The organism is Terribacillus saccharophilus (assembly GCF_046592895.1).
GTDB classification, from domain to species: domain Bacteria; phylum Bacillota; class Bacilli; order Bacillales; family Amphibacillaceae; genus Terribacillus; species Terribacillus saccharophilus_D.
Genome location: NZ_JAWVPU010000001.1, coordinates 805,028 through 1,035,713 on the forward strand (window position 1 = coordinate 805,028; position 230,686 = coordinate 1,035,713).

223 protein-coding genes, 4 pseudogenes, 3 riboswitches and 1 other annotated feature (2 of these 231 cut by a window edge) are annotated in these 230,686 nt (G+C 41.5%); of the genes and pseudogenes, 90 read left to right on the forward strand and 137 right to left on the reverse strand.

The window, feature by feature from the left end:
- The 4 genes from SFC66_RS03830 to SFC66_RS03845 all read left to right on the forward strand — a co-directional run.
- Positions 1-619: the 3' portion of a DUF4084 domain-containing protein gene (locus SFC66_RS03830; protein WP_411217379.1), read on the forward strand. It extends 1,241 nt beyond the left edge of the window; only the last 619 of its 1,860 coding nucleotides appear in the window; the start codon falls outside the window, past its left edge; it ends in the stop codon at positions 617-619.
- Positions 620-730: 111 nt separating this feature from the next.
- Entirely contained in the window at positions 731-952 is a 222-nt protein-coding gene (locus tag SFC66_RS03835; protein ID WP_411217380.1) for a YuzF family protein, read from the forward strand.
- Between the two features lie 15 nt (positions 953-967).
- Positions 968-1,864 (forward strand): manganese catalase family protein, encoded by an 897-nt coding sequence (locus SFC66_RS03840; RefSeq protein WP_411217381.1) that lies wholly within the window; start codon positions 968-970, stop codon positions 1,862-1,864.
- Between the two features lie 216 nt (positions 1,865-2,080).
- Positions 2,081-3,088 (forward strand): quercetin 2,3-dioxygenase, encoded by a 1,008-nt coding sequence (locus SFC66_RS03845; RefSeq protein WP_411217382.1) that lies wholly within the window; start codon positions 2,081-2,083, stop codon positions 3,086-3,088.
- A gap of 218 nt (positions 3,089-3,306) precedes the next feature.
- Here SFC66_RS03845 and SFC66_RS03850 read toward each other — a convergent pair whose 3' ends face one another.
- A complete protein-coding gene (locus tag SFC66_RS03850; protein WP_411217383.1) occupies positions 3,307-3,942 on the reverse strand; it encodes a DUF2306 domain-containing protein in 636 nt (211 codons plus the stop codon).
- A gap of 152 nt (positions 3,943-4,094) precedes the next feature.
- On the opposite strand from SFC66_RS03850, the gene SFC66_RS03855 reads away from it, so the two are divergent.
- Positions 4,095-5,138, forward strand: coding sequence for a glycosyl hydrolase family 18 protein (locus tag SFC66_RS03855; protein ID WP_411217384.1), 1,044 nt, complete (start codon positions 4,095-4,097; stop codon positions 5,136-5,138).
- Between the two features lie 73 nt (positions 5,139-5,211).
- Here the strand turns inward: SFC66_RS03855 and SFC66_RS03860 are convergent, their stop codons facing one another.
- Together SFC66_RS03860 and SFC66_RS03865 are read right to left on the reverse strand one after the other, a co-directional pair.
- Positions 5,212-6,264: a hypothetical protein gene (locus SFC66_RS03860; RefSeq protein ID WP_411217385.1), complete on the reverse strand. Its 1,053-nt coding sequence runs from the start codon at positions 6,262-6,264 to the stop codon at positions 5,212-5,214.
- Positions 6,265-6,619: 355 nt separating this feature from the next.
- Positions 6,620-8,251, reverse strand: coding sequence for an alkaline phosphatase (locus SFC66_RS03865; protein WP_411217386.1), 1,632 nt, complete (start codon positions 8,249-8,251; stop codon positions 6,620-6,622).
- A gap of 993 nt (positions 8,252-9,244) precedes the next feature.
- On the opposite strand from SFC66_RS03865, the gene ahpC reads away from it, so the two are divergent.
- Entirely contained in the window at positions 9,245-9,808 is a 564-nt protein-coding gene (gene ahpC, locus SFC66_RS03870; protein ID WP_095221508.1) for an alkyl hydroperoxide reductase subunit C, read from the forward strand.
- Between the two features lie 14 nt (positions 9,809-9,822).
- Positions 9,823-11,352 carry an alkyl hydroperoxide reductase subunit F gene (ahpF, locus tag SFC66_RS03875; RefSeq protein ID WP_411217387.1) on the forward strand — a complete coding sequence of 510 codons (1,530 nt, stop codon included), beginning with the start codon at positions 9,823-9,825 and terminating at the stop codon, positions 11,350-11,352.
- A 45-nt stretch (positions 11,353-11,397) separates the two neighbouring features.
- Here ahpF and SFC66_RS03880 read toward each other — a convergent pair whose 3' ends face one another.
- The 10 genes from SFC66_RS03880 to SFC66_RS03925 all read right to left on the reverse strand — a co-directional run bounded on the left by SFC66_RS03880 (position 11,398) and on the right by SFC66_RS03925 (position 23,606).
- A complete protein-coding gene (locus tag SFC66_RS03880) occupies positions 11,398-12,180 on the reverse strand; it encodes a DUF6270 domain-containing protein (protein WP_411217388.1) in 783 nt (260 codons plus the stop codon).
- A 78-nt stretch (positions 12,181-12,258) separates the two neighbouring features.
- Positions 12,259-13,203: a 5-oxoprolinase subunit C family protein gene (locus tag SFC66_RS03885; RefSeq protein WP_411217389.1), complete on the reverse strand. Its 945-nt coding sequence runs from the start codon at positions 13,201-13,203 to the stop codon at positions 12,259-12,261.
- A complete protein-coding gene (locus SFC66_RS03890) occupies positions 13,196-13,969 on the reverse strand; it encodes a LamB/YcsF family protein (protein ID WP_411217390.1) in 774 nt (257 codons plus the stop codon). Before SFC66_RS03890 ends, SFC66_RS03885 begins: the two co-directional genes overlap by 8 nt.
- Positions 13,966-14,703: a 5-oxoprolinase subunit PxpB gene (pxpB, locus tag SFC66_RS03895; RefSeq protein ID WP_411217391.1), complete on the reverse strand. Its 738-nt coding sequence runs from the start codon at positions 14,701-14,703 to the stop codon at positions 13,966-13,968. Before pxpB ends, SFC66_RS03890 begins: the two co-directional genes overlap by 4 nt.
- A 21-nt stretch (positions 14,704-14,724) precedes the next feature.
- On the reverse strand, positions 14,725-15,948 hold the full coding sequence (locus tag SFC66_RS03900) for an NRAMP family divalent metal transporter (RefSeq protein WP_411217392.1): 1,224 nt from the start codon (positions 15,946-15,948) through the stop codon (positions 14,725-14,727).
- Positions 15,949-16,162: 214 nt separating this feature from the next.
- Positions 16,163-17,695, reverse strand: a complete 1,533-nt coding sequence (locus SFC66_RS03905; RefSeq protein WP_411217393.1) for a glycoside hydrolase family 32 protein — start codon at positions 17,693-17,695, stop codon at positions 16,163-16,165.
- 109 nt (positions 17,696-17,804) lie between these two features.
- Positions 17,805-19,274 (reverse strand): glycoside hydrolase family 68 protein, encoded by a 1,470-nt coding sequence (locus SFC66_RS03910; RefSeq protein ID WP_411217394.1) that lies wholly within the window; start codon positions 19,272-19,274, stop codon positions 17,805-17,807.
- A 176-nt stretch (positions 19,275-19,450) separates the two neighbouring features.
- A complete protein-coding gene (locus tag SFC66_RS03915; protein WP_411217395.1) occupies positions 19,451-20,719 on the reverse strand; it encodes an ABC transporter substrate-binding protein in 1,269 nt (422 codons plus the stop codon).
- Positions 20,716-21,882: a response regulator gene (locus tag SFC66_RS03920; protein WP_411217396.1), complete on the reverse strand. Its 1,167-nt coding sequence runs from the start codon at positions 21,880-21,882 to the stop codon at positions 20,716-20,718. The genes SFC66_RS03915 and SFC66_RS03920 overlap by 4 nt, the downstream gene beginning before the upstream one ends.
- Positions 21,879-23,606 (reverse strand): cache domain-containing sensor histidine kinase, encoded by a 1,728-nt coding sequence (locus tag SFC66_RS03925; protein WP_411217397.1) that lies wholly within the window; start codon positions 23,604-23,606, stop codon positions 21,879-21,881. Before SFC66_RS03925 ends, SFC66_RS03920 begins: the two co-directional genes overlap by 4 nt.
- Before the next feature lie 264 nt (positions 23,607-23,870).
- Between SFC66_RS03925 and SFC66_RS03930 the strand changes: the two genes are divergently transcribed.
- The 3 genes from SFC66_RS03930 to SFC66_RS03940 all read left to right on the forward strand — a co-directional run bounded on the left by SFC66_RS03930 (position 23,871) and on the right by SFC66_RS03940 (position 27,081).
- Positions 23,871-24,764 carry a fructose bisphosphate aldolase gene (locus tag SFC66_RS03930; RefSeq protein ID WP_411217398.1) on the forward strand — a complete coding sequence of 298 codons (894 nt, stop codon included), beginning with the start codon at positions 23,871-23,873 and terminating at the stop codon, positions 24,762-24,764.
- Between the two features lie 244 nt (positions 24,765-25,008).
- Entirely contained in the window at positions 25,009-25,935 is a 927-nt protein-coding gene (locus SFC66_RS03935; protein ID WP_411217399.1) for a hypothetical protein, read from the forward strand.
- Positions 25,936-26,082: 147 nt separating this feature from the next.
- Positions 26,083-27,081: a hypothetical protein gene (locus tag SFC66_RS03940; RefSeq protein ID WP_411217400.1), complete on the forward strand. Its 999-nt coding sequence runs from the start codon at positions 26,083-26,085 to the stop codon at positions 27,079-27,081.
- A gap of 23 nt (positions 27,082-27,104) precedes the next feature.
- Here SFC66_RS03940 and SFC66_RS03945 read toward each other — a convergent pair whose 3' ends face one another.
- Entirely contained in the window at positions 27,105-27,710 is a 606-nt protein-coding gene (locus tag SFC66_RS03945) for a Bax inhibitor-1/YccA family protein (protein ID WP_411217744.1), read from the reverse strand.
- A gap of 303 nt (positions 27,711-28,013) precedes the next feature.
- On the opposite strand from SFC66_RS03945, the gene SFC66_RS03950 reads away from it, so the two are divergent.
- Positions 28,014-28,328 (forward strand): DUF2628 domain-containing protein, encoded by a 315-nt coding sequence (locus SFC66_RS03950; protein ID WP_411217401.1) that lies wholly within the window; start codon positions 28,014-28,016, stop codon positions 28,326-28,328.
- A 32-nt stretch (positions 28,329-28,360) separates the two neighbouring features.
- Here the strand turns inward: SFC66_RS03950 and SFC66_RS03955 are convergent, their stop codons facing one another.
- From SFC66_RS03955 to SFC66_RS03965, 3 genes are all read right to left on the reverse strand, one after another.
- Complete coding sequence (locus SFC66_RS03955) at positions 28,361-28,645, reverse strand: YwqI/YxiC family protein (RefSeq protein WP_411217402.1); 285 nt, start codon at positions 28,643-28,645, stop codon at positions 28,361-28,363.
- Entirely contained in the window at positions 28,642-29,061 is a 420-nt protein-coding gene (locus SFC66_RS03960; protein ID WP_411217403.1) for a YwqH-like family protein, read from the reverse strand. Before SFC66_RS03960 ends, SFC66_RS03955 begins: the two co-directional genes overlap by 4 nt.
- A 154-nt stretch (positions 29,062-29,215) precedes the next feature.
- A complete protein-coding gene (locus SFC66_RS03965) occupies positions 29,216-29,494 on the reverse strand; it encodes a hypothetical protein (protein ID WP_411217404.1) in 279 nt (92 codons plus the stop codon).
- A 468-nt stretch (positions 29,495-29,962) separates the two neighbouring features.
- Here SFC66_RS03965 and SFC66_RS03970 point away from each other — a divergent pair, with 468 nt between their 5' ends.
- From SFC66_RS03970 to SFC66_RS03990, 5 genes are all read left to right on the forward strand, one after another.
- Positions 29,963-30,241, forward strand: a complete 279-nt coding sequence (locus SFC66_RS03970) for a YwqI/YxiC family protein (protein WP_411217405.1) — start codon at positions 29,963-29,965, stop codon at positions 30,239-30,241.
- A gap of 17 nt (positions 30,242-30,258) precedes the next feature.
- Positions 30,259-31,827 carry a ribonuclease YeeF family protein gene (locus SFC66_RS03975; RefSeq protein ID WP_411217406.1) on the forward strand — a complete coding sequence of 523 codons (1,569 nt, stop codon included), beginning with the start codon at positions 30,259-30,261 and terminating at the stop codon, positions 31,825-31,827.
- Positions 31,827-32,462: a DUF443 family protein gene (locus SFC66_RS03980; protein ID WP_411217407.1), complete on the forward strand. Its 636-nt coding sequence runs from the start codon at positions 31,827-31,829 to the stop codon at positions 32,460-32,462. Before SFC66_RS03975 ends, SFC66_RS03980 begins: the two co-directional genes overlap by 1 nt.
- 14 nt (positions 32,463-32,476) lie before the next feature.
- Positions 32,477-32,773 carry a DUF4176 domain-containing protein gene (locus SFC66_RS03985; RefSeq protein WP_411217408.1) on the forward strand — a complete coding sequence of 99 codons (297 nt, stop codon included), beginning with the start codon at positions 32,477-32,479 and terminating at the stop codon, positions 32,771-32,773.
- A 125-nt stretch (positions 32,774-32,898) separates the two neighbouring features.
- Entirely contained in the window at positions 32,899-33,549 is a 651-nt protein-coding gene (locus tag SFC66_RS03990) for a DUF443 family protein (RefSeq protein WP_411217409.1), read from the forward strand.
- Positions 33,550-33,687: 138 nt separating this feature from the next.
- On the opposite strand, the gene SFC66_RS03995 is transcribed toward SFC66_RS03990, so the two are convergent.
- The 12 genes from SFC66_RS03995 to SFC66_RS04050 all read right to left on the reverse strand — a co-directional run bounded on the left by SFC66_RS03995 (position 33,688) and on the right by SFC66_RS04050 (position 46,448).
- Positions 33,688-34,956, reverse strand: coding sequence for a cytosine deaminase (locus SFC66_RS03995; protein WP_411217410.1), 1,269 nt, complete (start codon positions 34,954-34,956; stop codon positions 33,688-33,690).
- Entirely contained in the window at positions 34,953-36,227 is a 1,275-nt protein-coding gene (gene codB / locus SFC66_RS04000; protein ID WP_411217411.1) for a cytosine permease, read from the reverse strand. The genes SFC66_RS03995 and codB overlap by 4 nt, the downstream gene beginning before the upstream one ends.
- Positions 36,228-36,559: 332 nt before the next feature.
- The gene (locus SFC66_RS04005) at positions 36,560-37,252 is read right to left on the reverse strand and encodes an ABC transporter permease (RefSeq protein ID WP_411217412.1); all 693 of its coding nucleotides are present in this window, start codon (positions 37,250-37,252) and stop codon (positions 36,560-36,562) included.
- Positions 37,245-38,171 (reverse strand): ABC transporter ATP-binding protein, encoded by a 927-nt coding sequence (locus tag SFC66_RS04010; RefSeq protein WP_411217413.1) that lies wholly within the window; start codon positions 38,169-38,171, stop codon positions 37,245-37,247. The genes SFC66_RS04005 and SFC66_RS04010 overlap by 8 nt, the downstream gene beginning before the upstream one ends.
- A 57-nt stretch (positions 38,172-38,228) precedes the next feature.
- Positions 38,229-39,203 carry a sensor histidine kinase gene (locus SFC66_RS04015; RefSeq protein WP_411217414.1) on the reverse strand — a complete coding sequence of 325 codons (975 nt, stop codon included), beginning with the start codon at positions 39,201-39,203 and terminating at the stop codon, positions 38,229-38,231.
- A complete protein-coding gene (locus SFC66_RS04020; protein ID WP_411217415.1) occupies positions 39,200-39,898 on the reverse strand; it encodes a response regulator transcription factor in 699 nt (232 codons plus the stop codon). Before SFC66_RS04020 ends, SFC66_RS04015 begins: the two co-directional genes overlap by 4 nt.
- 680 nt (positions 39,899-40,578) lie before the next feature.
- Positions 40,579-40,914 carry a tRNA-Val4 gene (locus tag SFC66_RS04025; RefSeq protein WP_411217416.1) on the reverse strand — a complete coding sequence of 112 codons (336 nt, stop codon included), beginning with the start codon at positions 40,912-40,914 and terminating at the stop codon, positions 40,579-40,581.
- A gap of 24 nt (positions 40,915-40,938) precedes the next feature.
- The gene (locus SFC66_RS04030; protein ID WP_411217417.1) at positions 40,939-42,558 is read right to left on the reverse strand and encodes an EndoU domain-containing protein; all 1,620 of its coding nucleotides are present in this window, start codon (positions 42,556-42,558) and stop codon (positions 40,939-40,941) included.
- Between the two features lie 5 nt (positions 42,559-42,563).
- Positions 42,564-42,872: a hypothetical protein gene (locus SFC66_RS04035; protein WP_411217418.1), complete on the reverse strand. Its 309-nt coding sequence runs from the start codon at positions 42,870-42,872 to the stop codon at positions 42,564-42,566.
- A gap of 194 nt (positions 42,873-43,066) precedes the next feature.
- On the reverse strand, positions 43,067-43,468 hold the full coding sequence (locus tag SFC66_RS04040; protein WP_411217419.1) for a hypothetical protein: 402 nt from the start codon (positions 43,466-43,468) through the stop codon (positions 43,067-43,069).
- Positions 43,469-43,815: 347 nt separating this feature from the next.
- Positions 43,816-45,513: a methyl-accepting chemotaxis protein gene (locus SFC66_RS04045; protein WP_411217420.1), complete on the reverse strand. Its 1,698-nt coding sequence runs from the start codon at positions 45,511-45,513 to the stop codon at positions 43,816-43,818.
- A gap of 278 nt (positions 45,514-45,791) precedes the next feature.
- Positions 45,792-46,448 carry a hypothetical protein gene (locus SFC66_RS04050; protein ID WP_411217745.1) on the reverse strand — a complete coding sequence of 219 codons (657 nt, stop codon included), beginning with the start codon at positions 46,446-46,448 and terminating at the stop codon, positions 45,792-45,794.
- 159 nt (positions 46,449-46,607) lie between these two features.
- Positions 46,608-46,823, forward strand: a binding site (T-box leader).
- A gap of 40 nt (positions 46,824-46,863) precedes the next feature.
- On the opposite strand from SFC66_RS04050, the gene proS reads away from it, so the two are divergent.
- The gene (gene proS / locus SFC66_RS04055) at positions 46,864-48,300 is read left to right on the forward strand and encodes a proline--tRNA ligase (RefSeq protein ID WP_411217421.1); all 1,437 of its coding nucleotides are present in this window, start codon (positions 46,864-46,866) and stop codon (positions 48,298-48,300) included.
- A gap of 49 nt (positions 48,301-48,349) precedes the next feature.
- Here proS and SFC66_RS04060 read toward each other — a convergent pair whose 3' ends face one another.
- Together SFC66_RS04060 and SFC66_RS04065 are read right to left on the reverse strand one after the other, a co-directional pair.
- Positions 48,350-48,613, reverse strand: coding sequence for a hypothetical protein (locus SFC66_RS04060; RefSeq protein WP_411217422.1), 264 nt, complete (start codon positions 48,611-48,613; stop codon positions 48,350-48,352).
- Between the two features lie 40 nt (positions 48,614-48,653).
- Complete coding sequence (locus SFC66_RS04065) at positions 48,654-49,121, reverse strand: GNAT family N-acetyltransferase (RefSeq protein WP_411217423.1); 468 nt, start codon at positions 49,119-49,121, stop codon at positions 48,654-48,656.
- Between the two features lie 367 nt (positions 49,122-49,488).
- Here SFC66_RS04065 and SFC66_RS04070 point away from each other — a divergent pair, with 367 nt between their 5' ends.
- A complete protein-coding gene (locus SFC66_RS04070; RefSeq protein ID WP_411217424.1) occupies positions 49,489-50,031 on the forward strand; it encodes a sigma-70 family RNA polymerase sigma factor in 543 nt (180 codons plus the stop codon).
- Complete coding sequence (locus SFC66_RS04075; protein ID WP_411217425.1) at positions 50,006-51,424, forward strand: DUF4179 domain-containing protein; 1,419 nt, start codon at positions 50,006-50,008, stop codon at positions 51,422-51,424. Before SFC66_RS04070 ends, SFC66_RS04075 begins: the two co-directional genes overlap by 26 nt.
- A gap of 58 nt (positions 51,425-51,482) precedes the next feature.
- Here SFC66_RS04075 and SFC66_RS04080 read toward each other — a convergent pair whose 3' ends face one another.
- Positions 51,483-52,823, reverse strand: coding sequence for an amino acid permease (locus tag SFC66_RS04080; RefSeq protein WP_411217426.1), 1,341 nt, complete (start codon positions 52,821-52,823; stop codon positions 51,483-51,485).
- A 120-nt stretch (positions 52,824-52,943) separates the two neighbouring features.
- A riboswitch (glycine riboswitch) is annotated at positions 52,944-53,022 on the reverse strand.
- A 226-nt stretch (positions 53,023-53,248) separates the two neighbouring features.
- Here SFC66_RS04080 and SFC66_RS04085 point away from each other — a divergent pair.
- On the forward strand, positions 53,249-53,530 hold the full coding sequence (locus tag SFC66_RS04085; protein ID WP_411217427.1) for a hypothetical protein: 282 nt from the start codon (positions 53,249-53,251) through the stop codon (positions 53,528-53,530).
- 92 nt (positions 53,531-53,622) lie between these two features.
- Here SFC66_RS04085 and SFC66_RS04090 read toward each other — a convergent pair whose 3' ends face one another.
- Positions 53,623-54,393, reverse strand: a complete 771-nt coding sequence (locus SFC66_RS04090; protein WP_411217428.1) for a DUF2268 domain-containing putative Zn-dependent protease — start codon at positions 54,391-54,393, stop codon at positions 53,623-53,625.
- Between the two features lie 129 nt (positions 54,394-54,522).
- On the opposite strand from SFC66_RS04090, the gene SFC66_RS04095 reads away from it, so the two are divergent.
- A complete protein-coding gene (locus SFC66_RS04095) occupies positions 54,523-55,233 on the forward strand; it encodes a class I SAM-dependent methyltransferase (protein WP_411217429.1) in 711 nt (236 codons plus the stop codon).
- Between the two features lie 28 nt (positions 55,234-55,261).
- Here the strand turns inward: SFC66_RS04095 and SFC66_RS04100 are convergent, their stop codons facing one another.
- The 4 genes from SFC66_RS04100 to SFC66_RS04115 form a co-directional block, all read right to left on the reverse strand.
- The gene (locus SFC66_RS04100; protein ID WP_411217430.1) at positions 55,262-56,128 is read right to left on the reverse strand and encodes a M23 family metallopeptidase; all 867 of its coding nucleotides are present in this window, start codon (positions 56,126-56,128) and stop codon (positions 55,262-55,264) included.
- A gap of 24 nt (positions 56,129-56,152) precedes the next feature.
- Positions 56,153-56,974 (reverse strand): YwqG family protein, encoded by an 822-nt coding sequence (locus SFC66_RS04105; protein WP_411217431.1) that lies wholly within the window; start codon positions 56,972-56,974, stop codon positions 56,153-56,155.
- A gap of 318 nt (positions 56,975-57,292) precedes the next feature.
- On the reverse strand, positions 57,293-58,726 hold the full coding sequence (locus SFC66_RS04110) for a sensor histidine kinase (RefSeq protein WP_411217432.1): 1,434 nt from the start codon (positions 58,724-58,726) through the stop codon (positions 57,293-57,295).
- A gap of 488 nt (positions 58,727-59,214) precedes the next feature.
- Complete coding sequence (locus tag SFC66_RS04115; RefSeq protein ID WP_411217433.1) at positions 59,215-60,465, reverse strand: hypothetical protein; 1,251 nt, start codon at positions 60,463-60,465, stop codon at positions 59,215-59,217.
- Positions 60,466-60,608: 143 nt separating this feature from the next.
- Between SFC66_RS04115 and SFC66_RS04120 the strand changes: the two genes are divergently transcribed.
- Positions 60,609-61,523, forward strand: a complete 915-nt coding sequence (locus SFC66_RS04120; protein WP_411217434.1) for a hypothetical protein — start codon at positions 60,609-60,611, stop codon at positions 61,521-61,523.
- A gap of 180 nt (positions 61,524-61,703) precedes the next feature.
- On the opposite strand, the gene SFC66_RS04125 is transcribed toward SFC66_RS04120, so the two are convergent.
- Both SFC66_RS04125 and SFC66_RS04130 read right to left on the reverse strand, forming a co-directional pair.
- Positions 61,704-63,155 (reverse strand): aldehyde dehydrogenase family protein, encoded by a 1,452-nt coding sequence (locus SFC66_RS04125; protein ID WP_411217435.1) that lies wholly within the window; start codon positions 63,153-63,155, stop codon positions 61,704-61,706.
- Positions 63,156-63,192: 37 nt separating this feature from the next.
- Entirely contained in the window at positions 63,193-64,299 is a 1,107-nt protein-coding gene (locus tag SFC66_RS04130) for an NAD(P)-dependent alcohol dehydrogenase (protein ID WP_411217436.1), read from the reverse strand.
- A gap of 210 nt (positions 64,300-64,509) precedes the next feature.
- On the opposite strand from SFC66_RS04130, the gene SFC66_RS04135 reads away from it, so the two are divergent.
- Entirely contained in the window at positions 64,510-65,100 is a 591-nt protein-coding gene (locus tag SFC66_RS04135; RefSeq protein WP_411217437.1) for a TetR/AcrR family transcriptional regulator, read from the forward strand.
- Between the two features lie 155 nt (positions 65,101-65,255).
- A complete protein-coding gene (locus SFC66_RS04140) occupies positions 65,256-66,221 on the forward strand; it encodes a bile acid:sodium symporter family protein (protein ID WP_411217746.1) in 966 nt (321 codons plus the stop codon).
- A 770-nt stretch (positions 66,222-66,991) separates the two neighbouring features.
- On the opposite strand, the gene SFC66_RS04145 is transcribed toward SFC66_RS04140, so the two are convergent.
- Entirely contained in the window at positions 66,992-67,465 is a 474-nt protein-coding gene (locus SFC66_RS04145; RefSeq protein ID WP_411217438.1) for a hypothetical protein, read from the reverse strand.
- A gap of 117 nt (positions 67,466-67,582) precedes the next feature.
- Between SFC66_RS04145 and SFC66_RS04150 the strand changes: the two genes are divergently transcribed.
- From SFC66_RS04150 to SFC66_RS04180, 7 genes are all read left to right on the forward strand, one after another.
- Positions 67,583-67,870 (forward strand): T7SS effector LXG polymorphic toxin, encoded by a 288-nt coding sequence (locus SFC66_RS04150; RefSeq protein ID WP_411217439.1) that lies wholly within the window; start codon positions 67,583-67,585, stop codon positions 67,868-67,870.
- Between the two features lie 373 nt (positions 67,871-68,243).
- Positions 68,244-69,728 carry a T7SS effector LXG polymorphic toxin gene (locus tag SFC66_RS04155; protein ID WP_411217747.1) on the forward strand — a complete coding sequence of 495 codons (1,485 nt, stop codon included), beginning with the start codon at positions 68,244-68,246 and terminating at the stop codon, positions 69,726-69,728.
- Positions 69,729-69,740: 12 nt separating this feature from the next.
- Complete coding sequence (locus SFC66_RS04160) at positions 69,741-70,100, forward strand: hypothetical protein (protein ID WP_411217440.1); 360 nt, start codon at positions 69,741-69,743, stop codon at positions 70,098-70,100.
- 635 nt (positions 70,101-70,735) lie between these two features.
- Positions 70,736-71,293 (forward strand): T7SS effector LXG polymorphic toxin, encoded by a 558-nt coding sequence (locus SFC66_RS04165; RefSeq protein WP_411217441.1) that lies wholly within the window; start codon positions 70,736-70,738, stop codon positions 71,291-71,293.
- The gene (locus SFC66_RS04170) at positions 71,290-72,279 is read left to right on the forward strand and encodes a hypothetical protein (protein ID WP_411217442.1); all 990 of its coding nucleotides are present in this window, start codon (positions 71,290-71,292) and stop codon (positions 72,277-72,279) included. The genes SFC66_RS04165 and SFC66_RS04170 overlap by 4 nt, the downstream gene beginning before the upstream one ends.
- A gap of 26 nt (positions 72,280-72,305) precedes the next feature.
- Positions 72,306-72,662 (forward strand): hypothetical protein, encoded by a 357-nt coding sequence (locus tag SFC66_RS04175; protein WP_411217443.1) that lies wholly within the window; start codon positions 72,306-72,308, stop codon positions 72,660-72,662.
- Positions 72,663-72,992: 330 nt separating this feature from the next.
- Positions 72,993-73,349, forward strand: coding sequence for a hypothetical protein (locus tag SFC66_RS04180; RefSeq protein ID WP_411217444.1), 357 nt, complete (start codon positions 72,993-72,995; stop codon positions 73,347-73,349).
- 699 nt (positions 73,350-74,048) lie between these two features.
- Here SFC66_RS04180 and SFC66_RS04185 read toward each other — a convergent pair.
- From SFC66_RS04185 to SFC66_RS04205, 5 genes are all read right to left on the reverse strand, one after another.
- Positions 74,049-74,708 (reverse strand): hypothetical protein, encoded by a 660-nt coding sequence (locus tag SFC66_RS04185; RefSeq protein WP_411217445.1) that lies wholly within the window; start codon positions 74,706-74,708, stop codon positions 74,049-74,051.
- A complete protein-coding gene (locus SFC66_RS04190) occupies positions 74,680-76,470 on the reverse strand; it encodes a PDDEXK-like family protein (protein WP_411217446.1) in 1,791 nt (596 codons plus the stop codon). The genes SFC66_RS04185 and SFC66_RS04190 overlap by 29 nt, the downstream gene beginning before the upstream one ends.
- Before the next feature lie 46 nt (positions 76,471-76,516).
- Positions 76,517-77,530 (reverse strand): phospholipase D family protein, encoded by a 1,014-nt coding sequence (locus tag SFC66_RS04195; protein WP_411217447.1) that lies wholly within the window; start codon positions 77,528-77,530, stop codon positions 76,517-76,519.
- A gap of 128 nt (positions 77,531-77,658) precedes the next feature.
- On the reverse strand, positions 77,659-80,544 hold the full coding sequence (locus SFC66_RS04200; protein ID WP_411217448.1) for a DEAD/DEAH box helicase: 2,886 nt from the start codon (positions 80,542-80,544) through the stop codon (positions 77,659-77,661).
- Positions 80,545-80,628: 84 nt separating this feature from the next.
- On the reverse strand, positions 80,629-81,021 hold the full coding sequence (locus SFC66_RS04205) for a (deoxy)nucleoside triphosphate pyrophosphohydrolase (RefSeq protein WP_411217449.1): 393 nt from the start codon (positions 81,019-81,021) through the stop codon (positions 80,629-80,631).
- A gap of 183 nt (positions 81,022-81,204) precedes the next feature.
- Between SFC66_RS04205 and SFC66_RS04210 the strand changes: the two genes are divergently transcribed.
- Positions 81,205-81,768, forward strand: coding sequence for a hypothetical protein (locus SFC66_RS04210; protein ID WP_411217450.1), 564 nt, complete (start codon positions 81,205-81,207; stop codon positions 81,766-81,768).
- Positions 81,769-81,942: 174 nt separating this feature from the next.
- On the opposite strand, the gene SFC66_RS04215 is transcribed toward SFC66_RS04210, so the two are convergent.
- From SFC66_RS04215 to SFC66_RS04245, 7 genes are all read right to left on the reverse strand, one after another.
- On the reverse strand, positions 81,943-83,370 hold the full coding sequence (locus SFC66_RS04215; protein ID WP_411217451.1) for an amino acid permease: 1,428 nt from the start codon (positions 83,368-83,370) through the stop codon (positions 81,943-81,945).
- A 190-nt stretch (positions 83,371-83,560) separates the two neighbouring features.
- Complete coding sequence (locus tag SFC66_RS04220; protein WP_411217452.1) at positions 83,561-84,520, reverse strand: hypothetical protein; 960 nt, start codon at positions 84,518-84,520, stop codon at positions 83,561-83,563.
- Positions 84,521-84,946: 426 nt separating this feature from the next.
- A complete protein-coding gene (locus SFC66_RS04225; RefSeq protein ID WP_411217453.1) occupies positions 84,947-85,963 on the reverse strand; it encodes an oxidoreductase in 1,017 nt (338 codons plus the stop codon).
- 92 nt (positions 85,964-86,055) lie between these two features.
- Complete coding sequence (locus tag SFC66_RS04230) at positions 86,056-86,967, reverse strand: PTS system mannose/fructose/sorbose family transporter subunit IID (RefSeq protein WP_411217454.1); 912 nt, start codon at positions 86,965-86,967, stop codon at positions 86,056-86,058.
- Positions 86,968-86,987: 20 nt separating this feature from the next.
- Positions 86,988-87,794: a PTS mannose/fructose/sorbose transporter subunit IIC gene (locus SFC66_RS04235; protein WP_411217455.1), complete on the reverse strand. Its 807-nt coding sequence runs from the start codon at positions 87,792-87,794 to the stop codon at positions 86,988-86,990.
- 35 nt (positions 87,795-87,829) lie between these two features.
- Complete coding sequence (locus SFC66_RS04240; RefSeq protein ID WP_411217456.1) at positions 87,830-88,801, reverse strand: mannose/fructose/sorbose PTS transporter subunit IIA; 972 nt, start codon at positions 88,799-88,801, stop codon at positions 87,830-87,832.
- 363 nt (positions 88,802-89,164) lie between these two features.
- Positions 89,165-89,536: a DUF956 family protein gene (locus SFC66_RS04245; protein WP_411217457.1), complete on the reverse strand. Its 372-nt coding sequence runs from the start codon at positions 89,534-89,536 to the stop codon at positions 89,165-89,167.
- A 159-nt stretch (positions 89,537-89,695) separates the two neighbouring features.
- Between SFC66_RS04245 and SFC66_RS04250 the strand changes: the two genes are divergently transcribed.
- From SFC66_RS04250 to SFC66_RS04260, 3 genes are all read left to right on the forward strand, one after another.
- Positions 89,696-91,762: a peptidoglycan D,D-transpeptidase FtsI family protein gene (locus SFC66_RS04250; protein ID WP_411217458.1), complete on the forward strand. Its 2,067-nt coding sequence runs from the start codon at positions 89,696-89,698 to the stop codon at positions 91,760-91,762.
- A 241-nt stretch (positions 91,763-92,003) separates the two neighbouring features.
- Positions 92,004-93,059, forward strand: coding sequence for a tetratricopeptide repeat protein (locus SFC66_RS04255; protein ID WP_411217459.1), 1,056 nt, complete (start codon positions 92,004-92,006; stop codon positions 93,057-93,059).
- A 12-nt stretch (positions 93,060-93,071) separates the two neighbouring features.
- Positions 93,072-93,215 carry a hypothetical protein gene (locus SFC66_RS04260; protein ID WP_411217460.1) on the forward strand — a complete coding sequence of 48 codons (144 nt, stop codon included), beginning with the start codon at positions 93,072-93,074 and terminating at the stop codon, positions 93,213-93,215.
- A gap of 95 nt (positions 93,216-93,310) precedes the next feature.
- Here the strand turns inward: SFC66_RS04260 and SFC66_RS04265 are convergent, their stop codons facing one another.
- Positions 93,311-94,150, reverse strand: coding sequence for an alpha/beta fold hydrolase (locus SFC66_RS04265; RefSeq protein ID WP_411217461.1), 840 nt, complete (start codon positions 94,148-94,150; stop codon positions 93,311-93,313).
- Between the two features lie 148 nt (positions 94,151-94,298).
- Positions 94,299-94,637, reverse strand: a complete 339-nt coding sequence (locus SFC66_RS04270) for a winged helix-turn-helix transcriptional regulator (RefSeq protein WP_411217462.1) — start codon at positions 94,635-94,637, stop codon at positions 94,299-94,301.
- A 105-nt stretch (positions 94,638-94,742) separates the two neighbouring features.
- Between SFC66_RS04270 and SFC66_RS04275 the strand changes: the two genes are divergently transcribed.
- A complete protein-coding gene (locus SFC66_RS04275; RefSeq protein WP_411217463.1) occupies positions 94,743-95,126 on the forward strand; it encodes a RidA family protein in 384 nt (127 codons plus the stop codon).
- 131 nt (positions 95,127-95,257) lie between these two features.
- On the opposite strand, the gene SFC66_RS04280 is transcribed toward SFC66_RS04275, so the two are convergent.
- The 9 genes from SFC66_RS04280 to SFC66_RS04320 all read right to left on the reverse strand — a co-directional run bounded on the left by SFC66_RS04280 (position 95,258) and on the right by SFC66_RS04320 (position 106,877).
- The gene (locus SFC66_RS04280; protein ID WP_411217464.1) at positions 95,258-96,820 is read right to left on the reverse strand and encodes a hypothetical protein; all 1,563 of its coding nucleotides are present in this window, start codon (positions 96,818-96,820) and stop codon (positions 95,258-95,260) included.
- 25 nt (positions 96,821-96,845) lie between these two features.
- A complete protein-coding gene (locus tag SFC66_RS04285) occupies positions 96,846-97,247 on the reverse strand; it encodes a GtrA family protein (protein WP_411217465.1) in 402 nt (133 codons plus the stop codon).
- Positions 97,234-98,193, reverse strand: coding sequence for a glycosyltransferase family 2 protein (locus SFC66_RS04290; RefSeq protein WP_411217466.1), 960 nt, complete (start codon positions 98,191-98,193; stop codon positions 97,234-97,236). The genes SFC66_RS04285 and SFC66_RS04290 overlap by 14 nt, the downstream gene beginning before the upstream one ends.
- Before the next feature lie 283 nt (positions 98,194-98,476).
- A complete protein-coding gene (locus SFC66_RS04295) occupies positions 98,477-99,109 on the reverse strand; it encodes a copper homeostasis protein CutC (RefSeq protein ID WP_411217467.1) in 633 nt (210 codons plus the stop codon).
- Positions 99,110-99,303: 194 nt separating this feature from the next.
- Positions 99,304-100,416 (reverse strand): hypothetical protein, encoded by a 1,113-nt coding sequence (locus SFC66_RS04300; RefSeq protein WP_411217468.1) that lies wholly within the window; start codon positions 100,414-100,416, stop codon positions 99,304-99,306.
- A gap of 245 nt (positions 100,417-100,661) precedes the next feature.
- Positions 100,662-101,810 carry a hypothetical protein gene (locus tag SFC66_RS04305; RefSeq protein WP_411217469.1) on the reverse strand — a complete coding sequence of 383 codons (1,149 nt, stop codon included), beginning with the start codon at positions 101,808-101,810 and terminating at the stop codon, positions 100,662-100,664.
- A 580-nt stretch (positions 101,811-102,390) separates the two neighbouring features.
- Entirely contained in the window at positions 102,391-103,053 is a 663-nt protein-coding gene (locus SFC66_RS04310) for a hypothetical protein (RefSeq protein ID WP_411217470.1), read from the reverse strand.
- Positions 103,043-103,510: a hypothetical protein gene (locus tag SFC66_RS04315; RefSeq protein WP_411217471.1), complete on the reverse strand. Its 468-nt coding sequence runs from the start codon at positions 103,508-103,510 to the stop codon at positions 103,043-103,045. The genes SFC66_RS04310 and SFC66_RS04315 overlap by 11 nt, the downstream gene beginning before the upstream one ends.
- A 4-nt stretch (positions 103,511-103,514) precedes the next feature.
- Complete coding sequence (locus SFC66_RS04320; protein WP_411217472.1) at positions 103,515-106,877, reverse strand: AAA family ATPase; 3,363 nt, start codon at positions 106,875-106,877, stop codon at positions 103,515-103,517.
- 752 nt (positions 106,878-107,629) lie between these two features.
- Here SFC66_RS04320 and SFC66_RS04325 point away from each other — a divergent pair.
- From SFC66_RS04325 to SFC66_RS04335, 3 genes are all read left to right on the forward strand, one after another.
- Positions 107,630-107,842, forward strand: coding sequence for a hypothetical protein (locus tag SFC66_RS04325; protein WP_411217473.1), 213 nt, complete (start codon positions 107,630-107,632; stop codon positions 107,840-107,842).
- A 693-nt stretch (positions 107,843-108,535) separates the two neighbouring features.
- Positions 108,536-108,988, forward strand: a complete 453-nt coding sequence (locus tag SFC66_RS04330; protein ID WP_411217474.1) for a hypothetical protein — start codon at positions 108,536-108,538, stop codon at positions 108,986-108,988.
- 260 nt (positions 108,989-109,248) lie between these two features.
- The gene (locus SFC66_RS04335) at positions 109,249-109,617 is read left to right on the forward strand and encodes a hypothetical protein (protein WP_411217475.1); all 369 of its coding nucleotides are present in this window, start codon (positions 109,249-109,251) and stop codon (positions 109,615-109,617) included.
- A 207-nt stretch (positions 109,618-109,824) separates the two neighbouring features.
- On the opposite strand, the gene SFC66_RS04340 is transcribed toward SFC66_RS04335, so the two are convergent.
- Entirely contained in the window at positions 109,825-111,729 is a 1,905-nt protein-coding gene (locus SFC66_RS04340; protein WP_411217476.1) for a hypothetical protein, read from the reverse strand.
- A 24-nt stretch (positions 111,730-111,753) separates the two neighbouring features.
- The gene (locus tag SFC66_RS04345; protein ID WP_411217477.1) at positions 111,754-112,935 is read right to left on the reverse strand and encodes a hypothetical protein; all 1,182 of its coding nucleotides are present in this window, start codon (positions 112,933-112,935) and stop codon (positions 111,754-111,756) included.
- A 411-nt stretch (positions 112,936-113,346) separates the two neighbouring features.
- Here SFC66_RS04345 and SFC66_RS04350 point away from each other — a divergent pair, with 411 nt between their 5' ends.
- Positions 113,347-113,919 (forward strand): hypothetical protein, encoded by a 573-nt coding sequence (locus SFC66_RS04350; protein WP_411217478.1) that lies wholly within the window; start codon positions 113,347-113,349, stop codon positions 113,917-113,919.
- 209 nt (positions 113,920-114,128) lie between these two features.
- Here SFC66_RS04350 and rlmH read toward each other — a convergent pair whose 3' ends face one another.
- The 4 genes from rlmH to SFC66_RS04370 all read right to left on the reverse strand — a co-directional run bounded on the left by rlmH (position 114,129) and on the right by SFC66_RS04370 (position 118,224).
- Positions 114,129-114,608: a 23S rRNA (pseudouridine(1915)-N(3))-methyltransferase RlmH gene (gene rlmH / locus SFC66_RS04355; protein ID WP_411217479.1), complete on the reverse strand. Its 480-nt coding sequence runs from the start codon at positions 114,606-114,608 to the stop codon at positions 114,129-114,131.
- A gap of 123 nt (positions 114,609-114,731) precedes the next feature.
- Positions 114,732-114,923, reverse strand: a complete 192-nt coding sequence (locus tag SFC66_RS04360; RefSeq protein ID WP_411217480.1) for a hypothetical protein — start codon at positions 114,921-114,923, stop codon at positions 114,732-114,734.
- Positions 114,924-115,034: 111 nt separating this feature from the next.
- Entirely contained in the window at positions 115,035-115,874 is an 840-nt protein-coding gene (locus SFC66_RS04365) for a sulfurtransferase (RefSeq protein ID WP_411217481.1), read from the reverse strand.
- Between the two features lie 1,099 nt (positions 115,875-116,973).
- On the reverse strand, positions 116,974-118,224 hold the full coding sequence (locus tag SFC66_RS04370; RefSeq protein WP_411217482.1) for a M20 family metallo-hydrolase: 1,251 nt from the start codon (positions 118,222-118,224) through the stop codon (positions 116,974-116,976).
- Positions 118,225-118,436: 212 nt separating this feature from the next.
- Here SFC66_RS04370 and SFC66_RS04375 point away from each other — a divergent pair, with 212 nt between their 5' ends.
- Positions 118,437-120,422, forward strand: a complete 1,986-nt coding sequence (locus SFC66_RS04375; protein WP_411217483.1) for a S9 family peptidase — start codon at positions 118,437-118,439, stop codon at positions 120,420-120,422.
- A gap of 48 nt (positions 120,423-120,470) precedes the next feature.
- Here SFC66_RS04375 and SFC66_RS04380 read toward each other — a convergent pair whose 3' ends face one another.
- Entirely contained in the window at positions 120,471-121,733 is a 1,263-nt protein-coding gene (locus SFC66_RS04380; RefSeq protein WP_411217484.1) for a glycosyltransferase family 2 protein, read from the reverse strand.
- Between the two features lie 667 nt (positions 121,734-122,400).
- A riboswitch (SAM riboswitch) is annotated at positions 122,401-122,504 on the forward strand.
- Positions 122,505-122,578: 74 nt separating this feature from the next.
- On the opposite strand from SFC66_RS04380, the gene SFC66_RS04385 reads away from it, so the two are divergent.
- The 5 genes from SFC66_RS04385 to SFC66_RS04405 all read left to right on the forward strand — a co-directional run bounded on the left by SFC66_RS04385 (position 122,579) and on the right by SFC66_RS04405 (position 126,775).
- Positions 122,579-123,613: a methionine ABC transporter ATP-binding protein gene (locus tag SFC66_RS04385; RefSeq protein WP_411217485.1), complete on the forward strand. Its 1,035-nt coding sequence runs from the start codon at positions 122,579-122,581 to the stop codon at positions 123,611-123,613.
- Positions 123,603-124,265, forward strand: a complete 663-nt coding sequence (locus tag SFC66_RS04390) for a methionine ABC transporter permease (RefSeq protein ID WP_411217486.1) — start codon at positions 123,603-123,605, stop codon at positions 124,263-124,265. Before SFC66_RS04385 ends, SFC66_RS04390 begins: the two co-directional genes overlap by 11 nt.
- 36 nt (positions 124,266-124,301) lie before the next feature.
- Positions 124,302-125,132 (forward strand): MetQ/NlpA family ABC transporter substrate-binding protein, encoded by an 831-nt coding sequence (locus SFC66_RS04395; RefSeq protein ID WP_411217487.1) that lies wholly within the window; start codon positions 124,302-124,304, stop codon positions 125,130-125,132.
- A gap of 70 nt (positions 125,133-125,202) precedes the next feature.
- A complete protein-coding gene (gene solA / locus SFC66_RS04400) occupies positions 125,203-126,345 on the forward strand; it encodes an N-methyl-L-tryptophan oxidase (protein ID WP_411217488.1) in 1,143 nt (380 codons plus the stop codon).
- A gap of 229 nt (positions 126,346-126,574) precedes the next feature.
- On the forward strand, positions 126,575-126,775 hold the full coding sequence (locus tag SFC66_RS04405; protein ID WP_038559445.1) for a cold-shock protein: 201 nt from the start codon (positions 126,575-126,577) through the stop codon (positions 126,773-126,775).
- A gap of 664 nt (positions 126,776-127,439) precedes the next feature.
- Here SFC66_RS04405 and SFC66_RS04410 read toward each other — a convergent pair.
- From SFC66_RS04410 to SFC66_RS04445, 8 genes and pseudogenes are all read right to left on the reverse strand, one after another.
- Positions 127,440-127,622 carry a hypothetical protein gene (locus SFC66_RS04410; protein WP_411217489.1) on the reverse strand — a complete coding sequence of 61 codons (183 nt, stop codon included), beginning with the start codon at positions 127,620-127,622 and terminating at the stop codon, positions 127,440-127,442.
- Between the two features lie 158 nt (positions 127,623-127,780).
- Positions 127,781-128,392: an NAD(P)H:quinone oxidoreductase gene (gene wrbA, locus SFC66_RS04415; protein ID WP_411217748.1), complete on the reverse strand. Its 612-nt coding sequence runs from the start codon at positions 128,390-128,392 to the stop codon at positions 127,781-127,783.
- Positions 128,393-128,589: 197 nt separating this feature from the next.
- Positions 128,590-129,525 carry a ring-cleaving dioxygenase gene (locus SFC66_RS04420; RefSeq protein WP_411217490.1) on the reverse strand — a complete coding sequence of 312 codons (936 nt, stop codon included), beginning with the start codon at positions 129,523-129,525 and terminating at the stop codon, positions 128,590-128,592.
- 19 nt (positions 129,526-129,544) lie between these two features.
- Positions 129,545-130,165, reverse strand: a pseudogene (locus SFC66_RS04425) (nitroreductase family protein).
- A 233-nt stretch (positions 130,166-130,398) separates the two neighbouring features.
- Positions 130,399-132,192, reverse strand: coding sequence for a carbon starvation protein CstA (gene cstA, locus SFC66_RS04430; RefSeq protein WP_411217491.1), 1,794 nt, complete (start codon positions 132,190-132,192; stop codon positions 130,399-130,401).
- A 220-nt stretch (positions 132,193-132,412) separates the two neighbouring features.
- Positions 132,413-133,132 carry a DUF2812 domain-containing protein gene (locus tag SFC66_RS04435; protein WP_411217492.1) on the reverse strand — a complete coding sequence of 240 codons (720 nt, stop codon included), beginning with the start codon at positions 133,130-133,132 and terminating at the stop codon, positions 132,413-132,415.
- Positions 133,129-133,446, reverse strand: a complete 318-nt coding sequence (locus SFC66_RS04440; protein WP_411217493.1) for a PadR family transcriptional regulator — start codon at positions 133,444-133,446, stop codon at positions 133,129-133,131. The genes SFC66_RS04435 and SFC66_RS04440 overlap by 4 nt, the downstream gene beginning before the upstream one ends.
- Positions 133,447-134,010: 564 nt before the next feature.
- Entirely contained in the window at positions 134,011-134,340 is a 330-nt protein-coding gene (locus tag SFC66_RS04445; RefSeq protein WP_411217494.1) for a hypothetical protein, read from the reverse strand.
- Positions 134,341-135,308: 968 nt separating this feature from the next.
- Here SFC66_RS04445 and SFC66_RS17215 point away from each other — a divergent pair.
- The 3 genes and pseudogenes from SFC66_RS17215 to SFC66_RS04460 all read left to right on the forward strand — a co-directional run.
- Positions 135,309-135,747, forward strand: a pseudogene (locus SFC66_RS17215) (thermonuclease family protein); the annotation flags it as partial.
- A 95-nt stretch (positions 135,748-135,842) separates the two neighbouring features.
- Positions 135,843-135,983 (forward strand): annotated as a pseudogene (locus tag SFC66_RS04455) (excalibur calcium-binding domain-containing protein); the annotation flags it as partial.
- A gap of 149 nt (positions 135,984-136,132) precedes the next feature.
- A complete protein-coding gene (locus SFC66_RS04460; RefSeq protein WP_411217495.1) occupies positions 136,133-136,516 on the forward strand; it encodes a VOC family protein in 384 nt (127 codons plus the stop codon).
- A 33-nt stretch (positions 136,517-136,549) separates the two neighbouring features.
- Here the strand turns inward: SFC66_RS04460 and SFC66_RS04465 are convergent, their stop codons facing one another.
- Together SFC66_RS04465 and SFC66_RS04470 are read right to left on the reverse strand one after the other, a co-directional pair.
- Complete coding sequence (locus SFC66_RS04465; RefSeq protein WP_411217496.1) at positions 136,550-136,963, reverse strand: YbaN family protein; 414 nt, start codon at positions 136,961-136,963, stop codon at positions 136,550-136,552.
- A 174-nt stretch (positions 136,964-137,137) separates the two neighbouring features.
- The gene (locus SFC66_RS04470; RefSeq protein WP_411217497.1) at positions 137,138-137,644 is read right to left on the reverse strand and encodes an STAS domain-containing protein; all 507 of its coding nucleotides are present in this window, start codon (positions 137,642-137,644) and stop codon (positions 137,138-137,140) included.
- A gap of 173 nt (positions 137,645-137,817) precedes the next feature.
- On the opposite strand from SFC66_RS04470, the gene SFC66_RS04475 reads away from it, so the two are divergent.
- Both SFC66_RS04475 and SFC66_RS04480 read left to right on the forward strand, forming a co-directional pair.
- Complete coding sequence (locus SFC66_RS04475; protein ID WP_411217498.1) at positions 137,818-138,882, forward strand: response regulator aspartate phosphatase; 1,065 nt, start codon at positions 137,818-137,820, stop codon at positions 138,880-138,882.
- A gap of 43 nt (positions 138,883-138,925) precedes the next feature.
- A complete protein-coding gene (locus SFC66_RS04480) occupies positions 138,926-139,444 on the forward strand; it encodes a GNAT family N-acetyltransferase (protein WP_411217499.1) in 519 nt (172 codons plus the stop codon).
- 95 nt (positions 139,445-139,539) lie between these two features.
- Here the strand turns inward: SFC66_RS04480 and SFC66_RS04485 are convergent, their stop codons facing one another.
- A complete protein-coding gene (locus tag SFC66_RS04485) occupies positions 139,540-139,965 on the reverse strand; it encodes a MaoC family dehydratase (protein WP_411217500.1) in 426 nt (141 codons plus the stop codon).
- 682 nt (positions 139,966-140,647) lie between these two features.
- Between SFC66_RS04485 and SFC66_RS04490 the strand changes: the two genes are divergently transcribed.
- Complete coding sequence (locus SFC66_RS04490) at positions 140,648-142,069, forward strand: MFS transporter (RefSeq protein WP_411217501.1); 1,422 nt, start codon at positions 140,648-140,650, stop codon at positions 142,067-142,069.
- 72 nt (positions 142,070-142,141) lie between these two features.
- Here SFC66_RS04490 and SFC66_RS04495 read toward each other — a convergent pair whose 3' ends face one another.
- Complete coding sequence (locus SFC66_RS04495) at positions 142,142-142,750, reverse strand: TetR/AcrR family transcriptional regulator (RefSeq protein ID WP_411217502.1); 609 nt, start codon at positions 142,748-142,750, stop codon at positions 142,142-142,144.
- A gap of 146 nt (positions 142,751-142,896) precedes the next feature.
- On the opposite strand from SFC66_RS04495, the gene SFC66_RS04500 reads away from it, so the two are divergent.
- A complete protein-coding gene (locus SFC66_RS04500) occupies positions 142,897-143,634 on the forward strand; it encodes an SDR family NAD(P)-dependent oxidoreductase (protein ID WP_411217503.1) in 738 nt (245 codons plus the stop codon).
- A 57-nt stretch (positions 143,635-143,691) separates the two neighbouring features.
- Here SFC66_RS04500 and SFC66_RS04505 read toward each other — a convergent pair whose 3' ends face one another.
- The 3 genes from SFC66_RS04505 to SFC66_RS04515 are packed head-to-tail and all read right to left on the reverse strand — an operon-like array spanning position 143,692 to position 146,631.
- Positions 143,692-144,168, reverse strand: coding sequence for a tetratricopeptide repeat protein (locus tag SFC66_RS04505; protein ID WP_411217504.1), 477 nt, complete (start codon positions 144,166-144,168; stop codon positions 143,692-143,694).
- A complete protein-coding gene (locus SFC66_RS04510; protein WP_411217505.1) occupies positions 144,165-144,878 on the reverse strand; it encodes a LytR/AlgR family response regulator transcription factor in 714 nt (237 codons plus the stop codon). Before SFC66_RS04510 ends, SFC66_RS04505 begins: the two co-directional genes overlap by 4 nt.
- Positions 144,850-146,631 (reverse strand): LytS/YhcK type 5TM receptor domain-containing protein, encoded by a 1,782-nt coding sequence (locus tag SFC66_RS04515; RefSeq protein WP_411217506.1) that lies wholly within the window; start codon positions 146,629-146,631, stop codon positions 144,850-144,852. The genes SFC66_RS04510 and SFC66_RS04515 overlap by 29 nt, the downstream gene beginning before the upstream one ends.
- A 134-nt stretch (positions 146,632-146,765) precedes the next feature.
- On the opposite strand from SFC66_RS04515, the gene SFC66_RS04520 reads away from it, so the two are divergent.
- From SFC66_RS04520 to SFC66_RS04555, 8 genes are all read left to right on the forward strand, one after another.
- Positions 146,766-146,966 (forward strand): TRADD-N-associated membrane domain-containing protein, encoded by a 201-nt coding sequence (locus tag SFC66_RS04520; RefSeq protein ID WP_411217507.1) that lies wholly within the window; start codon positions 146,766-146,768, stop codon positions 146,964-146,966.
- 270 nt (positions 146,967-147,236) lie between these two features.
- Entirely contained in the window at positions 147,237-148,919 is a 1,683-nt protein-coding gene (locus tag SFC66_RS04525; RefSeq protein ID WP_411217508.1) for a glycoside hydrolase family 13 protein, read from the forward strand.
- 131 nt (positions 148,920-149,050) lie between these two features.
- Positions 149,051-149,629, forward strand: a complete 579-nt coding sequence (locus SFC66_RS04530) for an SDR family NAD(P)-dependent oxidoreductase (RefSeq protein WP_411217509.1) — start codon at positions 149,051-149,053, stop codon at positions 149,627-149,629.
- 343 nt (positions 149,630-149,972) lie between these two features.
- Positions 149,973-150,746, forward strand: coding sequence for a hypothetical protein (locus SFC66_RS04535; protein WP_411217510.1), 774 nt, complete (start codon positions 149,973-149,975; stop codon positions 150,744-150,746).
- A gap of 276 nt (positions 150,747-151,022) precedes the next feature.
- Positions 151,023-152,309: a hypothetical protein gene (locus SFC66_RS04540; RefSeq protein WP_411217511.1), complete on the forward strand. Its 1,287-nt coding sequence runs from the start codon at positions 151,023-151,025 to the stop codon at positions 152,307-152,309.
- The gene (locus SFC66_RS04545; RefSeq protein ID WP_411217512.1) at positions 152,299-155,016 is read left to right on the forward strand and encodes a helix-turn-helix domain-containing protein; all 2,718 of its coding nucleotides are present in this window, start codon (positions 152,299-152,301) and stop codon (positions 155,014-155,016) included. Before SFC66_RS04540 ends, SFC66_RS04545 begins: the two co-directional genes overlap by 11 nt.
- Positions 155,017-155,024: 8 nt before the next feature.
- Positions 155,025-156,671, forward strand: a complete 1,647-nt coding sequence (locus SFC66_RS04550) for a site-specific integrase (protein WP_411217513.1) — start codon at positions 155,025-155,027, stop codon at positions 156,669-156,671.
- Positions 156,664-157,470, forward strand: a complete 807-nt coding sequence (locus SFC66_RS04555) for a hypothetical protein (protein WP_411217514.1) — start codon at positions 156,664-156,666, stop codon at positions 157,468-157,470. The genes SFC66_RS04550 and SFC66_RS04555 overlap by 8 nt, the downstream gene beginning before the upstream one ends.
- 52 nt (positions 157,471-157,522) lie before the next feature.
- On the opposite strand, the gene SFC66_RS04560 is transcribed toward SFC66_RS04555, so the two are convergent.
- Together SFC66_RS04560 and SFC66_RS04565 are read right to left on the reverse strand one after the other, a co-directional pair.
- Positions 157,523-157,915 (reverse strand): YhjD family protein, encoded by a 393-nt coding sequence (locus SFC66_RS04560; RefSeq protein ID WP_411217515.1) that lies wholly within the window; start codon positions 157,913-157,915, stop codon positions 157,523-157,525.
- Positions 157,916-158,171: 256 nt separating this feature from the next.
- A complete protein-coding gene (locus tag SFC66_RS04565; RefSeq protein ID WP_411217516.1) occupies positions 158,172-158,390 on the reverse strand; it encodes a hypothetical protein in 219 nt (72 codons plus the stop codon).
- 175 nt (positions 158,391-158,565) lie between these two features.
- Between SFC66_RS04565 and SFC66_RS04570 the strand changes: the two genes are divergently transcribed.
- Positions 158,566-159,423: a hypothetical protein gene (locus SFC66_RS04570; protein ID WP_411217517.1), complete on the forward strand. Its 858-nt coding sequence runs from the start codon at positions 158,566-158,568 to the stop codon at positions 159,421-159,423.
- 68 nt (positions 159,424-159,491) lie between these two features.
- On the opposite strand, the gene SFC66_RS04575 is transcribed toward SFC66_RS04570, so the two are convergent.
- A complete protein-coding gene (locus SFC66_RS04575; protein WP_411217518.1) occupies positions 159,492-160,136 on the reverse strand; it encodes a hypothetical protein in 645 nt (214 codons plus the stop codon).
- 744 nt (positions 160,137-160,880) lie between these two features.
- Here SFC66_RS04575 and SFC66_RS04580 point away from each other — a divergent pair.
- From SFC66_RS04580 to SFC66_RS04600, 5 genes and pseudogenes are all read left to right on the forward strand, one after another.
- A complete protein-coding gene (locus tag SFC66_RS04580; RefSeq protein ID WP_411217519.1) occupies positions 160,881-162,266 on the forward strand; it encodes a hypothetical protein in 1,386 nt (461 codons plus the stop codon).
- A gap of 322 nt (positions 162,267-162,588) precedes the next feature.
- Positions 162,589-163,023 carry a hypothetical protein gene (locus tag SFC66_RS04585; RefSeq protein ID WP_411217520.1) on the forward strand — a complete coding sequence of 145 codons (435 nt, stop codon included), beginning with the start codon at positions 162,589-162,591 and terminating at the stop codon, positions 163,021-163,023.
- Between the two features lie 137 nt (positions 163,024-163,160).
- Positions 163,161-163,970 (forward strand): DUF6414 family protein, encoded by an 810-nt coding sequence (locus tag SFC66_RS04590; RefSeq protein ID WP_411217521.1) that lies wholly within the window; start codon positions 163,161-163,163, stop codon positions 163,968-163,970.
- Positions 163,967-165,058 carry an AAA family ATPase gene (locus SFC66_RS04595; RefSeq protein WP_411217522.1) on the forward strand — a complete coding sequence of 364 codons (1,092 nt, stop codon included), beginning with the start codon at positions 163,967-163,969 and terminating at the stop codon, positions 165,056-165,058. Before SFC66_RS04590 ends, SFC66_RS04595 begins: the two co-directional genes overlap by 4 nt.
- A gap of 204 nt (positions 165,059-165,262) precedes the next feature.
- Positions 165,263-165,445, forward strand: a pseudogene (locus SFC66_RS04600) (SDR family oxidoreductase); the annotation flags it as partial.
- Positions 165,446-165,602: 157 nt separating this feature from the next.
- Here SFC66_RS04600 and SFC66_RS04605 read toward each other — a convergent pair.
- Positions 165,603-165,869, reverse strand: a complete 267-nt coding sequence (locus tag SFC66_RS04605; RefSeq protein WP_411217523.1) for a hypothetical protein — start codon at positions 165,867-165,869, stop codon at positions 165,603-165,605.
- Between the two features lie 223 nt (positions 165,870-166,092).
- Positions 166,093-167,424, reverse strand: a complete 1,332-nt coding sequence (locus tag SFC66_RS04610) for a hemolysin family protein (RefSeq protein WP_411217524.1) — start codon at positions 167,422-167,424, stop codon at positions 166,093-166,095.
- 303 nt (positions 167,425-167,727) lie between these two features.
- Here SFC66_RS04610 and SFC66_RS04615 point away from each other — a divergent pair, with 303 nt between their 5' ends.
- Together SFC66_RS04615 and SFC66_RS04620 are read left to right on the forward strand one after the other, a co-directional pair.
- Entirely contained in the window at positions 167,728-167,934 is a 207-nt protein-coding gene (locus tag SFC66_RS04615) for a DUF3951 domain-containing protein (RefSeq protein ID WP_411217525.1), read from the forward strand.
- Positions 167,931-168,995 carry a tartrate dehydrogenase gene (locus tag SFC66_RS04620; protein ID WP_411217526.1) on the forward strand — a complete coding sequence of 355 codons (1,065 nt, stop codon included), beginning with the start codon at positions 167,931-167,933 and terminating at the stop codon, positions 168,993-168,995. Before SFC66_RS04615 ends, SFC66_RS04620 begins: the two co-directional genes overlap by 4 nt.
- A 48-nt stretch (positions 168,996-169,043) precedes the next feature.
- Here the strand turns inward: SFC66_RS04620 and SFC66_RS04625 are convergent, their stop codons facing one another.
- Both SFC66_RS04625 and SFC66_RS04630 read right to left on the reverse strand, forming a co-directional pair.
- Entirely contained in the window at positions 169,044-169,841 is a 798-nt protein-coding gene (locus SFC66_RS04625; protein WP_411217527.1) for a hypothetical protein, read from the reverse strand.
- 184 nt (positions 169,842-170,025) lie between these two features.
- Positions 170,026-171,060, reverse strand: a complete 1,035-nt coding sequence (locus tag SFC66_RS04630; protein ID WP_411217749.1) for an NAD(P)/FAD-dependent oxidoreductase — start codon at positions 171,058-171,060, stop codon at positions 170,026-170,028.
- 221 nt (positions 171,061-171,281) lie between these two features.
- Here SFC66_RS04630 and SFC66_RS04635 point away from each other — a divergent pair, with 221 nt between their 5' ends.
- The 3 genes from SFC66_RS04635 to SFC66_RS04645 are packed head-to-tail and all read left to right on the forward strand — an operon-like array spanning position 171,282 to position 174,236.
- A complete protein-coding gene (locus SFC66_RS04635; RefSeq protein ID WP_411217528.1) occupies positions 171,282-172,202 on the forward strand; it encodes an iron-hydroxamate ABC transporter substrate-binding protein in 921 nt (306 codons plus the stop codon).
- A 37-nt stretch (positions 172,203-172,239) separates the two neighbouring features.
- On the forward strand, positions 172,240-173,235 hold the full coding sequence (locus tag SFC66_RS04640; protein ID WP_411217529.1) for a FecCD family ABC transporter permease: 996 nt from the start codon (positions 172,240-172,242) through the stop codon (positions 173,233-173,235).
- A complete protein-coding gene (locus SFC66_RS04645) occupies positions 173,232-174,236 on the forward strand; it encodes a FecCD family ABC transporter permease (protein WP_411217530.1) in 1,005 nt (334 codons plus the stop codon). The genes SFC66_RS04640 and SFC66_RS04645 overlap by 4 nt, the downstream gene beginning before the upstream one ends.
- Before the next feature lie 29 nt (positions 174,237-174,265).
- On the opposite strand, the gene SFC66_RS04650 is transcribed toward SFC66_RS04645, so the two are convergent.
- Genes SFC66_RS04650 through SFC66_RS04660 form a run of 3 tightly spaced genes read right to left on the reverse strand, consistent with a single transcriptional unit; the run spans position 174,266 to position 175,485 of the window.
- On the reverse strand, positions 174,266-174,616 hold the full coding sequence (locus SFC66_RS04650) for a DMT family transporter (RefSeq protein WP_411217531.1): 351 nt from the start codon (positions 174,614-174,616) through the stop codon (positions 174,266-174,268).
- Between the two features lie 13 nt (positions 174,617-174,629).
- Entirely contained in the window at positions 174,630-174,944 is a 315-nt protein-coding gene (locus SFC66_RS04655; protein WP_411217532.1) for a DMT family transporter, read from the reverse strand.
- 4 nt (positions 174,945-174,948) lie between these two features.
- Positions 174,949-175,485, reverse strand: a complete 537-nt coding sequence (locus SFC66_RS04660; RefSeq protein WP_411217533.1) for a TetR/AcrR family transcriptional regulator — start codon at positions 175,483-175,485, stop codon at positions 174,949-174,951.
- Positions 175,486-175,831: 346 nt separating this feature from the next.
- On the opposite strand from SFC66_RS04660, the gene SFC66_RS04665 reads away from it, so the two are divergent.
- The 3 genes from SFC66_RS04665 to licT all read left to right on the forward strand — a co-directional run bounded on the left by SFC66_RS04665 (position 175,832) and on the right by licT (position 177,822).
- The gene (locus tag SFC66_RS04665) at positions 175,832-176,035 is read left to right on the forward strand and encodes a spore coat protein (protein WP_411217534.1); all 204 of its coding nucleotides are present in this window, start codon (positions 175,832-175,834) and stop codon (positions 176,033-176,035) included.
- 13 nt (positions 176,036-176,048) lie between these two features.
- Positions 176,049-176,492, forward strand: coding sequence for a spore coat protein (locus tag SFC66_RS04670; RefSeq protein WP_411217535.1), 444 nt, complete (start codon positions 176,049-176,051; stop codon positions 176,490-176,492).
- Between the two features lie 484 nt (positions 176,493-176,976).
- On the forward strand, positions 176,977-177,822 hold the full coding sequence (gene licT / locus SFC66_RS04675; protein WP_411217536.1) for a BglG family transcription antiterminator LicT: 846 nt from the start codon (positions 176,977-176,979) through the stop codon (positions 177,820-177,822).
- A 33-nt stretch (positions 177,823-177,855) separates the two neighbouring features.
- On the opposite strand, the gene SFC66_RS04680 is transcribed toward licT, so the two are convergent.
- The 3 genes from SFC66_RS04680 to SFC66_RS04690 all read right to left on the reverse strand — a co-directional run bounded on the left by SFC66_RS04680 (position 177,856) and on the right by SFC66_RS04690 (position 180,190).
- Positions 177,856-178,893 (reverse strand): ribonucleotide-diphosphate reductase subunit beta, encoded by a 1,038-nt coding sequence (locus SFC66_RS04680; RefSeq protein ID WP_411217537.1) that lies wholly within the window; start codon positions 178,891-178,893, stop codon positions 177,856-177,858.
- Positions 178,881-179,330 (reverse strand): flavodoxin, encoded by a 450-nt coding sequence (locus SFC66_RS04685; protein ID WP_411217538.1) that lies wholly within the window; start codon positions 179,328-179,330, stop codon positions 178,881-178,883. Before SFC66_RS04685 ends, SFC66_RS04680 begins: the two co-directional genes overlap by 13 nt.
- Before the next feature lie 437 nt (positions 179,331-179,767).
- The gene (locus SFC66_RS04690) at positions 179,768-180,190 is read right to left on the reverse strand and encodes an NUDIX hydrolase (RefSeq protein WP_411217539.1); all 423 of its coding nucleotides are present in this window, start codon (positions 180,188-180,190) and stop codon (positions 179,768-179,770) included.
- Positions 180,191-180,300: 110 nt separating this feature from the next.
- On the opposite strand from SFC66_RS04690, the gene SFC66_RS04695 reads away from it, so the two are divergent.
- Complete coding sequence (locus SFC66_RS04695; RefSeq protein WP_411217540.1) at positions 180,301-181,509, forward strand: MFS transporter; 1,209 nt, start codon at positions 180,301-180,303, stop codon at positions 181,507-181,509.
- A gap of 27 nt (positions 181,510-181,536) precedes the next feature.
- Entirely contained in the window at positions 181,537-181,980 is a 444-nt protein-coding gene (locus SFC66_RS04700) for a MarR family winged helix-turn-helix transcriptional regulator (RefSeq protein ID WP_411217541.1), read from the forward strand.
- Between the two features lie 99 nt (positions 181,981-182,079).
- Here SFC66_RS04700 and kdpDN read toward each other — a convergent pair whose 3' ends face one another.
- The 5 genes from kdpDN to SFC66_RS04725 are packed head-to-tail and all read right to left on the reverse strand — an operon-like array spanning position 182,080 to position 187,606.
- Entirely contained in the window at positions 182,080-183,204 is a 1,125-nt protein-coding gene (gene kdpDN, locus SFC66_RS04705) for a KdpD-like non-kinase potassium sensor (protein ID WP_411217542.1), read from the reverse strand.
- Positions 183,201-183,773: a potassium-transporting ATPase subunit KdpC gene (gene kdpC, locus SFC66_RS04710; RefSeq protein ID WP_411217543.1), complete on the reverse strand. Its 573-nt coding sequence runs from the start codon at positions 183,771-183,773 to the stop codon at positions 183,201-183,203. Before kdpC ends, kdpDN begins: the two co-directional genes overlap by 4 nt.
- Before the next feature lie 12 nt (positions 183,774-183,785).
- Complete coding sequence (gene kdpB / locus SFC66_RS04715) at positions 183,786-185,840, reverse strand: potassium-transporting ATPase subunit KdpB (protein WP_411217544.1); 2,055 nt, start codon at positions 185,838-185,840, stop codon at positions 183,786-183,788.
- Between the two features lie 14 nt (positions 185,841-185,854).
- Entirely contained in the window at positions 185,855-187,501 is a 1,647-nt protein-coding gene (kdpA, locus tag SFC66_RS04720) for a potassium-transporting ATPase subunit KdpA (RefSeq protein ID WP_411217750.1), read from the reverse strand.
- Positions 187,502-187,519: 18 nt separating this feature from the next.
- Entirely contained in the window at positions 187,520-187,606 is an 87-nt protein-coding gene (locus tag SFC66_RS04725; protein WP_411217751.1) for a potassium-transporting ATPase subunit F, read from the reverse strand.
- A gap of 223 nt (positions 187,607-187,829) precedes the next feature.
- Positions 187,830-187,975: riboswitch (cyclic di-AMP (ydaO/yuaA leader) on the reverse strand.
- 333 nt (positions 187,976-188,308) lie between these two features.
- On the opposite strand from SFC66_RS04725, the gene thiW reads away from it, so the two are divergent.
- Both thiW and SFC66_RS04735 read left to right on the forward strand, forming a co-directional pair.
- Positions 188,309-188,791, forward strand: a complete 483-nt coding sequence (gene thiW / locus SFC66_RS04730; RefSeq protein WP_411217545.1) for an energy coupling factor transporter S component ThiW — start codon at positions 188,309-188,311, stop codon at positions 188,789-188,791.
- Positions 188,792-188,886: 95 nt separating this feature from the next.
- A complete protein-coding gene (locus SFC66_RS04735) occupies positions 188,887-189,936 on the forward strand; it encodes a hypothetical protein (protein WP_411217546.1) in 1,050 nt (349 codons plus the stop codon).
- 59 nt (positions 189,937-189,995) lie between these two features.
- On the opposite strand, the gene SFC66_RS04740 is transcribed toward SFC66_RS04735, so the two are convergent.
- Positions 189,996-190,211 (reverse strand): hypothetical protein, encoded by a 216-nt coding sequence (locus tag SFC66_RS04740; protein WP_411217547.1) that lies wholly within the window; start codon positions 190,209-190,211, stop codon positions 189,996-189,998.
- 56 nt (positions 190,212-190,267) lie between these two features.
- On the reverse strand, positions 190,268-190,927 hold the full coding sequence (locus tag SFC66_RS04745; RefSeq protein WP_411217548.1) for a bifunctional 4-hydroxy-2-oxoglutarate aldolase/2-dehydro-3-deoxy-phosphogluconate aldolase: 660 nt from the start codon (positions 190,925-190,927) through the stop codon (positions 190,268-190,270).
- A gap of 96 nt (positions 190,928-191,023) precedes the next feature.
- Here SFC66_RS04745 and SFC66_RS04750 point away from each other — a divergent pair, with 96 nt between their 5' ends.
- A complete protein-coding gene (locus SFC66_RS04750; RefSeq protein ID WP_411217549.1) occupies positions 191,024-191,785 on the forward strand; it encodes an IclR family transcriptional regulator in 762 nt (253 codons plus the stop codon).
- Between the two features lie 31 nt (positions 191,786-191,816).
- On the opposite strand, the gene SFC66_RS04755 is transcribed toward SFC66_RS04750, so the two are convergent.
- From SFC66_RS04755 to kduI, 4 genes are all read right to left on the reverse strand, one after another.
- Positions 191,817-192,767: a sugar kinase gene (locus SFC66_RS04755; RefSeq protein WP_411217550.1), complete on the reverse strand. Its 951-nt coding sequence runs from the start codon at positions 192,765-192,767 to the stop codon at positions 191,817-191,819.
- Between the two features lie 57 nt (positions 192,768-192,824).
- Positions 192,825-193,835, reverse strand: coding sequence for a 2-keto-3-deoxygluconate transporter (gene kdgT / locus SFC66_RS04760; protein ID WP_411217551.1), 1,011 nt, complete (start codon positions 193,833-193,835; stop codon positions 192,825-192,827).
- Positions 193,836-194,049: 214 nt separating this feature from the next.
- On the reverse strand, positions 194,050-194,826 hold the full coding sequence (gene kduD, locus SFC66_RS04765; RefSeq protein ID WP_411217552.1) for a 2-dehydro-3-deoxy-D-gluconate 5-dehydrogenase KduD: 777 nt from the start codon (positions 194,824-194,826) through the stop codon (positions 194,050-194,052).
- 13 nt (positions 194,827-194,839) lie between these two features.
- Complete coding sequence (kduI, locus tag SFC66_RS04770; protein WP_411217553.1) at positions 194,840-195,670, reverse strand: 5-dehydro-4-deoxy-D-glucuronate isomerase; 831 nt, start codon at positions 195,668-195,670, stop codon at positions 194,840-194,842.
- 313 nt (positions 195,671-195,983) lie between these two features.
- Between kduI and SFC66_RS04775 the strand changes: the two genes are divergently transcribed.
- The 3 genes from SFC66_RS04775 to SFC66_RS04785 all read left to right on the forward strand — a co-directional run bounded on the left by SFC66_RS04775 (position 195,984) and on the right by SFC66_RS04785 (position 199,722).
- Positions 195,984-197,648: a LytS/YhcK type 5TM receptor domain-containing protein gene (locus SFC66_RS04775; protein ID WP_411217554.1), complete on the forward strand. Its 1,665-nt coding sequence runs from the start codon at positions 195,984-195,986 to the stop codon at positions 197,646-197,648.
- Positions 197,645-198,382, forward strand: coding sequence for a LytR/AlgR family response regulator transcription factor (locus SFC66_RS04780; RefSeq protein WP_411217555.1), 738 nt, complete (start codon positions 197,645-197,647; stop codon positions 198,380-198,382). The genes SFC66_RS04775 and SFC66_RS04780 overlap by 4 nt, the downstream gene beginning before the upstream one ends.
- Positions 198,383-198,492: 110 nt before the next feature.
- The gene (locus SFC66_RS04785; RefSeq protein ID WP_411217556.1) at positions 198,493-199,722 is read left to right on the forward strand and encodes an L-lactate MFS transporter; all 1,230 of its coding nucleotides are present in this window, start codon (positions 198,493-198,495) and stop codon (positions 199,720-199,722) included.
- A gap of 90 nt (positions 199,723-199,812) precedes the next feature.
- On the opposite strand, the gene SFC66_RS04790 is transcribed toward SFC66_RS04785, so the two are convergent.
- Positions 199,813-201,009, reverse strand: coding sequence for an AGE family epimerase/isomerase (locus SFC66_RS04790; RefSeq protein ID WP_411217557.1), 1,197 nt, complete (start codon positions 201,007-201,009; stop codon positions 199,813-199,815).
- A 256-nt stretch (positions 201,010-201,265) separates the two neighbouring features.
- On the opposite strand from SFC66_RS04790, the gene SFC66_RS04795 reads away from it, so the two are divergent.
- Positions 201,266-202,432: a cation:proton antiporter gene (locus SFC66_RS04795; RefSeq protein WP_411217558.1), complete on the forward strand. Its 1,167-nt coding sequence runs from the start codon at positions 201,266-201,268 to the stop codon at positions 202,430-202,432.
- An 82-nt stretch (positions 202,433-202,514) separates the two neighbouring features.
- Here SFC66_RS04795 and SFC66_RS04800 read toward each other — a convergent pair whose 3' ends face one another.
- The 10 genes from SFC66_RS04800 to SFC66_RS04845 form a co-directional block, all read right to left on the reverse strand.
- Entirely contained in the window at positions 202,515-202,847 is a 333-nt protein-coding gene (locus SFC66_RS04800) for a CHY zinc finger protein (protein ID WP_411217559.1), read from the reverse strand.
- Between the two features lies 1 nt (position 202,848).
- On the reverse strand, positions 202,849-203,376 hold the full coding sequence (lepB, locus tag SFC66_RS04805) for a signal peptidase I (RefSeq protein ID WP_411217560.1): 528 nt from the start codon (positions 203,374-203,376) through the stop codon (positions 202,849-202,851).
- Positions 203,377-203,471: 95 nt separating this feature from the next.
- Positions 203,472-203,939, reverse strand: a complete 468-nt coding sequence (locus tag SFC66_RS04810; RefSeq protein WP_411217752.1) for a YbaK/EbsC family protein — start codon at positions 203,937-203,939, stop codon at positions 203,472-203,474.
- Entirely contained in the window at positions 203,930-204,085 is a 156-nt protein-coding gene (locus SFC66_RS04815) for a hypothetical protein (RefSeq protein ID WP_411217561.1), read from the reverse strand. The genes SFC66_RS04810 and SFC66_RS04815 overlap by 10 nt, the downstream gene beginning before the upstream one ends.
- On the reverse strand, positions 204,085-204,435 hold the full coding sequence (locus SFC66_RS04820; RefSeq protein WP_411217562.1) for a VOC family protein: 351 nt from the start codon (positions 204,433-204,435) through the stop codon (positions 204,085-204,087). Before SFC66_RS04820 ends, SFC66_RS04815 begins: the two co-directional genes overlap by 1 nt.
- 100 nt (positions 204,436-204,535) lie before the next feature.
- Complete coding sequence (locus SFC66_RS04825) at positions 204,536-204,856, reverse strand: hypothetical protein (protein WP_411217563.1); 321 nt, start codon at positions 204,854-204,856, stop codon at positions 204,536-204,538.
- Between the two features lie 262 nt (positions 204,857-205,118).
- On the reverse strand, positions 205,119-205,997 hold the full coding sequence (locus SFC66_RS04830; RefSeq protein ID WP_411217753.1) for a helix-turn-helix domain-containing protein: 879 nt from the start codon (positions 205,995-205,997) through the stop codon (positions 205,119-205,121).
- 108 nt (positions 205,998-206,105) lie between these two features.
- Positions 206,106-206,690, reverse strand: coding sequence for an LOG family protein (locus SFC66_RS04835; RefSeq protein WP_411217564.1), 585 nt, complete (start codon positions 206,688-206,690; stop codon positions 206,106-206,108).
- Between the two features lie 12 nt (positions 206,691-206,702).
- Complete coding sequence (locus SFC66_RS04840; protein ID WP_411217565.1) at positions 206,703-207,788, reverse strand: DNA alkylation repair protein; 1,086 nt, start codon at positions 207,786-207,788, stop codon at positions 206,703-206,705.
- Between the two features lie 70 nt (positions 207,789-207,858).
- A complete protein-coding gene (locus tag SFC66_RS04845) occupies positions 207,859-208,482 on the reverse strand; it encodes a LysE family translocator (protein WP_411217754.1) in 624 nt (207 codons plus the stop codon).
- A 78-nt stretch (positions 208,483-208,560) separates the two neighbouring features.
- Between SFC66_RS04845 and SFC66_RS04850 the strand changes: the two genes are divergently transcribed.
- Together SFC66_RS04850 and SFC66_RS04855 are read left to right on the forward strand one after the other, a co-directional pair.
- Positions 208,561-209,082 (forward strand): GNAT family N-acetyltransferase, encoded by a 522-nt coding sequence (locus SFC66_RS04850; protein WP_411217566.1) that lies wholly within the window; start codon positions 208,561-208,563, stop codon positions 209,080-209,082.
- A 58-nt stretch (positions 209,083-209,140) separates the two neighbouring features.
- The gene (locus tag SFC66_RS04855) at positions 209,141-209,617 is read left to right on the forward strand and encodes a YrvL family regulatory protein (protein WP_411217567.1); all 477 of its coding nucleotides are present in this window, start codon (positions 209,141-209,143) and stop codon (positions 209,615-209,617) included.
- A gap of 19 nt (positions 209,618-209,636) precedes the next feature.
- Here the strand turns inward: SFC66_RS04855 and SFC66_RS04860 are convergent, their stop codons facing one another.
- The 13 genes from SFC66_RS04860 to SFC66_RS04920 form a co-directional block, all read right to left on the reverse strand.
- On the reverse strand, positions 209,637-209,753 hold the full coding sequence (locus tag SFC66_RS04860; RefSeq protein ID WP_411213605.1) for a YjcZ family sporulation protein: 117 nt from the start codon (positions 209,751-209,753) through the stop codon (positions 209,637-209,639).
- Between the two features lie 147 nt (positions 209,754-209,900).
- On the reverse strand, positions 209,901-210,275 hold the full coding sequence (locus tag SFC66_RS04865; RefSeq protein ID WP_411217568.1) for a glucose starvation-inducible protein B: 375 nt from the start codon (positions 210,273-210,275) through the stop codon (positions 209,901-209,903).
- Between the two features lie 302 nt (positions 210,276-210,577).
- On the reverse strand, positions 210,578-212,854 hold the full coding sequence (locus SFC66_RS04870) for a DUF5689 domain-containing protein (RefSeq protein WP_411217569.1): 2,277 nt from the start codon (positions 212,852-212,854) through the stop codon (positions 210,578-210,580).
- A 197-nt stretch (positions 212,855-213,051) separates the two neighbouring features.
- On the reverse strand, positions 213,052-214,461 hold the full coding sequence (locus SFC66_RS04875) for a DUF1565 domain-containing protein (protein ID WP_411217570.1): 1,410 nt from the start codon (positions 214,459-214,461) through the stop codon (positions 213,052-213,054).
- Positions 214,462-214,574: 113 nt separating this feature from the next.
- Positions 214,575-214,970, reverse strand: a complete 396-nt coding sequence (locus tag SFC66_RS04880; protein ID WP_411217571.1) for a thiol-disulfide oxidoreductase DCC family protein — start codon at positions 214,968-214,970, stop codon at positions 214,575-214,577.
- Positions 214,971-214,974: 4 nt separating this feature from the next.
- Positions 214,975-215,748, reverse strand: a complete 774-nt coding sequence (locus SFC66_RS04885) for a hypothetical protein (protein ID WP_411217572.1) — start codon at positions 215,746-215,748, stop codon at positions 214,975-214,977.
- A gap of 250 nt (positions 215,749-215,998) precedes the next feature.
- A complete protein-coding gene (locus SFC66_RS04890; protein WP_411217573.1) occupies positions 215,999-216,898 on the reverse strand; it encodes a ketose-bisphosphate aldolase in 900 nt (299 codons plus the stop codon).
- 19 nt (positions 216,899-216,917) lie between these two features.
- On the reverse strand, positions 216,918-217,772 hold the full coding sequence (locus SFC66_RS04895; protein ID WP_411217574.1) for a class II fructose-bisphosphate aldolase: 855 nt from the start codon (positions 217,770-217,772) through the stop codon (positions 216,918-216,920).
- 19 nt (positions 217,773-217,791) lie between these two features.
- Complete coding sequence (locus tag SFC66_RS04900; RefSeq protein WP_411217575.1) at positions 217,792-218,880, reverse strand: PTS fructose transporter subunit IIC; 1,089 nt, start codon at positions 218,878-218,880, stop codon at positions 217,792-217,794.
- 12 nt (positions 218,881-218,892) lie between these two features.
- Positions 218,893-219,210 (reverse strand): PTS fructose transporter subunit IIB, encoded by a 318-nt coding sequence (locus SFC66_RS04905; protein WP_411217576.1) that lies wholly within the window; start codon positions 219,208-219,210, stop codon positions 218,893-218,895.
- An 11-nt stretch (positions 219,211-219,221) separates the two neighbouring features.
- Positions 219,222-219,692 carry a PTS sugar transporter subunit IIA gene (locus tag SFC66_RS04910; protein WP_411217755.1) on the reverse strand — a complete coding sequence of 157 codons (471 nt, stop codon included), beginning with the start codon at positions 219,690-219,692 and terminating at the stop codon, positions 219,222-219,224.
- A gap of 30 nt (positions 219,693-219,722) precedes the next feature.
- Complete coding sequence (locus tag SFC66_RS04915; protein WP_411217577.1) at positions 219,723-221,225, reverse strand: BglG family transcription antiterminator; 1,503 nt, start codon at positions 221,223-221,225, stop codon at positions 219,723-219,725.
- Between the two features lie 168 nt (positions 221,226-221,393).
- A complete protein-coding gene (locus SFC66_RS04920) occupies positions 221,394-221,537 on the reverse strand; it encodes a hypothetical protein (RefSeq protein ID WP_411217578.1) in 144 nt (47 codons plus the stop codon).
- 167 nt (positions 221,538-221,704) lie between these two features.
- On the opposite strand from SFC66_RS04920, the gene SFC66_RS04925 reads away from it, so the two are divergent.
- Positions 221,705-222,637: an LCP family glycopolymer transferase gene (locus SFC66_RS04925; protein WP_411217579.1), complete on the forward strand. Its 933-nt coding sequence runs from the start codon at positions 221,705-221,707 to the stop codon at positions 222,635-222,637.
- A gap of 34 nt (positions 222,638-222,671) precedes the next feature.
- Here SFC66_RS04925 and SFC66_RS04930 read toward each other — a convergent pair whose 3' ends face one another.
- A complete protein-coding gene (locus tag SFC66_RS04930) occupies positions 222,672-223,319 on the reverse strand; it encodes a YoaK family protein (RefSeq protein WP_411217580.1) in 648 nt (215 codons plus the stop codon).
- A 99-nt stretch (positions 223,320-223,418) separates the two neighbouring features.
- On the opposite strand from SFC66_RS04930, the gene SFC66_RS04935 reads away from it, so the two are divergent.
- The 3 genes from SFC66_RS04935 to SFC66_RS04945 are packed head-to-tail and all read left to right on the forward strand — an operon-like array spanning position 223,419 to position 225,519.
- Positions 223,419-224,021, forward strand: coding sequence for a DUF1232 domain-containing protein (locus SFC66_RS04935; RefSeq protein WP_411217581.1), 603 nt, complete (start codon positions 223,419-223,421; stop codon positions 224,019-224,021).
- Between the two features lie 15 nt (positions 224,022-224,036).
- Positions 224,037-224,681 (forward strand): DedA family protein, encoded by a 645-nt coding sequence (locus SFC66_RS04940; protein WP_411217582.1) that lies wholly within the window; start codon positions 224,037-224,039, stop codon positions 224,679-224,681.
- Positions 224,674-225,519, forward strand: a complete 846-nt coding sequence (locus SFC66_RS04945) for an undecaprenyl-diphosphate phosphatase (protein WP_411217583.1) — start codon at positions 224,674-224,676, stop codon at positions 225,517-225,519. The genes SFC66_RS04940 and SFC66_RS04945 overlap by 8 nt, the downstream gene beginning before the upstream one ends.
- A gap of 69 nt (positions 225,520-225,588) precedes the next feature.
- Here the strand turns inward: SFC66_RS04945 and SFC66_RS04950 are convergent, their stop codons facing one another.
- The 3 genes from SFC66_RS04950 to SFC66_RS04960 form a co-directional block, all read right to left on the reverse strand.
- Positions 225,589-226,338 carry an SDR family oxidoreductase gene (locus tag SFC66_RS04950; RefSeq protein ID WP_411217584.1) on the reverse strand — a complete coding sequence of 250 codons (750 nt, stop codon included), beginning with the start codon at positions 226,336-226,338 and terminating at the stop codon, positions 225,589-225,591.
- A 347-nt stretch (positions 226,339-226,685) separates the two neighbouring features.
- A complete protein-coding gene (gene ileS, locus SFC66_RS04955) occupies positions 226,686-229,736 on the reverse strand; it encodes an isoleucine--tRNA ligase (protein WP_411217585.1) in 3,051 nt (1,016 codons plus the stop codon).
- A gap of 374 nt (positions 229,737-230,110) precedes the next feature.
- A protein-coding gene (locus SFC66_RS04960) for an ABC transporter substrate-binding protein (protein WP_411217756.1) crosses the window boundary here: on the reverse strand, positions 230,111-230,686 show its 3' portion. 402 nt of this gene lie beyond the right edge of the window; 576 of the gene's 978 nt are visible here — the last part of the coding sequence; its start codon lies off the right edge, out of view — the gene reads right to left on this strand; its stop codon occupies positions 230,111-230,113.

Sequence of the window (230,686 nt, forward strand, 5' to 3'; positions counted from 1 at the left end):
TAAATTCGGTAGATTTCATTACATCAGCATGACGAATATCCCTATTATGATAAAGAATAAGCTGGTTGGGATATTTGGTATCGGGAAAGATATTACAGCGGCGAAGAAAAACGAGGAAAGAATCCATTTCCTCGCTTATCATGATCCGCTGACAGGTTTAGCCAATCGCATTCTTTTTGAGGAATCCCTTAAGAAAGCTATTTCGGGGAACAAGTCGAAGTTTGCTATTTTGTTCCTTGATTTAGATAATTTCAAAAAAGTCAATGATACATTAGGTCACGATATCGGAGATAAACTGCTGCATTCTGTAGCACAGAGAATAAAAGCTTGCATTAGAGGATCTGATATCGCAGCCCGGAATGGCGGTGATGAATTTACGATAATGCTTAACCCGCTCATCAATAAGGAAGAAACAGATAAACTAGCAAAAGATATCCTCCAGTCGCTTCGACAGACCCATCTGATCGATGGATATGAGATACAATCTCTTCCAAGTATAGGGATCTCGCTTTATCCCGAGCACGGCCGAACATGGACCGAACTTATGAAGTGCGCAGATAAAGCAATGTATGAAGTGAAATTGAACGGAAAAGGCAATTTGCGCTTCTATAACCAATAACTTAACCTGTGTCTCGTCGAGACACAGGTTATTTATCATCCTGAATAACGCATGAGGACATCCATTATGCGCATAAAGTATAGCGTTTCTACTTATAAAGGAGCGATCAGCATGAATCAACCTCAGCAGACAAACTATATGACCAGCGTCGATCCATATGTGTATCAGACGCTGCAAGGAGTCAGATCCAAGCAAATTGTTGTAGAAACAGTACGCGGATCTGTTACTGGAAAACTGACGACAGTTCGTCCGGATCATATTGTCGTCGAGTCGGGCGGGTCATCCTTTTTTATCCGTACTGCTCAAATTGTATGGGTGATTCCGAGAGGATAAGGAGGAGGTAAGACAATGTTCAAACGTGAAAACAGACTCGCTATCGATTTACCTATACCGGAACATGGCGACCCGAATGCAGCTGCTGCTGTCCAGGAACTGCTTGGCGGCAAGTTCGGCGAGATGTCGACTTTGAATAATTATATGTACCAATCCTTTAACTTTCGCGGCAAAAAGAAGCTAAAACCTTTTTATGACTTAGTCGCAAGCATCACCGCCGAAGAATTCGGTCACGTGGAGCTTGTTGCCAATACAATCAATCTCTTATCCCGCGGCAACACTTTCTATACTGGGGACCCTGATGTGACACCACTGCGAACCGGAAAGGACAGCCGCAATACATATCACTTCATCGCCACCGCACAGACTGCATTGGCCGGAGATTCGATGGGCCGTGCCTGGACTGGGGACAATGTCTTCTCCAGCGGAAACCTTGTATTGGATCTGCTTCATAACTTCTTCCTGGAATGCGGGGCACGGACACATAAGATGCGTGTGTATGAAATGACCGAACACGAAACGGCACGGGAGATGATCGGTTATTTACTTGTGCGCGGCGGCACGCATGTATTGGCATATGCCAAGGCGCTGGAGATAGCAACAGGAGTAGACGTTTCCAGAATGGTGCCGATACCTGACCTTTCCAACACAAAATTCGACCACGCCCGTAAATTTGAAAATCAAGGACTCGGCAACATCCTGTTCACGTGGAATGACATGGGTGAATACGCAGACATCCGCAAAATCTGGAAAGGTAAAAACCCAGAAAACGGTAATCAGCTCGTCGTCAAACAAGGTGCACCGGCTGGCGGTCCAATTCCGAACCTGGATGAGCTGCCGGAGGAATTCGCCCCAGGTATCGACCGGGATGATTATGAACGGATTGCCAAAAGACTGATGGAGAACTTATAAAAACAGTAAAACTAATTCCGGTCAATTGTAAATTTTGGATGCAAAATGGACTATCGCTTTCATGTCGGCCCTCAATTAAAAGTACAAGAAATTCCTCTATTTTTACCATTTCATAGTTCTAAATAAGGCTGCCTTTATCCTCTTGCTGTGATATTCTCTCTCTTTTATACTGAAAACCATATGTTTGCATTTTCCAATTAATTGGAGGTATAAAAGATGTCTGCGATACATCAGGAAACAACACCTAGACAGAAACAAGCCTATTTATTAAGAAATTCACATGGCGATTATTATCTGCTAAACAAGCAGGTGATCAAGATACTCGCAGATGCAAGCAGTACCGGAAACTTGTTTGGACTTGTCCAAATAACCGGCAGTAAAGGAGAGTCATCCCCTTCACATAAGCACGAGGATACACATGAGGCGATATTTGTAACGGAAGGTCTGCTGGAAGTGATCATAAACCAGAAAAAACACCTTCTCTCAACAGGAGATTACGCTCACATTCCCGCCGGTACTGTACATCAATACAAGATGCTCCGAAATCGGACACGATTCTATTCATTTACCACCGGAGGATCCATCCCGAATCTTTATCGCGATATAGCTGAGCCTTATGATTACTCAGAACCTACCAGCACAGGTAATCATACAGTTACAGCTGAAAAATTCGATCAGCTAAATTATGACATAAGCATCGTCAGTGATCAGCAGGGGCCAGATGCAGTACTATTATCTGAACCCGGAGTGCTGCCCGACTCCGCTATTCCCTATGTAGTCGAATCCGGCGCTGGTGAAGGCCTGCTGGCAGCTGATCAGCTATTCACGTTTCTCGCTACACAGGCAACAACCGATAAGCAGTTTCTGAGTTTAGTTACGGAAGGATATGCCGGGAAGCCTGTACCTGCACATTACCATGAACACCATACCGAATGCTTTCTCTGTCTCGAAGGCAAGATGACGATGTGGGCAGCAGGACAAAAGTTCCAGCTGGAGAAAGGCGATTTCCTCCATGTCCCAGCCAATACGGAACACTCCTTCCAGCTGGATAGTCCTTACACAAAGTTCATCGGCTTTCTGGCTTCTGGTTTATTTGAACAATTTTTCCGCCTGCTAGGAGAACCATATAAACATAGTGAACTTCCAGGGGAGCCAAGCGCATTCTCTTTCCATCGCGTTTTGGAGAATATCGAAGAACTTGATCTCAAATTCCCACAAAAATGATAAGAAGCTAATACGATAGTATTTTAACCAAACAAAAATCCGAACAAAGCAGATTCGTCAGCGAATTTGCTAAGGTTCGGATTTTTTATCTGTCTTGCGATCAAGATCACGCCCAGGCAAAAATCGCTTCACTTTTTGCGGGCACCGTTCTAAAAATGTTAGTCCGTAAATTGAACGGGAACTTGGCCGCATCTGGTTTTGTATTTCCCGCACGAGAATTATATCTTCTCCGTCCGTGAATATTTCACAAATCGGATAATGCTCTCCGCTATTACCAAGTTCACTGCAATCGACCCGTACACCCCGATGGTATAACTCAGCGGGTAGTTTAATCCTGCTTTAAACAGCACAAATGAAATCAAATGAATGAACATATTCGTAAAACAAAACAGATAACTGCGAATCATCCAGTTCTGATGCTTTTCCAGCCGCCCTTTTCTCGCATGGACGATGGCAACCACAATCATGATCGGCCAAAACAAATTCACCATATTGAATGGCACACTGACAAGCTTGCCGCCCGTTGCATAAGGAGCCAAATAACCTGACGTCAACGACACAAGCAACACCGCAGCTGCATACACATAGCCGTTGATTTTATGGAATTTCCGCTTATGCCACGCTAATCCACGCGAAAAATTCACCGCTCCGCTGACCGTTGCCAGACAAGCTACAAACACATGCACATACACAACGTTCAGCCATACAGGCAAGCGAAAAGAATCCCGCAGATTGATTTTTTGTTCCAAGAAAAAGGCAGCTCGATGATCGAGAATATAGTTATCCAGCAGTGTATAAAAGATATAGATGCTGATGAACACCAGCAGCATTTTGTATAAAGTACGCAGAGACATGAAGCTTCCCCTTTTTACCTGAGATGGTGATAAGGATACCATATGAATAGAAACTCCAGGCGATGGTTTTATGAACGAAACCAGAAAATGTACATACATTCCATAGAAACAATGGTAATATTATCTTCCATTTAAAATACGGAGGAACCAATGTGAAGAAATTTATCATCTTAGGACTAGTTCTGTTAGTTGCAGCAGCAGGACTCATTTACAGCCAATTAAAACCGAAGGCCCTGCATAACGAAAAAATGGTGCTCGGTTATACCACTTCGGAGGAATCTTCCTTTCAATCGTTAAAGAAATATCACGATCACCTGAGCGCAATCGCGATGGATACATATGCTTTTGATATCAATGGCAATCTTTCGGGCGAAGCACCAGGCAATCAGCTCGCATATGCCAAGCAGCATGATATCGATACATATGCTGTCATTTCCAATTTCGGAGAAACTGATTTCGACCCGGATTTGGCACATGCCGTCATGGCTGATAAAGATGCCAAAAGTAACTTCATTGCGCAGTTGGTACAAACTGCAGCAGAAAATGATTTTACCGGTATCAATATTGACTTTGAAGCTGTTTATCCAGAGGACCGGGATCTATACTCCGACCTTATCAAGGATACAGCCGAAGCTCTCCAAAATGATGACATCCAAACAATGGTGTCTGTACCCGCCAAAGCCACCGACGATGCAGCTAACGATTGGAGCTGGCCTTATGATTACGAGAAAATCGGTGAATATGCAGATTATGTTCAAGTGATGACATATGATGAGCATGGCTCCTGGAGCGAACCCGGATCATCAGCCAGTATGGATTGGGTCGAAAATATACTAACGTTCGCCACCGAAACGATCGATCCTGATAAAGTCATCATGGGAGCACCAGCATACGGCTACGATTGGAATCTATCTGACCCAGAACAAAATAGCATGATAGAATGGGACAACATCCAATCGACGATAGATTCTTCAGGTATTGAACCGCTATACGATGAAGAAACGGCATCCTCTCATTTCGATTATACGGAAGACGATCAAGTACATACCGTCTGGTTTGAGGATGAGCGTTCTTTAGAGGAGAAAAGTTCACTCACGAATAGATATGATATTGCTGGCGTATCTGTGTATGCACTAGGACATGAATCCGAGGCTTATTGGGAAGCAATTGAAGCAGGATTGAAATCTGTACGTTAAATGAATGGTCAGCAAATACCACTAAATACAAATGCACCCTGAAATATGACTTCAGGGTGCATTTGTATTTAGCTTAATTCTCCAGAAGAAAGGCAAACTTGCTATCTTCCACTTGTGCCATCAACTTATCCAAGCGCTTTTGCTCTTTTTCTACTTTGTCCAGGTATGTGTTGTAATCATCTTTATATTCTTTTAAGAAAGCTGCATCCATAGGTTCCTCGTCGAACATCTCACCTTTATACTCTGCATAAGCTTTATAGAAATCATAGATCTTTTCAAATGAATCGCGCTCATATAATGCGTTATTTTTGGCATCCTCCAACGCCTGTTTACGATCCTGTAAACCTGCGATGGCTTCCATTACATTGAGTTTGTCATAAGCATCATCATCCATACTGTCGAGGACAACTTGTCCTTCGATATTTTCGCGCTTCTTAAATATGTTATCAGCAAGAGCAATATCCAATGTGTCATCGACACCAGCACTAGGAACTATACTATTCTCCAAATCCATATACGAACTCATATATCCCTCATGCACGCTATGGTACTCTCCGATTACACTGCCATATAAGCTATTAAGCTTCTCGCGTTTCTCAAATCTTTCATCTGACTGAGCAAAGTCAGCATCAATATCGTCTGGATTACGTGCCCCATTCACTGGCTGACCAGATTGGATGTTCACGATGTTATCGGCAAATTCCATTTCCTCTTTCGTGACCTCATAAAAATTATCATCTTTCGCAGTGTCGTCGAAGTAGAAATCATTAAATCCATCGACGGCCATGCTATTACCTGTATCGTCCAGGCCTTCTTTATACTTTGTCATATTTCTCACTGTAAATTTTTCATCAGGATAATATGTCAGCTTTCCATAATAAGCGTAATCCAGCTGAGGTTCCTGCTGCAGCAGATCAAATTGCAGATTCTCATCTTTCACTGCTTGTTTAAAATCCTCATATTGCTGTTCGGTTTGGAAATACATTTTATATGTAGGCGGCGTTGCTTTTTCTTCTTCCTTCGGTACAGCATTTTCCTGCTCTGTTTTCGCACTGCTTGTCTGGCTGCCGCACCCAGCTATCAACAAGACTGCCAATAGCATGAACGGTAAAATAACTTTCTTCATCAATCAAACTCCTATTCTCATGTAAATAAACCTATAGTATTGTAACACATTACCAGCTTAATAGGATTTTTAACTTAGGAGATATGATTTATTTTCCGATCGATACAAAGACATTTCCATCCGGATTGCCATAACCGGAGGTACTCCGGAAGGGTTAGAACCTGTTGATGACGAGACATACAGCAAACTTTGATAGCTGCTTTTTTCTAAATTATTCATTTAACAAAGCTGTGACTGAACGAAAACACCAGTTGCTCTTTTGTATAGATAACAAAAAACCGAACCGAGGTAAATCTTTGCTATAAGATTTACATCTAGGTTCGGTTTTTTCCCTGTAATACAACTCGTAAAATAGTTACTTCGCTTTCTTAACTAGCTTAACAGCATCCTTCGATACGTAAAACTTACCGCCGCTTTGAACTGTTACACTATCCAGTTCATATTCACGGTCGTTGACAATCACGATATTCTTGTTCACCGGGAATTCTGCTTTTTTACGTCCTTTATCAATTACCAATACCGGGTTCGCTTCATCGGAAGAATCGATGCTCACTTCGCCCCACTTACCGAATGCTTCTTCTGCTTCGATGAACATATTTTTGCTCAGCTTATCCAGCTTGAAGCCCATTGCATCCGCTGCACTATGCGCAATATCCGTGTTTTCGATCATACCGGTCGGTTTACCAGGACCGTAGGAGTAAAGGAACAGATCCTCACCTGTATGTCCGCCAGTCGTGAAACCAAGGTTTGCTCGCTGCGCCAAAAGATCGACTAATGTGCCTTCCAAGTTCTCAGATTTGTTTATAGCTCTTTTTTCTTGTTTCGTCGGGTTCGTAATACCGTAAAGAGCTGCAACTTCCAACTTATTGGAGCCATCTTCTTTCAGTTGGGACATTGCGCCTTCCAATGTCATTGTTGCTTCTTTTAATGGATCCACATACGCGGAAACTGGTGTGGATGAATAAGTGCCATCTGTGTTTTCATTACCGATGGAGATTCCGCTATTGCCATGGTCCGAAACAGCGATGACCATTGTATGTTTATCTTTTTTGGCAAAATCAAGCGCTTCTTTTACTGCGTCATCAAACGATAGTGTATCGCTGACCATACCGACGGGGTCATTTGCATGTGCTGCCCAGTCCGGCTTGCTGCCTTCTACCATAAGGAAGAAGCCATCTTTATCTTTAGACAATGTCTGAATGCTTTTCTTTGTCATTTCGGCCAATGTTGGTTCTTCTGGCTTCAAAGCTTCCCGGTCTATATCATAAGCTAATTCAGCTTGGGCGAACGATCCCCATATTTTCTTCGACCTGGAATCCAGCAAGTCATTGCGGTTTTCAACGAAATCATAACCTTTATCGTTGATTACTCCCAGCAAGTCTTCCCCGTCATCACGGTTGCCGCTCTCAAAGGATTCTTTCCCTCCTCCAAGGACAACATCGATATTCTGATACACTTGCTGTTCGGCGATATTATCATATTGCTGGCGATGCTCTGCATGCGAAGAGAAAGCCGCAGGTGTCGCATGCTGGATTTCGGATGTGGAAATGAGACCAGTTGATTTACCACTCAGCTTAGCCCCTTCCAATATATTTGTCACTGGACGATACGGGTCATCCGCAAGATCTTCATCCACTCCTGGAGAAGTGATTTTCTCCGGCAGTACACCGACAAACTTGTCATTTGATTTATTGCCGGTAGCCATCGCCGTACCAGCAGGTGCAGAATCAGTGATGGCAGAATCTGCTGAATATGTACGTACACCGCCCGATGCCATTTGATCCATTGCCAAATCCTCGCCTTTGTACCATCGGGAAAGTGTTGTGGTAGACGAGCTGACCCCGTCTTTCACAAGGACAATGACATTCTTCACTTTAGGACCTTTCTTTGCCTCTGCTTCTTCACGATCGAGATTCGTCAAACCAAATGAACCAACTGCAAGTGTACCAGCCAATGTAACCCCGATTAATTTTTTGCTCAGCTTCATTTTGCATTCCACCCTTTCACCCTTTAATAAAAAACCTTCGTCAATCCATTGAAAAAGTTAATAGAATAATGCCCTGTACGAAGGTAATTCTATAGCGTGATTGTTAATAGGATGTTAACGATCCATGAAGCTATCGTTAATTAATATATTGGGATTTTTGGTATTAAAAGGATTATAGGAATTCGTAAAAGACTATATTACCAGGTATAATAGCACTATATTCAGTGGGTGATTTTTGCACTTTCAATAGGCATCCGCGGAAATGACAGCACTTAATCATCTAATTTATATATAGATATAATTACCCATTCACCTATATTAACTATCTTCTTTAGATCTATAGTACCTAGTTAATATCGTCACTATCCGGCGAAAGGTGTCTAAACTTTCTTTGAATATCTAATCCAATTATTCTAAAAAGTGTTTTTTGCCCCTCACAAAAAAGGCAACCCTTTTCCGAGCTGCCTTTCGATTTATAATTTGAACCTCATCTGCACTCAGTCAGCACGGATAACGTGATTTGCTTTTGGATTTTTGAATTGCTGATTGCTGCGATTCCTCCTTAAGACTCTTTATCTTATTTAAATCCTTCAATGCTTTTCATATTGGCTCTCACCAAAAATTCTGTACCCTAAAACTCTTGATACTATCTTTAGCGGTGAATCAGATATTCCAAAGAAGGATGATTGACAAAACTTTCAGAAGCATAGATTTCAGGCAGATAGATTCCTATCTTCTCAAAGAGACCCTTCAACTGAAAAAGAAAAAAATCAAAAGCGATTTTCAGCATTTATCTGTCACATAAATTTAACCATTGCTTAAAACAGTGAAAAAAACGCGTCACTTCGGCATTCCCTTCGTGATAACCTTCACATAGTCCTTGACACAAATGTCTATCTATTTTACCCTTACTAATAAATATAAATTTAGAATGATTATGTTTAAGTAATTCTAAGTTTCTAGTTATTAATATATTTTAGGAGGCTATCATCTATGTCACTTATCGGCAAAGAAGTACAACCATTCACGGCACAAGCATACAAAAACGGAGATTTCATCGAGGTAACAGAAGCAAGTCTTAAAGGGCAGTGGAGCGTCGTTTGCTTCTACCCTGCAGATTTCAGCTTCGTATGCCCGACTGAACTTGAAGATCTTCAAGATCAATACAGCACACTGAAAGACCTTGGCGTGGAAGTATTCTCTGTATCCACTGATACTCACTTCGTACATAAAGGCTGGCACGACAGCTCCGAAAAAATCGGTAAAATCACTTACGCTATGATCGGAGATCCATCTCAAGCTATCTCCCGTCAATTCGATGTATTGAACGAAGAGTCTGGTCTCGCTGACCGCGGAACATTCATCATCGATCCAGATGGCGTCATCCAAACAGTTGAAATCAATGCAGACGGTATCGGCCGTGATGCAAGCACACTTGTAAATAAAATCAAAGCAGCACAATACGTGCGTCAAAATCCAGGCGAAGTTTGCCCGGCTAAATGGGAAGAAGGATCTGAAACACTAACACCTAGCTTGGACCTTGTAGGTAAAATCTAAGGAGTGCATTGACGATGGTACTTGATGCAAATATTAAAGCTCAATTGAACCAATATATGGCGCTGATGGAGAACCCTATCGTTCTTAAAGTAAGCGCTGGCGCAGACGATGTTTCCAAAGACATGCTTGCTTTAGTTGAAGAACTTGCAGCTATGTCACCCAAAATCACAGTTGAAAAAGCAGAATTGACTCGCACACCAAGCTTCACGGTGAACAGAGTCGGCGAGGATACCGGCGTTGCTTTTGCCGGTATTCCGCTTGGTCATGAGTTCACTTCGCTTGTCCTCGCTCTCTTGCAGGTGAGCGGTCGTGCGCCGAAAGTTGACGAGAAGCTGATCAATCAAATCAAGAACATCAAAGGGGAATTCCACTTTGAGTCTTATATCAGCTTGACTTGTCACAACTGCCCGGATGTCGTACAAGCACTGAACGTGATGAGCATATTGAACCCGAACATCACGAACACGATGATCGATGGTGCAGCTTTCAAGGAAGAAGTAGAAAGCAAGAACATCATGGCAGTACCGACAGTCTATCTGAATGGCGAAAACTTCGGCAGCGGCCGGATGACGCTTGAAGAAATGCTGGCGAAGATGGGCTCTGCTGCTGACGCTTCCGAATTCGATAACAAAGAACCATATGACGTTCTTGTTGTCGGCGGCGGTCCAGCTGGTTCCAGCGCGGCAATCTATTCTGCCCGCAAAGGCATACGCACAGGTATCGTAGCGGAACGCTTCGGCGGTCAGGTATTGGATACGATGAGCATCGAGAACTTCATCACCGTCAAGGAAACAGAAGGTCCGAAGCTTGTTGCAAGCCTGGAAGAGCATGTGAAGGAATATAACATCGATGTGATGAACCTGCAGAAAGCAACGAAGATCAGCAAAAACGATCTATTCGAGCTGGAGCTTGAGAACGGCGCGACACTGAAAAGTAAGAGCGTCATCATCTCCACAGGTGCACGCTGGCGCAACGTCAACGTTCCTGGTGAGCAGGAATATAAGAACAAAGGTGTCGCTTACTGCGCACACTGTGACGGTCCGTTATTCGAAGGAAAAGACGTTGCTGTCATCGGCGGCGGTAACTCCGGTATCGAAGCAGCCATCGACTTGGCTGGTATCGTGAACCACGTTACAGTCCTTGAATTCAACGACACACTGAAAGCAGATGAAGTATTGCAAAAGCGCGCTTACAGCCTGCCGAACATTACAATCATCACAAACGCGCAAACGACAGAGATTACCGGCGACAACAACGTCAATGGCATCACTTACGTAGAACGCGATACAAACGAAGAAAAGCACGTTGCCCTGCAAGGTGTCTTCGTCCAAATCGGCCTTGTACCGAACACAGAATTCCTAGCTGATGTCGTTGAGCGCACTCCAATGGGTGAGATCATCGTCGACAAACACGGCCAAACGAATGTCCCTGGCCTGTTTGCTGCAGGAGACTGTGCAGATACAGCATACAAACAAATCATTGTCAGCATGGGATCCGGAGCAACTGCATCACTTGGTGCTTTTGATTATTTGATCCGGAACTAATGCAAAAAGCGTGCCACTATGAATGATAGCGGCACGCTTTTTTCTTTAAGTATTGACAGGATTATTAGACTGTATCGTTTTATCTAATTGCTGTAAAAAATCGTGATAGTAATTATCTTGATAATGTAATTGAAAAATATCCCACCCAAGGGTCGGTTGATGTGATATATAATAATTATTATGGTCTAACTCTATGTATTTCAAATCATACTTTGAAATCACAAAGTTATCGAGCACATTCCAGATCTCATTGTGACTATCCAATGGAGAAATATACGAAAGATTTCCAGTATCATCTAACAATCGATTGCTGAATCTTGCTTTGTTGATAATCACTTCGCAATTCGGTACATTGTCTTTTAAGAATTGCATGAATTTGTTTACTGCAGGCAACCATACACTTAAATAATCAGCTGAATTGTTACCAATTTTCAAGGCGAACTTATCATGCAATTTTCTATAAAAAGAAGTTCTTGTAATATACCAGTCATTATTTGTAAAGATTTGGTCTTGCGAAAAAACCACCCCAAAATAGATATCAGGAAAGAAATCCATAATCAAATAGTCTGGCTGACTATCTTTCAGATCCTCTAAGAAATTCCTGTTTAATTCTTCGATCACTATACGTTTGTTCCTATATGCGCTTTTTATATCAACATGGTCTAATTGCATTTCATCGAAGGGAACTCGAGGTGAAACAAGACTGATTATAGAAGTATGTAAGGAGGTTGCTACACACTCATACCTCTCTTTATAATTTTTATTCAGCTTCGAGTTAAAATTATCCCTAGTGATGCAAGAGCCATAGCACGCTATCTTAACAGTCATAAAATTCTCCTTAGTGACACTATTAATACATCATATATCGGAATAATCACTGATTTGTTAAAGCTTCAAAAGTTATTTTTATATTATTTTCTCTAATATACCAAGTAACTTTTCTTTTCTGCGATTAATTTCATGTGCCTCATTCATGCTAATCTCCTCAAACCGGATAACTGTTCCCGGCACTGCTTGCGCAAGCAGCGGCAGATCCACTGAAATGACCGTTGCAATCCTCGTATATCCCCCTGTTGTCTGTCGATCAGCCATCAAAATGATTGGCTGGCCGTTAGCCGGCACTTGGATGCCGCCGAGCGGGATAGCTTCGGAGATGATGTCCGCAGTAGTTTTGTGCGTAAGCTCTGGCCCTTTAAGACGATAGCCCATGCGATCTGACTGCTGCGTGATTTCGTATGCGGAATGCAAGAATGTCTGAATTGATTCTTCGGTGAAAGCATCCTGATGAGGCCCAAGAATGACGCGAACCGTCAATTCCTTCTTGTACTTCGGAATTTCATCGTAGTGCAGCGAGCGCCCTATAACTGCTTGCGTATCTCCGCCTGCATACAAGACGTCCTCCTTCTCGAGCGCGCGCCCGTTCAGACCTCCGATTTTTGCCTTCAAGTAGGTGGATTTACTACCCATGACTTCCGGTAAGCCAAAGCCACCGGCCACACTGATATACGCTCGAATTCCTTCCAGCGGCTGGCCAAATTCGATAAGCTGGCCTTCTTTGACTGCAATACTCTTCCACATTGCAACAGGCTGCCCATTCACGCGCGGCGACAGATTCCCGCCTGTTATCGCTATGACTGCATCCTTCATCACTTTAAGCGTCGGTCCCATCATAGTCACCTCAAGCGCCGCTTCCCCACGACTGTTACCGACAAGCAGATTGGCAATCTGCAGCGCATAATCATCCATTGCTCCTGCTACGACAACACCATATTCCTGATAGCCAGTCCGGCCTAGATCCTGAATCGTTGTCATCAGCCCGGGCTTGACCACTTGAAACAGCTTGTCACTCATGTTGTTTCACTCCAAAGTTACGAATGTCGATTTGCTCCGTCTCCAGTCTTTTTCGGAGCTCTTGGACAAATCGCAACGCTTCTGGCTCATCGCCATGTACACAAATCGTATCAGCTTGAATTGCAATATCCGTACCATCAACTGCAGTCACTTTACCTTCTTGAATCATGGTGATGACACGATCCACTGCTTCGTTCACATCATGCACCATGGCATTTGCCTGCGAACGAGGCGTCAGTGTGCCGTCGGGCTGATATGTCCTGTCCGCGAAAACCTCCTGCGCAACACGAAGGCCAGCTTTCTCACCGGCACGCACCAGTTCACTGCCTGCCAGCCCAAACAGCACCAGCTTTGGATCAACAGCTTTGACTGCAGCTGCAATACTTTCTGCCATAACCGCATCTTTTGAAGCCATATTGTATAATGCACCATGAGGCTTCACATGCTGCACAGATGTACCGCATGCTTTGGCTGCAGCTTGGATTGCACCCAGCTGATACACGACAAGATTGTAGATTTCACTCGGTGACAGCTTCATCTCACGTCGTCCGAAACCAGCCAAATCAGGGAATCCCGGATGCGCGCCGATACCAACGTCAAGACTCGTTGCTGTTCGAACTGTATCCATCATGACATTGTGGTCACCTGCATGAAAACCACATGCAATGTTCGCGGATGATATGTACTGCAAGACTTCCTTATCATTGCCAATCGTGTAAGCACCGAAGCTTTCACCCAAATCGCTATTCAAATCAATTGTCTTCATACCAGCCCGCCTCCCTTTCTGTAACTATTTATCGTATATTCCCCAAGACGGATGGATTCTGCAATATCATCGTACCTTTCTTTCGAAATCGGCACGAACTTCACGTAATGACCAGACGTCAATAAAATGGGCTGTTCACGTCCTGGATCATACAATTTCACTGGGGTTTGACCGATGATCTGCCAGCCCCCCGGGGTTTCCAGCGGGTACATCCCCGTCTGGGAGCCTGCGATGCCAACAGAACCTGCCGGAATTTTTGGACGCGGATCCGAACGGCGCGGTGTTGCGATTTCTTCCGGCATGCCGCCCAAATACGGAAAACCGGGGACGAACCCCATCATATATATCAAATACTCCTGGCTCGAATGAATACGGATCACTTCATCCACGGACAGACCATTATGATCTGCAACAAAATCCAAATCAGGACCTGTTTCTCCGCCATAATACGTCGGAATCTCATAAACAAGAGAAGCAGCATCAGCCGCTCCTCCTTGAATATTTTCATATAGATCTTCCAGCTTCTGCTGCAATGCATTATAGCCAATCTTATCAGGACGATAAAAGATGGATATAGTCGTATACGCCGGCACCCATTCAATGATCCCTTCGATTCGCCCTGCTTTAAGCACATCTGCAAATAGCCGGATTTTCTGATTTGTTTCCTCTGAGATCGTCTGTCCGAAAACGAGCTGCATGCCCGTATCCCCTAACGGATGATAGGTAAGCTTCATTTTTAGGACCTCCTTCTCGAATTAGAACAATTTTTGGAACTGGTTGATCAATGTAACGATTGCCAAGTAAGTTGTCGCTATCAGGACAAGACCACCAAAAATGGTAAGCCATAACGGATGCTTGTAATCGCCAACGATGGATTTCTTATAAGCTGCTACCAACAAAACTCCAAGCCCGATAGGCAAAATAAGTCCATTGATTGCGCCTGCGATGACCAAAAGTGTTACCGGTTCGCCGATAAAGGAGAAGATGATCGTCGATACGATAATGAATAGGATCGTAACAAGCTTCTCATTTTTAGCCACCCACTTGGACAATGTCTTCAGGAATGAAACAGATGTATAAGCAGCACCAATGACTGATGTAATACCCGCAGCCCACAAAATCAGACCGAACATCTTATAACCAAGTGTACCTGCCGCTTCTTGGAATACAGAAGCTGCCGGGTTGCCCGCATCCAGCTTAAAGCCTGTTACAACTACCCCAAGCACAGCCAAGAACAGGAAAATACGCATGATCGATGCAATCAAAACCCCGGAAACGGAGCTCTGCGTCACTTGACGCAGACTTTCCTTACCAGAAATACCAGCGTCCAGCAGACGGTGACCACCCGCAAAAGTGATATATCCACCAACAGTACCACCAACAAGTGTGATGATGGCAAAGACATCGATTTGTTCCGGAGCGAATGTGCGAAGAACCGCTTCCCCGACTGGCGGTTCACTGCGGAATGCAACATAAAATGTCAGCAGAATCATGATCAATCCAAGAACTTTGGCGATTTGATCCATTGCTGCTCCTGCTTCTTTGGAAAGGAAAATACCAATAGCGATAATACCTGTTATAATTGCGCCAATAACCGTATCCACACCGAATAATACATTCAAACCAAGCCCCGCACCGCCGACGTTCCCGATATTAAAAGCAAGACCGCCCAATGCAACTGCAAAAGCAAGGAAGTAGCCAAGACCCGGCAAGACTTTATTTGCGATATCTTGTCCGCGCATTCTGGAAACGGCGATGATGCGCCAAATATTCATCTGTACACCAACATCCAAAATGATTGACATAAGAATAACAAAGCCGAAACTTGCTAATAATTGATCAGTGAAAACTGCAGTCTGCGTCAGGAATCCTGGCCCGATTGCAGATGAACCCATCAAGAATGCCGCCCCTAACAGGACGCCCCATTTACCTTTGGAAGAAGATTGCTGCTGTTGTAGATCTTTCTCTTTTGCTGCCATGTAAATCCCCCTTATGTATCGATTGCTGCAAACCTATCTTAGTATGTGCTGATTTGCATACATTATCGTAAATATTTAATAAATAATAATCATTATAACGCGAAAATAATTACTTACACAAGATGTAAAATAATCTAACATCAATGATTACGAAGATAAGAGCCATTCTGCACCAAATAAAAAAGACCCGTTAAGGGCCTCTTTCCTTACAATATTATGATTCACCCAGTCTCTTGATAGAAATTTTATCAAACTTTGCCTTGCCAGCTTCTGCATACAGACTGATCGCTTGGTCCTGTGGATGCGGGAAGACTAGATTACTGTGAACAACCTTTCCATCGTCCACAAATACTTCCACACTTGTTTTATCCACGAGAATTGTCAGATGTGCTTGCTTCTTTCCAACGTCGAACGGGGCTTTGCTTTCTTGATAGAGACCCTCTTTATCCGGATTATCAGTCCAGCTTCTGTTCAAATAGGAATAGCCTCCATCAGCAGCAACACCAACATCAAGGTGACGCGAATGGTCCTTTGATTCCCGCAGTCGCAATCCGACATTCGGGCTATCTTCCCAGGAGATGTCAGCATCCAATCGATATGTCTCTGCTGAAATATCCAATGTTTTCGTTTCATTTTGCAGCTCGAGATTCTCAATCTCATCCGCTGATTGAGAAAGCTGATCCAGCGCAGCATTCGGCTGGGAAGCTAGATAATAACCGTCTTGATCATGCTGCAGTGTAATTTCCCTGACAATGGAGTCTGTTCCATTGAATCCATCACTTTTCATTGAAGGTGTTTGATCGGCATAAGACCAGTTATTCATCCAAGCAAGCGCATATCGTTTCGCTTGTTTATCTTCTGAAAGACCATCTTCAAAAGTGACACCAGCATACCAGTCAAAACCGTAATCAAGCCATCTCGGATTCTCTTGATCCGGTGTAAATGATGTACCGTCAAAGTCTCCAATCCAATAGGCATATGTTTTCGGTTCCCCTTTTCCTTCTCCGTTCGCACTCATACCAAGCACGTATTTAACCGTACCATCTGGCGCGCGGAGCGGGAATAGATCAGGACATTCGAGCACACCAATTCCATCTGTCTGAAAATCGTTAGTGAAAGTCCAGGTTTTCAAATCAGCAGATTCATAAAATCCAATCTTATCTCCTTCTGCCAGCAGCATGAGCCAATCATTTCTTTCTTCATTCCATAACACTTTAGGATCACGAAAATCCTGTGCGCCTGGATTGGCAAGCACTGGTTCCTCACTTTCCTGCTGGAAGGTATTTCCCCCGTCTGTGCTGTACCAGAGATATTGTTCTTGCTGCCCACTCTCACCAGTTGGCTGTGTGACGATAGCAATCAGTGCATCTTCACCAAACCCGGCTGTATTGTTCTTATCGTGTACAACAGACCCTGTCCATGGATCCCCATTTTCTGTCGTATATTTCGGAATCGCCACGCCATGATCTTCCCAATGAATCAGATCCTCAGAAGTCGCGTGTCGCCATTCGGTACCATTGCCATCGGGATAGTCTTTGTTATAGAGATAGTAATAGTGGTATTTGCCTTTATAATAGATTGGCTGCTGCGGATCGTTTTTCCATTTGTCAGGTGAACTGAAATGAAAATCGGGTCGGTATGAGATGGTTTGCGCCTTCCCAGGATTTTGTTTTCCAGCCTTTTTATCATCCATCAGCACAAAAACCGCGATCACCGCCACAATCAGCAAAATAATCACACCAAGCATCGTCCACCTCTTTCTCGTAAATCCATGCCGCATATCGTCACCACACTTTTATTTCAATATGGATGAAAAGGGAATGCCATCATGCTGACATTCCCTTTTCTCGTTATATTCATTTCTCGTCGTACGTGATTTGACCTTGCTCCAAGATACCATCTTCGACAACAGAAGATTTTTTGCCGTGAATATCAAGCAGGAAGGATGGTGCGAATGTAGATTTGTGATCTTGGAAGAAACCACGGTTTGTCATATAACTTGTTACGACAAAGTCATCCGATTTCTTTTGCGGAATCACATAATGCGCATATGTCCAAGTCAAATCATTGGGATCCAAGTCCTGATGAAGGACGATACCAGATTTGTTCATTGGTTTATATGGGCCAGTCAAGCTGCCGGATACATACCCAAGCATATAGATATCTTCATCATCAATGCCATCGATCGTCATTTTGGAACCACGTGTGCTTGTGAACAAGTAGAACTTGCCATCTTTTTTGAAGATGTTCGGACGCTCGATTTCATCCGTCACTGTATTGGAAACGACGAGCGGCTTCATCTCTTTTTTCAATGTGTAATCATCGTTGATTTCCACAATTCCGATTGCACCGTTCGCAAGCTCTGCCGTAGACTTCTTCGCACTGTTTTGCAGCTGCTTGAATTCATCACGGAAGAATTTCATGCCATTGCCATAATAAGCACGGTTATAGAGAGAGTCTTCCCCGGAATAACCATACTCGGTACCAGTATTCGCTTCGAAAACTAAGTATTTTTTACCTTTATCTTCGATGTAATGCGGATCACGCAATGTGTGGTTATTGGCAAAATCGCGGTCTTCGAATGCTTTGTTCACATTCTCATATGTTTTTCCATTGCCGCCATCATAAATGGACTTGTAATCCTCTACACCGTCGACCTGCAGGCTGCTTGCATCCTTTTCAGAGACGTTCACTTGAGCAGTCGTCAATGTTTGTTTACCGAAAATGCCTTTGCTTTCATCAAAGCCGCCGCGGTTTGTATAGAACAAGCGAATTTGGCCGTCGATGAATGCTGCAGAACCAGACCATTCTTCTTGCTGACCAGCCAGTATATCATCACCATTGAATTTATCATTATCATCAAATACACGTCCAGCATTTTTCCATGCATCAACAGAATCATCGCCTGACTTTTTATAGAACATGTAAATGAATGTGTCACTTGCATCTTTCGGGTCGCCAGCCAGCCCAAACACAATTTGGTAGCCATTGTAATCTGCCACTGTACCGTCGGGATTTTGAAGCGGCCATGTATCCCATACATCCATTTTGACTTCATTACCGTTTTCATCTATTTTTGTAGCTGACTTGATATTTTTAATAGAAGAAGCATCAAAGCTAGGAACAGTATAACGTTCGTCCCCGTGCTGCCCGATCATTTCCTTCATGTCCTGTCGCGTGATTTGCGATGTGCCATATGAATCTTTGTACGGCTTCACATTTCCACCGTCATTGTTTGCCGAAGCCACTGTGAAACTGCTTCCCAGCATCAACGCTGCACTCAGTGAAACGACACCTGCTTTTAACGCCCGTTTCCGAAATTTCATCCTGTATTCCTCCTATGTATGAATGCTGATCCTGTGTAAGACAAGTGTTCATAAACCTGCCGTACGAGCTCAGTATAGGACAGGAAATAAAAAACGGGGATGGTTTATCTTGATCTTCTTTTTGTCTAAAATTGATATTCATACAAAAAGTCCCTCCTGATAGGGGGACTTCTACACTAGTGAGAGGAACTATTCTGCCGCCACGCGTGATCCAAGTCCTGCAGCGCATCTTGCTTGGACATTTCTTCATTTACGTACTGTTTTAATATTCGTCCAAAGGCTTCTTTCATAGGAGGCGAATAGGAGGACCAATTGAAGTTCCGCCGTTCCTGCTGGTCATACTGCCTCCATGCATCTCCGCCCAGGCTTGATTCAGGTGGTTGAACGGAACGGAATGCCGGGATAAAGCGAAGCTTCTCCGTCTGATAGGTTTGCCCTTGTTCCGATTCTGTCAACCATTGCAAGAAGCGCTTTGCCTCCCGCTTTTCAGCTGCACCAGATTGCTTGTTGACGACCCAATAACTCGGCACACCCGTGACCAGCTGCGCATTGCCTTCGTCATCAAGCGGTATCGGAAACATGCCTGCATGCAGATTTGGCGCTTGTTTCGCCAATAACGGCTCGACCCAATTCCCCTGCACAATCATGGCTGCCTCTTCATTTTGGAACGCTTCCATCTCTGCATAATAATCAGTCGTTGCAGCATGCGCATTCCCGTACGCAAGTGTCAGATCTAGAAAACGCAGCATGTTGTGAAACCCAACATCATCCTTAAAACTCGCCTTCCCTTTTGCCAAGTCCGACATGAATGCTTCCGGATCAGATTGCTCAGCAAACGCTAAACTGGTCAAATGATGCCCTAGCTTCCATTCCTCATAATAACCATTCGCAAAAGGTGTCACACCTATCTTTTCAAGCTGAGCTGCCGCTTTTTCCAATTCAGTAAAGGTGCCGGGAAGCTCTTTGATACCGGCTTTTTGGAATAGCACCTTATTATAAACGATGCCGAATCCCTCGATATTCATTGGCATGCCATACACCTTCCCACCAACGGTGATGGGATCGAGTGTACCCTCACGAGCATCGGCCACCCATGATTCATCGCTCAGATCTTCCAGGTAACGGATCCAATCTTCTGTAGCCGTGTAACCGACGTTGGTGAAAATATCCGGACCTTCCCCTACGGCCATTTGTGTTTTCAAATCGGCGAAATCATCCGATACTCCGCCAACTGTCTCTACCTGGATATGTACATGGGGATGTGTTTCTTCATATACATCAACCATCTCTTCAAACCCAGAAGCAATCTCCACCTTCGGGTTGCGAATTGTTAGGCTGACTGTTTCCACTGGTTGCTTTTCCCCTTTTTCAGGAGGCGTATCACAAGCAGACAGCAGCAGAACAACAACAAAAAGAGCACAGAATAGTTTTCTCATGCCAATCATCTTCCCTCCTGCTCATTACGCTCAATTCGATAAGCAGTCGGGGTTAAACCTGCTTCCTTTTTGAATAGCTTCGAGAAATACACTTCATCTTGATAGCCAAGCAACCTAGCTATGTCGTAAATGGTTTGGTCGGTTTTCTCAAGCCATTGCTTCGCCTGCTTCATGCGGCAGTCTGTCACAAATCGGGATAAAGTCATACCTGTTTCTTGCTTGAATTTGCGTGAAATATGCTCTTTTGATAAAAAGAACAGCTTTGATAATCGCTCCAGGCTTACATCTTCCATATAGAAACGCTGCACATAGGAAACGATGTCTCGGCCGCGCTGCTCGCTTTCCAGCTCATCAAGTCTCCTGATTGTGCGGTAACGATTCTCCGTCAACTCCACTGTAAGCCGCTCGAACACAGAAGCAACCTCCTCCACAACATGCAGACGTTCCTGCACAATTCGCACCGGTAAATCCAAATGTTGCCGCAGCCAGTTCTCTATACGCAGCCAATGGTCTGCAGAAGACAAGATAATGTACAAATTCTCCTCCTGCAAAAAGCGGAATACATCACCAATGGCATATCGATGCAGCTCATCCGTTAAGCAATCCAGAATCGGAGCCGGCTGATGCATATGATAGAATGATAGCAATGTCAGGTCGATCTTTTCTTCCTTGGGCAGAACTTCATGGAGAATGGAGAAGTCCTCTGACTTCCCCGTACATAATGCCGAAATTCGCTGTTCTTGAAGCAGTCGTCTGGCATCACCGAGAACCTCTGCTTCGTTTTCCGAAGACTGTTTGTCTGCGAGTGTGGCTTGCGATACATTCTCCAGCACTTTTGCAAAAGCCTCTGGATCTATTGGTTTCAGCAAATAATCAAAGCTGTTGAACTGAATCGCTTTCCGCATGAACTGGTAGTCATCATACCCCGTTACAAGGATGCATTTTCCGCGGTAGTCAGCCGTATGCAGCTGCTCCATCAGTTCGATACCGTTCATACGCGGCATCTTGATGTCGGTGAATATGATGTCAGGCTGCTCCGATGCAATCAATTCAAGTGCCTCTTTCCCGTCACTTGCCTCCAGTAAGACCGTCACACCATTTTGCTCCCACTCTCCCAGTGTGCGCAAGACGTCGCGGCCATTTTTTTCATCATCCACTAGTAACACCTTCATTGCCTCTTACCTCCTTGCTCCTCTGCCGGAATACAAATCGTGACCTCAAACCCTTTTCCAGCCAAATTACCGAGTCGAAATGCCGCCCTCTCAGCATGATGTAGATGCAGACGCTCCGCGATATTGCGCAGACCCGTTCCGCCGGCGCTTCCTTCTTGTAACAGACGAATCTTTTCATCACTCACTGCCGCACCGTAGCTAGCTGCAATAAATACCAGTAATCCGTCCTTTTCCATCCCTTTTAAAATAAAGCTGCTTTCATTTCGCAATCCTTCATAATTATGCTTAAAGTGATTCTCAACAAGCGGCTGCAGCAGCATGCTCGGTATCTGATATTGCTGCATACTTTTTTCCACTTGAATAGTGATTGGCAAGTCTGCTCCGAAGCGTTCTTTTTGCAACTTCAAATAAGAGTCGATGTAATCCAGTTCCTCCCGCACGGGTACTAGCTGATCCGCCTGCAATGCATACCGCATCATTTTGGATAGGGATACGAGCAGCTTGTACACCTCGCGATCATCCGATCGCAGCGCAACAGCTCCAATCGACTGTAAAGCATTAAAGAGAAAATGAGGATTCACCTGCGATTTAAGCATTCTAAGCTGACTCTCACGCGCCTCCAGCTCGAGCTTATATTCCCTCGCAATATGAGAGTCGATTCGATCCAGCATCTCTTGCATATGCGCAGCCAGATGCCCGATTTCATCCTTACGTTCTGTCCTTAGCTGGACGTCCATCTGCCCGCCTTCAATGGATCGAACCTGCTCACTCAATGTAATGATCGGTTTGGTAAACACACGCGAAATGACAAGGATGAGTATCGTCCCTAATAAGACGACACCAAAACCTAATAAGACATTTGTCCAGGCGGTTCTCCGCGCATCACGGAACAGCACATCCTTGGATGTCACCTTCATCAGCTGCCAGCCTGCCAAGGGCTCACTGAGCTTTTCGCGAAGAACGATATTCTCTCCCTCCGCTGCTAATTGGTTTTTGTCGATTCTTTCTCCGATACTTCCTGAATCCTTGCTGTAGATGATTTCCCCACTTTCATTCACAAGCAATACCTGCGTCCCCGCTTCCCTTTTGACAGCCTCAAGCTGCCGCGCAAAAGCAGACACCTCTATATCCGTTGTCAGAAAACCAAGAAATTCTCCGCTCAGCACATCCGTTATACGATGATGGATCGGCAGTATCATTGTATTATCCGATTCTGGCACAATTGCCACTTTATCTTCATTCTCGAGCACATGCGGTGTTTCCAGCATATAAGCGGCCTTCGAGTCATTTAGCTCCCTGAATGGTGAGCTTCTCATATAATCCGACGCTTGCTTTGGAGCACCGACATTTGATTGGTAAACCGTCAGCGCCTGCTGATCTTGCTGAAAGTAAAACCGCAGCTGCCTGATATCCGGCCGGGTTGCCGCATACGTCTCCACACTATTCTCAAATGCCTGCACATGTTCCGTCGTTTCTGCCAGCATGCCATTCTCCAGTACCCGCTGCACCTCGGGCATATTGAACAAGCTATAAGGCAGCCTGACCATCTCTTGCGTATACTGTTCCAAATCCGCCCTGCTTTCCCTTAGTTCCTCACGACTGCTTGCCAAATCCCGCTCCTCTATGACATGTTTGCTATTCTCATAAATAAAAATAACAAAGAGAAAATAAGGCAGAATGACAAATAAGAGCAACATGATGAATAACCGAATTCTAATGCTCATCCATGCCCTTCCTTCCATACCGTCCGTAAAATAGTCAAACTTACCCTATAACATGCCCAATCCTCCGTCAATCCAACTTAAGTTACACCAAAAAGTCCCGATCAACCGCAAAACATCGTTTTTACTATCGCAAATAGACTTTCGCAGCTTGCAGATCCCGTTTTGGAAACCCTATCAAACATTTAATGTTAAAACACTGGATAAAAGGGAACAGTGAACATGGAGCAATTTTTTGCTAACTAAACGGAAAAAGGAGTGGCACACATGAATGACAAGCAATACGATATCGTCAAAAACGGCAAGGGCTTCATCGCAGCACTGGATCAAAGCGGAGGCAGTACGCCAAAGGCATTGGCAGAGTATGGTGTTCCTGAGGATGCTTATTCAAACGAAGACGAGATGTTCAAGCTGGTCCATGATATGCGGACACGCATCATCACTTCTCCAGCTTTCAGCAAAGATAAGATTCTTGGAGCTATTCTATTTGAGCAGACAATGGACCGCGAAATACAGGGCAAACATACCGGCGATTACTTGTGGGAAGAAAAAGGTATCGTTCCTTTCCTGAAAGTCGATAAAGGACTGGCAGAGGAAAAAGATGGCGTGCAGCTTATGAAGCCGATCGATAATCTTAACGAAACACTCGGCCGCGCCTCCGAACGTAATATTTTCGGTACAAAGATGCGCTCTGTCATCAAAGAGCCAAACGTCAGCGGCATCAAAGCCGTCGTCGACCAGCAATTTGAAATCGGTAAAAGCATCATCGCAGCCGGTATCGTGCCGATCATTGAACCAGAAGTGAATATTCACAGCGAGGATAAGGAGAAATGTGAGGAAATCCTTCGGGATGAGATTTTCCGTCACTTGAATGATTTATCCGAAGAAGAAAACGTCATGCTCAAGCTTTCCATCCCAACGAAAGCAAATCTATACAAAGAGCTAACCGAACACCCACGCGTCGTACGCGTCGTTGCACTATCCGGCGGCTACTCCCGTGATGAAGCAAACGAAAAGCTGAAGGAAAATGAAGGCGTAATCGCCAGCTTCTCCCGTGCATTGGCAGCTGAATTGAATGCCAATCAGTCCGAAGAAGATTTCGATGCAGCATTGCAGGATGCTGTGGATACGATTTATGATGCATCTGTTAATAAGAAGTAAGCAGTATGAAGGGCAAGCTGGAATTAGTGACAGCTTGCCCTCACTATTTTCTTCCTCTATGTTACTACTAATCACACTCAGTTCATATTTTGTTCAATTAAAGATACATATTCGTTCTCTTCTCCCCCCTTTCTCGTGTAATCAACATAATAATAAATCCTCTTCGGATAAATTACTTTGACGTTATCTCCCCTATTCCGTACACTATATTTATCATTAAATTGGAAAATTAAAGGAGAAAAGGATGAAGCGTGCTGGTGTTGTTATTCTACATATTGTCTTGCTGATCATTTCTTTATTCTGTGTAATCTTGTTGGTAAGTGAGTCATCCAAACTTTATAATCTTATTGTCACAGAGGATATAAAAACGGCTATCGTTGAAGAAAAGCTAGTCTACAATGACCTGTTCGGAAATTTCGAATTTTACATTTACACAGAAGATGACGATGAGGTCGACGTATCACAGGCAACATTCGAAAAGCTGCAAATCGGAGATACGATTACTTTTGACAATAAAGATTTATTTGGAAATGCAGACTTTTATGGATCTATCTTTCTGCTATTCTTCTTTTTGCTTGGCCCAGTTTACTATATTAGTTTTATCATAGCGCAAGTCAAAAAGGCAGGCTGCATGTGGTTGCTTTGGCCTGTGATTTTGCCTGCGTTCACCTTACCGCTAATCGCCGGCTTCATTATTTTGCTGTCAATTCTAATATACGGTTATACCACTTTAGCACAGGTGGGATATAACGCCGTCCAATCTTATATCGGCACCCAGCATGAAACAGATGCAGTGGTCGTAGACGACTTTGGTGAAAAAAACGGCATATTGGAATACGATTATTATTATCTTACTTTTACGTATGAAGATCCGGAAGGTAATGAAATTCTGATGGAAAAAGAAGTCCGGCCTGGAGTGTATGACGATGGATTAGCAACGGAAGCATTGATCAGCTATCCCACAGATAACCCATACCGCGTTCATACCAAAGGTTTCGCTTTATCTGATATATTCTTTTATTTTGAGCGGTTGATTATGCCAATTATGGCTCTCTTGATGACATATGCAGGATTCTGGTTGTTTCGTGAGAACCGGAGACAAAACCTGAAAGACAAACTGGCACACCGGAAAAAAAGCTGGTTGGATAAGAAGAAGCAACGAGCTAAATGAAGAAAATGCTAACAGAACATCTTGATAAGTGTTCCGTCTGTGTTAGCCTTAAATCTATCCATATGCACTTAACATTTACGTGGTCCCACCATTTTCATACACTATATTTGCGAATACATTGGAGACCAATACTATAAGGAGAAAGAAATGAAGCGTCCTCAGGCCAAGATTTTACATATCGTTTTACTTATCACCTCCCTATTCTGTGCAGTTGCTTTAGTGATGGAATCGATCCAGCTTGCTTCTCTCATTCAAACTAAAGAATTGACAGAATCCACCGTTGAAGCAAAAAATGTTTCCAACGATCTTTATGGAAATGTAGCGTTTTATGCTGTAACAACAAATGATGACCAAATAGAAATATCCCAGAAAGAATACCAAACGCTAACAGTCGGGGATACCATCGAAGTAAATGAAAGAAATCTATTCGGAAACAGAGAATTTTATATATCTATCTTTCTAATCTTTTTATATTTAATCGGTCCCGTCTATTACATTAGCTTCCTTGTAGCACAATCAAAAAAGGCAGGCTGGGAATGGCTGACCTGGCCTGTGATTCTTCCCCTGCCATTTGGGTTCTTCGCAGTGCTGGCAGCCCTCTTGATTTACGGATATACCACGATGGCACAAATCGGCTACAACACTATAAGATCTTATACCGGCAGCCAAAACGAAGTAGAAGCAATGATTATAGCCGAAGAAAGTGACATAAACGGCGGACGCTTCCAAAGCAGCTATTTCTATCTTACCCTTTCATATCAGGATGAGAATGGTAATGATATAATCACGCGAAAAGAAGTCAGGCCAAGTGTCTATTATGACGCAATGGACACAGTATCAATCAGCCATCCCGACAGCAATCCTTATCGAATCCATACGAAGGGCTTCGGTTTATCCGATGTGATATTTTATTTCAATCGCCTATTCCCGCAAATAATGGTGCTCTTTTTAACACTTTTATTAATCATATGTATCCGTTTTGTGCTGGATTCATCAGGCAGCTTGAAACATCGATTAAAAAGAAACCTGGAGCGTAAAGCGCAAAGCCGCAGAGATAAGAAGAAACATCGCACAATGAAGAAAAACAAACGCAAACAAGACAAAAAGCAGAAACAAAGAAATAAAAAACAGACCAAAAGGGCTTGATAAGTCCTTTGGTCTGTCATTTATTAGTCCTTGGACAAAATGCCAAGGAAGCGCAATAGATTAAGGAACAAGTTGATAAAATCAAGGTAAAGGTTCAACGCCATCAACGGAATCATTTCTTCTGTGATCTGGTTCCTGGCCATTTGGTTGAAATCATACAAAATGTATAGGGAGAAGACAACCGAACCAATTCCAGAGAAGCCGAGCATCGTTGCATCACTATAAGGGACAAAGATGCCGATCAACCCTGTCACAATCAAAGCAACCAAAGCGATTAGCAAGAACCCGCCAAGGAAAGAGAAATCTCTCTTCGATTTAACCCCCACAAGTGCCATTGCTCCAAAGATGACAAATGTTGTCGTGAACGCATACAGAACAATATTGGCTCCGCCGATGGAAGCGTAATGCGCGACCACCGGATATGTCGTGATACCTGAAATGACAGCAAAGATATAAATGAACGTATAACTTACTGCCTTTTTCCTTCTAAGCCAAAATGCTGCAATCAGCATGCCGACTTCCACGATAATCAACGGAAGAATCAGCACTGGCGGCACAAAATGCCCTGCATATATACCAACCGTCGCCAGCAGCAATGTCAGCAAGAATGTTTGAAGCACCTTCTGCATGATCGTTTTTTGATTTGATATTGCGTATTCCAAATTTCATCGCTCCTAATTTTCTAAAGATATTGTTAGGTTGTATACGTCGTAGCATGAAAAATGGTTTCGAATTTTTGCTAACTAAATGGAAAAAATCAAAGTAACATATAGATTTCTTCCATTTACTAATCCATATCAGGAAATTCTATATATATTTTCTAATTTTTTTAGTATGATATAGATAAGGAAGCATAGGACTATATCATTACATACGATTAAGCACTTCTTTTTTCCTCTCTTCCTTAAAAATATTGAAAGTAGGCTACATACATGAAAGCAGTATTACAGAATTCTGGCGGCTTATCAAAACGCGTGAAAGTAGGCTTCAGCTGGACAACATTTTTCTTCGGTTTCTTGACTCCCCTATTTCGCGGAGATCTAAAGTGGGCTATCATCATTGTCATTATTGAAGCCGTTCTTGGTTCTTTCTCATTCGGTCTTGGTTCCTTCGTCACAGGCATTGTATTTTCATTCATCTACAATAAGATCTATATAAAAGAACTGATCGAAAAAGGCTACCAGCCAGCTGATGAGGAATCCAGAGTTTTATTGCAAGAAAGAGAGATCCTTTCCAGAACTGCTTAAACAAAAGTCCGACTGCATAGTCGGCTTTTTGTTTATCCTAATTTAAATGTACTTATAATGTCGGCCACTGCTTTCTCTGCTTTTACAAGCGAATCGACCGCACTGCTGCTCGCCTCCACGTGCTGAAGTGCCATACCCTGATATTCTTGAACGAGGCTTTTCAGCGATTCATTGACATTATTGATCTTCACTTGCACATCAAGCATTTCATCTCCGCTGCCTGACCCCGGATCTCCCTCATGAAAATCAGCAAGTGAACGCTGGAGATCTGATAATTTCTGCTGCACAATGTCTGCTTTTAACTTAATTTCACTCATGACTGCAGCTCCTTGTCTCTATCTTTCTGCAGCCGCTCCATTGAACTCTCCTTTGCTGCTATTTGCATCTGACATGTATCAATCTCAGCAACCACCATGCTTTTCGCTTGTTCCAGCGCATCCAGAACCCGCTCCACCTCATTTTGTGATACTTTGGTAAAGCTGGTTGAGAGCTCTCCATTGCGGAAACCATCGAATTTATCAGCAAGCTCGCCCTTCCACGTCTTCGCAGTCAAATCTATATCATGCCAGTGTTTTCTGCTCTCCTCATAATCTCCTTGCAAACCCGAAATCTCAGTTATTGCTCTTTCAAGCTGGGTTAATTCCTCTTGCTTTAGATTGACTTGAGAGCTTAAACCATTGATTGAGTCTCGCATGTTGTCGATTTGATTATTAAGGGAATCGATTGAAGACATCCTTCCTCACACTCCTTGCTTTGTATCATTCCGCACCATACTGCTTCAGTTATACTGTAAAGGATTCCCAACAAAAAATCTGTAAGACTTCTGCCTTGTTTTTCCATAATGCAACTGAATTGTAATAGTAAAAAAGTTGGATGATAAATTGTGTTTAGCTTGCCGGCACATTAAACCTTTTATTGAGACTATCAGTTAAGTACTTTATATTTTTTTCTTGGTTGGGAAGATTTTTAGGACTGCGTTTTCTTAATTGGAATACATAATCCCCATCATTCCCCTCATTCTTCAGTGTAATGGTAGAGCTAAGCCATCCATCTTTTATATCTAGATGCTGTACACCGAAAAAACTGAAATACCAAGCCTCGATAGCTGTATCTGCCTTGAATAAGTGCATCAGCACGATTAAGAGCCCTTCCTCTTCTATATCCATCACACAGTTCACTAACGATTTTTCTCCATTTGCTTTTTTTTATTAATCCCATTACAGGATGCATCATCTTAAAATCCGATATTGGACTCGTGTCGTCAGGATTACTTTGAACGAGCTGCTGAAAAGCCTTTTTAATCAATGGCTCGGTGTATCTGAATTTCATTTGTCGACGCCCCTCTCGTACGGCTATAAGTGCAAGTATGTTATACAACTGTTCAATTACATTTAGATTCCAATTACCATTTACCCGTCCACAACCATTTAAATCAAAATTATGTAATTAATTGGCATATAAATCCAACGAAAAGGGTACTTGGTTAGCAGCAAAAGCACAGACAGGAGCATATATAACTATTTCCCTAGGCATAGGGAAGAATTGTTCAAGGAAAAAGGTACTTAATACTCTACAAAATGGAAACTAGATTCGATAGGGTGAAACTATCAGTTTTTATAGGAAGGAGTCCTTACATGAGCGGCGAAATAAAAGTCAATCAAGCCGAGGCTCAAAAAGGCATCCAAGAAATGAGCGACGCTGTGCAAGCATTGCAAAAACAGCTCGGCGAAACAATGGATGGCAACACAGATATCCGCATGAGTGATTTGTACAACGAAATAAAGGAAGAATACGAAAATCTTCTTGGTCAGTTCATCACACTGTTCCAAGATAATATAGCAGCAACAGAAACAGCAGTGCAGGAACTAATTGAATTAGATCGAACAATTGGCGATAAAATCGCTTTAAAATAAGCATGTGAGGAGGAAGTATGTTGAAAGAGTTCTCGGTAAAAGAAATTCACAAAGGCACTGAAACGTCCAAGCTAGATTTAGACACGCTATCGGAACAACTGTCGAACCTCCAGCAAAAAGTCAGGAATCTCTACAGCTTAGAAGATGCCTTAAAAGGAAAGACAGGCACGGCTATTCGTTCCTTTTACAACGAAATTCATACCCCCTTCATCACCTTCCTGCTTCAATCCATGGAAGACTACAAAAACAGACTGGAGGATATGAAGAATGATGTTGAATCCTTCGAACCCAGCCATCATGGTTATATAAGTGAAAGCTTTTTAAACAACGAACTGCACCCTGGGCTCGATCAAGCTAAATCCAAGGTTGCCAGTGTCTCCGAAAGCATCAATTCCGTTTTATCCGGCGTAGCCAATATTACATACGTAGCAAAAATCAGCTATTCCGACTTCGAATCGAGTATTGAAGATGGTAAAAAGCAGCTAGATGATGTCATGGAAGACCTTGGCGAACTTGACAGCAAACACGCATCCAAACTGCAAGAAACACAAAGTGACTTGGACACAATGAAAAAGTATCTGTCAGAAATGACAACCGGACTAAGCAACGGCTCCATTTCGATAGGCGAATTCGATGCAGCATCCCTGCAGAACATTGATGCATATAATAACGTCATTCAGCAGAGTTACGGAAACGGGAATGTCGAAATTACCGAGGAAAATGTTGAATATCTTCCTATGTCTGCGATTGCTGCTGCAACGAAAAGGGCAGAAGAAGGAATGGATGAAGGTATATCTGTTTTAGTATCCCATGCACAGAAAGATTTAAGGGAAGGAAATATATCGAGAAAAGAATATTACGGAATTTTGTCTATGGCTAAGGGCGAAAAAGCGCTTACAGAAGCTTCTGATAAAGAGAGAACCGATAATTTTATAGACTATACTAATAAAAACTGGGATAAGATTACACAGGATGTTTCCAAGGAAGTATTTGCAACATCAATTGAACAAATTGGCGTACAAACACAGAAAATCGGTGAATTTACTCGTGATTTATTATATTTAAATGCAAATCTTGGGTTAGTAGGTTCTAGAACTGCTCAACATCAACTTAACCAATCGAATAAATGGATTAATACAGGCAGTAAGTTAATGAAAGGTGGTGCGATGTTAGGAAAGGTTGGTATACCTGCGATAAGCGCCGTGTATGGTACTTACGAAGATATGAATAAGAACGATAAAACTTTCGGTGAAGCTGTTGCTAAGAATGCAGCCGCCACTGGTGTAGGTACCCTAGTAACGCTGGGCACTACAGCACTTGTCTCCAATCCTGGAGGATGGGCTATATTGGGAGGTATGGCCGTAGCTGTCGGATTCTCACATGGTTTTAATTGGCTTTACGACAATAACATCGGAGGAATTCAAGATGGTTTAGATGCCGTTGGCGAAAAAATAGATGACGCCGGAAAGGCGATAGTTAATCAGGCAGAAAAAACTGTGGATTCTTTTAAAGAGATAGGAGAAGGCATCAAAGATGGTATAGCATCTTTAAGAAATCCTATGACTTATGCGAGGTGGATGTATTAATGCGCGGAGAAATTAGAAGATTAAAGGGAAACTTAAGGTATAGAATATTAAATATTAATGAAGATTATTACTTAATAGACACAGGATCGTCTCCATGGAAAGCAATATTCCCTTTTCTTTTTTTGATATTTCGAAACCCCGGTTATAAAATTGATGAAGAAACTGCCTTGCAACTTCTAACAAATCAAAAAACCCAAATGCGTAAGTTTGCAATATACGGTTTTATGGCGGGCGGACTTTCTATATCACTGTCCGGCATTTTAATGCCTTTAACAAATCGGTTAAATATTGATAGCACTTTTTCAATCAATATAATTATCACTTTCATATTAGTATCTATGTTCATCATGGGGTTTTTATTTTTATTAAGAGTCTTAAAACAAAATGTAGAGAAGACTATAAGTTATACAGATCTACCAAAACATCAGATTAAGATTTATTCACCAAAGATATCACACATACTAAAAATCCAATTTTTTAGTCTCTTCTTTGCAGCTTTTTCAGTTACCTTTTTGATAGCATTTATCAATTATAGTAACATTTTTATACTTTTTATGGGTTTAGTCTCGTTAATATTATTTCTTCTTTATGGTGGATTGGGACTAGATCATGGCAAATATAAGATAAAATTTTAAAAGGAGGAATTATTATGCTCCCCATCGGTTCAATTGTCTATCTCAACGAAGGAACTAGCAAACTAATGATTCTCAACCGCGGCCCTATCATAGAACTAGACGGAGAACAAAAAATGTTTGATTACTCTGCTTGTGAATACCCACTAGGACTGGTCGCTGATAACGTTTTTTATTTCAATGAAGAAAATATTGATGAGATAATTTTTGAAGGATTTAAAGATAGTGATGAGGAACGGTTCAATTCCTTGTATAAGCAATGGCTTGAGGACAACAAAATTCAAAAAGGTGTTGTTAGCGGTCCATTGAAATAAGAAATAGAAAAAGCATCAAGATTATTTCATTTATCTTGGTGCTTATTCTTTCTCTTATTAGTTTTTTTCTAATTTATAACCACTCTTATAGCTTTCGTATTATAAAATATTTAGGTGTTGACATCATGAAACGTACAGCCAAAGGTATGATTAGAAGAGTTAAAGGAAACGCTAGATATAGAATCCTTTTGTATCATGATGAATATTATCTTATAGATATAGGGACTTCGATTTGGAGAAGCATATTACCTTTCTTGTTCTGGTTCCTTCGTAATCCTGCTTATAAGATTGATCGTGAAATAGCCTTGCAGCTTATCATCTATCAGAAAGTAGATCTCAGCAATAGCGCAAGGTACGGTGCTATAGGTTCTGGTATAGCTACTGCGTTCTCAGGAATTTTGATTCCACTAACTAACCTAGCTACTATAACCAGTCCTGTATATTTAAACATAATTCTAACGATATTACTAACAAGTTTATTATTCTGGGTTTTCTTGTTTCTAATGCATAAACAAAAGCAACGCTTGAATAAAACTATAGACTTTACCTACTTATCCACGTTGCATATAAGAACTAGCAGACCAAAATTTCGACATATTATTCGTACTGCTTTCTTATACCTATTTTCCTTATCCTTCTCTGTTTTTTGTTTGCTAGCATTCATAACAGAAAGTAATCTCTATATACTATTTATGGGTTTATTATTCTTTTTTATATTTCTTATTGTTAATTTAACAGCATTGGATCATGGCAAATACAAGATTGATATAAAGTGAATTTCTGTGGCCTATTAGATATCGAACAGTATTATAAACCTGTTAAGATAGTCAATGAAGTCGAGTATGGAACCGTTTGAAACAATGATAAGAACCCAGACAAATTTCATCTGGGTTCTTAAAAAACAGTAAATCGAATTATCTAGAAAATGTTATTCTTTCCATATTACCACCTAGCGTTATATTCGTATCCCTCGGCTGTGTCTCCGCAATAACCTCACCATTCCGCACAGAATACAAAACAGCAGCTTGCTTCCGAATCGCTTCGTATTCATTCTCTGCTTCCAGCACAATCAAGTTAGCTGGCTTCCCTTCTTCAATGCCGTACTTGTCTTCGATGTGCAGTGTTCTGGCGCTGTTTGCTGTGATCATGTCGATGGAGTTGACGATTTGGTCGTAGCCCATCAGCTGTGTGACGTGGATGCCCATGTGCAGGACTTGCAGCATGTTGCCTGTTCCTAGTGGATACCATGGGTCAAAGATATCGTCATGGCCGAAGCTGACGTTGATGCCTGCTTCTGTCAGCTCCTTCACTCTTGTGATCCCTCTTCGTTTCGGATATGTGTCAAAACGTCCTTGAAGGTGGATATTGACTAGTGGATTGGCTACCATGTTGATATTGGATAGCTTCAGCAAGCGGAAAAGCTTGGAAGTATACGCATCGTTATAAGAGCCCATCGCTGTTGTATGACTGGCTGTCACGCGCTCGCCCATACCGTAGCGATGTGCTTCTGCTGCTACTACTTCGACGAATCGGGATTGTTCATCATCGATTTCATCACAATGGATATCCACGAGACGATCGTATTTTTCGGCTAATTTGAAAGCTGTCTGCAATGATTCCACGCCATACTCTCTCGTAAACTCGTAATGTGGGATGCCTCCGACAACATCCGCTCCCATCCGGAGTGATTCTTCCAGCAGTTCCGCTCCATTTGGATAGGATAGGATCCCCTCTTGCGGGAAGGCAACCAGCTGCAGGTCAACATATGCTGCCGTTTCTTCTTTTACTTCAAGTAATGCTTTCAGTGCTGTCAGTTCAGGATCTGTTACGTCGACATGTGTGCGCACATGCTGGATGCCTTGTGCAATCTGCCATTTTAGTGCTTGTTTCGCCCGAGTCTTTACATCCTCATGTGTGAGCAGCTCTTTTCGCTCTGCCCAGCGCTGGATTCCTTCAAACAATGTCCCGCTTTCGTTCCAGTTCGGCTCACCTGCTGTCAGCGTTGTATCCAAGTGGATATGCGGTTCGATGAATGGCGGAAGCACCAAGTTTCCCTGCACGTCCATGATATGCTGCTCATGATCCATTTCAATGGACTGGGCTATCTTTTCAATTTTTCCATCTGTGATTAGGATTTGCCAAAGACCTTCTTTATTTCTAAGCTTTGCGTTTCTGATTATCATGATTCGGTCACCTTTTTCATCTCTAGATTTACTTTCGGCTGTGCAAATTTTGCTGTTACGACAGAAAGGACAACATATACGGCTGCCGCACCGATCAATCCGTTCAGCGGCGGAATACCCGGCAGGAATTTCGCTGCACCAGCTCCGAGAGCCCATGCTATCATCGCGCTCCAGTTCACCGCTTTGAATGTCATCGTTTCAAACGCTGGATACTTGCCGCGGCGCACGATGAAATAGTCCGCAATCAGGATGGCTCCGATAGGCGGCAGTACAGATCCGAGCGTTGTCAGGAAACCGACGAAGTTGTTGTACAGCCACATCGCCAAGAGTGTCCCGACAATTCCGTTCAAGATGACTACTTTGCTTTTTTTGATTTTCGTGATGTTGGAAATCCCGAGTCCTGATGCATAAATCGCACTATCATTCGTCGTCCAGATATTCAGACCCAGCACGATGATCGCCGGGATGATAAGTCCTTGCAGGAACATCACTTCGGAAATATCCGATTGACCTGTGATGATTGCACCGATGGCACCGAAGAAGAACATCAGTGAATTTCCGATGAAAAAGGCGAAGACAGTTGTGATGACTGCATTCTTCGGCTTATCGGCAAATCTTGTGAAGTCAGGCGTCAATGTCCCGCCGCTGATGAATGATCCGACGCAGATTGTCAGTGCTGCTGCAGCGCTGATTGTCTCTTGCGGCTCATACTGCATCAGCTGAGTGAATCCACCGATTGTATCCACTGCTTCAAGTGCTGAATATCCGCCAAGAGCAATGATGGAAGGTACTGCGATAAAGCTCAAAATCGTCAAAGCCTTCATTCCGAAGAAAGCCGTCGCTGTCATTGCGAAACCTAAAATGATGATCAAAATGTACGTATCTATTCCTGTCACTCGGTGAACCGGTACCGCGAACATTGCCGCGCCGACTCCGAACCACCCCACCTGTGTTGCACTCAGCAGGAACGAAGATAAGTAAGATCCTTTTTCCCCAAACGCATAACGCGCCAATAAATGTGTAGACAATCCAGTCTTGGCTGAAATATGAGCAAGCGCCCCTGTATAAAGTCCGAGAATCAAGTTACCCGCCAACACAATCAGTATGAATTGTGTCATGGTCAATCCTAAGCCAAGCGTTCCACCTGACACCATACTCGCCGAGAAAAATGTGAATCCAAGCATGACCACCATCATCTTCCAAAAACCGCTCCGATGTGATCCCGGCACCGCCTGCAGTGAAAAATCATGATCTATCTTTTTCTGTTCCATTGTTATTCCTCCTGTTTTAGTCAGACTAAAACTGGTACCGAGGAAAAAAGAAAAGAGGCTTCCTGCCATCACTGACAGGAAGCCTCTTTGAACATGGAGATACAAGGGTATAGCTATCCCTGATAATCTCCATGGTTTCCGAATGTCCTTGTCAGCCTCACGGGACTGAATTAAAGGTACCAGTATTCAATTAAAAATATTATTACAATAATTCAGATTGATGTCAATAACTTTTCGTAATCCAAGTTTAGCCAAAGCAAGACCTGCTGCCATATTAAAACGGCATTCTCCTATAGGAATGCCGCTTTGCTTCAATTCGAATCACATCTCAATTAAAAATCTTTCTTCACTTCCTTATTGATAACTAGATAGGCAATAAGAAAGCCGACAAGTCCCAGTGCAAGTGGCACAGCGGTATACGAGAATAAATTGATACCCGAGTTACTGATCGTGGAAGATAAGACAGTAATAATCAGGATAGACGATGTAATAGTTGCTGGTACGGAATATTTCAGCATTCCGAAGTATAGCGGAATAAGGGCCATCCCCGCCACCGCAAGGCCAGTTACCAACAGATGCACCGTGTTTTCCCACAATAGATCAACCGGAAAAGAAAACCACAAAATATCGTACATGTTATTCAGAAGACTGAAAGTAATCGACAACAGATAAACGGACACAAGGTACAGTACAAATGTCACCAAGCTTACCGTAAGCACTTTAGCCAAAAGCAGGTGTTTTCGGCTAACAGGCGTTGTGAACAAAACCGTTATCGTTTTACTCTTGAATTCTTCAATAATCATATTTGATAAAAGGACCGACGCATAAATAACAAATGCGGCTATAACAAGCGTCTCAATCAACATCATGATCTGGTCCGCATTTGTAAAATCCTCTGCCGTTAATTCCGGTTCGACTCCAAGCAATAACAGGATGCCAAGAATTCCAATATTAATCGAGAGAAAACATATACCTACCGTAACGAAGTTCATCTTTTTCATTTCTAACCTCATCAGATTAAGCATGTTTCTTTCCTCCTTCCATCCGCTGCATAAAGTAACCTTCCAGTGATAGATTTTTATTGTGAATGTTGCCGATTTCCACACCATTGCGGACCATTGCCTGGATAATAGTATTTTGCGACAGAGATGGATCATAGATAGTGATGAATCCATCTTCTTCTCTCACCTGGAAATCGTTTACTTGCAGTTCATGTTCCAACACATAAGCCGCTTTCGCTAAATCAGATACCGTAAGCTCGATGTGCTGCGTATGATTGCCGCGGATTTCCGCCATGGAGGTTTCCTCAATCAGTCTGCCATCACGGATGATCCCGATTGTATCGGCAATTTGCTCGATTTCCCCGAGAATATGACTGGAGATCAACAGGGTGATGCCATACTGTCTGCTGAGTTTGTAAAATAAATCCCGCAGCTCCTGCATGCCGATTGGATCCAAGCCATTCACCGGCTCATCCAGAATCAACAGCTCTGGCTTTGTCATGATCGCTCTGGCAATCCCCAGCCTTTGTTTCATACCTAGTGAAAATTCCCTTACCGGAATATCATCAGCGACCTTCAAATTCACTAGTTCAAGTGCTTCTGAGATGGCATCTTGCTTGTAGTAGCCCATGTATTCGCCATAGATTTCCAGGTTCTTTTTAGCAGACAGCTTCTCATAAAAAATCGGATATTCAATGATACAGCCAATCCTCTTAAGGACTTCATGGGAATTGGCTTTCAACCTTGTGCCAAGCACCTCAATTTCCCCGCTTGTCGGTTTGATAAGATTGGTCATCATCTTCATTACAGTCGTTTTCCCTGCACCATTCGGTCCGAGGAATCCATAAATTTCACCTTTCCTTACGTGCATATCGACGCCGGAAACAACTTCTTTCCCCCGATATCCCTTTGTCAGCTGATGTGTTCTGAGAGCATATGTCATAAGCTAACCCCTTTTCGTTGATTTCCTTCACTTTAGCAAAGGAAACTGTCATTCCGCTTACGGATTCCTTACGACTTTCTTAAGTTTGCTGTAATCCTCCAATTTGGGCTTCGGAAAGGCGAGTGTGAAAGTTGTTTTCGTATACGGTACACTGGCGAAACTGATTTGACCTTGCATTTGCTCCGTCAAACGTTTGGCGATCATCAGACCAAGGCCGCTGCCGTGCGTAGAGGAATTCCTGCTATCATCTGCCGTATAAAGCCGCTCAAAGATTTTACCTTTATCCATCTCTTGTATGCCTTGTCCCTTATCCCATATGTCTATATAAACAGCTTCTTCATCCTGATACAGCGTCATGCCAACGGTTTTACCATCTCTTCCATAACGAATGCTATTGGATATCAAATTCTCCAATACCCGCGTCAGCGCTGCCGGGTCTGCTTCGATATGTATCGACTCATCCGGCAGCTCGATATGCACAGCAAATCCCTTACTTGTCAAGGTGTCATAAAACCCTAGTACCACCTTCCGACACAATTCATTCAGCTGTATCCGTTCCATATCCAGCTGCCAATCCTCCGCTTCCAGTTTTGCCAGATCAAAAAAGGTATTGATCAATCCTGCAACTTCCATCACCTTCACTTGCACCTTGGCCAAAAGCATCTCCCGCTCTTCGTCACTAAACTGGTCATCATGCTGAATTGTCTCAATATAGCCAGAGATCACAGTGAGCGGTGTCTTCAAGTCATGCGATACATTGGAAAGCATCCGGTTTGTGGCTATCCGGAGCCGTGCCAAATCCGCCATCTTTTCCTGGTGATAATCCAGCAAACCATTAATCTCATTCAATAAGTCCCGCAGCCGCTGATCCTCTGTCATCAGCAGTAGTCGTTCAGAAGAACCAGAAACAGTGATGGATTTCAGCTTCTTCGCCATATATTCCAAATCGCTGCCCATTTTCTTTTTCGCTCGATAATGCAGAAACAGGGAAATAAGCAAGCACAAAGCCAGAAAAGCAGCCACATACATCATGTGTGTATCTCCATTTTGTAGCCGATTCCCCATATCGTTTTTATGTATTTCGGAGCAGACGCATCGTCTTCGATCTTTTCCCTTAGTCTGCGGATATGCACATTGATGACATTATCATCACCGTAATACGCTTCTTTCCACACACTTTCAAACAGCTGCCCCTTCGTGAACACCTGATTCGGACTAGTGGCTAGCAAACACAAAATCTCAAACTCTTTCACCGTCAGATTGATATGCTTCCCGTTCTTGCTGACAGTGTAATTTTGCAGATCGATGCGCAAATCATGCACGCTCACTATCTGCTCTTTCTCTTCTTGTTGCATACTATACTGCTTCGAACGCCGCAGAGCCGCCTTAACCCGTGCAGTCAATTCAATAAGCGAAAACGGCTTCCCAATATAATCATCCGCACCAAACCCAAGGCCAAGCGCCTTATCCACATCACTATCCTTCGCAGACATGATCAATATCGGCAGCATGCTGTCCCGCCTGATCAACTGCACAATATCCAACCCGCTATGAGCAGGCAGCATTAAATCAAGGATCACCAAGTCCACACTCTCACGCGCAAACAAATCCAACGCCTCTTGCCCATCAAACGCGGTGAAAATCGTATATCCTTCTCTTTTCAAATGAGATGCGACCATCTCATTGATTTGTGTATCATCTTCTACAAGTAATATGGTTTCCTGCAATGTATTCACTCCTTTGATGAACTCCAGCCAATTGGTCTCTTCTTTATATGTACAGTATAAGGGAAAATGGAGATTGACTTTGTATTATTTTCCCTTTAATATTCAGCACTGAATGTCCTTTCGCAAACTTAATTACACTGAAAAGGTCTGTACATTTAATTTGACTTCTAATTTATATCCTCAGCCTTTCCGATTTTAGTATTTAGAACAATTTTCTTTCAAAAGAATGAGCGTTGCCACTTTAGAAATGGCAACGCTCATTCTTTGCAAAAATCTATACCCATTCGTTAATTATTTGCAACAGCTCACTAGTATCAACTTTTAGCTCATTTTCATTATTACTAGTAAATTCAGCAGTAATTATTGTATAAGCGTTTAATATATCTAGATCACACATATTCCCCCTTCTTCATGTTTACTTTCTTCAGATATCACTTTCTCAATGAAATCCTTAAAAATAGCTTCGTCGAAAGATGCCATATCTTCAAACACAAGTTCGACTAGTTTAAGTTCACTACTCTACTTGCATTTTTCAGGTACCAACACAGAGCACCCTATTATATTTAATTCTAAGAAACGTTGCCAAATTAACAGCAACGTTTCTTCATATTGTTCTAGTATTAGATTTATTTTTCTTTTAAGATACCTGGCCTAGGAGTACACCTTCAACGAAAAAATAATTAACCTTTGAATATTTTATGGATCTTTTCTTTCCATACTAATAACAACTCTATCAGCTGCTCCGTTTCTATTGTATTTTTGTAGGGTTCTTCAATCCGAAAATTATTTTCCACTATAGTAACATCTTTTTCTATAAATATACTTGTAGCATTTAATTCTATTTCAAAGTCTTCATATACTCCTTCTAATACATTATTTATATATCCTATATACTCATCCATTTGTTCTTCTGTTGCAATATTTTCAATAAAATCAGAGAAAAGGCTTATTTCTTCTGGTAAGAATAGTCGTAAATCACCAAATGAATCTTCAATAAATTCATATGCATATTTCATATACCTTAATCATCACCTTTTATTTTATTTTTTATATAGTGGATATGCCGTAGCTATTGAACCATCCTTATTCAAATACATTTCTATTTTAATGCCTGAGGAAGTAACACCTTTATACTTATTTGAACCTATCTGTTGTTTAGTTTCGTAAGCTTCATCAATAGCTTTTAACACATCTACACGGTTCCATTCTTTCGGAAAGAAACTAGAATCAGCCACTTTCCTGACCCCATCAATTTCCACTTTAGCCATATATACTCCATTTTTATCAGGCATCTTTTCGGTTCCTGGAATCATCTTTCCACCCATCATACTTTCATGATGATATCCAACTGCTTTACCACGTCTATTAATTTCACCATGATAAATGTGTTTTATCGTTCCTGTATTATATTTACCCGTACCCTTACCAACAACACCACCACTCGAAACGCCACCAACCTCAACCGAATTAACCGGACCAGAATTATACATCACTGATCCCGACTTACCGCCACCTTTAGACATAGCCAGCACTCCATCAGTACCTGTAGCAGGCAATATCTGATCTGTGTAGTTCAAAAGGTTATTTTGTTTTTCTTCCAGTACCTTTTGTAATCTGAAATCATTTATGTCCGTCACTTTATCATTTCGCATGACTGAGTCTGCTTGCTGGGAGGCGTTTTTTACTTGTCCTGCTTCTGATTGTAACATGGGTCCGGAGAGCATGTTCGTATCCGCTATTTCTTGCATGCTTTTTCCTGACGTTTTTGCTTGGCTGCCGAGTTCAAGTACACTTGTACTTGGTTTGCTGCTTCCGAACGAACGGACTGCGCTTGCTCCTGATTTCAGCGGCAGTGTGCCAATCAGTGCAAATCCACCTCTCATCATTCTTTCATTGTCGTCCATATCTCTTTGTGTGAGCCAATCTTTACCGCTGATAGCACTGTAACCTTCTAACCCTGTCGTTCCTCCAATTAATATTACTCCGACAGGCGGAGCATAGATGGAAGCGAGTAGCGTGACCCCTCCCAAGCCCAGGTTAACCCAGAATTCTTTGGACATTTGACCGTCTTCAATGGACTTATATTGAAAGGCTCCGCTGCTTACCATCCCATTTCGGTAATCGTCATAGTTGATATCATTGTTATCTGACTGATTTTTAACTGCGATGAATTCCTCTAGCATCTTATTGGCGTAATACGAGTCCCCGTTAAACAAATCATGGATGTCGACTTTTTCTTTATCCAGATCATATTCATAAGTTCCTGTCTCATGTGTTATTTCACGGTTATTCGTTGCGCCGATACGGTTTGTGGTTGTGTAGTTCTCTATCGATGCATCGCGCATGGTAGTAACGAATTTATCCATGTCTTCGAAAAAAGGCTGATCGATTTTTTGCTCGATTAAACCGCCTACTTTACTTCCGTATTCTTGCAGAACTGTGTAGTCGCTGTTTAATGCTCTGTGATCAACTGCTCTTTCCGTGTAAGAGAAATTGGCCACTCCGTCGGTATCATACTTCGCTATCTTTTCTTGAGCTTTTTCCAGGTTGTCATTGATAGATTCCAATAAGGAAAAAACACCGCTACTATAAGACTGTGTCAGTTCTCTCATCGCGTATTCAACTTTTTGCCATTGATCTTGGTGATATTTCACATCCATAGGGGTTACACCTCCAATGCTGCCTTAATGCGAATTGCTAGATACTCATCTGTCATTATCATTTGATAAAGTGTGTCGTTTACTAAAGTAGCAATGCGATTATAATGCTGCATAAGTTCCAAGAATTTTTCATTTGCTTCTGGGTAGGCAGCAATGGCATCCTTTGCATTTCCTTGTTTATAAAATTCAGTTGCCGCAATTTCATCAATAGCCGGAAGTGCATTGGACTGGAGCTCTGTAACAATTGCCATTAGCTGATTGAATACATCCGTCATCTGTTCGGGATTTATAGTTATATTTGAACCAACTGCCATTTAAGCACCATCCTTTTTGCGATAAGGAAAGTCCATTGCATCAAAGACTATATTCATAAAATAATGCTGGCTAGCGTGATAGAATTTACTACTACACTAAAGGAAATTTAACGGAAAATCAGTAAGGCTTCTGCCTTGTTTTCCCAAATAAGAATAGGGAAAAAGTTGGATTACACACAAAAAAACCGAAGAGCTTATTGCTCTCCGGCTAAGGCATCATCATTGCCAGGCTCATTTTCGGTTATTTGATAGTTATTATACAAGCTAATTATAACAGCAAAGATAAGAAGTAAAATAATCCAGAAGGTAAAGGTGCGCGACACGAAAATGCGAAGGAAAAGTAATACAAACACAGCAGTAAACGAAAGATTCACCAAAGGATGTGTTCTTACAGTCACATGTGAGTGATTTTTCACCGTAATAGTTTTACTTCTGGAAAAAAACTGTTTTACCTGTAAATCCACTGATTCCTGATCTGTCTTGATTTCGTACGTTTCCCCGCTGATCAGCCTTGTTTCCTCCTGTCCGTCAGCGAACAGTCTGAGCGCAGAAGCATAACCTAGCATACCTGTTTTTCTTGTAATCTGAATACTCATTCAGACATCCTTTCTCTGTCGATATTTGCAATTTATTCTATATTAGTATTTTAATAGAAAAATGTAATAATATCTTTAAGTAAATGGTATTGATTTTCCAACAGTTCTGTATGTCGGAGTGGTAAAAACAGATTACACAGAAGAGAATACACCATCTTTTACAGGTACTTCTCCCCACCGCATACTGAAACACAGGTAAACTTCGTAGAAGGAAAACTTCCCGATTCGATTTTACATTCATCAATAAGGAAGGATAGCTATTATTGTAGAGATTTTATATTTCTTTAAGTTCCACCATTTAAATAAAAATCAAAAAACAGCCCTTCCATCATGGAGGGCTGCTTCTTCTAAAACTTAAATTTCGTCAATGCTGCTTGCAAGTCCACTGCTATACCGGAAAGAGCTTCCGATGATGCAGATATTTCTTCCATTGCTGCGGATTGCTGCTGTGATGCGGCAGCATTTGTTTCGTTGGACGCGGCGTTTTCGCGCGCGGTCGTTTTGACTTTATCCATCACTTGTGCAATGTTGAGGCTTCCGGCAGAGACATCATCAACGGTTTGGGCAACTTGCTGCACATTGCTCGTCACTTGATCAATCGCCTGTTTGATAGCCTGGAATGATTCCTGGACGTGCTCCGTTTTCCGGATGCCTTCTTCCACATTTTGCGTGCCGTTCTGCATAGCTGATACTGCTTTATCTGTTTCGCTTTGGATATTCGTGATAAGATCAGCAATCAGTTCAGTGGAATCAGCAGATTGCTCAGCCAGTTTCCTCACTTCATCAGCAACGACAGCAAAACCTTTGCCCTGCTCACCTGCTCTGGCGGCTTCAATGGCAGCGTTCAGCGCCAGCAAATTCGTTTGCTCTGATATGCCTTTGATCAGTCTGACGATCGTACCGATTTCCTTCGACTTCTCTTCCAACCCATTGATGAAAGATCCGATTTCATTCACAGAGGCATTGATTTCACCCATTTGCTTCACGACGGAACCTACAGCCGCTGTCCCTTCCTGTGAATTCCGCGATGCAGTTGTTGATAACGTCATGATTGTTTGACTGTTCGTTTGTGCTTCTTTGACCCGATTTTGCATGTCATCTACTAAATCAGTCACTTTTTCCACACCTTGCATGGTCGTCTCCGTACCGCTGGCTGCCGTCTGAGTGGCAGCTGCTATCAGTTCAGCAGATCTGGAGCTTTCCTCTGCACTGGCAGTCAACTCTTCGGAAGAAGCGGCAACTTGATCAGATGTTTCGGCCATCGTTTTCATCAAGTCAGCCAAATTCTCCCGCATTTCACCCAGACTAGCTGTAAGCTGTCCGATTTCATCCTGGGAGGAATCATTTACACTGTAAGTAAAATCCCCTTTCCCGGCATGATGCATCGCCTGGGAGATTCCCGTCAGTCTCTTTTTGATGCTGCGTGAAAAGAGCATCACCACTGCTATAGCCAGTATGACAACGATGACCAGGACGATTAAGAAAATTATCGTAAAGTCATGAATACTAGCGTCCACCATCTCATCCGATGCGCCGACATACCAAATGCCAATGACTTCTCCTTGGTCATTCTTGATTGGTGCATAGGCGGTTTGATAGCTTTTTCCGACTACCTCAGCTTCGCCATAATATGTTTCCTTATTGTCGATAACGGCTTTCTTCACGTCAGAGGAAACCTGTGTCCCGACTGCTCGTTCCCCGTCCTTCATTACATTTGTAGCCACCCGGGTGTCCTGTTGGAATATCGTAACGGTATCGCTCGTCAACTCCCCGATCCGATCGACAATATCATCATTGTCGTTCATCTTGGTTTCCCCTTTATACAGTGCACCGTCCCTGATTTCCCATGATCCCGGGTATACAGAATCGATATATTCACCTGCTAGTTGCAAATCCGATTCAGCCTTCTGCAGCGCGATACCCTTCATTCCTTGCTTCATATTATCCAAGACCACATATGAGATAATTCCAGCGAATAGTAAAACTACTGTCAACACAAGCAAATTTATCTTTGTGCCAAGCTTAAGTCGATTGATGATTTTCATTCGTTTCGCTCCTGATGTTTTCTAGCCACTAACCTGCCGGAATTATCTGCATGATGGGAGAAGGTAATTTTTCCGTGTATAGTGGCTTTTCATATATCGGCTATTTTTACGAAAAATGAACAGGTAAATAAAGGGAGGTGTTCGTTTCATTTTTTACCCGCTGAATCCTCGACTGAGTATACTTATAAAGATAAATGAAATGATTCTCATCAAAACACAAAAAAACGGCCACTATATAGCCGTTTAAAGAGAGAATGCGATTCAATTTACAAGACCGCTTACCACCGCAAATCCGGATACAATCGAATCATCGCATCCGAAATCATATCCGCCATTTCCCTCGCTTGTTTTTCGATTTGATCATACACCGCTATATCTTTTTCGTAATCCCGATTGATCATGTACACAGCTTCCTGCTTGGTTAGTGCCAAATGCTGATAAAACATCTCCCTTACTCGCTCTGCCGGCAGGAATCTATTCACGCTGTTAAGGAATACTGCGATTTTATCTGCATTTGCATACCATTTCCCCTCGGCTTCATTTGCCGCCTGCGTATTGCCGGCGATGGCTGCCTTCACAAGGTCGGCCGCAACCAATAGATGTTCCTTGATCAAAGCTGCATACGTATTCGCTGCCTGATCTCCATAAATCGGACGAAACATATTCCCCATATCTTCCGCATTTTTCAAAAGACGTGCCAAGACAAAATTCACATCCGGCAAATGAAACACCAGACTGATGATGGCCATGCGTGTCCAAGCAACATGCTCCTCCCACAGACTCCGCTCATTCCGCATCAATTCCACTTCTCGTGGTGTGTAGCATTTCTTTGGCTGATTATTGTGCTGAACATAATCTGGTGATGGATGGTAGACTTGCTGCTGTCTGTAATGCGCATATTCTGGATTCGTATCGTACGGATTGGCATTTTGCATTCCTGTATTGAAGTGATTCATACCTTCTCCCCCATACTTGTGGCAAATATAATATTAGTCTATTCGTCATTGTAAGCTGGGTGCATGTCACACTTTCTATGTCTCAAGTGTATATGTTATTGAAATCACTCCGACAACTTGCTATATTAATCTATACATAAGTAATCGATGATGTGATCAAGTAAATAAGGATCGTGACACAGAAAATATAGCCTTGGCTGAGAGCTATATCACCTCTTCTTATTGAACCCTGCCACGGAGATGTTAGCTGAAAATCTAACCGGGTCGTTTCGTTACAAACGTTATGAGGGCTTATTCTTTATTAAGCCGAATTAAGGTGGTACCACGTCTGTTAAGCATAGAGACGTCCTTTCTGGACTCTCTATGCTTTTTTATATTTAAGGAGGAAAAACTCATGTCACAAAAGACAAACGATTTTACCAAATGGTATATCGATACGATTCAAAAAGCAGATTTGATTGATTACACGCCTGTTCGCGGCAGCATTGCCTTCAAGCCGGATGGCTATGAAATCTGGGAGCATATCAAAGAAGCGATGGATAAGCGGTTCAAAGAAACCGGCCACCGCAATGCTTATTTCCCGATGCTGATTCCAGAATCTTTCTTCCAAAAGGAAAAAGATCATATTGAAGGCTTCTCACCGGAACTTCCATGGGTAACAGAAGCTGCCGGAGAACAGCTGGAAGAACGATTGGCACTGCGCCCTACTTCCGAAACGATGATCGGTCATTTGTATTCCAACTGGATCAACAGCTATCGCGATCTTCCAGTTCTGATCAATCAGTGGGCGAATGTATTCCGCTGGGAGAAAAAGACCCTTCCATTCATCCGTACATCTGAGTTCTTATGGCAAGAAGGGCATACGGCTCACATCGACGAAGAAGATGCTCGCAAAGAGACAATGCAAATGCTTAACATCTATAAGGAAGTCGTCGAAGATTTGCTGGCGATCCCTGTATATGACGGGCAAAAGACACCGTCCGAGCGCTTTGCCGGTGCGGTTGATACGTTCTCGATCGAAGCAATGATGAAGGACGGCAAAGCCGTTCAAGCTGGTACGTCCCACTACTTGGGCACTAAATTCGCCGAAGCCTTTGATATCAAATATTTGAACAAAGAAAACAAGCACACGTATGTGCATACAACATCATGGGGTACGTCCACTCGTCTGATCGGTTCGGTCATCATGGTTCACGGTGATGAACAAGGTCTTGTATTGCCGCCGAAAATCGCACCAACACAAGTTGTTCTGATTCCTGTCGGTCCTTGGAAAAAGAACCCCGCTATCGTCGAGAAATTAGATGAGATCTATGCGGCGCTTAAAGCTCAGGGCATTCGTGTTCGTCTGGATGATTCCGATCAATCTCCTGGTTATAAGTTCAATGAATGGGAGCTAAAAGGCGTGCCTGTACGTGTTGAGCTTGGACCACGTGATCTTGAGAACAACCAAGCCTTAATGAAAGCCCGTGATGCAGACCAGAAAGAATCCGTAGCTTTGGAAGCAATTGTGGAAAACGTCCTGAAAGAACTGGACGCAATGCAAACGCGTCTATTGGAGAAAGCAAAAGCTTTCCGCGCAGAACATTCCCACACGCACATCGATACAATGGATCAATTGAAGCAGCATCTGACCGAATCCGAACAAAACGAGACAATCCCTGGCTGGGTTCTCGCTGGCTGGTGCGGAGACGATGCTTGTGAGGAAGGCGTCAAAGAAGAAACCAAATTCACGACACGCAACATCCCATTCAACCCGCCAACAGAAAAGCACACTTGCCTGCATTGCGGCAAGGAAGCGAAGCATACCGTTTGGTTCGCTCGTGCCTATTGATCTTTAAAAGCAAAAAGGATTGGCCCTCATCGGATCAATCCTTTTTGCTTTACACTTTATTCGAGTTATTACTGACAAAATACTGTATCACTGTTGTGAAAATCAAACTGGGTGCGGAAGCAAGGAATAAAGCAGCACTATACACTAAGACAGCATGCAGATTGGCAGCATATGCCGCTACTATCAAAACAAGACTTAAAATAGCTATTCCTGATGGAATAACATAAGCTATCGGCTTTTTATACTTACTGCATAAAAGAGACACGACAACAATGAGCAAAGCCATGATGATCACCGTGATCCAAAAGCTCATTCATTTTCACCTCTGCTTGTTAGTTATATAGGCCGCAAAACTAATAACGCTTCTCCATAAAAAGACAAACCTTACCGTTTCGGATTGTCTCTTCATATGTTTTATACCCAACCTTCTTCCAAAAACGAACTGCAGCTTCATTTCTTTTACACACTACCAGCCGGCAGGCATTTGTTTTATTGCCGTATAACATGCCTTCAAAATAATAATAAGCTTGTTCTGCAATCGTGGATCCTTGAAACTTCTTATGTATCACAAACAAATCTACTTTTGGCAAATTATCCAAAGAGCTTTTCAGCGTAAAATCGATGAGCCCGATATACTGCAACCCTTTTTTGATCAGCATTCGATTCATTTTCGATATCTTCGTTTTAGCATATTCCGCTTTTATGTCCGAAATTGTGACTGTTCTCTTATTCTTGGATAAGAGATTGTATTCAGGATTGGAATTCATGATTTCAAGTTCTTTAAAAACTTTATCGATGTTGTTTTTCTCTAGACTAATCATGGTGGTGTCATAGATCCTTTCTATTGTTTTAAATTCGTTATAAAACCTTATATAGAAAAAGATAGAATGCCAAAATCATTTATATAGCCTATAATTGCTCATTCCATTTAACTTACTACATCGAAGTGTTTTTCAAGTGTCTTTTGAAAGCTGGATAAAAAGGGTTTGTAAATATACCCACGGAATAGAAAATACTCTTAATTCTATCATTTCCTTTCTATGAACCAGCATCATACTTCTAGTGAATCTTTCTAAGAGTGCAATTGATCAAATATCTATTCAAATAAAGACGGAAAAATAAGAAATTATCTTTGATGAAACTTTTTCATTACATAAATGCTCTAATGTAGAGAAAGGAGGTCTTCACTTGGACAAACATTTAAAACTTGTTAAAAAAGCAATACGAGGCAATGAGAAAGCTTTTGAAAAGCTAATTGAAAATAATAGTGAGAAATTATATAAAACAGCTTTTTTATATGTACGGAATAAAGAAGATGCCCTAGATGTACTCCAGGACACGATATATAAGGCTTATGTATCTATAGGACAAGTAGAAAAACCAGAATTCTTTACTACTTGGTTAACAAGAATATTAATCCGCACCTCATATGAATCTCTCAGAAAAAAGAAAAAAACCATTTTGGATGAAAGGTATATAACAAACGAGCTTCCAGAAAAAAGCATAGACATAGAAGGAAAACTTGACCTCTTAAAAGCTATTTCTCAATTAAATAAAGATTATCAGACTACTATCATTTTATTTTATTATCATGATTTACCTATTCGAAATATCAGTGAAACACTCAACCTACCTGAGAATACTGTTAAGACTTACCTTCGCCGTGCAAAGTTGGAATTAAAAAGACTCTTGGGAGGGATGGATTATGAACAAACAGCATTTCAAAGATGAAATAAATAAAGTGAATTTTCCTCGCGATGAGGTGAAGGCTGCAGTTACCAAGGGGATAAAAAAAGGAAGAAAGGAAAAAAGATTCAGGAAGAAATATGTTTTGAAAACCGCTGTAGCTATCTCATCAATTGCTGCTTCTGCTTTTCTTGCATCAGGTTTGATATTTGCACCAGTATCCAGTGCACTAGCTTCTGTACCAGTTATTGGGGCAATATATGATCGATTCAGTATGCAAATTGGACATGAATTATTTGAAAGCAGTCTAATTACAGAAGTTAATGAAACAGCCAAGAGTAATGGAATAGAGATTACTATTACAAGCGCGTATTATGATGGAAATGTCATCGGTCTGACATTTAAGGCTACCGGAGATAGAATCTCTTTAGATAGGATTGGCGAACCAGGAGAATCTGAGGTCGGATATAGTTTTCACTTATCTAACGATGAGGAACCAAAGCAATTTTCAGCCAGCACAATGACACAATTAGAAAAGACATCGGAGGGTTATATTGGCGCAATTGAATTTGATAATCCTAATGCTGAATTACCTAAAAACTATACATTACCATTATATTTTTCCTCTGTTACTGGTGTAAAAGGTATCTGGAAATTCGATGTCCCCGTGAAACAAATACCTGCTGAAACAATCGCCGTAGATGATGAAAGTATCTTCAAGGATGATAAGGACTATTCCATTCATATAAAATCTATTGCGAAAGGAAAAGCTACTACTATGCTGCATTACACAACCACGTTTCCATTAGCAGGAAAAGAAGATGAAATTAATATAACCGCGTTTGACAATGAAGGGAATCGCCTATCAAAAAGTCATGCTGATGTACTAGCATATGAACAAAGCGATGGCCGGATAGTAAGTGATATCCGTGAACTATTTAGCAGCAAAATTTCGGAAGGTGCTTCATATATAACAATCAATCCCGAAATCAGACAATATGAACAGGAAACTATTAACTCCTTAGAAAGGAACGCTCCATTTATGATAGATAGTTATCGGTTTGATTACCAAATACAAGTGAATAATATTGCTAAGGACGGAAATAGACTTATTCTCGATTATAATGTTCAGAATGTTGACGCTGACGAATATGGAAAGGATATTATCCAAAACTTTGCTGATTTTATTACCCTGATTGAATCTAATAATATCGTCAAAGACGAAAATGGAGAGCTTGATATGAACCAAATGATAGAACATCAAATCCAAACGGATCAAGCAAAAGAGTTGGATAATGCTAGTCTGCATTTCCAATCTGTCTTCACAATCGAGAATGACAATTTTAATATAAAAGACTATTCATTAATGGTCCCATTTGGAACCTTAAGCAGTAATAGATCGGTGAAATTAGAACCGATAAAAGTTAAACTGAATTAACATAAATTCAGGGGACTATCCTTGGAAATAGTCCCCTTTACTATGGAAAGGAATTATTTTACTTCCTTACTCTTATCCAATACAGCCCAAACAACAAAGCAAACCACAACGGCGTCAGCAATAAGGCCGGCCTTGTCTCATCAGCCACCAGCATTATGATAAGCACTGCCGCAAACAGCGTCAGCACAGCATAATTCACAAATGGCGTAAATGGCGCTTTGAATGTAGACTTTGCATGTAAGTGCGGGCGTGTTTTTTTATATTTGATATGACAGATAACAATGATGCTCCAAACCCAGATAAAGCAGATGGCGCTGATCGTTGTCACGATGCTGAAAGCTTGATCAGGTATGAGTTTACTCAACAGCGCACCCACTGACACAACGACGGCAGACAGCCATAAAGCATTCGCCGGCACATGCTTTTTGTTCAGTTTGGCAAGCTGCGCTGGTCCTTGATTCTGCTTGCTTAAATTATATAAAGTCCGGCTTGTGGAAAACATGCCGCTGTTCCCGGCAGAAGCAGCTGACGTTAACACAACAAAATTAATGATGCCGGCAGCGACAGGGATACCAACCAAGCTGAATGTTTTCACAAAAGGACTTTCCGCCGCATTAAGCTCTGTCCATGGGTTTATCATTAATAGAATGAGCAGAGCACCAATGTAAAAGAACAAAATTCTCAAAGGTATTTTGTTGATCGCTGACGGAATATTTTTAGCCGGATCTGCCGTTTCGGCAGCCGATACCCCAATCAGCTCCACTCCTACATAAGCAAAGACGACCATCTGGAAAGCAAGCAAAAAGCCAGACATGCCATTCGGAAACAGCCCGCCATGTTCCCACAGATTCGTCACTGAAACAGCTCCGGCATCAGTCTGGAATCCGATCACAAGCAGCACGATACCAATACCAATCAATGCCAGGATCGTGATGATTTTGATCAAACTGAACCAAAATTCCAGTTCCCCAAACAACTTAACTGTTAATAAATTGAGACTTAATAAAACAACAACGCAAATAAGTGCTGGTATCCATTGCGGGATATCGAACCAATAATTCACATACACACCGACAGCAATCACATCCGCCATCGCTGTCATGATCCAGCAAAACCAATACGTCCAACCGGTCACAAATGATGCCCAAGGTCCGAGATAATCTTCGGCTATATCTGTGATAGACTGATAGCCTGCCTTGGAAAGCAGCAATTCCCCAAGCGCCCTCATGACAAAAAACAGCGCAATACCAACAATAAGATAAGCAAAGATGATAGAAGGACCTGCCAGCTGTATCGCTTTTCCCGAGCCCAAGAATAAGCCTGTTCCAATCGTCCCGCCAATCGCGATCAGCTGAATATGTCTATTTGATAAATCCCTCTTTAACTCTTGCTGTGCCAAAACTAGCTCCTCCTTCAATCAACCCAATAAAAAAAGAGACTGGATGTTCTCCAATCTCTTGATCACAAGAATAACAAATACTATCGGTCTTACGCGCACAGCATAATACAACTACATATTCGATACTCTTCTGTCCCTTTGCCTGAGATTGTGAACCCTTCGGCGCCGCCTGAATGACGGTCTCTCCAGAAGCTGCTCCTGCTATAGTGTGATCCATAGCATTCATAGCTTTATTATTAAGTTATTTAGATTCTGTTGAATATTGCTTATTTTATTCCTACTCGTTTTCTTTGTCAAATTTTTTTGCCTAATCACTCATGTAACTATCGGCAAGATTCCGCTAAACCCCTAAGATACTTGTACCCTTCGGCATTTTATCCACGGCATATAATACCCTGTATCCTATAAATTATGGAGGTGAAGATATGTCAGGTGGACAATATCGTTCATTATGCCAAAGATATACTGGTAAAGCAGTTGAAATCCGCTGCCATGACGGCAGAATTCATAGAGGAATCATCCAGCGTGTAGACCGAAATCAAGTATACTTGCAGCCTATCGGTCGTTCGCGCAATCTGGGCGGCTTCGGTTACGGAGGATATGGATATGGTTACGGCGGCAGTTTTGGCCGCGGCTTTGGGTTTGGTTTTGGAGTGGCTTTTGGAGCTATTGCAGGGATAGCTTTGCTTTCTCTATTCTGGATCTGATAAAAGCAGCTCCATCCATGAAGCAGTGGGTATGATAACGGTCAGTAATCAGTGCAGCCTGATTTTCTGATATCCTTCGTACCCACAGTTCTTCATACATAATTTCCACCCGCAATGCTACTCGCCTCTATTGTCAGCATCTCCTTACTGGATAAGCTATGTTTTTCCATATAGATTTTCACTAGCTGATAGCCCGCACAATAACCCAGCATTTTCGGATATTTCTGATGCCCGTACAAAATAGCTGCGTAATCGCGATTCTGACGCAGTATATGCTGATTGGGATGAATATAACGGCTCCACAGTTTCTTGATTTTCTTTTCAGAATAAAGAGAAGCCCATTTTGCCGTCAATTCTCTCCCTAATCTTTCCGTGACAGCATTTTCGGCTATCCCCTCTAAAACAATCGTATCCAGCAGGGTATACTCCTCTTCCTTTTTACCAAGGCTATTCAACCGGCAAACATGGTTGTATTCATGCGTGAGTATCGCTTGTATTTCTTCCTTTGTGGTGGCAGGAGAGATAAATAAAAAAAGTTTATCATGAAAAGCAAGGCCAGACTTTCCGCCCAATTGAGTCTGAAGCCATTTATTATGCTGGTCGGCAGGAAAGATGTAGATAGGAATATCCGGCCCATCCCATTCCTCTATCAGATGATCCACATCTTCTTGTACGATTTCCCACACATCACCAGACAGCTGATCACTTCGCTCCTCCACCGGTTGATACATTCCAAAGCGTAAGAAGTAGTCATATATATCAGCAGCAGATGCCCCTGCAAAATGTTTGGTCAGCTTCTCACATAATGCGATTGGATCTTCATAATGCTCGAGCAACCATTCATCCGTCCTGATTACGCTCATGTTCTCCCTCCTCACAACATCAATTTATTCAATAAAGGCAAGTTCTGCTCCCCCCTGCAGCGTTTGGCACCAATATGCTTTATCGTCATAGCATATTGCATTGACTTCACATAAAGGCAGGGATCTTGCTTGGATTACACATATCTTGATTGTTTAGCGTTATTTGGAGTGGGCGGCGCACATCCCGGCGGCTTGCAGCTGACGAAAGAAACCATAGCTAAGGAGAATATCAATGACAGTACAGCAATCCTGGAGATAGGCTGCGGTACAGGCCAAACTGCCGCTTACCTTGCACAGAAATTCGGCTGCAGCATTAGCGCTGTGGATGCTAACCGTATCATGGTGGAAAAAGCCCAGCAGCGATTTGAATCATTGAATCTGTCCATTGATGTCAAACTCGGCAATACGGAAAGCCTTCCCCACACCGAAGATAGTTTTGATTTCGTGCTATCAGAATCGGTCATCTCTTTTACTCATATACCGCCAACCCTTTCTGAGCTTAAAAGAGTCCTGAAACCAAATGGAGTAATAATCGCGATTGAAACTGTACTAGAACAGAGAACACCTGAAGAAGAGTGGAATCACATCAAAGAGTTCTACGGTTTTCCACAGTTATTAACAGAAAAAGAGTGGCATCAAGCATTTGCCGAAGCGGGTTATCAACATGTGGATATCTTGAAATATGAGCCTAGAATCGGTCAAATGGATGCGCAGCATGCTGCTGATTTTGCGTTATCCGAACATATTGATGACGCCTTGTTGGAGATACTCGAAAAACATGAGGAGATCACTAAGGAAAATAAGCATATATTAGGCTATCGTATATTCAGATGCAGCTAAAAAAAGAGATTGGATAATCTCCAATCTCTTACTCCGTAATCACAGTATCGCCCTGGATTGGTTCATTGCCATCTTTAAATTGGATTCGAATCGATTTTCCTGTCCCAAAGTCAGCAGCATCCATAATGTGAAAATGCAAATGAGGTTCAGATGAGTTACCGGAATTACCGCATGTTCCGATACTTTGTCCTGCCTTCACATCATCTCCTACCTTCACATTTACCGAATTTTTCTTCAAATGAGCCAATAAACTATATTCTTGGTGCGCGTGCTCGATTACAACATAATTCCCGGCCAGATTCTCAGCATCCATTTCACCAGGTACACTATCTTTCAATCCATCTACCACTTGCACAACTTTACCATCTGCCGGTGCGACAATCTCTCCTCCGAATGCGTAGTAATTTTCATTATCAGTCGGTGAATCGTGATAAGATAAACCATCTCTCACTTTTTCTAAATCATACGCATACCGCTGATTAGCGTGTGCATAATGATAGTTAATAAACTCATTGGTTCCGCCCCAAAAGACAAACCACTCCCCCTTCACCGGCATGATGTACTTATTCTTAGTGAATACAGCATCGCACTCGGGATACGTGATAAATGGCTTTAAAAGGAGACTTTGAATCACCTGATCCTGATCAAAAGTCACGTTGATTGCTTTCTCTTTTTGATCATCTGTCCAAACAAAGTTATCCATTCTTTGGACGAAAGTTTTATTCTCAAGGTTGTACTGCGCGACACTTTCATTAAAAGACTTCGAGAGACTTACAAAATCCTGTAATGATACCAACTGCTGAAACGCTTGTGAGGTTTGAGAATAGATAGCTTCAAACTGTTCACTTCTGAATGCTTCCCCAAAACTTTCGGGCCTGATCGAGATTTTTGACAATGGTAAGACCTCCTATTCATCTGATTAACAGCAATCCCACGTATAGATAACATTTGAAAAGTCTAATTGAAGCAAATCTTCTTTCGTGATGAAGAAATTTGCCACACCAACATCGCCCCACATGATTCCATTATCGGAATCACTATCAATTTGCAGCAGGAGCGTATCCTGCTTTTGATAGTTTTCCCTGTAATCCCGCGGATCACCTTGTGTGAAAAACGGATACCCGCCGACCTTATGTCCCTCGCCCAGGAACGTATCGGAATATAACTCCCACAATTCCTTTTGCTCGTTTTCATCATTATCAATCGCAATGGACAAATCCACAGATTCTCCCAACAGTTCGCCATTCTTGTAGTCATTCACAGAAACGGGCTCATAGTCTATGCTGAAAGTTAATGCGAGTTCTTGTTCTATCGGAAAGTAGGATGTATCCAAATCATCCATAAACGAAAAGTCCGTTATTAACTGCGATTCATCTTGTTCTATGTCTTTATGATACACAACTCTGAAATTTTGCTGACTTGTCAAATCATCAAAGTCCAAACCCATGACATCATCTTCCGCCGAAATAAAGAATTGCAAAATCCCCTGCTCCGGCATCGCCTCCACAGAAGGTATCTCCGCAAAATTCAATTGCGCCAGCAGCTTCATCGGTTTGTCATCCGCATCTCTTGGAATAGACTTGGATTTTGGCATATACGGATTTCCCGCAAACTTGCTTTGAAAGAGATTTGTAGTTGCCTTGGAAGCAGTGACTTTAACGAATGGTTTTATGGTGTTTTCGATTTGTTTGCGGTATATTTCTAATTCGTTTGGTAATGTTAAAGGCTGTTTTGTATCCATACGTCCGTCCTCCACCTTTGTTTCGAATTTTTTGCAGCCATTAAATTCTATTTTATTCCATATTAAATGGTAACACTTTCATTGACTTCATAAAATGGGTACTAGAACGGATTTTTTCGATTTACAAATGTCCTGAAGGTATAAAGCCTTACCATCAGGTACAAGAGTGTAAAAGCAAACAACGAAGCTTACTTTTACACACAAAATCTTGAGCAGCCAAACGCAACTTTCAAATGAATAGATAAAAAAAGAAACTCAACCCTATAGAAGGTCGAGCTTCTTTCAAATTAATTTCTTACTCCTTCATAGATGCATGCACTAGTTCAGCATTCCTTCCTGAGGAATTTCCAGCATAAAGTGCGTTCCATTCGGCGAACTTTCGACTATATTTATATCTCCCAAATGTTCAATCATTGTCTTCTTCACAAAAGGCAGACCCAATCCCATACCTTGCTCTTTATCCCCTACTGAGATGAAGGGATCAAATACACTCTCCCAGTCTTCAGGACTTATACCAATTCCAGTGTCGATAAAGTGTATGATGATATTCCTATCATCAATCTCCGTGCTGATCGTTATCTTCTTTTCCGTCCTGTTTTCGGGTATTGCTTCCACGCTATTTTTAATCAGATTTATAAAGACTTGTTTGAAGTTTGCCTTATTCAGATAAACATTCAATGGTGAATATATATTGGTGAATTCCAGTTCAACTTTGTGTTCTTGCAGCATTCCGAATGTAAAATCAATGGATTCTTGGATTACTTTTGCAAGATCATCTGTTTTGTAGATTAATGCGGATGACTTCATGTACGCACTGTAATTATCCGTCAGTTGCTCTAAATGATCTGATGCCTCACCTATCATTTTGAGTTTCCGTTTATCTCCCTCTTCCAGGGAATCATTTTGATCCATCATGCTAGAGAAACCTTTAATAATAGTGTTCGTGTTCCTCACTTCATGAATCAAACTGCCAGTCAAATGACCTGTGTAGTCCAGTTTTTTCTGTTTTTCCATTAATTCATAAGAATGTCTCTTTAAATCTACATTCAATTTCACGAAAATGTGCATGTTTGCCACCGAAAATAGAATGACACCTATGCTACTAGTAAGGACTCCGGTTAGAGGAAAGAAGTTTAACATTCCCGGTATTACCAACACCAATGCACTGAATGAAAAACCCATCAGGAAGTTTTTAAAATGTGCATTCCGTATTCTCATTGACAATACAGGTACAACAAATAAGAAAATTACTAGGATAGCCATGTGCATTAAGAACACCCAAAATAGCGGCCCATATTCAGGAAAATAATAAACACCAGTAAATCCTATTTGAGTAACAGTCAATCCTTTTATTCCTAAGTCGGTCCAATTTATTGCATATACCATAGCACTCCATATAATGGAGCCGATAATTGCTTTTTTAGTGAAGAAAGCATACAACATATTCGTCAGCCAATTCCCGTTCTTCACCATCGATGGCTGATTTTTGATGATCCTGTAAGCTACATATAACACAATGGACAGACCAAACGTCGGCCCAAAGCGGAACAGCTTAAACAGGATCAGAATCGTACCTTCTGACAGAACATCCTTAAAATAAAGAACCCCGATATCCAGCTGCCAAATGGTTATCAAGCTCATATATATGATCATTCCGATTGATAACTTTGTTTCATCATAAACTTTGCCTATGCTCAATGCTAAAAAGAAAGGCAGTAAGCCAATGGCACATATTAATACGCCAATAACCATGCTGTTAACTCCTAACTGCTTCAAACCTACATTATGGATTGTAATTTTGTATGCAGATGTGTTTTTAAAACTATATACGTGTAATAGGAACTACAAGTATCGTTGATCCCTTCATTCCTAATGGATACATATATCCTCATATTATACCAGAGTTGTTTCATCCAGCCGTGAAATTCAGCTGACAAAGTCACTTTTGGAGTTAATCAATTTTAAACCCTACCTTTATAAGGATAACGTTAATCCAATCATGCTTTTTAGCAATGTAGGTAGTTAATTCCTTTCGTTACAAACAGTATTTCTCCGTAAAAATAAACATAGAAAATCATACATTAGGCACTGAACATGATGACGTTAATACATTAAACATATTAAAAGATGCTCAGCGCCATAAGCGCTGAGCATCTTCCTTAGATTCAATCGAAAAGGACATATACATATTAGTGATGAAAACAAGACAGATTATATTGTCCTTGAAGAGTTATACATGTTTATTCAACAGGTGTTGCCGATATTTTCCCATTCCCCAAAGTTTCACCTTCAAAATAAATTTTACCGCTCTCATCACCTAATATTGTCGTAATACGATTCCCATCACTGAAAGGCATAACGAAATATGTTCCATCATAATACTCTGTGTCCCAACTCGTTTCATATAAAGATAATTGCGAAGAATCCCCACCAATATCATCAAAATATTGCAAAGCTGATGCAATAAGCTGCTCTTCTAATGTAACTGACTCAGCAGTAGTTGCTGTGTTTTCATTATCGTTGTTCGTTTCGGCAACAACTGTCGTGTCTTCTTCCCTTATACCGGCAGTTTCTGATTCAGGGTCTACCACAGCATTTCCATCACTTTCACTATTGGTATCTGATTCGGCAGTATTTGCTCCGTTTGCTTCACTCTCATTATTTTCTTTTGATTCTATGGTACTTGCTATAGTCTCTGCTTCTTCATTATGATTTTCAGTTTCAGTTACACTTACTTGATCATCATCTTCTCCATTTATCCATATCAGACCGTATACAATGGCAACTACAACCAGTATATTACCAATCGCTCTCCACCATCTAATCTTTCTCTTCACCCTGGTCATAACCGGTTTTGAGGAATCAACCTCATATTCCTGACGATTTAAATGATAGTTTCTCGGAACAGTGTATGCGACTGTGGGGTTAGCTCTGAAATATTCATTACTTAGCCCTCTTTCAGCTGGTGACACCTTATTATTGATGATCGATTCAATTTGTTTTTCGTCCTCTATAAGATGTTCCAGTTCTTCTCTATATCCTCTAGCCGTACAATAATCCCTTGCATATTCCCTTGCATCACGTTCAACATCACAATCCAAATATCCCTGAGCAGAATTGTAAGCGGAATTAAAATATAAGTCTGGAAAATATATGTATTGGTATGCATGTCTCATCTCATGAGCAACTATTGATATGATGTAATAGTTGTCTATGATATCTATATGATTATCACTAGCATGGTATAGTCCGGAAAAGTTACCTTCCAGCGTTGAGCCCCGAGGATGTATTTTTATTGTCGGATAGACTTTCAAGTTCTGTGCAATCACATCATAATTTTCATAAAGTGTTCTTAACGTAAAATTATCTATTTGTCCTACCACATGAATTTTAGAGCGTGCATTTCCTTTTTTATTCAGTCCGTCCATTTTGTTATAACGAAATGACTTATTGTTAGCAGCTTGCTGAGCATTAAAGAATAGATTGGACAATGTGTTTTTCCTCTTTTCATTTCAACACTATGAATACATAAATGTTCTGCTTTTAACTGCATATCACACACCAAATTATACCATATCATTTGGCTGTTCATGATAAAATAATACTACTTTTAAAAGAAGGACAATTAGTTCATTTGAATGAGAAATCATCTCTCAACTTATCGATAATCAAATCCAAGTATTCACAAGCAAATGCTGAAATCTATCACCTTTATTCTAAGCTAGGGATCGCAGAGTCTATGGGATTATCATCTGCGAGTACAGCAGAATTACTTGTTTCAGCTAAGGAGTTAGCGGTGCATCCATGGATATGTGTCTGTTGGGGCGATAAAATAGAGAAGGCAATGCTCGAACAACTTTGGATATACCATATCATTCAGTCGGAAACGCTGTTGCTTGGTAAGAAAAATTCCATATATGATTACCGGGAATTGAACAAGACACGAGTCATGCGATTTATAATTAAACAATACCGAAAAGCTGCTAAAAATAGACTTATGTCTAACATGATTGAAATTCCAGTATCCGCTACAAAACCGGATGTTCACATTTCAAGAGAAAATATAAACTATCTTGATGAAAAATATTTATCAGGATGGAATTTATCCTTAGATAATCCTCAATATATTGTGAATGAGTTCTCTCAGCTATCCATTAAAGATGGCTTTAAATTAAGAGCATATCAACATTGGATGAGTGTAGCAGGAGCTGGTCTCATTTATGCCATTCCAACCGATTCAAGTTTGCCGGAAGTTCCAATACTTGAAGAGATACCACCAAAACCAGATGACGCATTAGAAGACTTCATGGAAGCCATCGAAGGCAACCAATTGCCTCTTTCGTATATCCAAGCAGCAATCTGTTATCATGAGCTGCATGAATTCGGTGCATACTGGCACAGCGTGCGCTGGGGAGAAGATAGAATTTTACCCGACGCATCAATATCAGATATTACAGATCTTAAGGAAAAGAATTTTAGACTTAAAGCTCAAGAATTACCTGAATCACTCCTTCCTCGCTTTTTTATGAAAATCCCAATCCGGTTATAGTTTTCTACACAATAAATGATGTTGAACAAAAGAAATTTATTCGTTATAAACATGTATTCTCTGAAGTAGATTACACACAGGTTGTAACGAGTGAAGTTCTTGGGTATGGCGGACCTGGTAAAATATTTTAAACGCAAAAAGATGTTCAGCAACATCATCGCTGAACATCTTTTCATTACATCAGAAAGGAAACTCCCTCGTCTCCACCTGCACAGAAACCCACTGTGTTTCCGTAAATTCCTCCACGATCCATGGATTACCGAACCGGCCCATTCCAGAGCTTTTCACGCCGCCAAATGGTGCGTTTTCCACTGCATTTACGGTTTGGTCATTCACATGGGACATGCCGAACTCCAATTCGGTTGCTAGCTGCTCGCCTTTGGCTAGATCGCCTGTAAAGATAGCGGAGCTTAGACCGAAGTCGGTGTTGTTGGCAATCTCCATTGCTTCTTCATCGGATGCTGCTTTGATGATCGATGCGATTGGAGAGAAAAGCTCTGATTGAGCTAATTCGCTATCAGACGGTACGTTTCCGAAAATAGTCGGGGTAAGGATATTTCCTTCGCGTTTGCCCTCCAGCAGTACTTCGATATTGTCTTCTTTCGCTTTAGCGATGAAGGATAGGGCTTTTTGCAGCTGCTGCTCATTGATCATTGGACCGATGATGACCGACTTGTCTGTTGGGTTCCCGATTGGCAATGTCTTCGCATGTGCCACGAATTTCTCAACGAATACATCATAAAGCTTCTCATGGACAATGATACGGTTGATCATCATACAGATCTGTCCTTGATGCAGGAACTTTCCAAAGACAGCCGCTTTGACTGCTGCGTCAACGTCAGCATCCTCCAGCACTACAAACGGTGCGTTTCCGCCCAGTTCCAATGCTACCGGCTTCAACAGCATGCCGGCAGTGCTGCCAATGTGGCGGCCGACAGGCGTTGAGCCTGTGAAGCTGATGAACTTGGAATATGGATGCTCGATCATCGTATCCCCTATCTCAGGAACTTCTGTCAGAATCACATTCAGCAATCCATCAGGAAGACCAGCCTCATCGAATGCTTTGGCAATGATAGTGCCGCCGGTGACAGCCGTTTGGATATCCCCTTTATGCACTACTGCATTCCCTAACGCCAATGCTGGGACGATTGTTCTGATCGACAGATACAACGGGAAGTTGAACGGCGAAATGGACGAAATAACACCCAAAGGTTTACGATAAGCTTTATTCACCTTGCCTGGCATCGATGCCGGCAGCTCCCTGAATCCTAAAGAATCGGCAAAAGTCATTGCCTCTTCAAAGCAAGCAATCGTCAAGCCAATCTCCACTTTAGCTTTGATGTAAGTGGAACCAGACTCCAACGCCAACAATTCAGCGATTTCTTCTTCATTTTCTTTAAAGAAGTGCAGCGCCTTCCGCAGTACATCGATCCGCAGATTTGTATCCTTTGCCCATGCTTTATATGCTCCATTGGCAGCCGCGTATGCTTGCTCCACTTGATGTTTGGATGCAATCGGGAACTCCGCCAATACGGACGCATCAAAAGGATTCAATAAACGATAACTAGAAGACCCTTCACCACTTACCCAGCTTCCATTGATATAGCTTTTGGTCAATTCTTGTATTTTCATGACTGTCTTTTCCCTCCTATGAAGAAATACCAAGCTATTAAGCTTGGTATTCTTTGTCGATGATCAGAATTGGTTTGATTGTGGATCCATTTGCAGAATCCTCAAATGCTTGCTGAATATCATCCAATTCATAGAATTTCACTAGTTTATCAAACGGGAATTGACCGTTTTGGTAGAACTTCACTAGTTTCGGAATGATCAATTGAGGCACAGCATCGCCTTCGATAACACCTTTCAGTGTGATCGCATTCAGCATGATTTCATTGGTAACGTTGAATGTTAGATCGCGTTTACCAACCGCAACTGTTGCACATTCCCCTTTTACACGTAAGCAGCGGATTGCTGATAGTGTAACTTCTGGAACACCTGTTGTTTCCAAGGAATAATGCGCGCCTTTGCCAGTGATTTCTTTGATTTTCTCTGCTGGATCTTCATTTTTGCTATTGATTGTATGTGTTGCTCCTAGCTCTTTTGCTAATTCCAAACGGCTGTCATGGATATCAACAGCGATGATTGGGTAGCAGCCAGCGATTTTCGCAGCCATCATACCTGCAAGACCTACAGCTCCTGTACCGAATACAACAAAGCTTGTTCCAGCTTCTGGAGCTAGGGAATTCAAGACAGTACCACTACCTGTCATAAGACCGCAGCCAAGTGGTCCCAATAGACGAAGGTCTGCCTCTTTATCGATTTTCACAACGTTCTTCTCATCTACCGTGCTGTACGTAGCGAAAGAAGATTGGCCGAAGAACTGTGACACTTCTTGTTCCTCTTTATGAATGGGTGATACACCATATTTGTTTTTACCTGCGAAGTTAAGAGCCATCATATTCTCACAGCCGCCTGCATTACCTTCCAAGCAGTTGTCGCAATGACCGCAATAACTGAATCCGAGTACAACATGATCCCCTGGTTCAACAGTAGTAACATTGCTGCCTACTTTTTCTACAATCCCTGAACCTTCATGTCCTAGTACGGCCGGATATGGCACTGGCAGTGAGCGATCAAGAACTGTCGCATCCGTGTGACATACACCTGTAGCAACAATTCGCACCAACACTTCATCAGCTTTTGGCTCGGCCAGCTGCAATGTTTGTTTTTTGAAATTGCTTTCCTCAGTAGTTAACATTGCTTGGATTTCCATCCTAATTCCCCCAGTTATACATTTTTCAATTATATTAAAGAGTTTTATAATATAATTAACATAAGTATAATGAATCATTTACAATCGTTTCAATCATTGAAAAATCGAAAATGTATGGGTTTTCAACTAGTAGGATAGTTGTGTATAGGTTTTCAACATAAAAGAAAAAATGTCTAAAAATAGTAGAGAGAATGTTAGTGAGGGAAGATCATGCCAAAAACAGACCGAAGAATCGAGCGGACGAAAGCCACGCTAATCGCTACGTTCCAACGACTTGTTACAGAAAAAGGCTATTCCAAAGTCAAAGTAAAAGATATCGTGGATGAAGCCAATTACAACCGGACCACCTTTTACGTACATTACGACGGTAAAGACCTACTAGCCCAAGAAATGATACAGCTGGAGATGGAACGGTTCTGCTATGAATTCTGCAAACCAGTACGTGATAATCCCATCCTCGACTTAACGAAAATGAATCCAAACGAAACCGATGTGTTTCAGTATATAAAAGATAACCGATATTATTATGACTTACTGGTGCATGCCGATCCGATACCAGGCATACAAGATGCTCTGTTGGAAGTATTAAAAGACATCTTTCATAATCGCTTCTCTTTTATCGGTGATAATGCATCCGAAATCAATTCCACTTATTTCACTCACTACCGGGCATATGGCATTTATGGCTGGATATTGGAATGGATCAGAGCCGATTATGATGCCACACCATCCGAGATGGCGAGGCGGATCATTAACTTGCTGCATTATCAGTCCTCGCTGATGAAAGAAGTAAATAAATGAAACAAAAGATGATCTTGAAAGGATATATCATACCTCTCAAGATCATTTTAATAGTACAGACATTAGTGCATTTTAATAAATCAGATAATTATCAATATTGAATTTTATTAAAAACTGTTATACAATCTGACAAACAATAACTGAAGAGGTGGATGATGAAAACATTAGAACGATTCAGCCAGTTTGTCGGAAATACGTTTGCGTATTGGGTTATCTTATTTGCGGTAGTAGCATTCATGCTGCCAGCAGGCTTCACGTGGATCGTCCCTTTGATCACCCCGCTACTCGGAATCATCATGTTTGGCATGGGACTGACATTATCTGCTAGTGATTTTAAAGGCGTGGTCAAACGCCCATTTGAAGTGATGGCCGTTGTGGTCGCACAGTTCTTGATCATGCCGCTGCTCGCCTTTGCATTGGCTAAAGGGCTGCAGCTGCCTCCTGAAGTGGCTGTCGGTGTTATCTTGGTAGGATGCTGCCCAGGCGGAACATCCTCCAACGTCATGACCTTCCTAGCCAAAGGCGATGTGCCATTATCCGTCACAGCAACAGCAGTCACAACCATTCTCGCACCAATCGTCACACCTGCACTCATTCTTTTATTCGCAAGCGAATGGATTCAAGTCAGCCCAGTCTCCCTATTCATCTCCATCGTGAACGTCGTCATCATCCCAATTGCGTTAGGACTATTAGTGAAACGCTTCTTCAACAGACAAGCAACCGCAAGCGTAAAAGTGCTGCCGCTTGTCTCAGCCGTAGCCATCATCGGCATCGTCGCAGCCGTCGTCTCCAATAGCCAGCAGCAGATCGCTCAAACCGGCCTGGCAATCTTCGGCGTTGTCATTCTGCATAATGTACTTGGCTACCTGCTCGGATTCGCCTTTGCCAAGCTCCTGCGCATGGATTTGCCGAAAGTTAAGACTACTTCCATAGAAGTCGGTATGCAAAACTCAGGATTGGGCGCACAGCTTGCGACTGCGCACTTCTCGCCGTTGGCAGCTGTACCTAGTGCTATCTTTAGTGTTTGGCATAATATTTCGGGGTCTATCTTGGCTAATATTTTTGCGAAGATGGGAACAAAAGATGATAACGCAGGAGCACCTAAAGAACAGATATCTTAGTAAAACAGGTCATCCTCATTTTCTGAGGATGACCTGTTTTTATATCCTATCTACTAAGACGTCTAACTCACTTTCGATATATATGTATCCTGGATATTAAGGAATAGTTAAGCTTTATACAATAAGGATTAACACACATCTTAGAATGAAGTAATATAAGTAATAAATAGAAAGACAAATCTAATATGGTAGGATGTTTGATAATAAGGAGCGATATATATTAAGATAATTATACTTTTAGTAGCTATATTTATTATTTTGTTTTTTTTAATATTTAGGATAATTTACATCGGTGAGAAGAAAGAAATCAAAGCCAATAAAAAGAATATATTCTTTGCTTTTGGAGCTGCTTTTATACTTGCATTAGCTCCTACTGCAGCACTTGGGTTTATTTTGCTTGCTTTGTTCGGAACATCAACCTTTGTTAATACAGTACTTTCATTGAATATCAAAACAAGTCAACTAGTATTGTTATCTATTACTTTTTTTATATATCTATACACAGTCGATAATATTATAGAATTCGGAGTAAATTATATACTAGGTAAGCATATATTTAATCTAATTATTTTACTGCTTATACGTACTTCAGCTTTTTATACAATTGGACTAATATTCAGTCTAGACCACACTAGTAATTTTGTTATTGCATTAGTTGTATCCTTCTTTATTTTCTTTATTGAAGTTGCTATATTTTTGAGAAGAAAATAAAACGGTCAGTTTGCAGCGTTCTGCAAACTGACCGTTTTATTTAAAATCATACCTTATATTTAAAGTAAAAATGTAACTATAAAATCAGCAAGAGCTTTAGCAACATTTTTTGGTATTCCTGCTTCTTCAAATGCAAGTTGTAAGCCAGCTTTTGAAGCTACCTCAAGATTATCAATTGCGTCTATCATTTTAGAACCGTACTTATCAACCCAACCTCTAAGTGTTTTGCCAGGAACAATCTCTTTATTGTCAACAACAAATTTAATAATCTTCTTAGCTCCTGCTAGTTTCCATTGAACAGTAAATTCTCCACCTTTTGATAACTCTGTGTTTGCATAGTTTACAAACTTGTCAACTTCTTCTTTCGAAACGTTATCTTCTTCCCATACTGCTCTTAAAGAATCACCAATCTGAAATTCGCTTGCTTCTAAAGTTACCTTTGCTTCAGAAGCTGCCATAGCAACGTTTGAGAATGGAACTGAAAGCAACGTAATGGCTAGCCCAGCTGCTACAAACTTTTCAAATCTTTTCATCTATAATACCTCCTAATATATTATTATGTCTTTTCTAAGAGGTCTATCAATATCTTAGCAAAAAAAATGAAAATAAATGGAATATAATCAAATATTTACAAAACTTCTATAGATAAAGTGAAAAATCACCCTTGGCCCCTAGCCGCAATCGATTTTCCTGCTGTGGACAGTGAGCTGTTCATCCATTCGATCAATAAGGGGAAAGAGAAATTATCTACTACCCTATCAAACATGTACGACATGGATGCTAATGCAACCAAAAAGCTGGATCAGCCTCAACAGGATATTGAGCAGATGCAGAGTTCTCTGGCGAAGCTGCGGGAGGTTATCGATAAGAATAATATCTCAATCGATAGTTATAGTTCTGAACAACTGGCGAAGCAAGGTTCCTATCAAAAAATTTGATCTGTCACTAAATGGTAAGCTTGCAAAGACAGCGGACAAGGCAATTGACCTATCTGCGAAAGATTTTCAATAATTACAATAGAAAGTTAAGAGTCAACAAGTAGTCGTGAACCCTAGCTTCAAACACCATGGTACATATTATGTATTAACTGACGCAAGTATAGTTAGAGAATACCAACAGTTTTTATATCTAATCATTTTCACTCTATTTATCCTAATAAACGCTAAGACGTCTGACCCATTTTGGTAAATATCGACCTTCTTCCCCTGGTAAAATGGAAGCATTTTACCAAATAATCCTCCCTTCAAGATATTCCTCTATTATAATTACACGTAAAGTACAATTCCGGAAAATATTAGGTGGTGAAATACAATTAAGAATCTAGTTGTACAGGACATCCAGAAGCAAGTGGACAGTACGAAGGATTTTATTAAGCAAATGAAGGAGAGCGTCGAACAAGTCAAACAAGCCATTAATGGTGTGACAACTCTGCATGATGGATTCGAAGGTAAAAGCGCCGATTCCATTCGTTCCTTTTTCGAGGAAACACATAAGCCCTTCCTCGAATTCTTGAACAGCTTTTTGATACAATATGAAGAGACACTGTCATCAGTTTACGAAGAAGTTCTCTCCTTTGAATCAGATGAACAGGGCTTTATACGGGAGGAATTCTTAGAAGGCGAACTGAAAAGCGAGCTTGTAAAAGCATCCACGAGCTTAACTACAACCTCCATCGAAATCAACCAGCAGCTGCTTTATGTCAAAGACATAGCTCATATCCCATCAATAGACAATGATCCATTCATCGAATCCATCAACAAAGGAAAAGAGAAACTAAAAGAAACATTGTCTAACATGTACGACATGGATGCCAATGCAACAAAAAAACTCGAGCAGCCTTTGCAGGATATCGAGCAGATGAAAGCTTATTTGGCGAAGCTTGGGGATGCGATTGATAAGAATAATATTACTGTTGATAGTTATAGTTCTGAACAATTAAAGAAGCTGAATTTCTATCAAGAATTTGACCTGTCACTAAAAGGTAAGCTTGCACAGACAGAAGATAAGACAATTACCCTCTCAGCAACCGCCTTTCAATCATTAAAAGAAGAAGTTAAGAATCAGCGAGTAGTAGTAGATCCTAGTTTCGAACACGATGGTACGTATTATGAATTATCTGACGGGAGTATTATTAGAGAGTACCAAGATAATACGACAGGCGGTCTAAATTATCAATTTGTTAAAGAAGTACCGAAGAGTTTAGAGGTCAAAGCTAGCGAAAGTGAGAAAGAATTTTGGGATAAAGTATTAGGCCCTCTAATCATTGATGATGCTAAAGTAGCTACTGATCCTGATGCTCCTATACACGAGAGAATCCTTGCAGGCGCCTCATTGACTGGTGTGGGCAAAATAACTAAAGCTCCTAAACTAATTGATAAGTTTGTTTTAAAACCTCTGGATAAGTTTCTAGATGATATTAAGCCTGTTTGGTTAAAAGATGGTGGTTTTCTTGGTAAGAAGGCAGACGGAGGAAAAAACAATAAGGATAATGAGCAAAAGAAAACACAAAACAGTCAAGATACATTTGCAGGAAATATTAACACCCGTGATATTCCAAATATGTCTAAGAAAGATATATTGGATAACATCCCACAAGAGTGGCAATATACAGAGCACAATAAGTTTGTACACGTAAGAGATTCCAAGGGAAATATTAGAATGAGGATAGATCCCCCTGATAAACTAACAAAATATGATCATGTACACTTATATGACGAGCAAGGAAATCCACTAGATAAGAATCTAAGTAAGGTTGATCGAAAAAGTCCAGATGCACATATACCATACAAGAAGTGAGAGGATAAAAAAATGAGAGCATTAGAATTAATGAAGCGTCTAGAGAATTTACATTACTGGGACGCCAGATTGTTAAACTTAGAGGCTAAACATTTTGGTGATGAGATCACCTTGATATTCGAAGATAATGAGTACAATATAAAACTATCCTTTACAGGATGCTCAATGTTTAAGCTTACAACAAGCGAAGAGGATAGAATACAGCCTCTTAGGGAGTTATCAAAATCTCAAATTCCATATTTCATACAAGATATTAATATAACTGAATATGAATCAAAAATTGATATTCCATTATTAATTGTTGAAATTTCAGTACCTCCTTTAAATATCGAAATTACATTTACAAACCTAAAAATCGAAAAAATATCTTAAATTACCGTCATAGAACAATATAGTAAGCGACACTATTAGGTAAATATCTTATAAAGTATGAATTAAATAACACAATGGACTTATGGTTTAATGAATGCACATTGATGAAGTCCTGGAACTAGAGCCCAGTTTCGAATACGATGATTTTGAGGAAGTATATATTAGTCCTAAAGGCGTCTATGTTGAAACAGACCCTATTGAACAAACAGTTTCATGGATTTCAGTCTACATTAATGAAATAGACGATCCGAATTTTGAAATAAGCGATTGGTAGATATACTGCAATAACCTTGATTGGCTGCTGTCTTTCAAGGTTATTTTTTAGACAAAATATTACCCTTGACTATCGAATATATATGAGTGACCACTTCACCCAACTACAATTGATGAAGTTCTTAGCCCTAGATAATAACTTAATTCATATAGTGAACCCCCTAAAGCAAACCCATCCCCTTTCATACTCTACCTCTGATAACTCTCCAATTATCTATTTCATAACTAAAACCTCCGACTCATTTTGCGAAAACACCACTGTTTAATACTGGTAAAATAGAATGATTTTTCCCAAATTCCCTTCCACCAAAATATTCCTTTATTATAATTACAACTAAAGACAGCTAACGGAAAATCAGGTGGTGAAGAAAATTAAGAATTTAGATGTACAAGACATCCAGCAGCAAGTGGACAGTACGAAGGATTTTATCAAGCAAACAAAGGAAAGCGTCGAACAAGTCAAACAAGCCATTAATGGTGTGACAACTCTGCATGATGGATTTGAAGGTAAAAGCGCCAATTCCATTCGTTCCTTTTTTGAAGAAACGCATAAGCCCTTCCTCGAATTCTTGAACAGCTTTTTGATACAATATGAAGAGACACTATCATCTGTTTACGAAGAAGTTCTCTCCTTTGAATCAGATGAACAGGGCTTTATACGGGAGGAATTCTTAGAAGGCGAACTGAAAAGCGAGCTTGTGAAAGCATCCACGAGCTTAACTTCAACCTCCATCGACATCAACCAACAGTTGCTTTATGTCAAAGACATAGTTCATATCCCATCAATAGACAATGATCCATTCATCGAATCCATCAACAAAGGAAAAGAGAAACTAAAAGAAACATTGTCTAACATGTACGACATGGATGCCAATGCAACAAAAAACTCGAGCAGCCTTTGCAGGATATCGAGCAGATGAAAGCTTATTTGGCGAAGCTTGGGGATGCGATTGATAAGAATAATATTACTGTTGATAGTTATAGTTCTGAACAGCTAACAGAGCATGAATTCTATAAAGAATTTCAATTATTATCAAAAGGCAACAAGGCCAGCACCACTGATGATCCAGTGCCTATTACAAAAGAAGAATTTGATTCCCTTCGAGACCACTTCAAAGATAGTAAACATGTACAAGATGATCATTTTGAATGGAATGGTGAATACATTACGCTTGATGACGGTCGTATCATAAAAGCACACTTTGATACTGAAACGGCTCAGCAAGCATTCGAATTCGTCTCACACATTCCAGGGGAACGAGATTTAAGCGAGTATGCAAAAGAGGTAGACAGAAAGATTATTAAGGATGGCACAATAGGTACTGTCGATTACCTACTTGGAGGCTTATTAACCATGGAGGATCCCTCTCTAGGCGATGTCGCCATGGCAATAGGATCTTTTTATGGTAAATCCGGAAAAGCCGTTAAAGATGGCGGCATTTATACAATCTCTTCTTTTAGTAAATATATTGATGAACTTGCCGAGAGTATGACAAAGGGTAAGGGGCTGCCTGATGCGAAGCCTGTAAAGGTTAATGAGTTTAAAGGGTCTACTAAGGAGACAGCTAAAGTATCTGGTATGCCACCTATAGTTCAATCTAGAATTAATATTGGGAATGAGGGTTGGAACCACGTTGTAGACAGACATTTTTCAAAAAAGAACGCTTCACAATTTACGATATCTAAAGATGAACTGCGCTCCTTACTGTCTAGTAAAAATGTAGTGGCGTCTCCTGTAACTAGAAGCATAGAGAGTGCGGATGGCACTCGTTATGTAAGGGAAGTTACATTAGATAAGTCTATCGGAGTTGATAAGTTTGATGATTTTAATTCTACTTCCACAATGACCATTTTGGTGGATAAGCACGGAAATTTAATTACAGCAACACCTGGGAAGATAAAGTAAATTAAGCTTGTGAGGAGATTAAACTAGTGAAACTTATAGGGAGTAAAACAGAACAGGACATTAGAGATCAACTAAAAAAATCTAATGAATCACTATTCAATGATAACGATAAAATAAGATTACTGATGGTACTAAGAAATCAGTATCCGGAAATGAAATCAGCCTATATTATTCATTGGATTCCTGAACAGGGCGAAGATATCTACAGAATACTAATAAACGATAACATTATTGCCGAAGTAGAACTAGATCGATTAGACCCAAATGCAGACCCCATTATTGAAAGTAAGTCTGTTAATGCATATAAGCTAGGTCTAAATAAACAAAATCAGCTAAAATTGGCAGTTGCAATTGATTTAGCAATACACGATATGGAATCTTGACTCTCCTTGCTTACGGTTTTCCAGTAAAAGAAAGCGAGGGGAATAATGACGTTATTGAGACAATAAAGGATTTCTTAGGAGGTACATTTCATCAGGCATACCATTAATTGTTGTGAAGCATTTTTACTACCGATTTAACACATCAAGAGAAAGAAGATGTTTTTACATCTAGTGCAGAAATTTACTTCCCAGCAATTAATCAAAGCCCTTAAGTTGGTTACAACAAGTAGTGGTATAATTTAAAAGTACTTTAGAAAACAACGAATAAATTCCAAAAGTCACTTTCCTGCGAAAGCTTTTAGAAATGGGTATTGGAAGGACTGAGAATAAATGATAAATACTGCATTCTACGATGGGTTTGAAGGTGAACCGGAATTAATATTAGCTAATGAAAATAAGAAGCTCATTATATGGAACGGCTACTTCGAGAGTATTTTGGATGCATTATTAACTTCTGATTCAGAAAAGGCTGGAATTTTAAAGGAGTATTATTATCACGAAGGTTGGTATGATGATTCTCCATGGATTATACCCGATCTCTCATTGACCATAGAACAATTAAATCATTTTGATATAAATAAAGTAGAACAATCAGATAACATTAAAAACGTCCTCCCAGTTCTAGTTAAATCAATAATAAATTTCTTAGAAACTTCAAACGGTATAGTATGTATTGAATATGATTGATTAATGACAATAAGCACAAAATTTCAGCCTCGAGGCTGGCCTTTAGATTGGATTAAAGAAGCTCTTAAGGAGGGCAAGTAATGAGTACAAAAGATCATCTCAAAGAACAACTAAGACTCGTTCTAGAAAGGCTTAAAGAAGCACGAAAATGAGCTAAATACCGGGATGATAGAGATAATCTACAGAAGATATCTAAATGCCTTAGATATCTTAGAGGAAAATAAAGATACTAAGCATATACATATTGAGGGAAGCGTGCGAGCTTATTTAGATGCATATAGTGATTTTGAAAATCCTATACTAGGAAATATGCACAATGCCGAAAATCTATTAAGAACACTTTTACAGGTAGAGTCAATTTAACCCCACTTCAACATCAACTGGTCATATAGAAATTCTGTCACAGCAAAAGCCTGACTCTTTTAAAAAGGTTATTTACAATGACGTCAAACTTAAATGATTCAACTTTGAAAGAACATCAACTTTAAGGCTCATACACCAATAGAACGAAATACTAAATGGATATAAATGAAGTTGTGAATCTACTCGATAGGAATACCAGCTGGATTACTAACACCAATGTTCCAAAATTTCCTCAACTAAGAGACAGGCAAGTTATGATATACGAGTTATTTACTTGTAAGATAAGACGAGAGCACATTAACTCTCGCCTTCCTCTTTATAAAACGTATAAACCATTTAACCAAAATCACCAGATGATATCTTTGACACAGCTTCAGTAAACTCATCCCATTTCTCAGGAAAGAAATTACTTCCCGTCTTTATTTCACAGTATGAACTATACTCAATTCGAACATTCCATGAAGTACCATCAAGTACAGGCTTAAAGTATTCCTCCGCCCAATTTAAAAGATCACATTTGTACAACTGCGAAAGTAACCATTGTATTTCCTTGTCAGTCACTAAATTTCCTACTATCTTTATATCGTTTACTTCAGGTAACGAAGTCTTATGCTTTACTTGTCTCTTATCAACATTAATCTCTACGTTGTAATAAGGACCTGGATATCCACCTATACCACAATATATCCTCTTTATATCTCTATAGGGCTTTCTCCCCTTATACTTTTTCCACGTGTAGTTACACGTACGACAATGATATGTAGTATTTCCGATAGATACTCCATTATAAAATAGTTCCTCAAGATAAATTTCATCCTCTAGTTCATTTGGAAGCTGGGGCAGAATGTCATAGGTTTGATTCCCACTGCATTTTGGGCATTTAGGTGATACTCTTCTAAAGTTTGTCATGTTGTCTCTTCTAGTTAAGGTTGCTGTTGTTTTAGCAGATAAGAACATCTTTATAAGCTCAATGCACCTTTTCAAATAACTCGTCATATGTCTCTCCTAGTATTTCTAATATCTCACTCAGCCGCTTATTATTATAAAAGCTATTAAACAAATTCAGTAAATTACCCTCATCAAGACCTTTAGTCGTAACCCTCTCTGTATGAATTCGATTAAACTTAGCCTCTAACTGAAGCCCTTTCTTACTGAACTTTATCCCCTTAGCTTTTAAGATCTCCATTAACTTAACGCGTTGTTCAGCTTCAATCGGCCCAACTTCAAGCGTGAAGAAAATTGATTCAGCACTATATTTCATCCAAAACAAGAACGGTCCATCATACCACCACCACTTTTCTCTTGTTTCACCAAGCTGCTCCTTGTATGAATCAAATAATGGTATCTTAAATGATAAGTGCTTAGGAGAAACACGATAATTGGATTCCGACATATCTAATGACTTCATCCACTTTTTAAATGTGTCCTTTACAAGAGAATTTGTTGTACTTATAACAGGCTGCTCATCGACTGCAATCGGCCTTTCTTTAATTGCCTCTCCTGTTATGATTTGAGCTACATTTTCACGTAATTGTTTAAATTTCGGACTTTCATAAAGGTCAATCATTGCTTGCTTAAGTTCTTCCACGTCATTCCATTTATTTACGTCTATCTTTTCAACGTAGAATCTTGTGTAGCGAGCTTTTTCTAATTTGGCGGATTTCCTAATAGATACGCCCGCTTCCTCTAGTGCACGCAAGAAAGAAAGACGTGTATTATATTCAATGCGCCCTAACTCTGCGACCATGCGCAGCCGATCATCTCCAGCTTGTTCAAACCATACAATAAACCCTTGGCCCAACCAATAATTTTTTCGCCGGTATAATTCGTTAGTAGTAGACCATTCAGGCGGTATTAAGTTTGGTGTCCTTGGATGGGCATTATACAGTATATTTTGTTCAAAATTAGCAGTAATAAATTGTTCGAAACTATACGCCAAAAGATTCTGACCCTGATTATAAATATATTTGATTGTATCCTTGTACTTTGCTACAAATTCGTACTGATAGCCTGATTCGAAATTAAGCTGCTTATGTATCAAACTCGTTTCTTCAAATAGCTTATCTACTGTGTCCTTATGATTACGGTAAACTTCAATTGCCTGCAGCATCTGTTCTTCATCAGAATAAAATTTTTCCTTCAAGAGTTGATTATATTCTTCAATGAATCTGTATACATTCACATTCAGCTGCTCTTTGAAAAGCATCAAAATTCCCGAAATTATTCTCTCTATCCGCTCATACGTTAACATAAGGTATTTTTCATTTGATGGTTCTTCTCCATGTAGTGTTAAGTACACAGGAATAATTGTGAAGCCCTCAAATACACCTTGAATATACTCCAAATAATCATCTAATTGATTTGCGGATTCAGATGAATAGAATTTGTTCTCAATAAGGAATACGAAATTCATCTGTCGATTTACAACAAGCAAATCTATATATCGATTTTTATCTGTTTTCACTTCTCGATAGACATGACTGTCTACAAGGGAATAATTTAGGATTTCACTAACGTGCCCATTTAAAGTTGCATCATTCTCATCCATTAAAATAAGATGCTCAACTATCTTTTTAAGGAAGTAATCACTTAAACCATGATTCTCTCTAGGGTTGAGAAGCCAGGACAATATATTAGAGTGTCTTATTTCATGATTTCTCAGTTTAAGTATCTTTAACGAGTTAAATGAATTCACTTGTTGATTTAGCAATTGAAAACTCTGATCGTTTTCCAGTTCGAGTATATCTACTATTTCCATTGGGATCACTCCATTACAATACTTCTTCTTTTACTTTTTTCACAATTTAATTGTCTCCATCTTTAAAAGTATTAACTATGCTTTCATTTAATAAATCACCTAAACGATAATACCATCCACCCGCATTATTTCTATTAGGTCTAGGGAAATGAGTTAGATTTAATTTTGATTCTAAAATATAGAATTTGAAGTAAATAGTTTTCTCGAATTGAAAGCCTTGTTGTCTCTCAAGAATATATTCTGACAATCTGTGCTTTATATCTTCACTGTAATCAAGAGATTCGAGTCTTTTCCTCCAATTTGAAACATCTATTTCCAAAGTATCAATGATTTCATATATTGCCTTCATTTGTCCGCCACTTGGATATCTAAAGGTAATTAGATTCTCCATATTCTTGTACTTATATTCTTCAGTATTCGGATGTGCATGAACCGCATACTTTTCCACAAGATCATACGTACCTCCTATTGAAACAGAAAGCACTATTTCATCTTCATCCCAGCTTGTTTTATTGCCAAGTATAGCGCCAAATTTGAAATCTAGCCTTGTGTCTTTAGATTCTATTTTCGTATAATTCTTCTTAAAATCAACTTCTTGTTCTATCATTTCTCTACTAGCAATCCAGTTACCATCGTTTAGGATCTCATTATAAAGATTATTCGCATATTTTATAACTGGCATAGCTTCATGTACTTCGTCTAATAACATTAATAATTCCTTATTCTCATTAAGTCCCTTATGTGTAAAATTTGCCGATCCAATTAAACATATTTCGTTATCCATGATGTACACTTTTGAATGTAGATTCTTTAATGCTAAGATTTCAACACCATTTAATTGTAATAATTTCAACGCTTCAATACTGCTGCTTCTATTAATAAACAATTCTCTATCAAAACGAGTTATTAATGTACAGCTCAAAGAGTGTCCTTTAATTATTTCAACTAACTTAGTTGCAATAGATTCACTAATGAACGGACTTATAATTATGACTGACTCCCTTGCACTGTTGAGTTTATCAAATAATTCATGTTTTAAATCCTCTGTTAGTAATTGCATTCCTATTCCTCCTTGTTAATCAAGAATAAACATCAACGCTGCTATATATTTATTAATCCATTCTAACTCATTAAAAAATCCCAGCCATACATGGCTGGGCGATAATAAATACTAAATCGTGCAAGCTGTCACTCCACAATATACCGATAAATCTTCTTATCAACAGGTTCTTCCAAAACCATATTCATTGTCACAACCGGAATAACCTTATCCTCTCCATTGCGCATCTCTTCCTGCTGAACAGTTTGCGTATCAGGATGCACTTGACCTAAGTAATAAAAGCCTATTCCTTCGTCATCATCTTTTTTCACAAACAAATGAATGTCGATATCGTTTTGATCAGCAGCTATGATTTCTGCTACTTCCTTGGATTCTGTTGTACGTTTGCTTCTGGTGTACCATTTAAATGTTTGTTCATTCAGAAAAGTATCTTCGTAAGCAACACTAGACTCAACTTCTTCGTCTTTATGGTACGTAACAAAGATCGGGCATGTTTGGTGTTTTGTTTTATACCCATAAATTGTGGAGCTTTCGTCGCTATCCCAATTCAATAGACGACAGGCATCCTTGCGAGTGTATTTTTCATAGCGAGTGAGCACATCGGTACCATATCTTTTATTCTTCTCTGCAGAAGTTGCAAGAACATCCTGAAGAAGTTGAGCAAAAATATCATTGTTATCTATACTTGCTTTTATTTCCTTCCTCAACTTCAATACGTGATTATCTACTTCAACAAGCGGCCAATCTCCGTATTTTTTGCGGTTCGTTTGGCTAAAGAAAGACAGGTCCATTATACGCTGCACAGATGTAATGGTAGCATCATCACTTGGCAATCCTTTATCGGCTAATACACTTTGATACTCTTCATAAGAGACTTCTACATGCTCAATTAGCATTTCGAGCAAGACAACCTCATGCAGCCGCTTTCCATTTAGCAATTCCTGAGAAACCATTGTTAAAACTTTATTTTCATACTCTGTAATCTGAGGTACTTCTTCTTTTACAGCAATCAGGAATTGATGGTAATTGTCTTTAGCTTTGATAATTACTTCCGGATCTATAGAGTGATTCAAAATAAAATCTCTTAAGTAAGGAACTCTACCTAGACGATTTTTCAAAGCAGTATAAGCATCTTTTAATGTTTTCATTGCAGTCAGTTTGCTATCACTTATAGATTTATAAATCTGCTTCTTAGCAATTTCCTCAAAGTTAACAGTCGAAATTCCCTTAATATAATCTGTATTTTTTAGCCTGCGCCGTATTGAATCCTTGTTCTGAGAACTATCGCCTGAGAGAGCCACTGGGATTAAGTAGTTATTTTTATAATTTCCGATAAAATCGATGATCGTCACGTACTCTTTAGAACCGTGCTTCCGCAAACCGCGTCCTAGCTGCTGAATGAAGATAATACTCGATTGCGTTTGCCGCAACATTACCACTTGATTAATACAAGGTATATCGATACCCTCGTTAAAGATATCTACTGTCAAAATGTAGTCAAGTTCCCCATTTTCTAGCTGCTCGACTGTTTTTAAACGCTCTTCCTGCGAATCATCGCCAGTTAGTGCACAAGTTCGATAACCTCTTTCATTCAATGCACTCGCCAGTTGATGGGTCTCTTCTTTTCTACTGCAAAAGATAAGCCCTTTAACCGATTCACCGGAATACCCATAATAATTGACCTTCTCAATAATATGGTTAATACGCTCCTCCGTTACCAAATGCGAAAGCAGAGCCGTTTCGCTTATCAACTCGCCATTGTACTCAATATCCGTAACTCCGTAGTAATGGAAAGGAGACAACATATCCTCTTCTAAAGCTTCTTGTAAACGAATCTCATAAGCAATGTTATAGTCAAAGAGTTCATAGATATTAAAGTCATCCATCCGCTCTGGTGTTGCCGTCATTCCTAACAAGAATGCAGGCTTAAAATGATCAATCACGTTTTGATAAGATTTTGCTCCTGCCTTATGAACCTCATCAATAAGCACGTAATCAAATGCCTCTTTATCGAATATTGCCAGGTTATCAGGCTTAGATAATGTTTGAATTGTTGCAAATACATACTTCTTATCTATCTCTCCTGATGACCCCGATACAATACCAAACTGCTCATCATGACCACCTAAAATTTTCTTATAATCCGCCATTGCCTTATGCAAAATCTGTTCACGATGCACAATGAAAAGCATACGTTCAGGCTGCACATTCCGTACATCAAATGCAGACAAAAACGTTTTCCCCGTTCCGGTCGCTGAAATGACCAAGCCCCTTCGATGACCAGCATCTCTCACAGCCTTAATTTGTGCTAATGCTGCTTCTTGCATTTTATTTGGTTCAATACTTAAACTATCCCGAATCGAATTAATCTGATAGTCAGCTGGCAGCTCAATAACCTTCTCAATAGCACGCTTTTCTTTACTTTCTTCATAAATCGTAGCGTACTGATTGATCCAATCTTCTGTTAGAGGAGATGCCTTATCCCACACTTCATCAAATTGATTAGAAAAGTGACGAATAATCTCCCCATTCTGATGAGAATTAAGCTTCACGTTCCACTCGTAGTTCACTTGAAGAGCTTGTGCAGTCAGATTGGAGCTGCCAATTACTAAAGTGTGGTGCGTATTATGATGAAATATATAACCTTTAGCATGAAAACCCGGTAGATCCGTAAGCCTCACTTCGACATTCGAAATCTTCAACAATTCTCTAAAAGCCTTCGGCGAATTAAACTGCAGAAATGTAGATGTTAAGATACGTCCCTTTATACCCTTACGCGCCAGATCATACAGATGTGTCTTTAGTGTAGCCAGTCCACTTTCTGTTATAAAAGCAACTGAGAAAATGAAGCTCTGACAAACTTCTAATTCCTCTAATAATGACTGTAGAACAGTTGTATTCTCCTGATGATTGTTCACTAAAAGCTGCGGGTTAAAATTCTTTTGATTACTATATGTGTGATCAATAAATCCGTTATGCAATGAATCTTTCAAGCTGTTAATAAAATTATCCATTTACTCCACCATTCATTACCAATTAATAGCTTAATTGTAATGTTTTTTGTCGGTGTGTGTAAATGGATAACTGGTAAATCATGTTTATTTGTGATCTAGTCGGATTTTTTCAATTGCTGGGATATCTGCTGGTGCCCAGTCTAAGGAAGATAAATCTTCTGGAGCTAGCCACTTGATTGCTACATGCTCAGTCAGAGTAGGTTCACCTTCAAGTAATTGACAATAAAATGTTTTTAAGTGAACTATACCAAAGTCGTATTCATATGTAGTATCTTCTATTTCTTCACCTATAGAAATAGAACACTGCATTTCTTCGGTAATCTCTCTTTTTAAAGCTTCTTGAGGTGTCTCATTTTTTTCGATTTTGCCGCCTGGGAACTCCCATTTTAAAGGTAAGGATTTTTCTGTACCTCTTTGGGCGCATAGGATTTTATTATCTTGTACGATTACTGCGCCTACTACAGATATATTTTTCATAAAATTATTAGACCTCCTCCTTCTATACCATTTAATACTATATATAATTAATTCTTCTACTTACAGTATATCAGAGAGAATAGGCTGCTCATTAAAAGGATTTAAATACAGTTTAATAATCGACTATATGTTCTAAAAATGTGATATATGTTAGAATATTTATATTGCAAGGGGGTGAGAAATTTGATAAATGATTTTAAGCACTTGAGTCAGGGATTAACTGTTATATTCTGCAACAACACTCTATTAAAATCTATAGAAGAGGTGTACGTTGATACAACCTTATTCAATTACATATCTGCATTTAATGTTGAATGGAAGATCTGGGTGGATAAGAAAGGGAATAACGTCTCGGGCAAGCGAGATAGGGTTGTAGGTGGAGTCGACTTAGACAATGATAGAAGAATTGTTTTTCTGAAAAGACTTATTGGAGAATATCTACATGGACAAGATTATAGCTATTCACTCTTAAATGGCGATTACTTCGATCTTAGGAACGATAACATCTACAAGTTCAAAAATGGAACTGGGCATAGTTCGCAGGTACGAGCAGAGAAAAAAGAACTACTTCAACTATTACCTAGCCTAGCAAAAATGGTTGACACCGATATTATGGCTAGTAATATCGATGTCAAGATTGTAGAGTATCACAATCAACTTTTAGTAATTGAAGATAATACTGTTGTAAAAGAACTTACTTCTGACCAAGCAACAGCTCTATCTAATTACTTTAATACTCTTAAGTAAATTATAATTTAAGAAAATCCTTAAAGCAAAAGCTTTAAGGATTTTCTATTTTTAACTAATCGCGCGTTAATTCCTTAAACTCTTTTGTTTGACTTATCTCCAAAAACAAGCACTTACATTTAATGCGTTTCTTCAATAATTATTCTCTTTTCGTTTGTCTATTATTGTAGTTAATCAGTTCTCTTCTTTCCCCTTTCCATCCCCAGTCAACTCCTCCGAAAACTCCATAACCAAATTCTGCACAGGCGGTCCAAAATGCCCCTTCTCTTCCCTTTTCCTGCGAATCCGTGATCTCACAACCAAATAAGCGAGCGTATAGAAGACGACCATACTGACTCCTGATATCAGTCCTGTTTCCTGCCCAGGCACAAATGGCATACAGAGTAAAACGATAATCATGCTTATCAACGCTATCCATGAGTTAAAGGGAAACCCGGGCATTTGGCAAATGCCATTTGGCGGGCAGCCGTGTTTTTTGCGGTGGCGGATGTGGCTGGCCATGATGACTGCGTAGGTGAAGATCAGGGCGAATCCGCCGGTGCTGATTAAGACTAGGTATGCTCTTGGGAATAGAAGGCCAAAGCCTAATCCAAGCAGCATGGCTACTCCGGAAAATAAAATGCCGCGATATGGGACGTCTCCTTTATCTCTCAGCCATCTTGGCGCATGTCTCACATCGGTCAGGGAGCGAATCATGCGGCCCAGGCCGAAGATTGCGGCGAGCATTGCCGAGAGGATTGCTGAGATTAGGACGATGTTTATGGCTGTTCCTGCCCAGCCGATGCCCCAGCGATTGAGAGATGCGACCATGGGGCTGGTGTTTTCGTTTAGTGATGCTGTTGGTATGAGCGGCAGTAAGACGGCTGCATAGAGGACGTATAGGCCGACCAGAGAGAAAACGGTGTAACGAATTGCTTTTGGAATTGTTTCACGTGGATTCTCTGCTTCTGATGCGGCAAGTCCGATGATTTCAAAGCCGGCATAAGCAAACACGATCAGCAGCATGCTGCCGGCGAGTCCGCTGATTCCTCCTGCCATCAGTGGCTCTTCTGTAAGTGCCCCTGTTCCAACGGGCGCTTTATCTGGTAGCCAGCCAAAAATCAAGACGATGGCGGTGATGATAAAGAAGATGATGGCGAATATCTTGATACCGGACAACGCACTCTCGAGCTTACCCAGTTTATCAGCACCCAATAAATTGATAAGGGTGACGCCGATGATCACGGCACTCCCAAGCAACGCGATGGAAATATTGGGGAACCATTGCCGGAATAACAGGCTGATGGCGGTCGCTTCGCTGGACATGGAGAATATGGTGCCTGTCCAGAATAGCCAGCCAACGACAAAGCCTGCTCCCTGCCCGAGATTCTGGGCAGCAAATGTGCTGAATGATCCCGCAGTAGGGTTGGCGACTGTCATTTCGGACAGAGCGTACAATATAAAGTAAACGAGCACACCTGCTAAGATATAAGCAATGATGATGGAGGGGCCGGCTGCCCGGATGGCTACCGATGAGCCTAGGAAGAACGATCCTCCGATTACACTTCCCAAAGCCATCATGGTTAGCTGAATTGCTGATAATCCTTTGTTCTTTTTTTTCATAATCTTCTCCTCATGTCAGTCTTGTTGGAGTTATTATCTGCTTTTGAACAGAAAAGATTCTCTAGGATAAATGAAGAAAATCAGCGCATACTGAAGAGAGGCTAGCTGACACTAGCCTCTCTTCTAATATGATGTACAGGCATAAAAGTTTAGATAAAGTGTGATATCTCCATTTCAGAAAATTCACATCTTACAAAGGTGAAAAATCTTCTGGTAATTCTTGCTGATAATCTCCATATACATCGAGTACTTCCATAATTTGATCATCGATATAATGAAGTCCTTGAATGCCAGCAATCACCTCATCTGCACTAGCATCGTGGTCATTTACGAACAAATAATAACCAACATAATCTGCTTTTCCGTGTGGAGGAATTGTAATAACCGATTCGGGTACACTTTCACTATCAGAACCTAAACCATATTCTTGGGTGAGATCATACATCTTCAAAGCAGCCGTATCGTAAAGCTGCTCTTTATCGGTAAGATTTTCAACGCGTATATTCACTTCTACGTGGTTTCCTCCAGCATATTCCATGTGATAACCTGTTACCTTAAAACGGTGGACTACTTCAAAACCATTTACAATTTCAGACTCTACTTCATCTGCATTGCCTTGATCCGTGTCCACTTCCGGTTTATCCGTATCGTCTTCGGGTTCCTCATTCCATTCAGCAGCCATTTCTTTATACTTAGCTGGCACCTCATCACTTAGCGTCAAAGGATATTGGACATTTTCCAAATCACCATTATAATGTAAATTAAAATCTTGAGCGAAGGCCTCTTTAGCACTTCCATCATGCGTTACAAGATAATGCGCGATGATTGCTTCTTCCTTATGGGCATCAACTGATATAAAGCGAGGCTCTTCTCCCGTGCTAGATCCAAACCATACTTCCTCTCCCGGCTTCTCCAATGAGAAGTCATCTTCTGTTACCTTGACAGCCTTATCACTATCATTTTTTACTATGTACAAAATAGGAATAGTATCGTTTATGTCTACTTCATTAGTAGTAAAATAGCCTTTAATTTGTACGTTCTTCTCTACATTAGATCCATCTGATTCCGTTACATCCTTTGCATCACCTTGACAGGCAGCCAGCACAAAAATCAGAATAAAAACAGTTAGCAATAAATATATTCTTCGCATGTTATAGTCCTTTCTACCTGATATCATTCACCTACTTACTATACACCGATTTTTTACCATTTTAAATATTTCATCTACAATAGTTTTTACATGATTCAAAACGTTTTATAGTTTTAGTGGATTTTTAATTCAACATAACTTTTAATTCCCATGCGATGATAGCTTATTTAAACAGAGAAATAAGTTGATTATATTTGCCAAATCAAGTAACGCTCGCTCCACAAGGCATGGGGATACACAATCTACACTATTTTGAATCTTACGGAAGAATTACTTCACATAAGTGAAGTATAGGGGAATGATATCTATTATTGGTTACAGAAAAGGAGTATTACATTAGTAACAGGAGTTAGTATCTGTTAACTCCTGTTACATAAGTTGTGTGTCTGTTAGATCTATGAAACAGCAGAGTAATCCTGTCTTATTCTACTTTAAATCCTTAACACCTGTCTCCAGCATCTCCATCTGCAGCACTGTTTGTTCGTCCGTGATGGTTTTTTCTTTTCCATTAACGATGGCTTCATATAAGTCATCATAAACACGTCCATAATCCCCATCAACGGATTTCACTTTTTCCTCATGGACTGTACCGTCTTCATCGATATATGTCAGAACACCATAATGATCTAAGGTATCAACACCAAAATCCTCGTTATCCGGCATGTAAAATAACTTCAGATGTTCTTCTTGGCGGTCTTTGGTGTGTTTCACAAAGCTTCCTTTTTTACCGTGAACAACGAAGCTCGGTCTTTCTTTTATTCTGAAGTAACTGGATTTAACCGATACTTTCAGCTTGCCGTAATATAAGTCCAGATCAAAGTAATCATTCATTCTGCCTTGTCCCAGCAGCTGTCTCACATCGTAGTGGATGTGGTCAGGTCTGCCGAAATAGCTGATCACTTGATCGAGGGTGTGGCAGCCATGGCCGTATAAATAGGATTCCGCAGAATCAAAGGAATCAGTGGACTCAGGAACATCCGGACGATAGTAGTCATAATGCATTTCCACTTCCAACAAATCCCCGAGTTTTCCCTCTTCAATTACCTTCTGAACGGTCAGGAAATCACTGTCGAACCGCCGGTTTTGATACGCCTGCACGAGCAGTCCTTTGTCTTTTGCCAGTGCGAATATTTCTTTGGCTTGCTCGGAGGTTTCCATGAACGGCTTTTCAACCAGGCAGTGTTTGTTGTGTTCCAATACTTGTTTGGCGTACTCATAATGGCTGTCATGCTTTGTGCAGATGACGATGAGCTGAATGTCTTTGTCATTCAACAGTTCATTCAAGTCGGATGTATAGTGTACGCCAGCGATTTTATTCCAGCTGTCACGGCCGGGGTTTCTCCGGTAAATTGTTTTCACTTTGATGTTGTCTCTTTGCAGGACAAATGGCAGATGATATCTGTTCGTGCTTTTCCCGTTTCCGATATATCCTATCGTGAGCATGATGGTCCTCCTTCTATGTATGAGCTTTTACTGTATCGTAAGAAAAAGCGCCTCCCTTTATTGCTGCAGGAGGCACTTCTCTCATAAGAGTATTACATCAAGCCGATGGCATGGAAGCCGATACCGATTACGAACAATCCGAGGATCATCACAATCGGGGATACTTTCTTGCGAAGCAGCCACATGCAAAGCAATGTGATCAATAGTCCAGCCAAACCAGGGATCAAGCTGTCCAAGTTATCTTGTAAAGTCGTGACACTCGTTTCGCTCAATGCCCTGCCGGCTTCTTGCTGCTCCAGGGCCGTCTTGATGCCTTCCGACCCAGCAGGAAGGTTATCCCAATCGATATATGCTCCTTCGTCGAGTTGCACTTCCGATACCGTCGGCGTAAAGGCGACGGATACCCACCTATTGACCAGTGACCCTAATATGAACATCCCGAGTATCGAGGCGCCCTTGGTGATATCCTGCAGCAGTCCGCCAGACAAGTCTTCCGTGATCTTGGAGCCCGCTTTGTAGCCGAGTTCCTGTGTATACCAAGTGAATCCCATCCGGATCAAGTTCCATAATACGAAGTAAAGAATCGGACCGAGTATATTACCAGTCAAAGCAAGGGATGCTGCCAATGCGCCAAGAATCGGTTTCACCGTGAACCAGAAAGTCGGATCTCCGATACCGGCAAGCGGACCCATCATCCCGACTTTTACGCCTTGGATGGCTTTGTCATCAACCGGTGCGCCATTCGCACGCTCTTCTTCCAGTGCGAGCGTCACACCGATGATCGGTGACGCAACATATGGATGTGTATTGAAAAATTCCAAGTGACGCTGCAATGCAGCTGCACGGTCTTCTTTTGTTTTATACAATCGTTTGATTGCCGGGATCATCGAAAATGCCCAGCCGCCGTTTTGCATACGCTCATAGTTCCAAGAGCCTTGAATGAAAGTGGAACGCCACCAAATAGCAACGCGATCTCTTTTGGATAACTTCAATTGTTCAGCCATTTTTTTCTCCTCCTTACTTTTTAATAGTCATCGATGATTTTGCCTAGCGGATCACCAGTGTTTCCGTTACCGCCGTTACCAGAACCGCCTTGTTTTGTAAGAGCCAAATAAATAAGTGCAAGTGCCACACCGATACCGCCAAGACCTAGAAGTGTGATGGATGGGATTGTCGCCAAAACGAAACCGATTGCGAAGAACGGCCATACTTCCCTTGTTGCCATCATGTTGATAACCATTGCATAACCAACCGCTACAACCATTCCCCCGCCGACTGCCAAACCGTCTGTCAGCCAAGAAGGCATCGCTGTAAGCAAGTCTCTCACCGGCGCTGCGCCGATCGCTACAATCAATGCAGCCGGGATGGCGATACGAAGACCTTGCATGATGATTGCGATGATATGCCACATATCAATTTTCCGGAAGTTCCCTTCCTTTGCTGCTGCATCCATCAGATGCACGATACCTGTTGCCAGTGTACGTACAATGATTGTCAGCAATAGACCTGCTACTGCAAGCGGTACTGCAATTGCGATGGCAGAAGTAACACCCGCTTCACCTTGACCGCCCAAAACTAAAATGATGGCAGATGCAACCGATGCCAATGCCGCATCCGGAGCTACGGCCGCCCCGATGTTTGCCCAGCCCAAAGCGATCAGCTGAAGGGTTCCGCCCAAGATTAGACAAGGTATTACTTCGCCTGAAACCAAGCCGATCAATGTACAAGCAATGATTGGCTGGTGAAAGTGGAATTCATCCAAGATGCCTTCGACACCGGCTAAAAACGCCACGAGTACAATTAGTATGATTTGAATCATCGTCAAATCCATGATTATTCATCCTCCTTTTTATCTGATTGTCAGGATCACCTTTGTTTGTTCAACTCCGCTTGTGCCCTTTTCAAAATCTCGTCCATATTGCCTTTAGAATCCCCCGGCACCTTGCGTACATCGAATTTCACGCCGTGCTCTTTCAGCTTGGCGAATGTATCGATATCTTCCTGACCGAAAGCAAGTACCTTATTCGGCTGCACTTTACCTGGTGAATGCGCCATCGACCCGACATTGATCGTATCGAGTGGTACGCCACCTTCCACAGCTCGCAGTGCGTCCTGCGGGTTTTCGAATAACAGCAGTGCACGCTGGCCGCCAAAATGCTGATCATCTTTTGCAAGTTCGATCATCTTATGGATTGGAACAACGTGCGCTTTCACACCAGAAGGCGCCGCCTGCTGGATCAATTTCTTCCGCAGGTCATCCTTGGCTACTTCATCAGACACAACGATGATGCGCGTAGGATTAGTGTTTTTCGTCCAGGCAGTCGCTACCTGACCATGCAGCAAACGCGTATCGATCCGTGCCAATACGTATTTGAATGTACCAGGGGCACCTGTGTTGGACGGTGCGCTGCTAGCTGCTTGAGCCGGAGCAGCTGGTTCCAGCTCTTCCGGATTCACTTTCACCGCTTCTTTTGCGGAAGCAAGTATTTTCGCTGCAATTTCATGCGCTGTTTCCATGGAGAAACGCGATGCGAATGCCTCGATCAGCATGGCCAAGTTCAAGCCTGCAACGATCGCCCATTTATCCTTATGGTTTTCCATCAAGCTGTTGGCTTGGTTGAAAGGTGTTCCGCCCCACAAGTCGACTAGGATCAAGACTTCTTCTTGGTTGTCGAATGAGGCAATTGCTTTTTCCATTTTCAATCGCACATCAGCAGGTCCTTCGCTCGGCATCAATGTAACAGCTGCTACATTTTCTTGCTTCCCGAAGATCATCGTCCCGGACTGCAAGATGCCAGTGGCAAATTCACCGTGCGTGGCTATAACGATTCCTACCATCTTTTAACCTCCTATTAATAGTATTGTGAAAGCTTTAGGCAGACATGGCCAGCTCAGCTAAAGTGGTTACATCTTCGACGAAAGGCATTAAAAAAGGCATGAGAAAAAAGCAGATTAACGGAAGCATAGGTATAGATGGACCCTTCTTCGTTTTAATCATTGCTTTTTTACTCATGCCTGATCGAATCAGTAACACGTAAAAAAATAAGTGCGTGGCTATTCAATTCTATTATGCAAGCGCTTTAATTATGTAACAAAAAATAAAGCACTTGATTTCTTTAGTGAGCTTCCATGACTATTGTAGCACACCATTTTTTCCCTTACAAGCCTATGGTGCCATTTTGCGACAAGTTTCAACTCGGCTTATTGCTTACTTGATTTACTTTTGAAACTGCGCTTGATTACATCAAAGAATCCCAGTGATTTGACCAAGTGATTCGGATCGACATATTCACGGATGGCCCTGAAAACCTTTTTCGGATCCTTCGAAGAAAATGTATATGTGCCATTGCGTTTCGTCCTGATCGCATAGCGCGGTATCCATTTCCCTTTGAACAAGACCGAAGCAATCACAAGGTCCACTTCTTCCCAAGGAATCTGAATGAACTTACGCGCATCACGATTATTGAAGAACTCGAACCCTTTGTCCCCGATCATGATTTTGCCGTATTCCGACATTTTATGTGAAGTTGCATCAACAACTAAATCGACTTTGGTATTGATTGATTGGACCATCTTGTCTGCCCCCATTTCTTTTACTAATGATTATACACGCAATGGCACTTTATGCAAAAAATACTCTGACCATTAAAAATACTCAGATCATTGGTGAAGCAATCTATCGCTGATGCTATAATGGTATCACATTGGAAATTATAGGAGGTAGAAAACAGTATGGCTAAAAAAAGGAAGAAACAACGTGCGCTGCTTCCTTTCCGTCTTAATGTTTTGTTTGTAATTGTGTTCCTGCTGTTCTCCGCTTTGATTCTGCAGCTTGGTGTTGTGCAGATCATCAACGGGGAAGAACATCAGGCTGTTTTAGAAGAGACAACCAATGATATAGCTGAAATTTCGGTCCCCCGCGGCATGATTTATGACAGCGAAGGAAATGTGATTGTCGGAAACGAACCAGTCTATTCGATTACATATACCCCTCCTAAAAACGGTGACCCTGCTGATAAGAAGCTGGAAATCGCCACCAAGCTTGCAGATATAATGAAAATGGATGATAAAGCAATCGAGAAGATAACCGAACGGGAATACAAGGAGTATTGGTATCTCTTGAATGCAAAAGAAGCAGACAGCAGAATCACCGCTGCCGAAAAAGAGAGCCTCGATGATAGTGAAATCTATCAAACGACACTTGATAGAATTACAGAAGAAGATTACAAGGAGCTGGAACAAGATGATCACGCGAAGCAGATCATCGCCATCAAGCGGGAGCTGGACAGTGCTACCGAACTCGTTCCGCATGTGATCAAGAATAAAGATGTCACTGAAAAAGAATATGCGACCATTGCCGAAAGCATGGGCGACATGCACGGTATCAATGTGACGACCGACTGGGAACGCTATTACCCGTATGACGGTTCCCTACAAGGCATCCTTGGCAGCATCAAGACAGGTATCCCTGAAGGTGAAGAAGATTATTATAAATCCAGAAACTATCAATTGAACGACCGGATCGGGACAAGCGGTCTGGAAATGGAATATGAAAGCCTGCTGAAAGGCGATAAAAAACGTGTCCGCTATATAACGGATAATCAGAATAATATCGTCTCAACAGAAACCATTTCAGAAGGACAGCGCGGGCAGGATCTTCAGCTATCCATCAATATGGAATTCCAAAAAGAATTGGATAAAATCGTGCAGGAAGAACTGCGAAGCGCCATCAACCGTCATCCTGGGGCAAACCGTCATCTGGAAGATGCCATGGCCGTCATGCTCAACCCGAACACAGGTCAGATTTATGCCGCCAGCGGACAGCATTATGACCGGGAGAATAATGAGTATGAATCTGCCGACATGAACACTGTCTTCAGCGCCAATGCCGTCGGTTCCACTGTCAAGGGCGCGACTTTGCTCGCTGGTTATCAGGAAGGCGTCATAAACATGGGGGATTCTTTCTATGACACAGTGATGAATATCGCAGGGACGGAACCTAAAGGATCTTATCGAAACATGGGTCCGACCACTGACTTGCAAGCATTGCAGAAGTCCTCCAACGTTTACATGTTCCATGTCGCACTTCGCCTAGGCGGCGAATACAACTACCAGCCTAACCAAAGCGTTTCATTCGATTCGAGTTCTTTCCAGGTATTGCGGAATTACTACAATCAAGTGGGATTGGGTGTGGAAACGGGTATCGACCTGCCCTCCGAAGCTACTGGATACGTAGGCAGTGAAGGTTTGGCCGGTAACTTGCTCGACTTTTCCATCGGTCAGTACGACACGTATACTACCATGCAGCTGGCTCAGTACATCTCGACAGTCGCCAATGGCGGTTATCGGATCAAACCGCATTTCGTCAGTGAAATACATGAACCTTCCAATGAAAAAGATAAGCTCGGGCCGCTTGCTGAAACCAAGTCGCCGGAAGTATTGAATAAAATCACCGCAACCGATGAACAAATCAATCGTATCCAGCAAGGATTCAAGTTGGTGTTCCAGTCAACGGATGGCACTGCTTACCGCCATCTTTCCAAAGAAGCAAGAGGCTATAACATTGCCGGGAAAACAGGCACTGCCGAAACAACCAAAGACGGTACAGATTTGGAAAACTGGACATTGATCGGCTATGCCGATGCCGAAAATCCTGATATAGCCTTCGCCATCGTCGTGCCAAACCTTGGCATCATCAACGGTGGACAGCAGTATCCAATCACGTATGAAATTGCCAACCGTGCATTAGAGTATTATTACGAGCATACATCGCCCGAGGATGAAGAAACAGCTGAATGATATTCATTTGGAAAGCAGTATGCTTTGAGATAAGTCCGGTTTTTTTCCGGGCTTATTTTTATGCAAGTATCACTCTCTCAAGTTCTTGAATGCCAATAAGAAAAAGGCTGAAGCATGAAAATCAGGAAATAGAAATAAATAAACTCCTACTCTATCTATTTATATCATTCCCACCCCTAAAACCTCACAAGAAATGGTAGAATGAAAAAATAAATCACTATTTTTGAAGGAGCTTGGCACTATGGGACAGAATATCTCTAAGGAAGCAGATATAGCAGCTTTATTGGGACAATGGTCTGTCACTATTCGTCAGGATGAAAGAGAAGCAGCCGCAATCATCCATGAGCAGCTGAAAGAGCATATTGCAGACATCAGCAGAGATTTTCTTATCACCTATTTGCTGTTGGAATGCCGCTTCTATTTAATGCAAAAAGACCTCCCGAATAGCACAATAGCCATCGCAGAAGCAAAAGCATACCGCAATCACTTCCATGACAGCCACTGGTATTCTCTGCATGTAGCACAAGGTATTCTCTATCATTACGAAGACCGTTACCAAGAAGCCCTGCACAGCTTTGAAAAAGCTGAAAAGTATCTGTTCCAATTAGAGGAGCCTGTCGAAATAGGAGAATTTCATCTGCGCAAAGCAATGACTTATTTTTATCTCGACATTACGGCATTATCCACACTTCACGCCGAAAGAGCAATTGAAGCATTCAGACCCCACAAGACATTCGAATTCCTGCTTGCCCATGCAGAAATGCTGCAAGGCTTGAATTACATTGATCTCCACCACTTTGATCAAGCACAAGACTATCTCCACAGAGCACTGACATCATTCAAGAAACTCAGGAACACTAATTTCATAGCTTCCACCAACCTCAATTTCGGGGTTCTTTACTCAAAGCGAGATTCACCTTCCACTGCAATTCCGTTTTTGGAAGAAGCATTAAGAGGAAATCAAGAGCGTATTCGGTTAAAGATCTTGTACTTGCTTGCTGATTGCTATTGGAAGACAGGTCAAACTTCTAAAGCACGCCGAACGTACCAAGAAGGATTCAGGGCAAGCATCGAAAAAGATGATGCAGCGAAAAAATGGGAATTTGCCATGCTACACAAAAAATACGAAGACAGACTGAATTTCGAAAGCGTTTGGCAGGAAGGCATCGAGTACTTCAGAAAAATTAACGATACGTATAATGTAAGACGATTTTCCAAGGAATTGGCTCACTATTATGATGAACACAAACAGCATGAACTCGCAGTTAAGTACTATTCATTGGCTCTACTATTATAGGGAGGGTTTTAGATGAAGAAGCTTATCTATTCATTGTTACTTGTCGGCGCAATTATCGTGGGCTGTTCAGTCGGGAATGATGATATTAAAGTCACTGCGATTAAAGAAGGAGATGCTGGATCCATTATAATCACTCCAATGATTTTCACTGAATAAATGTACTTCCTCGAATTCATGGTATGCAACAAGAGAAAACCCCGAATCCACACAAAACCTTCTAATAGTGTGGATTCGGGGTTTTTTTGTCTTTATTAATTTTCTTTCAAGAAAGAAAGCAGCGCTTCATTGAATTCCTCAGGATGTGTTGCGTTCAGTCCATGCGGGCCGCCTTCAATCAAAGCTAGCTTGCTGTTTGGAATAGCTTCATGAGTACGTTTACCACTGGCTTCAAATGGAACGACTGCATCCGAATCACCGTGGATGACCAATGTCGGTATATCGATTTTTTCAATATCTGCACGAAAATCTGTTGTGCCGAATGCTGAAATGCAATCCAGCGTCCCTTTTGGTGATGCGCCTGCTGCTATGTTCCAAGTGTATGTCCGGAAAGGTTCACTTACCAGGTCGGAGCGATCTCCAGCAGTAAAGAAGTTCTTCGTGAAATCATCCAGGAAAGCAAGACGATCAGTTTTCACACCATTTTTAAAGTCCTCTATCGTTGCATCATCCAAAGCACCATCTGGATTTTCATCCGATTTGTATAAATAAGGAGGTACAGCAGCGGCAAATACTGCTTTTTTGACACGCTGTGTTCCATAAGTGCTGATGTAGCGTGCTACTTCCCCGCCACCCATGGAAAAACCAACAAGCGTCGCCTCCTGAAGGTCCAAGTGTTCAAGCAGCGTGTTCAGATCAGAAGCTAATGTGTCATAATCATATCCGCTCCAAGGCCGGGATGACTCGCCGAATCCGCGTCGATCATAGGTGATGACGCGATAACCCGCTTCAATAAATGCTGGAATTTGAGCCTCCCAAGAGCGGCCGCTCAGTGGCCAGCCATGAATCAGGACAATCGGTTTTCCTTCACCAAAATCCTCATAATAAAGATCAATTGCTTCATTGTTTTCCGTTCCTACCGTTACTGTAGCCATTGTGTACCTCCTGTTTCATCTTTATTGATCACCACTAATTTTCCCATGTGAAACAGGAGATAAACTGTACTCATAGGTTATTTTATACACCTGCAATCCGGGATATGGAGAGAGCCTTAAATATAGGAATCTGCTATATAACAGCAAGTTATATATGACGATTTGTCCTTCCCCATTCACATAGCTGCTCCAGAACTGGTAATATCGTTTCTGCTTTAGGAGTAAGACTATATTCCACTTTAGGTGGGATTTGAGGATATTCTTTTCTTTCAACCATTCCATCTGCTTCTAATTCCTTAAGCTGAGAACTCAGAATCTTATACGTGATCGTCCCTATCCTTCTTTTCATCTCATTAAAACGTACAGGTTGATCCTCTGCCAATAGGTAAAGAATCAGCATTTTCCATTTACCTCCGACCACCGACAAGGCATATCCAAAGGGGGTCTCCTGGACATTACCTTTCTTTTCATAGTCAGCCATTCCCATACTAACACTATCCTTTCTGGTAGTATCTTTCAAAAAAGTGCGTACTATTTAATTCTTTTCATTCATTTTATACTTACCTTACTTTGAATGAAAGGAGAGGTTTATATGACAAATATCAATACTTATAATCACAACCTCTGGGATCATGGCATCAGTCAAGGCTACAGCGTGAACGGTACCATTTACGTCTCAGGACAGTTTTCACACGATAGAGAAGGGACATTCATTGGCAAAGACGATATTGAGGCTCAGACGCTGCAAACCCTTGAAAACCTCGATCGTGTGCTTGCGGAGTTAGGAACTGCAAAGTCCAACCTTGCTTATGTGGAAATTTATCTAACCGATCCCCAAGAACATACTGGGTCGGTCATCAATTTATTCAAGGAATACTTAGGTGAACATCGGCCAGCAGGCAGCCTGATTGGCGTAACGTATTTAGCGTTTCCGGAACAGCTGATTGAAATCTCCGCTGTCGCACATACCGATTGAATACACAACACTCCGGATGCATCCATCAGGAATATGATACCTATTTCGATTAATGTACTGCCTATACATGAAAAAGAGTAGTAACTTTGTCCAAACAAGTTACTACTCTTTTCATTTCTCCAAGCTATGCATCATTCAAGATAATAAGCATGATTATACTCATAATGATAAAGCTTCGTATATGTGTCGACATTCGGAAGCTGATCGACAATCGATTGGACGACGGATTCATCACCGGAATTTGTATATAGAATAAAATCATCATAATCGGTGTCGTTTACTAGAGCCTCCATTTTATCTGGTGTATAGAAGGTCACACTATTAAGATAGGACAGCTCTTCATAGCTCGGAACGACTTGCCATGGGATCTCGTACAAATAAACGCTGTCTTTATCCCTGTATTGCTCTGCTATATCCAATGCTTCGGCGCTGGGTGTCATCAGATACTCGAATGATGTGGTCTTCGTATATCCAGTGATACAGATGACAGCTAGCAGGACGCAGCCAATGATCAAAGAAATGGTCTTTGCCGTGTATAATCTGACCACGTGGAATAGCAGTGTTACAAAGATAAGGATCAACAGAGGGAAAATGGGCTGAATATACCTTTCCACGGTAAATACAGCAATGTTGACAACCAATAACCCAAACAATGTACAAGGCACGATCAGCATGACATACTGCCAAACCGATGATTGCCCAAGCACACTTTTATTAGCATATTTCTTAAGCGGCAGTAAGGTCGTGATAAGGAGAAGGACTATCCCAATCAATAGATACACTAAATATCCGCCAAAGAAGTTATCGCTTATGATACGCCAGAATATTTTAGCGTTCCCTACAAAACCTTCCAGACTCATGAAATTATTGATGGACTGTTCGCCGCGATTTCCTTCCCCCAAGAGATGGTTGTAGATGCTAGGGAAAATCAGCAACACAGCGCCCAGCGTGAGGATGTACGTTACGACATATAGAAGCAATTCCTTGAATTTCTTCTTAACCAGTAAATACAAAACATACAAAGCACAAAGGAAGAACGTGAAAATCAAGACATAATAGTGGGTCAAGAATCCCGCCACCGACGCGAAGAACAATGCCAGATAAAATGTATAGTTTCTTGCTGTTACCTGCTGCATCCTTTTGATATGCACGTATGTTATGAGCAAGCAGAAGAACATTGCCATGATATACATACGGATAAACAGCATATCCGAAATGACACCTGGATTGATCGCCCAGAATAAGCTTGTGATATAGGCTATTTTTCTGTTGCCTGTCAGCAGCATGGCAAATTTGAACAGCAGCACGATGATAAGCGCATTAAATATCATATTCACAGCTATTCCGATATACTTACTGAACTCCCCCGGCATAAAGGAACTGATCGTGTGGATCAGCACATAATAAAATGGCGGATGCACATCTTCTGCTTGTCTCGTCCAGACCTGTTCGTAATTGAATCGATCATTTTCCGATGCTGTCAGGAACTGATTTTGGAATGCCTCATAATCCTCATATCTTTTGCCGGATTCTATATTAAGGTAATCTGCACTGTTAGACAGCGAATACGTCAGCAGCTCATCAAGATGATAGTTTATCTTGTCCTTGGAAAATGCGAAAATAAGCAGGGTTGAAAGCAGGATTATGGCAAAAACCACAACATAATCTCTCGAAGACTTCAAACTGTTACCCATATTCATGACCCCATTCTTAGCATGTTCAGCTATATTCTCTCTTTTTAAAAACAAACAGCTTGCTTGTCACATAGTTGAAAGCAACAACGAATACGTTCGCTATTATTTTCGTCACTACATCATCCACATGCAGCAGGCTTATCAGCACATACATCACCAATAAATCGATGAGCAATGAAAGCACCCGGTAATAGACAAACAGGGAAAAACTTTTCACAGCGGCTGCGAAACTATCATCATTTGATTTAAAAACATATTTCTTATTGGTATAGTACGCAAATAAGACAGCTGCAGCCCAAGCAATCACCGTTGCGGCCTGATAATGAAAGGAAAAGCCCTTGGATAACAATGCATATGCAGCTATATTCACGAAAGTCGTGAGCACGCCGAAAATGATATAGCTGGATATCTCTTTATTTATTTTCATGTACAACAACATCCCTTACATCATTGTACTCTTGCACGAGATAGACAGGTCTTCGCTTCGTTTCATTGAATATCCGCCCCAGATATTCACCTATCACACCAAGAGACAGCAGCTGGATGCCACCAAGGAAAAGCATGACACTCATCAAAGAAGGATAACCAGAAACCGACGTGCCGCTCACCAGCGTCTTGATGATGACAAAGAACATATACAGAAAAGCGCACAGTGAAATCAACACTCCCAAATAAGAAGAAACCTTCAATGGATAGGTGGTAAAAGAAGTGATCCCTTCGATTGCCAAATCAAATAACTTTGCATAATTCCATTTCGTCTCCCCAGCAGCCCGCGCATCCCTGCTGAATACGATTTCCTTCTTCTTGAACCCAAGCCAGCTGAACAGCCCTTTCGTATATCTCTGCGACTCCCGTAACTGACGCAATGCATTCACACACCGGCGGTCCAGCAAGCGAAAGTCACCCGTGTCCTCCTGAATCGGTATATTGGTAGTCTTTTTCAGCAGCCGGTAGAATGTTTTCGACGTCCACTTCTTCAGCCACGTCTCCCCTTGCCGATCACTGCGCTTGGCATACACATCGTCATACCCCTGCTCCCAGAAATCGATCATATCGATGATCACTTCCGGCGGATCCTGCAAATCCGCATCTATCGTAATGACAGCGTCCCCTTTGGCATAATCAAACCCCGCCAGCATGGCCACTTCTTTCCCAAAATTCCGTGATAAATCTATGTATGAAATTCTCGAGTCAAAATTTCGGAGCCCTTTTATGATGGATAGCGTATCATCACTGCTTCCATCGTTGATAAATAAGATCTCAAACTCATAGTCAGCTATGTTCTGGGTTACTATATCTACTCGGCTATAAAACTGTTCGATGACTTTTTCTTCGTTATAGGCTGGTACCATAATAGTAATCAACTTACCCATTCTTGCTGCCTCCCGCTTCGTGACTTTATCCCGATTAATATCTACATTCCATCATCAGATGCTAACATATAATTTACCTTTTATTGTTATTTGGAGTAAAACTTTACATGTTATTTAGCATCACTTTACAATTGGGGAGTTTAAACGGAACAAAGAGTCTTTAGAGCTTGAGCATATTCTTTTAAGTATAAAAAGAGGCCTTCCTTTTACGTATAGGACGACCTCTCTTTTTGAGTTGTATACTGTTGCTAAATTTAAAATCAATTGAAAAAAATACTGCTTTTTAATCAACTACTTTTGTCCCATGAACTTCCTTGATATCCAAAGCATCTGAGATCAAATTAAGATTATGACTTGTTATCCCACCACCAGGAAGGATGATGATTCTGTCATCAGCATATTCGATGTATTTCTCCAACCTACCTAAGTTATCTTCAATCTTCGTATCCAACAGACCTCCATGGGTTAAAATCCGCTCCACTCCATGTTCTGCCAGCCAATCGATAGCGTTTAACTGTTTTTCTGGGCTGATATGGTCAAATGCCATATGAAAGGTCACTTCCAGCCCCTTTGCTGCGTTCAATAAGGTGATCATAGCCTTTTCATCAATCCAGCCGTTTTTACGTAAGCATCCCAGAACCACTCCATCTGTGCCTATTTTTTTAAAATGGACTATATCCCGCTTCATTATTTCTAACTCAGCCTCTTCATATATAAAATTACCACCTCTAGGCCGCACCATAGTCATAACCTTGATGTTTTTACTTTGGCAATAATTGAACGTGATTTCCGCAACGCCGTGACTTACCGTTGTGCCGCCCACTGAAAGATTGTCACAAAGCTCGATCCTGCCAGCACCTTTGGCGATTGATTCCTGGACTTTCGTGAAATTCTCTACACAGACTTCTTTCAACATATTTAAATCTGCCCTTTCTGTCTTTGTTGGAATGGTGTTAAACTACCAACGAAAAGCTCCTACTAACCTTTCATTTAAATAAACAAGGCCCACTATTCAATAATAATTCAACAAAAGAAGCCTATCAGGCAATATCTGATAGGCTTCTTTTAAAAATGTGCATTGAACTCTTGTGGTTTGATCGAATAAAGTTGTTACTGGTAATTCACAAAAGCCGGTGCCGGATCCAACTCCAAAACTTCTTCCGGGGTCATCACAGGTTCGTCCTTTTTGTAAAATACCTTGAATCCACCGTACTGGATCGGCTGATTATGTACAAGCTGGTGATATCCTGATCGTTTTAACGCTGCAATGCCATGGCCATCATTATTCAATACTACTTCTACATTCTTTGTCGGTTGAATGGCTTCTTTATTATTGATGATCATATCCGCGAATTGGTGGACGATGACAACCTTGTCAGGAAGTTCATTTTCAGATGCTAAGTTCGATACATAATCGATAGCTTCTTGCACTTTTTCACCATCGACGTGGCCCAGATTCTCGCCCGGAACTTGACCTTCTTCAACATGAAATTCTGTGTCTATAGCTAAATGGACATATGGCAATTTCAAATATTTCTCCAATGATTTCACCTGATTCATGATAGTATCACGACCCAATTGAACATCCAAGATGAGCAATGCATCATTTTCTTTAGCTAGCTCTGCATATCTCTCAATATCTTCATCTGATGTCGGATGCATATAAAGACCATCTTCTCCAGGATTCCGCTGGGCAACGGTTGCAATCAATTCGATAGCAGGAATAGCTGGTCTCTCAGGGTCCAGTTCAGAATACGCTTTGGTTTGATCTTTCAATTTATCCATCAAATCTTCCGGACTATACTCTCCTAAAATACCCATATTCTCTGAGTGAGGATTACCATAATAAGAAACGATTCTATTATTCTTCAGCGGACCCTCTGTCTGGTCTTCTGCCCCTTTTTCCAAGGTTTGACCTAATGGCACACTTCTTTCCGTTGAATCCCCATGTGCTTCCGTCAATGGCATCTCCGCCTGCTGTTTGCTTGAATAATTGCTCTTCAGCGGCTGGGCCGCATCAGAAGGTTCAATCGCTTGATAGCTCGGTTCACTAGGATTCTTTGTTTCGTCTTTCGTCGCATCGTTCTGCTTCTCAGAGGTATGCGCCGACTCTTCCTTTGAGTCTGGCTCCTGCTTTTCTGAAGATGCCGATTGCGAACATCCCGCCAATAATAGAGCCGGAATGACAGCCAGGCAAGCTCCTGCCTTTATTAACTTTTTCATCTAATCCCACCTGTTGTTTAAATATCTTATATGTAGAAAAAGTGACATTTCATCAGACAATGAAAAATTCACTTTATAACTCTAACATAAATTTAGTAGCTGCTCATTAGCCCTACCACTAAAAAAGATTATTAAACCTTCTCTTACTCTATTATTTAGAACAACAGGTAAATAGATTTCCCCAAAACAAAACGGCTTTTCCACAATATAAAATCGAGGAAAAGCCGTTTGTAATTTACTATGTTTTATTTCTTAGTGTCTGTACTGAAGTCAGTCACAGTATATTCATCTTTTCTTGTATCTAATATCTTATTTTTGAGAGCAGCTTTATCTAAATCTGTATCTGTTAAAACATCAATACTTACCTCATCTTTATCAAGATTACCATCCTTATCGATAATTAAATTCTCTACTGCAATAGCGGAGAAGTAATCTTTTGTTTGGTTATCATAACCATCAGTATAGGTATTCTCTCCAAACGTCACTTTATTCTTATAAATAAAACATAAGGCATTTATTCCATCTGTACTTACAGTAGAATTACCTTTTTTAGCAAACAAAATGTATTGTTCATCCTTCTTCGATTTCTCAATACTTTCAATGGTATCGCCACGAGTGACGTACTCCCCTTTGTCGTATACAGAGCTATCTTGAATCTCCGGATCAACATTCGCAGTCACATTATCCTGAACTTCATCTAAAATGTATTGCTGATCGTCTTTGTTAAGATCTTCCCATTTCTCAACATATTTCTGCTCACTAGGGACTTTCACTTTCTTACTGAATTTATCGTCATCTGCTTCATACCCATATGATAGCAAATCCGGGCTCGCTTCAGCCGTTATTTCGATTTCTTCCCCACTTTTAAATGGTCCGTCCGGAATGAAATAAGTGAACGCTGATCCCACTTCACTGGAAGAGCTGTCTATCGTCGCTTCTAAGTAAGGAGAAACTCCTTCATATTGTAGTTTTACACCATCAAAAACATCTTCTTTTGATAGCTTCTTGATAGATTCCAAGCCTTCAACTTCTACTTTCGGTTCTTTCAGTTTAAAAGCGATATCCAAGGGGTTGTCTTCATCATATTTCAATTCAAGTTCAACTTTATCGCCGTTTTTCAAATCGGTATCCGGTTTTGCTTCTACTTCTAAATCTGAAACAAGAGAGTCTAGGTCGTACATACCGCTGATGTCAGTATCATCATCAATTTCTTTCATTTCAGCCAATTTGTCATATAATTCTCCTTCATCAAGGCTGACACTCACTTCTCCGTGTTCATTAAAACCATTGAATTCCACGCTTAATTCCTTATCAATCTCGTACTTATCTTTTCCACAAGCAGCGAGTATGATCAATAAAAATGACATAAGTGCTAAGGGTAAATATTTCTTCATGCGACTATGCTTCCTTTCAGACAACGTGCGTTGACGGTCAAATTAATTATGTACATTGGTTAAACTACTATAGGTTAGTAACCTTTGATTTATATTTATACAAAAGTATTCCATCAAACTGGCAGACTACCTCGCTGCCCTTCAAATTCCAAAAAGGTTTCAGCTCTTAAAACATTCCCTGACATTTCTTCATATAGAAAAAACAACAAAAAAAATAAGTATTAATACTCTGCACATCAAGAAACTTTATACCTAATACATCTCAAAGAAATCTAACCAATCAGCCCCAATTACCTATAATAATACACTTCGACTAGTTTGGGTAGCTTGTTTCTGGTATTCATGCTATATATCATGGATTTTTTAGTTAAAAAATCCAGTTTCTAAACACATAAAAATATTGATAATCAAAAAAAATGTCCTAATCTTAAACAGAATCACTTGCCAGGTTTTTAGATTAAGAAAACTTCTGAAAAAAATCCTCACAATAAAAAGAAGCCCACCGTGGACCTTTGATGGACTTCTCAAGCTATTATAGATACATACTATTCTTGCTTCTACAATTGAAAGATGTTAATGACTACTCTCTTACCAGTTCATACTTATTCTCCCCATTGAGTGGAGCGGTATTGAAATAATTCGTACCGTTCACATCATACCGAACTGCATAGGTAATACCTCCGCCGCCATCTTTTATTCCCTTTATTTCAACTGTTCCAACAGCTGGAATAGTAAATTCCTTAGGCTTGTGTTTAATCATGAATGATTCTGATACCGGGGTACCATTTATAAGGACTTGCACATAATCTCCGTCTTCAGCTGCATAGTCCCAAACCCAGATTTTCGTTTCTTCTTCTGCCGAGCTATGAGCAACTGTATGATCTTGAGCGGTAAGTTCCTCATCGTCGGACAGCAAAATCGCACCGGCTGAAAGTTCAGCAGACACTTGTTTATTGAGCGCATTTTCAGCAGCTTCTGATGTATCAACAGACGATCCTCCCGAGAAAACAAAACCCAATACCCCAAGAGCAAGAGTTATACCGCCAAATGCTAATAATAATTTTTTCGAACGCAGTGGTACCTCCGTTTTGTCGGTAGCAGATACTGGTGATTCACCAGCATCTCTATTAGAAGAATCCGTATCAGTAATATTTTCCCTTCCAACCTCCTGTTCATCTAATTCACGATCGTTTTGTGATTTGGCCTGTTTGCGCTTGTCACTATATCGCTTATTATCTCTCATAGAAATGTTCTTCTTCCTCTCCAATGTTTACAGGTTTCTTCCAAAAGTAATAGCTCAATGCAAGTCTGCCTATAAGAACAAAAACAACCATTAATATATAAAACAGCACATGTCTTGTTGGGTTATTGACTTCATAGCCATAATTAAGAATCGCAATTCCAAGATTTAGAATTACAAAGCTTAAAAAGAATATTTTTATAAAAGAAAATAGCCACGGAAAAACATCATATACTCTCCTTAAAGCTGGCACGAGTAGGGAGATGCCTGTAATCAATCCAGCTACGGCGATCAGACTTATGGACGTGTTTGGTCCAGCAAAGCCCGAGCTTCGTATAGCACTGACATCACTATAAAACATTAGTGGTGTAAAGATGAGCAGAAGATACACAATACCCATCGGAAAGATGAAATAAAATGCTGCAAAAGTGCTTCCAAGCAGTCTCTTTAAACTTTTCATACCGTTACACCCTTTCGATATCTTCTGGAGTAATCTCAGTTAAATCTGCTTCTGTGAGTTGTTCCTTATGACTTAACCGACTAGCCTGCAGATTTAACGATCTTTCATAGACATTCCTGACGTAGCGTCCATTACCGAAGTTGCTTTCATTGCTTGCCTCTATAAATACCTGCTCTAATCTTTCGAAAGCAGCTGTCGTCAGTTTAAATCCATTGTCATTGTAAAATCTTTGGGCAATTTCCACCAGTTCCAGCGAATCGTAATCAGAAAACTCAATGATAGTAGGAAATCTAGATTTAAGCCCAGGATTTACGGTCAAGAAGTGCTCCATATCTGCACTGTATCCAGCTAGGATGACAACAAGACGATCACGGTGGTCATCCATCATTTTCACGAGTGTATCGATTGCCTCTCTTCCAAAATCACCAGCGCCGCCCTGTGCGAGTGCATACGCTTCATCGATAAACAGAACCCCATCCATCGCTTCTTGGATGATTTCCCTTGTTTTAATCGCTGTTTGTCCGACATAGCCTGCGACCAGTCCAGATCTGTCTGTTTCCACAAGTTTATTTGCCTGGATGATTCCCAAGCTGTACAGTACATTTGCGATGACTCTTGCCATCATCGTTTTCCCTGTACCTGGATTCCCGGTAAAAATCATATGCAAGGTCTGGTTTTCATCTACCGGAAGGCCAAGCTTTTTCCGCTTAGCTTGGATACGCAAACGGGCATGTAAACTGCGGACATGATCTTTTACTTCGTCTAAGCCAGCAATACTCGCCAGTGCCGTTTCCAGGTCGAAGTCTTTCAAAACACTTTCTGTAGGTTTGATATCCTGTGACTGAATCACGTTCATTTCCTCTGCTGAAACGTCATTAGTCGCAATTCGCAACGATTGATTTCGTGTTACTTCCTCTAAGTAATTGCGTACCATTCGGCCATTTCCGGAGTGGCTGCCGGACTGCTTGTGCAATAACGTAATCTGTTCTTTCAGAACGCTTTCCGACTCCTTGGTCAGCGTGAACCCTTTAGAGGATATGATGATTTTTGCAATCTCATAGAGTTCATCTTCTGTATAATCCGGAAAATCCACTTCAAGTGGAAATCTGGATTCGAGACCGCTATTAGACTTCAAGAATTCCTTCATTTCCTTGTGATAGCCAGCTAGGATAACCACAATATCTTCCCGATGATCTTCCATTAGCTTTACAAGTGTATTAATTGCTTCTTGTCCATAGCTTGTATCCGATGTAAGTCCATACGCTTCATCGATGAATAGCACCCCGCCAAGCGCTGAGCGGAATACTTCCTCTGTTTTTTTTGCGGTGTGACCTGCATACTGTCCGGTCAAGCCGCCGCTGTCCACCTCCACGAAGTTACCGGATTTCAGAAGCCCCATCTCTTTGAACATACTTGCCATAATCCTCGCAACCGTTGTCTTTCCAGTTCCGGGATTACCACTGAAAATCATATGAAGTGACTGGGTGGCATCCACCTTCAATCCTGCTTCCCGGCGCTTTTTCTCTGCAATGAGAAGGTTTTGCTGGGAACGGATAAGCTGTTTCACGTTTTCAAGCCCGACTACCTGGGAGAGTCTTGCCTCTAGGTCAAATCCACTGTGGTCTTCAAACGAGAAATCTTCGTAGGTAAGTTCATCCATCGGAGCATCCGGCTCATGAATAAGACGGCTCGACTGCTTAAGAATAGCAGCCTCCATCACATTCCGAACGAGTCGTCCATTCCCGCTATCATTCTTTCCTTTAATTTGGCTCTTTTCAAATAACTTGAGCATGGCATCTTTACAGTCTTCTGCAATTCGGTATCCCTTTTGTTTACTGGTAATGCGGGAAATCTCCCACATTTCCTCAGGCTTATAGTCTTCGAAATGAACTATATTCGGAAAACGTGATCTCAAACCGGGGTTAGCATTAAGAAAGTCCTTCATTTCTTCACTGTATCCAGCCAAAATCACAACGAGTTCATCACGGTAATCTTCCATGCCTTTCACTAGGGTATCAATTGCTTCAATACCAAATGTGTCATGCTCATTTCGGGTTAGCGCGTATGCTTCATCAATAAACAGCACTCCACCAAGTGCAGATTTAATAACATCATTTGTAAGTCTCGCTGTCTGGCCGACATACTCACCAACAAGATCGGCTCGAGTTACTTCCCGGAGCTGACCAGTGGATAATACACCGATTGTTTTTAGATACTTTGCAACAATGCGGGCAATCGTTGTTTTCCCTGTACCTGGATTACCTGTAAAGACCATGTGCATGGATATGTTCGTCCTGCTGAGTCCTTTGCTTTCCCGCAACTGCTGGATTTTAAGATTATCTTCGAGTTTCAGAATATATTCTTTCACACTATCTATCCCGACAATCTGCTCTAATTCTTTTTTTACATCGGCAATGCTTGCTTCTTTCATGCCCCGCATGAAGTCTTCCAGCAGCAGTGATTCAGTTTCCGTGAGCGCTGCGTATTTTTCGAGTTTCATCTCTAAATGAACATAACCATCAAGCTTTTCAGGATGTCTAAGTTTCACCTCTGAGAGCGGCTGATAAATATACTCATCGGCTATCTCATTTAGACCGTTTATGCCGGTAACTGTCTTGAATTGCTTGGCAAGGAATGGAGGAACTTCTGCATCATACGATAGCGCAACGACTAAATCGGAAGCGGATTTTTCTTTAATGTTCTCTAGGATACGAATAGCAATTTGCTGTGTCTCTGCTTCTGTAAAAGGATCTGTATGAACCAAATCCCCAATTGCATCCATAAAATCACTGCCAAACATTTGGTATACATCTTCCTCCGTGCGTTCCGAAAGAAAAACAAAGTACTTCTGATTTGCATGGATTTCACTTATCGTCTGTTGGGCCAATACGCCAGTAGCGTCCATTAATCGATTCCGTTCTTGTGTGTAGCGGGCCGATAATGTATATGTCCCTGTTTTTGTCAATTGAGCAATGGTATCAATCACATTAGAAGGAGCCTTTTCGATATTTTCAAAAAGGACAATATCAGATTTAGCATATAAAGATTTATACAGGTCGGAAAGAAAAAGTTGATACTCCGTCGCTGTAGTATAAGATGAAAGATCTATTTTGGAAATCGTATCATGATTAATAAGTTTATTTTCTTTAAGGAGACTGCCCATTTTCGTTACACTAGTCTTTCTTCCCGATCCAGGATGACCGAATATAAAGATTGAATTCTTAGGCTTCAGTGGATCTATTCCCGTTACAAACGGACGCTTAAAGGCAATACTTAGCTGTTCTAAGTAACGTCCCTGACCAATCCATTGCTCACCTAGCACTTCACGGATATGGTGAAAGACTGCATCGACATCTTCCCCACGCATTCTGTTTGTTTTCTTTGGTGCTTTTGTAGGGTTGGTACGAGTTGGTTTCTGGTATGGTGACCCGATGTTTCTCTGGGTAGCAGCATGACCCGTTGGTATGCCTTCCGATATAGGGGAGTTTGAGCTCCCGCTGTATTGAGGCATTTGATTTTGATTGTCAGAAGTCCTCTTTCGATGGTGCCTTGAGATAAAGCCATGTTTTCTGTAATCGTCATATACTTGCCATTCCGGAAAAAGGAATTTTAAAAGGCGAACAATTTTCGTTTTCATTGCTGTCTTCCTTTCATGGAGAAGATCAATTTATTATTAACTAAAGGATTATAGTTTACTGATTAAAGGTTTCCGACATCCAAAAGCATGGGATTATTCTACCATATTAAATTAGGGAATTATATGGGTTTCGGGATTATTATACTAATAAGAATAAAGGCATTTTGGAGATTGATAAGTGAAGAGAATAAGCGTCATACTGTTAGTCATCCTATCTAAATATCTCATCTTTAATTTCCAACTTTATATTAATATAGGTTTCTAGTTTTTATATTGATAATTTCATTAGTCACAGTGCCTTTTCCCACAAGTGGGCACGCAGAAGAATCCCAGGTATATCAGAAAAACCGGGTGACTCAAAATCTCTTGTATAAGAATTATAAAAACTGGGGAATGAGAGAATCCTAAAGTCCCCTCATTCCCCTAATTTATTCAATGTCTAATAAATAATTAGTTTATACCAAAAATCAGGAGGATCAACAATGAAATTCAAATTCTTTAACGATACTGGCAGAATAGTTACAATACATCCAGCAACTTATGAACATGGCTGCTTTATCGATAATAAAGATGCCATAATGCCATTAGAAGAACGATTATTCATTTTACCAAGGAATACCTACCCGTATGTCAAGCTGTGGGACTACGGATCAAACAACGGGCTTCAGTTACTGGTTTCACCTACTAAGGAATAAAATAATCTCAATCTTTTTTAGTCAAGCCTCCCCTTTATAAATAGCTCAATTATGAACTAATCTTATTTTGTAATTGTGGGTTATTTATAGGGGTAAAGCTATTATTATGATCGCTACCTTTATAGTAATTGAGGAGGGGGGCACATATCCCCTTTCCTCAATATCTCCATGAATACGATGGATTTATATTTCCCTTTGGTCCTTATCAAGTATACTGGGGGATTAACACTTTCATATTCAAGAAATGCGCCCGATTGCCGAGTAAAACTCTGCATTTTATGCACATTTTTATTCATTAAACCGATTAGTATAGCATTGCTCCCCAGTCGTTGCCGTAATTGACTTTTCTCATTTATACATAAAACCCTGTATACCGAATGTTCCTAAAAAGCGACAAACTCTGTTAGATCAGGCGTGTGTCGCTTTTTTTATTACACCCAAACTACCCTTTAGGAACGTTTTTATACTAATGATTGCATAAACAAATGTTTATTTGCAGTCGAATGCTGTGTTAGAGAAAAAATAGTTAGGGGGAATAGGGTATGTTTCTCCATTCATTCTTTGGTCATCCGCTATATGCACAAATAACGTCTAATTAAATTCTAGTCTAGACGTTTACTAAACTGGAATTTTGTGATATGCTGTTTTAACAAAGCACTCATATAAAATATTTTATGAAAGAAGGTATATTCAATGGCGGAAATTAAAGTTAGTTATATTCAAGGTCTTATTGTAGTTACACAGGAATTGACTGATAAAACAGGTTATGAATTTAGTGAAATTGGGGAAGCGTTAAAAAAGCACTATCCAAAGATTAATCCTAATCAAATTTCTGGATTAATTAATAAAATGGCAGATGCAGAGGTATTTGAACGTTTTAAAGAAGATGGGAAACGTATTTGTTATATTTATTCTGAAACAAAAGCAAAGGCTGCAATAGTTGCAAAAAATCCTTTAAAGAAGCATACAGCAAAAATTACTAAAGAGCTTACACTTAAAGAAAATTTAAGTGAGATACTTGAAAATGCTTATTTTGAAATGGAAAATCTCCCAACTAGTATTTTAAAAAACGAGGAAGACTTTAAGTTATTACAAGATATTAAGAAGTCGCAATCAAACATGATTGATAATCTTAAACATTTGTAATAAAAAAAGCGTTGACGGCTAGTCGTATGTTACGATTATCCGTCAACGCTTTTTTTACTTTTAATTTGCTGAAAACACTATGCACGCCAGCACGTTATCAGCTTTTTTCTGGTAGGACCCCTTTGCAAAATAAAGCACCCAAACCCTCGCATATCAGCAAATAGTTTAAACTTCATTCCAGATTTCTTGTTTAGATACTATCAGGATATTGAAAATAGTTTTTTATCCCTGTATTTATTAAAGAGGCAAATGTAAAAGACATGGAGACGTTGGCATATTATACAATTCCAACAGCCGAGGGTCGGTTCAAATACAATGCAAAGATCTTGGCAATATATAAAACGAAAGAAGAACTATTTAATGATGTTATTCGGAAAACAAAGAAAGTAACCGTCAATAAAACAACAAAAGAAATAGTTGATAATAATGGAATGGATATAAACAATATCGTATTTGTTGCTATGGATGAATTATATGAAGGTAAGCTCCATCTTACACAATTGAAAAAAGCCAGTTGTTCTAGTCCTAAGAACAACTGGCTTTTATTTAATAACACTTCTAAAAAAGTGTTCCATTTTGGTGTACTCAAGCTACCTTTCTGCATGGACGTTCTCCTAAACTACAGTTGAAAAGCCTGCTTTCCCTTGTAATAGTACTTAGTTCGATATGATTGGCTTAAAAAATGTTCCATTTTGGTGTACTCTCTTTATCTTGTGCATCCTTTTTACGTAACAATTTTTACTGGTTTTATTGCGTATCTGACATTTATGTAACGAAATAATAGTGCGATAATATCTATTTTCACACTCTTATTTCTCTACAAAAAACTAATTTTCCTAATATACCTTATCTGAAAGGCCGGTACAATTTTTAATTTCTACTTGTGTATAAGCAGCTTTTTTCTTTCCTCTTACGATCAAGGTTCCAGTATATAAAGTATAATGTTCAACTTTCCTAAAAATTTCTTCATAAGAGGAGATATTTTCAAATTCACAAGACTCTGCAAGAATGGTCGCACCATTACTATTTCCACCAATAAAGTATTCAGAAAGTCCCCAATCACTACCCTCTAAATTAATATTTTTAAATAAACAATCCTTGAATAGACTATTTTCCCCAACCTCTATAGGTATTGAAACTGAATAATTATAATGATGTAGATATGGGACTACCTTTTCTAAGTTCCAATTAGTTAATATACAATGTTCCATTGTTACTTGCTCACGGGTTTGAAGAATCATAAAACCTTCATTAATTGTAGTGTTCCTCATGTAAAATGGTCTTACTGCATTACTTAACAATCCTTTACAATTTTCTAATCTACAGTCGATAAACTTCACAGCATACTTTTCATCAAAACCCTCACCTGTAAAAATATCTACACAATTTTCAAAATAACTATCTGTTATTAAAATTTCTTTAGTACCACCATTATCACAAATGGCCCCGTTACAGTTTATGAAACTAGAATCAGTAATCTCAATCAAATCAATCGAATCCATATCATTTGGATTAAAATTAAAAAAGGTAATTAGACTTGGAATATCAAGAACTCCGTATTGAAAGTTAGAAAACTGACAATTTCTAACCACTAGGTTAGGTGCTGAGAATGCATATTGACGATTTTCATAAAATTCTCCGTTACCATCATTCGATGAAATAAAATCACAATCTGTCAACCGCAGGATGTTTCTCTTCATGTCTGAAGTCACCTGAATTCCAAGATTATTACTTACACAATGGCTAAATTCAATTACGGTATCCTCTGTTGTATGACTAAGTAATCGATGACAGTCTACCAATTCAGTATTCTGAATTAATAATTTGGAATTTTTCGCCGTAAAAAACTCTTTATCATCAAGCCCAAAATAGTCAATGACACATCCTGAAATAATGACCTCCGCATCATCTGATAAAATGGCTGTATCCAAAGTCCTTTTTGTTTTTATTGTACAATTATTAATTACTAATTTACCGCCTTTATTGACCGTTATGCATTCTTCAAAAATGAGATTAAGATTTTCAAAGATTTTAGTTTCACTCGTATTAACTGTTAAGCCTTCTGAAATTTTAAGGTTCGGTAAATCAGAGTAGTCTCTTTTCTCACTACCAAGAAAATCATTATTAGTATTTTGAACTGGCTCTTCTGGCACATATCCATAACTTTCAGCAATACCTTCTAACCCTGTTGCTTTATAGATTTTATCAATACAATCCTGAATTTCTCTTATTCCTTTTTTGTTAACACTGAAATATTCCATCACACCACTGTATTCATCCATATATCCATGACTAGCATTTTCAAGAAAAAGAAATTCCATAACAGTCTGAAGAATAGCCTTTTGGTCATTAATATTTTCAATATTTTCAATGACCGATAAATCAATAGAAGTTTGCCCACCTATGACTTGAAGATGATTTTTTACTGACCTTAAAAACGCCTGCTGGTATTCTGTTACATAATCTGTCATATCCACTAACGTATATAAAATAGCCATTAAAAGCTCTTTTTCATCATCGCCTAATTTGGCAATATCAATTAACGTATTTAAATCATATAGACGTTTCTTTTCGATTGCATTTAATTCATCAATAATTTGATCGGTTGTAAAACTAAAGTCATCAAGCTTATTGTTGATAGATTGAGCAACTTCTTCAAAAGCCTGAGACTGTTTTTGGAATTTCTCTTCAAATGGTTTTGCTGCTGCTTCCATTCCTTTATAAAAATCTTTTCTTGACATACCTTCTCCACCTAACCCTCCAAATTAACTTTCACTCATAACAATATTGTAAAATTCCTGTTCTAAAAACTCTTGCTTGACCTCTTTAATAAATTTATGGTCATTGACAATGCGATAAATTGTTACCATTATTCCACCAATATCCAAATAATTAAGTGATTTCTTCACCATAGCCGGATTTTTAGTAAATACCCCTATTCCAGAAGCAATGGCAACAGCAATAACATTACTTGTTGTTGCTAAAACATTGGAATAGCTCAATATTTTTCTAGTTTTCACCGAATACATATTCCAGCTGCTATATTTGCTTTCATCATAAAATAAGCCGTGAATCATCGCTACTAATGAATTTATTAACACCGCATATCCAGCTTGATTCCCTACTTTCAATGTATTTCCCATATCTAAACCATAAGTAGCCAATTTACGCGCGAATTCTACTGATATTGAAGAAATTAAAGGCAAAGGTAGACTTGCTGTTGAATATAAATCAGATTTTAAGTGTAATGCTTCCTTTATCAATGAAGCGCCAATTATTTCCTTTCCCCTTTTTCCCTCGTCCATAAGTTTACTTTTGAAATAACTAAAAACTTTAAGAGTGTCTGCATTACTATGAATCTTATCTCTTGCATCACCACGCGCTGTTTTCCCTGTCTTAATATGATATGATTTCGGGATTCCTAAACTAGCAACTGTCATTGTACTTGTTGCAATGTTCATTGTTCCGAATATCCACCCTAATATTGGATCATGGCCTAAAGTTTTAGCTCGATGAGTAAATCCACCACCTATTCCTAAATTAAAATCTTTGCTGCCAAAAATTGCATCAAACGGAACCGGATTTGTAAATATTTCTTCTAAACTTGGCTTATATAATTGGTGTGACCTATTAGATTGCTCTTTTTCATCGCCCTTAATTTTCTTTGCAGCAGTTTTATCATCAGTCCTTTGTGTAATAGTTCCTATTATGTATTGTCGTACACATTGAAGTGCAGTTGCAAAGAATAAAAATTTTATATCTAGGTCATCTAATTTTGTAGCTTGTTCAAATTGTCGATCTAGATTAGTAATAATGATATTTACATTCTTACTTATTTCGGCTACTCTTTTAGATTCTGTACCAAGCTTTTGAATATTATTTGTTCTGATCTTTAAATCTAATAAGGCATCTTCCTTTTTCTTTTTTAATTCATCATATTTCCGCATAAAAACACCCTTTATATTCGTTGTAAAATAATTTAACCATAATACTACATATCACCATCTAATCGTTTATCTGAATTAGTATAATTACAGAATTATGCCGTAGTCTTATCTAGTTAAAAAAACGAGCTTTTAAGTACATTTAATCTGGCTCGTTTGACGCAAAGTTTTTACCCAGCAAAAGCGCCCGTTTTATGGATTAACTAAATAGTCCCTATAAAGAAAAGGTTTCTTTAGACCGTTCAGATAATTGTTTCACAAATTTATTGAATTCCTCCTTGAATAGGTCTGCTTCTTCAAATCTTTGATGTGTGTGATATGGTGAGACATCGACAAATTTAAGTTCCTTTCCTGAAGGAAATTCTACTTCGAAGACTTGCCTTTGACCACTTTTAGGCAATTTATTATCGAAGGATGAGTATAGACCATGTTGATTTAGCACTAAAAAGTAAATCGTTCAAGCAAAGACAATCAAACGAACCCTTTCTATTAAGCAGTATCCTACGCTGTCCTGATTGCGACAATAAGGGGTCAGCTGCCTGTAAAGCAAATTCTGTTAAAGCATATGATGCCGAAAATGATCTGATTCAGCGTATAGAGTGCTTTCTGTGCTTTCTGGTTAATAAGCAAAAATTCCAAGTAACTATTCGCTCTCTAACTAAGCACTCTATTGAATCCTTATCAAAATTAAAAAAGGATCTGACAGATGTTGATTTGAAATTAAAAGATGTAATTGAACTTCGAAATAAATATTTAGAAGCCTTTGAACAAAACCTTTTTCCAGTTCCTGTTTTACAAGAACGTTTACAACAAGTAGCTATTGAGAAAACTGCACTCGAACAAAAAAAGAATCAATTAATAGTAGAAATAGGAAAATCCGATACAAAAGTCATTCCACCTGAATTAGTTCAAATTCTATTAGAAAGATTTATAGAAGTGTACAAATCTTCAAGTAGAGAAAACAAAAGTAACTACTCCAACTCTTAGTTAAGAGAATAACGGTTGGAAGAACAAATGATCGCTAACGTCATATTGACAAAGTTGAACTTGAATTTGATTTCATGGAGATTAACCTTTCAAAAACATTTACACTTATCCACATTCTATATTTAGAAACAGAAAAAGAAGGTTTTACAATACCTTCTGTCTCTGCTACTAGTGGAAAATATCCACCCTATCTCCAACCTTTTTTGCCTCTATTTATGGTACGGTTCACCTTTAATAATCCGAAAAGCCCGATAAACCTGCTCCACCAACACCAATTTCATCAACTGATGCGGAAATGTCATTTTTGAAAATGACAATGCATAATCACTCCGCTTCATCACTTCTTCACTCAAGCCTAAGGATCCGCCTATGACAAACACAATCTTACTCTTTCCGTATGTCGCCAGGCTGTCAATTTTCGACGCTAGCTGTTCGGATGTGATCATTTGACCTTTTATTTCCAGGGAAATGACGTAATCGTCGGCGTTGATTTTCGACATGATGCGGTCGCCTTCTTTTTGTTTGACGATTTGCATGTCGGCTTCGCTGAGATTTTCGGGGGCTTTTTCGTCGGGAACTTCGACCAGGTCGACTTTAGCGTAGGCTCCGAGCCGCTTGGTGTATTCCTCTATTCCTTGCTTGAGGTATTTTTCTTTCAGCTTACCTACGCTGACAATGGTGATCTTCATGTTTTGCCTTCTTTCCGTCCAAATTGTTTCTATCTGTCATTATATAGCGGATGAAGGAAGTTTACACGTTGTAGTATGATGAATTTTGTTACTGAGTTATAAAATTACAAGTGCACAAACCGCTCATTTACTATTACTGTTTCGGTTTTTACGTGCACGATATTCCGTTGCGTGAAAGAACACGGCCACAAGGAACAAAATGCTGGATACCCATAAGATAACTCCGTGCCATTCTCCATCAAGAAGCGTTGTGTTAATGAGCGTCATAAAGTGCATGATGACGATGATGCAAAATAGGATAGTATATGTTTTCAAGTCGATGTAACCTCCAAACTTAAATGAGTACTCTATCTTTTACGAATCAGTATAGCTGTTGTTTCACAAAAACAGCCCCTTTCCTTAGAAAGCGGCTGTTCTGGACGAGAATCAGTTTGACCCTCTATCTACTGGATTCTGTTCATACGATACCCAATCACTATAACTGCCTGCATACAGTTTCACCTTTTCAAACCCTGCCATTTTCAAAGCCATATAGTTAGGCGCAGCGGTTACGCCTGATCCGCAATAAACGATAACAGGCTCCTTGCGATCCAGTTCCGCAAATCTTTTTTCCTGATAATTGCTATCTTTGAACGTACCTTGCTCCAAGCCGTCAGCCCAAAACTTATGTATGGCGCCAGGGATATGCCCTGCTATCCGATCAATCGGCTCCACTTCCCCAAGATAACGCTGTGCATCCCTTGAATCTATTAAGGTTGCTGACTTTTTCTGTTGATCCACCACTTCTTTTACCTCTTCATAGGATGCGAGCATTTCGTTTTGGAGATGGATGTTAAAGTGCGCAACTGTCTTTTCCGGTATTTCCTTTGTCGTTGGGTACTCCGCTTCTGTCCATCCTTTAAATCCCTCATTGAGTACGAAGACATCTTCATGCCCAAGGTAACGCAGCAGCCACCAGAAGCGGGAAGCAAACTGTCCAGCGCCCGCGTCATAGGCAATGACTGTTTTTGTATTATCGATGCCGGCTTCTTCGATTGCAGTTTTAAATTGTTCGATGTCTGGAAGCGGATGCCTTCCGCCGTGTTTGGAAACGGGCGATGACAACTGTTCTTCCAAATGGAAATAGTAAGCGCCGGGAATATGGCTTTCTTGATAAAGCTGCTTTCCTTTTTCCGGATTTCCTAATTCAAACCGGCAATCGACGATTTTCACTTGTTCATTATGTAGTTGTTCTTTGAGCCATTGCTTATCGACAGTAAAATTCATTGTGAAAACTCCTAACTGTATATAATTTTCTCTTAAGCTATTATTCGCTAAAGGAAACAGCCCCTCCTGCTTTTAACAGAAGAGGCTGTTTTCATTTCAATTAATAATAAGAAGCCAGGAATGATTCACCTTTTTGCTTTGTTGGCTTCCCATTCAACTAATACAATCATCAATACTAGTACAAAGACGATAACGGATACAATGTCTTTCTGAGCTTCATTTTCCGAAACTAGATTAGTGATTATCAATATAACTAACAGGATTAGTACGAGACTGTAGCTATTTTTTGCAATTATTCTCAAATGAATACTCCTCATTCTTACAAGTCTTCATTCGTTAAGTAATAGCTATGGCTTGTGTAGACTAAGAAACCTTTCAATCATTGTGAAAGTACTTCTTCCTAATTTTGATATTTATGAGAAGAGCCTCTGAACAAGTGAAATCGTCAAAATCAACGTTAATAAAGTCCCTGCTAATAGTAGGACTATTACTTTTACGCCTAATCCACCATTCTCGTTATGCCCTTTTTCTTGTACGACCGCCCTGGAGACTACTGGACAAATCAATGTCGATGCTATAACTAGTACAGCGATAAAAGTTGAAGAGATGAAATACCGCTCTCTTTTTTCCTTATCATACCATATTGATGGGTGGTGATTACATGGATGTGAAGTGGATTTTCACTTTCGAATCTGACTGTAATTCTGCACAGGATACCTAGCAACAGACAAACTCAGGACGATTTGGTATACCGCTGGATTTTCGTGTGTTACGCTTAACTCTAATCAAATTATTGATGGCTTTTTAAACATCAGAACTCCAAAAGTCACCTTTAATGGAAGGGGGAAACGTATGCTTGCCCACGACATTAAGAAGACGTTAGAGTTTCTGATTCATTATGAGGATGTTGAAATAACACATACTTTTGGTGGATTTGTACTCAGTTATTCCAAATTGACCCGAGAATTTCTTATTGAGGACACTGTAGCTGGTTTTACAGATAAATTTAAAAATATTAGTTCATGTACTATAGCTTTAAATAAAATTATCGTATGAAGGGGCGCTTAATGCGTCTCTTTTTTTGTTCCTAAATAAAAAACTACATTTTGCTTTTAATCTTGGATGAACAGGCCCACTTTATAATTTCAGCTTCTAATAGTGAAGCACCTGCACCAATCTGCTCGATAGCTGTATATTCATTACAGTGATGGCTTAGACCATCCTTAGAAGGCACAAATATCATTCCGGTTGGGCAGAGTCTTGCCATATTCATGCTATCGTGTCCTGCTCCACTCGGCATTTGCATATGTGATAAACCTTGATCATCACAACACTTTGCGAGAGACTGAACCACCTCACTATCTAGCTCAATCGGAGATTCGTCCCCTATGATTTTGGATGCAATTTCCAGACTGCGTTTTTCCCTTATTTGTTTCATCGCATCATGCAAGCTAGCTATCACTCTATTTTTCGATTGTACCGAGATTCCCCGTATATCAATTTTCATTTCGACAAAGTCTGGCACCACGTTCATTGCACCTGGTTTCACTTCGCAAACACCTACTGTTGCGACTGTACCATTGACGTTTTCCGATTTAGCAGCTTTCTCAATCTCCAATGCAATTTCAGCTGCACCTAAAAATGCGTCCTTTCGATAATGCATCGGGGTTGTCCCTGAATGAGATGCTTGACCTTGTATCGTTACTTCAAATCTTGTGGGGGCAGCAATCCCTGTAACGAGACCAATCTGTATTCCTTCCCTTTCCAAAACCGGTCCCTGCTCAATATGCAGCTCAAGAAACACTTTGAATTGTTCCATTTGTCTCGAGCTGTCTTCAAATGTATCAAAGTCCAAATTGCATTCGGAAAATGCGTCATGAATTGTTTGGCCATTCCCATCACGAAGCGCTGCCACACTATCTTTTTCCAGTAACCCTGCCATTGCCTTACTGCCAAATGTAGATATACCAAACCTTGCTGATTCTTCGCATGCAAAAGCAATCACTTCGATTGGATGGTCTGTCTCGATTTCTTGATCATTTAAGCTTCTGACAACTTCAAGACCTGCTATGACACCTAGTGTTCCATCATATTGTCCGCCATGCATGACTGTATCCAAATGAGATCCACAAGCTACTACAGGAAGGTCAGGGTTATTCCCTTCTCTCCTTGCAATCACATTCCCACAAGCATCCACCCTTACCTTCATACCCGCTTCCTCACAAAGTTTGTAAAAATAATCAGCTGCTTCCCGGTCATCCTTCGTATATGCTAAGCGTGTAATACCCTCGTTTGATTGTCCATAACGGTTAATATCATGGAGCGTTTTTTCAAGCCGTATTATGTTCATAAAGACCCCCTCTACGCCATTCCATAAAAAAAGATTTTATCTCTATATTATAATCTAAATTTTCTTTCAATTGCATTTAATCCTTCCGTTTCTTAATCCTGCCGATACACCGAGAACCTCTTGAATCATAATCACACTTTACAAATATATACATAAGTTCTATCGTTAAATTAAGTTTATCTCTGTATCACAATCATGAAAGGCGGGTTACCATGACAAAAAGCGGTTTAACAGCGCATGAATTATTGGAATTTTCATTCTTATCCGATCCGCAGCTGTCCCCTGACGGCAAATGGGTTGTATTTGTGAAAAGGATCATAAATGATAAAGAGAAATATCAATCCAATTTATTTATTTTAGAAGTTGATACCAAGCAAGTCACCCAGTTTACGCAAGGCGATGTTTCCGATACACAGCCAAGATGGGCAGCTGATGGGCAAACGATTTACTTTGTATCGAATCGCTCTGGCAAACAGCAACTTTGGCGGATTGCGTTTACAGGCGGTGAAGCAAGTCAGGTTACTTCTTTCAAGCGAGGTGCTTCTCAACCTGTTTTGTCAGCAGATGGAAAGAAGGCAATCGTCACCGTACCGCTCACTGTAACAGACAGCCTGGAAGACAAAGAAACACAGGAGGATGAGAAATTAGAAAAACTAAAGCCATATATCACAACAAGTTTACAGTACAAGTCAGATGCCAAAGGCTTTTCAGATGAGACATTCCAACATTTAGTATTGATCGATCTGGAAACAAACGCTGCATCACTCCTGACCGATGGAGCGTATGATCACCACTACCCTGCTTTCTCACCCGATGGCACGCATATAGCCTACAGTGCGAACCGGTCGGAGGATCCTGAGCAGACGTTCTTCTCAGATATCTATCAGCTTGATCTAACAACACATCAGACCAACAAATTAACGGCTAGTGACAAGTCGCTGCGCATGCCAAACTACTCGCCTGACGGGAAAAAACTGTCCTTGCTTGGAGATGATATGTCATCTTCAGGAGCCACACTTACAAAAGTTTGGACGCTGGATTTGGAGACCATGGCACTCACATGCTTAACAGAGGCTTGGGACGTTGAATGCAGCGATGTGGCAATCAATGATATGGGGGCAGGTACGGCAGGCAGTGGTGCTGTCTGGAGTAATACGGATGATGCTGTATACTTTTTGGCAAGCGAAAATGGATCAACGAATATATTTCAAGTGACGATAGATAAGCAAATCACAAGAATAGTCGGCGGCAATCGCCAAGTGTATGCTTTCAGCACCGATAAAGATCAAACCCGGTTTGTATATGCAGTCAGTCAGCCGGATATTCCTGGCGATTTGTATGTAACATCGGTTGCAGATGAGGATGAGCAGCGGCTTACGGCAGTAAATGAACAACTGCTGCAGAAAAAAGCCTTGTCTGTACCTGAAGAATTCCGTTTTAAAGCTGATGATGCTATCGACCTGCAAGGCTGGATCATGAAACCGACTGATTTCGAGGAAGGCAAAACCTACCCTCTTATCCTTGAGATACACGGCGGCCCGCATGCGATGTACGGCCATGCATTCATGCACGAATTCCAGGTGCTCGCCGCTAAAGGCTATGGTGTCCTGTACATAAACCCACGCGGCAGCCACGGTTATGGCCAGCAATTCGTCGATGCAGTCCGTGGTGACTATGGCGGTGGGGATTATCGGGATGTGATGGCTGCAGTGGATGATGCGCTGGAGAGTCATGATTGGATCGATGCTGCTCGGCTTGGCGTGACTGGCGGAAGCTATGGCGGCTTTCTGACGAACTGGATCGTCGGTCATACAAATAAATTCAAAGCCGCTGTCACACAGCGTTCGATCAGCAACTGGCTCAGCTTCTACGGCGTAAGTGACATTGGCTACTTCTTTACCGAGCGCGAGCATAAGACAAACATCCTGGAAAACCCCGAGGAATTATGGAGAGTTTCCCCGCTCCGTTATGTGAAAGACATCCAGACACCTTTGCTGATTCTGCATAGCGAAAACGATTATCGCTGCCCGATTGAACAGGCTGAACAATTATATGTGTTGTTGAAGCAATACAAGAAAACAACACGTTTTGTACGTTTCCCAGAATCGAATCATGAACTATCCCGAAGTGGAGATCCCGGGTTGCGGATTATCCGACTGCAAGAAATGACCAACTGGTTTGATGAATATCTGATGTAAAGTCACAAAAAGAACCAGATCTGAAAGTCAGGTCTGGTTCTTACTTGTTTATGATCTCGATCGCAAATCATCAAGCGATTTTACAACAGTATGCGGAATTGGTTTCCAGTCGATTTTCTTGAATAAAGCTACGACGGATATTGGCAGATACGTAAACAGGAAGAGTGGGAAAGTGAAAAGATATAAAATCTTTTTCCAGTTTGGACAGCGGATTTTCTTCCACTCCAGGATGGTTGTAATGAGACCGAGTCCAAATAGGAGACTATAGATCCACAGGACACCGATTGTACTCACCATGACATAGGTATAGAACAATCCTTCCCCTTCGAAAGGAACGAGTAAAAGTATCAATATGTTCCCGATGATGCAGAGCATGGATACAACTACTACCGGCATGACTGTCATCATCATATCGAAGCAGGAGAAGCGGTATCCTTTGCCGCGAATCATGCCTTGGAACAGTTCTTTCCCGTAATTCATGAATACCTGGTAAAATCCCTTGGCCCAGCGCAGCCGCTGCTTCCATGACTGGCTGAAAGTGGATGGCTGTTCATCATAAAAAACAGCACGGCTGCAGTAGCCGATCTTTTCACCCTTGATGATCTGGGAGACGGTGAATTCAATATCTTCAGTCAGTAGATGATGCACCCAGCCGCCGTTTTCTTTGATGACATCAGAATGCACCAAAAATCCGGTCCCTGAAACGGCACAGCTTGTATTCAGATACATCCTCGGGCGGTTAAGAAGTTCTGCTTCATACAAGAACCAGAGGGCATACCCGGATGTAATCCAATTCTGGTCATAGTTTTTGGAATTACGGTAACTGGTGATGACCTTATAGCCTTGGTTGAAAGTTTTATTCATTTCGGCAATATAATTCTCATCCAGGAGATTGTCAGCATCGAACACAAAGTATCCATCGTAATGCTTGGAAGCATAATCCGTGCCGATGATGTTAAGTAAATAATCCAGCGCATAACCCTTGCCAACTTGTTTTTGATTAAAGCGTTCTGCAACGATTGCCCCTGCTTCCCTGGCAATCTGGGCTGTTTGATCTGTACAGTTATCAGCTATCACGAAGATATCGTACAATTCCTTCGGATAATTTTGATTCTTTATCGTTTCGATGAGTTGCCCGATGACGACCTCTTCATTTCGTGCCGGAATCAAAAATGCGTATTTGCGAAGCGGTACCTCTTCCTTTTCCGGATGTCCTGCTCTTCTCGCTTTGAATGCAACAATGATATACACAACTTTGTACACGAATACCAAGGTGAATACCATACCTATGTAAAAAATAAATTGACTCAAAATATCTAACACATCTCTGACCATCATACACCTCACATCTCAGAATCTAGCCTGGTAACACAGTTTTTGGATTTCTCTTTTTGCATGACTGATTTATTGCTTATCCATTTCAGTTACGAATCAGTGAAAACTTGTAAGCTCCAGACCCATTCCTTACTTTGCGACTGAATTCCATGCTGCAAGTAAAGTCTTTTTTTCTCGGTGAAATACCTTGATAGCGTCATTCTCTTACTCTTACAGAAATAGTTCTCTCACTTAAAATCCACCACCAGCAGATCATCAGCAGGTGGCGTGGGAACTGCCGATTTTTTGAAGGATAGATACAGAAATCGCGATAGGTAACTTTCAAAATGCTTGTATCTGTACCCATATACAGAATGTAACAAACATTACCAGCTTTCTAAAAGGCTATTCTTATTAAGATTTTATTAACTGTTTTAACATAGCGTTAAAATTTCGCCAGTCAGCAGGATTTTATTGCATGTGTGTCATTCTTGGATACCTCACGTCATATCCTAGATAAGATTGCTTGTTCCAAGGGGATTTGCTTCCTATCCTTCTTGGGGTTTCCGTGGACACCCTGCTTAATTTGTTTCCATTTTGTTAAATTTGTTATTGACAGTTGTCTTAAAATTAACTATTATCATTCTTATCAAACAAAAGAATATTCTTATCAAGAGAGACCGAGGGACAGGCCCGATGACGTCCAGCAACCATCATTTCATGAAAGGTGCTAATTCCTGCAGAGTGATTCATTCTGAGAGATAAGGTTTAGATTAAGAGCCTCTTTCTGATGATGAAAGGGGCTTTTTTGTATATATCTGTTCGCAAAGGAGACATCTATCGTGCTTAAACTAGAAGACATTCATAAGTTTTACGGCAAAGGCAAAGAGAAAAAAGTTGAAGCACTGAAAGGGATAAATCTAGAGGTTGAGAAAGGGGAAATATTCGGCGTAGTTGGTTTCAGCGGTGCCGGAAAAAGTACGCTGATCCGTTGTGTGAACCTGCTGGAGCGCCCGACTTCCGGAAAGGTCCTGATAAATGGCGTCGACCTTCTGACCTTGAGCCCCAAAGCTTTACGTGCCCAAAGAAAGAAGATCGGGATGATCTTCCAGCAGTACAATATGCTGGAATCCAAAACGATTTTTCATAATGTTTCGATTCCTCTGATCTTAGAGGGAAGACCAAAACAAGAGATCAAGGAAAAAGTGGAGCAGCTACTTGATTTCGTCGGGTTGAAAGATCGCATCGATCATTATCCGAATCAGCTCTCCGGCGGGCAGAAACAGCGTGTCGGCATTGCCCGGGCCCTTGCGACGGATCCTGACATCCTGCTGTGTGACGAAGCGACTTCCGCTTTAGATCCGAATACGACAGAAGCTGTCTTGGATCTCCTGCGCAAAGTCAGGGATGAATTCGGCCTGACCATCTTGATGATTACACACGAAATGAACGTTATCCGTGATGTATGCGATAAGATGGCTGTCATTGAAAATGGTGTCATTGTAGAGCAAGGTCCTGTCATTGATGTATTCACTGAGCCGAAGACGGAGATTGCTCGAAGCTTCGTGCAGACTGTCTTGAATGACAATCTGCCGAATTCGGTCAAAAAGCTGATTTCAGATAGCAATCAGGTTAGCAATATTTATCGGATCATATTTAAAGGCGCTTCCACTGGTGCGCCTCTACTTTCAACGACAGCCAAACAATTCGCAGTCGATCTGAATGTGATTCACGGATTGATCACCGAGCTGCAAGGTATACCATTTGGGAATTTGGTTGTGCAATTCAGCGGTGATCAGCAAGAAATCCAGCGTGCTGTTCAGTTCATCAGTGAACAGGAAGCCGTAATCAGGGAGGTGTCGGACAATGCCATTTGATTGGTCTTGGTTCTGGACAGAATATTTCAACGCAATCAACCAGACGCTTTATATGGTCATCGCAGCACTGATCATTTCAGTACTCATCGGAATACCGATCGGCGTCGTTCTCGTTTTGACAAGGGAAAACGGAATCTTGGAAAATGTCATCTTATTCAATATTTTGAACATCATCATCAATATCTTTCGCTCCATTCCGTTCATTATCCTTGTGGTTGCAATTATACCGTTCACGCGCTTGATTGTCGGAACAGCAATTGGTACCACAGCTGCCATTGTGCCGCTCGTCCTGTACACAGCCTTTTATATCGGTCGCCTGGTGGAAAACTCACTGCTTGAAGTCGACCACGGCACAATCGAATTGGCTCAGGCCATGGGAGCAACACCTTGGCAGATCATTTGGAGATTTCTTCTGCCGGAAGCACTCAGCTCTATCGTCTTGGCATTGACGATTGCTACCGTCGGTTTAATCGGTGCATCCGCAATGGCTGGTGCAGTCGGTGCCGGAGGGATAGGTGACTTAGCGATAACATATGGATATAACCAGTTCCAAACAGAAGTCATGATCATAACAGTCATTACGCTGATCGTCTTTGTACAGCTCATTCAATCGCTCGGAAACATCCTGGCCCGGAAAATCCGCAGAAAATAAGGCACTAACAAAAAAACATTTGGGGGAAACATGACTATGAAAAAACTTGCAGGAATCCTAATTGCTTTGCTGCTTATCATCACTGGCTGCGGCGCTAACGCTGGAAGTGACGGCAATACAGTGAAAGTGGGAATATCTTCAGCCGAAACACCAACTTGGGAACTTGTTCAAAAGCTGGCGAAAGAAAAAGATATCAACATCGAAATTGTAAAATTCGATGACTATGTACAGCCAAACCTAGCTTTGGACAGCGGCGAAGTTGATATCAACGCATTCCAAACAGTCGTATATTTCGATAGTTTCAAAGAACAGCGCGACTTGGACCTGACAGCTATCGGAACAACTGCTATCTGGCCAATGGGTATCTACTCCAAGCAAATCAAAAACATTGATGAACTGAAAGACGGCGATCAAGTCACTATCCCGAAAGACCCTACTAACTTGGGAAGAGCACTTCTATTACTTGAAAAAGCTGGCGTGATCACTTTGAAAGAAGGCTTCACTGGTGCAGGCGGACTGGAAAACATTGAAGAAAACCCGAAAAACCTGAAAATCACTGCAGTCGATGCAGGTCAAACAGCACGTTCCATGGACGATGCAGCTGTTTCCATCATCAATAGTAACGTAGCTATCAGTGCAGGTCTTAACCCAACTGACGACCCTGTCTTCCGCGAAGACGCAAGCAATAAAGCATATATCAATATCATCGCTTCCAAAACAGATCGCAAAGATGAAGAGAACTTCAAGAAAATCGTTGATATCTATCATTCTAAAGAAGTGACAGACTTCATCAAAGAACATTATAAAGGTGCTGCTGTACCGGTTGTGGAGCCAATCTCCTACCTTGATGATTACAAACAAAATTAATACAAAGATGGCCTGTCTTCTCTCAGACAGGCCATTGCTATATCCGCATATGGAAATGGAGTGACGCAACATGACAAATGAAAATGAATTTGAAGTGGCTATTATCGGTGCTGGCACGATGGGCATGGCGGCAGGCGCTTATTTAGCACAGCAAAACGTAAAGACCGTCTTAATCGATCGATTTGACCCGCCGCACCACAGCGGGAGCCATCATGGCACTACCCGTATGATCCGTCACGCATATGGTGAAGGCAGGCAGTACGTTACCTTGGTAAAACGAGCGCAGCAATTATGGGAGGAACTAGAGAAACAAAGTGATCATCGTATTTTTGAAAAGACAGGCGTACTTGGATTAGGTCCAAGTACTTCCACCTTCCTTGAAGAAACAAGAAAGTCTGCCGAAAAATATGATCTGCCCCTGGAAGTGCTGAGTGCTCAACAAATAAAGGACAAATGGCCCGGCATTTCTATACCTGATGATTATATCGGCTGTTTCGAAACAGATTCAGGACTGATATACAGCGAGAATGCTATCCAGGCGTATAGGGGAATTGCCTTGGAACACGGCGCGCAGCTTATCACCGATACAGCTGTTCAGCAAATCGATATAACTGACAAGAAACATATCAAAATCGTCATGCCCAATCAGGTTATTTCTGCTCAAAAGGCCATTGTGACAGCAGGTGCATGGGCAGCCAAACTGCTTCCAGACCTTAAGCTGCCGATTCAGCCATACCGAAAAGTCGTCGGTTGGTTCGAAGCTCCCGAAACACTTTACCATGCAGCCAATTTCCCGTCCTTTTATATAGAAGATAATGAAAAAATGTTCTATGGATTCCCTGATTTGAACGGGGAAGGACTCAAACTGGGGAGAACAGACGGCGGACAAAAAATCGATCCTGATCAGCATACACAGAATTTCGGCGCTTACGAAGAGGATGAACAGGAACTCCGCGATCTCCTGCAAACATATATGCCAAAAGCGGACGGCTTATTGAAGCAAAGCAGCACATGCCTGCTCACCCACTCACCAGATCATGATTTCATCATTGATCACCACCCCGAAAACGAAAATGTGGTCATTGCCTGTGGATTTTCCGGCCATGGCTTTAAATTTGGAAGTGTCATGGGTGAGGTGTTGAGTCAGCTTGCTGTGGATGGGGAAAGTGAATATGATCTTTCTTTGTTTGCGCTGAAGCGGTTTGGTTTATAATTTCGAACCCCTCGGGATATTGATCTTTCGCGGTTTCTGGCTCCCACCAAAAAAAACTTCCTGCCTGCATTTGCTATAATTTACTCTAAATGTTATGATGAGTTTAATTATTTTTGTTCGGTGTAAGATTTGCGAGAAGAGAATATCCTCAAAAGATTTTTTTATCATAGATAGTATGTTTGAACAAGGGTAGTAATAATTGTGGGACATCCCACCAGGAGGCAATATTATGGAACAAGGTACAGTAAAATGGTTTAATGCAGACAAAGGATTCGGTTTTATCGAAGTTGAAGGCGGAGAAGATGTATTCGTACATTTCAGCGCTATTCAAGGCGAAGGCTTTAAATCATTGGACGAAGGTCAAAAAGTAACATTCGATATCGAACAAGGTCAACGTGGCGCACAAGCTGCTAACGTTAACAAAATATAATCATTTGAAAAAAGACTCCATCTGGAGTCTTTTTTTATTACTCGTGATAATTACATATACATTCTTTACAGCACTATAATATGATTATTCGGGCAAAACTAAAGTATGGACGCATGGAGTGACTAGTCAGGGGAATATAAACATATAACAGAAAAGTTATCAGAATAACGAAAGGATGAGGATTATGCCAACAGAATTATTTCGTACTGGGGAAATAGTCACCATAAGAAAATCGAATGAGTTAGTAACAATCTTAAAAAGTCATTATGTAAAAAATATGAAAAAGCACTCTTATGTAGTCAATAAATATCCTAGTACTTTTTTCTTTGAAGAGGAACTAATGAAACATGAGGAATCTTGAGCAAGGTTGATGTCACTTATGTATGCCGGTTGAAGTCCGCGCTGAAAATAAAGCGACCGCTTGCCCATAGGTTCTTTGGATAAAAAAGAATAGGTGGATTGTTTATGGTTGCAGAACGTAAATATGCTTTTTCTTCGTTTTCAATTAATATAAATGGCATTATCAAATGATTAACGTGTATTCTTCAAGATAAACTCAGCGTTAAGATTTTAACAGATCATTATTTTCCAGCTGATTTATATCCAAATACGAACACAAAGGTATCAGATTATGCTAGATGTTATTTAAAGGCGGCATTACTTCTCAACTCTTTTTCTTTAATAGCTTCTTAGGGTTTTCTGCTCTGATATTCTGTACTACACCACATTCCTGACACAGGGTATAAATCTTTGGTGTTCCAAAGTGAAAGTTAGTATCAAGTGGTCTTAAATTAAATCCATCTGTTGCTTCAATGAATTTTTCGCTTTTACAGTTTACGCATTTCATATTATCACTCCTTATATTATTTACGTTTCGGATATTAGTTTTGTTTCATATAATCAATTTCCGCACTTGAGATGTTTACTTTTGGGATGATTCATTTCATTATTAAATGCAAAAAAGCCGACCGTATAATGGCAGCTTTTTTGCATGAATCGTCTTATTTATTGCTTCCCTTTTTTAACCCATTCCGCTACAGAAACTGTACGCTTCGCTTGATGCTTCACAGCTGCTTCCACATCCTCGATCATCTTACCATCTTGTCCGACAGTCACGCTTGTGCCGTAAGGATTGCCGCCTGCTGCGAATAGAACTGGATCTGAGTAGCCTGGTGTTGCGATGATTGCTCCCCAGTGCATCATGGATGTATAGAGGGAAAGCAATGTTGCTTCTTGTCCACCGTGCGGGTTTTGTGCGGATGTCATGGCGCTGACTACTTTGTTGACAGTTTTGCCACTTGCCCATAGACCGCCTTGGATATCAAGGAATTGCTTCATTTGGGATGGCATGTTACCAAACCGTGTTGGAACGCTGAAGATGATAGCGTCTGCCCATTCCAAATCATCCGAAGATGCTACCGGGACGTGTTTTGTTGCTTCGACTTGTGCTTTCCATGCCGGGTTTGCGTCGATGACGGATTGCGGTGCAAGCTCTTGAACTTGTAGTACTTTCACTTCTGCTCCCGCTTCTTTGGCTGCTTCGGCTGCCCATTTTGCCATTTGATAGTTCGTGCCGCCCATGCTGTAATATACAACTGCTAATTTAACGTTTTCCATTGTGATCGTCTCCTCTGTTTTTCCGAATAATTTATTTAAGAATCCCATATGTTTACACTCCTCTTATTTATAAGCAAAATCCATTTTCATATAAGACCTCCCCTTGATTGCTTCAAACTTACTGCTGCAATTCTGTTGGTGACAGTCTCTATTTCGAGATATCTGGATGAACTTCCTTCTGGAAGAAGTCAACAACATCAATCCAATTCTCTTACTTCAAACGGAAGAACATGATTTTCAATCTGGCGGCGTTGTGGTTCGTACTGCACTGGCAGCATTAATTTTTCGCCCATGTGTTCTTGCGGCTCATCGATTGCAAATCCCGGCGGGTCAGTGGCAATCTCGAAAAGAATTTGGCCATGCTCACGGAAATAGATGGCATTGAAATAATTACGATCCTGCACGCGTGTCACGCCGTAGCCCAAGCTATCGACATACTCACTCCACTCAAGCTGGTCTTGATCATCGCTTGCACGCCATGCGATATGGTGGACAGTACCGACACCCAATTGACTTCTTCCGCTCGTGGTAAGCTTGATGTCGATGATATTACCGATGTCACCTGCTGCTTTGTAGCGGACATATTCTCCTTCCTCTCCAACCTTTTCCAAACCCATTTGTTCAAGCAGTTCTGCTGTCGCACCAGGAGTCCTTGAATAAAGCGTTGCGCCGCCAAATCCTTTGATGGCAACATCCGGCGTCACACCACCAAATGTCCATGTATTGTTCTCGCCTGCTTCTCTTTCCACGATCTCCAAATGCAGTCCATGTACATCGTCAAATTGCAAAGATGCCTCGCCAAAGCGTTCCGTTTTCGTATAAGCAATCTCGAATTTCTCCAGTCTGCTTTCCCAGAATGGAAGTGCTCCTTTAGGCACTACATAAGACGTGACGCCAACCTGACCATCGCCAATTTTGCCTTGATAGGCATTTGGCCAAGGAAAGAACGTGATGATGGTGCCTGGTTTTCCTTTTTCATCACCAAAGTAAAGATGATAAGTACCAGGATCATCGAAGTTAACTGTCTTCTTAACGAGGCGTAGACCTAGCACACCAGCGTAGAAATCGGTATTTTCCTGCGGATGTCCTACAATTGCTGTGATGTGGTGAATGCCTTGCGTTTGCTTTGTCATTTGAATTCACTCCTTATTTTTATTGATACGTAACAAATTCACTAATCGGTCTGCGATATCCTCTTGGTTTTCTGCTTGCCGCTTTTTCTTTCCCGATGGTAAGCATCAAGACAGCTTCATATTGTTCCGGCACTTGCAGTATTTCTTTTATTTCATTTGCGTCAAAGCCAATCATCGGACAAGTGTCCCAGCCTTTTTCCTTGGCAGCCAGCATGAAGAGCATGGCGGAAAGCGACGCATTGCGGATTGCTTCATCGCGGTGGAATTCCTTTCCCCTTTATTCATAGAAGGAGACGGTATCTTCCACCATCAAATCGTATTCCTGTTTGTTGATGATACCCAACAGGTTCAGGCCTTTATAAATGTCAGCAGCTTGATGAAAGGCTTGTTTATCGCCTAGTACCCAGATGACAGCCGATGCGCTTTCCACCTTGTACTGCCCATTCGCTGCGTCTTTTATTTTCATTTTCTTTTCCGGGGCCGTCACAACTACATAATTCGTGTGCTGCAGGTTGAATGCCGATGGACCCAGTTTCACTAGATTAAAGATTTCATCTAATTCTTGTTTCGAGATTGGATGTTCCGGAAGAAAGTTGCTTGCTGATCTTCTTTGTTCCACTAACTCATTGAATTGTGTCATCTCTTCTTCATCCCCTCAATTTACCTCGAATTCGAGATAATTGACCAAAAAAATATAAAATAAATTACTTCGAATTCGAGATAATTATTCAAAAAAATATGAGGTTACAAGAAGATGTTTTTATCTCGATTTCGAGATAATTATAGCGTACATCAATTCAACCTGTCAACAGCTTTTATTACGTTTTCTTCTACATGTAAAAAGACCGGCTGAAAACGCCGGCCTTTCCCCCTTTAGACAGATTCTCTTCTTAATGCCACGTCCGGTCGATTCCAGTTTTGCATCCAATTGCGGACTGCTGTCACCATGATGATAACCCCCAGAACCAGCATGATGATCGACAGGATACCATTCAAAACATTGTAGCCGGCTGCGTCTGCATTCAGATACACATTCGTCACCATCCAGTAGCCTGCGTAGTTAACCGTCACATACAAATACGCAAGCGGGATCAAGCAGGTGAGCATATAACGGCGTCTATCGGCAATCTTCAGGATGATGGTCGCACCAATGATCAAACCAATCGATGCCATCAACTGGTTGGATACACCAAACAGTGCCCAGACAGAACTGATATCGCCTGAGAACAGCAGGTATCCCCACAAGAAGCAGGCCAGTGCACTGGCGAAAATATTGCCTGGCAGCCAGTCGACGCGTTTCAGCGGCTTGTAAAAGACACTGCCGAAATCCTGTATCAGGTAACGTGCGACACGTGTGCCGGAATCAATCGCTGTTAGGATGAACAATGCCTCGAACATGATCACAAATTGGAAGAAGAAGGATGCTAAATTGTCGAACCATGATATCGAAGTGAAGATAAAGGTCATCCCGACGGCAAGCGTGACGGCTCCCCCCGTCCTTCCTTCCAAATCAAGCCCGATGGACTGGCTCAAACTCGCAAGATCCACGGTACTCATATTCAGCGTCTGGAATACTGCCGGAGTTGAATTGATTGCGAAATAGTCCCCAGGATGAAGGGCAGTTGCTGCAATCAAAGCCATGATCCCGACAACACATTCTACAAGCATCGCACCAAAGCCGACTGGTTTGATGTCACTCCAGCGATTGATCATCTTAGGCGTCGTACCGGAACCAACAAAGGCGTGGAATCCAGATATTGCACCACAAGCAATCGTGATGGAAATGAACGGCCACACCGGCCCATTCATCACTGGACCGCCTCCGCCGATGAACTCGGTGAATGCTGGCATTTGAATTGCCGGATTCACGATGAAAACACCGAGGATCAAAGCCAGGAATACGCCGATTTTCAAGAAACTGCTCAAATAATCGCGTGGTGCAAGCAACAGCCATACAGGCAATGCTGCCGCAAAGAAAGCATAAATCGGTAAGATAATGGATAATGTCTTTACATCTAATGTTAAAAAGTCCCCAAGTGGTGTATCCACGATAAACGGACCGACAAATACACCTGCCATGATAAGTGCGAAGCCAACGATAGTCGCAAGCTTCAAGTTACCTGTCTTACGGTGATACAATCCAACTGCCATGGCGATTGGAATCGTGATTCCAACCGAGAATGTCCCCCATGGGTTTTCTTCCAATGCATGCAGCACGACCAGGGACAATCCAGCCATCGTGATCGTGATGATGAACAGCATCGCAAGTCCCGTACAGAAACCAGCTACCGGACCTAGCTCGCGCTTGGCAATCTCTGCAACGGACTCACCCTTTTGCCGCATCGATGCGAACAAGACGACCATATCATGGACAGCTCCCCCGATAACCGCTCCAATCAACAGCCATAACAAACCTGGTAAGTAACCGAACTGCGCTGCCAAAATTGGACCTACAAGCGGTCCTGCCGCAGCAATAGCCGCGAAATGGTGACCAAATGACACCCACTTGTTCGTCGGTACATAATCCTTGCCATCTTCCAGCTCATGCGCTGGCGTTTTCTTTGAATCGTCCAGCTTGAGCACCTTCACAGCCATGAATGTGCCATAAAGACGGTACACAATCATGAGTATACAAATCGAGCCAATCACCATCGTAATCGCATTCATCTCTTTCCGCCCCCTCAAGCAGAAGTTATTTACCACTTCACTATACGGGACAAATTCAACTTTGATAGCGTTTACATTTTAGAATGTGGAAAATGACCGCTGAGTTGCAGGATTAATGGGATGAAATACAAGAAGAAGCCACCATCGTGACTTCCTGTTGAAAGATTTTGTCTTTTACCGAGATAAATAGAGAGCTAACATACGAAGGTAGAGGAACTTCTTATGACACAATTCTTCTTAGTTTCGTATAAACAGACATGACGACAAAAATGGCTGTCGGCAATGCAATTCCTCCAATTAGCATGGATAGTAAGAAGCGGGCTGTTCGCCCTAAGTCATCGGCAACGAAAAATATGATAACTGGGATAGAAATAAGAGCCAATACAGCTAACGTTCTTATTATCTTGGCTAAATACTGTTTTCCGCCAGCTTCCCATTTATTCGTATACGTCGCACCGACAGTCATAGCACCTGGAATGGCAAGCATCGTGAATGCAATCGCTATTACCATCATTATTACACTTAAGGATCCCGAGCTATTTAAAGCTACAAGCCATGTGAGTAGAGAAATACAAATTAGTGAATATGCCAGCCACTCCATTGAATGCAAGGAGTTTTGATGCTTCTCAGCTACTGATTCACGATCACTGTATATCGGCTTTGTACCAGGTTCTGCACGAAACAAGTGTATATAACCTTCTGACGCAATATGCGTCCAATTGGAGGATGCAAAATAGTCAAAGTACTCCTCAGCTTCTCCTTCTTCCAGTGAGCGATAATCAATACTGTAGACATAATCCGCACTTGGTCCTTTTTCAAGTGTATATCCCATAAACTTGAAGCTGCTAACATGCCAGCCTTTTAAGGAGTATTTGCGTAATTTCTTCATATCCTTTTCTTCAGCAAAAGCCAAGCCGCCTGACATCACATATTTACTCATTCATCTGCCTCCCTTAGTCCAATTTCCGCCAATTGAATCATCAGTTTTCTCAGCTCCATGTCTGCCTCCAATACTTCTTTGCCTTTTTCGGTAATCAAATATGTTTTCCTTCTTGGATTCGATCCATCGTATAGATAAATCCATTCCTGCTTTAGAAGTTTTTTTATGATTGTGTACATGGAAGCTGGCCCTATTGCTATTGCTCCCTTTGTTCTTTCTTCAATCAGGCTCATGATGGCATATCCATGCCGCGGCTTCGTCAAAGCAGCCATGATATTGAACATGGAATCCGTTAATTGCTCCGTACCTTTCAACAAGTCACCCCCTATACCCTTTTGGATATATCACATAATGATATATTGATTTGTATTCAATATATCATTATGTGATATAAATGTCTACAGGTATATCAAAAATTGATATAAAAATGACTAGCGCTTCTTGACATCCATTTAACTGGGAATGTTATGCTGGGTTTATGCGAAACTATACAAGTAATATCTTATTTTTCACCGCCGGCTTATCCATGTTGATTTTCGGTATCCTCTTAGATTACACCTTACTTGCATTTGGACTTACTTCCCTGCAATTCATTGCCGCCATTATTTTTCACGGCCGAAAAAAAGCCCGGACTGATTGATCTGTCCGGGCTTACTTGTTACCGACTTCTTTTTGTTTCTTCTTATACCAATAGCTAGCGAAATTTCCAAACTGCTGCAATCATCGTCTTATTCGATAAAGACCTTCATGCTTATATATGCGCTGTTCTGGCTTGCCGCGTATTATTATCCAGAAGCAGAGATGCTATCTTGCTCCCCCTTCCACTATGATAATAGGGATTCATCCGACGGTACTGAACTAATTTCCTTTATTCCCTATCAGGAAAATATAATAGCTGCTGGTATAACATAAACGAGTACGGCGATAATCAGGAATCCAATCATGACGCACCCATTGATAAGCCAAAACTTCTTCTTTGCCGCTTTAGATTGAGAGCGCGGTGATCCGATCCATGTGAAAAGGACATATGACAGCCCGATCAATAGAACGAATCCAGAACCCATAAGCAGCAGCATTCGTATCAAAGCTTCAAAAAAAAGTTCCACTTCCCTGTTGAATGATTCGATCGATTGCCATACTTCACCTAAACCATAGTCCTCCTCTGATGAAGGTTCTTGCAAATCAGTTGATGTTTTCACTGGCTCCATTTTGCATCTCCTTTCCTATAACATACCGATAAAGCGTAATGCATTCGCAATCTGTATTCCCACAATATAAGCCGAATATTTCTTCTACGAAAAAATCGAGAAAAAGTTTGTTTTATTATGGGACTATTGTTATATAATGTTATAGCACAATCACTCTAGCAATCTACCTTGTATCATTACTTCATATATACTCCGTGCATCCAAGAACGCATCCATGAGAAGGAGATCGGAAAGTGACAGAAAAGAAAAAAGAAGAGTCAAAGAGCAAGCGCCTGCAGCGGCTTGTGGAAGCTGCCTATCCCAGTGCCCATTTCATCGAAAGTACAGAGCTACCTGGACGGGAAGGTAAAAGTGATCTAGGTATCTTCACTGAAGAAGCTTTGCTTACATTCAACTTGGATTTTGGCGGTAATCTGCAGCAAACAGGCGAACTCATCTGGGTGGAAGGCGCAGCAGGAGAAGTTGATCATTTTGCCATGCATTCAAAGTTTCGGATTGGTAATCAGCATTTCCGTGTGATCAATAATGGCAAAGCCATTGCTGCTTTCCTGGTTAGTCGTTTGCATATGCAAATCGTGACTGTCGAACGAAAATGGCATCAGAAAATACTCGGGTTCCGTTCCGGCAAGAAGTGGAAAAAGATTACAGCTGTCCTTATCTATTTATTGATGTTTTCTGCTCTTGTGAATCTGTTCGGACCAGACGAGGATAAAACTGCCACCGCAACCAATGAGACGTCTGAAAAAGTAGCTGCGAAGACAACCGAAAAAGCTGCGGAGCCAGAAAAGGAAGAGGAACAACCCGATTCTGATGAAAAAGCAGCAGAAAAGCCAAAGGCGTCAGAACAAGCTACAGAAACCGAAAAGCAGCCTGTTAAAGAAAAAGCTGATAAAGATGCAGCAGCCGCTTCTGCCACTGCTGTTGCAGCAACATCCAAGGCAACAAAAACGAATGGTTCCACGGATCGTGTGGAAGTTACACTTGTCAAAACTGTCGATGGCGATACGATCAAGGTGAACTACAACGGCAAAGAAGAGACTGTCAGGTATCTGCTGATCGATACGCCCGAAACGAAGGATCCGAATGAGTGCGTACAGCCTTTTGGTCAAGATGCTTCCGACCGGAACAAACAGCTGGTGAACAGCGGAAAGCTTGAATTGGAGTTCGACGTTGGGGAACGGAAGGACAAGTATGGCCGCTTGCTGGCATATGTTTATGTAGACGGCAAGTCTGTCCAGAAGACATTGCTGGAAGAAGGCTTGGCTCGAGTCGCGTATGTCTATCCGCCTAACACAAGATATCTCGACGACTTTGAAGCCGCTGAAGCAGCAGCAGAAAAGAAAGGAAAAGCTGTATGGAGTACAAACGGATACGTCGGTGATAAAGGTTTCAACGGATGCGTGAAAGAAAAGGAAGAGACACCATCACCGGCTCCAAAACCGAAACCAGAACCACAACCAAAACAAGAAACGAGCACACCTAAAGAACAGGAAACCCCGACTCCATCATCGGGAGGAAGTGCTGAATTCTTCCAAAACTGCACAGAATTGCGCAAAACCTATCCAAATGGTGTAGACAGCTCACACCCTGCTTATCAAGCAAAAATGGATCGGGACAAAGATAATTTTGCCTGCGAAAGATAATGAAACGATGAGGAGCAATCCTCGTCGTTTTTGTTTTGAGAAGGATAATTGCACATATACTCATATGGAGGGGGCAACAACGTGATCAAGGAAAACAATAACAATGGATACTTTGCTCTTCCACATCAAAACAGGGATTGGAAATCACGATGACAAAAGCAAACCTTTCCGGTATCATTCCGATATTCCCTTGTCCGGATATGCAATCGACTGCAGATTTCTACGGTAAGCTAGGTTTCGAGTCGGCACCTAACACTTCTAGTTCAGAGCCGCATATCCGGCTTAATCGAGATGACATTGATTTGATCCTGACACAATCAGCTCTTCAAAGGATCTTTCCGAATCGCATCCAGTATGGTTATGGAAATGATGCTTATTTCATCACGGAGAAGCAGGCTGCCATGCAGCAGGAATTGGTAGACAAAGGTATTACTATCGTCCGTCCTTTAATGCTGACAGACTACGGCCATAAGGAATTCGTGTTTGAGGATAATGATGGCAGGTGGATCGCAGTTGGTAATAAAACTATATAAAAAGACCGTTTTCCCTGTGGAAAACGGCTATTTTCATGCGCGATTCTTAAGACCATCATTTGCTTGCTCTGGTTTGATCGTTTTGATTTTCTTTATAAAGTAATAATGCTTAATCAGACCAAGTACAATCAAAACTATTTTTACCAACCATATATCAATATAAAATACCGAAAACAGAATGAAGGCATCCGCAATGACGTTGATACGGATTTTCTCTTTTAGCGTCATGCCTTTGTTTTCTTTGATTGCCAGTACATACTTTGTATAGAAAGTGGTGCTTTTAAACCAATCATCGATTTTTTTGGAGCTTTTCGCATAGCAAAAAGTCGCCGCCATCAAAAATGGTCCGCCAGGCAGTACAGGCAAGACAATTCCCGCAATACCAAAGCCCAAGAAGATTGTTCCAAGCAAGAAGAATAAGGCGTTCTTCAGTTTTTTTATGATCATCACCTAACTTTATAAATACCTTTGCTTAACTCGCATTATATCAAATAAACACTATCATACGTAAGCTATTAACCAGCTAAACCCGCATCGATATTCCAACTGTAAGAAATCCGTCAATATAATGGGAAGAATTGAAAAAAGAGCATTTCCCATTCAGGAGAGCTCCCATAAGACTCACTTCTCTATTTGTTGGATTTCCATCCCTTTTTCCTTCAACAGTGCTTTTAAAGCAGAACGGAATGTTGCATAAGACTTGAAACCCTGGAAACCTGAATTGGAGAGCACGAGCTTTTGCACCAATTTAGCGGAAAACCCGACGAATATCGTTTCGACTCCCATCAGCTTCAGTGCGTCTGTCAGATTCTTTATATTATCACTAAGTTCGAGATAACCGATTTCATCTATATCCAGATAATTGATGCCGGTAAGATCGATGATGACCGTGTCTGTATCCGCTTCAGCAACACTGTTGACGATCTTATCCTGTATATGTGCAAATCGCTCTACAGAAAACGTCCCTGTCAGCGGCACAAGCATCGTATTTGGTACGATGGACGGAATCATCGGGGCGGACAATTCCTTGATCATGCCTTCATATTCTGCCAGTTTCCGTTTCAGCTGTTCGTTTTCCTGCAGTAACTCTTCTTTACTAGCTATGTTCCTCATCACCTTATTGTTCATTTTCCTTCTCTGTCTATAGCTGTATTATACACGCTCTAGACAAGATATAGAATAACCTACCCATTTTCGGTGGCAGTTAATCCACTGAGGAAGGAAGCAACCAAGCATCTTTATCTACAATTATCGACGAAAATGGTAAAATATTACGCAAGACAAAGGTAAAGGGGAAGTATATGGACAGGAGTTTGCTTGTTTTAGATCAGAATTTGACGGCAGCTTTGGAGGATTGGTATCGGTATATCCGGCTTGGAAAGCGGCAGAAGGCTTCGGATTTGTATCATGAGTTATCAGGACGGAAGGAAGAACTGAAGCAGGAGAATATGCTATATGCAGTGTACTTGCTGCTTTCCTGCAGATTTCATGTGCTTGTATCGGATTTGGAGACTAGTGATATGTACCATCGGGAAGCAGGCAAGTTGAAGCATTCCTTCGTACCAGCACTGCACTATTATTACTACCTTGCGCAAGGAATGCAATTGGTTGAGAAACAGGAATATATGGATGCGCTGGCTTCTTTTGAACAGGCGGAATCATATCTTTCTTCCATCGATGACGAAGTGGAACATGCCGATTTCCATTTTCGTAAAGCTATTACATATTATTACCTCGAGATTACATCCCTTGCTGTATTTCACACCGAATATGCAGTGAAAATCTTTGAGAAGTACCCAGCATACCGCTATTTGCTTGCACGCAGTGAGTTGATGCGAGGTCTGAATTTCATCGAGCAAAAGGATTTCCTGCAAGCAGAGAGCACTTTGAATGACGCACTATCGCATACCGATTTTGAGCACGAAAGTCACTTGGCGGCATTGATCCAGCACAATATCGGGTATTTATACTCCGTACAGCAAATGCAGCTAGCAGCTATTCCTTATCTGAAGGCAGCCAAGGATCATCGAACATACAGTGCCTATTTAAAGACATTGTTCCTGCTCGCTGATTGCTACTGGAAAACCGGGCAGCATGATTTGGCAATGGATGTTTATAAGGAAGGATTCCAGCTTAGTATCATGGAAAAAGATGATATATTGAAGTGGGAATTCGCCATGCTGCATAAAAAGTACGTTGACCGTGCGAATTTTGAGACAGTATGGATCGAAGCCATCGATTCATTCCGGAAATTGGGTGACAACCACAATGTCCGAAACTATAGCAGTGAACTGGCGGCATACTTCACCGAAAACGGACAAGACGATCTAGCGATTTATTATTATAAGCTTTCATTACAAACCTGACAGCAGCACGAAACGGCAGAAGTATGATGATAAGGAGGAGTATATGTCTCACGAAGAGGTTCTACTTACGCCGATTGCTGAGGGTGATAGCGAAGCTCTGCTTCCTATTTGGTCAGATCCTTCCGTTACCCAATGGACCCGTTACAGTACCTTGCAGTCATTGCAGGAAGTTAAAGCCCGCATCAAGCAGCTGGAACAGAAAAAGCATACAAGCAGGTATACCATTCGCAAAAGAGACGACCATACCGTTATCGGTACTTGCGGCTTCAAACGGTTGAATTTCCTGCACGAAACCGGTGAGATCGAGTTTGAGCTTGGCAGCGCTTTTTGGCGGCAAGGTTTCATGACAGCTGCGTTGCAGGATCTTTTACATATCGGATTCGAAAGGTTGGAGTTGAATCGGCTGGAAGTCAGGATCAATGCCGATAACATTGCATCCCAGCGATTGGTCGAACGTGCTGGTTTCCGCCAGGATGGCGTCATCAGACAGGGGCGGAAATGGCAAGGAAAATTCCAGGATGTACTCCTTTTCAGTCTGCTTCGAACGGAATTTTGCAGCTGAAACAACAAACCGAATTGCACCAGGCTTTTATTATAAGAAGCAGAATCGCTCAACAAAATAAAAGGAGGCTTCTGTTTAAGATGCCTCCTTTTTGATTAATTATTGATAAGTGCGCTCAATTCAGCTTGAAATACTTTCACTTCATCTTGGTTATATGTATTGATTTGCACTGTTACGATGCCATTACCTTTGCGTTTAGCTGCAAGATCGATCACTTCCACCACGACTTTCAATTCATCATCAGGGAAAACAGGTTTCAGGAACTTGACATTGTTCATGCCGGTGCCTGCTACGACTTCTTCCCCATAAATACCTTCTTCCACCCACAGTTTGAAAGAAGTGCTCATTGTCTGCATCCCCGATGCAATCAAATTGCCAAAGCGTCCTTCTTTCGCCTTTTCTTCATCTATATGCATATATTGCGGATCATATATTTTTGCGAAGTCGATGATATCTTGTTTGGATAATTTTATCGATTTCGTCTCGTAACGCTGTCCTATTTCAAACGCACTGAATTTCATTCCAGCACCCCTTCTCTGGCATTTTTGGCTGTAACACCAAATAGATTGATTAAGATGATTTTACATAATATTTTGCAGTGAAAGTCAGCTTATCATAAAAATTGTATAAGTTGAATCATTTGAAGTTTACATATATGTATATTAGGGTATTTAATATAAGTCGAAAAGAGCGGTGAATACAAGGACCATCATTTTCATGATGAAAAGCCTAGCTGTTTATACATTGAAGGATGGCAAGATGTGTTTGAAAAGAGTGACTATCTCCTTTACTTGCTGATTTATTTTATGTGAATAATTTCACTGGAAAAAAGCCCTTTTCAAGAACATGCGAAGAGCTTTTTTGCGTCAAATTATTTATCTTGCTGCGCGTTATGCTGCGTTTTCTTTCCTCTTCTTTCATAGTAGCATTCATTCGTATGAATAAGACGCTAATGGTGCACAATAACTTCACATACGAAGAAGATAACATTGAATCAAAAGTGGCGGTTCTTTTTCCGTTATAAACTTTGTGATAAACATGTCTGTAATACGTAAACCTTCCTCAGGCAGCTTTGCTGGTTTTTTGTAAGGAATGTGAAATTCCGCACAAAAATCAAGAGCAGAATCCAATGGTTTCTGTTTCTAATTCATTCGACTATATTTTTGTTATTCCTTGTATACCCGTAAACATGGAGTTGAAAAGATGAAATTCAACAAGAAAAAAATCAACGTGGTTGATATCAACCAAGCTAAGAAGAGTGTATTCGCTACTGGTGTAGGGAACGCGATGGAATGGTTTGATTTTGGTTTATATTCCTATTTGGCCGTGATCATCAGTCAAAACTTCTTTAGTGCAGTACAAAATGATCAATTGAAATTGGTCTTCACCTTCGCAACATTTGCGATTGCCTTTCTGATGCGTCCATTGGGCGGTATCATCTTCGGTAAGATCGGAGATAAATCCGGACGTAAAGTCGTGCTTACAACCACAATCATATTAATGGCTTTTTCCACGTTACTCATCGGTTTGCTGCCTACTTATGATCAAATCGGTATCTGGGCACCGATCCTGTTGTTAGTCGCACGTGTCATCCAAGGTTTCTCAACTGGTGGCGAGTACGCTGGTGCAATGGTCTATATTGCAGAATCTTCTCCAGATAACAAGCGAAATATCCTGGGTAGCGGATTGGAAATCGGCACACTGACAGGATATATCCTGGCTTCACTGGTCGCAAGCATACTTTTCGTTGCATTATCTGATGAACAGATGGCGTCATGGGGTTGGAGAATTCCATTCCTGCTGGGACTGCCATTAGGACTTGTCGGTATGTACCTGCGAAAAAGCCTGGAAGAATCACCTATTTACGAAAATGAAATTTTAAATAACGAAAGTAATGAGGAACCAGAAGAAGAAAGCTTTTGGTCTATCCTGAAAAATCATAAAAAAGACATCATCGTTTGTTTCACTGCTGTTTCATTCTTTAATGTGACAAACTACATGCTGCTGTCTTACATGCCTTCTTATTTGGACGAGGTCATCGGCTTATCCAGCACAACGGGTACCATATTGATTACTTGTGTCATGATTATCATGGTTCCACTCACATTGATGTTCGGTAAGCTCAGTGATAAAATCGGAAACAAAACTGTTTTCCTGATTGGTTTAGGCGGATTGACACTTCTTTCTGCACTGGCTTTCCACTTTATCAATATGAACGGTTTGATCTTTATTTCAATAGGTATTTTGATTCTGGGTGTACTGCTTGCGACATATGAAGGTTCTATCCCAGGGTCGCTGCCAACGATGTTTTACACAGACATACGGTACAGGACTCTATCCATTACCTTTAACGTTGCGGTATCCGTCTTCGGTGGTACTGCTCCATTGGTCAACACATGGCTTGTTCACCAGACTGGCAATAACTTAGCGCCTGCCTGGTATCTGACTATCGTGAGCATCATCGGATTCCTGGTAATTCTATTCTTCTTCAAGAGTACGTCAGGGAAGTCCTTAAAAGGGTCTTACCCAACTGTCGCTACTAAATCGGATTACAAAGAAGCTGTCGAGAATCCAGAAGATGCATTGTGGTGGAAAGCGGAACAAGAAGAAAATAAGCCGAATTGATATCGGCGCCGGTCAACCAAAAAATAAGCTCAGCATCACATTCATGTGAAAAAGCTGAGCTTATTTTTTATTTCATTCATTCCGTCCGATATATTTGAATGTTTCAATATGCGTTTGTGATAATTCGATAACATCCTTTGTAAACTGTTCCTCCGGAGTTTTAAAATCCTCCGCAATCAAGTCCCGGACGAGTCCGTAAAAGCCAAAGGCTGTATACACTTTGAAATATTCCATGTTGACCTGCATATTATTGATGGTGGTGAATTCGAATTGCTTTTTATAGATATTCAAAATTGCATCAGGAAAATGGGTATGCATCCCGGGAAGTGTATCCTCATACTGAATCAGCTCGAAAAAACTTTTGTTTTCATAGATATAAGCAATGAGTGAGAAAGATGGAACATCGATTTCTTTACTGGAGGTTATCCTTCCTGGTGTATACATAATACCCGCAGCGTCCTCCAGCCCCGTAAACATCCTATTGAGCAAATCCTCTCCTAATTCCCTTTTATCTTTATAATGAAAATAAAATGTGCTGCGATTATAAGCTGCTTCTTCAACAATATCTTTTACGGTTACCGCTTGATATCCTTTCTTTTTGATCAGTCTGATCAATGCCTTCCGAAACTGCTCTTTTGTCCGATTACGCCGTCTTGATGTCGAATCTTGTTCGTTCTCCATAAAAAAAGCCCCCCATTGTCAAACATTATTGGATTATTTGTCCTATAAATAGACATCTGCTTTTCAACTGCTGATTGAGAAATATATTCAACGCATTACAATTAAATTGTAACCTATATTATTTCATTATACTGGGGGAAACGAAAATGGGGAAATTACAAGATAAAGTAGCATTGATAACAGGGGGAGCTTCGGGGATTGGCGCTGCCACTGCTCGTCTTTTCGCAGCGGAAGGCGCTAAGCTCGTATTAGTCGATTTAAACGAAGAAAAAGGAAAAGTGATGGAGGAGCAGCTGAAAGCGGTCGGCACAAAAGCAGTCTTCATCAAAACAAATATCACAAGTGAACAAGAAGTATCGGATTTGTTCAAACAAGCAATCGCTGTTTACGGCAAAATCGATATTGTATTCAATAATGCCGGAATCGGTCGCGTCAGTCCATCACATGAATTGGATTATGCGGAATGGCGCACCACCGTGAACGTCGATCTGGATGGTGTCTTTTTAGTCGCCCGCGAAGCACTTCGCGTGATGCTTCTGACTGGCAGTGGCAACATCGTCAACACAGCTTCCATGTATGGTTGGGTCGGCTCGCCTGGATCTGCGGCTTATAATGCGGCTAAAGGCGGCGTTGTGAACCTTACACGTTCCCTAGCACTTGAGTATGCAGACAAAAACATCCGCGTAAACGCATTATGCCCAGGCTTCATCGACACACCAATCATCCCGGAAGATGACAAAGCGGCACTTGCCACGATGACACCAATGAAGCGTCTTGGTAAAGCAGAAGAAATGGCGAAAGCTGTTTTATTCCTAGCTTCTGACGACTCTTCTTATATGACTGGTAACAGCTTGATTGTTGATGGCGGTTATACAGCACAATGATATCCAAGGCCCCACTCTCATTTTGAGTGAGGCCTTTATAATGGATACTTCTTAATCTCATATGATATCAAGCTTATCCGCATAATAAGCAATCGCTTTCTGATATTCCAGAATATCACTATCTGAAGTGGTTTTTGCAAGCAATTGAAGGATGATCCGCATCGCTTTTCCGTGCTCTTTAAGATTATGCAGAACCATAGCGTAAAAAACGGGAAATGCATTATTCTCCGGGAACAGCTCCATGGCTTCTCTCAAAGTTTGTTCGGCCTTCTTATAATTCCCTAACGTTCGATACGTACTGCCTAACCCTAAATAAGCCCCCTCCTCATGCTCTTTTGGCAGCCCAAGGGAAATACCACGTTCATAATAAGGTACAGCAGCAGCTTCCTCTCCAAGTACATCGAAGCTCCACGCACATTGGTATTGTATTTCAGCATCAGCTGGGAAAGCAGAAGCCAATTTGATCAATCTTTCATTGGCTTCTGCCAGCTTGCCTGCTTCCCTCAAACGAATAGCCTCGGCTAATTCACTCATAGTCCAAATCGCTCCTTCACTTCTCTCACATAAGTACGGCTCACTGGCACCTTGGAGCCGTCCTCCATGACAAGGTTATACGTGGAGTTGAACCATGGCTCCAATGCTGTCACATGTTCCAGGTGGACGATATAACTGCGATGGACTCGCATAAAACTTGGTTCGATCAGTTTCTTCTCTACAGATGCCAGCGGCTCATTCAGATGAAAGAGCTTCTGGAGTGTCTTGATTTGGGTCTTACCGTTTTGCGTGGTTATATAAAGAATAGACTGGATATCCAGCAAGGATATCCGTTCATTCTCCATGACAGGGAGCTTCTTGATTGGCGCTTTTGGCTCTACTGCAGCCGGTTTCATCTGCTGCAGCTTGTGAATGCACTGATTGATTCGCTGTTCGTCAAACGGCTTGAGCAGATAATCAGCTGCTTGCAGTTCAAATGCCTGCAGTGCATAGTCATCGTACGCTGTTGCAAATACAAATGAAGGCCTTTTTGGCAGTTCCTGTAGCTTTTCTGCGAGCTGCAGCCCGGTTCCTTCAGCCAGTTCGATATCCAAAAAAACAACATCGGGTGATGTGATCCGAATGGCTTCAAAGCTCTTGTTCAAGGTTGATCCTTCTCCGACAACCTTTACTTCTCCGCTGTTTTCCAGAAGAAAAACTAGCTCCTGGCGTGCCAATGGCTCATCCTCCACGATAAAGGCTGTCATCATATGGTATCTCCCCCTTCTGATTATTTGGCAGCTGAATGTGAATAGTCGTGCCTTCATCCTTTTTGCTTGAAATAAGCAAGGTTGCCTCATGATTATAGATGCCTTCCAGCCGTTCTCGAATGTTCATCAGTGCTGTTCCTGTTCCTGTCAACGATTCTACTGTCTGCTGACCCGCCTGATTCAGCTTATGCGGTTCCATTCCGTGCCCATTATCTAGCACTGAGATGCTGATGGATGTATCTTTCCGTTTGATGCTGACTGCAATTTTTCCATCTGCTTCTGTATCACGAAACCCATGCTTCACACTATTCTCAACCAATGGCTGCAGCAAAAACGGCGGGACAAGTGTCTGCTCCAATCCAGGTTCGATCTCCATCTGCAAGGTGAACTTCTCCGGAAATCTAGCTTGCTCAAGCGATATATATGCCCGTATATGTTCTATTTCTTTCTCAATCGGAATCAGCATATGTCTCGCACCTTGCAGATTGCTTCGGAAAAAGCGGCTAAGCTCTTGCAGCAAGCTGCGCGCTTTATTCGGGTCGGTTCGGCAAAGAATGGATATCGTATTAATGCTATTGAAAAGAAAATGAGGATGAACTTGTGCTTGCAATGCTTTGATCTCTGCATCTTTCAGAAGCTTGCTCTGCTGTTCGGCTTCTGCAAGCTCCAACTGGGTGGAAAATAGATTGGCCAGCCCTTCTGCAAGCTCCCGTTCCACACGGGTCAAATCATTCGGATTGGTGAAGTACAGCTTTAATGTTCCTGCTGTTTCTTCTCCAACGCGCAACGGAAGGACTACAGCCGCCTGCAGTGAACAGTCCGGATAGGAGCATACAATTTCCTCTTGTGATTTCGCTGTCAGGACGCGACCTTCCCGAAGTGAGCGTTTGGTCAGCTCTGTGGCGAATCCAGTTGTCGGCAAATGATGATCCGAACCTGCTCCAACATGGGTCAAAACACTATGTTTATCAGTGATTGCGATGGCATCGGCTTCTGTCCATTCAAGCATGATTTCGGCTACTCTATTGCAGGAATCCGTATTTAACCCTTTTCGAAAGTAAGGCAATGTACGATCAGCGATAGCAAAGGCTGCATTCGTCTGCAAAGCTCGTGTCCGTTCTTGTTCTCGCAGGATGATTTGAATGATCAGCATGAATAACAGCATGCCGATACCATTGATGACAATCATCGGAAGTCCGATGATTTGAACAAGCTGCCAAGCAGGTTCCATTTCAGATGATAACAGCAGGATGAGCATCATTTGAATAATCTCCATCGCTACGCCAATCAAGATTGCATAGCCTGCTGTCAACTGCTTCCGCTGTTTGCGCCGCTTTCCGATAAGACCTGCCGCCAAGCCTGCCAGCACAGTCGAGATGGCACATGCCTCCGCTGTAAAGCCGCCTAGGAACAATCGGTGTATACCCGCTAAAAAGCCGACGCCCAGTCCGACAAACGGCCCCCCCAGCAATCCGCCAATGGTGACGCCGAGAATCCGTGTATTCGCAATCGCACTATCCTGCTCAATATCCAATAACCATGTGTTAGCCATGCGGCTGTCGCCGTGTATCTCCACCCCGGTATAATTGCTCAATACACCAAAGAAGCCAAAAATCAGCAGCAAAAGCAGCCTTTCTTTGATTGATTGGTTATGAAGGATCAGCCGTCGAAACGCTTTCAATTGTGAAAAAAGGAAAACAGTTATCAAGATGATGCCTACCCGTTCAATCATCAATGGAACCAAGCTCAGCATACGCTCACACCTCGCTAATTGTATTACTACCATCTTATAGGAAAGTCTGTCAGTTTAACAGATAACATAATAATCGAAGTCGCTTTCTGTTATAATGGTACAAGTTTAAACGCTTGATAGGAGGCTGTTTACGTATGTTAATGAAAAACGCCCTATATATCCTCTTCCTCGGTTTGCTTTGCATCCTTGCAGGAATAGGTATCATGATTTGGGCTGGCGATAAATTTTATTTAGGAATTGCGCTGGTAGTTCTTGGACTTGTTTATGGACTGGTTGGAATATTACTATATCGTAATGCGAAAAAACGTGCTGCAGCTACAGCAGAGTCTAAATAATAATCGAAATGACATTGTATCTTGGTGGTGTCACCTTCTGCTTTTTTTCAACGATTATAAAGGGAAGACATATTGTTTGAGCCCTCTATGAAATCAGGCTGAGGATCTCCCTTCGTACTGCAGCAGCTATTGAAGCAGCGGCTAGCTTCGTCATCCAGAAAATAGTCAATATAACGTTAACCGTCTTGCATTCTTCTGCTTGGCGGTTTTTGTTTGCCTTCTGTAAGGGAATAGTCCCATAAAATAACAAGATAGAGGACTGATGACCCGATGGAGAGAAAGTACTGGAAGGAAAGCGTCATTTATGAATTGTATACACGCAGTTTCAAAGATAGTGATGGAGACGGAATAGGTGACTTGGGTGGCATCTTGGAGAAGATAGATTACTTGGAATACCTCGGAGTCGATACAGTATGGCTTCCCCCTATCTATGTTTCCCCAAATGTCGACCACGGTTATGATGTGAAAGAGTTCCGGGCAATTCAGCCAGAATACGGGACGATGGAACAATTCGACACGCTGCTGGCAGAACTTCATCGCCGCGGTATAAAGCTTGTACTTGATATTGTCCCTAACCACACCTCGATCGAGCATGAATGGTTCCAGCAAGCGAAGCGTTCCAAAGACAATCCCTACCATGATTATTTCATTTGGGAACCAGCAAACGATGATGGCAGTCCGCCATCCGATTGGAGGACCCATTTAGGACGCAGCGCATGGACGTGGAACGAGCAGACAGAAGAATATTATTTGCATCTTTATAGCGAAAAACAGCCAGACTTGAATTGGGATAATCCAAAAGTCCGGCAAGAAATATATGACATCATGCGATTTTGGCTTGAAAAAGGAATTGATGGCTTCCGGATTGATGCGGTGAATGTCATTTCGAAGGACAGAAGCTACCCGGATGCTGACGAAGATAAGCTCCAGGCTAAGGGAGACGAATATTTCAAGAATGGTCCGCATATTCACGATTACTTGCAGGAGATGAACAAAGAGCTGAAAAAAGACTTTGAATTCTTCACTGCAGGCGAAACTTCTGCCGTGCATGATCATGATGTTTTGAAGTATACGAAGCCAGAGTGGGAAGAACTGGATATGGTGTTATCTGCTGAAGCTACGGAGCTCGCTGATCAGGATGAAGATAAATACAAGAGCAAGGAATGGACTGTTCATGATTTCCGTGAGGTTCTTCGGAAATGGCAAAAGGACGTTGGGGATGGCGGCGGCTGGTTCGGATTATATCTAAGTCATCATGACGCACCGCGCATGGTCTCCACTTTTGCAGATGACGGGAAATACCGGATTGAATCTGCCAAATTGCTGGCCACCCTGCTGCACACGTTACGCGGAACACCCTTCATTTTTCAGGGCGAAGAGCTAGGAATGACTAATTATCCCGGCTTTGACTCTATTGAGACAATAAAAGAACAAGAGGCACACAGTTATTATGATTTGAAAGTGAATGAACAAGGTGCTTCAGATGCAGCCATCATGGAACGCCTTCAAAAAAAGACGCGTGATCATTCCCGGACGCCGATGCAGTGGGATGCCTCTGCCCAAGCAGGATTCACCACTGGCACACCTTGGCTTCCCGTCAATCCTAATTACAAGGAAATCAATGTACAAGCCGGTATGGACAACCCTGATTCTGTCTTGCAGTTTTATCGAAAACTGATCAGACTGCGCAAAGAGAATGCAATCATGGTATATGGGGGATTCGAAATCATCCTCGATGACCATGATCAGATATTTGGCTATCTTCGTCGAATGGATAATGAAGAATGGGTTATCCTCTTAAATATGACTGATAAAGACGCTTCATACGATATCCCCAGCGAGTGTGTGGATGATTGGGATAAAAAGCATTGTGTCATCAGCAATTATCCACATGTGGATAAAGAGAATACTTTGCGCCCGTTTGAAGCGGTTGTGTATAAGTATGTGAAATGAATCAACAAATATCATCTATGAGGTGACTTTTCTATAATCTAAAGAATGTGTCAATTTCTTGACTTATCAACCTTTTAAGTCCATCATTTAAATGTAGGGTAAATTACCTAAACCAATGGGGGTAGAGAACAATGGCAAATATTGAAGGAAAAGTAGCAATCGTAACAGGTGCGGCGTCCGGAATTGGACTTGCAGCTGCAGAAGCTTACGTTAATAAAGGCGGTAAAGTAGTCATTGCGGACTATAATGCTGAAGCAGGACAAAAAGAAGCTGACAGATTGAAAGCAGCTGGCGGGGACGTTCTCTTCGTTGAGTTCAACGCAGCTGAAAAAGACTCCATCCAAAACTTGATCGATCAAACAGTAGCACACTATGGTCAAGTTGATATACTTGTGAATAACGCTGGTATCGGCGGCATGAGCGCGACTCATGAACTATCTTATGAAGATTACCGCAAAGTCATCGCTATCAACCAAGATGCAGTCTTCCTGGCTTCCAAATTAGCAATTCAGCAGATGCTTAAATCAGGTGGCGGTGTCATCATCAACACTTCTTCTGTACTAGGCTTTGTTGCACAGCCTGGCGCTTTCTCTTACAATGCCAGCAAAGGTGCTGTTAACACATTGACTAAATCATTGGCTGTGGAATATGGTGATAAAAATATCCGCGTAAATGCAGTTAACCCTGGTTTTGTAGAATTATCACTATAAGATTGTACACAAAACAAATGAACATATTAAATTATCCCTCTAAATAACTCCCCCCCCTTATCTACACAGCCATTTCATTCCTTTTACTTAGATAAAAAATTGTACATATAATCTTCATAAATAAAAAAGAAAATGAATAATTTATAGCTGTTGAAAAACAAATCAAATAGAACTTTTAATTACATCATCCATTCAGGATGGTCTTTTTTTCGTTAAGACACTTTAGAAAAGAATAAATTAAGTATCTAAATCGTAGGATCCAAAAATAATAATAATAACTACATTCAAATAAAGTTATAATTAAACCTATAATATGGATAATTAGACATAATGGAGGAATAAAATGGGTAGATTTAATAGGTTCACAGACAATGATTTAATTTACAAGGAGAGTCAAATATCTAATTGGAGAGAGCGGCAAAGAATTGGTGATGAACTGAAATGGCGTGGTTATGAAAAAGATGTTGCCGGAAAATGGAGTAAACCTGAAGATAGTTATGAAACGTCAGAAGGTTCCATACTTGAATTTGTATTAGTCTTTCTTCCAATAGCAATGATTATTACACTACTAGGTTTGATAGTTGTATTACCTCCAGCTTTATATGATTTTGCTACGCAACAAATACCTATATTTGTTAGCGACGAAGTTAAACCGGTTTTAAATGCATACGAAGGAAACATAATCTTGTTACAAGCTTCTTTACCAATAATAGGAGTATTATTCTTCATAGGTTTTACAGCTGGATTTCTACTAGTTTTATTTTTATTAACGTTTACTAAGATCCGGATATCCTACTTTTTTAAAGCGCACTATCTCTTCTTTCTGTTAGGATCCGTTTTTATGGCATACAACGAATGGAAGATAGATGGTGTTCATAATCTACAACTTATAATATTTATCTTTACCTTCCTTTTATCCCTGTTCTCTACTTTTAAAGCAAAGAAAAATTGGAAGATAGGACTATATACGTTCTTGTTCAGCACAATTGCCTTTATCATCTCAGGCACTAGTTTAATTACACCTTATATTGCTCTAAGCATCGCGGCTGCATCGATTATAATATTCCCAGGTAAATTCTTTGAGAGACCAAAGAAACGCGAATATAACACAATCTAATCTATAAACAAAAACTCGCTTATAAAAGCGGGTTTTTATTATTTGTTCTATAAACGTTTAATATTATTTAAAACATATGTGTAATCCTAAAGCAGCTTCTTATCTTATGTATATTTTCTGAATATTTACTCTTGTATAAGATTAAAAATGTTAGTAGGATGGAATTATAACCTATCACACAAAATAGCCGTACAAAAGATTGTACATATTTAGAAGTTCCTAAAATTAACTAGTCACCTCCAGAGATAACTACTAATTGATTGGAGTTGTTTCGATTTGATACGACCAGAAGATAACCTCTTGCCTATTCACTCATATGTTTTTTTTACTGATGTTATTGTAGTTAACTGGGGTAGCAATGATGAGAAGAAAAAATTTGCCTTAGTATCAGTTAAAAAAATCAACCCCAATAGCGGCGCACAAATAAAAGTCATCCACCCTATTTCTCAATTCATATTAGAAAAATATAACTCCCGCGGCTTTAATACTATGAGAAAGTATTCTAATCATCTCGTAACTTTCTTAAATTACATACAAGCCCATAAGACAGAGCTTAAAATGACTTCTATTACTCAATTAAAACTTTCTCACGGTGTACAATTTTTGAACGATCTTGGAAATGGAAAGATAACAGGAAAGAAGAAAGCTGGCGGTAAAAGAAGTGCCAGAACTGTGAGTGAATACGAAAGGACATTAACTAATTTCTTTTCGTATCTATCGAAGAAAGGTTTCTTACCTGAAATCCCGCTTAACATATTTCAAAAAAAAGAAATGCATATTGGTGATTCACGTGTGAATTATATAGAATCACCTTTTAAAGGAGTAATCTATCCAGCACCAGCAAAAGATAAGAAGGAACACTTATTTCCTCTTAAGTACTTTCCTCTTCTCTTAGAAATTTCAATTTTAGAAGCACCTAGGATTGCTTTAGGTATCTATATGCAATTTATGGGAGGTCTTCGCTGCGGTGAAATTGTAAATCTCTCAAGAACACAAGTAACAAAAAGGATAAAAAACGGCGATTTTTTAATCAGTATAAAAGATCGCAATTATCGTTTTGATATTAAAGATCACACCAGTTCAGAAGTCAAACGTGTAAGATATCAAGAAGTATTTAACATAAAAGATTGGCTCACTGTATTGTTTAATGATCACGTTCTCTTGTATAGAACCATAGATGGAACTGATGCATTATTTGTTAATTCACACGGCAAAGCAATGACTGCCAAAAGCTATAATCAGTACTTTAATAAAGTTAAGACAGCTTTTTGCGATTATCTAAATGTTTATGGAGATGCTGATGACATTGTTGTTGCTAACCACCTTAGGACCGTCGACTGGTCCTCACACATAGGTAGAGGAACTTTTACCAATATGATTGCAGAGCGTACTGACAACCCATTCTTAATAGCATACAAACGAGGAGATAAAAAAATCAGCTCTGCTCTTCCTTATATCGCAAAGACTACTAGACTCCGGCAGAAGATAGAAGAAGCATTTAGTAACTTAAACAATAGTTACATACCTAATTTAGTAGAGAGGCGTAATAAGAATGGATATTAAAGATTCTTTAGAGAAATTAAATACAGAGTTTGACGAATACTTAAGTGGTCGGCAAGCTGCTAATCTTCTTGATGGTCTATTAGGTGACTTTAATGCAAAATTAATCACTAGTTACTGTAGGAAAGGATTGCTTGAGGGAAGTAAAATTATAGATGATATTTGGCAAATACCAAAGGTCACTTTGCATCAAATTCTATCTAAGAAACGATTGATAGAAGTTAATTACTTTACATTTTCTCAGCTTTCCGAGAGATTAGGTGTTACTGAATCACCAATTAAACTCTTAGTTAAGAAGAATATTATCCAAAAAGAAGAAATAACCATACTAGCTTCTAAACGCTCCTATATCCTAAAAAATCAAAAGAGTGTAAGTCATCTTCTAGAACTTCGAGAAAGAATTAATACCGGAATATACATAACAAGGGCTGAAGCTGCAGAAAAATTTGGTGTTAAAAATTATTTGATCCCCAATCTTGATAGCAAACTCTCTGATTCCGATAAATTTCTATTTATAGATAAAATCTATATAAATAAATTTGCTTTAGAAAAAGTATTAAAAGCTAAAAAAAATAGCACTGCTAAGACTATCGTTTCGGATGATTTGGATAAACAGTTCAAAAATGTAATAACTAATAACAAACAATATATTACGGTTAAACAGGCTTCTAAACTCTTAGATAAAAGTCCAGCAACAGTTCAAAATTGGTGCAAAAATGGTACGATAAAAGATTTCTATCGATTAGATAGTGATAGTGCTTTGATGATTTCTTACGAGGAACTTAGACAATCACTTAAAAACAACCGGGAATTTAAAGAATTCTATATGTCTGCTAAGGAATTCAGTAAGGAAGTCGGCCTTAGTGTTGGCATAATCTACTCAAAGATAGAGCTTGGAAGAATTCCAGACTTCATTAAGATAGATAAAAGCTGGTTTATTCCAAAAAATAGAGTTCCTCATTATGTTCAAAATTTCGAATGGCGTCAAAGAACACCTCGTACATTGGAAAAACCAGACGAGTATTATTCCAAGGACAATTTATATAAGGAATTCTTGGAGGGTATAGTCACCGCACCAGAAGAAAACTCTTTAATCAATTTTTCAAAGCTATACAAAGAATATGTAGCTGAACGTATAGGTAAAACCAGCCAAAAAGGTTACGCACTCAAGACTTTGATTACCGAATATATCAAAATCTATAAAGAACTCCTGATATTACTACCTAGAGATATCGGGTACGGCATCGAGGATGATATAGAATCAGTAATATTGAGCCAAACCAGCACATCATTTTACTTAAAGAATAAATTTTGCAGTTTTATAAGATATGCCTATGCGAGAAAAGATATAAAACCGCTAAAGGATTTCAAAGTAATAAAGACAAAGAATAAAATCAGCAATGATGATGACGATATATACTCTCCAGAGTTTTATCAAAAATTAAATCAATACGCAAGGGATGTTAATTCTCATATACCAAGAGCTTTATCTAGTATCTCTTACGCAAATATGTGGGTATACGTGTTACTCCATCTAACTGATGTCTGGCGGCATTCGGATATTGTAGAGAAGATACCTCGAGTAACTTTAGAACAAATAGGAGTTTTTAATAAGGGCTGGTTCGAAGAAAATAGGATGACATTGGAACAATGTCAAAAGATTATCAACGAACTCTATATTAAACTCCAACAAGAAGTCACTAATAAAACAAAATCATCCATATCCTTTCTTGTAGAACCGACTCTTATTGAATGCCTTGCCCACGCCTTAGTCATTTCAGAAATACATAGACGAAGCAATCTTAAAGATACTTTGCTATTTACCTTCTTAATTCGAAATAATGCGCTCGCAGGAATAAAAAAGGAGCACCTCTCATTCTTTAATAAGGATCCTGAACTAAAAGTATTCAGAAATCTAAAGATGAACCGTAGTACAATGACGTATTTACATTACCATATCGTTGAAGAAGATACAGATAATGCAGATGTTGCACTAGCTTTTACTAAACAAGCCAGATCGCACAAATCTAATAAAGGTAATCCAGCAGCAAGTGACACAACAAGCATTTATATTAAAGCAATGAATAAAGATGGTTCAGTAAATCGGGTTGCCAATAATCTTTTTGAACGCGGTCATTTTGGATGGTTGTACAACTATATAATTTTATTGGCATTAAAAGACTCTGCGAAGATCCATTCACTAGAAGAAAGAACTGATGCTATTAAGATTTTACGAAATGATATAAATCCAAAGGACCTGGAAGACTGGGCCGGATTCCTTCACAATAACCAAAGTCTAAGAAGAAATGTTATACAAGAACTATCCTCTTACTCCGAGGAAGAACTTGTTGTATTGATTAGAAAACTATTTAATCAAGAGTTACCATCTAAGACCCCACCAGGACAATGTATGGTCTCTCCAAACTGCAGATACACAACCAGAAAAAATTGCTTTGGATGTGAATATTTCGTACCACAGTTCTACGTACTAATAGAAGCAGCTAAAGAGTTTAAAAGGTTAATCAAATCTATGGAAGAGGCAAATTATAAAGCAACTTTCAAAAGAGACGAGAGATTACTTTTGACTACGTTAGCAGTATTAAATGAAGCGAAAGCGATTCTACCAAAAGAACAATTTAACAGTTTTATCTCTTCTGAAGAAATACGTATCGGAGTTCAAGGTTTAAGAAATAAAACATTCATTGAGTAGGTGACCAGTTGGAATTAAAACGTGTACTAGCTAAGGTCGAGAATTATAGGATTGAAATAGCTAAAGAGTCTACGTTTAATATAGATGAAGGCTTTGAGCAATATAAGGAACTATTTAAGAAGATGAAAGATAAGGGGTATGTTAGGGCGGATTCTTTTAAGGATAGTATTTGGTATGTCCACTGCAATAGACAATATAGATGGATACGATTTGATTATAGCTTAGAAGAGTATAGTTCTTTTGTTCCCTCATTGAAGGCCTATACACTAATCCTAAGAAATAACGGCAAGAAAGCAAAAACTATTCATACCAAACTTAAATATCTTAAAGACGTCATAAAATCAACCAATGGTCTGAAAGAATTAAATGACGTTCGAGACTATTTCCTTGGGTTAGACAAATCATCAGCTCCATATCACAAAGGGAAGGAATTAATTAACTATATAAGTTTTTACCCTTTACCCCATCTAAAGAATGAAATGACAGATCTTGTTAATAGTCTAAACATCTCCGCAAGAAACAATCGAGATCTACCATTATTCGATGATATATTAACATTCAATAACTGTGTAAATGACTATTTTTCAAGTCTACCAATCGAAATAACAATTAGGTATTATCCTATTTTTCTTTGGTGGCTGATTACGAATATAATACCAATGAGAGCTATCGAATTCTTGCGTATTAAGATTGACTGCTTAACGAGAAAAGAAGACAATTCTTTTTGGATTACTATACCACGCTTCAAAGTACAATCAACCTCTCCAGACGAAACACATTGGTATCAACAGGTCCAAATCAACCAACATACATATAATTTAATAAATGATTACGTGCTATGGCTTGTTAATATGGGAGTTGAATCAGAGTACCTTATTCCACCTCTAGATTGGATAAATGATAGATTCAAACCCTCACGTATTACTACTGAAAATGTAGAGAATGATGACAAATTTAGTAGACTAATAGACTTTTTCTATGACGATATTGTAGAAGCAACGTACGGTGAATCTAATTTAGAAAAGATAACCCCTGGGGATACTAGACACTTTTCCATTATAAATATGTTCCTTCAAGGGTTTAATATACTTTCCATTAGTCGTTTGGCTGGACATCAACACATTAATTCTCCAAGTAATTACTATACACACGCAAAACATTTTGCTGAGTCTTTCGTGTATAAACTGGCTCAAAGCAAGATGGAAGGTGAAATCGGCCATTCTATATCTGATGGTTTTATAGGTTTAAGGAGTAGAGTGGTTGAAAGATACAAGGTAGGATTAGATACTGAGGCAAAAACCACTAACTGGCTGAAAGTTGATTACGGATATTGTAGAGATGTGACTAATTTTCCCAATAACTGTGTTGAAGATTGTAGGCTCTGCGAAGACTATTATTCCTTTAAGCCCACAGTCAATGATTATAATAATGGTCTTAAATGGTTAGAAAGCTATTCAAAAGAACTCAACCAAAATATCTCTAAAACGATTGATATGATGGCCACAATTAGTTTTGATACATACGAAATCTTAAAAGGGAAGGATAAGATAAATGAATCTGAAGGCAGATCTTTAGCTATCCAACTCTTTAAATATATAGACCATAAAGCTCTCATTGATTCCAGGATAATGGAGGAGAAATACAGAGATGAATGAGAATACAGAAATGTATAAAAGAGTGTCAAAAATGATTGTAAAATGGATTAATGACAAATATCCTCACAATAGAATACTTAAAGACAAAGGTACACGTGGTCCTGGTTCTCGTTTTTCAGATGAGGACCTTGTTGAGATAGCTTTAAAAGTAAAAGCGGAACTGCGAGGGGCCAAAATAACACCTAGCAACCTTGCACAATCTACAGGAGGTATAATTGGGCGGCAGACTTGGAGAAGACGAATTAAGGAACAAATAGAGTTAATAAATAAGCCCATTGTCGCCGGCCGCAGCTTGAATCTAGACGAAAATGATGAAATAAATCACGTTAATATTGATTATATCGTCGAGAAATATGGAAACAATCCACTAGAACTCGTAAACCAATTATACCATTTAGAAGATTCAAGGATTCAATTATACAAGAGGGCTAAAAAACTTGAAGAAGAAAAGACTAACTACATAAAAATGAAAGAGGAAAACGTACAATTACAAGAAGAGAATCTTAAACTTAAAGAAGAGTTACTTAATTATGTAACAATGTTAAATGAGCTTTATATCCGCAGCAACTTCCCTAATGAACGAAAAAAAATTGGGTTAGACGAAAATCTTTTCTCACTTGATCATAACCCCGAGAAAAGTACTACTTTGAATATTAGTAATCTTTTCCCTTCTGCAAAAGAGATGACGAAGTATCAAGGTAAAGAAACTACTTCAATACGAAATAACGAAAATGACGCTGGTGAAAAGATGTACGCAAATATAGAGAATAAATTCGGTAACTTATTAGATAGTGATTGAGTGTCTCTTAGGGTTTTATACTAGGCGATAAGGTAAAATTATGCTATTTATTCTACTTCCAGGGTTCTTTACTTTCATTTCTATATTCAAATCTGGGGTTATTAGTGTAAGTTCTCACTAGCTCTTCACTTAAGGTAATTAGTTTATCTAAATGAAGAATTTGATCAGGAATACTATCTCCTCCACCCGAGTTATATATTGTATAAATGAGTCCTGACCCTATTCTAATTGGTTCATTGACTTTTATTCTTTCGCTTTTCAACGCTATTTCATTATTTCTATAGTCCTCTAACAGAGACGTCTTAATATCATTCAATGAATTAAGGAAGGTATCACTAAAATAAAATTTGTGGTTACTTATCTCCTTAACATCCGACTCTACAGTCTTAATACAAAATGGAAGAAGGATATGTTTATAAATGATTTCCTTTTGATATTCTTTCATTAATAGAGCACCCTTTCAGTTATAATAATACTGACTGAGGTAGGTATTCTCTATAATCGTTCATATTCCTCCCATCTATTAAGATAAGTATCGATTTATAAAATGCTCCTCCTAAAAAGAGCTGCTTCCGATTATTCATCGATGAACAATGTTAAACATTGTTTTACATAGATATACTTTGTTATACACTGCTCTCCAACTACAATTTTAAACTAAAAAACCCCAACACTAGGAAGGGGCCCATTCCTATATTAACTTAATACCAAGTTCCATCCGGAAGGTAATGCCACCATTCCCCATCCTTATAGTATACCTTGTAGCACTTCTCCGCTTCATCCCAAACAACATTGGTAATATGGTTTAGAGTATAATTTCTCCTAGTACTTAAACCCATTCCTTTGTAATGCTTTTCGTGAATCCTCTTAAATTCATCTTCTTGTACCTTTGTTAAACCGAAGAATGTTCCCGTCACCATTTTTTCAACCTCCATCTTAAGATTCACAAGAGTACGCCTTAACTTATTAATTTTTTATATATCATTTTACCATAAAATTCCCAATATTTATTATCTACTCTTTCGATTTTTCATAATTATTTAACTCTTATATACTAAAAAGATAAGGAAGAAGATATTAAGGGGAGGTATAACCTTGCGATCGTTACTGAAGATTGATACAAAGGGCGAAGAAATAAACGTAATATTTTTACGCCCCTTCTCTGATGAAGAATATGAAGAATTTGCGGCTCCTATGCGGATTGAAAGTTTTCATAGGACTAATATGCGGATGAGAAGTATTGTATTAAAGAATGGAAAAGAACTAGAAAGCTTTTTAGTAGCTACCAAGTATAAACGGAGTGCCTATGAGGAAGAGGACAGTCTACTGTTAATCGAAGCAAACCGTTTATTGCTCAACTTCTTATCAAGCTTTACAACCTTCATTGATCATTGCAGTAAGCAATATAGTATCCATTTAACAAAGCTAAAGAAAGACTTTCAGAAAAGAGATAGCTATTATTTTGATGAGTATTTTGAATACCGTTTCTTTAAACAGATGCGAAATATTATATCCCATATCGCTTTTCCTCTTACTAAGATACGTAGTAATAAAGAAGGCTTCCATATCCTACTGGATAAAAAGGAACTCTTAAAATTTGATTGGAAAAGAGTTGTTAATGCAGATCTAGAAACCTTAGAAGAAACTGTAGATATTACACCTATGATTTCTAGTCTTTGCCGACAGGTAGAATCCTTAAGCTATGATGTTATGTATGACTATAAAGAAAAGATAATAGAAGCTATTTACGCATATAATAAAGTGTACAAAGAGGTGCAAGGTTCATTTGGATTTACTGAGTATGGATCACTTGAAGAGTTTATAACTGCTGACAGCCCTAAGATAAATCCGATTTCAATTGCAGAAATTAAAAAAGCTATTCAAGACTTAAACACACATCCAGATATTAATATAAAGCTTGTTTCTAAAGAGCCTGCTGATTCCATAGAATAAATCATCCAATTGAGCAGATTCAATATAAAAAGACCCTCTAATAAGAGAGTCTTTTTATATGCTATGCTTTATTGATCTCCATTCTTTTCATCCGTTTCCTTCTCGCGCATCATATTATATAAGTCCTCATTAATTTCACGTCGCGTTCTTGGCATTAGATTCCACAATTCCTGCTCTGATATTCCAAGTACGACATTTATCTCCTCTCGGGTAAATCCACATTCCAAAAGAATGCGCGCAATATCTTTTTCGGAATAACCAGATTCTCGAAGATTGTGTACGATAAACTTCCTGGTATCTCTACAGCCTTCTTTGTATCCTTCTTTAAAACTCATCTTATAGAAATCGGTATCTCCAAGATCGGCTGAACAACCTTTATTACTCGCTTTTTCTTCTGCAAATTTGTTTATATACTCTTCATATAGCTTTGCATCCTTCGCATTTGAACACCTTTCATTCCTCTTAACTGTGTGATGTTCACCTAAAGTATATCGTACCTTGAAGCACTCTTTTAAGCGGCTGAATAGTGTACCCTGTATGACGTTCTTAGATACACTATCGTACCTTGAAGCACCTTTTTTAAGGTAGGGCATCAATCTGGCGATGACTTCTTCGTGTGAATACTTAACCTTTTTAAATACTGGTCGTTGTCCTTTGTTTGGAATAGATTTATAGTAGGCCCTAATTTTTTCAGCCGCGGTTTTATTGTCCACAATAACCCTCCTTTATAATTAAGTATCGTACCTTGAGTGACCTTATAATAAATCAGCAGAAAATAATTAATTACCTCTTCATCTTCAAATAAGGCAATAATTTATCAATTGCTTGTGCTTTACTGTAAAATTTAATCCGCTTAAATCCTGGACTTTTAGGTTTGAAATCAGGATTATTATAGTATTTCCGAAGTTTATCTGCTCTTGAATTCCCTTTACACATAAACTCTTCCTCCTTTTTCTCACGTTATATAAATATAAAACATAGCTTAACCCCATTCACCAATTTAGTTTTAGCTTAAATTGAATAATATATAAGAACTCAAACCATCTCTCTCAAATAATTCGGAAACTAGTTTCTTTGTGTAGAGACTAGCTGCTCATTCTTTAGATATACCAGCAGATGATTTTGTATGGAAAAACAGTTTAAGATAACTAATTATAAGAAGAGCCTTTTCTGTCTTTAGCAGTTAATTTCAATACATTATCATTCTCCCCAAAGCAGTTTAGGTATCCGTATTCATATAGAGCCTAAAATTATTGAATACCAAGAAAGCGTTTATTGGAGTAGCCATTGTTTAAATAACCCTATATATTTCTTACTTCGCCTTAATCTATAGTTTAAAATAAGAAATTATAGATTTTTTGAGAAAATAAGTAAATTAAACCCTTTAAAGGACATTTTTCCAGTACAATAGGATGAATGTACTAAAAAAACATAGAGATAAAAGGGAGAAAAGACTTATGTTTGCTAAGATTTTAACCGCAGTGGTTGCTGCACTAGTTCTGGGTGTAGGAGGATATTATACTTATACTGAATTCATTAACCCAGAGAAAGAAGAAGTGGCAGCAGAAACAACTGCAAAAGCAGAAGAGAAGAAAGAGAAAGAATTTAAGGATGAAGAGATCAAGACAACAGCTGCCGAAGTCGTAGAAGAAGTTTATAAGGCCCTTAACAAAGGCCGCGAAGAGTATGGGTTTGTCAAAGGTAATTACGATATAGAGAAGTTAAACGAACTTGTTAAACCAATCGCTACAGAAAATTTTTTGAAAAATAAAATGCCGGGTTTAGCTGAATCTACTTATTGTGATTGTGACGCTAATATGAAACCTAACTTGGCATTCGATTCAAGAGTAGATATCGCAAAAGAGGAGGACTCTTATGTTGTTAAGGTAATCGAAGCAGGTACTGATATGGACAACAACGCATATCTTTTTACCATTAAACTGGTAAATGAAGGCACTTCACTAAAAGTAGATGATTGGTCCTCGGAACAACCTGCTAAAGACTTGAAACTTTCTAAGGATGAAGCACTCACTCTATTAGCTTCAAATTATAAAGACAGCAATTACAAATACGTCTCTGAGTATGATGTGGATGAGGACACAATCTATGTGTTTGAAGAAGGCGACAATAAAATAGGCATTAACTCAGCAAACGGTATGCTCACTTATCAGGCTTTAGAAACTGCAGATGTCGATGAAGATAGCACAGAAGACTCTGAAACTACAGATGCTGCAGATAACGTTGAGCGAACGTCTGATGAGAAAGAAAGCGAAAGCGCTACTGAAAGTGAAGAAAGTACTTCAACCGCTGAACAGGAATCCAGTACAGATTCAACATACACAGCAAGTGAAGATGATTTTGCACCTTTCCATCACATTGACGATTTAAAACGTTCAAAGGAAGCCAGACAAGTTCCTGCAGGAGAAACACTAGGTAATGCACAAATTTACTCTTCCCGTTACGAAGATGTGAACCTTCAGGTAACAGAGAAACAAATGATCGCGCTGTATGGAGAGCCTCTCGATGTTATAGAATTCGATGAAGGCAAACTCTTGGAATATAGTGATGCAATATACACAGTCGCTACAGACGACGGCCTGATTGACAAAGTACTAATTAATGCTTCTAAAGCTGAATCGCTTTATAGTAGCTTTGACGAAATCCAAGCTGCTTATGATGATTTCTGGGGAATGGCACCAAAATTCGTCAGCGAGCTTCAAGTTGTTGACGGCAGATATATGCTGGTATTTGATGATGGTTATGCTCAAACACACACGTATACATCATCTAACGAAAGTGGAAATCCACTCTTCGAAATCGAGATTGACTACCATTATTATTGATGACTTCGAAAGAGAGCAGCTAATGCTCTCTTTTTTATACTACTCTCTTAAAAAGAATAAGAAAGAGGGAAAATGATGAGAGAAGCAATGGTATTAGAAAAAGCACATCTATGAGTTTATATATTTTAATTGACTACAATTTCATTCGTTATAATCAGTATTTATAACGTCCTAGACGACTATTCCTTATCAATTCAATATGTTAGTACCTTCTTCAGTACTATTAATGGTACCAACATTGATACCATTAAATAACAAAATTACCATTTTTGATTCCGGAGTGGTATAGTATTAGTAATTAATTAATAAGGAGCAATACAATTTGATAAACTCTAATGATATAAGCAATAAAGTTATCAATGATGGTTTGAATGATACTGAATTAATTGAACAATATAAAAAGGGCACCTTGGAAAAAAAGACGCCGCCTGCCAGAGTACTTTTCTATATGGATTCTGAACTGAACGATATTGTTAATAATATAACTAAAAAGAATGGCAAAGGAGCAAAATCTAAGTTTCTAGAGCTATCAGTTCGACAGATGTTGATAAATGGAGGATTCTTAGGCGATACAAAAACCGATAATATTGACTTCCAAGAGAAGACTATCGCGCCAAAAGATGCAATAACACAGTCTTTTTCTGTGATAACTGAATACATACAAAACGAATTAGCAGAGGGACCTCAGGATAGCAGAATACAAGCTAGCACTATACAACAATTACAAAAGCTAATAAACAATGTGAAATTGGATTAAAAAGAACTAGGTCTTTATTGAATAATGGAAGGCATATTTAATTCAGCTTTACTTTATTCAATAAGACCGGCTTTCTAATTATTAGTGAAAGACTAATTTAAAATAATTTTTAATTGTTAGAACAGGAGTGAGTATTCGTGATAAAGGTGGTTTACTTCGACGAAGGTTCTGCAACAGATTTTCTACAGATAAAATTTGGAGGAGATATTAACTTTACTGATGAACAACAAGACACAGCTGGACGAAATTTAAAAGTTGTAACCAATGGTGATGTGAAATTTGGTAAGAATGTACTCTCGCTCATTAAAGCTAGTGTCTCTGCTGGATTTAGTGCAGATGTAAGTAAATCGAAGAATACACTATATAAGACTACTCTTTCTAATACTATTCTTGCCGATTTTGTTAATTACGCCAATGACCCTGAAAGCGAGGATTACATAGAGGTACTAAATAATTTTAATGTTAAGATTATTGAGGGGTCTTTTGCATACGTTAAGCTATTTTCTCCATATCTAAAAATGATTAAAGAAGACTCAGAAATCACTAAAGAAATACAGGATATTAATTTCTTGGAGATGGATGAATTACTCAATAATGCCAAGGGTTACTATGATCTGTTGGCCGACAAAGAGGATGATGAGGTTGTACTTAGATTTAATATTAACGCTTTTAGAAACAGTTACAGCCTTGCTGATTTAACAAAAATGAACTTGGTTTTCTACGGTATTGAAGTAGGTGAATGTAATAAGGATGATCTACTGCTAGAAAATGAGTTAGATAATAAACCTAGAAATCAAAATATAAACCAAAGAAACACAAAACAAAATCAAATAACTTCAGAAGACTTATTAAACGGTCCAGAGAAGCCTAAGGGCGAAGATAAAGGTGAAAAACCATTGAAGGTATATGATGTAATTCTAGCCGGTATTAAGAGGAGTAAGGGATGAATATAATAATATACAATGGTCCTGTTGACGAGTTCACGGAGATTGTCCCAGAAACAAACTATGTATCTTTGACAACATTTATTGCCTTTATAGATAATCGCACCGAAAAAAAAGAAGCAATTATTTCAACACTGGAAGATGCACGGAGTCTAGTAGTTTATTCAAGTGAATATGCTAGTGCTATGGAACACTTTATTGAGAACTTTGCAAACTACTTAGCCATTATAAGAATGTCTTCAAATATTGATACCGTCTTTTTGCATAATCCACCAAGTAGCATAAGAAAGCAATTGAAACGGCATCAATTTGAGATATATGAGGAAAGCTATGATTATCTAAAGATTAGTAGAAGCGATATCCGAACAATAAGAGACAAATTTAATGAAGTTGTATTTGGGCAAGTTGAAGCGAGGAATAAAATACTCGAGACTATTTTTCCTTTAACCAATAAAAATTATGATAAGCCTATTGTAATTATGTTATACGGTCCATCTGGAGTAGGTAAGACTGAAACAGCAAAACTAATAAACAGTGTTATGTATAGAGATAAGCGTATCTTTAGAAAGCAGTTATCAATGTTTCAAAATAACGAATATAGTAATTATTTATTTGGTGATAGATCTAATTCATTCGCTAAAGATTTATTAGATAGGGAAACCAATGTTATCTTATTAGATGAGTTTGATAAAGCTCATCCGATGTTCTTTAGTGCTTTTTATGAGGTATTTGAAGAGGGCAGCTTTAGTGATAAATACTATGAAGTCGACCTCAAGAATACAATTATAATTTGCACATCAAATTATACTAGTGAAGAAGAGATAGAATTAATGCTAGGCGCTGCCATTTCTTCTAGATTCGATGCTCATATATGCTATGATGCACTTTCCGATGAAGCAAAAATGAAAATAGCTGATATAGCGTATCGCAATCACATTGAAAAGTATGATGCATCAGATAGACAAGTCATAGAAGAAAATAACATACTTAATAAGTTTTATTTAGTCAAAGATCACTTTGATAATGCCCGGAATATAAATAAGATAATAGGTAATTCAATGGCACAAAGTATAATAAGACAGCTAGAATGAAATGCAGCTCATCATAAATAAGATTGAAGAAGCCTCTTCCCTAAATTGGGCAAGAAGCTTTTTTATAACCTTATTTCCATTCATAAATTCTAATCTGTACACTATATAAATTATGTACAACGTAAATATCATAGATGATATGCGAGTAAAATCAACTAATAACTATAAAAAATAATGATGTACATATTTATTTATGGGTGATAAGTGGATTCCGGCATGGTGAATAAAGAGGCTCTTGGTGACTTCTATGATACATTAGTAGCTAAGCACCCAATCGGCCGTCTTGGTAAAGCTGATGAAATTGCCCATGCTATCGTGTTCTTGACTGAAAATGATTTTGTAACTGGCGAAACACTTGTAGTGGATGGCGGTTATTTGGCTCAATAATATCAATACAGGGAGAACAGCTTGGCTGTTCTCCCTTTCTAATGCAATAATTTATATTTGCGTAGCATTATCAAAAGCAGTGGATTCTCCATTCACATGAACATCGATCTTATAATCCCCTTCACCTGCCTCTAACTGGTAGACATGCTTCTGTAACTCAACATCGTTCATTTTCTTCATCTAGCTTTACAGTTAAGGTGTCCCCTTGCACTTCAAGATCTGAAGCAACCTCTCCATTGGATTGGAAAACAATATATAACGTACCGTCCTTTTCACTTATTAATTGCAGCGTATGATTGGTATCAATTTGTTCCTGCACTTTCCCCGGAGCAATTTCCAATTCGCTAAAATTTATTGCTGATGATTCGCTGCAAGCAGATAATAGCAGTATTGTAAGTAACACCGTACATAAGACCTTCGTCAAAACCCTTCCTCCTCTCCTTCTTATAATCTTGTATACCCGCATCTCACTATAAGTTAGGAATTTTAGTTATATCAAAAAAATAGCTTGAATTTATGATACTTACTACCTGATGGAAATTAAAATATAATATAAATTCGAATGGATATTATTTTGATAATGCATTTACAGTGCATCTGGATAACTAGCAATAGAAAACGCCGCCCTATTATAGGACGGCGTTTCTTTAATTGGAGATGCTTTCTTCCAGCTGTTCAACTTGCGTTTGCTTGCGCATTTCCACTTCAACGATTTGATGGTTCAGTGTTTCGGTTATTTCCCATTCATAACCGTATGCTTCGATGACTTGATGGTCTTCGATGCTGCGGAAATTGGTGAGCATCCAGCCTCCGATTGTATCCACTTCCGCTTCATTGACGAAGTGGATGTTGAACTGTTCCTCGATTTCTTCGAGCAGGACACGTCCATTTAAGCGGTACTTATTCTCGGTGATTTTCTGGATATCCGGTTTTTCATTCTCGTCGAATTCGTCACGGATTTCCCCGACGATTTCTTCAAGCATGTCTTCCATCGTCACGATACCGGCAGTACCGCCGTATTCATCAACAACCAAAGCGATATGAACTCGTTTTTTCTGCATAGTCAGGAGTGTATCATTCAGACTTGTTCCTTCATGCACTGTCGGAATCGGATGGATGAATGCATCCAGGTTTCTATCTTTTTTTGATGCGAAATCAGTCAGCATTTCCTTCACGTTCACAAAACCATAAATACGGTCCTTGTCACCATCTTCTGTGACAGGGTAACGTGTATACTGATGCTCCACCATGACTTCCTGGATTTCCTGGCGAGTCATCGTGTCAGAAATAGCAGCAACTTGGGTGCGCGGTACAAGGATGTCCTTGACCACACGATCGTTGAATGTGAAGATGTTCTCCATATAATCCAGCTCAGTTTTGTTGATTTCACCACTCTGGAAGCTTTGTGCCATGATGATCTTCAGTTCCTCTTCGGAGTGGGCCTGCTCGTGCGCAACCGGCTTGACGCCGAACATGCGAAGGAAGATACGGGCAGATCCATTCAATGTGTAGATAAAAGGTGCCATCAGCTTTCCAAACCAGTACAATGGACGCGCCAGAATGAGCGTCATTTTCTCTGTGTACTGAATAGCCAATGTTTTCGGAGCCAGCTCACCGATGACGACGTGCAGGAAAGTCACGACTGCAAAGGCGATGGCGAATGAAAGAATGGTAGAAAGAGATTCTGATAAACCGAAGTACTCGAATACTGGGTGTAATATCTTTTCGACAGTAGGCTCACCAAGTGCACCTAGTACCAGTGCGGTGACAGTGATGCCCAACTGACAGGCTGATAAATAGTAATCGAGATCACGGACAAGCTTCTGTACGACTAAGGCGGTCTTGTTCCCTTCCTCGATGAGCTGCTCGATTCGTGACATACGTACTTTCACGACTGCGAACTCGGCACCGACGAAGAATGCCGTCAGAATGATGAACAAGGCGACTAAAGCTAAATTAAGTGCTAATAATGGGTCCAAATTTTCCCCCTAAACAGGGGTTCACCTCCGTATGATGTTGTATTCCTATATTGGTGTCTTCTTTCGCTGCGGCAATAGATTCAATACCTTCACCTTCCCAAGGGAATCGCCTCCTTTCAGTTTTTAAAAAAAGCCTCCATCTCGTTTCCGGGATGGAGGCTTTTCTTCTCCGTTCATGTATTCTATCTTATCGTGATTATAAGGTATATATGCTGTATTTTCAAATAATTCTAAGTGAAATATTTTTGAATTTTACTTCACTCAGGTAGAATATATGTAAGCGTTAACTGCAGGGAGGTTAGGATGCTCTTATTATTATTCAGCACGCTCTGCTTCAGTGTCGGCGTCATCTTGCTACTATGCCTAAGCATTTATAAGCTGGTTCGCCATAAGGCTGTACCGGATAATCGCTACACTCCGCTAGATTATATCGTTTCTGTCTCACAGGATGAATTTCATGAAGAAAAGCGTAAAACAATCACAGAAGCCAAACAAGGAGGAGACGTATGAAGAGATTAAAGATAGCTAGTTTACCTGGAGATGGCGTCGGGAAAGAAGTTGTTCCAGCAGCGCAAAATGTTTTGAAAGCGGTTTCCGAAGTGCATGGCGGTTTGCATTTTGAATTCACCGAATATCCATGGAGCTGCGAGTATTATCTGGAACATAATCAGATGATGCCCGATGATGCATTGGATCGTTTACAAGATGCAGATGCCATCTTCCTCGGAGCTGTTGGAAATCAAAAGCTCGTACCCGACCACATCTCGTTATGGGGCATGCTGATCAAAATTCGTCGTGAATTTGAACAAGTGATCAATATCCGCCCTGCGAAGTTATTGAAAGGCATCACTTCTCCGCTTGCCAGCCCCAAGGACTTTGATTTACTTGTCGTACGGGAAAATAGTGAAGGCGAATACAGTGAAGTCGGCGGACGGATTTTCCGGGGTGCTGATGAGATTGCAATCCAGAATAGCATCTTCTCCAAACGAGGAACCGAACGGGCGATGCGTTACGCATTTGAAGTTGCCTCAAAACGGAAAAAGCATGTTACCAGTGCAACCAAATCCAATGGAATCATACACTCTATGCCATTTTGGGATGAAGTGTTTCAATCTGTGAAAAAAGATCATCCCGATATCAATACAGATAGTCAGCATATTGACGCCCTTGCTGCCTTCTTCGTTACGCAGCCGGAGCGTTTTGATGTCATTGTTGCCAGCAATCTGTTCGGTGACGTGCTCACCGATATCGGGGCTGCCATCATGGGAAGCATCGGGATTGCACCAGCTGCCAACATAAACGTGAACGGTAAATATCCATCTATGTTCGAGCCAGTCCATGGTTCTGCACCGGACATCGTCGGTAAAGGTATTGCCAATCCCATTGGTCAGATCTGGACTGCTAAGCTGATGCTAGACCACTTTGGGGAGCAAGAGCTCGGTGATGAACTGCTGGACGTCATTGAAGAAGTAACAGCAGCCCGGATACTCACACCTGATCTTGGCGGAAATTATGGAACAGATGATGTGACCGAAGCAATTGTGCAGAGAGTGTACAAACTAAGCAGGTAACCACAAAAAAAGAAGCTGCCATTCGTGCCTGGCGGCTTCTTTGCTTGCTTAGATATTGCTGCCGCTCTCAAAGGAGACCGATTCCAATACCTTTTTGAAGCTTTCTTTATCTTGTTCATATGTTTCATCCATTGCACTGAACGTGAAAATATATGCCGTTCCATCATGAATGAACGTGTTCTGCTGTGTAGTAAGGCCGTCCATGTTGCTGATAAGCTCGTTCGTTTCCATGCCGTTTATTTCGTATGTTTCATCACTGCTATAATCAAAGCCAGTCTGCTGCTTTGAAAGTTCTACGTATGTTTCCATTGTAAGATCTGGATATGTTGAAATATCCTCTGCTACGACATTGATCACATTGGAACCATGCTGATAAGCAACTAGTGGTATACCCATTTCTTCGATTTCACCTAAAGAGATATAATCGGAGGGCAGTTCAAAATTGACGCCTTCGAATGTTACTTTCCCATCAACCGGTTCTGCAGAGGAAGATTCGGATTCCAGCGTATCAGCTCCCACAGACCCTGCACTTTCCTCTTCCAGTGGAGACTCACTTTCAGGTAATCCTGTGCTGCCTTCTTCTGAAGTAAAGAAATCCTCAGGCTTTGTTGATTCCTTGCTTTCACTGGCAGAAGTGTCGGACTTAGGCGCTTCTTCTGTTTCCCTGACAGCTGTATCTGATTCTGATGCTCCTTCATTATTGCTTGCAGATGATTCCGTTTCTGTTGTTTCACTTTCCTTTGCTTTGTCTTCGCTAGCCGTCTCGGTGTCAGTCGCGCTCGCTCCACAGCCACACAGGAATAGGATTAATGCAGCAAATGGCGCGATCAGAATTTTTTTATTCATTTCATCACCTCGCTATTGTTTACCACCAAAACCGGATGAATAAGCAGATTTTGTAAGGTTATGTAAAACAATGGTTCTTTTTTCATAATTTTGGAACTCATCGTGCTACTGTTATACTAATGCTCTCTCGGTTCTCCCTCTGTCATTAGACACTGGACCATAAAAAAAGAGCGCATCTGCGCTCTTAAACTGATTTTTTCGCTAATTCTCGGTTTCGTTGCTTGAACAACACATTATGAGAAGAAACCATGCCATATCCTTCTGCAGCAGGTTCTATGAATTGCTTCGCTTTGTTCACAGCATTTGCTGCGTCTTGGAAGCAGCCGGCTATCAAGGTTACCTTGCCGTCATGCTTAAGGATATCTCCTGCAGCAAACAGACCGGGTACAGATGACTCACCACTTGATGTCCCCGCAATATAGTAATTATCCAATAGCTCGACATCCACTTCACTGTTTTTGATCAAATCCATATCGCGTTCATAGCCATGATTGACAATGACTTCATCAATCGGTAAGAAAGTAGTTTCATTCGTCTCATGATTCGTCAATTCCACACGCTCGATATTTTGCTGATTCGGACAGGCAACGAGTTTCGTGATCGACGTACAAAGGAAACACTTCGCACCGCTGCACATCAAACGCTCTACAGATGCTTCATGACCTTTCAATGCTTCATTACGATATGTGACATATACCTTTTTAGCAATCGGTTCCAGCTCATTTGCCCAATCGACAGCAGAGTTCCCGCCTCCGGAGATGATGACGGTTTTATCCTTGAAACGCTGCATATCTTTCACTGTATAATTAAGATTTGCTACCTCGAACTTCTCACAGCCTTCGATGGACAATTTCTGCGGATTGAGAATCCCGCCGCCAACCGCAACGATGATTGTCTTGGAATAGTGGACTGCCCCGCTGGCTGCCTGAAGTTCAAAGATACCTTCAGCATTGCGTTTAATACTTGTTACCTTCTCGTTCAATACCACTTCGGGATCAAAGGTCAGCGCCTGCTCAGTCAGCTGGTCGATCAGTTTACCTGCCGGAAGCGGTGGCAATCCGCCAACATCCCATATCATCTTCTCTGGGTAAACGTGCAGCTTACCGCCCAGTTGAGGCTGGAACTCGATGATCTTCGTCTTCATTTGCCTTAACCCACTATAGAAAGCGGAATATAATCCCGCGGGACCTCCACCAATGATTGTTACATCATACAGCATTTCTTCCTGCACACTGACTCCTCCTTCATTCCGATAGTGATAATCATTCTCATTCAAATATAACGGAAATATTTCTCAAAATCAATGTTGACATACAAATTTTCTGCCCTTATGATGGAATCAAGCGAGATTGATAATCATTCTCATTCTCATCGTATGACCCTGATGCCCTGTCCCCCTAACAGGGCATCCCCCCTAATATATGAGGAGTGACATACATAATGAAAAAGCTATTCCCTATCTTATTCATCTTGATTTTGGTATTAGCAGCTTGCGGCGGCAATTCTTCTTCCGGCTCTGAAGAAAAGTCATCTTCATCCAGAAATGAGAGCGATACCATCACATATGAATCAGAAGATGGTCCGGTGGAGGTGCCTGCTGATCCGCAGCGCGTTGTCGTATTATCCTCTTACGTCGGTGATTTATTAGATTTGGACATCCCAATCGTTGGAGCTGACGCTTGGTCGATGCAAAATCCTCGCTTTGAGGATGCGTTAAAGGACGCAGAGGAAGTAACTGAGGATGATTTGGAGAAAATCATTGAACTTAAACCGGACTTGATCATCGGTCTTTCCGGATTGAAAAACCTTGATAAACTGAAAGAAATTGCTCCGACTGTCACATTCACTTACGGTAAATTGAACTATCTCGATCAGCATGTTGAAATCGGGAAGCTGGTCAACAAAGAAGAGCAAGCACAAACATGGGCTGATGATTTCACAAAGCGTGCCACTGAAGCAGGTGAGCAGATCAAGGAAAAAATCGGTGCCGATGCTACGGTATCCGTGGTCGAGAACTTTGATAAACAGCTGTACGTTTATGGAAACAACTGGGGACGCGGAACGGAAGTGCTGTATCAGGCAATGGGCCTGAACATGCCGGATAAAGTGAAAGAAGATGCCTTGGAGGCTGGTTATTTCGCTTTATCGACAGAAGTTTTGCCGGAATATATGGGTGACTACGTCATCTTCAGCAAGTTTGATGACGCGGATACATCCATCGAAGATTCCGAGTCGTTCCAAAATACCACAGCAGCAAAAAATAACCAGGTATACGAAGTTGATGGAAATGCCTTCTACTTTAACGATTCCAATACTTTGGATTATCAGTTAGAATTTATTAAAGAGAGCTTCCTGAAATAGGAAGCTCTTTATTCTTACATAGAAAGATGCGTGGCTGATGAAGAACATACCGTTTATTTTGAAACTTATTATCGGATTCATTTTATCGATTGCAGCATTTGCTGCCGCCTTATCTCTTGGTGCTGCCGATATTTCTTTACGCGATGTTTGGACAGCATTATTCAGCAGCCAAACAAATGATGATATCCTGATCATCCGGGAAACTCGGCTGCCTCGTGAAATCGGAGCCTTTTTCGTCGGTGCTGCCCTGGCAGTAGCCGGGGCAATCATGCAGGGTATGACACGCAACCCGCTGGCAGATCCGGGCCTGCTCGGTTTGACTGCTGGAGCTAATGCTGCACTGGCTGCCGCATTAGCATTCATTCCGAATGGGAATTACATCGTCATCATCATTGCCTGTTTTATCGGTGCAGCGGTTGGGGCCGGACTCGTTTTCGGCATCGGCGCACTTCGGCTCGGGGGCTTGTCACCGGTGAAAGTCGTTTTGGCAGGTGCTGCTGTATCTGCTTTGCTATATGCAGTTTCCGAAGCGATCGGTTTGAGCTTCAAGCTGTCTAAACAAGTTTCTGCCTGGACGGCTGGCGGATTGATCGGCGTCAATTGGACGCAGCTGCAGCTTGTCATTCCGATCATATTGGCAGGGATCATCTTATCGTTATTCTTGTCCCATCAATTGACGCTGCTCAGCTTAAGCGATGATGTTGCTGTCGGACTTGGGCAGAAAACATTTGCAATCAAAGCACTATTATTCCTTGTGACCATCCTGCTGGCTGGGGCATCTGTTGCATTGGTCGGGAACATGACCTTCATTGGTTTGATGATTCCACATATCGTCCGCTTTTTTGCCGGCACGGATTATCGTTACATATTGCCTTTGTCCTTCTTTGCAGGAGGAAGCTTCATGCTGCTTGCCGATACAGCCGCCCGTACGATCAACGCACCTTATGAAACACCGCTTGTGGCCATCGTAGCTGCACTCGGTCTTCCATTCTTCTTATTCATCGTCCATCGGGGAGGTCGGTCTTACTCATGAAAACAGCAAACAGAAGCAGACATATCTTCCTGCTGATTGCAGTGGCTGCTTTGATCCTAGTCACAATCGTCATCGGTATGGGACTTGGTCCTGCTTCGCTTTCTTATAATCGCTTACTGCCTACACTATTTGGCAACGGGACTTTTCCTGAAGCATTTGTTTTGTTTGATGTGCGACTTCCCCGCATTGTAGTCACACTCCTCGCTGGAATGGCACTTGCTCTGGCGGGCACTATCCTGCAAGGCATCACGCGAAATGATTTGACCGATCCCGGCATCATCGGCATCAATTCAGGGGCAGGCTTGGGGATAGCGATATTTTTCTTATTCATGCCAATTGATGCTGGAAACTTTGCATATGCTCTTCCGCTAGTAGGTTTTGTCAGTGCTCTAGCTACAGCTAGCTTGATTTATCTGTTCTCCTACAGCAAAAGACATGGATTGCAGCCAGTTCGCCTGGTCTTGGTCGGGGTTGGTTTTTCCATGGCACTCTCAGGGTTGATGGTCGTCTTGATTTCTTCTGCTGATAGGGAAAAAGTCGATTTCATCGCTAAATGGCTGGCGGGAAATATTTGGGGAACAGATTGGCCTTTTGTCCTTGCACTGCTGCCTTGGATCATAGTAATCCTGCCGTTGACACTGTATATGGCAAATCGGCTCAATGTTCTGGCTTTAAGCGAAGAAGTCGGCGTCGGTATCGGGGTTCAGCTGAATCGTGATCGCATCATTCTGCTGGTGGCAGCTGTCGCCATTGCTGCTGCGGCGGTATCGGTTGCGGGCAGTATCAGCTTTGTCGGATTGATGGCCCCGCATATTGCACGGGCACTTGTGGGCGCACGCCATCAGTATGTCCTGCCTGCTGCTACTCTGATCGGCGGATGGCTCCTGCTTCTGGCGGATACGATCGGACGGAATATCGCAACAGTTGATGGTTTGCCTGCCGGAATCGTTGTAGCCTTCATCGGCGCTCCTTATTTCCTTTATTTGCTGCTAAAAAAATAAGAGATACTGCCTGTGCAGTACCTCTTATTTCATTGAGGAGAAGCTTCTCTCTCTTTCGCTTCCTTATGCTGTGTGTTCAAAAGCACCAGACCGATGATGACTAGCAGCAAGCCCCCGAATTTCATAAGCGACGCTGATTCTCCAAAAAACCAGATGCCAATCATAGCTGTCAATGCCGTCCCTGCACCCGACCATGTTGCGTAAGCAGTGGATAATGACATGGACTTCAGTGTGAAGGACAAGAATAAAAATGCGCCGAGATATCCGATCACGACAATGATGGATGGCAGTAAAATAGAGAAGCCTTCCGATACCTTCAGCATGGACGAGGCAATGGTCTCCAATATGATTGCTGCTGTCAGAAATAAACTTGCTTTCATGTTACATCTTCCTTTACTTAGATAAATTCATCATCACAAGGCCAATGAGCAAGATGATAATGCCCAAAGCACCTTTTTTATTTATTTTCTCTTTAAAAAGTAATACGCCAATCATAACCGTCAAGATTGTACCTATGCCACTCCATGTAGCATAAACCACACCGAGCGGCAGTGATTTCAAGGTAACTGATAAAGAATAAAAACTGACCCCATACCCCACTACCAAGCCTATGATGGGAAGCAGATGCTTAAAGCCATTCGATAATTTCAGCATCGTGGAACTGAAAACCTCGAATATGATCGATACTGCCAAAAATAGATATCCCATATCCCTACTCCCCTTTCTCCTCCATACGTGCCAGCAGACTGTGTAGCAAATCTGCTGCAAATGCTGATGTGCTTGCTGTTCCTGCCATTTCATTGAACCATAGTCCATCACAGACAAATCGAATGGTGGCTGCTTCCTTCCAATCCAGGTCATCTTGCTCGAATTGCTGCTGCCACCTTGCATATCCTTCTTTCCAAATGCTCATAATCTCCGGATGATCACTGAAAATCGAAATAAGTGCACTGCTCCGATGGGTACCGCTGCGCTGAATATCTTCCAGTGTAGCCATTGCATAAGCCCTTGTGTAAGCACCTCTTCCGCTTGGCTTTTCATTTATATAACGTAAAATTGCTTCATCGAATTCCTTGATTGCAACCAGATTCAGCTCCTGGAACAATATTTCTTTAGTACGGTAATGGTACAGCAGCCCGCCTTTGCTTACTTCTGCTCGCTTCGCTATCTTCTCCAGTGTGACGTTGCTGACGCCTTCTTCCAAAATAAGTTCAGCAGCTGCATCGAGGATCTTATCCTGTGTTTTCATTTCATCACTCCTAACCGTCCAGACGGTACAGTATCAAGTTAACAGCTTCATTGACTTTTGGCAAATCAAGTTACCGTCCAGAAAGTGACAAATATGACACTGGGACTTTTTCATCGTTTATAACAGCTGTCTGAACAAAACGAAAAATGGCTAAGTATAGAAGCCTATTAAAGACATTTGTCACTTTTTCACCTATAAAAGGACATTCATCTAGTGGATATAGGGACATCTATACCCCATTCCAGAAAAATAGGTTTTTGATAACCGTAAACTACCCACTACAAAATAGATTTTCCCCATATCCTACACTATACGAAGTGCTTAACAAGAAGGAGGGCTGTTATTCATGGATGAGAATTTCAAAAAAAGATTCATGGAGACTGCTAAAAGCAATCCTCAAGGATCAGTCATGGATTTACTTCTATCAGATGTCCTGGCAAAACACGGGGTATCCGATAATGCTCTGCGCAACCTTTCTCCGGAAAGACGTCGTAAAATCAAACAAATTTCCGACGAACTGCAAGTAGAGCTTAAACGAATATTAGATTAAGGAGGTGATATAGATGAGTGACGTATGGTACCCAGGTGGAAATAACGGATGGAGTGCGCTTGATCCAAGAACAGCACATTCATTTACCGATCCAGAACAAGCAGCTAAACAGAAATCCGAGACACAGCAATCTTCCAAAGAAAGCATCTATGTTATTGATTCTATCGATGTAGAAGTAACAACAACTGACACGCAAGCAGCTTTGACTGTTCAAGCAGCTTTGCAAGCAGCAATCAGTGTTATCTTGAGCATTTCCATCGCAGACAGCAGCAAAGCAGACCAAGTTGCCCAAGAACTCTTCCAAAAAGCTACAGTCAAACAGAAAAACGAGCAAAAAACCTTCATCAGGAATTCACGTAATGTCAGAGTGACAACTACAGATACTGATTTGGCAGTGAATGTTCAATTGCTTCTTCAGCTTCTTTTATCCTTGCTTGTACGAGTGGATATCTTGTAAGAAATAGTGGAGCCGGGCCGTGATGCTCGGCTCTTTCTCTTTACATAGCATGGAAGCAGTGTTCTCTTTTTACTTCTTGTCTCGATATCCTCATTAAGACGGTAATCTCTCCATTAAGTCTCACAGCATAAAAGAAGTTGCTGCAGAACAACCATCCAAGCATTATTATTTATATCTTTGTTACTGTTATTCTTCCTTATATGATCGCTGAGAGACTCATCACCAAGAAACTTACTATTAAAAGCGTAAGGTCTATTTCGCTATCCAGTAAACATACAAAACTGACAATCAAATAAGGTTTCATTTTCTCCAGTTTATTGCTATCCCGATACGGAGATAAGGATGGAAAGTCCCAAATCCTAGGAGCAGTCATTTTGCTCACTTTTTTGTCATTTAATTCAGGTGATGCGGATTGTAATCGTTATCAATTTCCGATACTATAAACCTAGATAGTTTATCCCTTTTAAAGGAACAGGTGGTCCTGATGCAGATCAAGCAAGTGTTGAATAATAACGTCATCACCGTCTTGGACGAGCAGGAACATGAGCTTGTCATCATGGGACGAGGTATTGCCTTTGGCCGCAAAGCTGGCGATATCGTGGATGAGTCCAAGATCGAGAAGACGTTCAAACTCGACGATACGGAAATGAACGAGCGGCTGATGGAATTATTAGCCGAAATCCCACTATCCTTCGTCGAAGTATCCGAAGAGATCATCCAATATGCCAAGCAGCATACAAATAAGAACATACATGACAATATCTATGTCAGTTTGACTGATCACATCTATTTTGCTGTCGAACGATTTCAGCAAGGTATTGATATAAAAAATGCATTGCTTTGGGAAACCAAACGTTTTTATCCAGAAGAATACCGAATCGGTCAGCACGCCCTTTCGATCATTGCAGAAAAGGTGGGCATCATCCTTCCCGAAGATGAAGCCGGTTTCATTGCGCTGCATATCGTCAACGCACAGATGAATGAAGACATGCCTGTGATGATCAATATCACGAAATTCATCCAGGATGTCCTTCATATCGTGAAATTTCATTTTGGAATTGAGTATAATGAGGAATCGCTGGCTTATTACCGCTTTGTGACCCACTTGAAATTCTTCGCTCAACGGATATTGAATCATCGGAAACAAAAGGATGAGGATAACAGCCTCTTTGAGATGGTGAAAACCAATTACAGCAAAGCCTATGCCTGCGCGCAAAAAATACAGTCGTATATTCAGAAGATGTATCAAGAACAGCTTACGAATGAGGACTTGCTCTATCTGACCATCCATATCCACCGGATTGTACAGAAAAAAGAAGAATACAGCTAGAGCCAGCCGTCACCGGCTGGCTCTTTGCTGTTTTTATAGATCGTCGAAACCGTTCAAATCGCTTGTTTTTGTATACTGACGGGATTTCTGTTCAAAGAAATCTGATTTTGTACCGTTGAAATTATCGGTATAAGCACGGATCCACTTCATCGGATTCTTTTCATAGCCTTCGTAAATTTCGCTTAGTCCAAGCATGCGCAGCATTTTATTGGCACGGTATTTCACATAGCCTTCCATGTCATCCAAGTTGATGCCGTCGATGCCATCCAGCACGTAGCGGCTCCATCTTGTTTCCTGCTCGACAGAATGACGGAATTGATCGTATACCCACTCGATGAATTCGTCGTTATTATATTCCGGATTCTCTGCTAGTGTAGCGCGGAACAACTCACTGATGAACCGGCCATGATGCAGTTCATCACGGTTGATATAAGAAATCATCGTGGATGTTCCGACCATTTTCTGGTTGCGTGCCAAGTTATAGAAGAAAGCAAATCCGCTGTAGAAGAACAATCCTTCCAATAGCGCAGAATAAACCATTGCTTTCAGTACTGTCTCGACTGTCGGATTTTCTGCGAATTCATTATAAACAGCAGCAATCCGTTCATTACGCTCAAGCAATACTTTATCAGTGCGTCCTTCGTTGAAAGAAGCAATCTGATTATCATAATTCGTCACGGATGCCAGTACATACGTATAACTGTGATTGTGCTCGCTCTCCTGGTCAGCAATGGTTGCCAAAATCGATTTGACACTTGGGTCTGTCGAAAAGGCAGCGATTTTGGAGGCGATATCCGTTTGCGGGCCATCCAATGTCGCCAGCAAACCAATGATTTTCAGGAATGCTGTACGTTCTTGATCAGAAAGGTTCGCAAATTGCTTCGTATCTGCCACCATGTTCACTTCATTTGCCGTCCAAAACAGACCGCGGATCGTTTTGCGCAAATCATAGAAATGCGGGTATGCCACGTTATCCCAGTGCAGGATTCCGCTTGCATCTCCGTTGAATAATGCTGTTGATTTATTTGGATTCTTCGGCTCCAGTACAGTAGCCTTCATCAGTTTAGCCATTCCAATACTCCTCTCGTCCATTCCAATACTTCTTTTTCCTGCGATCCCCTTGGGGATTGTTCTATTTTAAGCGGAGCAATCGGCGAATGATAAAATTTTGCCAGCTTGTCTGCTGCCATACAGAACATATCATCACCGCCGAATTGCGTATCGCCTGTACCGAATACAAATACGTTCTCCGGCTTATAGCCGACATCCGCTACAAAATCCTTCACATCGAAAGGGGTGTCACCTGAACCCCATGTATATGTTCCGATCAGCATTGCATCATAATCCGGCACATGCGGAAACGGCTCATTGCCATTCATGCAATAAAGCGTCACGTCCTGCTGTTTATGTGTCAGTTCTTCTGCAATCAGCTCCGCAACTTCCTGTGTATTACCGCTGACTGAGACATATGCAATGAGTAAAACTTTTGTTTTTTTCGGGTTCGACATTATTGCAGTTCCTCTTTCAGAAAGTACCTTCATAAAAGTCAGTCCCATCATTTTATCATAATTCGTGTCTTTTCGTCACTGACATCAGTTCCCTCTATCTTATCAGAGGAAACTATATATAGATATATAAAAATAGTATAAATGTATATGTAGTATTATTCAGTTAACTTTCTGTGTCTAAAGTATAAAATAGAAAAAGCCGGCATCAGCTGCCGGCTTTCGTCCCACTCATTCTATTAAGTTCCCATTTCACAAGTGCGACGACGGAATCAGATAATATATAAATTATCCAACTCACAAGAGGCACAATAATACCCACGTCATTTCCTTGGAAAAAACGGAAGTAAAGCCAAAAACAAAGAATAAAGAAAAATGCGCAGAGAGACCTTTTAGACAAATGCATTACCAGTTCCCTTTTGCTCATATATGTCTCCGACTCAGCCAACGGTTCCTTCATCCACATAAGGCACACCACCACCAAGTAAGCTCTTTATTCCTCCTGGATGGTAAGTCATCACATTATCCGCATCTTCATAAGACTTCCAAGCAGCTTCCGCTATCTTTTCCGTATCTTGTATTTGAAGCTTTTCGCTGATTTGGGTGGCCTTGAAAGTAATAAATATGGCATGTTCATTGACAGATTGTAACTTAGCTTCATTCACAGCCAGAATCGATGTCACTTCGATATCCAGCCCCGTCTCTTCCTTTGCTTCCCGTATCGCTGCTTCGGCCAAGGATTCGCCTGGTTCCACCAATCCTCCTGGCAGTGTCCAGCTGTCGTTCTTTTTGTTATGTACCATGAGGACTTTCTGGGTCTTCTCATCATGAATCAATGCGTAGGCTACGCGTATTTCTTTCACGCTACCCCTCCTTTTCCCCAGTATATACCAAATTCCAATTACACTGTTGACATCTCTGTAATACCTTTATATAGTTTAGTTTAGTTAACTTAATTAATGAGGTGATCAGCATGCAAGCACTACTAAAAAATAAACAATTCACTTTGATCCTTCTTTCCGAGCTTTTTTCGGTTCTGAGTTTCTCCATGTATATGATCACTGTTTCCTGGTATGTCGTTGATGTACTGCATCATCCTCAGTATCTAGGATTGGTGATGGCAGCTGCTTCCATACCGCGTATGGTGACGATGATCATTGGCGGCGTGCTAGCGGACCGCATTCAAAAGTCCAAGATTCTATTCAGCACCCAATTACTGCAAGGTGTGCTGATGGGCGTCTTGCTCTGGGGACTTGCGCATGATTCCCTATCGATAGCACTGCTGCTGATTGTATCCTTTTTCATCGGCTGCTTGGATGGGTTCTTCTTTCCTGCTCTTTCGTCTTTGGTCCCGACGATTGTATCGCAAAAAGAATTGCAGCCTGCCAATACACTGATTCATAGTTCACAGGAGCTGGTATTTTTAGTCGGTCCGATTGCCGCAGGGGCGATCCTGCATTATTACAATTTCAGTGCTACTTTTACGGTCAGCATTGCTGCTACTGTTGTAGGAGCCTGTTTCGTCCTCCCTGCTTTCATTAAAGATGCGAAGCCCGATAAACAAAAAGAGAAAGCTTCTTTTGTTACAGAATTCAAGGAAGGTTATCGGTATCTGAGATCTTCTTCCATTTATACATCCGCTATCAGCATCATCATCATTGTGAATTTCTTTGTATTCGGTCCGATGTTCCTCAGTCTGCCAATACTTGCAGAAGAACTTGGAGGCAGTGCCCTGGATCTTAGCTTTTTAGAAGCAGGATTCTCCGTCGGCTCCCTTGCCGCCACCATCTTCCTGCTTGCCTTCACTTTCAAAAGAAATCGCGGCAGATTGATCTTAATGTTCCTGGTTGCAAGCGTCTTATCTCTCGGCGTCTTCAGCCAAGTCCCTAATTTATATTGGCTGATTCCTGTGGCAACGGTTATTGGGTTCTTTGGTTTCATCACGTATATCCCTACGGATGTCATCATTCAGGAGAAAACCGACCCCGCCATGATGGGAAGGGTCATGAGTATTGTATTCTTGGCTTCCACAGCATTCGATCCTATCTCACAAACTCTATTCAGCTCTTTGATGAGTGCCGGCTTTTCCGCCCGGGTTCTGCTTGCCGCATTCGCGGGCACTGGATTGGTAATGGCAGTCCTGGTATTTGCAAAAGCTAAGAAATGGCGTAATATGCAATAAGAAGCTGTATTGGAAGGAACGATGCAAATGAGTCATTCATATAAGGAAACCATCCGGAGAATGAATGAAGCGTATGAGGAGTTTGGCATTCTGATTTCCCAAGAAACAAAGGAACTCGATGAGCTGGATTTGACTGTCCAGCAGGAATTCATGCTGTCTTATATCCAAAAAAACAAGCAACCCACTGCCAATGATATCGCAGCCGCTTTCGGCATTTCCAAAAGCGCTGTTAGCCAAGTGCTATCCAAATTGGAAAAAAGAGATATGATCACGAAGCAAGCCAATCCCACAAATAAGCGGGAGTATTTTTTAGCACTTGGAAAGAAAGGCCATGAGTATATTGAAAGTCTCGAGCAACTAGACGAGCTGCTCATCGCGAAATATTACTCCAAAATCGATCTTGAGGAATTGCATCAGATGACAGAAACAATGGAACAGATCAATGACATCATAAGAGAACAAAAGAAATAGGGAGGTGCCACCCTTGTGGCACCTCCCTTTCAGACTATGCGGTCCACTACTGTAATACTGGCTTTTGCATCATAAACATAGACTCAGAATAATACTTGATTATCGGACAGCCTTCTGATCAGAAACAATATGAATATCAATGTTGTATGTCTGACGCATAATCGTGTTCACTATGGACCCTTTCCAAATTTCTTCCCACCGTGTCCGAGCCGACTGTCCCAAAAGGATTTGTGTGATAAAGTGTTTTCTAGCTTCCAGCACAATGGCATTTGCCACTTTTTTGTTCGATCTTTGAAGCAGGAAGTGTGCTTCAAATGTTGTACAAAGCTGCCTTATATAGTCCACTTTCCCTTTATCAACTGCTTCATCGCGGGCTACATGTAGTATATATAGTTCTGCATTGAGACGATTTGCCATGCGATACCCACGGCGCACCAATCTTTCTGCTGTATCTGTATGCTGTATACAAATAAGTATCTTCTCATGAACCCCTAGAGGTCCTCGATAGTCTGCTCCCTTCTGCAGCTCGAGTTTCTCATCTACTTCATCGGCAATTTCGCGAAGTGCCAATTCACGCAATGCTGCAAGATTGGTAAGCTGAAAATAATTCTGCAGGCTCTTTTGAATCCGTTGTGGCGGATATATCTTCCCTTCCCTCAGTCGCTTCTGCAAGGTTTCCGGTGTTGCATCAATCAACTCTATCTCATCTGCCTGCTGCACAAATAAATCTGGCACACGTTCATTTACCCGTACTCCTGTGATGGTCTGGACAATATCATGCACACTTTCCAGATGCTGAATATTGACAGCTGCAAGCACATCAATCCCTCCATCAAGTAATTCCATGACGTCTTGATATCGCTTCGTGTGCTTGGAACCCGGAATATTTGTATGTGCCAACTCATCAACTAAAACCACTTTTGGTGTACGCTGTACAATCCCATCTATATTCAATTCATAAAATGGACGATCTTTATAGCAGGTTTCCAGTAGTGGAACTTGTTCCAAGTCTCCCAACTGTGCAGCTGTTTCTGCTCTCCCATGCGTTTCAATCAAGCCAATAACCACATCTATGCCTTCTTCTTTCATCTGTCGGGCATCTGTCAGCATTTTATATGTCTTCCCGACACCAGGAGCAGCACCGATATATAACTTCAGTCGCCCTCTGCCTTGTATGGCTGCTGCTGCTAAAAAGGTTGCTGCTTTATCATTTGTTTCCATCATTTCAACGCCTGTAAATCCACATTCAACTGTAATACATTCACAGCTGGAGCTCCAAGCAGCTCTTCAAGCTGAGATGTTCGGTGCCGGTCGATCAACTTGTATAGCTCTTCTGCTGGTATACCGCTAGCTTCAGCTATCCTTGGCACCTGATATTCAGCCGCTTCCACTGATATATGCGGATCCAGTCCAGAACCGGAATTTGTCACTAAATCCATAGGAACGGTACCGCCATCAGGATTAGCAGCTTGCTGCGTATGCAGTGTTTCTTCAGTCCGATAAATCAATTCTGGATTGGAGGGGGCATAATTAGGCGTCCCAGACCCCGAAGCATCATTGTCGATACTGGATACTCTGCCTTGGAAAAGCGCAGGGTCGGTAAACGTCTGGCCAATCAGTTCCGAACCGATTACGCTGCCATTCTCGTCTTCCATCAAGCTGCCGTCAGCTTGATAAGGAAATAATAGCTGCCCGATACCCGTTACTGCTAAAGGATAAAGGACACTGCACAAAACCAGGCTGACCAGTCCAAGCCGCAAAACAGGCATTATTGTGGAAACTTGTTTATTCATATCGTTTGCCTCCTATAGAAACAGACTTAACAGCAGATCAATGACTTTAATTCCTACGAACGGAACGATAATACCGCCCAGTCCATAAACGAACAAATTCTTCCTGAGCAGCTTATCTGCAGGAACAGGCTTATATGCAACACCTCTTACAGCCAACGGTACCAACGCCGGTATGATCAATCCATTGAATAAAAGCGCCGACAGAATCGCAGTTGTCGGCGACTCCAGCTGCATGATGTTCAAAACATGCATCTCGGGGATACCGAGCATGAACAATGCCGGTATGATCGCGAAGTATTTGGCAACATCATTGGCTATGCTGAAAGTCGTAAGAGCTCCCCTAGTCATCAACAGCTGCTTGCCGATAGCAACAACCTCAATGATCTTCGTCGGATCAGAATCAAGGTCGATCATATTGGCTGCTTCCTTTGCAGCTGTCGTTCCGCTGTTCATCGCCAGCCCTACATCTGCTTGGGCCAAAGCCGGGGCATCATTCGTACCGTCTCCGGTCATCGCAACAAGCTTTCCCTGTGCTTGCTCCCGTTTGATCACTTCGATTTTATCCTCCGGTGTACTTTCGGCGATGAAATCATCAACACCAGCTTCATTGGCAATGGTTGCTGCCGTCAGCGGATTATCGCCGGTACACATGATCGTTTTGATCCCCATTTTACGTAGCTCATCGAATCGTTCCCGCATACCTGGTTTGACCGTATCTTTTAAATAAATCAACCCGAGGAGCTCCGTATCCAACGCCACCGCCAGTGGTGTGCCTCCCATTTTTGCAATATCATCCGCTTTCTCCTGAAAATCCGCAGGAATCGTCCCCCCGCGCTCAAGCACCCATGCTTTGACTGCTTCCACGGCACCTTTACGATAGCTGCCGCCGTCGGTCAAATCCATTCCACTCATCCTGGTCTGTGCTTGGAAAGGAACAAATGTGGCTTCTTGCCATTTCTCTTGGTCCATCATAATACCTTGACCCTCTGCCAAGCTGATCACGGAGCGCCCTTCTGGTGTTTCGTCTTTCCAGGATGTAATGACCGCAGCCTGCATCAACGCTAGTTTAGACACGACCTCCACAGGTATGAACTCGGCGGCCATCCGGTTGCCGAAAGTGATGGTACCGGTTTTATCCAATATGATCGTATCAATATCACCAGCTGCTTCCACAGCACGCCCAGACATCGCCAGAACATTGAACCGTGTCACCCGGTCCATGCCGGCGATACCGATTGCACTGAGCAGACCGCCAATGGTAGTAGGAATCAGACAGACAAGTAACGCGACAAGCATTCCTGTATCGAGGGAAAAGCCGATATAATCCGTGAAAAATGGCAATGTGATGACCACCAGCATAAAGATGATCGTCAAACTGATCAGAACCGTATTCAAGGCAATCTCATTTGGTGTCTTCTTACGATCGGCTCCTTCCACAAGCGCAATCATTCGATCAAGGAAGCTTTCTCCAGGCTGACTGGTGATTTCAACGGTAAGCGCATCACTTACAACTGTCGTCCCGCCTGTGACAGAGCTGAAATCGCCGCCTGCTTCCTTCAGAACCGGCGCTGATTCACCGGTTATGGCTGATTCATCAACACTTGCCATCCCGGCAATGATCGTTCCATCTCCTGGTATGACTTCACCTTCCTTCACGAGGACGATATCACCTTTACGCAAGTCAGCCGAGGAAACTGTTTCCTCTTTCCCGCGGAGAAGACGTCTGGCAGCGGTATCCTGCTTGGTCTGTTTCAGCGTATTCGCTTGCGCCTTCCCCCTTCCTTCGGCTACCGCCTCTGCCATATTTGCAAACAGAACCGTCAGCAGCAGAATCACTGAAACGCCCCAATAAAAACCTCTGCCCATAGTTTCTGCATGGTCACCAGGAAAAACCGCGAGTAAAAATGTGACCAAAAAACCGAGTTCAACGATAAAAAGTATCGGATTCCGGACCATATATGCAGGGTGCAACTTCACTACGGCATCCAAGCAAGCTTCCTTCAACATTTTTTTCGTAAATAAACCGGTAGAGGGAATTTCATCTTTCCCTGCAGTATGTGCTGCCATGACAAGTCACTCTCCTATAAAGTTACGTATTCTGCAATCGGGCCGAGCACCAGAACTGGCAGGAAGGTAAGTGCTCCCACCAGGAAAAACGTTCCGACTAACAAACTCGCAAACAATGGACTTTCCATCCGCAAACTCCCCTTGCTCTCCTGGACAGCTTTCTTCTTAGCCAGTGAAGCTGCTACGGCTACTAATGTGATAATCGAAATATATCGGCCTAGGAACATGATGATTCCGGTCAGGATATTCCAAAATGTTGTTGCATCCGCCAAGCCTTCAAACCCGGAACCATTGTTAGCTGCAGAAGATGTGATCTCGTACAGCACCTGTGTCAGGCCATGATAATCGGGGTTTGATATGGCACCGTTTCCTGCTGGGAAATATATCGCAATAGCTGTACCAATAAGGATGAGAATCGGCTGTACAAGCAACGTTATCGCCAGCAGCTTCATTTCCGTTCCTTCAAGTTTCTTTCCAAGGAATGCGGGTGTCCGCCCTACCATCAAGCCAGCAATAAAAACAGCAATCATCACATAAAGCATTACGTTCATAAATCCGGTTCCAACGCCGCCGAAAACTGTATTCAACAGCATATTGCCAAGCGCGAGCAACCCTGTCAGCGGACTGAGTGTGTCGTGCATCGTGTTGACTGCCCCAGTTTCAGCAGCCGTGGTCACAATGCTATAAAACACACTTCCGATAACACCAAAGCGAGTCTCCTTCCCCTCCATCATGGCGCCATGAAGCAGTGGGTTACCCTGCATTTCTGCAGCAATACCTGCTGTCAGCATGACAAGGAATACTGCGGCCATTGCTCCAAAGAGCATCCAGCCCTGTTTTGCTTTTCCAATCATCTTTCCGTAAGTGAACGGCAATGATGCAGGAAGCAAGAGCATCAGCCAGCATTGCAGCAGATTTGTGTAAGCATTGGGATTCTCAAAAGGATGCGCAGAGTTTACCCCAAAGAATCCTCCTCCGTTATTACCCAGCTCCTTGATTGAAAGAAATGCACCAATCGGTCCGCGCAGAATTGTTTGCTCCGCACCTGCCATCGTAGTGGCATGCACCGCTCCCGAGAATGTCTGTGGCATTCCAAGTGCTACGAATACAATTGCTGCGATAAAAGAAATCGGCAGCAGCACACGAACTAGTGCCCTGATGAAGTCTTCGAAAAAATTGCCGATCGGCTTCTCGCCAAGTAATCGGATGAAGCCAATTACAACCGCAAGCGCCGTAGCAGGTGCTGCAAACATCATGAACAAGATGGCAGCTAATTGTGAAAACAGCGACAAACCTGATTCTCCGCTATAATGCTGCAGGTTTGTATTGGTGATGAAACTAACTGCTGTATTAAAAGCTAAAGCTGGATCCATCCCGGCAATATCTAGCGGGTTCAGCGGCAGGATACCTTGCAGGCGGAACACCGCGTAAATGAACAATAACAAGACCATATTCAGCAAAAGCATGGAAATTATGTACTGCTTCCACGTCTGCTCCTGTTTCCTGATGCCCGAAATGCGGTACAAGATGTTTTCGATTGGTAGAAAAAGTCGGTCAAGCCTTGAATCTGAAAATGCAGCAGCCATGTATAAGCCCATAGGCTTCAAGGAAATCCCCATCAGAATAAGCACGATGGCTAAGGCAATCAGTGAAACAATCATCACGCGAACCTTCCTTCATTAAAATTTTTCAGGATAGAGCAAGGCGTAAACAAGATAGCCTATGACCGCAACACCCGCTGTAAGCAAACCAACATGAATAATCATCGTGTCCCCTCTTTCTCAGCAAGTCTTGCGACAGTTGCAAGTAATACAGTCAGACCGCCAAAAAGCAGTAAACTTAATCCAATGTAAAGCATATCCATATTGATCTCCCTCGCTTCTTTTTGGTTTACACCCTTAAAAAGTGCATAAAAAAGAAGCCACAGAAGAGGGCCCTCTTCTGTGACTTCTGGGCATAACGAAATAAACGTGTGCCTATCACATTTTTTGGCTTCCTCTCGAACGCTTGCGAAGTTAGCTGACGGATTCGGGCCAGAGAGTAGCCCTACTCTTTTCAGAGATTCACCCCATGTAACAAAAGGTTACGATTGGTTCCCCCGCTTCCTGGATTCAGGAATTAAGCGATTACGAATTGTATGCAATTTTGTTTGGTTACTCTTGGAAGATGAACTTTATTCTACGCTCGTTATATGGCTTAGTAAATCATCAGAAAATCGGAATAAAGGTGGATTTTTCATTAAAAACAACCATATGAGCTCAAAAAAGCGACCATAATCTAAATTATCTTTAAATATCAGCTCTTATCACTCTCTTACGGTGATTATTGTATTGTAAATTAAGTTTGATAATTCAGACTAATTATTAATCAGAAGATCTTTTCTTCATTTTCTTTCTAAAATACTTTTCTTCCAATTTTCTGGTTCCAGATCTTATACTAGTACTATGACGTAAAATCAGAGGTGAAAGATGAAAACCAAAACCCTGACACTAATGGCTATCCTCGTTGCAATAGGCGTGCTGGGTGCACAATTCATCTGGTTCCCAACAGGAGCTGCCCGTGCTTTTCCTGTCCAGCATGCTGTGAATGTCATTGCTGCTGTATTGCTTGGTCCAGGTCCTGCTATTGTCATCGCCTTTCTCATTGGGATTGTCCGAAATATGCTTGGTCTTGGAAGTTTGCTTGCTTTTCCAGGAGGTATGGTAGGTGCCTTACTAGCCGGGGTATTTTATCGTATCTTCCGTCGCAAGGGCGCAGCAGCAATCGGTGAAATCATCGGTACCGCGTTGCTAGGATCTCTGCTTTCTGTTCCAATCGCCAATCTGCTCTTAGGTCAAAAAGCAGGTGCTTTGGCTTTTGTGCCTGGCTTCCTAGTCAGTTCCATTACTGGTGCGTTGCTCGGCTGGCTTATCATCCGTCGAATGAAAATAGAACCTAGTCATAAAAAATAGGGGGCTATGGTCCTTATAGCTTGGCTCTGGTTCTGCAATAATCAGTATGTTTTAAGTCTCATCCGTCCATACTGCTTGCTAGTGAGGTGGTTAGGGTGGAGACAAAACCGAATCTATTATATTCGATGTTGGAAGGTTATAAGCCGATTCGCAACTTGCTAGGTTTGGGAGATCCCAGTGTACAAAAAATCGATGACCAATGGTGGATGTTTTTTGGCGGATTTCAGCGCAACTTCAAAAATAATCTATTCAGCGCCAGTCTCCCAAAAGGAGCTCCGCTGACAACAGCCAATGCCTGGCGCATTACAACATATCCAGGAAATCCGTACAAAGCAAAGCCATTGCTTCCTCAGCCTAAGGAAGATGTCTGGGATCGATATGGATTGCATGAGCCTTGTTATGTGGAGGGGAAAGTGGATGGCGTGCCTGTACGCCGCGTCTACTATACCGGCAGGAGCGCAAGCAATGTCTTGGGAAATGAATCTCCATATTCGATCGGCTGTTTGGAAATGCGACATGGCAGATGGTTCCGCTACCCGAACCCAGTGATGGTCGGTACTGTACGGAATGATAGTGTACTTGCCCCTAAAGTGATTTATGATGAAGGAAAATGGAAGATGTGGTTTGCGGCCACACCACATGAGCCTGGCAAAGGCGATATCCCGATGCATGAAGTGTATGCTGCCGAAAGCGATAATGGCCTTGATACATGGACAAAGCCCCGGCTGTTTTTCACTCGGGAAGACGCATTTACGCACGCAAGGCCGAAACGCATTCATGGTATGTATTACTTACTTGTCAGCCGCTGCGGCAATGCATTTGGTGAAGACACGTATAAGCCGCAGGATCTTTGGTTATTAAAAAGCAAGACAGCAAGCTTCATGAGAGCTGATTGGTCGGAAGAACCAAAACTGCTCCTTCAAGCAGATCGCGGAGAGGCCTGGTACCAGAACGGCATATTCGGATCTTGCCTTTGTGTGGATGATGCCGGAGAGCTGGTCGTCTTCTTTTCAGCCATAAATAAATCAATCTATTGGCTCAATGAGGCAAGCGCTAGACTAAAAAAAGGAAAGAAGCCCCCTTTTCCTGCACCATTTTATTTCACCGTTGGAAATATGCGCATTGATGAATCAATAGCAAAATGAGAAGGTGTGCATTGTCCTGCATACCTTCTCTTATTTATAGCTGCATATACCTTCTTATTCTACTTTTCTCGAGACGCTAAACTGCGAATCAATCCAGGACCTCTTTTCAAACTCTCCACACCCGCCATACTGCAAACAGAAGCAATGATCACTCCAGCACCGAACAGCTTGGCTGCCATATAGAATCCTGTTGCGGCAGCAACATCGATCATGACAAATGAATAGATGGCAGTTGCTTTCACGACAACGATCACAATGTCACGTTTGGCTGACACGAAGCAGGCCCCCTTTCTCCGTGTTTAGCCTATGCCCTTGACTGCTTGACTCATGTTCAAATATCCACAAGCTGTGCCCTTGCATCTTTCACTTTTTGTATATAAAGAGCCGCGATCGAAGTAATCTTAGCATAATCACCTGTTCTGGCTGGTGCCAGAAGATTGCCGCCGACTCCGACAGCTACTGCACCATTTTTCAACCATATACCGATATTCTCCAAATTCACACCGCCTGTTGGCATAATATTTGCTTGCGGCAGTGGCGCTTTCACTGCTTTGACAAAATCGGGGCCTAAAGCACTTCCCGGAAAGAGCTTAATAATGTCTGCTCCAGCCTCCATTGCTTGCTTTATCTCACCAATCGTCATACACCCCGGCAAATAAGGAATCTGATACAGATTACAAAGCTTCGCAGTATCTATATCAAAGGTTGGGCTGACGATAAAACGTGCGCCAGCAATTATGGCAAGACGAGCTGTGGTACTATCCAGCACCGTCCCAGCTCCAACGATCACTTCTGAGTTTTCTAGATACTGATCGGAGAGCTGTTTGATAACTTTATCTGCGTCTTTCACCGTAAATGTAACCTCAATACCCGTAATACCACCTTCTATACAAGCTTCTGAAATATGGATGGCCTCTTCCGGTGAAGCGGCACGGATGACTGCTACTATTCCTTGATCCACAAGCTTAGTCAAAATTCCTGATTTCATCATTTTACTTTCCTCCATATATGTGCAGAATTTACAAACACAAACCGTTCCCGTATCATAGAAGTAAGCAATGAAAGTAATAGAAACGGAGTAAAATTCATGTCTAATGTGCAATCACTTGAACGTGCTTTGACTATATTGAATACACTTTCCGATTATCCAGATGGCTTGACGATCACAAAGCTCACTAAACTTGTAAACTTATCCAAGAGTACGACACACCGGCTTTTAGCCACACTTGTGGATATGAATTATGTTGCAAAAGATCCTGAATCAGATAACTATAAAATTGGATTACAAACTCTTTATATTGCACGCAGTGTCCTGAATAATAACAATATCGTTAATGTAGCAAAGCCCTTCCTTAAGCAGTTGTGTACCGATATCAATGAAACGATACATCTTTGCATCGAGGATAAAGGAGAAATTGTTTATATTGATAAGATAGAGAGTAACCAGACGATTCGCATGTACTCCCGTATTGGCAATAGAGCTCCCATGTACTGTACGGCTGTCGGCAAAGTACTATTATCCGGCATGAAGTCCGAGAGAATGGATGAGATAGCTTCTTCCACTACATTCACTCCTCGTACACCGCGAACGATTACCTCGGAAGAAGAATTACAGAGTGAAATAAACAGAGTCCGTCAGCAGGGGTATGCGCTCGATAATATTGAAAATGAAGAAGGCATCCGCTGCATTGCCGCCCCGATATACAGTCATGAACATCGAATCGTGGCGAGTTTCAGTATTTCCGGACCGAGCAACCGCGTGACAATGGACAGAGTGAACAGTGAATTGATCGACAAGGTAAAAGCCTGCAGTATGGAAATATCCCATGCTTTAGGCTATACAGGATAAAGGAGAGACCTTCCTTTGGAAGGTCTCTTTTTCAGCCAATCGCTTCGCGGCTTAAGAAATCCGTAAGCTCCTCACGAGTTGGCAGACCATCATTATCACCCGGAGACATGACAGCTAGCGCTCCGATGGCGGCCCCTCTTGCAATGCTGGCCTCTAGCTCCAAACCTTCCAACATGCCGCTCACAACACCCACTGCAAAACCATCCCCTGCTCCGACCGTATCAATAACTTTCTTCACCGGGAACCCTTCTGTATAAAAGTGCGAACCATCCGCACAGCTAGTAAATGCACCTTCTGCTCCTAATTTCTGCACGACAAATGGCACACCTGCTTCATGATAATATGCAGCAATATCGAGCACATCGGTTCTCCCAGTCAATTGCCTTCCTTCGGCCACACCAGGAAAAATGATATCCGCTTGGCATGCCAGTTCATTGATAACATGTGCCATCTCATGCGTATCAGTCCACAGTCCTGGTCGAAGATTCGGATCGAATGACACTTGGAGATCATTTTCCTTGGCTTCTTTCATCATTTGAAAAACCAATTCGCGACAGCTTCCGGACAAGGCTGGAGGAATGCCTGTCAGGTGCAAATGGTCGTATTCAGTCCATTTGATTTTCTTGATTATTCCTTTATCCATATGAGATGCTGCTGAGTTTTTCCGCGCTGAAAACACTTCTGGATCTCCGCTTGTCACTCTTTGTTTCCATTGCATACCAGTGATAAGTGTAGGTTCATAGTTGATGTAAGTTGTATCTATATTATTATCTTGTAAAAATTTATGGATATTTCGACCGAATGGATCCAAGCCAAGCTGCGTTATATATGTCACTTGATGCCCTAACCGCGCCATTCCGATAGAGAAATTCACCTCTGCTCCAGCGATGAAGCGGGAAAAGCGTTCGGCGTCTTCGAGCGAACCTTCCTGTTCTGCTGCAAATAATGCCATTGGTTCTCCAATTGTTAATATTCTGCTCATCTGTCAACGTCTCCTTTATGCAAAGAGAGACATACTGTATATGTCTCTCCGGCTGTTTTATACAGTATTTGAGTTGATATTGTTCGAATCGATATCTTGATCATTTGAATTCCGGTCTTCCTTGTTCTTCATATACTTCGACCAATATGCAGTAAGAATTGGAACGAGGACGGACGTAACCACAACTGCTGCTGCAACTAGCGCGGTTGCTGCCTCTGCGATCGGCATGAACTCTGGAAGCATCGTCGCAATGATCATCGGGTTGGCAACTGCTGCTCCTGCCGTGCTGGAAGCTGCGATACCGGCCGTCCCATTTCCGCCACCAATATATTTATCAGCGAGGATAAGCGGAATACCTGTAACGACGATAACAAGAGTACCAAGGAGGATACCTGCAATACCCGTTTCCAAGATGACGCCCAAATCAATGGAGTTACCTAGCGCAAAACCGAAGAACGGAATCATTGTGTGCGTTGCTCTGCTGAAAAATGCCCTTAAGTCACCATCCAGATTTCCTAACAAGAAGCCGACTAAGAAAGGAAGTACCGCTCCGATGAATACTTGCGGCTCAAATACAGCAAGGCCAGTGGAACCGAGGATGATCATCGTCATAAGAGGACCGGATTCCAACGACATGAGGACAAATGCCCCAGCTTCTTCTTTTGAACCGTACTGCTGCATGAGCGACGCATATAAACCACCATTCGTCATATCCATGGCTGCAACGAGTGTCAGGACAGAAAAACCAGCGAACAAGCCAGTCTGTATGCCGCCTTCCGGCAAGAATTGGGCTGCGATGATAGCTACAATCCAGGCTACTGCAATTTTAGTGATGACAAGCACACCTGACTTCCGCAGTATCGTACCTGTTGATTTCAGCTGAATGCCAGCACCCATACAAAAGAACCAAACTGCCAGAATCGGAATGGTTCCGGTCATAAGTCCACCAGTGAAAGAACCAAAGTATTCAGCCGAATTCGGCGCGAAGGTATTGATGATTGCCCCTAAAAATAACGGCACGAGCATTAGCCCGCCGGGAATTTTCTCCATCGTTTTCATTATTTTCATTTTGCATCCCTTACCTTTCCTTATAGGTAATCGAGCAAAAGAAATTGAGATGTTTGAATCACATAACGTGATATGCTATTTTTATAGTGATCGCCCAGATCATTGGAATGAGAGGGTGGCATACACAAAGATTCTCCAGATCTTTGGTCACCTTCCCAGTCCTCTCAATCTCTCTTCCCGTTCAAACAACTCCGACGCAATTATTACAACCTGCTTATCTTGCGAGCCAGCCACCGTCAACAGCCAAGACATGGCCATTCATATAATCAGAGGCACGACTTGCCAAAAATACGACTACTCCCATCAAATCAGACGGATCTGCCCAGCGGCCGCTTGGAATCCGGGATAGAATCTCAGCGTTGCGTTTTTCATCAGCACGAATTGGTGCAGTATTAGCTGTAGCTACATAACCTGGTGCAATCGCATTTGTCTGGATATTATAAGCACCCAGTTCATTCGCGAAGGCTTTTGTCAGCCCTGCAACTGCATGCTTACTAGCTGTATAAGATGGCACGAACTTCCCACCTTGGAACGACAGCATCGACGCAACATTGATGATTTTCCCACCGCCTTGCTCTGTCATAACCTTAGCAGCTTCCTGTCCTAACAGATATACAGCATGCAGGTTGACGTCCATGACCTTATCCCAATCGTCTTCCTTGTACTCCAGCAATGGTGTGCGGATGATCGTACCAGCATTATTTACGAGAATATCAACCTTGCCGAAAACATCCACACAGCTTGCCACAACTTGCTTCACTTTTTCTCTGTCTGTCAAATCCGCCTGATGGAAATGCGCATTGGCTCCAGTTTCTCCCACCAGTGCCTTCGTTTCCTCCCAATCGCCTTGATGCGTCACAATAAAGATATCAGCTCCTGCTTTTGCCAAAGCAACAGCATAGCCTTGACCAAGTCCCTTGCTGCCGCCAGTGACGATCGCAACCTTGCCGGTCAAATCAAAATAATCCATGGAAAAGTCTGTCAAACTCATCTTAATCCCCCTTTTAGCGAAGCTCATCCATCGCTACTTGATCCATGTCGGTGTACGTCTTGTTTTCTCCCGCCATTGCCCAAATGAAAGCATAGTTGCTCGTAGCACTTCCACAATGAATCGACCAAGGAGGAGAAATGACAGCTTGTTCATTCTTCATGACAAGATGACGTGTCTCTGTCGGTTCCCCCATCAAGTGGAACATGCGTGCATCCTCATCCAGATCGATATAGAGGTACGCTTCCATCCGGCGGTTATGCGTATGTGTCGGCATGGAATTCCAGACACTGCCACTCTCCAGGATCGTGATACCCATGGCGATTTGACAGCTTTGGATACCATCCAAATGAATGATACGGCGGATGATGCGCTCATTCGCACTTTCCTTAGCACCCATGTTATCTCCCGGCACATCTCTGAATGAAACATGCTTAGTTGGATAAGAAGTATGGGCAGGAGCCGAGAACAGATAATACTTAGCTGGATCAGTTTCATCACTGCTAGTAAACAGTAATTCCTGATTCCCTTTGCCGATATAAATACAATCCTTGTTTGCCATTTCGTATGTTTCTCCATCAACTGTAATCGAGCCATTGCCGCCGATATTAAAAATACCGACTTCTCGTCTTTCCAAGAAGTATTCTGCTTTTATTGCATCATAGCTCTCCAAAGCGATTGAGCTGCCGGCTGGATGGATACCACCTATGATTGTCCGGTCTTCCATGCTATACACAAGTTTTACTTCTCCAGGTACGAATAGTTCTTCAATTAAGTAATGACTGCGCAATTGTTCTGTAGTGAATGTCTTGGCATGATCTGGATGAGTCGCATATCTCAATTCCATGTCTATCATCTCCTTACAATTTTTGTTGATCTGCATCCTCAGAATGAAAACCCTTACATTGTCACACAAACAGAAAGGCATCTACACAGACACCTCGGTTGTTCCATGATACGGAACATCGTTTCATTAATATAATTATAGCGCTTTCATACAGATAAATCCAGCCTAATCATGCGTTATAACATATTATTTCCACATCGTTTTTTTATCAAATGAATCTATCATTTACTTCTTCAGTCATAATCACCTACATTCCCTTCCAGCCTAATTTTCTGATAAACTACAATTACTACAGATGAAAGGGATTACAACTATGCATTCCACGTTGGAAATGATTATATCGATATTCGAGCGCGCTGCGTTGCTGTTGATCATCTTGTTTTTCCTGACAAAGATTAAGGGATTCAAAGAAATCCTTCAAAAAGAAAAGCATTCTGTCCGTGAAACGACCGTGCTGACAGTCGTCTTTTGCAGTTTTGCCATTTTTGGTACTTATTCCGGTATCGAAGTGGAAGGTTCGCTTGTCAATATCCGGACCGTGGCGATACTATCCGGGGGAATCTTATTCGGTCCGTGGGTTGGCATCATTACGGGTATTGTCTCCGGATTGCACCGTTATTTGATTGATATCGATGGGATAACTTCCTTACCATGCTTGATCACCAGCATAACCGCTGGCTTTGCTTCCGGTTTGATCAACAAAAAAGTCAAAAAGTTCCGCTGGTGGTATGTCGGAATCATTGCTGGTGTGTTGAGTCAGGCGCTGACGATGATGTTGATCATCGCACTCGGGGAACCAAGATCGCAGGGCATCTCCATCGTTGAACAAATCGCCCTTCCGATGATGGTCGGCGAAATCAGTATCGGTCTGCTCATCTTGCTCGTCCATAATATCGAGGGTGAAAAGAAACAGATTGCCGCTGCGCAAGCGAAACTGGCGTTGGATATCGCCAATAAGACGCTTCCTTATTTCCGTTCCATCACCCCTGCTTCCTTGCAGCGTATCTGCCAAATCATCAAAGAAGAGATTGGTGCGGATGCTGTTGCCATAACAGACACAAAAACAGTCGTTGCCTATTATGGACTCGGAGCTGAGCGTTACCAGGATACAACGTCGATTGTAAGTGAGATGACAAAGCAGTCCATAAACAGCGGTCAGATTGTCATACGAAATGAAGTGGATGATCATCATCTGCCGCAAATGCATTGCTTACTGATTGTTCCTTTTAAAGAAGGCGACGAAGTGACGGGTGCTTTGAAAATTTATTACGAGAAGAAAAACCGAATCACCGATTCCCTGCAGACACTCGGAATCGGACTGGCGCAGATCATTTCGAACTTGATGGAAATCTCCCGGATCGAACAGATCAAAGAGACAGCCAACAAAGCCGAGCTGAAAGCACTCCAATCAAAGATCAATCCGCATTTTCTTTTCAACTCGCTGAATGCGATTGCTTCGACAACAAGACGCGATCCAAATCGGGCTCGGGAGCTGATTCATAATTTATCCGGATATCTTCGCTATAACTTGGAGCTTCATGATGAAATGATTGCCATCGAAGAGGAACTCAAGCAAGTGCGTGATTATGTGGAAATTGAAAAATCCCGCTTCGGGGACAAATTGCAGATAGTCTATGATATCGATCCTGTCCAGATCAAAGTGCCGAGCCTGCTGTTGCAGCCGCTGGTGGAGAATGCAATTCATCATGGTATACGCAAACGCAAATGGGAGGGTGCTGTCTATCTTTCCGTCAAGGATGAGGAAAGTTACATCCGTATCAGTATCCGCGATACAGGTGTCGGTATCAATCCTGATATTGTCGACAAACTATACCGTGACGAAGCAAGCGTGAAAAATATCGGCCTGGCCAATGTGCATCAGCGTGTCCACTTGATTTATGGTAAAGGTCTGACGATAAAACGACTGGAACCCGGCACGGAAATTTACTTCGATATACCAGTGAAGGAAGGGAAATGACCATGACATTACGGGCAATCATTGCAGAAGATGAATTTCCAGCACAAGAAGAATTGCAATATCTGATCGATACGTACAGCTCCATCGAAGTGACTGACTGCTTCGATGATGGATTGGATGTGCTGAAATATTTTCAGGAGAATACGACCGATGTACTTTTCCTCGATATCAATCTGCCGTCATTGGATGGCATGATGCTGGCAGGCAGCCTGGCCCAGTTCAAGCATAAGCCAATCATCGTATTTACAACTGCATATAAGGAACATGCTGCCAAAGCGTTCGAGCTCGAGGCATTCGACTATATCCTGAAGCCATACAGCGAAGAGCGCGTCGCTGCTATGCTCAAGAAGCTGGAAGCACAGCAAACATCAACCAGTGCAGAAAAGATAGAGCCTGCCGAGTCACCGGCACGCCTCAATGTCTGGAAAGAAGAGAAGATATATGTCATCGATCTGAAGGAAGTCGCTTACGCGGAAGCCGATGAAAAACAGACGGTGGTGCATACCAAGGATGATGTGTATACCTATCCCGGGTCGATTAGTACATTTGAACAGCAGCTTCCTGCAGAAACATTCTTCCGCTGCCATCGTTCTTATATTATTAATACAGAAAAAATACATGAAATCCTGCCTTGGTTCCATAATACGTACCTTATAAAAATGAAGGGATTGAGTGAGCAAATCCCTGTCAGCCGCAGTAAAGCCAAGCCATTCAGACAGATCATGCGCCTTTAGTGACCATTCATTCCTCAAATCGTGCAACTCATGAGAAAACGCTTTCAGTTACATCTGCAAAGGATATTATTAAACTATCAAAACAACGCAGATGAAATGAGGGAGTTCTCATGAAAACGGAAACAAACCGCTGGCTGGTTGTACTTGGTACGATCATTACACAAATTGGCTTAGGCACTATCTATACATGGAGTTTATTTAACCAGCCACTGGCTGATGCATATGGGTGGAGCGTCTCTTCTGTAGCGATCACCTTCTCGATCACAAGTTTTGCCTTGGCAGTATCCACATTATTCGGAGGGAAGCTGCAGGATAAGCTTGGTATCAAGAAGCTGGTCATCTTCGCCGGCATCCTGCTCGGTGCCGGACTGATACTAAGCTCTTTTGCTACATCACTATGGCTCATTTATCTATTGGCAGGTGTCGTTGTCGGCTTCGCAAACGGTATTGCTTACATTACGACACTATCCAACGTCATCAAATGGTTCCCTGAAAAGAAAGGTCTTATCTCTGGTATAGCTGTAGGTGCTTTCGGGACAGGCAGCTTTGTCTTTAAATATATCAACCAAGCATTGCTTTCATCCGCAGGGGTGGAAGGTACCTTCCTTATCTGGGGAATTGCAGCTTTCATTTTGATCAGCGGCGGTGCCTTCTTCTTGAAAGATGCCATCGTTTCACATCAAACAAATACAGCAGTATCGTCTAAGGACTTCACTATCAAGGAAATGCTGCACACGAAACAGGCTTATATCTTGTTCGTCATTTTCCTTACAGCTTGTATGAGCGGCTTGTACCTGATCGGAATTGTCAAAGATGCCGGCATGGAACTAGCAGGCCTTTCTGCCGCAACAGCAGCGAATGCTGTGGCTGTTGTCGCCATCTGTAATACGACTGGCCGTGTCGTGCTTGGTGCTTTGTCTGATAAAGTGGAAAGATTGTACTTGGTTGCAGCAGGATTGCTTGTCACTGCAGGAGCAGCCGCTGTATTGAGTATGGTCGAACTATCAACAACTCTTTTCTTCGTCTGTGTGGCGGCCGTTGCTTTCTTCTTCGGCGGAAACATCACTGTCTTCCCGACTATCGTAGCTGACTATTTTGGATTGAAGAACCAAAGCAGGAACTATGGCGTCATTTATCAAGGCTTTGGAATCGGTGCATTGGGCGGCTCTTTCATCGCATCACTGCTCGGCGGATTCCAGCCGACATTCATCGCCATCGCTGTGCTTTGTGTCATTTCCTTCATGCTGGCAGTCGTGGTACGCAGTCCGCAACAGCCAGTTGCTGCTAAAAGGGATCGTGAACGCAGACAATCCCGACCTGTACCATCCCAACAGCACTAATCAAAAACCAGGAGCATCGGTGCTCCTGGTTTTTTGTGTGGATTGTCCTCCTATTCATCATGACAATAAGAAAAAGAATCTGCGCATAAGCTACAGATCCTCACCTCGGTACGCTGCAATCAGATAGCTTGCACTGATTGGATGGTAATCGGTTTTTGGCGAAGGACTTTTGACGTCATCTTCCACTTCATTTTCTGCAGTCAGCCATTGATACCAAGCACCATGAACTGGATCGATGAAGTGAGCTTGAACATAATGGAATAGCTCTTCATAATGCTTGCTGTACACATCATTTCCTGTTTGACCATGCAGCAATGCCGATGCCGCCATCGTTTCAGCCAGAACCCAGTAGGATTTACCTTTATCGATGATTTCTCCCTCGGGGCTCATGACAAAGAATATGCCGCCCTTATCTTGATCACGATAATGTTCCCAGGCAAATTGATACAGCTCTTCTGCCCGTTCAAGCAGCCAGCCGTCTTGCTGATGGATATACAGCCAGGTAAGGAGCTTACTCCATTCGAATTGATGTCCTCCGACGAAACCATATGCCCGGAATTCATCTCTCGTTTCGCCATGGTTGAATTGTTCGTCCTTCATCCAAGCTGCATCGTAATTTTCCCAAATGAGTCCATTGCTTTGAGCAGCGAGCTTATTAGTCACTTGATCCGCGATGCTTAAAGCCTGATCGAGATATTTCCGTTGTCCTGTCGTTTCAAAAGCAGTGATGGCTGATTCACAAATGTGCATATTGCAATTCTGACCGCGATAATCCAAGTAGCTCGACCAATCGCGTGTTGCTTCATCTTTATACAGCTTTGCTGAAGGTTCATAGAATTTCTCCTCCAAAACTTGATATATATCCGAGAGCAATTCATCCGCACCATTTATTTTCGCTTCCAAAGCTGCCACCGCAGCCCGGAAGATGAATGCATGACCATAAGTGAGCTTTTTATCGTCGGTTACGCTGCCATCCTTCATCTCGGTATAATATCCGCCGTGTTCTTTATCCCGCAACGTTTCTTGGAAAAAGGTAATGCCATGCTCTGCTGCCTGTTCATATTCCTTGTTGCCCGTAAGCTCGAAGCCGACACTGAAATCGTACAAGTGGCGCGCCTGGCCGACGATATGCTTGGTCGTGTCCCTTGTCAGCGTTCCATCCATATAATAGCCCTCATGATATCCGCCATATGTGTGATCGATGGCTTTGGGATAATAGAATGCAAGTGTTTCTTCGATATGCTGATACAATCCTTGTTTTGTATGAAAATCAAATGTATTTTTCACATCTACAACTCCTTTGTGTAGGTTACGTCACCTGTTTTCCCGTTTCTGTGAGCAGCAAACGATTAAAACAGCTATTGTCTTCGTTCTATTCCTGCTTTATAATGAATAACTATAATCAACTACATATGCAATTCCCGGCGGAGTCTGTCACCCAGGCTCCACTGCGTCTTTTTAAGGCATATCCGCAGGCAGCAGCCAGCAGATATGCCTTTTTTGATGGCGGAATTTGCATAAATAAAAAACGAAGGAGTCAGATATGGAATTCATCTTACACTTAGCTTTGATACTATTGTTCACAAAGATTGCTGGTCAGCTAGCCTTGAAAATCGGGCAGCCATCCGTTCTGGGGGAGCTTCTTGCGGGTGTCATCCTCGGCCCTGCGGTGCTTGGATGGATACAGCAAACATCCTTCATCCATGAATTCTCCGAAATCGGTGTACTTGTGCTGATGTTCATTGCTGGATTGGAAACAGATTTGGAACAGCTGAAAGCAAACTGGAAATCTGCTTTCACTGTTGCTGTTCTTGGCGTTATCTTCCCATTCATTGGGGGTTACAGCCTCGCACTTGCCTTCGGTATGAGTCAAGGGCACGCATTATTCATGGCTCTGCTCTTCTGTGCAACTAGTGTGAGTATCTCAGTTCAAGCACTGAAGGAAATGAACAAACTGAATTCCCGGGAAGGTACCACAATCCTTGGAGCGGCAGTCGTTGATGATATTCTCGTCGTTGTATTGCTTGCCGTGCTGATGAGTATGCTTGGCACAGGCGAGTCCCTGAGCCTTGGGTCCTTGATTGGAATGAAAGTTCTCTTCTTTGGCGTCATCATCGTTGCTTCGATTTGGGTGATTCCGTTTGTCATGCGATTATTCTCACGTTTACAAGTCAGTGAAAATATCGTCACTGCCGGTATCATCCTGGCTTTGGCATTCAGTTATTTTGCCGAATACATGGGTGTTGCGGGGATCATCGGGGCATTTGCAGCTGGTATTGCCATTTCCCGAACCGAATACAAAGAAGCTGTCGAGCATAAGTTGGAGCCGATTGCATTTGGTGTATTCGTTCCTGTCTTCTTCGTCAGTATCGGTCTGAACGTCACCTTTGAAGGTGTCGGCTCGCAGCTTTTGTTCATCGTACTTATCAGTATCATGGCAATCGTGACAAAACTGTTCGGCGGAGCACTTGGAGCAAGATTGACAGGATTCAATGGGAAATCATCGATGGCAATCGGGACAGGTATGATTTCACGAGGGGAAGTAGCATTGATCATTGCCGGAACTGGGTTGAGCTCAGGCTTACTTGAATCGCAATATTACACAAGCATCATCATCATGGTTATCGTAACGACACTGGTAACCCCGCCTATGCTGAAATTCGTTTTCACTAGGATGGAGGATTCGACACAAAAGCGGTCAGTATCCTGAAATGGATCGTAAAATGATTTGCCCTACCGTATACTGGTAGAAAAACTCTCAGCTGAAAAACAATAAAAAAGGAGGCTGCCGATTAACGGCAGCCTCTTTCCATTCGTTCGAAATATAAATGATGATGCAGCTGACAGCCTGGATTGAATGCGGCCTGACAGCTTGGACATCGTTCGGTCTCCATATACTGTTCAATGCTTAGCGTCGTCTTGCATACGCCGCATAATATCGCATGTTCATCGAAGCGGTCTTTTGGCCATACCTCCGCCTTATGATCAGCTGTCTCTTCATGGCATTGGTGGCAAGGATAAAATTCCTGACAGCAGGCGAATTTGATTGCGATCACATCCAATGGAGAATGGTAATGCTCACATCTTGTTTCTCCGTCTACCGTCTTTCCGAATACCTGACACATATTAACTGCCTATATGGAAATCAGAGAAAGGATAAAAAGTCATTTTCACTTCTCCGATTACTTCTTCATCTGAAATAAATCCGAATATCCGGCTGTCTTTACTGTTAGTGCGGTTATCTCCCATAACGAACACCTTACCTTTTGGAACCTTCTCCTCACCAGTCAATTCCTTCAGTTTGAAATCACCGGTCATCATATCTTCCGGGAGATACGATTGATCCTGTGCTTCTCCATTCACATACAGCACATTATCTATCACTTCAATTGTATCTCCAGGCAAACCGATCACCCGCTTGATATAATGGGCATCCGCATCAGGTGCGTGAAAGACGACAATATCATTTCTCTCTATTTTCGAAACCTTGCTGACTATGACATGATCACTATCATGGTACGTCGGCAGCATCGACTCCCCATGAACCGTAGATGGCGTAAACAAAAAGTAACGGCAAGCAAACGCAATGACAACAGCAATCGCAATTGCCCGCAACCAGGAAAATATCTCTTTTCTAGTACTATTTTCTGACATGATTCTTTCTCCTAACCTATCTTTTATGTGAAGTATAGGGTGCAACATTAGTTTAGCAGTGTCAGAGGGAGAAGCAAAGCGGGATCCCTTAGACTTCATTCCACTCCATCAGCCCAGCTCTTGCAAATATCCAGCCACTCTCTGCCTTTGCCAAATTCAATAAGTTCTTCACAAGTCAGCTCGATAGCTGAATTACTGCTGCCGCATGCCGGGAAAACAGTTGAGAAGCGTTTCAAGGATACATCCATATAAACAGGCAACTCATTCTTGAGCCCAAATGGACAAACTCCCCCGACAGCATGGCCCGTCTGTTCAAGTGTTTCATCAGCAGATAGCATCCGCGCCTTCACACCGAATACTTGCTTGAACTTCTTATTATCGATCTTTGCATCTCCAGCTGCAACAATCAAAACGGACTCTGCTTCATCCTTTCCCCTAAACGCTAGCGTCTTGGCAATACGTGCAGGTTCCACCCCAAGAGCTGTGGCGGCCAGGTCGACAGTTGCACTTGATAAATCGAGTTCTATGATATCATCGCTGCGATTGTAGTTTGTTAATCTGATTTCTGCATTGACTCTGGCATATTTCTCCTTATGTAAAAACCTGCTTCTTCCGGATCATATATATAAGCATTCTCGAGCCTATTTTTGAGCATGATTGCCGTCTGCGTCTTGCCCGAACCGAAGGCTCCATTAATCCATAAAATCATTAGCGCTGCTCACAAACCATGACGATGTTGCCATCAGGGTCCTGGAAGTTGAAGAAGGCGACAGCTTCATCTTCTTCAGGCTCACGGACAATCTTGCCGCCTTGAGATGTCACGCGCACATAAGCTGATTGGACATTTTTCGTTTCAAGCATGAATACCGGACGTATAGCTGGATCATTATTTCGATTATCGTCAATGACGAGCCCTCTTCCATCCACAGTTTCCAGGAATTGCACTGGTCCCGTCGTTGGCTGTGGTTCTGGTATCCCTAAGAGATTCGCATACCACCTAGCTGCTTTGTTTGCATCGTTCACATGTACAAATACACTGCCAATCTGGAAATCTGCCACGCTGCACCGCCTCCTTATTTTTTGAATATTTTACCATAATATGAAAGCTGGTAATATAGGAAGAAGGTTTGAACAAGCGCATAAAAAGAAGGACTTGCATTTACGTATGCAGTCCCTCGAAATCATGCGTTTTTTCTTTATCTGCATCATCCATACTCGGTATGGCTATTACTAACAGACAGAACGCCAGTCCAAATACGGCAGTGAGTGAAATTGGTAAGCGTATATCCAGTCCCCATGAAGCTGCTGCGAGTAATGCAACCGCATAGAGGGAGCTGCACAAGACAATATAGGTGGTTATCACGATACGACTCTGCATTTTAGTCCATAGGACAGCCAGAGGAATCAAGCAAGCAGCGACTCCAAGTGACAACCCAGCCAATTTGAGAGAGGTCTCGAAAGTCAAATCAGTCGCTAGCATTTTAAAATTCCCTATGATAGGAAGCGTACCTGGAAGCAGTACAGTCCATATGCCACTCAACAACGTACATGTACCGACTAGTCTTATATAAGCAAGAGTTCCGTGTAGCCGCTGATTGAGTATATGTCTAGTGATCAATTCCGATAACGTAAGTAAACATGCTGCCAAAAACAATGGGGGTAGGACTTCAGACATGAAACCCTGTTTCCAATATTTCACAAAAGCCTGAACACCCTCTATCAATAACCCGAACATTCAGGCTTCATTCCTCCTCGAAAGCTAAATTAACCGGTTCATCGTGAAGCTCATATGTCATTTCTATATTAGTAGTGGGAACAGATGCATCGACTTCATCAAAACGGAAGCCATCTGCCCAGACTTTGCCCCTGCCGGATAAGATCACCCCAAAGGAAATCACCGCACTATTTTCCGGCACATCGAGCACGATTCGATATCGGGTCCAGTTGGTTGTGCCTTTGATCGGCCTGTTGCTCATATTATCAAATTGAATCACGTCATCCGATGCATCATCCACTCTCATCCACATACTGGCAAAGCTTTGTACTTCCTCTGTTTTGATGAAACATGACAGCTGAAGCCTTTTGCCTCGATAATTCACTGCCTTGAATTGCTGCATCATCGTGGCGAACTCTTCTGCGCCCATGACAGTCTTGGATTTCAAATAACCTGATGCTTTTCCTTGATGAACATGCTCATAATCTATTCCCATCTCGAAATTATGTGGATCGGAACCACTCAATAGCCAACCTCTTACTTGGTTTGCTTCCATTTTTTCCTCCTTCTGATGCAGCGCTCCCCGCATCATACGACGATATTTTCCTGGTGGAAGGCAGTAGTGCTTTTTAAAAGCTCTTGTAAATGCCTCTTGTGATTCGAACTGATACACTAATGCGATATCAAGTATTCCCATTTCGGTATGCAGCAGTGCTGCTGATGCTCCAGCTAGTCTTCTTCGGCGGATATAATCGGTAAAAGACACACCGACACTGGCTTGAAACAGTCGATGAAAATGAAATTTGGAGAATCCCGCTTGATTTGCCACCTGTTCAAATGTGAGCGGTTCGTGTAAGTTATTTTCTATATAAGAAATAGTGGTCTGGATGACTGCTTCATGACCCAGCATGTGATCACCTCCTATGAATAAAGCTTACCGCAAGGCAGTGGACTTTTTTTGATCAAATTTGCTGAGTTAAAACCTCACTTACTGAAAATAAAAAAACAGACGCTTTTACGTCTGCTCTGGTCGTTTGATATATGTTTTCACTTCTGGTGCTTTGTAGTGTCTGAACTTCTCAAGCAGTCTTTCGGAATCGGTGTCTGCCATTGTCATGGTCCGATATTTTTCGTGCATGAACTGCTCGTCCGCTATATGGTCGAATAATTTCACCAATAAATCATAATAGCCTTCGACATTCAAGATGCCGAGCGGTTTTTGATGAAGTCCAAGCTGGGCCCATGTGAAGATCTCAAAGAACTCTTCCAGCGTACCTGGCCCGCCAGGAAGTGCGATGAAGCCATCCGCTAGCTCCGCCATTTTTGCTTTTCGTTCATGCATGGATGAAACGACGATCAATTCCGATAGATGTGTATGAGCTATTTCCCGCTTATCCAGAAAATCAGGGATCACTCCGATGACATGGCCTCCTGCTTGCATCGCTCCATTTGCGACCGCACCCATCAAGCCTACACTCGCACCGCCGTATACAAGCGTCAGGCCTTGTTCTGCCAATGTTTTCCCTAACTCCTTGGCTGCTGCTATGTATGCTGGTGAAGCACCCTCACTTGAGCCGCAGAAAACTGCAATCCGTTTCATCGTTCCACTCCTTTATTTGATCAATTCCATATCAGTGTGCGCTATTTCTGTTCCATTTGCCAGTAAAACAATACGGTGCACACCCGGATAATGAATTCTTGTCGTCAAGTCTTTCCAGTTATGTATTCGCTCTTTCGTAATGCTTTCTCCTGCTGTAAATACCCGATCAGAGAGAAGGAATTTCTTCCGGGATATTCCCCGCTTTTTGATGAAATCAATTGCATATTCCATGCGCAGCTTCAACTGCTTTTCCACAGTAAAAGAATACGTCATGTTTACCAGCTCGCCGATCCTTACCCGATGACGATCCACTTCTATGGCAGCTGCTGTCAGATTATCAGCAATATCTTCGTATCCGAATAAAGCCATTACTTCCGGTTCTCCATTTCGCAGCAATGTACGGCATCCGTGCCGGATGATCCAGTCTGTCTCCGGAGAAAGGCCGCACCAGCGTTTGGCTGTCGCAATAACCTGTTCTGGATGGTCTTTTGCAATATCATTCAAATTATTGGCGACACTTTTCCGCACATATAGAGAGTCATCTGCCTTCAATACTTCAAGTACCTCGAAAATCGGGCTTGGTTCTTGTTTGAACTGCTGTATCGCCTGCCCCCATGGCAGCCTTGGCCGGCACCCTTCACTCGCCAGCCGGCGAACGTGATGATCATCGGATTTTGCCCATTCCAGCATTTGTTTCATCATTGCCTCAGGTGAACGAATCAAAAAAGGTCTGATGGCAAATTCCGCTGTGGATCGTTTGGTGAATTGCTCCAGCGCATGCAATGATATTGCTTCATGTTCCGGTGCCTGTCCAAAGACTTCCACAAAGTCTGGAAAGAACAGATAAGGAAACCCTTCGCACTGATCCTGAATCGCAAACAGAATTCCTAAGGCTTCGGGATAGTCATCAGGAAGAAGCGTACCGAGCACTTGGCTGATCTTCCTTATCCGGCCTTTCAGTTCCAGTTCTGCCCATTCCGCATCCATTATAGCTTCCATGAACCGTTCCTCATCAAAAGCAGCATGAGCTCGTTTTACTCTGGAAGCGAAACCTTTCAAGAACTCTTCCGTATACATATCTTTCAAGGCCTCTGCCATCGCTACCGCCTCCTGCACATCTTTATCTATATTCTACAGGAATAAAACGGTAAACTACAAATAGACCTTGTTAAAAAATATGCTTCAAAAACTGTATGAAGAAAACTATGGCAAAGTAACTGAGTACCAAACCTGCACCTATAGATACCCATTTTACGAAAGTCTCATTCACGACCTTCCTTGTACCGGCGACGATACTCATCAAGCCGATATCGTGAACCTGTATCCCGGCCAAGATTCCCAGACCTGCCACTATGAAAGACAACTGACTTCCTTCTGAAAAGCTGCTTGATAGAAAAGTACCGAAAACGCTTATCCAAAATACAAGATTGCTAGGTGAAACTGCCACAAGCAATCCATTTTTGTAGGAAGATCTCAGTTTTTTTGTCGTTTTTTCACCGTCTAATACAATTTGCTTGTCCGCATTTTTGATACTGTCATATGCAATATATAAGAGAAAAAGGGCACCAAGCAGCCACATGCCTGTTTGAATCGTCGGTAGTGCCAAAATAGGCGCAAGACCGAGAAACAGGGCAAGCATCAATAAAAAGTCGACCGTCATGCCGCCCACTCCTACCATCCAGCCATGCAGAAAGCCGTTTTTCAAGCCTTGCTTGGTCATTTCGATCGTCACCGTACCGACCGGAAGAGCAATCGAAAGTCCCAGTAACACGTTTGTCAGAAATAATGTCAGCATCATGCATCACCGCCTGTTTTAATATACTAAATATACATAATATTGGGTAATCATACAAAGAGAGGAGCATGCAGCTTGTCCAAAAAACGAACAATTCATTTGCGTCCGATTTCTGTATCCGATGCGCCTGCTTTATACCACTTTTGGTCCGACCCGGATGTGACTGCTTTCATGAATATCACACCGATGCAATCCGTGGAGCAAGCAGAAGAAATGATTCTATACCTGACACAGCTTGATCATGCAGATCGCTATACAATCGTACTGGATGATGGCACCATTGTCGGGACCTGCGGATTCAACTATCGTGACACCGCGAATCAGCGCGGGGAAATCGGCTATGAAATAGGGAAGGATTATTGGAGAAATGGATATATGAGCCAAGCACTTTACGCTTTGCTTGAAAAAGGCTTTCATACGTTAGCACTGAATAGGATTGAAGCAAAAGTGGAGCCTGGGAATATACCTTCTCGCAAGCTATTGGAAAAAGCAGGCTTTCATGAAGAAGGCATACTTCGCCAATATGAAAGAATGAATGGGGCTTTTTTAGATATGGTCATGTACAGCCGGCTTCGCTCTGACGATACATCCATATGAAACTTCCAAGTCATTTATACGTATTAGCAATCAGAGAGAATGCACGGGGGGGATAACAGTGGCATTACAGCAGCAGAAGATGAATCGCGATAAAGATTCAAAGAGAATGATAGCGATATTCCTATCCATAGCAGTGATATTTGTTATTGCTTTTATAGCTGTCATTTATTACTTTGGTTTCCTTGGTGCCTTCAGTATCCTTGATGTCACATATGAATCATCAAAGCATTTAGCAGTGTTTGTCGGAATATACCTTCTTCTTAGTATCATCGGTGAACTATTCGTAAAGGGCTTTTATTATTTTCTGACCAATAAACGCGAGCCACACACGTTGTATGACTGCCTCGTTTCGTTTTCAATGAATTTCGTGATGAATTGGGTTGTTATCTCCATTGTAAACGGCTTGTATGAACCAGTGCAGTTAAATTGGTATACAGAAATCGTTATGGCAGCTTTTATCTCGTTAATCGAAGTGACGCTTGAATACAAACCCGCGAAAACGAAGAAAAAAAGGAATCACGGCAGCAAACCGTGATTCCTTCTTTGATTGGTTATTAGTAGCCGTAGCCGCCGCCAACGTAAGAAGCACCGATGATGATCAACAAAATGAAAAGCACGACCAAAAGTGCGAATCCGCTGCCGTAGCCTTTGCCTCCATATCCTTCAGACATGATATCCCTCCTTCTTGATTCAAGTCATTCTATGTAAAAGCAAACAGATAGGTACCGACTAATGATGAATAAATAAGCAAAAATCGCTCCCGAAACGATAATTCGGAAGCGATCATGTTTGCTTTTTCAATTGTTCACGCTGCTCTCTTAGTTGTTATTGCTGGAACGGCCGCCTTTTGCGCCAATCTCCTGGAAGTGCTTCTTATTGTGGGAATCTGCATTTGCTTTACCGCCCTTGGAGCCGATATCCTCATAGAAGTCTTTTCCATGATTGTCTGCCGTTGCATTTCCGCCTTGGGAACCGATATTCTGGAAATGCTCCTTATTATGTTCCTTGGCATTGGCTTGTCCGCCCTGAGAACCGATGTCCTGGAAATGCTCCTTGCTGTGCTCTTTCGCATTGGCTTGTCCGCCCTTGGAGCCGATATCTTCATAGAAACTTTTATTTTGATTTTTGGATGTTGCCTGTCCGCCTTTTTTGCCTGCTTCTTCATAACTCATCTTATTATTGTTCTGTGCCATGTTAATCTCCTCCTCAAGATGTCTCTTTCGTAGTAGTTTAACCTTAGTAACTGAACGTTTTTTCTGAACGATGCGTGGCCACGCTTGGTGAATGTATTCCCGCTTCGTACTTACCTAAACGGGATAAAGAGAAGTTGGGAACAAAGTCCAACAGTACAGCATTCATTATTTTTAAACTGGTCAAAGTTCATCCTTTTCACTGCCATTTGGTAGTATAAAATCAGCAAGTTAGCAAGACAGGGTGAGAAAAGACGTGCAAAAAAAGAAGCAGGTAATGCTACATCCCTGCTTCTCACACTATTTTAAGCTGCACATTTCCAGCTTTTATCGTGACCTTTTCCTTTGCCCTTTCCTTTGTCAGCACCTTTATGCTTTCCGTTATCGGTTTTGCATGGAGCTGGAGCTGGCTGCTCTGCTTGTGCAGATTTGACAATATTGTCCGGGGAGACAGGCTTGAGTTGGTATGTGTCTTTGAAAATCGAGGCTGCACCTGTGATATCCACTTTGTCGCCTTCTTGGAACTGGGAGAGAAATGTATCATGATCCGTTCCAATTCTATTATCCACTCGCACACGCGTTGTATTTCCGTCTTGTCCAACAGCATCGAACTCGAATGTGCCGTATGAGTTAACAGCTTCTATATTCTTGATTTCAGCGTTTTCAATCTTCACCAGCTGTCCTTGATTGGATGCATCAACTGCAGAAACTGTTTTAGCTGCTGGCAGTTCTGCTTGTCCAATCACTTCGGAATCAATGATGTCCTTTACTTCCACTTCGCCATTATAAGTAGTCTTTATTGCACTGATACGAACTGAATCTCCTGGTTTGAAGCCTTCACTATCTTGGAAAACATAGATTCCCGCTGTATCGTCCTGCAAATAAAACCCATTCCCACCAAAGCTGCCTGGAGTGGATGTGACAACACCTTCTATCGTAACTGCTTCACCATCCTGTACATCGCGCGCTTCCTTGATCGTCAGGTGCTGTGGCTGTTCAGTCTCGTCTTCTGGCAGTGGCTCTGTCTGCACATTGCCAATTTGTACGGACTTCGTCAACAGATTGCTTCCATCTTTACGGAGGCGCAGGCTGGCAGAACCATCCGCAGCTGACGGATTCAGCTGTGCCGGTACTTCCACTGTGGCCCTTCCTGCTGCATCTGCTGTCACGGAAAAGCTACTGCTATATCCATAGCCACTCGGCCATGAACCAGTCGTATTGAACTTCCCGATTTGTTGCCCACCCGGCAGATAAGCTCCCAGCTGCAAACCTGTCACTGTTTCACCAGGCTGCAGATTTTCCACGACAACCCGTACAGTGAATTCCTGCTGCGTCGGCAGTGTAGCCGGAGTGACTACATCATAAGTTGGGTTGGATGCGAATTCCTCCGATCCATAGGAACCAGCAGCAAATGTGCTTGGATCATACCAGCGATAGCCAGATGGTGGATTGGACCATGGCTCTTTTTCTGTTTCGGTAGTCAATTCCGGATTTTCATTGATTGTATTTGTTTCCAGAAGCGGTGTCACTTCACTTGGTGTGATGGATGTTTCCTCAAAGCTTGTATACGTTTCTTTTTCACTGAGCCATTCCATGACATTCAGCAGGTATTGCCCGTTTGTTGCTTCGGTGAAGCCATCGTATGTGCGTTTTTTGCTCCCGCTGTCTTCACGTAGATATTTAGGTGTTACGTCCTCAACAGGTGATGAATCGCCGATGAAGGCTGCTTTTCCCTGCTCAACTTTGGAAATAGCCGCGAAAGGCCCTTCATCGATTCCGCCGCCAGCATACACCCCTTGGTCGACAGCATTCGGCCATGCTTGAATATTTTCCGGGAAATAAATCAAGCCTTTTGATTTAGCAGGGTCGAGGATTGTCAATGTAGAACCTGCATGGGATTCCAGTACCTCGACGCCCTCTGTTATCCCGAAGGAATCAGCTGGCTCCACTATAGTTTGTCCAGACTCGATGTTACCAGTGGCGTTGAATCGGAATCGGATACCGAAGTTTTCACCAAGCCAGTCGGAGCTCTCTACGCCCTGCATCCGATCTGAATTTGCTTCATCAGCAGACATACCCTTGGTTGGATCCTCGAATGCCCCTCGGCGATATCCATTGAAGATTTCCCCGGAATCCCAGCGATCATAGTTGCGATCCGCGTTATAATGGTCCCCGATGAAGAAAATGCTGCCGCCTTCCTCGGTATAGCGCAGCATTGCATCCTGCTCTGATTTCTTGAAGGCGATGTTTGGTTCTGGAATGACGAACACATCATAATCACGAATGTCTTCATAAGTAATGGCAGTAGTTTTTCTTAATTCCTTCACATAATAACCTTCTTCAGCCAAAGCATCCCCGAAATCGGAAAATGCGCCATCAATGACCCAGTCTGCCGCACCAGCAGTTTGTCCATGTGTATTATCGAATAAGACCTTTTTTCCGTTCGCCTCACCTTTTGGCTGTAACTCCGGAGCAGGGTCAGCAGCCGTCTCAGCCTGACTTTGCACCGCATAACCGAATATCGTAAAAGGAATAAGCAGCACAGTCATTACAAAGAATCTCCAATCCATCGCTCTTTTCACAAGCAGAATCCTCCCTTTTTTTAATGGATAAAGCATAGCAAATAATCTTCCATCTTTGTTTATGTTTACAGAAACACTACATAGATAAAGGAATATTTACGCAACTGTAATCCTCTTATATAAAAAGGTAGTTGTTTCGTCCTTTCACAACGTTCATGTACGAAAAAAACCTGCATACCTTGGTATGCAGGTTTTGATCAATCTATTACTGCCTGTGCAGTTGTACCTTCTTTTAACGTGAAATCCTTGCTGGAGGCATCAGTATAATGCACTTCTATATAGGCCGAATCCTCATCCTGTCCAGTCGCTTGTTGGAATGCAGCAAAATCAGTAAATTCCTGCTGCTTCCAAATCCATCTATTTCCTGAGCCCTTACCATATACATTGTGATTCATGATGGTGTTGCCATTCGTCTGAAAATCGTTCGCAATGAACAATCCCGTCTTGCTGGCAGTGAACACATTATGCGAAATTTCATTATCACGGATATCATGCTGCAGAAGCAGCTGACCGCCCTCGAGATCTTTTGTATCATTACGGAAGAGCACATTATATGTGATCGAGGAATTTTGGGTACCGCCGCGTTCATCATCATATCCGCCGATCGAAATACCCGTATAATTGTTTTCATAGACTTCGTTTTCCGTAATCTCGATTTGATCTGCATACTTTCCTTTATGTTCGGAAGTAGCTTCAATACCTAAATCATTCTTGAAAATTGTGTTTCCTTTGATTTTGATATTCTTGGCACCATCCACGTAAATCCCGCCTGCGGAGTAATCTTCTCCGTATGCGGGATTGCCATAGGAAGAATTATCGTGCACCACATTACCCTGCACTGTTCCATTCCGTACATAATCAGCATCAGGGTCTTCTGCTGTACCCTCGTAACCAATCAAATCAATCCCAATATTATTGTTGTGGCGTACCGTGTTGCCTGTAACAGCAAAACCATCGATATTACCATTCAATACAACAGCTTCACTGAGGCCGAGTGTCAATTCCTCTACGATATTATCCATGACCCGAATCTGCTCCATCTTGCCTGTTCCATAGACAGCTATACCGTGCGCATTGCCTTCGTCGGCTGTATTCCCGATATGATGGACATGATTCTGAATGAGATTGATATGCGAGCTGCTGCCTGTTACAAGTACACCCATCACGGCATAGTCTGGTGAATCTGCCGTCAAATCTTGAAGCGTCAGCCCTTGGATGGTGATGAAGTGCTTGCTATCCACATTCACTAAAGCTGTATCTTCTTCTGTCTCCATGTCTTTGCCGCTGATGATAACTTCTTCATCCTCGTAATTGCGGATTGTGATGGGATCATCTTCCGTTCCGCTTTGGGTCACATCGAATCCTTCATCATAAGTACCGCCGCGAATATAGACAGTTGTCCCGGCAGTTGCTTGTTCCACTGCTGCTTGTATCGTACGAAGAGGTTTCTTTTCTGTTCCTTCATTATCATCGTCTCCATCGGTGGCGACGAATAGCTGATTCGGAGCGGATACTGCTTCTACTTCTTTTTTGTTGTTTGTCGCAATCGAATAGACTCCTGCACTAATGACGCACAGGACGATTGCAATCAAGATCGATAATCTCATTTGCCGACTCTTTTCTATGCAATATTTGCCGTTCTTGGCTACTGTTAGTAATGATACCGCGCATATGGAAATTTGTATAGAAGCTCAGCATATTCTTAATAATTTTTTTATAGTCACAAAAATCGCTCTTTTAAGTCAGGAGATGGCAGCATGCATTGGTTTTGTCTACCAAACCAGCGATAACGATTCTTCGCTACATACCGGTAAAGCATATCCCGGATCGGACGCGGTATGATAAGAGCTGCAGCAGCTAATTTCCAAGCTCCGTCCAAGTGACGGGCAATGCGTAAAATTGCTCCTGATTGCATATGCACTTTGCCTCTTTCCACGAATATGATGCTGTCGACGTTATCAGGAATCTGCTTCTCTTTCCGCAGATTCCTGCCAAAATCACTCTGTAAGGAAGCGAATTTGAAATAAGCATTTTTGTCATGCTTGATGATGAATTGGACACTGCTGTTACACAGATTGCATACACCATCAAACAAAATGATTGCATCGTTGTCCATTTTATCACTCCTGTTGTTCGCTTACTCTATTATGCAATTCCACATTATTTTCCGATGTCAGATAAGTCGTTTTATAGACTTCCTGCCGGTCCATATTCTTTTCCACTAATGTTACATAATACGCTTCCTTTTCCCCTGGAACGGTTTCGATAACCGTTTCACGCGTAAAACGTTCCCCAAACATATTCCAATGCTCCACCTTGCCTGTTTCAGGAGGGAATCCGCCATTTTCCCCATATCCATGCCGTTCTGTTACAATGGCGGCTGCTTCCCTGACAGAATAACCTGGATCGTCGAGCACCGCCTCTTCAGAAGGTGCTGGCACTGACTGGATCTGGCCGATGATAAAGACCGCAAGATACAGTGGCAAAGGCAAATAAAGTGACAGCCACCCGATGCGCCCTTTATTTGTCACATATATTAACGCAAGCTCTATCAATGCAAAGAGAATCGCGAAAAATGCACCCAATGCTGCCGTGAACAATAGCGCAGCAGAACTTTGAGAAGGAATGAACACTGCCGCAAACGGCAGCCCGCCGAATCCATGCAATATCACATAAACTCCCGAATTTCTCGCATTCACCGGCTTTACTATTTTACTGATCAGCCATGAAACGAAAATGCCATAAATGAATACAAAAGGACTCATATAGATGGCGAAAATCAGCGCTCCTGAAAAGCCCATTTCCCGATTCACCGCCAAGAACCCACTCAAACCCACCAAAAGGGAAAATATGCTGACAAGCAAAAAGCCAGCACTGAATTTATGTTTTAGCATTGGTTGCTCCCCCTATCCTCATGCAGAAGAATATATTCTAAAATCAATTCTTATGTACTCAATTCAAATATTAAATATCAACCTTCTACAAATTCAACTTATTGCTGCTGGTTATACTATTTCGTTATTTTAACTCAGTATTAATAAAGGGGTATGAGATTATCTCTCATACCCTTAATAAAAAACTAATTGATAATCTTTTGTTCAATGCCCCTCTTAAAATAAATTTAAAGAGGGGCATTAATTTTTTTTATAAGAATTCATTTCTCCATGCTATTACGCTTTCTTCTCGATATAAATCTGCTTTATTTTTAGAATTGAACAATCTCATTTTATATTTTACTACTTCTTTTGCAGCTTTGATACACTCCGGGTAGATGACATTTGGATCCCAAAGTTCTGTTGTCGCTAATATTTCACGGCATCTTTTGTAAAAAGCAAACTTGTAGTCCGAAGAAATGTTTACCTTTTGTATTCCAATATTAACGGCTTCTGCAATTTCTTCATCTGGGTTTGCAGATCCCCCATGAAGAACAAGTGGAATATCCACCTCTTGTTTAATAGCCTGTAAAATATCCATACGAAGTTTTGGCTCCATGTCTTTTGGATAGATGCCATGGCATGTGCCAATCGCAACAGCTAGCGTATCCACTCCCGTACTTTCTACAAATTCCTTTGCATCTTCCGGCCTTGTGTAGATGACCTCTGATACTCCTCCCTCTACGGAAGTTCCTGTATTTCCGATTGTTCCTAATTCACCTTCTACTGATACACCTAATGGATGGCTTATCTCGACGATTTCCTTTGTTACTCTGATATTTTCTTCAAGGGGTAATAGGGAACCATCGATCATGACAGAACTGAAGCCGGCTCGTATAGCCCTCATAATATCAGCTACATTTCCTCCGTGATCCATATGGAGGACAAAGGGAACATGACTATTTTTGATTCTGGTCCGTACATAACTAAAAAAGTCATCCTTTGTAAACTCTAATTCTGTTGGGTGTACAGCGATGATGGCAGGCGAATTATTTTTTTCCGCTTCTTCCACTACGACTCTTAAAAAATTGCTATCTGCTACATTGAAAGCACCTACTGCAAATTTATGTTTTTTAGCTACTTCCAACAGCTGTTTCATATTTACTAGCATAATCTTATCTCTCCTCTTGTTAAATGGATTTATTTTCAGATTGGGATAGTCGTATATAATATTTCACTAGTTCTTTACCGGCAGATACCGTGCGGTGTATGATGTCAAAATAGCTCAACTCTGGATTCTCTTTAAAATCTGTTTTTATACATTGAACTTGGGCATTCATGAAATCGGAGCCAACATTGATCTTATTGATCCCGAGTTCGATTGATTTTCTGATGTTTTCTTCTCCGCAGCCTGATCCGCCATGTAAGACCAAAGGGATGTTTATTGTTTGCTTAATCTTGTCTACAATATCGAACCGAAATTGCGGGACATATGCATCCGGATAGTTTCCATGACTTGATCCATAAGAGATGGCTAACGCATCTATTCCTGTTCTCAATGCAAAATCGATTGCTGCATCCGGATCTGTATACATTTTGTCTTCGGTCATTGAATCACCGGAAATGGAGCCAATGCTTCCTACTTCCCCTTCTACACTGGCATCATATGTTTGCGCAAATTCAACCATATTGCGGGTGATTGCTATATTTTTCTCTATCGAATGGAATGAAGCATCCATCATGACACTGGAGAAGCCGTCATGTAAGCACCTTTTGACAAAACCGATATCCTGCCCATGATCGAGATTTATCGCAACCTCCACACTTGCTGCCCTTGCCATCTCCATAATTGGTTGTGTAAGCAACTTACTACCTAAGTGAGCCTTCAGATGATCTTGAAGTAAATCAATGATGATTGGTGCTCTTAATTCCTGTGCTGCATCGATGACTGCTTTAGCGGTTTCTAAGTTAAAGCAATTAATCGCCATGACTGCGTATCTTCCTTTATTTGCCCGATCAAGCATACCCTTCATGGATACATACATATCGATCACTTCCAATCCTTTAAATGTTGACTTTTATATCCGAAAGATCAAATTCTTCTTCCTCTGTCGTATCTTCTGCAAATTCATTGGCAGGTTCTTTCTTCCAAAGAAACAGCATGACACCGGTAATCACTGATCCAATCAGTAAAGCCAATAAGAAAAGGAATGGATTTGTCATGGCAGGCACGATGAATAATCCGCCCGATGGAACCGGCGATCCCACTCCCCACATCATGGAGAATCCACCACCGATCGCTGCACCAGTAGTACAGGAGACGACCACTCTCACAATATCAACAGCAGCAATCGGGATGACACCTTCCGTAATCATACAAACACCCATTGGGAATGCGATTTTGATATTATCCTCTTCCGATTTCGTATAACGCTTTTTTCGCAGCATTTTTGACAGAACCCAGGAAATCGCAACCCCAAATGGAGGTACCATGGACGCTAGGATTTTTACTGCTTCAGGTTCGTAAATGCCCTCCAGTAAAAGCCCATCTGCAAACAGGGAAGCCACTTTATTGACCGGCCCACCAAAATCAAATGCTGCCATCCCTCCTAAAATAGCCCCAAAGACGAATCTCATCGATCCTTGCATACTAGTTAAAAAGGAAGTCAAACCATCTGTTGCCCACACAATTGGCACCCCAAGGATAAAGAACATCAACAAACCGACAACTAAACTGGAAATGAGGGGAATGATCATCATCGGCATTAATCCCTCTGCCCATTTTGGTACCTTCAGATTTTTCTTAAGGAATAAAACAAAATAACCTACGATAAATCCACCAAGCATACCCCCTAAGAAACCTGCTCCGATGGCATTCGCAATGAGACCCATTAAAAGTCCCGGAGCTATTCCAGGTCTATCAGCAATGGAATAGGCAATGGCACCTGCAATAACTGGAGCTAGCAACCCCATTCCAAGCACCCCTAAAGAAACGAGTGCTGATGGAATCGAATAAGCCTCCTGATAATTTTCAATAACTGTTCCGCCAGTTAAATTTCCGATCGCAATGAGGAGCCCTGAAGCGACAACTAGAGGTAACATAAAGGATATAGCGGTTAAAGCATGCTTCTTGATCTGAAGTTTTTTTAACATATAACGACCCCCTTATGGCTTTGTATTCAATTCGGCCTCGATCTTTTTATAAAGTTGCTTCGGCGCCTTTATGGCAATATTAGTCGGTATCTCAACAATTCTTTTTCCATTGAAGCGTTCTTTTCCGCTTACTTTGATATCTGCAGCAATAATGACTAAATCCGCTTTCGCAATTTCCTCTTTTGTCAGTTCATCTTCAATACCGATTGTTCCTTGAGTTTCTATCCGTACCTTATGGCCGAATTCAATTCCGGCTTTTATCAGTTTTTCTTTCGCAATATACGTATGAGCAATTCCAGAAGTACAAGCAGAGATTCCAACAATATTCATATTCAGTCCTCCTAAAGGTTTTGAGATAATAAATGTAAGAATTCTTCTTTCGTTTGAAGTGCTTGGAACTGTTCTATCTTCTCTTCATCGGATAATAATACGGCCACTTTCTGAAGCAACTTAATATGCGTAGTAGTTTTATCAGTGTCCTTCACAGCAAACAAAAAGATGATATTAATAGGATTTCCATCCATCGATTCCCACTCCACCTGTTTCTTTGTCCTCCCGATGGCAATGGAAGTTTTCAAAACATATGCTGATTTTCCGTGAGGAATGGCAACTCCTTTCTCCAAACCTGTTACTCCCTCATTTTCACGGTACATCACATCCTTGATAAAACCTTCTTCATCACTTATGCAACCGCTTACATATAATAGATTCGTTAACTCTTCAATGACTTCCATCTTTGAAGTTGCCTTTAAATCCAATTGGATAAGATTTTCAGATATGACTCTACTAAAATCTAACTCATCAATACGCATGCTCACTCTAATAACCTCCTAATTTACTACCTATGAATGCGGTAAAATCAATTGTTTTTTGTAGTAATCTTTTATAAATTGATCGATCTTATATTTATCATCATCATTTAGAATAGGGCTGACAAGAATCGTCGGTTTATCGATCATACCTTTTGGTTTAACGGTAGATATCACAAGTTCTATATCCTCATAGTCACTCTGATTGATACGCTGCTGAGAAACGATCTTCTTTACAAGAATATTCGGAAAACTCTTCTTAATCTTTCCGCTTAATAAATGGGAAGTACCGATACCACTCGTACACTCAATTAAAATTGGAATCTTGTTCGCAAATCGTTCATCGTAGGAAATTTGGAAATAGAGTGTAATATATCCTATTTCTTCGTCAGTCAATTGTTTATCATAGATTTTGTCTTTTACAAGTTTTTGGGCGCTGAGCTTGACTAAGTCAAATATACTGGAAAAATTCACACTAATTGATTTCAAAAGTGGGTTGATAATGTAAACATTATGATTCAACCGATACACCATACTGTACAGATGGAGTGTCAAACGCTGTTTCAAATCCTCATCTTCTACAAACTGATAACCACTATTTTGGGTAGCAGTAGAAATTAATTGCTGTGCTAGCAACTTCACTTTCTTATCTACCTTATCGGTATTTTGATCTATCAAATATCGACAATTGAGTTTATAGGCTTTCAAAATATAATAAAGATGATAGATTTCTGATTTCCTTAACGTAATGCTATAAGTTTTTTCAAGTTTATCAGTCAAATCCATCGTAATTTGATAAATGGCCGATTTATTATCCATTTCTTCGTAAATCTGCTCATCTCCCATTAATGGATGGAGGTTATTTGTTCGTTTTTCCATAATAGAGAGTAATGAACAAAAAAGAGTTAGATAGTAGGGTTGATCTAATACTAAATCATAATCTATTTGTATTTCGTGCAGAAGTTTTTTAATTTTACTTAAGTTTCCATTTACAACTTTAATACCTTTAATGAAATCGGGTATATCATATTGACTAAATGAATCTCCTGATTGTTTAAGATAACTTTCAATTATAACAGACATAACTCGATAGACCGCTAGCTGATTTCCTTTCAAACAAGTGCCATCATTTTCTTTGGTTAAATGTATGCCAAAGGCTTTGATTTTGCTCTCGATGTGTTTGAAATCATTCAGGATGGAACTTTGACTAACAAAGTAACGTTCTGATATTTTTTGAATTGATGTTTTACATGGAGTTATAGATAGGAGAAATAGCAATAGATTCAGTCTTCTTTCCTCCAGATGTTCAAATTGATCACTTTTGTCCCAATTACCTTCCCTGACATCTACAAGACAGTAGCCATAGCTCTCTTTTTTTCTAATTCTAAACTCGGAAGAAATCCTTTTTGATATATCGTTTATATCCCTGTAAATAGTTTTTGGGGATACCGACAATCTTGTAGCCAACTCAGAAGCTGTTACATAGCGTCTCTCCCTTCGAAGAATTTCAATGATTTTATTCTTACGATCATTCAAGAGATCCCCACCTCATTTCCTCCTTGCTATGCTCTAATCTTAGCAATATGAAAGCGCATACACAATTACAAAATTGAGTTCTGTTTCATGTCCGTATTAGTGTGATGGTAAAATATAAGCCGTTAAAAAAAGTAAAACCAAAGCCGCAAAGCGGCATTGGTTTCTTTCTCAGAAAAACAATTGAATTAACTGCACCACTTTATGAGCAGCATCGACTAGTTGGTTGCAAGCTGCAGGGATGACTGTGAGGATTGCTAGGAGAAGAGCCAGTTTATCGTCTGGCTTTTTTTGATGTGTTGGAGATTCGTTCATCGCAGACATTCCTCCCTTCGAATCCATATCGGGCAGGTCTGTTGCTGGAAAGAGAGAATCGATCACTACTGAGATACAGTTAGTATCTCCCGCACCCTGAAAAGTATGTATGTTGTTGACAAAGTGTCAACAACAACGTACCTTGGAAGGGTTAGGGGGCTACATAAATGGAAAGTCAAAGGCATGAAAGACGTAAAAAGAAACGGAGAATAAGCAGGTACATTCTTCTTATCCTCCTCATTGTTCTGATAGGAGCATGCTCCTTTCTTTTCCTTACCGCCAAGGACGTGAAAAAGACAGTGGATGATATCCAGAAGAACTCGGCAGCAATCGATGACGGCGTCACCTCTGAAAAGGTGAAGAACAAAGAGCGCATCAATATCCTTTTGCTGGGTGTTGACGAGCGGGATGGAGATGCCGGGCGCTCTGACGCACTGCTTTTAATGTCATTGGATCCTTCGTCGGATTCCATGGAGCTGATCAGCATACCACGGGATACGCGCACGGAAATTGTCGGGCACGGCACAGTGGATAAAATCAACCATGCATACGCATTCGGCGGTGTGGATATGTCGATCAACTCTGTTGAAAACCTTTTGGACACTGAGATTGACTACTTTGTTGAAATCAATATGGAAGGCATGTCCGACTTAGTCGATGCAGTCGGCGGAATTACTGTTCAAAATGATTTGGACTGGTATGATGAGGGTTTTTATAAAAAAGATTATCACTACCAGAAAGGTGAAATTACGCTAGATGGTCCGCAGGCACTTGGCTATGCCCGAATGCGGCACTTGGACCCTGAAGGTGACTTCGGGAGAAATGCGCGGCAAAGGCAAGTGATCGAGGCTGTCGTCAACAAGGGCGCCAGTATAAAATCCATCAATAAAATCGATGACCTTTTGAAAGTGATGGGCAATAATGTGCAGACGAATCTTAACCTTTCCTCGATGCAGCATTTATTCACCGATTACCGAAATGTTCGGCAGTCGATTCAGGAGCATGAGATGAAGGGGCAAAGCACGACCATAGATGGCATTTATTATCTAGTCATACCGGATGATGAGATTCAAGCCATTCATGATAGCATCAGTAAGTAGAAAAGCGCCCCTCACGGGACCGCTTTTCTTTTTCTTACAGCAATTGTTTTTTATATTGCAGTAAAAATGTAATGAGAAGCAGTAGAACAGCGATCCATAAACCATGCAGTCCGATCATGCGCACGCTGAAGCTTCCAACTGCAGCACCGAGCAGATATAGGACAATCGCTGCTCCTCTGAGATACGTATCTCTCATGGATTTCGAGCGACCTGTGATACGTTCCGTCATTCCTTCGATAAAGGCGGCAAGTGTACTTGTCAAAACCGTGGAAGAAAGTCCAGCTATCTTCATATTCCTGCCGGCAATAGTCTGCATCCCCATCGCAGCACTCAAAGACATCAACATAACAATGGACCAAATCCCGCTTTCTGGTATCACAAACAAACAGAGCGCGATGATGAACAGCCAGACAAACTCAGCAAGTACAATTCTTTTCGGCTCCCCTTTACCCTTTCCAACTAGGTTTGCAGCAAGGATTCCGATAATGAATCCAATCAGCGCAAGTAATGCATTGGTTATCGTCACTTGCCGGGCATCCCCAAGACCGATTCCCAATAAAACAATATTTCCTGTCATATTTGCCGTGAATACATGAGCTAATCCAATATAGCCCAGGACGTCAACAAGACCTGAAACGACGCATAGCAGTAAGATTGCCGCTTGTAAATTCTTATGATGCAACTATATCCCTTCTCTCTATATTCTTTTTTACCTCAAACATTGACAAAACGTCAACACTCTTGTACCTTTAACAGGTGATCAACCAAGGGGGCGTTTCACATGAAACAAAAGAATGAAAAACTAATCACTTTACTGACAAACGAAATAAGCGATAAAGGTTTAACCATGCGCGCATTGAGCCGGCAAACCGACATCGATCCTGCCATCATCTCCAAGATCATGAATGGTAAACGCAATGCGACAGTAAAGCATTTACATAAATTTTCCCAGGCACTGGATGTACCGATCAAAAAACTGATGTCAGCAGCAGGATATCTTGAAACTCCTCCTGAAGAAAGTCAGCAGCATCTCCTGGCTCTTTGCCAGCAAGCTGACCCCGATTTCAGTCAGGGACGAGTTGAGAATCAACTTGCTTCCTATGAGGAAATTGCACTGACAGATGGCGGTAAACAAATCATTGATGAGAAATTCGAAGAAAAGCTCAGATCGGTTGGCAGTGTAGGCAAGCTCGTCAACGACTTGAAACAGATGTATATCAAATTCCAGAACGGTGCCGGAACAAAGCGTGAATTGATCATACTTGGCGCAGCATTGCTGTACTTCATCAATCCGATTGATGCTCTACCTGATTATATCTTCCCATTCGGATACCTGGATGATACTTTGGCGGTTCATTCCGCTATGCAAGCTGCCAATAAATAAAAGGAGAACTTGCTTGTGGAATCATGGATTACTGACTTGATGGGAACATACGGATATCCAGCCATCCTCTTTCTGATGCTGCTCGAAAATATCTTTCCCCCGATACCTTCCGAAATCATCCTTGTGTTCGGAGGCTTCCTCGCAGCAACGACAAGCTTGACTCCTATCGGCGTGATTTTAGCCGCAACAGCCGGCGCCATGTTAGGCAGCACCATCTTGTATTGGATAGGCAAGATTTTCGATTTGGAGCGACTTGAGAATTGGGTGAACCGCTGGGGGCGTTTCCTGAAACTGAAAGCTTCACATTTACATAAAGCAGATGCTTGGTTTGACAAATACGGCGTATGGACTGTTTTCCTATGCCGATTCATTCCGGTGGTGCGCAGTCTTATCTCGGTTCCTGCAGGAATGGCGAAGATGCACTTTGGGCAGTTCCTTCTTTATTCCACGTTTGGTACCTTGATTTGGAATGCAGTCGTTGTCCTGCTTGGTGTCTGGCTTGGCGCTTCTTGGGATACAGTTGAAACGTATCTGGGTTACTACCAATATGGTGTCCTGCTATTGGCGTTCTTCGTATTGGCAGGAGCAGGTTTTTGGTTCCAGCAGCGGTTCCGTAAGAAAAAAACAATGCAAACAGTGAGGAATAAATCGAATGTATGAAATAATTGTAGGACTGATCATGGGCTTGGTGGAAGGATTGACGGAATTTGCTCCGGTCTCCTCCACTGGTCATATGATCATCGTAGACGATTTGTGGCTGAACATCGATCAGCTGTTCAATAAAGAAGTAGCCATCACTTTCATGGTAGTCATCCAGTTAGGATCAATCCTGGCGGCAGTCATCGTGTTCAAAGACCGATTCATGGATATTCTCGGAATACGGAAACTGCAAGGAAAGTCGGATCAGCTTCCAGGTAAACAGGGGAAATTCAATTTGGGGATCGTCATCACAGGTCTGATCCCTGCTGCTGTGCTCGGCTTTTTAGTGCAGGATTTGGTCGACAAGTACTTATTTTCAATCAGCACAGTGATTGCTGCATTGATTGTTGGTGCCATTTTGATGATTGTTGCTGATCGCCATACCAAAAAGCATCCTCCGACAATCGAGTCCTTGGATGCTCTGACATATAAAAAGGCATTTTTGATCGGGCTATTCCAATGTATTGCGCTTTGGCCTGGTTTCTCCCGGTCCGGTTCGACCATCTCCGGCGGTGTGCTGCTGGGATTGAATCACCGTGTAGCATCGGATTTCACATTCATCATGGCAGTTCCAGTCATGGCAGGTGCCAGTGCACTTACACTTATCAAGCATCTGGATGCTTTCACACCTAATGTGATTCCATTCTTCGTGGCTGGTTTCATCAGTGCATTTATCTTCGCACTGCTGGCTATCCGCACATTCTTGAAAATCATTTCCAAATATAAATTATTGCCATTCGCAGTATACAGAATCATCCTTGCAGCAGCTTTGCTGATTGTATTGATTGCGGCGAATTGATCAAAGAAGGCGATCCGTTTAGTTCCGGATCGCCTTTTTTTGCATAAGTGTGGAGATGGCTCATATCTATCATTTCCGAATGAATCCGCCTTCCGAATGAAGCTCCTGCCCTGTCACCCAATATCCGTCATCTCCGACTAAAAAGCTGATCAGCCTTGCCGTGTCATCTGGTTCGCCTATCCTTCCCATCGGAAACTTCGGCAGCAAATGCTCTCGTATTTCATCAGTCATCCAAGTGCTGTCTGTGGGTCCCGGATTGACTGCATTCACATTGATTCCGAGCGGCGCCAAATCAGCTGAAAGAGATCGAGTGAACGCGGTGATGGCGCCTTTGGTCGCTATATACGCCAGTTCATCAGGCATCGGTCCTTGGCTTTGACCCGATGTCAAATTGACGATACTTCCCCTGTTATGAAGTTGCTGCTGTTTGAATAATTTTGCAAACCCTGTACAAAGCAAAAAGACACTTCTCATATTCACCGCGTAATGTCGATCTAACTGAAAAGCATCGAGCCCCTCATAATTTCCGTTCTCGGAAAAAGCCGCACAGTTGACCAAAACCGTTGGAATGCCCAGCTGATGCTGTACTTCCCGCAACATATTATCCGCTGCATTCGGATCTTCGAAATCTGCTTCAAACCCTGCACATCTGACTCCGCGCTCGTGTATTTCGTTCCTAAATTGATCCGGCCATGTCGCTCCTGCCTGCCAATATGTAAAAAAGATATCATAACCCTTCTCAGCCAATCGTCGGCACACAGCTGTACCAATGGAGCGCGGGTAGGACACGCCAGTGATGATGGCTATTTCAGTCATCATAATCCCTCCTTTTTCTTCTCTTTACATGTTTCGTGACTGATAGAGGAAATCCTATCAGAAAGGGAGATTCCATTGAAGATACAGCTCTTTTTTACAGTTAGGAGCTATCTACTGACATATCTCACCTGCAGCATGATGTTTCCGGAATTGTATCATCCCGATGTGTGACCTCCATAGGTAACGATAATTGGGAAAAGCAGCAAAAAAAGCAGGAGTGCTATTCCTGCTCTGCTTGCTTACTGGGTATAAAATTCACATGGTCACGGTGACCGTCTTTTATTCATACAGAGGATTCATCATATTTCTCTTTCGACAATTACGGTTCCACGATTCAGCAACGGTCCAGATTACTCGACTCCGATTCGCAGAAATTCTCCTTCGACTTCGACAGACTTTGCCTTCTCACACTTTTCAAAAAGAATGTCCTGTAAAACGAGATGTGCATGCAGCATACTCGTATATTTCTTCAGTACGACTACGACTGATGGACTGGCATCAACGTATAAATCCACGTGCTTTTCTACAGGCAAATCAAGCTCCTTGCGATATGTCTGCACTTCCCGGATCACTTCACGTACAAATCCTTCTTCCTTCAGTTCCTTTGTCAGTTCCGTATCCAAAAGGACGCCAAGCCCATTCCCTTCTGCCAGCTGCAGCTGACTTGAAGGTACTTTTTCTATGGTGACATCTGCTTGTGTCAGTTCCAAATCACCCAATGTTATGCTGCCTTTGTCCACCAATTCTTTTACCTTTGACTGCTCCATCTGGGATACAGCCTGCTTTGCATCGCCAACGCGCTTGCCAAGTCTAGGTCCGGCAACTGCGAAGTTAAGCTTTACAGCGTATGTGAATAATCCCTCGCTATCTAGTTTTATTTCTTTCACATTGGTCTCTTCTTTTATGGTTGCAAAATACTGTTTCAAGCGTCCGTTGCCTTTTGGATGCCCAGACAGAACATATAATCCGGCGAGGGGCTGCTTCGTCTTGATACCTGCTGTATTCCTGGCCGCGCGGGTCAGCTCAACAACTTGAAGGACCGATGTCATATCTTCCTCCAATTCAGCATTGATTAAACCGGCGTTGGATTTAGGATAGTCTGTCAGATGCACACTGCTGCCAGTGAGCTGAAGATAGATATCTTCGGCGATGTATGGCGTAAAGGGCGCCAATAGCTGCGCCGTCTTTTTCAGCACTTCATAAAGTGTGCTGAAAGCAGCCCGCTTATCCTCCGTCATACCGTTGCTCCAGAAACGCTGGCGTGATCTTCTGACATACCAGTTGCTCAACTCATCCAAAAACGTTCCTAATTCTCTCGCGGCATTTGTGATATCGTATTGTGTCAAATGATCATTCACTTGCCTGATGACACTGTGAAGGCGGGATAAGATCCAATCATCCATCGTGGAGCGCACTCCGCCGCTATCCTTCTCCCCATCAAAAAAATCGATTTGCTGATACAGCTGATAAAAGGAGAATACGTTGGACAGTGTATCGACCAGCTTTGATTTCGCTTGCGAAACGGTGCGTTCCGAGAAACGTTTATTGTTCCAAGGCGCACTGTCGGAAAGCAGTGCCCAGCGTAAGGCATCCGCTCCGTAAGTTTCCATCAAATCAGTTGGATTCAGCGCGTTGCCTTTACTTTTGGACATTTTTTGGCCATTTTCATCCAAGATATGCCCTAGTGACAAGACACGTTTATAAGGTGCTTTTCCTGTTATTAAGGTTGATACCGCAAGAAGGCTGTAGAACCATCCCCTTGTCTGATCCACTCCTTCGATTACGACATCAGCTGGGTATTGGCTTTGGAATAGCTGTTTATCTCCAAACGGATAATGGTATTGGGCAAATGGCATCGAACCGCTGTCAAACCAGACGTCGATTACCTCATTCGTGCGCTTCATTACACCGCCGCATTCACAGCGCAGTTGAATATCATCCACAAATGGCTTATGCAGTTCTACATCTTCAGGTACAGAACCAACCGCTTCCTGTCTCATCTGTGCAATCGATCCGGGCGCTTTTTCGTTGCCGCATTCACACGTCCATACATTCAAAGGTGTTCCCCAGTAACGATTCCGTCCGATATTCCAGTCGACCATATTTTCAAGGAACTTACCGAAACGTCCTTGCTGCATATGACCTGGATGCCACTCCACTTGCTGGTTGTTTTCCATCATCTTGTCTTTCAAATCGGTCATCCGGATGAACCAGCCTTCCATCGCATAATACAAAAGTGGTGAATCACAGCGCCAGCAATGCGGATAGCTGTGGGTGTATTTTTCTTTATGAAATAACCGGCCGCGCTCTGCAAGAAGCTTGATGATATCTACATCACAGTCTTTTACAAATCGTCCGGCAAGCGGTGTGACTTCTTCTGTATATCTGCCTTTCCCGTCTACGACATGAACAAAATCAAGTCCATTTTCCTTCACAACTTTATAGTCATCTTCCCCATACGCCGGAGCGATGTGCACCAGCCCCGTACCGCTTTGATCAGTAACAAAGTCCGCCAGTACTACTTGATGGCCCTTGTTTACTTGGGTATACGCAAACGGCGCCTCGTAACGCATCCCCTCCAAATCCTTGCCTTTACGCGATGCTACCACCTGATAATCACCTTTGAATAAGTTGTTTGCCAATCCTTCGGCAACGATATATTTCTCACTGCCTTGCTGGACTGTGACATAAGTAAGCTCCGGATGCACTGCAATTGCGACATTCGCTGGCAGCGTCCAAGGTGTGGTCGTCCAGCCTAAAAGATACTCATCAGTCGTACCTTCCACCAGGAATTTCGCCGTTGCAGATAAGTCGGAAACATCCTTATAACCTTGTGCCACCTCGTGCGAACTTAAAGACGTTTCACAATGCGGACAGTACGGAACGACTCGATGTCCTTTATACAAAAGACCTTCCTGATGAATATGCGATAGCAGGTACCAGACGGATTCGATATAGCTGTTGTCCAGTGTGATGTATGGATCCTTCATATCGACCCAATAGCCGAGAGCTTCTGTGAATTGCTTCCACTCCCGCTCATACGTGAACACACTTTCTTTACATTTTTCAATGAATCGCTCGACACCGTATGTTTCGATTTGTTCTTTCCCGCTTATCTTCAGCTGCTTCTCCACTTCCAGCTCGACAGGCAGACCGTGTGTATCCCATCCTGCCTTGCGTTTCACCTGATAACCATCCATTGTTTTATAGCGTGCGATGAAATCCTTGATTGTCCTTCCCAATGCATGACCTGCATGTGGCATCCCATTTGCTGTCGGCGGCCCTTCATAGAAAACGTATGGCTTCTTGCCTTCCCTGTTCCGGACAGACGCTTGAAAAGTATCGTTCTTCTGCCAATAATCCTGTATTTTTTGCTCTCTCATCCTGACTTTGTCCTGCATCACTTTGCCTCCTTTTGCTGAAATAAAAAACCCGGCACTGTGTACACAGCGCCGGGTTTAACCGAAAAAATCCAAAATAAAAAAACCATATGTAGGGTTTTTTAGACGGAAACACTACGTACTATCATACGCGCTCCTTTTATCGGTGGAAAACCGTCAAAGCCTACATGTCGGCTTTGCTTCTCGGAGAGGATTTTTCATCATGACCTTATCATCGGCTTGCACCAAACGCCGACTCTCTGCAGATAAGCTTTCTTGACTACTTGTTCTCGTCATCGAATTACTTATGTTTTTATAAAGGTTACATCTACTCCTAGTATATGTCAAATACAAAAAAACTTCTCCCCCATTTTCAACAGGGAAGAAGTCCATCATCACTTCACTAAGCTTTCTACTGCATCGTCGACGATTTGCTCGTTGGCAATCGGTCCAGTATACAGCCAGCTTGTGTCTTTATCATATTTATAGACATTGCCTTCTTTGATGGCAGGTACATTTGCAAGCAATGGATCATCCAGGATTTCTGATCCATCTCCTTCGTCACTATTGACCAAGAAGAGGTGATCGACGTCCATTTCTGCCAATTGCTCAAGGGAAACCGGGTTCCAGTTTGCTGTTGCATTCTCGGAAATTTCTTTGACGCCTTCTGGTACTGTCATGCCTAGGTCACCGTAAAGCACTGCACCGCTGGATAGGTTATCGCTTACGATGTAAAGCTGTCCGCCAACAAGCCAGATAGCTGCAGCTGACTCATCGCCGATTGCGCCTTGGATTTTTTCTTTGGCGTCTGCCGCTTTAGCATCATAGTCATCGAGAACTTTTTGTGCTTCATCTTTTTTATCGAAGATTTCACCCATTGTCTGCAGTTCTTTGCGCCAATCGCCGTTTTCTTCCGTACCCATTACATAAGTCGGCGCAATTTTATTGTACTGCTCGTATTTATCGCCTTC

Excerpts from the sequence above, each read along its gene's own strand:
- SFC66_RS03835 (WP_411217380.1), top strand. The coding sequence starts at position 731 with ATGAATCAACCTCAGCAGACAAACTATATGACCAGCGTCGATCCATAT.
- SFC66_RS03840 (WP_411217381.1), top strand. The coding sequence starts at position 968 with ATGTTCAAACGTGAAAACAGACTCGCTATCGATTTACCTATACCGGAA.
- SFC66_RS03845 (WP_411217382.1), top strand. The coding sequence starts at position 2,081 with ATGTCTGCGATACATCAGGAAACAACACCTAGACAGAAACAAGCCTAT.
- SFC66_RS03850 (WP_411217383.1), bottom strand. The coding sequence starts at position 3,942 with ATGTCTCTGCGTACTTTATACAAAATGCTGCTGGTGTTCATCAGCATC.
- SFC66_RS03860 (WP_411217385.1), bottom strand. The coding sequence starts at position 6,264 with ATGAAGAAAGTTATTTTACCGTTCATGCTATTGGCAGTCTTGTTGATA.
- SFC66_RS03865 (WP_411217386.1), bottom strand. The coding sequence starts at position 8,251 with ATGAAGCTGAGCAAAAAATTAATCGGGGTTACATTGGCTGGTACACTT.
- ahpC (WP_095221508.1), top strand. The coding sequence starts at position 9,245 with ATGTCACTTATCGGCAAAGAAGTACAACCATTCACGGCACAAGCATAC.
- ahpF (WP_411217387.1), top strand. The coding sequence starts at position 9,823 with ATGGTACTTGATGCAAATATTAAAGCTCAATTGAACCAATATATGGCG.
- SFC66_RS03880 (WP_411217388.1), bottom strand. The coding sequence starts at position 12,180 with ATGACTGTTAAGATAGCGTGCTATGGCTCTTGCATCACTAGGGATAAT.
- SFC66_RS03885 (WP_411217389.1), bottom strand. The coding sequence starts at position 13,203 with ATGAGTGACAAGCTGTTTCAAGTGGTCAAGCCCGGGCTGATGACAACG.
- SFC66_RS03890 (WP_411217390.1), bottom strand. The coding sequence starts at position 13,969 with ATGAAGACAATTGATTTGAATAGCGATTTGGGTGAAAGCTTCGGTGCT.
- pxpB (WP_411217391.1), bottom strand. The coding sequence starts at position 14,703 with ATGAAGCTTACCTATCATCCGTTAGGGGATACGGGCATGCAGCTCGTT.
- SFC66_RS03900 (WP_411217392.1), bottom strand. The coding sequence starts at position 15,948 with ATGGCAGCAAAAGAGAAAGATCTACAACAGCAGCAATCTTCTTCCAAA.
- SFC66_RS03905 (WP_411217393.1), bottom strand. The coding sequence starts at position 17,695 with ATGCTTGGTGTGATTATTTTGCTGATTGTGGCGGTGATCGCGGTTTTT.
- SFC66_RS03910 (WP_411217394.1), bottom strand. The coding sequence starts at position 19,274 with ATGAAATTTCGGAAACGGGCGTTAAAAGCAGGTGTCGTTTCACTGAGT.
- SFC66_RS03915 (WP_411217395.1), bottom strand. The coding sequence starts at position 20,719 with ATGATTGGCATGAGAAAACTATTCTGTGCTCTTTTTGTTGTTGTTCTG.
- SFC66_RS03920 (WP_411217396.1), bottom strand. The coding sequence starts at position 21,882 with ATGAAGGTGTTACTAGTGGATGATGAAAAAAATGGCCGCGACGTCTTG.
- SFC66_RS03925 (WP_411217397.1), bottom strand. The coding sequence starts at position 23,606 with ATGAGCATTAGAATTCGGTTATTCATCATGTTGCTCTTATTTGTCATT.
- SFC66_RS03930 (WP_411217398.1), top strand. The coding sequence starts at position 23,871 with ATGAATGACAAGCAATACGATATCGTCAAAAACGGCAAGGGCTTCATC.
- SFC66_RS03935 (WP_411217399.1), top strand. The coding sequence starts at position 25,009 with ATGAAGCGTGCTGGTGTTGTTATTCTACATATTGTCTTGCTGATCATT.
- SFC66_RS03940 (WP_411217400.1), top strand. The coding sequence starts at position 26,083 with ATGAAGCGTCCTCAGGCCAAGATTTTACATATCGTTTTACTTATCACC.
- SFC66_RS03945 (WP_411217744.1), bottom strand. The coding sequence starts at position 27,710 with ATGCAGAAGGTGCTTCAAACATTCTTGCTGACATTGCTGCTGGCGACG.
- SFC66_RS03950 (WP_411217401.1), top strand. The coding sequence starts at position 28,014 with ATGAAAGCAGTATTACAGAATTCTGGCGGCTTATCAAAACGCGTGAAA.
- SFC66_RS03955 (WP_411217402.1), bottom strand. The coding sequence starts at position 28,645 with ATGAGTGAAATTAAGTTAAAAGCAGACATTGTGCAGCAGAAATTATCA.
- SFC66_RS03960 (WP_411217403.1), bottom strand. The coding sequence starts at position 29,061 with ATGTCTTCAATCGATTCCCTTAATAATCAAATCGACAACATGCGAGAC.
- SFC66_RS03965 (WP_411217404.1), bottom strand. The coding sequence starts at position 29,494 with ATGGATATAGAAGAGGAAGGGCTCTTAATCGTGCTGATGCACTTATTC.
- SFC66_RS03970 (WP_411217405.1), top strand. The coding sequence starts at position 29,963 with ATGAGCGGCGAAATAAAAGTCAATCAAGCCGAGGCTCAAAAAGGCATC.
- SFC66_RS03975 (WP_411217406.1), top strand. The coding sequence starts at position 30,259 with ATGTTGAAAGAGTTCTCGGTAAAAGAAATTCACAAAGGCACTGAAACG.
- SFC66_RS03980 (WP_411217407.1), top strand. The coding sequence starts at position 31,827 with ATGCGCGGAGAAATTAGAAGATTAAAGGGAAACTTAAGGTATAGAATA.
- SFC66_RS03985 (WP_411217408.1), top strand. The coding sequence starts at position 32,477 with ATGCTCCCCATCGGTTCAATTGTCTATCTCAACGAAGGAACTAGCAAA.
- SFC66_RS03990 (WP_411217409.1), top strand. The coding sequence starts at position 32,899 with ATGAAACGTACAGCCAAAGGTATGATTAGAAGAGTTAAAGGAAACGCT.
- SFC66_RS03995 (WP_411217410.1), bottom strand. The coding sequence starts at position 34,956 with ATGATAATCAGAAACGCAAAGCTTAGAAATAAAGAAGGTCTTTGGCAA.
- codB (WP_411217411.1), bottom strand. The coding sequence starts at position 36,227 with ATGGAACAGAAAAAGATAGATCATGATTTTTCACTGCAGGCGGTGCCG.
- SFC66_RS04005 (WP_411217412.1), bottom strand. The coding sequence starts at position 37,252 with ATGCTTAATCTGATGAGGTTAGAAATGAAAAAGATGAACTTCGTTACG.
- SFC66_RS04010 (WP_411217413.1), bottom strand. The coding sequence starts at position 38,171 with ATGACATATGCTCTCAGAACACATCAGCTGACAAAGGGATATCGGGGG.
- SFC66_RS04015 (WP_411217414.1), bottom strand. The coding sequence starts at position 39,203 with ATGATGTATGTGGCTGCTTTTCTGGCTTTGTGCTTGCTTATTTCCCTG.
- SFC66_RS04025 (WP_411217416.1), bottom strand. The coding sequence starts at position 40,914 with ATGAAATATGCATATGAATTTATTGAAGATTCATTTGGTGATTTACGA.
- SFC66_RS04030 (WP_411217417.1), bottom strand. The coding sequence starts at position 42,558 with ATGGATGTGAAATATCACCAAGATCAATGGCAAAAAGTTGAATACGCG.
- SFC66_RS04035 (WP_411217418.1), bottom strand. The coding sequence starts at position 42,872 with ATGGCAGTTGGTTCAAATATAACTATAAATCCCGAACAGATGACGGAT.
- SFC66_RS04040 (WP_411217419.1), bottom strand. The coding sequence starts at position 43,468 with ATGAGTATTCAGATTACAAGAAAAACAGGTATGCTAGGTTATGCTTCT.
- SFC66_RS04045 (WP_411217420.1), bottom strand. The coding sequence starts at position 45,513 with ATGAAAATCATCAATCGACTTAAGCTTGGCACAAAGATAAATTTGCTT.
- SFC66_RS04050 (WP_411217745.1), bottom strand. The coding sequence starts at position 46,448 with ATGCAAAATGCCAATCCGTACGATACGAATCCAGAATATGCGCATTAC.
- proS (WP_411217421.1), top strand. The coding sequence starts at position 46,864 with ATGTCACAAAAGACAAACGATTTTACCAAATGGTATATCGATACGATT.
- SFC66_RS04060 (WP_411217422.1), bottom strand. The coding sequence starts at position 48,613 with ATGAGCTTTTGGATCACGGTGATCATCATGGCTTTGCTCATTGTTGTC.
- SFC66_RS04065 (WP_411217423.1), bottom strand. The coding sequence starts at position 49,121 with ATGATTAGTCTAGAGAAAAACAACATCGATAAAGTTTTTAAAGAACTT.
- SFC66_RS04075 (WP_411217425.1), top strand. The coding sequence starts at position 50,006 with ATGAACAAACAGCATTTCAAAGATGAAATAAATAAAGTGAATTTTCCT.
- SFC66_RS04085 (WP_411217427.1), top strand. The coding sequence starts at position 53,249 with ATGTCAGGTGGACAATATCGTTCATTATGCCAAAGATATACTGGTAAA.
- SFC66_RS04090 (WP_411217428.1), bottom strand. The coding sequence starts at position 54,393 with ATGAGCGTAATCAGGACGGATGAATGGTTGCTCGAGCATTATGAAGAT.
- SFC66_RS04105 (WP_411217431.1), bottom strand. The coding sequence starts at position 56,974 with ATGGATACAAAACAGCCTTTAACATTACCAAACGAATTAGAAATATAC.
- SFC66_RS04110 (WP_411217432.1), bottom strand. The coding sequence starts at position 58,726 with ATGGTTATTGGCGTATTAATATGTGCCATTGGCTTACTGCCTTTCTTT.
- SFC66_RS04125 (WP_411217435.1), bottom strand. The coding sequence starts at position 63,155 with ATGAAAATACAAGAATTGACCAAAAGCTATATCAATGGAAGCTGGGTA.
- SFC66_RS04130 (WP_411217436.1), bottom strand. The coding sequence starts at position 64,299 with ATGGAAATCCAAGCAATGTTAACTACTGAGGAAAGCAATTTCAAAAAA.
- SFC66_RS04135 (WP_411217437.1), top strand. The coding sequence starts at position 64,510 with ATGCCAAAAACAGACCGAAGAATCGAGCGGACGAAAGCCACGCTAATC.
- SFC66_RS04140 (WP_411217746.1), top strand. The coding sequence starts at position 65,256 with ATGAAAACATTAGAACGATTCAGCCAGTTTGTCGGAAATACGTTTGCG.
- SFC66_RS04145 (WP_411217438.1), bottom strand. The coding sequence starts at position 67,465 with ATGAAAAGATTTGAAAAGTTTGTAGCAGCTGGGCTAGCCATTACGTTG.
- SFC66_RS04160 (WP_411217440.1), top strand. The coding sequence starts at position 69,741 with ATGAGAGCATTAGAATTAATGAAGCGTCTAGAGAATTTACATTACTGG.
- SFC66_RS04170 (WP_411217442.1), top strand. The coding sequence starts at position 71,290 with ATGAAAGCTTATTTGGCGAAGCTTGGGGATGCGATTGATAAGAATAAT.
- SFC66_RS04180 (WP_411217444.1), top strand. The coding sequence starts at position 72,993 with ATGATAAATACTGCATTCTACGATGGGTTTGAAGGTGAACCGGAATTA.
- SFC66_RS04185 (WP_411217445.1), bottom strand. The coding sequence starts at position 74,708 with ATGACGAGTTATTTGAAAAGGTGCATTGAGCTTATAAAGATGTTCTTA.
- SFC66_RS04190 (WP_411217446.1), bottom strand. The coding sequence starts at position 76,470 with ATGGAAATAGTAGATATACTCGAACTGGAAAACGATCAGAGTTTTCAA.
- SFC66_RS04195 (WP_411217447.1), bottom strand. The coding sequence starts at position 77,530 with ATGCAATTACTAACAGAGGATTTAAAACATGAATTATTTGATAAACTC.
- SFC66_RS04200 (WP_411217448.1), bottom strand. The coding sequence starts at position 80,544 with ATGGATAATTTTATTAACAGCTTGAAAGATTCATTGCATAACGGATTT.
- SFC66_RS04205 (WP_411217449.1), bottom strand. The coding sequence starts at position 81,021 with ATGAAAAATATATCTGTAGTAGGCGCAGTAATCGTACAAGATAATAAA.
- SFC66_RS04215 (WP_411217451.1), bottom strand. The coding sequence starts at position 83,370 with ATGAAAAAAAAGAACAAAGGATTATCAGCAATTCAGCTAACCATGATG.
- SFC66_RS04220 (WP_411217452.1), bottom strand. The coding sequence starts at position 84,520 with ATGCGAAGAATATATTTATTGCTAACTGTTTTTATTCTGATTTTTGTG.
- SFC66_RS04225 (WP_411217453.1), bottom strand. The coding sequence starts at position 85,963 with ATGCTCACGATAGGATATATCGGAAACGGGAAAAGCACGAACAGATAT.
- SFC66_RS04230 (WP_411217454.1), bottom strand. The coding sequence starts at position 86,967 with ATGGCTGAACAATTGAAGTTATCCAAAAGAGATCGCGTTGCTATTTGG.
- SFC66_RS04235 (WP_411217455.1), bottom strand. The coding sequence starts at position 87,794 with ATGGATTTGACGATGATTCAAATCATACTAATTGTACTCGTGGCGTTT.
- SFC66_RS04240 (WP_411217456.1), bottom strand. The coding sequence starts at position 88,801 with ATGGTAGGAATCGTTATAGCCACGCACGGTGAATTTGCCACTGGCATC.
- SFC66_RS04245 (WP_411217457.1), bottom strand. The coding sequence starts at position 89,536 with ATGGTCCAATCAATCAATACCAAAGTCGATTTAGTTGTTGATGCAACT.
- SFC66_RS04250 (WP_411217458.1), top strand. The coding sequence starts at position 89,696 with ATGGCTAAAAAAAGGAAGAAACAACGTGCGCTGCTTCCTTTCCGTCTT.
- SFC66_RS04255 (WP_411217459.1), top strand. The coding sequence starts at position 92,004 with ATGGGACAGAATATCTCTAAGGAAGCAGATATAGCAGCTTTATTGGGA.
- SFC66_RS04260 (WP_411217460.1), top strand. The coding sequence starts at position 93,072 with ATGAAGAAGCTTATCTATTCATTGTTACTTGTCGGCGCAATTATCGTG.
- SFC66_RS04265 (WP_411217461.1), bottom strand. The coding sequence starts at position 94,150 with ATGGCTACAGTAACGGTAGGAACGGAAAACAATGAAGCAATTGATCTT.
- SFC66_RS04270 (WP_411217462.1), bottom strand. The coding sequence starts at position 94,637 with ATGGGAATGGCTGACTATGAAAAGAAAGGTAATGTCCAGGAGACCCCC.
- SFC66_RS04275 (WP_411217463.1), top strand. The coding sequence starts at position 94,743 with ATGACAAATATCAATACTTATAATCACAACCTCTGGGATCATGGCATC.
- SFC66_RS04280 (WP_411217464.1), bottom strand. The coding sequence starts at position 96,820 with ATGGGTAACAGTTTGAAGTCTTCGAGAGATTATGTTGTGGTTTTTGCC.
- SFC66_RS04285 (WP_411217465.1), bottom strand. The coding sequence starts at position 97,247 with ATGAAAATAAATAAAGAGATATCCAGCTATATCATTTTCGGCGTGCTC.
- SFC66_RS04290 (WP_411217466.1), bottom strand. The coding sequence starts at position 98,193 with ATGGGTAAGTTGATTACTATTATGGTACCAGCCTATAACGAAGAAAAA.
- SFC66_RS04295 (WP_411217467.1), bottom strand. The coding sequence starts at position 99,109 with ATGTTGAAAGAAGTCTGTGTAGAGAATTTCACGAAAGTCCAGGAATCA.
- SFC66_RS04300 (WP_411217468.1), bottom strand. The coding sequence starts at position 100,416 with ATGAAAAAGTTAATAAAGGCAGGAGCTTGCCTGGCTGTCATTCCGGCT.
- SFC66_RS04305 (WP_411217469.1), bottom strand. The coding sequence starts at position 101,810 with ATGAAGAAATATTTACCCTTAGCACTTATGTCATTTTTATTGATCATA.
- SFC66_RS04310 (WP_411217470.1), bottom strand. The coding sequence starts at position 103,053 with ATGAGAGATAATAAGCGATATAGTGACAAGCGCAAACAGGCCAAATCA.
- SFC66_RS04315 (WP_411217471.1), bottom strand. The coding sequence starts at position 103,510 with ATGAAAAGTTTAAAGAGACTGCTTGGAAGCACTTTTGCAGCATTTTAT.
- SFC66_RS04320 (WP_411217472.1), bottom strand. The coding sequence starts at position 106,877 with ATGCGTGGGGAAGATGTCGATGCAGTCTTTCACCATATCCGTGAAGTG.
- SFC66_RS04325 (WP_411217473.1), top strand. The coding sequence starts at position 107,630 with ATGAAATTCAAATTCTTTAACGATACTGGCAGAATAGTTACAATACAT.
- SFC66_RS04330 (WP_411217474.1), top strand. The coding sequence starts at position 108,536 with ATGGCGGAAATTAAAGTTAGTTATATTCAAGGTCTTATTGTAGTTACA.
- SFC66_RS04335 (WP_411217475.1), top strand. The coding sequence starts at position 109,249 with ATGGAGACGTTGGCATATTATACAATTCCAACAGCCGAGGGTCGGTTC.
- SFC66_RS04340 (WP_411217476.1), bottom strand. The coding sequence starts at position 111,729 with ATGTCAAGAAAAGATTTTTATAAAGGAATGGAAGCAGCAGCAAAACCA.
- SFC66_RS04345 (WP_411217477.1), bottom strand. The coding sequence starts at position 112,935 with ATGCGGAAATATGATGAATTAAAAAAGAAAAAGGAAGATGCCTTATTA.
- SFC66_RS04350 (WP_411217478.1), top strand. The coding sequence starts at position 113,347 with ATGAGTATAGACCATGTTGATTTAGCACTAAAAAGTAAATCGTTCAAG.
- rlmH (WP_411217479.1), bottom strand. The coding sequence starts at position 114,608 with ATGAAGATCACCATTGTCAGCGTAGGTAAGCTGAAAGAAAAATACCTC.
- SFC66_RS04365 (WP_411217481.1), bottom strand. The coding sequence starts at position 115,874 with ATGAATTTTACTGTCGATAAGCAATGGCTCAAAGAACAACTACATAAT.
- SFC66_RS04370 (WP_411217482.1), bottom strand. The coding sequence starts at position 118,224 with ATGAACATAATACGGCTTGAAAAAACGCTCCATGATATTAACCGTTAT.
- SFC66_RS04375 (WP_411217483.1), top strand. The coding sequence starts at position 118,437 with ATGACAAAAAGCGGTTTAACAGCGCATGAATTATTGGAATTTTCATTC.
- SFC66_RS04390 (WP_411217486.1), top strand. The coding sequence starts at position 123,603 with ATGCCATTTGATTGGTCTTGGTTCTGGACAGAATATTTCAACGCAATC.
- SFC66_RS04395 (WP_411217487.1), top strand. The coding sequence starts at position 124,302 with ATGAAAAAACTTGCAGGAATCCTAATTGCTTTGCTGCTTATCATCACT.
- solA (WP_411217488.1), top strand. The coding sequence starts at position 125,203 with ATGACAAATGAAAATGAATTTGAAGTGGCTATTATCGGTGCTGGCACG.
- SFC66_RS04405 (WP_038559445.1), top strand. The coding sequence starts at position 126,575 with ATGGAACAAGGTACAGTAAAATGGTTTAATGCAGACAAAGGATTCGGT.
- SFC66_RS04410 (WP_411217489.1), bottom strand. The coding sequence starts at position 127,622 with ATGAAATGCGTAAACTGTAAAAGCGAAAAATTCATTGAAGCAACAGAT.
- wrbA (WP_411217748.1), bottom strand. The coding sequence starts at position 128,392 with ATGGAAAACGTTAAATTAGCAGTTGTATATTACAGCATGGGCGGCACG.
- SFC66_RS04420 (WP_411217490.1), bottom strand. The coding sequence starts at position 129,525 with ATGACAAAGCAAACGCAAGGCATTCACCACATCACAGCAATTGTAGGA.
- cstA (WP_411217491.1), bottom strand. The coding sequence starts at position 132,192 with ATGAATGCGATTACGATGGTGATTGGCTCGATTTGTATACTCATGATT.
- SFC66_RS04435 (WP_411217492.1), bottom strand. The coding sequence starts at position 133,132 with ATGAGTAAATATGTGATGTCAGGCGGCTTGGCTTTTGCTGAAGAAAAG.
- SFC66_RS04445 (WP_411217494.1), bottom strand. The coding sequence starts at position 134,340 with ATGGAGCCAGTGAAAACATCAACTGATTTGCAAGAACCTTCATCAGAG.
- SFC66_RS04460 (WP_411217495.1), top strand. The coding sequence starts at position 136,133 with ATGACAAAAGCAAACCTTTCCGGTATCATTCCGATATTCCCTTGTCCG.
- SFC66_RS04465 (WP_411217496.1), bottom strand. The coding sequence starts at position 136,963 with ATGATCATAAAAAAACTGAAGAACGCCTTATTCTTCTTGCTTGGAACA.
- SFC66_RS04470 (WP_411217497.1), bottom strand. The coding sequence starts at position 137,644 with ATGAACAATAAGGTGATGAGGAACATAGCTAGTAAAGAAGAGTTACTG.
- SFC66_RS04475 (WP_411217498.1), top strand. The coding sequence starts at position 137,818 with ATGGACAGGAGTTTGCTTGTTTTAGATCAGAATTTGACGGCAGCTTTG.
- SFC66_RS04480 (WP_411217499.1), top strand. The coding sequence starts at position 138,926 with ATGTCTCACGAAGAGGTTCTACTTACGCCGATTGCTGAGGGTGATAGC.
- SFC66_RS04485 (WP_411217500.1), bottom strand. The coding sequence starts at position 139,965 with ATGAAATTCAGTGCGTTTGAAATAGGACAGCGTTACGAGACGAAATCG.
- SFC66_RS04490 (WP_411217501.1), top strand. The coding sequence starts at position 140,648 with ATGAAATTCAACAAGAAAAAAATCAACGTGGTTGATATCAACCAAGCT.
- SFC66_RS04495 (WP_411217502.1), bottom strand. The coding sequence starts at position 142,750 with ATGGAGAACGAACAAGATTCGACATCAAGACGGCGTAATCGGACAAAA.
- SFC66_RS04500 (WP_411217503.1), top strand. The coding sequence starts at position 142,897 with ATGGGGAAATTACAAGATAAAGTAGCATTGATAACAGGGGGAGCTTCG.
- SFC66_RS04505 (WP_411217504.1), bottom strand. The coding sequence starts at position 144,168 with ATGAGTGAATTAGCCGAGGCTATTCGTTTGAGGGAAGCAGGCAAGCTG.
- SFC66_RS04510 (WP_411217505.1), bottom strand. The coding sequence starts at position 144,878 with ATGATGACAGCCTTTATCGTGGAGGATGAGCCATTGGCACGCCAGGAG.
- SFC66_RS04515 (WP_411217506.1), bottom strand. The coding sequence starts at position 146,631 with ATGCTGAGCTTGGTTCCATTGATGATTGAACGGGTAGGCATCATCTTG.
- SFC66_RS04520 (WP_411217507.1), top strand. The coding sequence starts at position 146,766 with ATGTTAATGAAAAACGCCCTATATATCCTCTTCCTCGGTTTGCTTTGC.
- SFC66_RS04525 (WP_411217508.1), top strand. The coding sequence starts at position 147,237 with ATGGAGAGAAAGTACTGGAAGGAAAGCGTCATTTATGAATTGTATACA.
- SFC66_RS04530 (WP_411217509.1), top strand. The coding sequence starts at position 149,051 with ATGGCAAATATTGAAGGAAAAGTAGCAATCGTAACAGGTGCGGCGTCC.
- SFC66_RS04535 (WP_411217510.1), top strand. The coding sequence starts at position 149,973 with ATGGGTAGATTTAATAGGTTCACAGACAATGATTTAATTTACAAGGAG.
- SFC66_RS04545 (WP_411217512.1), top strand. The coding sequence starts at position 152,299 with ATGGATATTAAAGATTCTTTAGAGAAATTAAATACAGAGTTTGACGAA.
- SFC66_RS04555 (WP_411217514.1), top strand. The coding sequence starts at position 156,664 with ATGAATGAGAATACAGAAATGTATAAAAGAGTGTCAAAAATGATTGTA.
- SFC66_RS04560 (WP_411217515.1), bottom strand. The coding sequence starts at position 157,915 with ATGAAAGAATATCAAAAGGAAATCATTTATAAACATATCCTTCTTCCA.
- SFC66_RS04565 (WP_411217516.1), bottom strand. The coding sequence starts at position 158,390 with ATGGTGACGGGAACATTCTTCGGTTTAACAAAGGTACAAGAAGATGAA.
- SFC66_RS04580 (WP_411217519.1), top strand. The coding sequence starts at position 160,881 with ATGTTTGCTAAGATTTTAACCGCAGTGGTTGCTGCACTAGTTCTGGGT.
- SFC66_RS04595 (WP_411217522.1), top strand. The coding sequence starts at position 163,967 with ATGAATATAATAATATACAATGGTCCTGTTGACGAGTTCACGGAGATT.
- SFC66_RS04615 (WP_411217525.1), top strand. The coding sequence starts at position 167,728 with ATGCTCTTATTATTATTCAGCACGCTCTGCTTCAGTGTCGGCGTCATC.
- SFC66_RS04620 (WP_411217526.1), top strand. The coding sequence starts at position 167,931 with ATGAAGAGATTAAAGATAGCTAGTTTACCTGGAGATGGCGTCGGGAAA.
- SFC66_RS04625 (WP_411217527.1), bottom strand. The coding sequence starts at position 169,841 with ATGAATAAAAAAATTCTGATCGCGCCATTTGCTGCATTAATCCTATTC.
- SFC66_RS04630 (WP_411217749.1), bottom strand. The coding sequence starts at position 171,060 with ATGCTGTATGATGTAACAATCATTGGTGGAGGTCCCGCGGGATTATAT.
- SFC66_RS04635 (WP_411217528.1), top strand. The coding sequence starts at position 171,282 with ATGAAAAAGCTATTCCCTATCTTATTCATCTTGATTTTGGTATTAGCA.
- SFC66_RS04640 (WP_411217529.1), top strand. The coding sequence starts at position 172,240 with ATGAAGAACATACCGTTTATTTTGAAACTTATTATCGGATTCATTTTA.
- SFC66_RS04645 (WP_411217530.1), top strand. The coding sequence starts at position 173,232 with ATGAAAACAGCAAACAGAAGCAGACATATCTTCCTGCTGATTGCAGTG.
- SFC66_RS04650 (WP_411217531.1), bottom strand. The coding sequence starts at position 174,616 with ATGAAAGCAAGTTTATTTCTGACAGCAGCAATCATATTGGAGACCATT.
- SFC66_RS04655 (WP_411217532.1), bottom strand. The coding sequence starts at position 174,944 with ATGGGATATCTATTTTTGGCAGTATCGATCATATTCGAGGTTTTCAGT.
- SFC66_RS04660 (WP_411217533.1), bottom strand. The coding sequence starts at position 175,485 with ATGAAAACACAGGATAAGATCCTCGATGCAGCTGCTGAACTTATTTTG.
- SFC66_RS04665 (WP_411217534.1), top strand. The coding sequence starts at position 175,832 with ATGGATGAGAATTTCAAAAAAAGATTCATGGAGACTGCTAAAAGCAAT.
- SFC66_RS04670 (WP_411217535.1), top strand. The coding sequence starts at position 176,049 with ATGAGTGACGTATGGTACCCAGGTGGAAATAACGGATGGAGTGCGCTT.
- licT (WP_411217536.1), top strand. The coding sequence starts at position 176,977 with ATGCAGATCAAGCAAGTGTTGAATAATAACGTCATCACCGTCTTGGAC.
- SFC66_RS04680 (WP_411217537.1), bottom strand. The coding sequence starts at position 178,893 with ATGGCTAAACTGATGAAGGCTACTGTACTGGAGCCGAAGAATCCAAAT.
- SFC66_RS04685 (WP_411217538.1), bottom strand. The coding sequence starts at position 179,330 with ATGTCGAACCCGAAAAAAACAAAAGTTTTACTCATTGCATATGTCTCA.
- SFC66_RS04695 (WP_411217540.1), top strand. The coding sequence starts at position 180,301 with ATGCAAGCACTACTAAAAAATAAACAATTCACTTTGATCCTTCTTTCC.
- SFC66_RS04700 (WP_411217541.1), top strand. The coding sequence starts at position 181,537 with ATGAGTCATTCATATAAGGAAACCATCCGGAGAATGAATGAAGCGTAT.
- kdpDN (WP_411217542.1), bottom strand. The coding sequence starts at position 183,204 with ATGATGGAAACAAATGATAAAGCAGCAACCTTTTTAGCAGCAGCAGCC.
- kdpC (WP_411217543.1), bottom strand. The coding sequence starts at position 183,773 with ATGAATAAACAAGTTTCCACAATAATGCCTGTTTTGCGGCTTGGACTG.
- kdpB (WP_411217544.1), bottom strand. The coding sequence starts at position 185,840 with ATGGCAGCACATACTGCAGGGAAAGATGAAATTCCCTCTACCGGTTTA.
- kdpA (WP_411217750.1), bottom strand. The coding sequence starts at position 187,501 with ATGATTGTTTCACTGATTGCCTTAGCCATCGTGCTTATTCTGATGGGG.
- SFC66_RS04725 (WP_411217751.1), bottom strand. The coding sequence starts at position 187,606 with ATGATTATTCATGTTGGTTTGCTTACAGCGGGTGTTGCGGTCATAGGC.
- thiW (WP_411217545.1), top strand. The coding sequence starts at position 188,309 with ATGAAAACCAAAACCCTGACACTAATGGCTATCCTCGTTGCAATAGGC.
- SFC66_RS04745 (WP_411217548.1), bottom strand. The coding sequence starts at position 190,927 with ATGATGAAATCAGGAATTTTGACTAAGCTTGTGGATCAAGGAATAGTA.
- SFC66_RS04750 (WP_411217549.1), top strand. The coding sequence starts at position 191,024 with ATGTCTAATGTGCAATCACTTGAACGTGCTTTGACTATATTGAATACA.
- SFC66_RS04755 (WP_411217550.1), bottom strand. The coding sequence starts at position 192,767 with ATGAGCAGAATATTAACAATTGGAGAACCAATGGCATTATTTGCAGCA.
- kdgT (WP_411217551.1), bottom strand. The coding sequence starts at position 193,835 with ATGAAAATAATGAAAACGATGGAGAAAATTCCCGGCGGGCTAATGCTC.
- kduD (WP_411217552.1), bottom strand. The coding sequence starts at position 194,826 with ATGAGTTTGACAGACTTTTCCATGGATTATTTTGATTTGACCGGCAAG.
- kduI (WP_411217553.1), bottom strand. The coding sequence starts at position 195,670 with ATGGAATTGAGATATGCGACTCATCCAGATCATGCCAAGACATTCACT.
- SFC66_RS04775 (WP_411217554.1), top strand. The coding sequence starts at position 195,984 with ATGCATTCCACGTTGGAAATGATTATATCGATATTCGAGCGCGCTGCG.
- SFC66_RS04780 (WP_411217555.1), top strand. The coding sequence starts at position 197,645 with ATGACCATGACATTACGGGCAATCATTGCAGAAGATGAATTTCCAGCA.
- SFC66_RS04785 (WP_411217556.1), top strand. The coding sequence starts at position 198,493 with ATGAAAACGGAAACAAACCGCTGGCTGGTTGTACTTGGTACGATCATT.
- SFC66_RS04795 (WP_411217558.1), top strand. The coding sequence starts at position 201,266 with ATGGAATTCATCTTACACTTAGCTTTGATACTATTGTTCACAAAGATT.
- SFC66_RS04800 (WP_411217559.1), bottom strand. The coding sequence starts at position 202,847 with ATGTGTCAGGTATTCGGAAAGACGGTAGACGGAGAAACAAGATGTGAG.
- lepB (WP_411217560.1), bottom strand. The coding sequence starts at position 203,376 with ATGTCAGAAAATAGTACTAGAAAAGAGATATTTTCCTGGTTGCGGGCA.
- SFC66_RS04815 (WP_411217561.1), bottom strand. The coding sequence starts at position 204,085 with ATGATTTTATGGATTAATGGAGCCTTCGGTTCGGGCAAGACGCAGACG.
- SFC66_RS04825 (WP_411217563.1), bottom strand. The coding sequence starts at position 204,856 with ATGCTAGCGACTGATTTGACTTTCGAGACCTCTCTCAAATTGGCTGGG.
- SFC66_RS04835 (WP_411217564.1), bottom strand. The coding sequence starts at position 206,690 with ATGAAACGGATTGCAGTTTTCTGCGGCTCAAGTGAGGGTGCTTCACCA.
- SFC66_RS04840 (WP_411217565.1), bottom strand. The coding sequence starts at position 207,788 with ATGGCAGAGGCCTTGAAAGATATGTATACGGAAGAGTTCTTGAAAGGT.
- SFC66_RS04860 (WP_411213605.1), bottom strand. The coding sequence starts at position 209,753 with ATGTCTGAAGGATATGGAGGCAAAGGCTACGGCAGCGGATTCGCACTT.
- SFC66_RS04865 (WP_411217568.1), bottom strand. The coding sequence starts at position 210,275 with ATGGCACAGAACAATAATAAGATGAGTTATGAAGAAGCAGGCAAAAAA.
- SFC66_RS04875 (WP_411217570.1), bottom strand. The coding sequence starts at position 214,461 with ATGAGATTATCGATCTTGATTGCAATCGTCCTGTGCGTCATTAGTGCA.
- SFC66_RS04880 (WP_411217571.1), bottom strand. The coding sequence starts at position 214,970 with ATGGACAACGATGCAATCATTTTGTTTGATGGTGTATGCAATCTGTGT.
- SFC66_RS04885 (WP_411217572.1), bottom strand. The coding sequence starts at position 215,748 with ATGCTAAAACATAAATTCAGTGCTGGCTTTTTGCTTGTCAGCATATTT.
- SFC66_RS04890 (WP_411217573.1), bottom strand. The coding sequence starts at position 216,898 with ATGCTAGTAAATATGAAACAGCTGTTGGAAGTAGCTAAAAAACATAAA.
- SFC66_RS04895 (WP_411217574.1), bottom strand. The coding sequence starts at position 217,772 with ATGTATGTATCCATGAAGGGTATGCTTGATCGGGCAAATAAAGGAAGA.
- SFC66_RS04900 (WP_411217575.1), bottom strand. The coding sequence starts at position 218,880 with ATGTTAAAAAAACTTCAGATCAAGAAGCATGCTTTAACCGCTATATCC.
- SFC66_RS04905 (WP_411217576.1), bottom strand. The coding sequence starts at position 219,210 with ATGAATATTGTTGGAATCTCTGCTTGTACTTCTGGAATTGCTCATACG.
- SFC66_RS04910 (WP_411217755.1), bottom strand. The coding sequence starts at position 219,692 with ATGCGTATTGATGAGTTAGATTTTAGTAGAGTCATATCTGAAAATCTT.
- SFC66_RS04920 (WP_411217578.1), bottom strand. The coding sequence starts at position 221,537 with ATGAACGAATCTCCAACACATCAAAAAAAGCCAGACGATAAACTGGCT.
- SFC66_RS04925 (WP_411217579.1), top strand. The coding sequence starts at position 221,705 with ATGGAAAGTCAAAGGCATGAAAGACGTAAAAAGAAACGGAGAATAAGC.
- SFC66_RS04935 (WP_411217581.1), top strand. The coding sequence starts at position 223,419 with ATGAAACAAAAGAATGAAAAACTAATCACTTTACTGACAAACGAAATA.
- SFC66_RS04945 (WP_411217583.1), top strand. The coding sequence starts at position 224,674 with ATGTATGAAATAATTGTAGGACTGATCATGGGCTTGGTGGAAGGATTG.
- SFC66_RS04950 (WP_411217584.1), bottom strand. The coding sequence starts at position 226,338 with ATGATGACTGAAATAGCCATCATCACTGGCGTGTCCTACCCGCGCTCC.
- ileS (WP_411217585.1), bottom strand. The coding sequence starts at position 229,736 with ATGCAGGACAAAGTCAGGATGAGAGAGCAAAAAATACAGGATTATTGG.